The organism is Ferrimonas aestuarii, assembly GCF_005116665.1.
Taxonomy (GTDB): Bacteria; Pseudomonadota; Gammaproteobacteria; order Enterobacterales; family Shewanellaceae; genus Ferrimonas; species Ferrimonas aestuarii.
Genome location: NZ_SWCJ01000003.1, coordinates 1 through 230,686 on the forward strand (window position 1 = coordinate 1; position 230,686 = coordinate 230,686).

The 230,686-nt window shown below is 52.3% G+C and carries 195 protein-coding genes, 2 pseudogenes and 1 riboswitch (1 of these 198 cut by a window edge); of the genes and pseudogenes, 81 read left to right on the forward strand and 116 right to left on the reverse strand.

The genetic code is table 11. The features are described 5' to 3' along the window. Positions 1–179 (reverse strand): annotated as a pseudogene (locus tag FCL42_RS05005) (helix-turn-helix domain-containing protein); the annotation flags it as partial. A 179-nt stretch (positions 180–358) separates the two neighbouring features. Here FCL42_RS05005 and FCL42_RS05010 point away from each other — a divergent pair. Next, positions 359–1,465, forward strand: a complete 1,107-nt coding sequence (locus FCL42_RS05010; RefSeq protein ID WP_136862299.1) for an adenylate/guanylate cyclase domain-containing protein — start codon at positions 359–361, stop codon at positions 1,463–1,465. Here the strand turns inward: FCL42_RS05010 and FCL42_RS05015 are convergent. Then, on the reverse strand, positions 1,413–2,318 hold the full coding sequence (locus FCL42_RS05015; RefSeq protein ID WP_136862300.1) for a hydrogen peroxide-inducible genes activator: 906 nt from the start codon (positions 2,316–2,318) through the stop codon (positions 1,413–1,415). The two genes, FCL42_RS05010 and FCL42_RS05015, sit on opposite strands and share 53 nt — an antisense overlap. Before the next feature lie 176 nt (positions 2,319–2,494). On the opposite strand from FCL42_RS05015, the gene FCL42_RS05020 reads away from it, so the two are divergent. After that, positions 2,495–3,100 (forward strand): peroxiredoxin C, encoded by a 606-nt coding sequence (locus FCL42_RS05020; RefSeq protein ID WP_136862301.1) that lies wholly within the window; start codon positions 2,495–2,497, stop codon positions 3,098–3,100. A 92-nt stretch (positions 3,101–3,192) separates the two neighbouring features. Here the strand turns inward: FCL42_RS05020 and yfbR are convergent, their stop codons facing one another. Then, positions 3,193–3,810, reverse strand: a complete 618-nt coding sequence (gene yfbR, locus FCL42_RS05025) for a 5'-deoxynucleotidase (protein WP_136862302.1) — start codon at positions 3,808–3,810, stop codon at positions 3,193–3,195. Between the two features lie 156 nt (positions 3,811–3,966). On the opposite strand from yfbR, the gene FCL42_RS05030 reads away from it, so the two are divergent. After that, positions 3,967–5,601 (forward strand): GGDEF domain-containing protein, encoded by a 1,635-nt coding sequence (locus FCL42_RS05030; RefSeq protein WP_136862303.1) that lies wholly within the window; start codon positions 3,967–3,969, stop codon positions 5,599–5,601. On the opposite strand, the gene FCL42_RS05035 is transcribed toward FCL42_RS05030, so the two are convergent. After that, positions 5,598–6,968, reverse strand: a complete 1,371-nt coding sequence (locus FCL42_RS05035; RefSeq protein ID WP_136862304.1) for an ATP-binding protein — start codon at positions 6,966–6,968, stop codon at positions 5,598–5,600. The two genes, FCL42_RS05030 and FCL42_RS05035, sit on opposite strands and share 4 nt — an antisense overlap. 383 nt (positions 6,969–7,351) lie before the next feature. Here FCL42_RS05035 and FCL42_RS05040 point away from each other — a divergent pair, with 383 nt between their 5' ends. From FCL42_RS05040 to FCL42_RS05060, 5 genes are read left to right on the forward strand one after another with little or no spacing between them, the layout of a single operon-like run. After that, positions 7,352–7,879 (forward strand): RNA polymerase sigma factor, encoded by a 528-nt coding sequence (locus FCL42_RS05040; RefSeq protein WP_136862305.1) that lies wholly within the window; start codon positions 7,352–7,354, stop codon positions 7,877–7,879. Continuing rightward, a complete protein-coding gene (locus FCL42_RS05045; RefSeq protein WP_136862306.1) occupies positions 7,876–8,379 on the forward strand; it encodes a hypothetical protein in 504 nt (167 codons plus the stop codon). Before FCL42_RS05040 ends, FCL42_RS05045 begins: the two co-directional genes overlap by 4 nt. 13 nt (positions 8,380–8,392) lie before the next feature. Next, positions 8,393–9,343 (forward strand): DUF4097 family beta strand repeat-containing protein, encoded by a 951-nt coding sequence (locus tag FCL42_RS05050; RefSeq protein ID WP_136862307.1) that lies wholly within the window; start codon positions 8,393–8,395, stop codon positions 9,341–9,343. Positions 9,344–9,379: 36 nt separating this feature from the next. Beyond that, complete coding sequence (gene queG / locus FCL42_RS05055) at positions 9,380–10,525, forward strand: tRNA epoxyqueuosine(34) reductase QueG (RefSeq protein ID WP_136862308.1); 1,146 nt, start codon at positions 9,380–9,382, stop codon at positions 10,523–10,525. A gap of 51 nt (positions 10,526–10,576) precedes the next feature. Further along, positions 10,577–11,188, forward strand: coding sequence for a phospholipid scramblase-related protein (locus tag FCL42_RS05060; RefSeq protein WP_136862309.1), 612 nt, complete (start codon positions 10,577–10,579; stop codon positions 11,186–11,188). A gap of 154 nt (positions 11,189–11,342) precedes the next feature. Here FCL42_RS05060 and FCL42_RS05065 read toward each other — a convergent pair whose 3' ends face one another. Next, positions 11,343–11,813, reverse strand: a complete 471-nt coding sequence (locus FCL42_RS05065) for a LabA-like NYN domain-containing protein (protein WP_136862310.1) — start codon at positions 11,811–11,813, stop codon at positions 11,343–11,345. Positions 11,814–11,893: 80 nt separating this feature from the next. Continuing rightward, positions 11,894–12,868 (reverse strand): GlxA family transcriptional regulator, encoded by a 975-nt coding sequence (locus FCL42_RS05070; RefSeq protein WP_136862311.1) that lies wholly within the window; start codon positions 12,866–12,868, stop codon positions 11,894–11,896. A gap of 159 nt (positions 12,869–13,027) precedes the next feature. Here FCL42_RS05070 and FCL42_RS05075 point away from each other — a divergent pair, with 159 nt between their 5' ends. From FCL42_RS05075 to FCL42_RS05095, 5 genes are all read left to right on the forward strand, one after another. Beyond that, entirely contained in the window at positions 13,028–13,822 is a 795-nt protein-coding gene (locus tag FCL42_RS05075; RefSeq protein ID WP_136862312.1) for an MBL fold metallo-hydrolase, read from the forward strand. 126 nt (positions 13,823–13,948) lie between these two features. After that, positions 13,949–14,560, forward strand: a complete 612-nt coding sequence (locus tag FCL42_RS05080) for a YceH family protein (RefSeq protein ID WP_136862662.1) — start codon at positions 13,949–13,951, stop codon at positions 14,558–14,560. 134 nt (positions 14,561–14,694) lie between these two features. Next, the gene (locus tag FCL42_RS05085; protein WP_136862313.1) at positions 14,695–15,714 is read left to right on the forward strand and encodes a metal-dependent hydrolase; all 1,020 of its coding nucleotides are present in this window, start codon (positions 14,695–14,697) and stop codon (positions 15,712–15,714) included. 171 nt (positions 15,715–15,885) lie between these two features. Further along, positions 15,886–17,226: an amidohydrolase gene (locus FCL42_RS05090; RefSeq protein ID WP_205729229.1), complete on the forward strand. Its 1,341-nt coding sequence runs from the start codon at positions 15,886–15,888 to the stop codon at positions 17,224–17,226. Positions 17,227–17,258: 32 nt separating this feature from the next. Continuing rightward, positions 17,259–18,596, forward strand: a complete 1,338-nt coding sequence (locus FCL42_RS05095) for a nucleobase:cation symporter-2 family protein (RefSeq protein WP_136862314.1) — start codon at positions 17,259–17,261, stop codon at positions 18,594–18,596. Positions 18,597–18,638: 42 nt separating this feature from the next. Here the strand turns inward: FCL42_RS05095 and FCL42_RS05100 are convergent, their stop codons facing one another. The 4 genes from FCL42_RS05100 to FCL42_RS05115 all read right to left on the reverse strand — a co-directional run bounded on the left by FCL42_RS05100 (position 18,639) and on the right by FCL42_RS05115 (position 23,413). Beyond that, positions 18,639–19,538 (reverse strand): LysR family transcriptional regulator, encoded by a 900-nt coding sequence (locus FCL42_RS05100; protein ID WP_136862315.1) that lies wholly within the window; start codon positions 19,536–19,538, stop codon positions 18,639–18,641. 194 nt (positions 19,539–19,732) lie between these two features. Continuing rightward, the gene (locus FCL42_RS05105) at positions 19,733–20,620 is read right to left on the reverse strand and encodes a LysR family transcriptional regulator (RefSeq protein ID WP_136862316.1); all 888 of its coding nucleotides are present in this window, start codon (positions 20,618–20,620) and stop codon (positions 19,733–19,735) included. A gap of 203 nt (positions 20,621–20,823) precedes the next feature. Further along, positions 20,824–22,773 (reverse strand): hypothetical protein, encoded by a 1,950-nt coding sequence (locus FCL42_RS05110; RefSeq protein WP_136862317.1) that lies wholly within the window; start codon positions 22,771–22,773, stop codon positions 20,824–20,826. A gap of 97 nt (positions 22,774–22,870) precedes the next feature. Beyond that, positions 22,871–23,413: a helix-turn-helix transcriptional regulator gene (locus FCL42_RS05115; RefSeq protein WP_169308297.1), complete on the reverse strand. Its 543-nt coding sequence runs from the start codon at positions 23,411–23,413 to the stop codon at positions 22,871–22,873. Positions 23,414–23,663: 250 nt separating this feature from the next. Between FCL42_RS05115 and FCL42_RS05120 the strand changes: the two genes are divergently transcribed. Beyond that, on the forward strand, positions 23,664–24,626 hold the full coding sequence (locus tag FCL42_RS05120; protein ID WP_136862319.1) for a substrate-binding domain-containing protein: 963 nt from the start codon (positions 23,664–23,666) through the stop codon (positions 24,624–24,626). Positions 24,627–24,699: 73 nt separating this feature from the next. Here FCL42_RS05120 and FCL42_RS05125 read toward each other — a convergent pair whose 3' ends face one another. Further along, the gene (locus tag FCL42_RS05125) at positions 24,700–25,566 is read right to left on the reverse strand and encodes a substrate-binding domain-containing protein (protein WP_136862320.1); all 867 of its coding nucleotides are present in this window, start codon (positions 25,564–25,566) and stop codon (positions 24,700–24,702) included. Positions 25,567–25,580: 14 nt separating this feature from the next. After that, positions 25,581–27,716 (reverse strand): TonB-dependent receptor, encoded by a 2,136-nt coding sequence (locus tag FCL42_RS05130; RefSeq protein ID WP_136862321.1) that lies wholly within the window; start codon positions 27,714–27,716, stop codon positions 25,581–25,583. A 532-nt stretch (positions 27,717–28,248) separates the two neighbouring features. On the opposite strand from FCL42_RS05130, the gene FCL42_RS05135 reads away from it, so the two are divergent. From FCL42_RS05135 to FCL42_RS05145, 3 genes are all read left to right on the forward strand, one after another. Beyond that, positions 28,249–28,776: a Crp/Fnr family transcriptional regulator gene (locus FCL42_RS05135; RefSeq protein ID WP_136862322.1), complete on the forward strand. Its 528-nt coding sequence runs from the start codon at positions 28,249–28,251 to the stop codon at positions 28,774–28,776. Between the two features lie 70 nt (positions 28,777–28,846). After that, positions 28,847–29,461 carry an NAD(P)H-dependent oxidoreductase gene (locus FCL42_RS05140; RefSeq protein WP_136862323.1) on the forward strand — a complete coding sequence of 205 codons (615 nt, stop codon included), beginning with the start codon at positions 28,847–28,849 and terminating at the stop codon, positions 29,459–29,461. A gap of 42 nt (positions 29,462–29,503) precedes the next feature. Beyond that, complete coding sequence (locus FCL42_RS05145) at positions 29,504–29,734, forward strand: hypothetical protein (RefSeq protein ID WP_136862324.1); 231 nt, start codon at positions 29,504–29,506, stop codon at positions 29,732–29,734. On the opposite strand, the gene FCL42_RS05150 is transcribed toward FCL42_RS05145, so the two are convergent. Beyond that, positions 29,681–31,012: an MATE family efflux transporter gene (locus FCL42_RS05150; protein ID WP_136862325.1), complete on the reverse strand. Its 1,332-nt coding sequence runs from the start codon at positions 31,010–31,012 to the stop codon at positions 29,681–29,683. The genes FCL42_RS05145 and FCL42_RS05150 overlap by 54 nt on opposite strands. A 231-nt stretch (positions 31,013–31,243) precedes the next feature. Here FCL42_RS05150 and FCL42_RS05155 point away from each other — a divergent pair, with 231 nt between their 5' ends. Continuing rightward, positions 31,244–31,597, forward strand: a complete 354-nt coding sequence (locus FCL42_RS05155) for a hypothetical protein (RefSeq protein ID WP_136862326.1) — start codon at positions 31,244–31,246, stop codon at positions 31,595–31,597. Between the two features lie 33 nt (positions 31,598–31,630). After that, positions 31,631–33,007 (forward strand): class II fumarate hydratase, encoded by a 1,377-nt coding sequence (locus FCL42_RS05160; RefSeq protein ID WP_136862327.1) that lies wholly within the window; start codon positions 31,631–31,633, stop codon positions 33,005–33,007. Between the two features lie 45 nt (positions 33,008–33,052). Here FCL42_RS05160 and cobO read toward each other — a convergent pair whose 3' ends face one another. Then, complete coding sequence (gene cobO / locus FCL42_RS05165) at positions 33,053–33,649, reverse strand: cob(I)yrinic acid a,c-diamide adenosyltransferase (protein ID WP_136862328.1); 597 nt, start codon at positions 33,647–33,649, stop codon at positions 33,053–33,055. Between the two features lie 191 nt (positions 33,650–33,840). After that, positions 33,841–34,131 carry an ArsR/SmtB family transcription factor gene (locus FCL42_RS05170; RefSeq protein WP_136862329.1) on the reverse strand — a complete coding sequence of 97 codons (291 nt, stop codon included), beginning with the start codon at positions 34,129–34,131 and terminating at the stop codon, positions 33,841–33,843. Positions 34,132–34,408: 277 nt separating this feature from the next. Between FCL42_RS05170 and metH the strand changes: the two genes are divergently transcribed. Then, entirely contained in the window at positions 34,409–38,074 is a 3,666-nt protein-coding gene (metH, locus tag FCL42_RS05175) for a methionine synthase (RefSeq protein WP_136862330.1), read from the forward strand. A gap of 659 nt (positions 38,075–38,733) precedes the next feature. On the opposite strand, the gene FCL42_RS05180 is transcribed toward metH, so the two are convergent. Then, complete coding sequence (locus FCL42_RS05180; protein ID WP_136862331.1) at positions 38,734–39,054, reverse strand: hypothetical protein; 321 nt, start codon at positions 39,052–39,054, stop codon at positions 38,734–38,736. Positions 39,055–39,414: 360 nt separating this feature from the next. Here FCL42_RS05180 and FCL42_RS05185 point away from each other — a divergent pair. Continuing rightward, a pseudogene (locus FCL42_RS05185) lies at positions 39,415–39,612 on the forward strand (vitamin B12 dependent-methionine synthase activation domain-containing protein); the annotation flags it as partial. Positions 39,613–39,697: 85 nt separating this feature from the next. Here FCL42_RS05185 and FCL42_RS05190 read toward each other — a convergent pair. Continuing rightward, positions 39,698–41,026, reverse strand: coding sequence for a hemolysin family protein (locus FCL42_RS05190; protein ID WP_136862333.1), 1,329 nt, complete (start codon positions 41,024–41,026; stop codon positions 39,698–39,700). A 424-nt stretch (positions 41,027–41,450) separates the two neighbouring features. Between FCL42_RS05190 and FCL42_RS05195 the strand changes: the two genes are divergently transcribed. Both FCL42_RS05195 and FCL42_RS05200 read left to right on the forward strand, forming a co-directional pair. Beyond that, positions 41,451–42,143, forward strand: a complete 693-nt coding sequence (locus FCL42_RS05195) for an aspartate/glutamate racemase family protein (RefSeq protein ID WP_136862334.1) — start codon at positions 41,451–41,453, stop codon at positions 42,141–42,143. A gap of 158 nt (positions 42,144–42,301) precedes the next feature. Then, positions 42,302–42,685, forward strand: coding sequence for a VOC family protein (locus tag FCL42_RS05200; RefSeq protein WP_136862335.1), 384 nt, complete (start codon positions 42,302–42,304; stop codon positions 42,683–42,685). 62 nt (positions 42,686–42,747) lie between these two features. Here the strand turns inward: FCL42_RS05200 and FCL42_RS05205 are convergent, their stop codons facing one another. From FCL42_RS05205 to FCL42_RS05215, 3 genes are read right to left on the reverse strand one after another with little or no spacing between them, the layout of a single operon-like run. Further along, positions 42,748–43,704, reverse strand: a complete 957-nt coding sequence (locus FCL42_RS05205; RefSeq protein WP_136862336.1) for a 3-hydroxyacyl-CoA dehydrogenase — start codon at positions 43,702–43,704, stop codon at positions 42,748–42,750. Next, positions 43,701–44,546 (reverse strand): alpha/beta hydrolase, encoded by an 846-nt coding sequence (locus FCL42_RS05210; protein ID WP_136862337.1) that lies wholly within the window; start codon positions 44,544–44,546, stop codon positions 43,701–43,703. Before FCL42_RS05210 ends, FCL42_RS05205 begins: the two co-directional genes overlap by 4 nt. Beyond that, positions 44,536–46,035 (reverse strand): flavin-containing monooxygenase, encoded by a 1,500-nt coding sequence (locus FCL42_RS05215; protein ID WP_136862338.1) that lies wholly within the window; start codon positions 46,033–46,035, stop codon positions 44,536–44,538. The genes FCL42_RS05210 and FCL42_RS05215 overlap by 11 nt, the downstream gene beginning before the upstream one ends. Before the next feature lie 167 nt (positions 46,036–46,202). Between FCL42_RS05215 and FCL42_RS05220 the strand changes: the two genes are divergently transcribed. Next, positions 46,203–47,258, forward strand: a complete 1,056-nt coding sequence (locus FCL42_RS05220; protein WP_136862339.1) for an AraC family transcriptional regulator — start codon at positions 46,203–46,205, stop codon at positions 47,256–47,258. A gap of 56 nt (positions 47,259–47,314) precedes the next feature. On the opposite strand, the gene FCL42_RS05225 is transcribed toward FCL42_RS05220, so the two are convergent. The 9 genes from FCL42_RS05225 to FCL42_RS05265 form a co-directional block, all read right to left on the reverse strand. Then, positions 47,315–47,524, reverse strand: a complete 210-nt coding sequence (locus FCL42_RS05225; RefSeq protein ID WP_136862340.1) for a TOBE domain-containing protein — start codon at positions 47,522–47,524, stop codon at positions 47,315–47,317. Positions 47,525–47,659: 135 nt separating this feature from the next. Continuing rightward, positions 47,660–48,415: a ribonuclease H1 domain-containing protein gene (locus tag FCL42_RS05230; protein WP_136862341.1), complete on the reverse strand. Its 756-nt coding sequence runs from the start codon at positions 48,413–48,415 to the stop codon at positions 47,660–47,662. 303 nt (positions 48,416–48,718) lie between these two features. Continuing rightward, positions 48,719–48,952, reverse strand: coding sequence for a (Na+)-NQR maturation NqrM (gene nqrM / locus FCL42_RS05235; protein ID WP_136862342.1), 234 nt, complete (start codon positions 48,950–48,952; stop codon positions 48,719–48,721). Positions 48,953–49,001: 49 nt separating this feature from the next. Further along, complete coding sequence (gene nqrF, locus FCL42_RS05240) at positions 49,002–50,219, reverse strand: NADH:ubiquinone reductase (Na(+)-transporting) subunit F (RefSeq protein WP_136862343.1); 1,218 nt, start codon at positions 50,217–50,219, stop codon at positions 49,002–49,004. Between the two features lie 14 nt (positions 50,220–50,233). Then, entirely contained in the window at positions 50,234–50,842 is a 609-nt protein-coding gene (nqrE, locus tag FCL42_RS05245; RefSeq protein WP_136862344.1) for an NADH:ubiquinone reductase (Na(+)-transporting) subunit E, read from the reverse strand. A 6-nt stretch (positions 50,843–50,848) separates the two neighbouring features. Next, the gene (locus tag FCL42_RS05250; protein ID WP_136862345.1) at positions 50,849–51,469 is read right to left on the reverse strand and encodes an NADH:ubiquinone reductase (Na(+)-transporting) subunit D; all 621 of its coding nucleotides are present in this window, start codon (positions 51,467–51,469) and stop codon (positions 50,849–50,851) included. Beyond that, entirely contained in the window at positions 51,466–52,227 is a 762-nt protein-coding gene (locus FCL42_RS05255) for a Na(+)-translocating NADH-quinone reductase subunit C (RefSeq protein ID WP_136862664.1), read from the reverse strand. The genes FCL42_RS05250 and FCL42_RS05255 overlap by 4 nt, the downstream gene beginning before the upstream one ends. Further along, a complete protein-coding gene (locus FCL42_RS05260) occupies positions 52,227–53,426 on the reverse strand; it encodes an NADH:ubiquinone reductase (Na(+)-transporting) subunit B (RefSeq protein WP_136862346.1) in 1,200 nt (399 codons plus the stop codon). Before FCL42_RS05260 ends, FCL42_RS05255 begins: the two co-directional genes overlap by 1 nt. Then, on the reverse strand, positions 53,426–54,796 hold the full coding sequence (locus FCL42_RS05265) for a Na(+)-translocating NADH-quinone reductase subunit A (RefSeq protein ID WP_136862347.1): 1,371 nt from the start codon (positions 54,794–54,796) through the stop codon (positions 53,426–53,428). Before FCL42_RS05265 ends, FCL42_RS05260 begins: the two co-directional genes overlap by 1 nt. A 399-nt stretch (positions 54,797–55,195) precedes the next feature. Between FCL42_RS05265 and FCL42_RS05270 the strand changes: the two genes are divergently transcribed. The 7 genes from FCL42_RS05270 (at position 55,196) to FCL42_RS05300 (ending at position 64,957) form a co-directional block, all read left to right on the forward strand. Continuing rightward, a complete protein-coding gene (locus FCL42_RS05270) occupies positions 55,196–56,059 on the forward strand; it encodes a winged helix-turn-helix domain-containing protein (protein WP_136862348.1) in 864 nt (287 codons plus the stop codon). A 264-nt stretch (positions 56,060–56,323) separates the two neighbouring features. Continuing rightward, positions 56,324–56,929 carry a DUF3157 family protein gene (locus tag FCL42_RS05275; protein ID WP_136862349.1) on the forward strand — a complete coding sequence of 202 codons (606 nt, stop codon included), beginning with the start codon at positions 56,324–56,326 and terminating at the stop codon, positions 56,927–56,929. Positions 56,930–57,257: 328 nt separating this feature from the next. Further along, positions 57,258–58,520, forward strand: coding sequence for a dicarboxylate/amino acid:cation symporter (locus FCL42_RS05280; RefSeq protein WP_136862350.1), 1,263 nt, complete (start codon positions 57,258–57,260; stop codon positions 58,518–58,520). 112 nt (positions 58,521–58,632) lie between these two features. Beyond that, complete coding sequence (locus FCL42_RS05285) at positions 58,633–59,055, forward strand: acyl-CoA thioesterase (RefSeq protein WP_136862665.1); 423 nt, start codon at positions 58,633–58,635, stop codon at positions 59,053–59,055. Positions 59,056–59,201: 146 nt separating this feature from the next. After that, positions 59,202–60,347, forward strand: a complete 1,146-nt coding sequence (locus FCL42_RS05290; protein WP_136862351.1) for a porin — start codon at positions 59,202–59,204, stop codon at positions 60,345–60,347. 218 nt (positions 60,348–60,565) lie between these two features. Beyond that, positions 60,566–61,705 carry a glycerate kinase gene (locus tag FCL42_RS05295; protein ID WP_136862352.1) on the forward strand — a complete coding sequence of 380 codons (1,140 nt, stop codon included), beginning with the start codon at positions 60,566–60,568 and terminating at the stop codon, positions 61,703–61,705. Positions 61,706–62,077: 372 nt separating this feature from the next. Further along, positions 62,078–64,957, forward strand: a complete 2,880-nt coding sequence (locus FCL42_RS05300) for an insulinase family protein (protein ID WP_136862353.1) — start codon at positions 62,078–62,080, stop codon at positions 64,955–64,957. 64 nt (positions 64,958–65,021) lie between these two features. Here the strand turns inward: FCL42_RS05300 and FCL42_RS05305 are convergent, their stop codons facing one another. From FCL42_RS05305 to FCL42_RS05330, 6 genes are all read right to left on the reverse strand, one after another. Continuing rightward, the gene (locus tag FCL42_RS05305) at positions 65,022–67,283 is read right to left on the reverse strand and encodes a TonB-dependent hemoglobin/transferrin/lactoferrin family receptor (RefSeq protein WP_136862354.1); all 2,262 of its coding nucleotides are present in this window, start codon (positions 67,281–67,283) and stop codon (positions 65,022–65,024) included. A 289-nt stretch (positions 67,284–67,572) separates the two neighbouring features. Next, positions 67,573–68,340 carry a nucleotidyltransferase family protein gene (locus tag FCL42_RS05310; protein WP_136862355.1) on the reverse strand — a complete coding sequence of 256 codons (768 nt, stop codon included), beginning with the start codon at positions 68,338–68,340 and terminating at the stop codon, positions 67,573–67,575. A 206-nt stretch (positions 68,341–68,546) separates the two neighbouring features. Beyond that, positions 68,547–70,481 (reverse strand): methyl-accepting chemotaxis protein, encoded by a 1,935-nt coding sequence (locus FCL42_RS05315; protein ID WP_136862356.1) that lies wholly within the window; start codon positions 70,479–70,481, stop codon positions 68,547–68,549. A 198-nt stretch (positions 70,482–70,679) separates the two neighbouring features. Next, entirely contained in the window at positions 70,680–71,342 is a 663-nt protein-coding gene (locus tag FCL42_RS05320; protein WP_136862357.1) for a ChrR family anti-sigma-E factor, read from the reverse strand. After that, on the reverse strand, positions 71,339–71,929 hold the full coding sequence (locus tag FCL42_RS05325) for a sigma-70 family RNA polymerase sigma factor (RefSeq protein ID WP_169308298.1): 591 nt from the start codon (positions 71,927–71,929) through the stop codon (positions 71,339–71,341). The genes FCL42_RS05320 and FCL42_RS05325 overlap by 4 nt, the downstream gene beginning before the upstream one ends. 125 nt (positions 71,930–72,054) lie before the next feature. Further along, the gene (locus tag FCL42_RS05330) at positions 72,055–72,621 is read right to left on the reverse strand and encodes an LON peptidase substrate-binding domain-containing protein (protein ID WP_136862359.1); all 567 of its coding nucleotides are present in this window, start codon (positions 72,619–72,621) and stop codon (positions 72,055–72,057) included. 135 nt (positions 72,622–72,756) lie between these two features. Between FCL42_RS05330 and FCL42_RS05335 the strand changes: the two genes are divergently transcribed. From FCL42_RS05335 to FCL42_RS05350, 4 genes are all read left to right on the forward strand, one after another. Beyond that, positions 72,757–73,290, forward strand: a complete 534-nt coding sequence (locus FCL42_RS05335) for a DUF2878 domain-containing protein (protein WP_136862360.1) — start codon at positions 72,757–72,759, stop codon at positions 73,288–73,290. Next, positions 73,287–73,799 (forward strand): chalcone isomerase family protein, encoded by a 513-nt coding sequence (locus tag FCL42_RS05340; RefSeq protein ID WP_136862361.1) that lies wholly within the window; start codon positions 73,287–73,289, stop codon positions 73,797–73,799. The genes FCL42_RS05335 and FCL42_RS05340 overlap by 4 nt, the downstream gene beginning before the upstream one ends. 10 nt (positions 73,800–73,809) lie before the next feature. Next, positions 73,810–74,331 (forward strand): DUF3833 domain-containing protein, encoded by a 522-nt coding sequence (locus tag FCL42_RS05345; protein ID WP_136862362.1) that lies wholly within the window; start codon positions 73,810–73,812, stop codon positions 74,329–74,331. Positions 74,332–74,408: 77 nt separating this feature from the next. After that, entirely contained in the window at positions 74,409–75,872 is a 1,464-nt protein-coding gene (locus FCL42_RS05350) for a DUF4397 domain-containing protein (RefSeq protein WP_136862363.1), read from the forward strand. Between the two features lie 60 nt (positions 75,873–75,932). On the opposite strand, the gene FCL42_RS05355 is transcribed toward FCL42_RS05350, so the two are convergent. From FCL42_RS05355 to FCL42_RS05450, 20 genes are all read right to left on the reverse strand, one after another. After that, a complete protein-coding gene (locus tag FCL42_RS05355; protein WP_136862364.1) occupies positions 75,933–76,613 on the reverse strand; it encodes a TorF family putative porin in 681 nt (226 codons plus the stop codon). A gap of 140 nt (positions 76,614–76,753) precedes the next feature. Continuing rightward, on the reverse strand, positions 76,754–78,181 hold the full coding sequence (gene eat / locus FCL42_RS05360) for an ethanolamine permease (protein WP_136862365.1): 1,428 nt from the start codon (positions 78,179–78,181) through the stop codon (positions 76,754–76,756). Between the two features lie 94 nt (positions 78,182–78,275). Beyond that, the gene (locus FCL42_RS05365; RefSeq protein ID WP_136862366.1) at positions 78,276–78,824 is read right to left on the reverse strand and encodes a BMC domain-containing protein; all 549 of its coding nucleotides are present in this window, start codon (positions 78,822–78,824) and stop codon (positions 78,276–78,278) included. Positions 78,825–78,836: 12 nt separating this feature from the next. Beyond that, the gene (locus FCL42_RS05370; RefSeq protein WP_136862367.1) at positions 78,837–80,207 is read right to left on the reverse strand and encodes a 4Fe-4S dicluster domain-containing protein; all 1,371 of its coding nucleotides are present in this window, start codon (positions 80,205–80,207) and stop codon (positions 78,837–78,839) included. Between the two features lie 11 nt (positions 80,208–80,218). After that, complete coding sequence (eutL, locus tag FCL42_RS05375; protein WP_136862368.1) at positions 80,219–80,875, reverse strand: ethanolamine utilization microcompartment protein EutL; 657 nt, start codon at positions 80,873–80,875, stop codon at positions 80,219–80,221. 12 nt (positions 80,876–80,887) lie between these two features. Next, on the reverse strand, positions 80,888–81,787 hold the full coding sequence (gene eutC, locus FCL42_RS05380) for an ethanolamine ammonia-lyase subunit EutC (protein ID WP_136862369.1): 900 nt from the start codon (positions 81,785–81,787) through the stop codon (positions 80,888–80,890). Positions 81,788–81,797: 10 nt separating this feature from the next. After that, the gene (locus FCL42_RS05385) at positions 81,798–83,162 is read right to left on the reverse strand and encodes an ethanolamine ammonia-lyase subunit EutB (protein WP_136862370.1); all 1,365 of its coding nucleotides are present in this window, start codon (positions 83,160–83,162) and stop codon (positions 81,798–81,800) included. A 13-nt stretch (positions 83,163–83,175) separates the two neighbouring features. Next, on the reverse strand, positions 83,176–84,600 hold the full coding sequence (locus tag FCL42_RS05390) for an ethanolamine ammonia-lyase reactivating factor EutA (protein WP_136862371.1): 1,425 nt from the start codon (positions 84,598–84,600) through the stop codon (positions 83,176–83,178). A 1-nt stretch (position 84,601) separates the two neighbouring features. After that, a complete protein-coding gene (locus tag FCL42_RS05395; RefSeq protein WP_136862372.1) occupies positions 84,602–85,831 on the reverse strand; it encodes an iron-containing alcohol dehydrogenase in 1,230 nt (409 codons plus the stop codon). Continuing rightward, complete coding sequence (gene eutJ, locus FCL42_RS05400) at positions 85,828–86,667, reverse strand: ethanolamine utilization protein EutJ (RefSeq protein ID WP_136862373.1); 840 nt, start codon at positions 86,665–86,667, stop codon at positions 85,828–85,830. Before eutJ ends, FCL42_RS05395 begins: the two co-directional genes overlap by 4 nt. Beyond that, a complete protein-coding gene (locus FCL42_RS05405) occupies positions 86,667–88,076 on the reverse strand; it encodes an aldehyde dehydrogenase family protein (protein ID WP_136862374.1) in 1,410 nt (469 codons plus the stop codon). Before FCL42_RS05405 ends, eutJ begins: the two co-directional genes overlap by 1 nt. Positions 88,077–88,117: 41 nt before the next feature. Next, a complete protein-coding gene (locus tag FCL42_RS05410) occupies positions 88,118–88,411 on the reverse strand; it encodes a EutN/CcmL family microcompartment protein (RefSeq protein ID WP_136862375.1) in 294 nt (97 codons plus the stop codon). Between the two features lie 52 nt (positions 88,412–88,463). After that, entirely contained in the window at positions 88,464–88,742 is a 279-nt protein-coding gene (eutM, locus tag FCL42_RS05415) for an ethanolamine utilization microcompartment protein EutM (RefSeq protein ID WP_136862376.1), read from the reverse strand. A 21-nt stretch (positions 88,743–88,763) separates the two neighbouring features. Beyond that, entirely contained in the window at positions 88,764–89,081 is a 318-nt protein-coding gene (eutM, locus tag FCL42_RS05420) for an ethanolamine utilization microcompartment protein EutM (protein WP_136862377.1), read from the reverse strand. Between the two features lie 17 nt (positions 89,082–89,098). Then, positions 89,099–90,076: a phosphate acetyltransferase gene (gene pta / locus FCL42_RS05425; RefSeq protein WP_136862378.1), complete on the reverse strand. Its 978-nt coding sequence runs from the start codon at positions 90,074–90,076 to the stop codon at positions 89,099–89,101. Next, positions 90,063–90,911: an ethanolamine utilization cob(I)yrinic acid a,c-diamide adenosyltransferase EutT gene (gene eutT / locus FCL42_RS05430; protein WP_136862379.1), complete on the reverse strand. Its 849-nt coding sequence runs from the start codon at positions 90,909–90,911 to the stop codon at positions 90,063–90,065. Before eutT ends, pta begins: the two co-directional genes overlap by 14 nt. Positions 90,912–90,913: 2 nt before the next feature. Beyond that, positions 90,914–91,582, reverse strand: a complete 669-nt coding sequence (gene eutQ / locus FCL42_RS05435) for an ethanolamine utilization acetate kinase EutQ (RefSeq protein ID WP_136862380.1) — start codon at positions 91,580–91,582, stop codon at positions 90,914–90,916. Positions 91,583–91,618: 36 nt separating this feature from the next. Continuing rightward, a complete protein-coding gene (locus tag FCL42_RS05440; protein ID WP_136862381.1) occupies positions 91,619–92,086 on the reverse strand; it encodes a EutP/PduV family microcompartment system protein in 468 nt (155 codons plus the stop codon). A gap of 1 nt (position 92,087) precedes the next feature. Next, on the reverse strand, positions 92,088–92,438 hold the full coding sequence (gene eutS / locus FCL42_RS05445) for an ethanolamine utilization microcompartment protein EutS (RefSeq protein WP_136862382.1): 351 nt from the start codon (positions 92,436–92,438) through the stop codon (positions 92,088–92,090). A gap of 402 nt (positions 92,439–92,840) precedes the next feature. Then, positions 92,841–94,919: a PDC sensor domain-containing protein gene (locus FCL42_RS05450; protein ID WP_136862383.1), complete on the reverse strand. Its 2,079-nt coding sequence runs from the start codon at positions 94,917–94,919 to the stop codon at positions 92,841–92,843. A 255-nt stretch (positions 94,920–95,174) separates the two neighbouring features. On the opposite strand from FCL42_RS05450, the gene FCL42_RS05455 reads away from it, so the two are divergent. Genes FCL42_RS05455 through FCL42_RS05465 form a run of 3 tightly spaced genes read left to right on the forward strand, consistent with a single transcriptional unit; the run spans position 95,175 to position 98,491 of the window. Continuing rightward, positions 95,175–96,764 (forward strand): M28 family metallopeptidase, encoded by a 1,590-nt coding sequence (locus FCL42_RS05455; protein ID WP_136862384.1) that lies wholly within the window; start codon positions 95,175–95,177, stop codon positions 96,762–96,764. A 15-nt stretch (positions 96,765–96,779) separates the two neighbouring features. Beyond that, positions 96,780–97,601: an ABC transporter permease subunit gene (locus FCL42_RS05460; RefSeq protein WP_136862385.1), complete on the forward strand. Its 822-nt coding sequence runs from the start codon at positions 96,780–96,782 to the stop codon at positions 97,599–97,601. Next, the gene (locus tag FCL42_RS05465; protein WP_136862386.1) at positions 97,598–98,491 is read left to right on the forward strand and encodes an ABC transporter ATP-binding protein; all 894 of its coding nucleotides are present in this window, start codon (positions 97,598–97,600) and stop codon (positions 98,489–98,491) included. The genes FCL42_RS05460 and FCL42_RS05465 overlap by 4 nt, the downstream gene beginning before the upstream one ends. A gap of 68 nt (positions 98,492–98,559) precedes the next feature. Here the strand turns inward: FCL42_RS05465 and FCL42_RS05470 are convergent, their stop codons facing one another. The 3 genes from FCL42_RS05470 to FCL42_RS05480 are packed head-to-tail and all read right to left on the reverse strand — an operon-like array spanning position 98,560 to position 100,953. After that, the gene (locus FCL42_RS05470) at positions 98,560–99,258 is read right to left on the reverse strand and encodes a PepSY domain-containing protein (protein WP_136862387.1); all 699 of its coding nucleotides are present in this window, start codon (positions 99,256–99,258) and stop codon (positions 98,560–98,562) included. Then, complete coding sequence (locus FCL42_RS05475; protein ID WP_136862388.1) at positions 99,255–99,782, reverse strand: FMN-binding protein; 528 nt, start codon at positions 99,780–99,782, stop codon at positions 99,255–99,257. Before FCL42_RS05475 ends, FCL42_RS05470 begins: the two co-directional genes overlap by 4 nt. Before the next feature lies 1 nt (position 99,783). Beyond that, positions 99,784–100,953, reverse strand: coding sequence for a porin (locus FCL42_RS05480; RefSeq protein WP_136862389.1), 1,170 nt, complete (start codon positions 100,951–100,953; stop codon positions 99,784–99,786). A 245-nt stretch (positions 100,954–101,198) separates the two neighbouring features. On the opposite strand from FCL42_RS05480, the gene FCL42_RS05485 reads away from it, so the two are divergent. Beyond that, positions 101,199–101,663, forward strand: coding sequence for a glycine zipper family protein (locus FCL42_RS05485; protein ID WP_136862390.1), 465 nt, complete (start codon positions 101,199–101,201; stop codon positions 101,661–101,663). Between the two features lie 55 nt (positions 101,664–101,718). On the opposite strand, the gene FCL42_RS05490 is transcribed toward FCL42_RS05485, so the two are convergent. After that, entirely contained in the window at positions 101,719–102,510 is a 792-nt protein-coding gene (locus tag FCL42_RS05490) for a ParA family protein (RefSeq protein ID WP_136862391.1), read from the reverse strand. A 163-nt stretch (positions 102,511–102,673) separates the two neighbouring features. Between FCL42_RS05490 and FCL42_RS05495 the strand changes: the two genes are divergently transcribed. After that, entirely contained in the window at positions 102,674–103,117 is a 444-nt protein-coding gene (locus tag FCL42_RS05495) for a hypothetical protein (protein WP_136862392.1), read from the forward strand. A gap of 80 nt (positions 103,118–103,197) precedes the next feature. On the opposite strand, the gene FCL42_RS05500 is transcribed toward FCL42_RS05495, so the two are convergent. After that, on the reverse strand, positions 103,198–103,995 hold the full coding sequence (locus FCL42_RS05500) for an SDR family NAD(P)-dependent oxidoreductase (protein WP_136862393.1): 798 nt from the start codon (positions 103,993–103,995) through the stop codon (positions 103,198–103,200). A 108-nt stretch (positions 103,996–104,103) separates the two neighbouring features. Between FCL42_RS05500 and FCL42_RS05505 the strand changes: the two genes are divergently transcribed. Then, positions 104,104–104,859 carry a class I SAM-dependent methyltransferase gene (locus FCL42_RS05505; protein ID WP_136862394.1) on the forward strand — a complete coding sequence of 252 codons (756 nt, stop codon included), beginning with the start codon at positions 104,104–104,106 and terminating at the stop codon, positions 104,857–104,859. A gap of 17 nt (positions 104,860–104,876) precedes the next feature. Here the strand turns inward: FCL42_RS05505 and FCL42_RS05510 are convergent, their stop codons facing one another. The 6 genes from FCL42_RS05510 to FCL42_RS05535 all read right to left on the reverse strand — a co-directional run bounded on the left by FCL42_RS05510 (position 104,877) and on the right by FCL42_RS05535 (position 113,019). Next, a complete protein-coding gene (locus FCL42_RS05510; protein WP_229359787.1) occupies positions 104,877–105,491 on the reverse strand; it encodes a TorD/DmsD family molecular chaperone in 615 nt (204 codons plus the stop codon). A 61-nt stretch (positions 105,492–105,552) separates the two neighbouring features. Next, positions 105,553–106,170, reverse strand: a complete 618-nt coding sequence (locus FCL42_RS05515) for a DMSO/selenate family reductase complex B subunit (protein WP_136862396.1) — start codon at positions 106,168–106,170, stop codon at positions 105,553–105,555. An 18-nt stretch (positions 106,171–106,188) separates the two neighbouring features. Further along, positions 106,189–108,642 (reverse strand): DMSO/selenate family reductase complex A subunit, encoded by a 2,454-nt coding sequence (locus tag FCL42_RS05520; protein WP_136862397.1) that lies wholly within the window; start codon positions 108,640–108,642, stop codon positions 106,189–106,191. Positions 108,643–108,668: 26 nt separating this feature from the next. Next, complete coding sequence (locus FCL42_RS05525) at positions 108,669–110,654, reverse strand: MtrB/PioB family decaheme-associated outer membrane protein (protein ID WP_136862398.1); 1,986 nt, start codon at positions 110,652–110,654, stop codon at positions 108,669–108,671. A 12-nt stretch (positions 110,655–110,666) separates the two neighbouring features. Next, a complete protein-coding gene (locus FCL42_RS05530) occupies positions 110,667–111,599 on the reverse strand; it encodes a DmsE family decaheme c-type cytochrome (RefSeq protein WP_136862399.1) in 933 nt (310 codons plus the stop codon). Positions 111,600–112,494: 895 nt separating this feature from the next. Further along, positions 112,495–113,019, reverse strand: a complete 525-nt coding sequence (locus tag FCL42_RS05535) for a YbbN family protein (protein ID WP_136862400.1) — start codon at positions 113,017–113,019, stop codon at positions 112,495–112,497. A gap of 283 nt (positions 113,020–113,302) precedes the next feature. Here FCL42_RS05535 and FCL42_RS05540 point away from each other — a divergent pair, with 283 nt between their 5' ends. Continuing rightward, entirely contained in the window at positions 113,303–113,710 is a 408-nt protein-coding gene (locus tag FCL42_RS05540; RefSeq protein WP_136862401.1) for a hypothetical protein, read from the forward strand. Positions 113,711–113,804: 94 nt separating this feature from the next. Continuing rightward, positions 113,805–114,098 carry a hypothetical protein gene (locus FCL42_RS05545; protein ID WP_136862402.1) on the forward strand — a complete coding sequence of 98 codons (294 nt, stop codon included), beginning with the start codon at positions 113,805–113,807 and terminating at the stop codon, positions 114,096–114,098. Here FCL42_RS05545 and FCL42_RS05550 read toward each other — a convergent pair. Next, positions 114,095–115,003: a precorrin-2 dehydrogenase/sirohydrochlorin ferrochelatase family protein gene (locus tag FCL42_RS05550; RefSeq protein WP_136862403.1), complete on the reverse strand. Its 909-nt coding sequence runs from the start codon at positions 115,001–115,003 to the stop codon at positions 114,095–114,097. The two genes, FCL42_RS05545 and FCL42_RS05550, sit on opposite strands and share 4 nt — an antisense overlap. Positions 115,004–115,045: 42 nt before the next feature. Next, positions 115,046–115,354 carry a putative signal transducing protein gene (locus FCL42_RS05555; protein ID WP_136862404.1) on the reverse strand — a complete coding sequence of 103 codons (309 nt, stop codon included), beginning with the start codon at positions 115,352–115,354 and terminating at the stop codon, positions 115,046–115,048. 285 nt (positions 115,355–115,639) lie between these two features. Here FCL42_RS05555 and FCL42_RS05560 point away from each other — a divergent pair, with 285 nt between their 5' ends. From FCL42_RS05560 to FCL42_RS05570, 3 genes are all read left to right on the forward strand, one after another. Beyond that, the gene (locus FCL42_RS05560) at positions 115,640–116,914 is read left to right on the forward strand and encodes a DUF3137 domain-containing protein (RefSeq protein WP_136862405.1); all 1,275 of its coding nucleotides are present in this window, start codon (positions 115,640–115,642) and stop codon (positions 116,912–116,914) included. A gap of 107 nt (positions 116,915–117,021) precedes the next feature. Further along, positions 117,022–118,314 carry a DUF3137 domain-containing protein gene (locus tag FCL42_RS05565; protein ID WP_136862406.1) on the forward strand — a complete coding sequence of 431 codons (1,293 nt, stop codon included), beginning with the start codon at positions 117,022–117,024 and terminating at the stop codon, positions 118,312–118,314. 115 nt (positions 118,315–118,429) lie between these two features. Then, on the forward strand, positions 118,430–118,963 hold the full coding sequence (locus tag FCL42_RS05570; RefSeq protein WP_136862407.1) for a protein tyrosine phosphatase family protein: 534 nt from the start codon (positions 118,430–118,432) through the stop codon (positions 118,961–118,963). 35 nt (positions 118,964–118,998) lie between these two features. Here FCL42_RS05570 and FCL42_RS05575 read toward each other — a convergent pair whose 3' ends face one another. The 10 genes from FCL42_RS05575 to FCL42_RS05620 all read right to left on the reverse strand — a co-directional run bounded on the left by FCL42_RS05575 (position 118,999) and on the right by FCL42_RS05620 (position 132,044). Beyond that, positions 118,999–119,349, reverse strand: coding sequence for a hypothetical protein (locus FCL42_RS05575; RefSeq protein ID WP_136862408.1), 351 nt, complete (start codon positions 119,347–119,349; stop codon positions 118,999–119,001). A 204-nt stretch (positions 119,350–119,553) separates the two neighbouring features. Beyond that, the gene (locus FCL42_RS05580; protein WP_136862409.1) at positions 119,554–120,132 is read right to left on the reverse strand and encodes a DUF6630 family protein; all 579 of its coding nucleotides are present in this window, start codon (positions 120,130–120,132) and stop codon (positions 119,554–119,556) included. Positions 120,133–120,174: 42 nt separating this feature from the next. Further along, positions 120,175–120,687: a DUF3592 domain-containing protein gene (locus FCL42_RS05585; protein WP_136862410.1), complete on the reverse strand. Its 513-nt coding sequence runs from the start codon at positions 120,685–120,687 to the stop codon at positions 120,175–120,177. Then, a complete protein-coding gene (locus FCL42_RS05590; protein ID WP_136862411.1) occupies positions 120,684–121,103 on the reverse strand; it encodes a hypothetical protein in 420 nt (139 codons plus the stop codon). Before FCL42_RS05590 ends, FCL42_RS05585 begins: the two co-directional genes overlap by 4 nt. Then, positions 121,103–121,900, reverse strand: coding sequence for a PA3715 family protein (locus FCL42_RS05595; protein ID WP_136862412.1), 798 nt, complete (start codon positions 121,898–121,900; stop codon positions 121,103–121,105). Before FCL42_RS05595 ends, FCL42_RS05590 begins: the two co-directional genes overlap by 1 nt. After that, the gene (locus FCL42_RS05600; RefSeq protein ID WP_136862413.1) at positions 121,897–122,706 is read right to left on the reverse strand and encodes a PA3715 family protein; all 810 of its coding nucleotides are present in this window, start codon (positions 122,704–122,706) and stop codon (positions 121,897–121,899) included. Before FCL42_RS05600 ends, FCL42_RS05595 begins: the two co-directional genes overlap by 4 nt. Beyond that, the gene (locus FCL42_RS05605; protein ID WP_136862414.1) at positions 122,703–123,575 is read right to left on the reverse strand and encodes a hypothetical protein; all 873 of its coding nucleotides are present in this window, start codon (positions 123,573–123,575) and stop codon (positions 122,703–122,705) included. The genes FCL42_RS05600 and FCL42_RS05605 overlap by 4 nt, the downstream gene beginning before the upstream one ends. Continuing rightward, a complete protein-coding gene (locus tag FCL42_RS05610) occupies positions 123,575–126,367 on the reverse strand; it encodes a BRCT domain-containing protein (RefSeq protein WP_136862415.1) in 2,793 nt (930 codons plus the stop codon). Before FCL42_RS05610 ends, FCL42_RS05605 begins: the two co-directional genes overlap by 1 nt. 4 nt (positions 126,368–126,371) lie before the next feature. Continuing rightward, positions 126,372–129,215 carry a BRCT domain-containing protein gene (locus FCL42_RS05615; RefSeq protein WP_136862416.1) on the reverse strand — a complete coding sequence of 948 codons (2,844 nt, stop codon included), beginning with the start codon at positions 129,213–129,215 and terminating at the stop codon, positions 126,372–126,374. 21 nt (positions 129,216–129,236) lie between these two features. After that, a complete protein-coding gene (locus tag FCL42_RS05620) occupies positions 129,237–132,044 on the reverse strand; it encodes a leucine-rich repeat domain-containing protein (RefSeq protein WP_136862417.1) in 2,808 nt (935 codons plus the stop codon). Between the two features lie 389 nt (positions 132,045–132,433). Between FCL42_RS05620 and FCL42_RS05625 the strand changes: the two genes are divergently transcribed. Together FCL42_RS05625 and FCL42_RS05630 are read left to right on the forward strand one after the other, a co-directional pair. Next, a complete protein-coding gene (locus tag FCL42_RS05625; RefSeq protein ID WP_136862418.1) occupies positions 132,434–133,612 on the forward strand; it encodes a vWA domain-containing protein in 1,179 nt (392 codons plus the stop codon). Next, positions 133,609–134,715, forward strand: a complete 1,107-nt coding sequence (locus FCL42_RS05630; protein ID WP_136862419.1) for an ATP-binding protein — start codon at positions 133,609–133,611, stop codon at positions 134,713–134,715. The genes FCL42_RS05625 and FCL42_RS05630 overlap by 4 nt, the downstream gene beginning before the upstream one ends. Before the next feature lie 107 nt (positions 134,716–134,822). On the opposite strand, the gene secF is transcribed toward FCL42_RS05630, so the two are convergent. The 5 genes from secF to queA all read right to left on the reverse strand — a co-directional run bounded on the left by secF (position 134,823) and on the right by queA (position 140,420). Continuing rightward, on the reverse strand, positions 134,823–135,767 hold the full coding sequence (gene secF, locus FCL42_RS05635) for a protein translocase subunit SecF (protein ID WP_136862420.1): 945 nt from the start codon (positions 135,765–135,767) through the stop codon (positions 134,823–134,825). A 12-nt stretch (positions 135,768–135,779) separates the two neighbouring features. Then, positions 135,780–137,621, reverse strand: a complete 1,842-nt coding sequence (gene secD / locus FCL42_RS05640) for a protein translocase subunit SecD (RefSeq protein WP_136862421.1) — start codon at positions 137,619–137,621, stop codon at positions 135,780–135,782. 21 nt (positions 137,622–137,642) lie between these two features. Beyond that, positions 137,643–137,972: a preprotein translocase subunit YajC gene (gene yajC, locus FCL42_RS05645; RefSeq protein ID WP_136862422.1), complete on the reverse strand. Its 330-nt coding sequence runs from the start codon at positions 137,970–137,972 to the stop codon at positions 137,643–137,645. Positions 137,973–137,999: 27 nt separating this feature from the next. Continuing rightward, positions 138,000–139,124, reverse strand: coding sequence for a tRNA guanosine(34) transglycosylase Tgt (gene tgt / locus FCL42_RS05650; protein WP_136862423.1), 1,125 nt, complete (start codon positions 139,122–139,124; stop codon positions 138,000–138,002). Between the two features lie 222 nt (positions 139,125–139,346). Next, the gene (queA, locus tag FCL42_RS05655) at positions 139,347–140,420 is read right to left on the reverse strand and encodes a tRNA preQ1(34) S-adenosylmethionine ribosyltransferase-isomerase QueA (protein WP_136862424.1); all 1,074 of its coding nucleotides are present in this window, start codon (positions 140,418–140,420) and stop codon (positions 139,347–139,349) included. 198 nt (positions 140,421–140,618) lie between these two features. Here queA and FCL42_RS05660 point away from each other — a divergent pair, with 198 nt between their 5' ends. After that, positions 140,619–140,978: a hypothetical protein gene (locus FCL42_RS05660; RefSeq protein WP_136862425.1), complete on the forward strand. Its 360-nt coding sequence runs from the start codon at positions 140,619–140,621 to the stop codon at positions 140,976–140,978. Between the two features lie 20 nt (positions 140,979–140,998). Next, positions 140,999–141,595: an acyl carrier protein phosphodiesterase gene (locus tag FCL42_RS05665; RefSeq protein WP_136862426.1), complete on the forward strand. Its 597-nt coding sequence runs from the start codon at positions 140,999–141,001 to the stop codon at positions 141,593–141,595. Here the strand turns inward: FCL42_RS05665 and FCL42_RS05670 are convergent. Beyond that, positions 141,592–142,167 (reverse strand): aspartyl/asparaginyl beta-hydroxylase domain-containing protein, encoded by a 576-nt coding sequence (locus tag FCL42_RS05670; protein WP_169308301.1) that lies wholly within the window; start codon positions 142,165–142,167, stop codon positions 141,592–141,594. The two genes, FCL42_RS05665 and FCL42_RS05670, sit on opposite strands and share 4 nt — an antisense overlap. Positions 142,168–142,373: 206 nt before the next feature. On the opposite strand from FCL42_RS05670, the gene FCL42_RS05675 reads away from it, so the two are divergent. From FCL42_RS05675 to FCL42_RS05700, 6 genes are all read left to right on the forward strand, one after another. Beyond that, positions 142,374–144,128: a tetratricopeptide repeat protein gene (locus FCL42_RS05675; RefSeq protein ID WP_136862428.1), complete on the forward strand. Its 1,755-nt coding sequence runs from the start codon at positions 142,374–142,376 to the stop codon at positions 144,126–144,128. Positions 144,129–144,225: 97 nt separating this feature from the next. Next, on the forward strand, positions 144,226–144,537 hold the full coding sequence (locus FCL42_RS05680) for a DUF6916 family protein (protein ID WP_136862429.1): 312 nt from the start codon (positions 144,226–144,228) through the stop codon (positions 144,535–144,537). Between the two features lie 39 nt (positions 144,538–144,576). Next, the gene (locus FCL42_RS05685; RefSeq protein WP_136862430.1) at positions 144,577–145,185 is read left to right on the forward strand and encodes a phage tail protein; all 609 of its coding nucleotides are present in this window, start codon (positions 144,577–144,579) and stop codon (positions 145,183–145,185) included. Between the two features lie 57 nt (positions 145,186–145,242). Continuing rightward, positions 145,243–145,845 carry a phage tail protein gene (locus tag FCL42_RS05690; RefSeq protein ID WP_136862431.1) on the forward strand — a complete coding sequence of 201 codons (603 nt, stop codon included), beginning with the start codon at positions 145,243–145,245 and terminating at the stop codon, positions 145,843–145,845. 48 nt (positions 145,846–145,893) lie between these two features. Beyond that, complete coding sequence (locus tag FCL42_RS05695) at positions 145,894–153,123, forward strand: DUF4347 domain-containing protein (protein ID WP_136862432.1); 7,230 nt, start codon at positions 145,894–145,896, stop codon at positions 153,121–153,123. Next, positions 153,117–153,758, forward strand: a complete 642-nt coding sequence (locus tag FCL42_RS05700; protein ID WP_136862433.1) for a porin family protein — start codon at positions 153,117–153,119, stop codon at positions 153,756–153,758. Before FCL42_RS05695 ends, FCL42_RS05700 begins: the two co-directional genes overlap by 7 nt. A gap of 73 nt (positions 153,759–153,831) precedes the next feature. Here the strand turns inward: FCL42_RS05700 and FCL42_RS05705 are convergent, their stop codons facing one another. Continuing rightward, a complete protein-coding gene (locus FCL42_RS05705) occupies positions 153,832–154,185 on the reverse strand; it encodes a RidA family protein (protein WP_136862434.1) in 354 nt (117 codons plus the stop codon). A gap of 292 nt (positions 154,186–154,477) precedes the next feature. Continuing rightward, a complete protein-coding gene (locus FCL42_RS05710; RefSeq protein ID WP_205729230.1) occupies positions 154,478–156,229 on the reverse strand; it encodes an alkaline phosphatase family protein in 1,752 nt (583 codons plus the stop codon). Positions 156,230–156,495: 266 nt separating this feature from the next. Between FCL42_RS05710 and FCL42_RS05715 the strand changes: the two genes are divergently transcribed. The 5 genes from FCL42_RS05715 to FCL42_RS05735 all read left to right on the forward strand — a co-directional run bounded on the left by FCL42_RS05715 (position 156,496) and on the right by FCL42_RS05735 (position 163,418). Then, positions 156,496–159,279: a TonB-dependent receptor gene (locus tag FCL42_RS05715; protein ID WP_136862435.1), complete on the forward strand. Its 2,784-nt coding sequence runs from the start codon at positions 156,496–156,498 to the stop codon at positions 159,277–159,279. 66 nt (positions 159,280–159,345) lie between these two features. After that, the gene (locus tag FCL42_RS05720; RefSeq protein WP_136862436.1) at positions 159,346–160,644 is read left to right on the forward strand and encodes a DUF5690 family protein; all 1,299 of its coding nucleotides are present in this window, start codon (positions 159,346–159,348) and stop codon (positions 160,642–160,644) included. Beyond that, positions 160,641–161,840, forward strand: coding sequence for a TIGR03364 family FAD-dependent oxidoreductase (locus tag FCL42_RS05725; protein WP_136862437.1), 1,200 nt, complete (start codon positions 160,641–160,643; stop codon positions 161,838–161,840). The genes FCL42_RS05720 and FCL42_RS05725 overlap by 4 nt, the downstream gene beginning before the upstream one ends. Before the next feature lie 12 nt (positions 161,841–161,852). Beyond that, positions 161,853–162,662: a phosphonoacetaldehyde hydrolase gene (gene phnX, locus FCL42_RS05730; RefSeq protein ID WP_136862438.1), complete on the forward strand. Its 810-nt coding sequence runs from the start codon at positions 161,853–161,855 to the stop codon at positions 162,660–162,662. 57 nt (positions 162,663–162,719) lie between these two features. Next, a complete protein-coding gene (locus FCL42_RS05735) occupies positions 162,720–163,418 on the forward strand; it encodes a GntR family transcriptional regulator (protein WP_136862439.1) in 699 nt (232 codons plus the stop codon). 14 nt (positions 163,419–163,432) lie between these two features. Here FCL42_RS05735 and FCL42_RS05740 read toward each other — a convergent pair whose 3' ends face one another. After that, complete coding sequence (locus FCL42_RS05740) at positions 163,433–163,861, reverse strand: Lrp/AsnC family transcriptional regulator (protein WP_136862440.1); 429 nt, start codon at positions 163,859–163,861, stop codon at positions 163,433–163,435. A gap of 122 nt (positions 163,862–163,983) precedes the next feature. Here FCL42_RS05740 and yjeH point away from each other — a divergent pair, with 122 nt between their 5' ends. Further along, a complete protein-coding gene (gene yjeH, locus FCL42_RS05745; RefSeq protein WP_136862441.1) occupies positions 163,984–165,234 on the forward strand; it encodes an L-methionine/branched-chain amino acid transporter in 1,251 nt (416 codons plus the stop codon). 59 nt (positions 165,235–165,293) lie between these two features. Here the strand turns inward: yjeH and FCL42_RS05750 are convergent, their stop codons facing one another. The 6 genes from FCL42_RS05750 to FCL42_RS05775 all read right to left on the reverse strand — a co-directional run bounded on the left by FCL42_RS05750 (position 165,294) and on the right by FCL42_RS05775 (position 175,345). Beyond that, positions 165,294–166,019: a hypothetical protein gene (locus tag FCL42_RS05750; RefSeq protein ID WP_136862442.1), complete on the reverse strand. Its 726-nt coding sequence runs from the start codon at positions 166,017–166,019 to the stop codon at positions 165,294–165,296. A 650-nt stretch (positions 166,020–166,669) separates the two neighbouring features. Then, entirely contained in the window at positions 166,670–169,819 is a 3,150-nt protein-coding gene (locus FCL42_RS05755) for an efflux RND transporter permease subunit (protein WP_136862443.1), read from the reverse strand. Positions 169,820–169,833: 14 nt separating this feature from the next. Further along, positions 169,834–170,985: an efflux RND transporter periplasmic adaptor subunit gene (locus FCL42_RS05760; RefSeq protein ID WP_136862444.1), complete on the reverse strand. Its 1,152-nt coding sequence runs from the start codon at positions 170,983–170,985 to the stop codon at positions 169,834–169,836. Between the two features lie 529 nt (positions 170,986–171,514). After that, entirely contained in the window at positions 171,515–173,422 is a 1,908-nt protein-coding gene (locus tag FCL42_RS05765) for a monovalent cation:proton antiporter-2 (CPA2) family protein (protein WP_136862445.1), read from the reverse strand. Position 173,423: 1 nt separating this feature from the next. Then, on the reverse strand, positions 173,424–174,044 hold the full coding sequence (locus FCL42_RS05770; protein ID WP_136862446.1) for an NAD(P)H-dependent oxidoreductase: 621 nt from the start codon (positions 174,042–174,044) through the stop codon (positions 173,424–173,426). A 125-nt stretch (positions 174,045–174,169) separates the two neighbouring features. Next, positions 174,170–175,345: an MFS transporter gene (locus FCL42_RS05775; RefSeq protein ID WP_136862667.1), complete on the reverse strand. Its 1,176-nt coding sequence runs from the start codon at positions 175,343–175,345 to the stop codon at positions 174,170–174,172. A gap of 153 nt (positions 175,346–175,498) precedes the next feature. On the opposite strand from FCL42_RS05775, the gene FCL42_RS05780 reads away from it, so the two are divergent. The 3 genes from FCL42_RS05780 to FCL42_RS05790 all read left to right on the forward strand — a co-directional run bounded on the left by FCL42_RS05780 (position 175,499) and on the right by FCL42_RS05790 (position 178,457). After that, complete coding sequence (locus tag FCL42_RS05780; RefSeq protein ID WP_136862447.1) at positions 175,499–176,380, forward strand: LysR family transcriptional regulator; 882 nt, start codon at positions 175,499–175,501, stop codon at positions 176,378–176,380. Positions 176,381–176,451: 71 nt separating this feature from the next. After that, on the forward strand, positions 176,452–177,159 hold the full coding sequence (locus FCL42_RS05785; RefSeq protein WP_456071349.1) for a response regulator transcription factor: 708 nt from the start codon (positions 176,452–176,454) through the stop codon (positions 177,157–177,159). After that, positions 177,156–178,457: a sensor histidine kinase gene (locus FCL42_RS05790; protein ID WP_136862448.1), complete on the forward strand. Its 1,302-nt coding sequence runs from the start codon at positions 177,156–177,158 to the stop codon at positions 178,455–178,457. Before FCL42_RS05785 ends, FCL42_RS05790 begins: the two co-directional genes overlap by 4 nt. A gap of 222 nt (positions 178,458–178,679) precedes the next feature. Here FCL42_RS05790 and FCL42_RS05795 read toward each other — a convergent pair whose 3' ends face one another. The 5 genes from FCL42_RS05795 to FCL42_RS05815 all read right to left on the reverse strand — a co-directional run bounded on the left by FCL42_RS05795 (position 178,680) and on the right by FCL42_RS05815 (position 188,108). Further along, positions 178,680–180,269, reverse strand: coding sequence for an isocitrate lyase (locus FCL42_RS05795; RefSeq protein ID WP_136862449.1), 1,590 nt, complete (start codon positions 180,267–180,269; stop codon positions 178,680–178,682). A gap of 28 nt (positions 180,270–180,297) precedes the next feature. Beyond that, positions 180,298–181,920 carry a malate synthase A gene (gene aceB, locus FCL42_RS05800; protein WP_229359788.1) on the reverse strand — a complete coding sequence of 541 codons (1,623 nt, stop codon included), beginning with the start codon at positions 181,918–181,920 and terminating at the stop codon, positions 180,298–180,300. Positions 181,921–182,588: 668 nt separating this feature from the next. Further along, positions 182,589–183,566 carry a calcium/sodium antiporter gene (locus FCL42_RS05805; protein ID WP_136862451.1) on the reverse strand — a complete coding sequence of 326 codons (978 nt, stop codon included), beginning with the start codon at positions 183,564–183,566 and terminating at the stop codon, positions 182,589–182,591. Between the two features lie 74 nt (positions 183,567–183,640). Continuing rightward, positions 183,641–183,738, reverse strand: a riboswitch (yybP-ykoY riboswitch). Positions 183,739–183,858: 120 nt separating this feature from the next. Further along, positions 183,859–186,969, reverse strand: coding sequence for an efflux RND transporter permease subunit (locus tag FCL42_RS05810; RefSeq protein ID WP_136862452.1), 3,111 nt, complete (start codon positions 186,967–186,969; stop codon positions 183,859–183,861). Positions 186,970–186,977: 8 nt separating this feature from the next. Next, complete coding sequence (locus FCL42_RS05815) at positions 186,978–188,108, reverse strand: efflux RND transporter periplasmic adaptor subunit (protein ID WP_136862453.1); 1,131 nt, start codon at positions 188,106–188,108, stop codon at positions 186,978–186,980. Positions 188,109–188,384: 276 nt separating this feature from the next. Between FCL42_RS05815 and FCL42_RS05820 the strand changes: the two genes are divergently transcribed. Next, the gene (locus FCL42_RS05820) at positions 188,385–190,094 is read left to right on the forward strand and encodes a bifunctional metallophosphatase/5'-nucleotidase (RefSeq protein WP_136862454.1); all 1,710 of its coding nucleotides are present in this window, start codon (positions 188,385–188,387) and stop codon (positions 190,092–190,094) included. A 53-nt stretch (positions 190,095–190,147) separates the two neighbouring features. Here FCL42_RS05820 and phoU read toward each other — a convergent pair whose 3' ends face one another. The 4 genes from phoU to FCL42_RS05840 are packed head-to-tail and all read right to left on the reverse strand — an operon-like array spanning position 190,148 to position 195,611. Further along, positions 190,148–190,855 (reverse strand): phosphate signaling complex protein PhoU, encoded by a 708-nt coding sequence (gene phoU / locus FCL42_RS05825; RefSeq protein ID WP_136862455.1) that lies wholly within the window; start codon positions 190,853–190,855, stop codon positions 190,148–190,150. A gap of 12 nt (positions 190,856–190,867) precedes the next feature. Beyond that, positions 190,868–191,686 carry a phosphate ABC transporter ATP-binding protein PstB gene (pstB, locus tag FCL42_RS05830; protein WP_136862456.1) on the reverse strand — a complete coding sequence of 273 codons (819 nt, stop codon included), beginning with the start codon at positions 191,684–191,686 and terminating at the stop codon, positions 190,868–190,870. A 31-nt stretch (positions 191,687–191,717) separates the two neighbouring features. Continuing rightward, positions 191,718–193,367, reverse strand: coding sequence for a phosphate ABC transporter permease PstA (pstA, locus tag FCL42_RS05835; RefSeq protein ID WP_136862457.1), 1,650 nt, complete (start codon positions 193,365–193,367; stop codon positions 191,718–191,720). Between the two features lie 15 nt (positions 193,368–193,382). Further along, positions 193,383–195,611, reverse strand: a complete 2,229-nt coding sequence (locus FCL42_RS05840; protein ID WP_136862458.1) for an ABC transporter permease subunit — start codon at positions 195,609–195,611, stop codon at positions 193,383–193,385. A 111-nt stretch (positions 195,612–195,722) separates the two neighbouring features. Between FCL42_RS05840 and FCL42_RS05845 the strand changes: the two genes are divergently transcribed. The 3 genes from FCL42_RS05845 to FCL42_RS05855 all read left to right on the forward strand — a co-directional run bounded on the left by FCL42_RS05845 (position 195,723) and on the right by FCL42_RS05855 (position 199,887). Next, positions 195,723–196,229 (forward strand): glycine cleavage system protein R, encoded by a 507-nt coding sequence (locus tag FCL42_RS05845; RefSeq protein WP_136862459.1) that lies wholly within the window; start codon positions 195,723–195,725, stop codon positions 196,227–196,229. Positions 196,230–196,321: 92 nt separating this feature from the next. Then, complete coding sequence (gene ppk1 / locus FCL42_RS05850) at positions 196,322–198,421, forward strand: polyphosphate kinase 1 (protein WP_136862460.1); 2,100 nt, start codon at positions 196,322–196,324, stop codon at positions 198,419–198,421. After that, on the forward strand, positions 198,406–199,887 hold the full coding sequence (locus FCL42_RS05855; protein ID WP_136862461.1) for a Ppx/GppA phosphatase family protein: 1,482 nt from the start codon (positions 198,406–198,408) through the stop codon (positions 199,885–199,887). Before ppk1 ends, FCL42_RS05855 begins: the two co-directional genes overlap by 16 nt. A gap of 92 nt (positions 199,888–199,979) precedes the next feature. On the opposite strand, the gene FCL42_RS05860 is transcribed toward FCL42_RS05855, so the two are convergent. From FCL42_RS05860 to phoB, 3 genes are all read right to left on the reverse strand, one after another. Beyond that, positions 199,980–200,951: a PstS family phosphate ABC transporter substrate-binding protein gene (locus FCL42_RS05860; protein ID WP_136862462.1), complete on the reverse strand. Its 972-nt coding sequence runs from the start codon at positions 200,949–200,951 to the stop codon at positions 199,980–199,982. 114 nt (positions 200,952–201,065) lie between these two features. Next, on the reverse strand, positions 201,066–202,367 hold the full coding sequence (gene phoR / locus FCL42_RS05865) for a phosphate regulon sensor histidine kinase PhoR (RefSeq protein WP_136862463.1): 1,302 nt from the start codon (positions 202,365–202,367) through the stop codon (positions 201,066–201,068). Between the two features lie 315 nt (positions 202,368–202,682). Next, positions 202,683–203,372, reverse strand: coding sequence for a phosphate regulon transcriptional regulator PhoB (gene phoB / locus FCL42_RS05870; RefSeq protein WP_136862464.1), 690 nt, complete (start codon positions 203,370–203,372; stop codon positions 202,683–202,685). 365 nt (positions 203,373–203,737) lie between these two features. Between phoB and FCL42_RS05875 the strand changes: the two genes are divergently transcribed. From FCL42_RS05875 to FCL42_RS05885, 3 genes are all read left to right on the forward strand, one after another. Continuing rightward, a complete protein-coding gene (locus FCL42_RS05875) occupies positions 203,738–205,651 on the forward strand; it encodes a hypothetical protein (RefSeq protein WP_136862465.1) in 1,914 nt (637 codons plus the stop codon). A 47-nt stretch (positions 205,652–205,698) separates the two neighbouring features. Beyond that, positions 205,699–206,472: an HXXEE domain-containing protein gene (locus FCL42_RS05880; RefSeq protein ID WP_136862466.1), complete on the forward strand. Its 774-nt coding sequence runs from the start codon at positions 205,699–205,701 to the stop codon at positions 206,470–206,472. Positions 206,473–206,576: 104 nt separating this feature from the next. Further along, positions 206,577–207,110, forward strand: coding sequence for a type IV pilin (locus FCL42_RS05885; protein WP_136862467.1), 534 nt, complete (start codon positions 206,577–206,579; stop codon positions 207,108–207,110). A 105-nt stretch (positions 207,111–207,215) separates the two neighbouring features. Here the strand turns inward: FCL42_RS05885 and FCL42_RS05890 are convergent, their stop codons facing one another. Beyond that, positions 207,216–208,142 (reverse strand): porin, encoded by a 927-nt coding sequence (locus FCL42_RS05890; protein WP_407644364.1) that lies wholly within the window; start codon positions 208,140–208,142, stop codon positions 207,216–207,218. 223 nt (positions 208,143–208,365) lie between these two features. On the opposite strand from FCL42_RS05890, the gene rdgC reads away from it, so the two are divergent. After that, the gene (rdgC, locus tag FCL42_RS05895; protein ID WP_136862469.1) at positions 208,366–209,280 is read left to right on the forward strand and encodes a recombination-associated protein RdgC; all 915 of its coding nucleotides are present in this window, start codon (positions 208,366–208,368) and stop codon (positions 209,278–209,280) included. Between the two features lie 78 nt (positions 209,281–209,358). On the opposite strand, the gene FCL42_RS05900 is transcribed toward rdgC, so the two are convergent. Then, on the reverse strand, positions 209,359–211,134 hold the full coding sequence (locus FCL42_RS05900) for a M61 family metallopeptidase (protein WP_229359789.1): 1,776 nt from the start codon (positions 211,132–211,134) through the stop codon (positions 209,359–209,361). A gap of 465 nt (positions 211,135–211,599) precedes the next feature. On the opposite strand from FCL42_RS05900, the gene FCL42_RS05905 reads away from it, so the two are divergent. The 4 genes from FCL42_RS05905 (at position 211,600) to FCL42_RS05920 (ending at position 216,083) form a co-directional block, all read left to right on the forward strand. Beyond that, positions 211,600–213,156 (forward strand): GGDEF domain-containing protein, encoded by a 1,557-nt coding sequence (locus FCL42_RS05905; RefSeq protein ID WP_136862470.1) that lies wholly within the window; start codon positions 211,600–211,602, stop codon positions 213,154–213,156. A 125-nt stretch (positions 213,157–213,281) separates the two neighbouring features. Continuing rightward, complete coding sequence (gene ppnN, locus FCL42_RS05910; protein ID WP_136862471.1) at positions 213,282–214,640, forward strand: nucleotide 5'-monophosphate nucleosidase PpnN; 1,359 nt, start codon at positions 213,282–213,284, stop codon at positions 214,638–214,640. After that, positions 214,630–215,397: a flap endonuclease Xni gene (xni, locus tag FCL42_RS05915; RefSeq protein WP_136862472.1), complete on the forward strand. Its 768-nt coding sequence runs from the start codon at positions 214,630–214,632 to the stop codon at positions 215,395–215,397. Before ppnN ends, xni begins: the two co-directional genes overlap by 11 nt. Next, complete coding sequence (locus FCL42_RS05920; protein ID WP_136862473.1) at positions 215,394–216,083, forward strand: SDR family oxidoreductase; 690 nt, start codon at positions 215,394–215,396, stop codon at positions 216,081–216,083. Before xni ends, FCL42_RS05920 begins: the two co-directional genes overlap by 4 nt. A 63-nt stretch (positions 216,084–216,146) precedes the next feature. Here FCL42_RS05920 and FCL42_RS05925 read toward each other — a convergent pair whose 3' ends face one another. Then, complete coding sequence (locus FCL42_RS05925) at positions 216,147–216,563, reverse strand: MarR family winged helix-turn-helix transcriptional regulator (protein ID WP_169308303.1); 417 nt, start codon at positions 216,561–216,563, stop codon at positions 216,147–216,149. Between the two features lie 115 nt (positions 216,564–216,678). On the opposite strand from FCL42_RS05925, the gene FCL42_RS05930 reads away from it, so the two are divergent. Together FCL42_RS05930 and FCL42_RS05935 are read left to right on the forward strand one after the other, a co-directional pair. Further along, positions 216,679–216,951: a DUF3861 domain-containing protein gene (locus tag FCL42_RS05930; protein WP_136862475.1), complete on the forward strand. Its 273-nt coding sequence runs from the start codon at positions 216,679–216,681 to the stop codon at positions 216,949–216,951. Positions 216,952–217,084: 133 nt separating this feature from the next. After that, positions 217,085–217,573, forward strand: coding sequence for a DUF3192 domain-containing protein (locus FCL42_RS05935; RefSeq protein ID WP_136862476.1), 489 nt, complete (start codon positions 217,085–217,087; stop codon positions 217,571–217,573). A 9-nt stretch (positions 217,574–217,582) separates the two neighbouring features. Here FCL42_RS05935 and FCL42_RS05940 read toward each other — a convergent pair whose 3' ends face one another. After that, positions 217,583–218,218, reverse strand: a complete 636-nt coding sequence (locus FCL42_RS05940; RefSeq protein WP_136862477.1) for a response regulator — start codon at positions 218,216–218,218, stop codon at positions 217,583–217,585. Further along, positions 218,215–219,594: a sensor histidine kinase gene (locus FCL42_RS05945; RefSeq protein ID WP_136862478.1), complete on the reverse strand. Its 1,380-nt coding sequence runs from the start codon at positions 219,592–219,594 to the stop codon at positions 218,215–218,217. Before FCL42_RS05945 ends, FCL42_RS05940 begins: the two co-directional genes overlap by 4 nt. A gap of 298 nt (positions 219,595–219,892) precedes the next feature. On the opposite strand from FCL42_RS05945, the gene FCL42_RS05950 reads away from it, so the two are divergent. Beyond that, a complete protein-coding gene (locus FCL42_RS05950; RefSeq protein WP_136862479.1) occupies positions 219,893–222,355 on the forward strand; it encodes an OmcA/MtrC family decaheme c-type cytochrome in 2,463 nt (820 codons plus the stop codon). A 648-nt stretch (positions 222,356–223,003) separates the two neighbouring features. On the opposite strand, the gene FCL42_RS05955 is transcribed toward FCL42_RS05950, so the two are convergent. Together FCL42_RS05955 and FCL42_RS05960 are read right to left on the reverse strand one after the other, a co-directional pair. After that, complete coding sequence (locus tag FCL42_RS05955) at positions 223,004–223,636, reverse strand: HAD-IB family phosphatase (protein WP_136862480.1); 633 nt, start codon at positions 223,634–223,636, stop codon at positions 223,004–223,006. Positions 223,637–223,711: 75 nt separating this feature from the next. Next, on the reverse strand, positions 223,712–226,486 hold the full coding sequence (locus tag FCL42_RS05960) for a S9 family peptidase (protein WP_136862481.1): 2,775 nt from the start codon (positions 226,484–226,486) through the stop codon (positions 223,712–223,714). 330 nt (positions 226,487–226,816) lie between these two features. Here FCL42_RS05960 and FCL42_RS05965 point away from each other — a divergent pair, with 330 nt between their 5' ends. Then, the gene (locus tag FCL42_RS05965; protein WP_136862482.1) at positions 226,817–227,824 is read left to right on the forward strand and encodes an isocitrate dehydrogenase; all 1,008 of its coding nucleotides are present in this window, start codon (positions 226,817–226,819) and stop codon (positions 227,822–227,824) included. Between the two features lie 76 nt (positions 227,825–227,900). On the opposite strand, the gene FCL42_RS05970 is transcribed toward FCL42_RS05965, so the two are convergent. The 4 genes in view from FCL42_RS05970 to FCL42_RS05985 are tightly spaced (at most 12 nt apart) and all read right to left on the reverse strand, a layout consistent with a single transcriptional unit that may run on beyond the window. Continuing rightward, complete coding sequence (locus FCL42_RS05970; RefSeq protein WP_136862483.1) at positions 227,901–229,154, reverse strand: sensor histidine kinase; 1,254 nt, start codon at positions 229,152–229,154, stop codon at positions 227,901–227,903. Then, complete coding sequence (locus tag FCL42_RS05975; RefSeq protein WP_229359790.1) at positions 229,138–229,815, reverse strand: response regulator transcription factor; 678 nt, start codon at positions 229,813–229,815, stop codon at positions 229,138–229,140. The genes FCL42_RS05970 and FCL42_RS05975 overlap by 17 nt, the downstream gene beginning before the upstream one ends. 10 nt (positions 229,816–229,825) lie before the next feature. Continuing rightward, positions 229,826–230,254, reverse strand: coding sequence for a hypothetical protein (locus FCL42_RS05980; RefSeq protein WP_136862484.1), 429 nt, complete (start codon positions 230,252–230,254; stop codon positions 229,826–229,828). Positions 230,255–230,266: 12 nt separating this feature from the next. Beyond that, positions 230,267–230,686 carry the 3' portion of an alpha/beta hydrolase gene (locus tag FCL42_RS05985; protein ID WP_205729231.1) on the reverse strand. Its footprint extends 750 nt past the window's final position, so only the last 420 of its 1,170 coding nucleotides appear in the window; its start codon lies off the right edge, out of view; the stop codon is at positions 230,267–230,269.

Consider the following 230,686-nt stretch of genomic DNA (forward strand, 5'->3'; position numbering starts at 1 on the left):
TGACGACCGTGCTTTCGGAGCCAAACCAACACGGTACTTCTTCCTTGGATACCGTACCGCTTTTGTGCCTGTTTGTATGTCATTTCGCCTTTTTCTACCTGTTCAACCACAGATAATTTAAAGGCCATTGGGTAATCACGCTGCGAGCGTCTGCGTCGCTTGGGCTCTACCTTTTCCATAATAGGTCTCCAATGTGTAAACCTATTTCAGGACGGGTCATGCACTAAAAAAGTGCCCATAAGGTTTGGGTCGAGCTGGAGATAATTGTATAATTCCCGGCAATCACAGTGGTTAACACCATTATTGCTTTTTATTCAATAACTAAAATAGTTATCAAACCTAGAGTAAGTTGACCATAGTGCAGTCACGGCAACAATTACAAAAATTGATCTTTGCGATTATCGCCTGGTCGTTAGCCATGATGGCTTACGTGGCGTTTCGCTATGCTCAGGGTGACGACCGTCCCTACTGGGCCATCACAGCTGCCGATCTGACTACCCTATCCGTTTACATGGGCCTGATCTTTGGCTGTTTGCACTGGTTGTCTAACCTTATCTGCGACGTCAGCGGCATCCGGCGGCTTCCCTACGCGTTTATCGTGATCTTCAAAGGGCTATTCCTATTAATGGGAGCCCTGACTCTGGCCTACATCACCAACTGGCTTAACTCTTGGGACAACACCGAGCAGTTTGCCAGCACCCAGCAGATGCTGTCGGCTCACGTGCTTAATGCGCCCTCTGCCCAGACGCTGATCATCTATCTTGTGTTGGTACGCACCGGCCTGGCGTTTATCGAGCAGATGGGACTGTTGGTTGGTCCACGCATTCTGTTCAACATCGGCTTGGGTAAATACCACAAACCAAGATACGAAGATCGCCTATTCCTGTTTCTGGATATGGTGGGCTCCACCGCTCACGCCGAAGCCTTGGGCGACTACCGATTTAGCCGCCTGATTCAGGACAGTTTTGACTTACTTTCCGATGTGGTGACCCAGAACCATGGCGAGATCTATCGCTACATTGGTGATGCGGTAATGATCAGTTGGCCTCAGCGCCACAGACGTCGCGGCATGATGTGCTTAAACCTCTACTTTGACTTTGTGCAAACCCTGTATTGGAACCGCCATTACTTCCAGCAAGAGTATGGCTTTGTACCTAAGTTCAAAGCGGCCGCCCATGGCGGTAAAGTGGTTGCAGCGTTGGTGGGGGTGAACAAGCAGGAGATCAGTTTCTTCTCCGATGTTCTAAACACCTTGGCTCGCCTTCAGGACCAGTGTGGGCCACTGGGATGCCAGATGCTGATCTCAGATAAGGTGCTGGAGTCTTTGGATGAAGACGACCATCCATTTGAGCTGCTCTCCTTAGGACCCATTCGTCTCAAAGGAAAGCAGCATGAGGTTGAGGTGTTCTCTGTTACTCGCCCTTGCTCGGTAACAGACCCGCAATCATCTCCCCAAGAGTCCTAAAGGTTCTTAAGCGGCTAGTCGTTTGTCGCCACACCAAGCCAATCTCTCGATACGCTTCCTGACCTTCAGGAGCGTACGAGAGCAGCTCAGTTCCCTTTAAAATGCCGGAATCGATGGCCATCTGCGGCAGGAATGTGCTGCCTAAGCCGGAGTCCACCATCTGCACCAGAGTGTGCAAACTGGTTGCCGCGAACGGGTTAATCTTCTCGCGATTTTGCAGATTACAGGCTGAAATAGCGTGGCCGGTAATGCAGTGCTCACGCTGCAACAGGAAGATGCTCTCATCCGGCCAATCTTCGTAGCTCAGCTTGGATTGATGTTGAGCGTCTTTATGGATAACCACTTGGAAAGGGTCAATACCAACAGACATGGTATGGAAACCGGCGGTATCCACAGGCAGCGCCAGCAGCAAAAGATCTAACTCACCATTACCTAACATTGCCAGCAAGTTTTCCGTGGTGTCCTCACGAAGCAGCAAGGTCAAATCCGGATATTGATGCTGAGCCTCTTTCACAACGCGATTCAGCAAGAACGGGGCGATGGTAGGAATGCAACCTAAACGCAGGGTGCCCTTCATGGCATCGCCAGCGCTTTGGGCCATATCCGTGAGCTCTTGCACCTGAGCCAACAGCTCACGGGCACGGGCCACCACTTCTTCACCGGTTGCGGTGAACAGAAACGATTTATGATCGCGCTCAATCAATTGGCTGCCGATCTGCTCTTCCAAATTTTGGATACCACTGCTTAACGTAGATTGGCTAACGTGGCATGCTTTGGCCGCACGATTGAAGTTTTGAGCCTTGTGCAAATGCACTAGGTAGTACAGGTTTTTTAGGCTAGGAAGTCGCCGCATCGTTCTCTCCGGAACAATCGATTGTTTTAATCTATTTTATTCGATTTTACTAAAATTAATACCCCTCTATACTGCTTTCTATCAACGCAGTTTAACTAGATTAATAAATGGCGCGTTTCGATTAAGTTCGATAAGATTGTTGCCAGGATTAACCCCCTTTAAATAAGGAAATGAACATGTCCGTACTAGTAGGTCGCCCCGCTCCTGATTTCACCGCCGCTGCTGTTTTGGGTAACGGTGAGATTGTTGAAGACTTCAACCTGAAAACTGAAATTGAAGGTTCTAAAGCGGTTGTATTCTTCTACCCACTGGACTTCACTTTCGTTTGCCCATCTGAGCTGATCGCATTCGACAAGCGTTTTGAAGAGTTCCAAAAGCGTGGCGTTAAAGTTATCGGTGTATCCATCGATTCTCAGTTCAGCCACAACGCATGGCGTAACACCAAAATCGAAGACGGCGGCATCGGCCAGGTGAAATACCCTCTGGTAGCTGACGTTAAGCACGAAATTTGCAAAGCGTACGACGTTGAGCACCCAGAAGCTGGCGTGGCTTTCCGCGGTTCCTTCCTGATCGACTCCGAAGGCAACGTACGTCACCAGGTCGTTAACGATCTGCCTCTGGGCCGTAACATCGACGAGATGCTACGTATGGTTGACGCTCTGAACTTCCACGAGACTCACGGCGAAGTATGCCCAGCTCAGTGGGAAGAAGGTAAGAAAGGTATGGACGCATCTCCTAAGGGCGTTGCTGCTTTCCTATCTGAGAACACCGACGACCTATAAGTTGTCTTTCTCAGAGAAAATTACGGGGCCATTTGGCCCCGTTTTACGTTGTGTACGCTGATATCAGTCACGGTTCCTAAATCAGATTACCGCTACTCTTTATCACTGACTAAGGCCGCATCCACTAAGTCATCAATGGTCATGTGGAACGCTGGCACGCAGTGCTCCATAAACCAAGCGACCTCAGGCATCGAGTCGATAAATGGCTGCAGCGCCGCCATCACCTTGCGCTCAGTTCCCTCAAACTCCATATTGCCTGCACGCAGCTCCTGCACCGCTTTGGTGTAGGCTGACAACAGGTCCGCCGCTTTCACAAAGCGGGCAACCTCAGGGCTGTCTTCATGTTCAATCAAACCTTGATAGCTCTGCTGCAAGGGCTCGGGCAGAGTCGAAATCAGCATGTGTGAAGCGATGGCTTCCATCTGTCGACACAATGCCAGCATGCGCTTATCGCTGTATTTGATGCCACTGTTGACGTCTTCCGTTAACACTTCTGGCGCATCATGAAACAGGGCGACAACCGCCAAGTGGTTAGCATCCACCTTGGGCTCATCGACGAATACTCGGTTTCTCACCTCACCCAGCGCATGGGCAAACATCGCGACCTGAAAGCTGTGCTCCGCCACGTTTTCCGCACGAGTCGGGTTCGATTTCCCCCAACGGTGCACGTTCTGCATGCGTGACATTAATGCAAAAAAAACTGGTTGCATTCCACTCTCCTTAACTCAAAAAACTCACTGCTGAATCAATTTATTACGCTATCGATTTCCGCTCTGTCATCACTTTGCCGCAGAATTTCAGCAGATTCACCATTTATCTGCTAAACATAGAGCATAAACAGAAAGGAATGCTGGATTATCAAAGGATTGAAACTAATCACAGCGGTAACCTTATCGCTGTGTATCTGGCTGGGGCTGCCCCACCTGTTGTCGGATCATCAAACATATTATGCCGCTGCACCTGCTCATGTCAGTGTGGAGACCCTGCGCAGCAGCCATTGGCAAGCGGGCTCCCCTTGGAACCTCAACCAGCCACAGCTTTGGAAGCGCATGGATCTGTTGCCTGACTCGCCTTCCCAAGCTCTCACCCTTTCCGCAGGCTGGATTGGCGATGCGACCGTAATTGCATGGCAAAATGGGCAGACCATCTTTGCCCAAAGCCTGCACCTGAGTACCCCCGAAATCACTCCTCGAAGTCTCACCTTTAATGCGGTGCCAAATCAGCCCGTCACTCTGTTCTTCCATGGCCCTACGTCGGTGCAGATAACTCTGTCTGAGCCTTGGAGTGCAAATCTCCCTAGCTGGCTGCTTCCTGCGCTTATTGGCGTGATGCTCTCCCTGTGGTTGTGGCAACAGCTCACCGGCATCACCTTGGCCGATAAGATGGCGGTTAGCCACAGCCTGACTCAACTGCCTTTGTATTGGCTAGCCCTATTGGAATCCAGTCACCACATCAGCAGCACCAGCCTGTGGCTGATTCTCTATGCAGTACTACTGACTCAAAAACAGAGCTTGGAATCCTTAAAGCGCTCAGTGGTAAGTAAAGCCACCTGCATCTCGATCGGACTGCTCATTTTCATCTGCCCCCTGTGGCTGCTCAATTCACTGATGCCGCCGATGCTGTTGGCACTCACCCTGTGGCAACTGTTCGGCACCATCAAGCCCAAACCAAGAATGGCCAACTATTTTAAATATTGTGAAATTGCCAAACTGGTGTCGATCTGCATCGTGTTGGTTAGCAGCATTGAAGCCTGGCCGAGTCAGGAATCGCTCACATTGGCGGCGGCATTTGCGTGGTCTATGATCCATGGCAGCTTGCTACTGACCATCCTAGTTAAACAGCGAAGGCAGTTGCGGCAACTGCTCAAAGTCAGCCATCAACAACACCATTACCTGCTGCATCAGCACACTAAGGGCTACCAGCAGCGATTAAAAACACTTACCGATGCGCACCACTCTCTCGAGCTCAAATCTACCACCGATGCTCTGACCGGCATGAAAAACCGTGGCTACTTCGATGAACACTATGACATTGAGCTAAAGCGCGGCAAGCGTGAGCGTCAACCTTTTAGCCTATTGCTGATCGACCTAGACCACTTTAAACAGGTTAACGATAATTTTGGTCACGCCTGTGGCGACCAAGTGCTCAGTGAGATAAGTCAGATCTGCATCAAAAGCCTAAATCGGCCCAGTGATCGAATCTGCAGATACGGCGGCGAGGAGTTTGCGGTGCTGCTTCCCAATACGCCGCTAGAGGGGGCGCTTCACGTTGCCAGTCAGCTGCAACAAGCCATTAAGAGCCATTGTATTCTCTGGAAGGAACACAAACTTCGAGTCACGGCCAGCATGGGCGTTGCCACCTTATTACCGGATGATAGTCAATTACCGTCTCTGCTGGAGCGAGCCGATAAGGCATTGTACAAAGCCAAAACCGGTGGCCGAGATAGGCTGGAGCTTTATCCAGAACATCAAAATGCCAATGCGCTGAGTGAAGTTGGCTAACTCTCTGATACCGCGCTCGGTTGAGAAGCCAGAGGCATTAAGCAGCGCACGTGAGCGCCGCCCAATAACCGGCTCTCGCCAAGACTTATCTCGCCGCAGTAGCGCTGCAAAACTCGATTAACCACAAGCAAACCCAAGCGGCCGTCAAAGTTCTCCGAGATGCGCTCCAGAGAGAAGCCCTCATCAAACCCAGGTCCGCCATCGGCGACGGTCACAACCAAACGCCCATCGTGGCCATCGCGAACCGAGATGATCACTTCGCTGCCTCTTGGGCTCACCTTAATGGCGTTGTCCACCAGATTATCCAACACCGACTGCACCATCACTTCAGGAAGCGCAACATCCCCAAGGTGTGCGTTGCCCCGCAGGGTTAACCTAACGTCTCTTGCCAAACCGTACTGATAGAAACGGGCACAACTCATGGCCGCTTGACGATACAAGTTGCTGATACCAGCTATGGTCTCCGGACGGTTGAGTTCATTGAGCATACGGCCGTTGGTTACCATCATCTCTAGCTGGGCCAACTGACTGTGTAACTTTGTGGTGGACATCGACGCCCGATGAACCTGATCCTGGCAGCGCTGCAAACGGCTGCGCATCTTATCGGACAGCTGTGACAGAATCTGGTAGCGCTCCTGCTGAGTTTCCATCAGTTCTGTACGGTTGTTTTGCAAAGCCATCACCGTCGACTGCAGCTCTTCTGGCATGGTAGTCACGTCAGGAAGCGCTTTGTTCGGCGTATTCTTCAAGTGCTTACTCAAGCGTCTGAGTGGCCTGAGGTTAAAACCAACAATGATGCTACAGATAAACAGAGTAAACGGGGTAATCAGCAGCATCTGAGTGCCCCAACTGGCCCACATGGCATTTTCCATCATGCCGCGGCCAAGCGCGTGAGGATACCCCACTGTAAGGAACATCTGGTGCTGAACGCTGTATAGGGTGTAGGTGGTCCAAAGCTCACCATTGACCTGCTGCTCTGCAAAGCCAGCATCAATATTGGTAAAAACAGGCACCGAATCGCAAGGGACTCCGTTGACACTCAAGCAGTGATCGTCTTTCCAGATCTGGTATTGAACACGCTGGTCGTTATGAACCGTGTTACGCTCGACCGCTCCCCAGGGTGCGCGCACCACTAAATCCAATTGATCAAAGCGTTTGGCAGTCAAACTGACTACCCGCTGAATGTCAGAGGAGTCTGATTCATTGAGAAGCTGCAACATGGTACGGGCACGCTGAGCTAAGCTACCCATCGCCAGTTGGTGGTAATAGTTCTTGGCAGTGAACAGTGAGTTAGCAAACCCAAGGCTGCTGGTAATCAAAACCAGCGCCGTCAACCAAAGAATTAGGTTGGTGCGTATCGATCTCATCCCTGAAAACACTTGTCGTTAATAGGCGCTGCCGTGACGGCTCGCTTCATGGCCAAATTCCAAGCTGCGTATTCTGCCAGTGTTCATCGAAAAAAACGTCGTAAATGATCACAGTTCTTACCGCCTCCGAATGCAATTCGGCCTATATAAACAGCTTACTTTAGCATTGAATGGAATCAACCCCCGTTGAACCATGTTGTTCTCCGCAGTCTGTATTTTCATCATTGCGGTGATAATTTTGCCCTTTATTTCTTCTTAACAGTCGACAATTAGAGACAAATTCGACCTAACAGAGATATTTTTAAGACGAATTTAAACCTTTTGCTCCGATGCCCCTGTCTAATCCATTAGATTAAGCAAGTCACCCATTACAAGGAACGTCAGTGAGCCAACACCTACAGACACAGCCCCAAAGCGGTCCACCCCTTGATCAATTGATCAAGCTGGCGCAGCACGGTGACCGACACGCCTTTGAAGCGATTTATCGACAAACGCTAGGGAGAACCTACGGGTTGTGCTTGAGACTGTGCGCCACCGCCAGCCAAGCGGAGGAGGCCACTCAGGAGGTTTACATTCGGCTGTGGCAAAAACTGCCACTGTTTAAGTTCGATGCTCAGTTCACCACCTGGCTGCACCGCTTAACCCTGAATCACACCCTTAACTACCTAAAGGGCCAACCTAAACTGCAGGCGATTGAGACCGAAGTCGAACCTCAACAGCCACAACAGGACGACAACCTGCTTGAAAGGGCACTCCATAAACTGCCGGAAAAAGCCCGCCTAGTCTTCGTGCTAAAAGCGATAGAGGGCTACCAACACAACGAGATCGCCACCTTGCTGAACATTAATTCGGGCACCAGCAAAGCCCAGTACCATCGAGCCCGACAACTGCTTCAGGAGATGCTGTCATGAATGATCGCCTCGACCAGCTTATTGAAGGCTTGCCGCAAGAGCGACAGCCTCACCATGATCTATGGCCCAATATTGAGGCCCAGTTGGATCGCGCCCCCGTTGAACCTCCAGTGGCGCCTTCAAAGTCAGCGCCCCGCTCTTGGGTAACCTGGGCACTGGCCGCCAGCGTGATTGTGTGCAGCAGCGCCAGTTTTTGGCTTGGCAGCCAACAAGGCCTATCCCAAGGTCAGCAGCTTATCGCCACCTTAGCGGCACAGCATCAAATTCAGCTCAACAACCTCAAGGAGCGTCAGCAAAGCTTCAGGCACTCCGGTTATGCTGCCAATGCCGAACAGGCCGGCCTCGACAGTTTACGGGAAACCGCCCAAGAGCTGCGTCAGGCGCTTGAGCAAGATCCCGCAGATACCCAACTGCTCACTCTGTGGCTGTCTGTGCAACAGCGTGAATTGCAACTGATTCAAAATCAACAACACCGCCAGCAACGGCTCCAGCAACTTTAAGGAAGGAGAGACCATGAGAATGTTCACTTTAGCCGCCAGTTTTATGGCATTTGGCCTACCGGCATTCGCCGGTGAGATGATTGATAGTCAGGTCGACATCAAAGGGATTAAGCAGATTGAGCTGGTGGTGCCCAGCGGCAACGTTGTGGTGCGCGGTGGCGATAATCAACAGATTCAGATCACCGGCGAGCTGGCTCCCAGTGCCAAAGAGTGGGTATTTGAAAAGCAGGGTAACAAACTGGTGGCGGAAGTTCGCATGCCCAAAAACTGGGATCACGATGAGCCCGGTTCCTCCATCGACGTTAGCCTTCCGGTGAACATCAGCCTTGATGCTGAGGGCGTCACCACCAGCTTTGCCATCAACAATCTCAAAGGCGACCTAGAGGTAGGCACCGTCACCGGCAAACTGACCTTAAACTCCATCAAAGGTGACGTTGAAGCGGAAAGCGTCAGCGGCAACATTGTCGCCACCCAGCTCGATGGAGAGATTGAGTTGGCCAGTGTCAGCGGCGAAATTACCGGTGAACGCCTCATGGGCAAAGGCGACTATGCCAGTGTCAGCGGCGATCTCACCCTGCTGCAGGTTGGCCCAGAAGTGGACGTTGAAACTGTCTCCGGCGACATCAAACTGCAAAGCCCAAGCTTGAATCAGCTGAGTCTGGAAACGGTTTCCGGCAGCATCGATGCAAATGTGCTGCAGCTGATCAACGACGCGGAAATTGAAGTGGACACCGTCAGCGGCAGTGTTGCCCTGCACCTACCACAAAGCGCGGTTTTGAAGATGAAACTGGAAACTGGCCCCGGTGGCAAAATCGTCAACAAGCTCAATGACGCCAGCATCGACATCAGCAAATATTCCCGCTCCGCATCGATGCGATTTGAACCGCGCAACAGCCAAGGGCAACTGGAGCTGCATACCATCAGCGGCACCCTGACCCTATCCCCAAGCAGCAATCAATTGTAACCATGATTGCGAGTCTGCTGTGGTACCCTTAGCGCCATGACAGACTCAACTCAATTTGGTGCGGCCCATGACTGGGCCGCACTGGGTAACGACATCAAAACTTGGGGCCAGCAGCTCGGATTTAGCGCCGTCGGCATCACTCGCCTGGATCTCAAACAGGAACAGCCCGCTCTCAACGCTTGGCTAGAGAAGCGCTACCATGGCGAGATGGACTACATGGCTCGCAATGTAGAGATGCGAACCCAGCCAGATCTGCTGCACCCTGGCAGCGTCACCGCCATCGTGGTGCGGTTGGATTACCTTCCTCCCAATGCCCGATTTGCCAAAGATCTTAACGACGATCAGTGTGGATTTATCAGCCGCTATGCCGGTGGCCGGGACTACCATAAACTGATGCGAAATCGCCTCAAACAGCTCGGCAATCGCATACGTGAGCAGATCGCCGATTACGATGGCCGCCCCTTTGTGGACTCCGCCCCGATTCTAGAGCGCCCACTGGCACAACAGGCTGGACTTGGCTGGGTTGGTAAACACTCACTGCTGCTCAATCGCGATAGTGGCAGCTGGTTTTTCATTGGTGAACTACTCACCAACCTCCCTCTGCCCGTCGACGAGCCCTATCAAGGCGATTGCGGCAGCTGTAAAGCCTGCCTCACCCTCTGCCCCACGGCTGCCATTGTCGAGCCCTATGTGGTGGATGCCAAACGCTGCATCTCCTACCTCACCATCGAATCCGATGGCCCGATTCCAGAAGCACTGCGCCCAGCGCTGGGCAATCGCATCTATGGTTGTGATGACTGCCAATTAGCCTGCCCCAATAACCGAGACGCCCCACTGACCCAAGAGAGCGACTTTCATACCCGCTCGCCACTGACTCAGCCCAAACTGCTGGATCTGTGGCGCTGGAGTGAAGCGGAGTTTCTCAAGGCCACCGAAGGCTCTCCCATTCGTCGAATCGGGTTTATTCGCTGGCGCCGAAACCTCGCCGTCGCCCTAGGCAATGCCAGTGCGGACCCGCAGATCATCGATGCCCTACAGCAAGGTTTTGGCGAAGCTGGAGAGATGGTGGATGAGCACATCCGCTGGGCACTGGCGCGCCAGCAGCAAGGCTTGGGAACTAAGACCAAACAGCAGCAGCGATTGATCCGCATCGTTGAAAAGGGATTAAGCCGTGACGCTTAACCAATTTGTTTGTACGTTGTTAGAAACCACTCCGAATAGGAACGTCGCCTAATGAATCTCACCACCTACCCGGCGCTGCTGGTCAAGCAGGTCCATGAACTGGCAGAGCTGATTGGTTTCGAGTCTCGAAACAAGTATGAAGTGCAAGACCCAGAGGGACGTGCCATTGCTTACGCCGCCGAACAGAGCAGCGGCCTAGGTGGCACCATCGCTCGGCAATTTTTAGGCCATTGGCGCCGCTTCGACATTACCCTATTTGATTACCACAGCCGCCGGCCATTTCTTCATGCACACCATCCATTTCGTTGGTTTTTCCAACGATTAGAAGTTCGCACTGAGGATGGCCGTTATCTGGGCGCGCTGCAGCAGCGCTTTGCCATTTTCAGCAAGTCCTTTGATGTGCAAGATGCCCACGGCCGCGTGGTGCTCAAGGTCTCCTCGCCGTTCTGGCGCATCTGGACCTTTAAATTCACCCATCAAGGACAGCAGCGAGCGATGATCGCCAAGAAGTGGTCCGGACTATTGGCAGAAGCCTTCACCGATAAAGACAATTTTCTAGTGGACTATCAAGATCCGCAGCTGGATAACGACACTCGCATGCTGCTTCTGGCTGCCGCGCTGTTCATCGACCTTCAGTATTTTGAAAAGAAAGCAGATAGTTGATTTGAATATAGTTTTCTTATTTTTCGGACGAAATTTTCAGAGCTGCATCACAGTTCATCTCGATTAACAATCGTACTATGACTGCGTCTGTTATATGTTTTCTTAAGTCAAAACGTCTGCTCACGCAGGCGTTTTTTTTGCTTAAAATTTGGGATCAAAGCAGCATGGTGTCATCAATAGCGATGAACTTGGTTGCCGCCATAATCAACGCATTGGCGGTTAACTCCGAAACCCCAAACACCTGAGTTTCACACCCATAGAGCTCGACCTTTTTCAGCAGCAGGTCAAAATCCCCATCGCCAGACAACAGCACAATGGTGTCAACATTCGGAGCGGCATCCAGCACATCAATGGTGATGCCCACATCCCAATCGCCTTTGGCACTGCCATCGGCTCGTTGGATATAAGGTTTAAGCTTCACATCAAAGCCAATGTGCTTAAGAGCATCCTGGAATTTTCGCTGGCCGTCATCCCCTTTATCGGTGGCGTACGCCACCGCCTGCACCAACTCGCCCTCAAGGTTGAGTTGTTGCCACAAACGACGGTAGTTGAACTGACGGCCAAAAGTGTGGCGGCAGGTGTAGTAGATGTTCTGCACATCCACAAAAACAGCAATACGCTTCAAAGGGTTATCCTTATTTCTAACGAAGCAATAAGTAATGTATCCACCTTAATGCCCTCGCTGCACAATTTCTAGCTTCAACTTCAAAGCTCGACGATTTGTCCAGAAAAAGTCGCTCGCCATTGAGTTGGTGACACTGAAAACGCCTGTTTAAAGTGCTTTCGAAACACACTTTCACAACCAAAACCCGACAACTCCGCGATTTGAGGAATGGCTCCGTTGGTGCTCTCCAGTAATTTTTGACTATGGTGCAACCGCTGACTCAACAACCACTGCTGAAAACTGGTGCCCATGCGCGCCTTAAAATGCCGAGTGAAGCTGCGGCGACTCATGGCGCAGCGTTTGGCCACCTCATCCAACGTATAACTGGCATCTAAATGAGCCAGCACCTCATCCAACACCACAGACAACTCGGTTTTCGGTAAAGCTCGGCTGGGCATGGGAGCCGGAATGTACTGCTGCTGACCACCAAACCGATAAGGCGCTGTCACCATGATGCGCGATAGGTGAGTGGCAACCTCGCCCCCCACCCGAGTGCGAACCAAGTGCAAACAGCAATCTAAGGCCGCGGCAATTCCGGCGGAGGTCACCAATTGCCCTTCGTCGATGTAGAGGGGGCTAGGATCAAGGCCAACCTCTGGGTAGCGTTTAGCAAACGCCTCAGCCACGCCCCAGTGAGTGGTAGCCCTGCGGCCATCCAGCAGCCCTGTCTGCGCTAACACACAAGCACCTAAGCAGAGCCCAACCAAGGTTGCCCCCCGAGAATACGCGGCTCTTAATTGTGGCAGCAACGCCTCTGGCGCTGGCTGCGCCACATCAGGCCAACTAGGAGCAATGATCAGCTCTGCTTGGGCTAACAGCTGGATTTGCCGCGACGTCAGGGGCTGATTGACCACCTCGGTATCCAGTGCCCCTAGATCTAGCGTATCGAGAATGAAGGGATTATCGATACCAACAAAAGCATCGTGCAGCACCAAGTTGGGCACCGCCAGATGAAAGGCGCTGATGCCCTCAAAAGACAAGATCACCACCCGAATGGGTCGATTCGCTGTGTTCATGACGTCTCGCTTCTCTCCTCGCCATTAAGTTGGCCCGATATGAGCGAATTATGGCATTAAGGCCAGTTTCGAGCCAGAGCCCGACTAGGCAAAATTGAGTCCATGATTTTGAACCGCGGCCTACACTTATCCGCGCCGGCTAATAACTGGGGTAACACCATGAAAGTACACCATCTGCGAAGCGCCACTTTTATCATCGAATCTGGGGAGCACTTCATCCTCATCGATCCTATGCTGGGCAAAAAAGGCTCCATGCCCCCATTCTCCGTCTTTCGCTTTAAGGCGGAGAAAAACCCCACGGTGGACCTTCCCGCCAATGCCGACCAACTGCTCGACAAGGTGACCCATTGCATCATCACCCACAGCCAAACATTTGGATTCAAACCTTTGCAGCACGGCGATCATCTCGACCCCGCCGGTGAGACGTTTTTGCGTCAACGCAATATTCCCGTCATCACCCCAGCAAAAGACAAAGCCTACCTAGAGAAATACGGCATGACCGTCAGCCACGGTGTTGCGCCTTGGCAAACCGTCGCCATTGCTGGAGGCAAGGTCACCGCAGTACCCAGCCAACATGGGCACGGCTGGATCCACAAGGTTATGGCCAACGGCGCTGGATTCCTGATTGAACTCGAAGGAGAGCCGTCAATCTTTGTCAGTGGCGATACCGTCCTCACCGATGAGATCCGCCGCGCCCTAACCGAACTCAAACCCGACTATGCGGTATTGGCTGCGGGACAAGCGCAGATGGACGTTGGCCAGCCCCTGTTGATGGCCAAATCGGAGATGATGGAGTTTATTGGCCTAGCCCCAGGAAAGGTGATTGCGAACCACATGGAAGCATTGAATCACTGCCCAGTCGACCGACGCGCTCTGCGCACCTTAGTGGCTGAGCAAGGCGTGGCTGATAAAGTGCTGATACCGGAAGATGGCGAAACCCTATCTTTGAGCTAACCCATTGGTAGCCATAGCTCTTATTTGCTCAAAGCCTGAGCAATCAACGTTCAACAGGGTTGCCGTTTGCACCGCCGCGATAAATACTGAGGCGGTCAACAATAATAAGGAGGTACCCCCGTGGAGATGAATCTCACCCTCAACCAAGCTCGAGTGATCGGCTGCCTATTGGAAAAAGAGACCACCACCCCTGACCTCTACCCCTTGACCCTAAACTCCCTAAAAGGAGCCTGTAATCAGAAGAGCAATCGCGACCCCGTATTGGCCCTCACCGACGGCGAGGTTCAGCACACCCTAAATGAGCTACTGGATCTGCGCTTGGTCAGTGAAGAGGGCGGCGCCCGCACCAGCAAATACAAACACCGTTTCTGCAACACCGCCTTTGGGGGCTTGAGCCTCACTGAACAAGAGCGTGCCTTGGTATGCGTGCTGCTGCTTCGTGGCCCACAAACCCCGGGTGAGCTTCGCGGGCGCACCAATCGCTTAGCCCAATTCACCGACGTGGCAGAAACCGATACGGTTCTCAAGCAGATGGCAGAGCGCCAGTTGGTGGTGCAACTGCCAAGGGAAGCTGGCAAACGGGAAGCCCGTTACGCCCACCTGTTTAGTGGCGAAGTGGAGATGACCACCACCGCTGACGTGATCGCCGACGACAAGGCTCGCATCAAAGAATTAGAACATGAAGTGCTGATCTTAAAAGCGGAGATTGAACGCCTAAAAGGCGAGTTATCCAGCTAGATTCAAATCTCTCAATCATGGGGCGGCAATAACACCGCCCTTTTTTTTACCTTCTGTAACCATTATTGAATCAGGCCTAAGCAATGGGCTAATGTAGTTTTCAAACCATTCTCATTACGAACAATAGGCTGACTGTGGATTCCATCACCCAAGCGGCATTAGGCGCGACTGTCGCCGGTGCCATTGCCGGCAAACGCTGTAACGGCAAAGTGTTATTGGCCGGCGCCCTGCTGGGCACCTTGCCGGATCTGGACGTGTTCATCGATTACGGAGACGACATCAGTAACACGGTAAAACACCGAGGTTTCTCCCATTCACTGCTGATACTGCTGCCGTTTTCGCTGCTGTTGGCTGCCCTCTGGCACAGGTACAGACCCGCAGAAGCTTGGTCGTTTTCTAGGGTTTGGCTGTTGATTGCCGCTGGCCTCATTACCCACCCGCTGCTGGATACCTTTACCAGTTACGGCACCCAACTGCTGTGGCCAATTCAAGGTTACTACTCCCTTTCGAGCGTGTTCATTATTGATCCCCTTTACACCCTGCCCCTGCTGTTTGCATTGGGGCTTGGATTGGCAAAACCTGAACGATTGAGCCGGTTTTGCTCGTTGGCGCTTGTCATTAGCAGCGCCTATTTGGGTTGGAGCCTGATGGCCAAGCAGCAGATTGAATCCCGAGCTTTGGCCAGTTTGCCACCGACTCATGTCGCCGCAGACAAGGTGTTTATCACCCCAACCCCTTTCAATACCCTGCTTTGGCGCATCGTCGTCCTTGAGGAAGACCGCTACTGGGAGGGATTAGCCTCAGTTATGGATGCCGACACCAAGATTCGTTTTTTAGAACAACATCGTGGTCACTGGCCTCTGGCGCAGCCCTCAGCGAGTCTCAATGATCTTCGCCGATTTACCGATGATTTTGTTCGCTACGATGTCGATAACGGCAAACTGATCGTCACGGATCTGCGTTTGGGAATGATGGGCAATCTGGCGTTTCAATTTCAATTTGCCGAGCAGGACGCCCAAGGGCAGTGGCAACCACAACTGCCTGTGCGCCTGCCTAGAGCAGAGATTCAAGGCGACCCAACGCGATTAATTGATCGAGCCTTAGGGGCTCAGAACATCAACGCCCAGCTCGAGATCTGCTCTGCCAATTGCTAACCGCGATAAATGGCGGAGCCATCAGGCCCTGCCACTAGCTCCACTTTCGGCGCTTTCCAACCCCATGAGACCACCCATCGAGTCAGTCGATAGGTTCCATAGATTTCCATTTTTTTGTCCGTGATACACCTATGGTCAACACAAAACTGAGACCTAAAAAGGCTGATCACAATGAAAAACTCTCATCTACACGCTGACCTTGCTGTCCACAACGCGTACGTGCTTCCCATGGGCGGCCATGACCCCATTGCTGACGGAACGGTGCTAATAAAAGACAAAAAGATCCTAGCAATTGGCAATCAACACACCCTTCCCTCTTGGAGTGCCAACCGCAGCATTGATGCCTGCGGAAACTGTGTCATGCCGGGCTTTGTAAATAGCCACACCCACATCGCCTCCAATGTGCTTTTAAGGGGACTTAACGAAGATGCCAAGTTATTTGAGTGGCTCAAACACATGTGGAAGCTCAAACAAAATTTCGATCCTGAAATTCTCTATTGGGCCAGTCTAGCGGGATTGATCGAGATGGTTAAAGCGGGCACAACCTGCTTTAACGAGCACTTCGATGCCTATGCGGTTGCTCCCCAAATTCAGGCGCTTGAAACCCTGCCCCTTAGGGCGACTTTGGGTCATGGTTTTGCCGACCGCGGACTGTACGCCAGCATAACCAATGCATCGTGGAAAACTCTGGATTCTTTTGCTGATGAGGTTGACGCCCACCACCTTAGCCAAGAAGGAAGGCTGCATCTGGCTTTATCTCCCCATGCGACTTACTCCTGCGGAGAAAAAATGTGGCGTCTGAGTCGCCAGGTGGCCAATCAATTAGGCATCAGCATCCACACCCACCTAGCGGAAGGCGTTCAGGAGCTCAGTTACGTTGGAGAACAGTATGGCACCACTCCTACCCAATGGCTGGCCAGCCTTGGGGTATTGGGACCTGATGTGACGCTAGCTCACTGCACCAAACTTAATGCTGAAGACATCCGGCTGCTGGCAGATACTGGAGCGAAGGTGGCTCATTGCCCAATTAGTAACGCCAAACTCTGCTCCGGCACCATGCCCATTAAAGAGATGCTGGCCGCAGGTGTTCATATCGGCCTCGCCACCGATGGGCCTGCCAGCCACAACACGTTGGATATGTTCCAAGAGATGAAATTCGCTGCCATCATCCACAAAAACAACAACACCGATCCTGAACTTCTGCCATTAAGACAGATGTTGGAGATGGCAACTCATCAGTCCGCTATCGCCATGCACCGGCCGGAGACCGGCAGCCTCGACGTAGGCAAAGCCGCCGATCTAATTGTGGTCGACATTCAGCGAATGCATACCGCCCCTGTTTACGATCCCGAAGCCGCGCTGGTCTATTCGTCTCGCGCCGACGACGTACGCTACACCATCGTAGATGGCACCGTTTTGATGGATAACGGCACGGTTCTGGGAGTGGATGAACTAACCGTAATGACGGAGCTACGTCAACGCGCCTTAAAACTAAAGCGAGACAGCTTGTAACTGCCCAGTTAGACCCAGTTTGGAGAATAACCATGCAACAACAGAATCTGACTCAGCCCGATTGCGTCGATGCGACCTTACCTCCACAAGAATCCGCCGCATTAGCGTTTCAGCATATGCTGGCCAGTTACGCCAGTCTCATCGTCACCCCCATGGTGTTAGCGGGAGCGTTAGGCTGGTCCGTAGACACCACCATTTTTATGCTCAGCGCCTGCTTGATCACCAGCGGCCTCTGCACTCTCCTGCAATGTATCGGCATTGGCCAGATAGGCATTCGGCTACCTGTGGTGCAAGGGACAACGGTCGCCACCATCCCCGCCTTGATAATGATCGGAGCCAATGACGGCTTTACCGCCATGTTTGGTGCCACCATCATTGCCGGAGGGTTTACCTTCCTGATCGCCCCTTGGTGGAGCAAGCTATTGCGCTTCTTTCCTCCCCTAGTGACCGGCACGGTCATCGTCATTATTGGCCTCGCGCTATTTCCTGTCGCCGTAATGTGGATGAGCGGAGGTCAAGGTTTTGGCGAGCAACGGGTTGCCATTGAAGACATTATCTTGGGGATCTCTACCTTATTGATCATCATGGCAGTAATGCGCTGGGGAAAAGGCTTCATCAGCCGAATCGCGATTCTCATCGGCTTGGTATCCGGCACTTTGCTAGGCGTATTATTGGGAAAAGTTGACTTCGCCAATGTCGCTAACGCCCAGTGGTTCGGAATCATCACACCATTTGCCATGGGATTTCCCACCTTTAAGTTGAGCGCCATTTTAGCGGTGTTGGTCTCCATGATTGTAACTATGGTGGAGTCCACTGGGGACTACATCGCCGTTGGTGCCGTTTGCGACCGCGAGATCAAGAAAAAGCACATTGCAGCGGGGTTAAGAGCCGAAGGGCTAGGCACCATTCTTGGTGGCGTACTTAACTCTTTTCCCTACACCACCTACGCACAAAACATCGGGGTGTTGCGGGTGTCTGGCGTACGCAGTCGTTGGGTGGTTGCTCTATGTGGCGGCTTCTTGGCTCTGCTGGGGTTCTTTCCTAAATTGTCGGCCATTGCCGCTTGCGTGCCTCTGGCAGTCCTAGGTGGCGCAGGACTGATCCTGTTTGGCAGTATTGCTTGTACCGGATTAAAAATCTTAAAACAGGTCGATTTTGACGATAACCATAACCTGATTGTGGTTGCTGTTAGCCTAGGTCTGGCGATGATGGTGGTATGTAACCCCACCTTTTTCAGCATCTTCCCTGATTGGGTTGAGATGCTACTAGGAAATGCCATCACTCTGGGCGGGCTGTCGGCTCTGGTTCTAAACTGCGTATTCAACGGCAGTTCACACCCAGAGGAGGCCTTAGAGGTAGCCCCTCACTAACTTTCTCTTTTCATCTATGGAGGGTGTGGCCGCCCTCCAGTCTTAAGGGGAGTCATGATTGATGCCCCGTTCAGATATGCGCTTTATCAACCACTCCGCCGCGGGGCCGCGACTGGTTTCCCGATTCCAGATCAGGTCAACCCCAACCTCCCAGAGAGTATGAGGGTAAGATTTCAATACCAGCTCTACCAACTTCCCGCTTCTCAGGTAAGGTTTAACAATATCCTCTGGCACCGCCGTCCACCCTTGGGCAGCCAAAGTCATCTTCAACAGGAACTCATAGCTGTCAGTGTAAAAACGCTGACAGGACTTTAGGTATTCCGACGTCAAAAGGTTACGCCCGTGAGGCGCAAAAATCAGTTGGCGAAAATTACTTAAGTCGGAAAAGCTAACCGGTTGCATGGCAACCAAGGGGTGGTCCTTTTCAACAACCTCAACCATTTTCAAGGTGCCAAGACGGCAAAACTCAACCCCCATCGGGTAATCCGGTCGAGTCAATATTAACGCCATATGGCACTCACCACTTAACACAGCTTCGATAGGGTTATACTCAGATGGCGTTGCGAGGTGCAGATTAACAAACGGAAAATATTGATAGAAATCAGCGATAGAATTTAGCAAGGTACGATCGGGAATGGCCGCGTCTACGATCACCGACAGTTCAGACTCAATATCAACCGCCAGCGCATTAAGCTTACCTTCTAGGTTATTAGATTGAGCAACGAGGGCGTTGATGTGCTCCAGCAGATCTTTGCCAACGTCAGTTAGCACAGGATACTTAGTACCGCGGTCAAATAACCGAATGCCCACTTCTTGTTCAATATTGCTGATCACCGAGGAGATGGTGGACTGTGCTTTTCCCAGCTTGCGAGCCGCAGCCGAAAACGAACCACTCTCTGCGGCCGCTTGGATGATCTTCATCTGTTCTAAGGTGATGGTCACAGGATTTCCATTTCTACCGCACCGACTCGAAATGCCATCATAAACCGAAACCCCGACCGCGAAACCGGGGCAACTCACAGAATTGATTTTATAAAAAAACCAATATGTGTCCGATAGTTATCATTAAACTCTCTTCTGCCAATAACTCTGTGGCTGTGGTTTGATTCTAATTTAGGGCAAGTTTGATTTCCCCATCATAGGGATCTGATAAACCGAGTCACTTCCTCAGCAAACACTTTCACTCGGTGTGGTCGGTAATGACGGGACGGGTATATCGCATACAGAATATTTTGATCGAAGGTTAGCTCATCGAATAGTCTTACAAAGTCGCTGCTGTTTTGATATCGCAAAGCACCTTCAGGCAAACAGGCAACTCCCATCCCTTCGCTTACCATGGTCGCGAGCACATCTGGAAGATCCGAACCGAACGTAACTTGTGTCGTAAACTCGCCACTTTGTCCTCGGCCATTGTCCCACCGAAAACTGCCTTGGTGATGGCTACTGTCCGTAAATAGAGCGAGGAAAGGATACTCCGCCAAATCATCAGGATCACTCGGCACTCCTCGTGCTTCAAGCAACTTTGGGCTGGCATAGAAATAACGCCGCCCTCGATACAATGGTTTGGCAACCAAAGAGGTGTCCACGGGCAAGTTCGGGCTGATGGCGATATCATAGTCATACAACGTTTCAATGCGGCGTCCAAAATTGGTTTTCAGACTGAATTCAATATCAGGATAACGGCGTAAAAAATCGGGTAAAAATCGCTCCGCCAAAATCGATGCCAACGAAGGGGGGGACATCAAACGAACTGGCCCAATAACGTGCTGGTCGTGACTTAACAGGTCTCGAATATTATCCGCTTCACCGAGCAGCAGCTCCGCACGCTGCAACATCAACGCTCCCTGACTGGTCAAGGAAAATTGCCTGCCTCCACGATGAAACAGTTCCGTATTGAACTCATCTTCTAATGACTTAACCTTGCGGCTTACCGAAGAGGTCGTCATATCCAATACTTCAGCCGCTCGGGCAATGCTCTGAGTTTTCGCAACCACAGAAAACACATTAAGAGTATCAAGATCCATACCATGACCGAGTCGTTAGTTGGTGGGAAAGGTCCAGAAAGAAGTCTACATGACTCACTAAGGGAGTTCGCCAGCCCTCTTCTCACAATTGCGCTTTACCAACTCCCTTACCCAGTAGTTATAAGGGATCCTAGCTGCAACCGAATTGCGTAAATGCCAGCCAGAACGACTGGCTGGCATTTTGCTCCCCATCAGAACCAATGTTATTGATTAGGATGGCAAGTCATGCAGGAGTATGGGTCTGGGAAGGTGTCACTGGTTCGCCAATCGGAATTGCCATACGTTTTCCGTTTCTCCAATGGCAGTTCACTGTAGTAGCTTGAATTATCAGCCACATCTTTGATTTCACGATGCCATTGAGGAGACGCTAATTTCACCGCATCCGCACAAGGCCCCTGCCAGCCATCAATATTGATGCCTTTTTGTTTCGTGGTACCAGAGCAGGCAACGTCATCAAAATAGAGCTGCTTAGAGGCTTCGCCGTGATTCGGCATTAATTTGTCTGATGAATGACACCAAAAACAGCGAGCCTGCTCTCCATGACCTTGAGGTGCGCCATTGCTGCCATGGCAGGAAGCGCAGTAATAGGGTTGAGTATCCGCGGGCAACGCAGGAGAGTCACCATCGAGGTGAATCTCATCTTGATTGTGGCACAAAGCACAATCAGCCACCTGCCAGCCGAAATGGGACTCATCCAAAGGGGCCTTCGCCTCTTTCACGTCGTAAATCGGAAATTGGCCATCAGGCCCATAGTTCCGATGTGCCATCTCCCATGCGTTCTCCATATTAGCAAACCAGTAAATACTCAAGAATTGCTGCGGCATCACCATAGGTAGGGTATCTAACATACGGTGGGTACTGACTCCGCCAAATAGCGTAAACCAGTTATCAATACAATCTTGAGCATTGGCGTCGCTGATGGAGCCATCCTGTTCCCGTAAAAACTGACACGCTCCATCGTAGAACCCACCATGCTGCACATCGCTGACTACCGGCCATTCTTTATTTGGGTTATAAAAGAAGTCGTTATAGGTAAAGTCCTCACCGCGCTTAATGCTCCATCCATAAAAGCCATGAGCCCGCTTTCCATCCACTTCTGTAATTGCGTATGAACCTACATTGGCATTAGTCGAGATCGTTGGCCAAAATGCAATGCCCATCTCGATGCCGTACTCATCATGCACGGTCAACGCAATGTCCATGGCAGTAATAACATCTTTCTGGAACACGTCAGGACGCAAATTGTAGGGTTTGACCTCCACTTGGGAAGCCAACACCTGATCGCCTCGGCCATCGCCAAAATCAACCCGCAACTCATCGATAACCACCTTATTCCCAGCGGCCTTAAACCGATCCACTTCCGCCTGTAAACCTTGATTTCGACGCTCGGTCATGGACACCGCTTCCGGCTGGAAACGAATGTGCATCCCCTGTTTCACCCAAAGTTCATCCATACGATCATAAAGCGGCTCAAATACTGGCTGACCATTACTTTTCTTGGCATCACCACCACTGTACAGCATTGAGGCATACCAATTTACACTGTCCTTTGAGTCCCCCTCATCATCGAAATCGCCATCATTATTGGCATCAAAAGAAGTTGTAAACTCATAGGTATTCAATGTTTTATTGAAGTCTCCTAGCGTGACCTCAAAATCATCTCGGATCGACGAAACATATAAAATGACGTCGAGTGCCGAATAATTCCCATCAACAAAAATATCGTCACGAACCGAACGCTCGGCAAAACGTTTAAGTTCAGCCGCACTGATCGTCATGGTGTAATCGGCGGCTCCTGGAGCCGGTTTAGCCGTCGTGCGGTTATGCTGCTTGTTGTAGTGGCCTAAGGGGTTTGCTCGCCCATATATCGGTCGAGTTGGGTCACTGGGATCGCCATTAACTCCAATCGCTGGCAAGTTGCTCAAATCCGCATCATCTGTACACATTTCTGGGTGTAGATCTGAACAGGGAAACCAGTGCCCTAAATACACGGTAATGGTGCCTTCCAATGAGGACTCCGGCGTTACTGCCACGTCCATCGCTTCATGAATTTTCTCTTGTGGTGTAGGCTCAATAGGAGCAGACGCAGCATCACTGTTTGAGTCCGAACCACAGCCGGACAAGGCCATTAACGACGAAAGCGCAATAGCCATAGGTAGTCTTTTAATTGTCATCATCATTTCTCTGTGTTGTTAAATATTGGGGCGGCGAAAATAAGTGATATCCTCCTAAAAATCTCTGCTTTATTTATTAAATCCATCCACACTGACTGGCTTTAAAGACTAAATTAGCTTTGTTTGACGCACCAAGTTTCAACTTGGCTTTATCAAGATGGTAATCCACACCTCGACGAGTTAAATTCAACAAACTAGATATTTCCCCAGTACTTAGCCCCAATGCCGTCAAATTAACAATTATTTTAGTTTTACTATTTTGTTTATTTAATGCCGTTCCATGCCCGTTCAAATATCGGCCTATCTTTTCACCAGAAGTTAGACAATTAGGGGCCCCAATCATGATGAGGCCGCCTACGACTTGGCTTCCTTCAATAACCTCAAAACAACGCCTGTTAACCGCACCTTGTCGTAGCCACATCGATTGCATGGCTCTAGAGTGGGATCCAAGTCGAGACACCACCATCAAACTGGCAATCCCTTTCATGCTGTCATCGGAGGTCCAATAATCCACAAACCCATATTTAACCAACTCTGATTCGCTGATTGAGGCACCAACTACTGCAGAGTCAAAACGAAAGGCATTTGATTTCAATAAGATCCAGCTCGATTCTCCCATTTCCCCTCCGATCATCCGCGCACATTAAGCGTTAACTCTTTAGGGGTATTTTATCTGGGGATGGTTGAATAACTCATTACGCAGTTCGGGACACCGTCACCCATTATTTGCAACGAAAGCTGTGATAAGTCACACCAATTATTACTAAAACCGGAGGAGTAACACGATAATTTTGATAATGATTATCATTTTGAATAATTGATAATTTTAATCACATGCAGTGTCAGGAGATCGCTAAAATCGATTTAAAATGCCAAAAACACTTAAGTCAGTATTTTTATTTAACACTGTAAACATGTGTAATGTCAGCATCAGACTACTGAATAATCTCCTCACAAATATTAAAATTGAAACTATAAAAAATCATACAAAATCAACACACCACTTGAGCAAAATTATGAAGTCGAGATTTTCCAAAACCTTAATTATCCTCACTACGACAATACTTACGATTAGTTCACCCGTTCATTCTGAAAACACTAATATTCTTCGAGTCGCCATGGTTAAAACTCCGGGCTACAGTGGGCTTATGGATATGCTGGCCCAGCATTACAAATTAGAAAGCGACGTTAAGATTCAATTTCACTCCTCCAGCCGCCCCCACCAACGGGCGCGAGCGGGCAAGGCCGATATGGTGATCTCGCATTATGGCAAAGCCGGTATGGAGAAATTTGTAATGGATGGATTAGGCCACTGGCCTGTGATGCTGTTTGCCAACCAAGCCGCCATCATCGGTCCCAAGAGCGATCCCGCTGGTATACGGGGACTATCGGCCATTGACGCTTATAAAAAACTGGCCGCCAGCGATCAGCCTTTTGTTGCCAATCAATTGCCTGGGCCCAACTTCCTTGATGGTTACCTGTTTGCCGAATCAGGAAGCAAACAGCCTTTATCCGCTCGAAGCACAGTAAAAGCAGCCAAAAAACAAGCAGCCAAAAAAGCCGAACAACAACAGGCTTACTTTATCTGGGGCGCACTGCCTTTCATCAAATACAGTCAGGAAACCGAAACCAGACTCGATATTCTAGTCGCTGCCGATCCCATCTTTCATCGTATAATGGCCAGCTCAGTGGTCAAAGGCAGCGAGCACCAACAGCAAGCTAAGGCCTTTGAGGCTTTTCTGATCCGCCCTGATACTCAAGCTAAAATTGCCCAGTTCCGTCCCATGGGCAGTGAGCGTCAACTGTGGTGGCCTTACGGCAGACACAACTAAGCTTCAAATAAAAAAAGACCAGCCAAATGGCTGGTCTATCGCTGCGCTAGCTCAATAACACGAGCTAAAAATCTCAGTTCACCGCCAAGGTTGGCCAAACCGGATAGAACAACGGCGTGCCGTCGTTCACCTTGCCATCAAAAGTCAGCAAGAACTGTTGTATCTCATCACTACGAAGAAACTCCGACAGGGCCTTAGCGCCTTCGTAATTCACCCCAGGGTGACGAATTGGGTTGGCTTCCATCACAATGTACGGGCGCCGCATGGTTGGGTCTTTATCCACTAAAATCTCCATTCGTGGATCCGCCTTCCATTTACCAACAAACACAGGCATCCGTCCGGTAATAATGTATGCCTGCTTATCCGCTACTTGAGAAAGCAGGTTAGGACCTTTTTTCAAATCGTCCTTCAGTACCCAATCTCCCATGGGCTTAATACCGGCCTTTTTCCATAATGAGTGACCAAGCTCTCGAGGGCCGATACCGCGAAAATCGATCCAATTACTTTGGCTCTCGGCAATGCGGCGCATCGCTTCGGCACCATCAGTCAGGCCTCGAATGTTGGCGGGATCGGACTTCGGCCCCCACACTACGATGTCATTTCGAGTCCAAGGGTGCATGTTGATACCATGACCATCGGCCACCAGATCCGTGGTGATGTCACCGGAGTGCATGGTTAACAGATCGGCCTTCCCTTCACGGAACAGCGGCGCCAACTTGGTGCGAACACTGGATTTAATGGTCTTCACCTTGTAACCGGTTTTGGCTTCAAAACGGCTGGTAACTTCAGGCCACAAACCGGCGTAACTCATGCCACCAATCAAGGCAACACGAACCACTTTAGGATCCTTCGCCTCAGCATATTCTGGCTTATCCGTAGTGGCACAACCGAATACGACTGGAGCCACTAAAGCTGCAAGTAGCGCATTTCTAAACTTCATGAGTATTTTCATTCTCACATCACGTACTTAATGCTAAACATCCACTCTCTTCCCGGACGAGGAAGATAGAGAGATTGCTCATAATTATTATCAAGCAAGTTATCGATGCGAATCTGCCAAGACAGCCCTTCAATTGGCAACTTTTGAGAAACTGACATGTTCACCAAAGTGTAATTATCTAGATCATACTTAGTTTCTTTTTTACCTTGATATTGAACCGCGTCTCTAAAATGCTCAATGTCCATGTAAAAACTAAATTGATAAGGCAGGTACCATTTTACGTTTGATTTGTACGAATGCTTTGGACGCCCCTGAAGCTGCTCTTTTTCGCTGTCGGCACCGCGATTTACCGCATCCAGATAGCCATAGGAAAGGGCCAATTCCAGCTCAGCTAATGGGCGATATTCGATGCTGGTGTCCACACCAGTAAATCGATACTTCTCGAAGTTGTAGTAGCGCTCCTCATCAGCCACTTCCTGTTTTTCGATGTAGTCTTCAATATCACTTCGATACAACGCCACATTAAAATCCAACTCACTGCTGAAGCTGTGGAACAAGCCAACTTCGTAGTGATAAGAGGTCTCCTCGGTCAGTTCAGGGTTGCCATAACCGGCTTCGTACAACTGACGTAGATCCGGATAGCGAATTCGCTTGGACGTAGACGCGTATACTCGGCTATGGGGGTCAAGCTGCCAATAGCCAGAGATCAAAGCGGAGTTTTGTAGATCTTTGTCGATATCGCTGTAGTAGAGCGCCGCACTGACTACCATGCCCATGCCGTTATCACCTTGATACTGGTATTCCCCTACCAGATCGTATTGGTTAACGGACTCATCAATGTAAGTGCGACTGGCACCGCTGTTACCGCCGCCAGAACCATTACCACCACCGGAGCCATTGCCGCCGCCGGAGCCATTGCCGCCACCAGAGCCATTGCCGCCGCCAGAGCCATTGCCACCACCAGAGCCGTTGCCGCCGCCAGAGCCATTGCCACCACCAGAGCCATTGCCACCACCAGAGCCGTTGCCGCCGCCGGAACCATTGCCACCACCGGAACCACTACCAGCAGCAAAGCTCGAAACGGATTCAAAAGTCTGATAGTCAGACTTCCAAGTGCTGTATCGGTTGGAAATTGCCGTAGTAAAGCTGTGATTGCCTCGGCTCAGCAACCATTGCAAGTTGGTGCCCATCGTCTGGGTTTTCGCCTGCTCGTGGCTGGTCAAGGTATCGAAATTCAGATCGGTGTAGCGATTGGTTTGTCGCTCATCTTCGGAGTAATACACGAACCCGCGCAGTTTGTTGTCGCTATTGATGCGATGGCTGAAAGTGCCCTGCAGACTAAAGGCTTCGAGATCTTCCACCCGCTCATTTTTTGGCGAGCCAGTATTGACCTTATCTGGCACTCCCCAATCGCTGGTGTGGTAGCTCAAGTTCATGCCAACCCGTGTCTCATCAGACAGTTGCCAGCCTAGCCCTGCCGTTGCCGCCTGATTTTTGCTGTCACTGTTGATACGAGTCGAACCCTGCTGCAATGCCGTGTCATCGAAGTCGTCAGATAACGGGTAACCGTCATAATCTTCTTGGGTGTAGCTCCCAAACAGATCCATGGTGTCTGAGCTGCTGGCACCAGAAATACTGGCTCGATAACGGTCATCATTGCCGATGCCCATCTCCATCGCCAGCTCATCCGCATTGCTACCCTGCTTAGTAATGACGTTGATGGCACCACCGGCTGCACCGCTGCCATACAACAGTGACGCACTGCCTCCTGGGGTCAGTTGCACCTCGGCAATCTGAGAAGCAGGGATCAACTGTGGATCAAACTGACTGGAAAACGGGCTGTTCATAGGAATGCCGTTTAATAGGAACATTACGTGGCGGGACTTATAACCCCGAACGTCGATTTGAGGAACCCCTTGCCCCCCAACCTTCAACTTAATGCCCGGTAGGGTTTCCAGCGCCTGCGCCAAGTTACTGATGCCCTGAAGAGCCATCTGTTCACTGGTTAAGGTCAGTGTCGGCGTAGACAACTGCTGAGCGCTTGGAGTCTCACCGTAGACCACAATAACCTCAGGCGATTCGTTGGTCGCAGCAACAGCTCCAGAACACAGGGCACCACCCAGTGCTCCCAACATCATTGGTCGAAACATCTAAATTCATCCACTTCAAATAACAACGGCAAAGCCGACATTGAGACCTGCGCAGTTCACCTCGAGTCCGGAAGTGAATTAGCAAGCAACTATTTGAGCGGGATTTTAAGAAGAGTGGCCTATCAGTTCAGAGTAACTTTCAAATTGCGTGATCCAGGGCGACTCAAAACAACCCCAAATGACTATAGATTGGAATAATTACAGCCAAGAAGGACAAGCTGTCATTAAGGGCCAAATTGACACAATACGGAGCTTCATGTGCCATTAACCAAGTTTAAGCACATCAATTATCAACGAAATAAAGATAATAACTAACCACGGAGCCTATTTTGAGCCCAAACAAAAGCAATTAAACAGGCATTTCAACTCAATTTGAATCGAACTTAATTGGCTCGCTCTTGCGTGTTTGTGATCAAAGTCACTACCGAATCCAGTTCGAAGCAACACGTCACCAACAACTGATTTAGCCCTCAAAATGGAGCTAAAATCGTTGTATAGTGCCTACTTAAGCTTCAATTTCTAGGGGCAAAAAATGGATCAAACTCACCCTATTTGGGAGCAGATGGCGCCCCATGCTCACCCACAAGCGCTTGAAAAAAAGACCACTCTGCTTCGAGAGGGGGAACACTGCAAACGCCTCTACTACATCGAGTCCGGCTGCATTCGCTCTTGGTTTAACCACGATGGTAAAGACATCTCGTTTCAGTTCTTTCTAGAAGGACAATTTGTCTCCTCCTTTGAAAGTCTGATGTTCAACGAGCCCAGTCAGTACACGTTAGAGACTTTGCTGCCCACCAAGGTGTACTGGATAGAAAAATCAGTATTTGAGGCTCAACTGGCTCAATCTCCAGCGTTAAAACAGAAAATGTTTGAGCAGGTGTGTCAGCGCCTTCGCCACTATCAACACCTGTTTCTCTCTCGCATCAAAGACACTCCTGAGCAGCGCTATCGAGAACTAATCGCTGCCCAACCAGAGTTAATTAAGCGGGTTCCTCAGCACTACATCGCCTCCTACCTTGGCATCACATCAGTATCACTTAGCCGAATTCGAAACCGTTAACATAGGTTATCGTTCCTGAGTGCGCCCCGCCGTTAGACTGACTCGGTCAATCAATACGGGAGCAACCTAAGTGCGAGTCTTAATTGTTTTTAACCACCCCTATTCAGGGTCTTACTGCAACTCAGTCCTTAACGCCACCATGGATGGATTAACCCAAGCTGGCCACGATGTCGATCTTATCCATCTGGACAGAGACAACTTTGATCCAGTGATGCGGGAGAAAGATCTGAAAGCCTTTGTGATGGCCAAAGATCAGCCTCAACAGGCGTTAGCGATGCTGGACCCTCAAGTACTGGATTACAAAACCCGCCTACAAGCGGCAGAGCACCTTATCTTCATCTTCCCAATCTGGTGGGAGCTGATGCCGGCACTGACCAAAGGCTTTATCGATAAACTGGTGTTTCCCGGTATCGCCTACCACTACAACGCCCGAGGCACTCGAATGCACTGCGATTTGAGTAAACTGAAAGGGGTGACCATGATCACCACCATGAATACCCCTAGCTTGGCTTATCGTCTGCTGTTCGGAAACGCCATTAAGAAAGCACTGCTTCTTGGCACCTTCTGGAAAATTGGCATTAAACAGCGTCATTGGCTCAACCTCAGCTGCGTAAAATTCGCAGCGGATAATAAGCGCCAGCGCTGGCTTGATGACATTCAAGCAAAATTCGCCTCACTTCGCTGAACGGCGGAATTTGGGAGACGGGTACGACAGGAGATAATGGCAATGAAAGCGACGAGTTCGGTGCTGCCCTGCCCATTCTGTGGAGGGCTGATACTTAGCCAAGCAGTACTCTATTCATCATGGGGAGACGGCCACGAGGCTCAACTGCACATTGTGTGTGATGACTGCGAAGCGGCAGCGCCACACTCAGTGTGGAACCACCGCGTCGACGATACTGCCCTAGGGGTTAAGCCAAAGCGACAGACCACGGCGGCGCTGATCCGCCGCCAGTAACCACAATACCCAGCCGATCAGCAGCAGATTCGAAAGAGGCACCGCCAGCCATACCCCTTTCACCCCAAGCCAAAGGGGCAACAGTATGAGAAACGGCAACTGAACGCCCATGTTTGCAAAGGTGATCCAGCTGGCTCGGCGGCCATCATTAACGGCTTGAAAGTAGGCAGCAATCACGAAAATCACCCCATCCAAATAGAGCGCCCAAGTGTGCCACGACATACCGATGGTTGTGGCTGAAATAAGGCGTTCGTCCTCGCGATTGAAGGCGGCGATTAACGGTTCTGGATAGAGTGCCAGCAGCAATGAAAATGCCATGCCACTGCCCAACGTCAGCAGCAGTGCCCAAGATAGCGCCCGCTGCATCTGCTGCAACCGTTCGGCGCCAAACAGGTAACTGAGCAGGGGCTGCACCCCATTCGCAATGCCTTCGGCGAATAGATAGTAGAAGGCACATAAGTAACCCACAATGGCAAACGCCCCCAAATGGCTGGCATCGCCATAGTTAAGGAACTGCGCATTGTGGATGGCGGTAATAAAGCTGAAGTAGAGGTACATTCCCCAACTGGCCAACCCCAAGCCTAAAATGGCTTTGGCCTGAGACCAATTCAGGGTCAATTCCGTTAGCTTAAGCGGCACCTGGCAGCGAGACGACACAAAATAGCCCAGTCCCAATGCCAGCACCACAGCTTGAGCCAGTGCCGTAGCCAGGGCGGCCCCCGTTAACTGCCACTGCCAATGAACAATAAACAGGTAGTCCAACGCGATGTTGGCTACGGCACCGATACCAATCAATAAGGTGGCTAAGTTCGGGGAGTCATCATTACGCACTAAAAACGGCAGCGCTACCCCTCCCAGCGCCACCGGACTGGCCCAAATCAGCACCTGAAGATACTCATTGGCCAGCGACAACACCTCACCATCAGCCTGTTGAAGCCGAAAGAGAGGCTCACCAAACGCAGCCAAGGCGACGCCACAGATGGCCCCCATGATCAGCAGCAACACCAAACCATTGCCCAACCATCGACTGGCTAGCGCTAGGTTACCTTCACCCCGAGCAATGGAACTGAGGGCGCCCGCCCCCATCCCCACCATAATCGCCACCCCATAAGTGGCACCGATCACCGGCCAAGCGATATTGATGGCCGCCAAGCCAGACGCGCCAATGGCTTGCCCTACAAAGATGCCATCTACCACTTGGTAGAGGCCGTTTACCATCATGGCTGCGATGGTAGGCAGGACATAGCGCCAGAATTGACGCCCTAAGGGTTGGGACATAGATGCAATCTCAGTAAAAACTGGCGCGAATCATATCAGTATTTTCGAACGGAACGACCCAGAAAAATGTAATAAATGGTGGTGATTTTTGCCCCCAGAACCGATGACTCTGGACAATAAAGTCGGCCATACGCTCCCCTCAACAGCAAACGCAAATGATAACCAATTGCATTAATGGCGATTGGCGGGGTAAACTCAAACCTCTTTTGAACCACTGTCGCTGGCAACCCAATGGATCTACCTTCAAATCCTGCAACCACTAGAATTCGCCAAATCATTATTAACGCAGAGCAACCGGATAACGCTGGTCTATTCTCCCTTTGGTTCGACCTTGAAGGGCTTGAGGCCGATGAACTCTCAGAGAAAGCAAGAATCGCCGCGGCGCAAAGCTGCGTCAGATTGCTGTTAGATGCCTACGCCGACACCCTCAATCCTCGTCACTGGCGCTTGCAATGTCTGGATCAGATCTACCGTCCATTAATGACGTTGAAGCGACTGGTTAAAACCAAGCAACAGCAGATTGAATTTCAACAATTGATGCAAGAGTTACGCGTCATTAGCCATTTTTTTCAAACTCACCTTTAGGGAGCTATCTCTCTATTTGCAGGAGCAAACTCGATGACAACACGGACAGAAAAAGACAGCATGGGAGAATTGCAGGTGCCAGCCGCCGCACTCTATGCCGCCCAAACGCAGCGGGCAGTGAATAACTTTCCCATTAGCGGCCAAACCATGCCTGAGCCTTTCATTAAAGCACTGATTTTGGCCAAAAAATCTGCAGCGCTGGCCAACAATGAGCTAGGGCTACTGACCGATGAAATGTCCCTAGCCATCACCCAAGCCGCCGATCAGCTTTTGGCGGACCCTCAACTGATGCAGCACTTCCCCGTTGACGTATTTCAAACGGGTTCGGGCACCAGCTCAAACATGAATGCCAACGAGGTGCTGTCTACCTTGGCCAATCGGCACTCACAAGAAACCATCAGTCCTAATGACCACATCAACTATGGTCAAAGCAGCAACGACATTATCCCTAGCACCATCCACATCAGTGCCGCCATGGTACTGGCACAGCAGTTGCTCCCGGCACTCAAGCACCTTAACTGCACCATTACCGAGAAAGCGGCAACCTTAACCGGCCAAATCAAAACTGGCCGCACCCACTTGATGGACGCCATGCCGGTACGGATGGAGCAAAGCCTACTGAGTTGGGCGACGCAGATAGAGCAGAACATCCACGCTCTAGAAGGGATACAGCCCAGCTTGCAAAGTTTGGCTCAGGGAGGCACCGCAGTCGGAACCGGCATTAACGCCCATGCCAAATTTGCCGCCAGTTTCAATCACCACTTAAGTGAACTCACCGGACTCACCTTTACCCCAGCCGAGAACCTCTTTACCCACATCGGCACCCAAGACATCGCCGTACAGCTATCGGGGCTGCTAAAAACCACCGCCGTGTCGCTGATGAAGATTGCCAACGATCTGCGCTGGATGAACTCTGGGCCGCTCGCGGGATTGGGCGAAATTGAACTCGAGGCGCTGCAGCCTGGCTCCTCCATCATGCCCGGAAAGGTAAACCCTGTGATTCCAGAAGCCACCGCCATGGTGGCAGCGCAAGTGATGGGCAACGACACCACCATCAGCATTGCCGGTCAGTCCGGTAACTTCGAACTGAATGTGATGTTGCCGGTAATTGCCGATAATTTGTTGGAAAGCCTGACACTGTTGGCCAGCAGCAGCCGATTGCTTGCCGACAAAGCCATCGCCACATTTACCGTCAATGAAGATAACCTCAAACAAGCGTTGTCACGTAACCCCATTCTGGTTACCGCACTCAACCCAATCATCGGCTATCTAAAAGCTGCAGAGATTGCCAAGCAAGCCTACAAACAGGGGCGTCCGGTTATCGATGTTGCTCTGGAGCATACCGAACTGACTCGAGCCGAGCTGGAAGTGCTGCTGGATCCCGCCAAACTCACTCAAGGGGGCATTTAACCCAGCCATAAAAAAGCCCTCAATGTTGAGGGCTTCTGTTGATGGCTACCAATCCACCCCTTTGCGAGCCTTAATGCCCGCTTCGAAAGCGTGTTTGAGAGGGCGAACTTCTGAGACGGTATCCGCCAGCTCTTCCAAGCGGCGGTGGGCCGCGCGACCGGTGATCACCACACTCTGCTCTGCAGGTCGATTGGCAATGGCCTCCAGCACCTCATCCAGATCCAGATAATCGTAATTGGTCATGTAGGTGAGCTCATCTAACAGCACCACATCGATGCTCGGATCCGCCAGCGCGGGCTTAATCTGTTGCCACACCGCTTGCGCCGCTTTGGTATCCGCTTCTCTGTCTTGAGTCTCCCAGGTAAAGCCGGTGGCCATCACATGAAAGGTCACCCCGTGACCTTCGAGGAGATCCCGCTCACCGCAGGCCCAAGTGCCCTTGATAAACTGAGCCACGGCACACTTCTGCCCATGACCAACCGCTCGAGCGATGGTGCCAAAGCCTGCAGTAGACTTGCCTTTGCCATTGCCGGTCAGAACCAATACGATGCCACGCTCCTCTTGAGCTTTTTCCACCTTGGCATCGACCTTCTGTTTCACTTTCTGCTGACGCTGTTGGTGTTTCTGATCCTTGTCACTCATCACCGGATTCTCCATAACAAAATTGCCGTCAGTGTGGCTGGAATCAATCCCGAGTGCAAGACTCGGATATAGGGTTTCAACTCAGTGCAAGCCATGCAAACCCGAACCGACAGCAAAGAGGCCACATACAACAAAGGGCAGCCTAAGCTGCCCTTTTAAAATTCTTCATAACACGCTGATTACGCCTGCAATCAGCAGATGGTGCAGCACTCAGCCTTCAAGTACTCCATCAACTCATCCACCGCTTCCAACTTAGCGCGGCAATGAAGCTCTCGGCCTTGACGCTCTTGCGTCACCAGCCCTGCGGCCATCAAGCGGCTGATGTGGTGACTCAACGTCGAGCCAGGAATGTCTAGGTGTTGCTGAACTTCGCCCACAGTCAGGCCTTGCTCGTTGCCTTTAACTAACAAACGAAAGATCGCCAGTCGGGTGCCGTGCCCCAACTCAGCTAGCCGCTTAGCGGCATCGGTGTCTGCAATCATATGGCCTCCAACCAAAACCGTGTTAATTCTATATTCTTCGAAATTTCTAGTAAACCGCTTTGTGCCTAACAAACTCGCCGCAATCAAACCGACTTAGCTTCTCAAACAGAGCCTCATAGCTTAAATCCATGATTCCATTGCTGGAAGAGCCGTAAATCAATTTATTCCAAATTTGGGCTACCTTTAGCAAACTGGCTTCGCTAAGATAGACGTCTAAACGGATAAATGTCTATTTGATTTTGAAGCGCCGCTTCGTTGATGCTAGCAAGGAACTTCCATGGCCAATACTCTTCACTCCCTCCTCGAGCAACGTATTTTGATTCTCGATGGCGCCATGGGCACCATGATTCAGGGACACAAGCTGCAAGAGGCTGACTTTCGAGGCCAGCGCTTTGCCGATTGGCCTTGCCAACTGCAGGGCAACAACGACCTGCTGTCGCTAACTCAACCTGAGATCATCAAAGAGATCCACCGCCAGTACCTGCTGGCCGGTGCTGACATCATCGAAACCAACACCTTTAACAGCACCACCATCGCCATGGCGGACTACCAGATGGAGTCGCTGTCTAGGGAGATAAACTTCGAATCCGCCAAGCTCGCCCGTGCCGCTGCCGATGAAGTGGCCGCCGAAACCGGCACTCCCCGCTTTGTCGCCGGGGTTTTGGGCCCAACCAACCGCACCTGCTCCATCAGCCCAGATGTGAATGATCCTGGGTTTCGCAACATCAGCTTTGACCAGCTAGTTGAAGCCTTCTCTGAATCCGCTGAAGCCCTGATTGAGGGCGGCGCCGACATCGTTTTGGTGGAGACGGTATTTGATACCTTGAACGCCAAAGCGGCGCTGTTTGCCATCGACAGTCTGTTCGAAAAATTGGGTAAAAAGCTGCCGGTGATGATCTCTGGCACCATCACCGATGCCTCTGGCCGCACCCTTACTGGGCAAACCACCGAAGCCTTCTACAACTCTTTGAACCACATCCAGCCCATCTCCATCGGCCTTAACTGCGCCTTGGGGCCAAAAGAGTTGGCGCCCTACGTGGAAGAGCTGTCTCGCATCAGTGAATTCGCGGTTTCCGCCCACCCCAACGCCGGCCTACCCAACGAATTTGGCGAATACGACGAAACCCCAGCGCAGATGGCAGAGATCATCGGCCAGTGGGCGGCGGAGGGCTGGCTTAATATAGTGGGGGGTTGCTGCGGCACCACGCCTGAGCACATTCAGGTAATCAAGGCCGCCGTTGACCAACACCAGCCAAGACAAGCACCAGAGCTCCCAGTCGCCTGCCGCCTGTCAGGGCTTGAGCCTTGCACCATCGATGCCGACTCACTGTTTGTGAACGTGGGCGAGCGAACCAACGTAACCGGCTCGGCTCGATTCCTACGGCTGATTAAAGAGGGGGATTATGAAACGGCACTGTCGGTGGCCCGCCAGCAAGTGGAAAACGGCGCCCAGATCATCGACATCAACATGGACGAAGGGATGCTCGACGGCGTCGCCGCCATGGAGCGTTTCTTAAAACTGATCGCCTCGGAGCCGGAGATCTCCAAGGTGCCGATTATGATCGACTCCTCCAAATGGGAGGTGTTAGAGGCAGGCCTTAAATGCATTCAGGGCAAAGGCGTGGTGAACTCCATCTCCCTAAAAGAGGGCGAAGCGGAGTTTATTCGTCAGGCGACCCTAATTCGACGCTATGGCGCCGCCGCCATTGTGATGGCCTTCGATGAGACCGGGCAGGCCGACACCTATGAGCGCAAAGTGGAGATCTGCAGCCGCGCCTATAAAGTGCTAACAGAGAAGGTGGGCTTCCCGCCACAGGACATCATCTTCGACCCCAACATCTTTGCCATCGCCACCGGCATCGACGAGCACAACAACTACGCCGTCGATTTCATCGAAGCCTGCCGCACCATTAAAGCCACCCTGCCCCACGCCATGCTCTCCGGCGGGGTCTCCAATGTGTCGTTCTCCTTTAGGGGCAACAATCCGGTACGAGAGGCCATTCATGCGGTGTTCCTCTATCACGCCATTAAAGCGGGACTGACCATGGGCATCGTCAACGCCGGTCAGCTGGCCATCTACGACGACATCCCAGAGCAACTGCGGGAACTGGTGGAAGACATCGTCCTCAACCGCCGTGACGATGGCACCGAGCGCCTGTTGGCCGTGGCCGACGATTACCGTGGCGACGGCAAAGCTAAAGAGGATCCCAAAGACGCCGAGTGGCGCACTCTGCCAGTCAACAAACGCCTAGAGCATGCACTGGTTAAGGGCATCACCGACTTTATCATTGAAGATACCGAGCAGGCGCGCCTTGAAGCTAACGAACCCATCGAGGTGATTGAAGGCCCATTGATGGATGGCATGAATGTAGTCGGCGACCTGTTTGGTGATGGCAAGATGTTCCTGCCTCAAGTAGTGAAATCTGCCCGAGTGATGAAACAAGCGGTGGCTCACCTCACTCCATATATCGAAGCCTCCAAAAAAGAGGTCAGCTCCGCCGGCAAGATCATCATGGCTACCGTTAAAGGGGACGTGCACGACATCGGCAAGAACATCGTTGCGGTGGTGTTGCAGTGCAACGGCTATGAGGTGATCGACCTTGGGGTGATGGTGCCGGTGGAAAAGATCATCGAAACCGCAAAAGCCGAGAACGTCGATGCCATCGGTATGTCTGGTCTCATCACCCCGTCGCTGGATGAGATGATTCACAACGTCAAGGCCTACCAAAAGGCGGGGATGGAGATCCCCTGCTTTATTGGCGGTGCCACCACCTCCAAGATCCATACGGCGGTGAAGATTCATGAGCACTACCCTCACGGAGCCATCTATGTGCCTGACGCCTCCCGCACCGTGCCAGTAGTGGCCAAGCTTATCGATGACAGTCAGCGCAGTGATTTCATCGCCGAAACCTACCGGGAGTATCAAGACCTTAAAGCCAAGCGTGAAGCCCAGGGCCAGCGCAAAACCTTGATTCCACTTGAAGAGGCTCGGGATAACCGCAACCAGATAGACTGGGAAAACTACACCCCGTTTACCCCGAAACAGACCGGCGTTCGAGTATTTCACGATTACCCGCTGACGGATCTGATTGAGCGCATCGACTGGACGCCGTTTTTCCGCAGCTGGGGATTGCATGGCCGCTTCCCCGACATTTTCGATAACAAGAAAGTGGGTGAAGAAGCTCGAGAGCTGTACGACAACGGCCGCAAGATGCTGGATCTGATCATCAACGAAAAATGGCTCACCGCAGCGGGTGTTATTGGCCTGTTCCCAGCTAACACCGTGGGTCATGATGACATCGAGATCTATGAAGATGAATCCAGAACCAGCACTCGCACTACGCTGCACATGCTGCGCCAGCAGATGCAGCGCGCCGGCAATGACAACTTCGCCCTGTCGGATTTTGTCGCCCCTAAACAGAGCGGCAAAGCCGATTACATGGGCGCCTTTGCGGTAACCGCGGGCATCGGCATTGAACCCCACGTCGAACGTTTCGAGCAGGCTGGGGACGATTACAGCGCCATCATGATCAAGGCCATTGCCGACCGTCTGGCCGAAGCCTTTGCTGAGCGTATGCATGAGCGGGTTCGTAAAGAGTTCTGGGGCTACGCCAGCGACGAACAGCTGGACAATGCGGATCTGATTCGCGAGCGCTACAAGGGCATTCGTCCGGCGCCGGGTTACGCGGCTTGCCCGGATCACACCGAAAAGGGCCTGTTGTGGGAACTGTTGCAGCCGCAGGAACACATCGGCCTTAAGATTACCGAGAGCTACGCCATGTACCCAACGGCGGCGGTATCTGGCTGGTATTTCGCCCATCCGGAATCCCGCTATTTTGGCATCACCGACATCGCCCGAGACCAGTTGGAGGACTACGCCAAACGCAAAGGCTGGAGCCTCGAGCAAGCCGAGAAGTGGCTAGCGCCGCTGCTGCACGGCTAATCTAGGTAACGAAAAAATGGGCACTCTACTGCCAGTCTCTTTAACAAAAATCCCTCGCCAATCGGCGAGGTCTCTTTTAATGAAGGGATTTCCCGCTTTATTCGTAATAATTAATTCTGCCTTAGGCCATTGCTAAAGCTGGCTTAGCAACCACTGTTAAGTCAGTGAGAAACTAGGAATTGCTGCTCGTATTAGGAGATACAAAAGCAATGGATGAGGGAAATAAAAACTCGAGGCCGAGATCCTGAGCATGCGAAGTCAATTATGAAGAAAAAGAGTCATGCAAATGGCAAAAAGCTTAGGAGGAGGTGTGCAGCCAATGTTGTGACCTTCAATCTCTCATCATCTCTGTACGTGCGCCTGTGAGTGACACTCACCAATACCTCCATATAAAATCGAGAAACACTAACGATTGATTAGGCGAAGCTGACCTTGGCTAAACTCGACGAATAGTTCGACAAAAAAGAGCGACCCGGTTAGGTCGCTCTGTGGCAAAGCAGGTATGAACTAGCCTTGTTTATGGAAGGCTACCCTATGGCTAAGCCTCTTGTATCTAACGTGATGGGCTCAAGAGACAAGTGCTGCAGCCCATTCACTGTTTTTAATACAACCGAAATACCAATGAATAAACCATTAATTCCAATTAGATTACATATAAATCAATCTAGTTTTCTTGCACACACTTCCCATGTGCTGCCATCAACTTTAACGGTTACACAAACTTCAGTTGTGCTCGGCGCATCACCAGAAAACACTGAAACATCTTGAACTTTCTGTGCCTCTAATCTCTGATACGTTATTCGATACTCTACGCCATCCACATTTTCCGAGGTGTAATAAGATGAAGCATTGGGTAATAAAGAGATACCAGTAAGCACCTCTTCATTCTTACCACTATCCATATAAGCGGCCAAAGCATTAAACTCATTAGCTGACACTGATGAACAAAAAAACAGACCAGCTAGAATAACTTTTTTCACTGTAAAACATCCTTTATTTACTTTTTAATAATTTAACTGAGAGAGCTCCCAGCTTCATCATTTTAAATAAACTCATTTTAATTAATAAATGCCTCATCACAGCAAACAGAGGTAAGCCATAAGCCCAGCACCAATTAAGAAAAAGCTTACACAACAAGGGGCGCACTCTATCTTTTATAATAAATTTCCGAATAAACAAGCCCAAAAGCTCGGTATCCCCTACAGTTGGAGTGAAGCCTTTTGTAGCAAGTTAAGTTTAAAGTTTGGTAGTAACAGCTAATAAAGTTATTTATTTTTATATTTCAAATTGGGAAAACTATAGAGCTAAGTTTAATCTCAGCATGTCCCTTCATTAAAATCCAAACTAATAATTTGAATCATCATAGCTACGCCATGTACCCAACGGCAGTGGTATCTGGCTGGTATTTCGCCCATCCGGAATCCCGCTATTTTGGCATCACCGACATCGCCCGAGACCAGTTGGAGGACTACGCCAAACGCAAAGGCTGGAGCCTAGAGCAAGCCGAGAAGTGGCTAGCGCCGCTGCTGCACGGCTAGTTCTGTTACCCATTAAACAAAGCGGCCCTGACTAAGTCAGGACCGCTTTCTAAATTGCTCTTCAAGCTTGAATCAGCACTACGCCCTATTCCGCGGCTGGCGCTAACAGCGGCTGCGGCTTTTCACTACCATCAAGCTTGGTGACCAGCAGCTGATCCACTCGAAACGCATCGATATCCACCACTTCAAATTTGTAGCCTGCGTGCATCACAAAGTCGGTGCGCTTGGGAATTTTGCGCAGCTTATACATCACAAAGCCAGCCACGGTTTCGTAGTTTTCGCTCTCTGGAAACGCCGTAATATCAAAGGCCCGCATGGCATCAGTAATGGGAGTAACCCCATCCACCAACCAGCTGTGACTATCCCGAGCAACAATCTGCTCCTCCACATCGTGTAGGGCCCAGGTGCCCATGACCGCACTTTGCAGGTCGTTACTGGTGACGATTCCAACCACTAGGGCGTACTCATTCATCACCACCCCAAAATCGGAGCGCTGATGCTTAAAGAACTCCATCGCCTCCACCAAGTTCAAGGTATCCGGAATCACAGGGCAGCTGTGCAGTACTTTAGGATCGGTAAGATCTAAAGTCTCACCGTTAATCAGGCGCAGCAGCAGCTCTTTGGCATCCACAAAACCTTTGATGTTATCCAGCGGGCCATCGCACACCAAAAACTTAGAGTGAGGCTCATCGCCAATCTTGCGCTTAATCTCATCGAAACTGTCGGTAGTGGAGAAATAAACAATCCCCTCTCTAGAGGTCATGGCTGCGGTGACTGGAATTGATTGCATCTCGAACACGTTCTCCATCATCTCGTGTTCGCCCTTATCCAGTACCCCAGCTTCCGCTCCGGCATTCATCACCGCATAGATGTCATCACTGGTGATCTCATCGTTACGAACGGTGGGCACTCGCAGCAGGTTCATGATGCCGTCAGCCAAGGTGTTGATGAACCACACCACCGGCTTTAGTAGAGTAATACAGGCCATCATCGGGCCAACCAGCACCACCGCTACCTGCTCGGGAATCGCCATGGCAACCCGCTTTGGCATCAGATCAGCCACCAGAATGAACAGGGTGGTGACCAGAGTAAACGACAATAGGAAGCTTAATTTATCTACGTAGGCTGCTGGCACCAGATCCATCAGCGCTGCTTGGAAATAGGGCGTCAACGAGGCCTCCCCCACCACACCACCTAAAATGGCCACCGCATTAAGGCCGATCTGCACCACGGTAAAGAAGTTGCCCGGTTGCTCTTGCAGCTGCAGCACCTTAGCTGCACGAGGGTCTCCCTCCTCCTCCATCAGGCCAAGACGCATCTTACGCGCCGCAGCAAAGGAGATCTCCGACATGGAGAAGAAACAGCTGATGCCAATAAGGGCAAAAATAATCAATAAATTCTCAAACAGATCCATAAAACACCTTGGAACACATAGATATGCACACGCCCCAAAACGGCGAGGGGTGGGAACGATCCACCAACTTTGCCCCGACACACTAGGTGAGTCGGGGTAAAGGTCGTAAATCGATAGAATGTGAGAGCGAAGTCGGTTAGCTAGAACTGTGTCATGCTCAAATTGCGGCGGAGTATAGCCCCAGATAAGGCCAAAAAATATCCTTTTGTTGCATACGCAGATACCCAGCCATCTCAGTCAATGGCAAACGGAAGCGCTCATGGAGTCACTCTAACAATTCCCACATGATAATGGCTTGAAATGGCTCACTAATTCACCAAATTAACTGCGACTCTGACTGCTGAAGTCAATTTTGTACAAGGCAAAGCCACCAAAACTGAGTAGTCTGAATTCACCACTTCGATTACGCACGGAAACCACCACAATGAAAATCATCGGCCTGTTGGGCGGCATGAGCTGGGAGTCCACTCAAAGTTACTACCAAGCGATCAACCAAGGAATTAAAAGCCAACTAGGCGGGCTAAGCTCGGCAAAATTGTGCCTGTATAGCGTCAACTTTGACGAGATAGAGAAACTTCAGCATCAAGGGCGGTGGGAGGAAACCGCCGATATCCTAGCCAGTGCCGCTCAAGCGGTTGAGCGAGCGGGAGCAGACTTCCTACTTATCTGCACCAACACCATGCATAAAGTGGCACCGCAGATTCAGGCCAAGCTTAATATTCCCCTGCTACACATTGCCGATGCCACCGCACAATCTCTGCAGTCACAAGGGATCACCAAGGTGGGCCTGCTTGGAACCCGCTTCACTATGGAGCAAGCGTTTTACAAACAGCGGCTTACCCAAAATTTTGGTATTGAGGTTGTCGTGCCGGTTCAAGAAGACAGAGACACAGTACATGAAATCATCTACAACGAACTCTGCTTGGGGAAAATACGTGATGGTTCACGCCAGCGCTATCTTGAGATTATCGATACTCTGCACGCCCAAGGTGCTCAGGCCGTTATTTTAGGCTGCACTGAGATTGCGTTATTAGTGCAACCCCATCATACCCAGGTGCCTCTGTTTGACACCACCGCCATCCATGCACAGGCTGCTGTGGAGATGGCGCTAAGCTGACGCCACTTCCATATTAGTTGGCCACTCGACGCGAACCTAGAACAAGCGGCAGTTTCAACCATCGATACCAAGTCAGGCCAATCTGATTAAAAACTTGAAATTCAAAAATATAAATTAGATGGTATTGCCACTAAAGCGCACTGATTTAGGGAGAAACCATGTTCAGTCACATCATGATTGGCGCCAATGACATTGCCGCATCCAAGAAATTTTACGATGCCATTTTAGCCACTATGGGCCACAAACCTGGCGTCATCGACCCCAAAGGTCGCTGTTTCTATTACACCGAATCCGGCATATTCGCCCTGACTAAACCCATCAACGGCGAGCCTGCGGATCACGGCAATGGCACCACAATCGGCTTTGCGGCAGCCACCCCCGAGATTGCGGATGCTTGGCATGCGGCAGGTGTTGAAAATGGCGGCAGCACTTGCGAACAGCCTCCGGGTGTGCGGCCTAGCCCAGTAGGGGGTCTTTACTTGGCTTACCTTCGCGACCCCGACGGCAACAAGATCTGTGCCCTGCACCGCGTCACCAGCTAACGGACTCTCGCCGGTAAAGGGTTGCCTAGCAGCCCTTTGGCTTAAACATCACCATTGCAGAGTCAGCCGCACACCTGCTCGGCGATGCGAGTCGCCACAGAGATATCCGGCACCTCAAGAAAATCGACCGCTTCATAGCTGGGCTCAGGATAACGGTAGTAGCCCTCGCCACTTTGCAGACCCAATTTGCCCTTATCCAAAAACTCACGCTTAAGGTAATCGGCATTCGCCAACATCTGCGAATCCCCCTGAACCTGCCCCCAATGGCTAAAGATATTCACGATGGTATTAAAACCAACAACGTCCATCATGGCGCAAGGGCCAGCGGCACAGCCTCGATTCATGATCATATAGGTGCGATCAATGGTGTGGGCATCGGCTACCCCTTGAGTAATCAAGGTCTGGGCCGCATTGGCCAAGGGCACCAATAAGCTGTTTAGCACATAGCCGTTAGTGGGCTTTTTCACCGCAATTGGCACCATGCCAATCTCCACAGCAAACTGAGTCACCCGCTCGACGGTGCTGATGTCAGTGCGCTCATGAGCCATCAACTCGGCAATATTTATCTTCCAAATTAAGTTGGCGAAATGCAGTGAGCACAGCCGCTCTGGGCAGCCAACATCGTCGGCGAAATCACCACACAATAAGGTTGAAGAGTTGCTGGCCACCAAGGTACGCTCAGGCAGCAGCGAGGCCAATTGCCGATAGACTTGATGCTTAATCTTAGGCACCTCCGGCACCGCTTCAATCACCAGATCGGCATCACTTACCGCCACAGATAACTCTGACTCAATGCTAAGGCGAGACCTAAGCTGCAAGAGCTGTTGTTCACTGGCACCAAGTTCGCTGCGGTAGATCCCTTCATAAGTTGCCAAGGCGCGCTCACAGGCCAATCGCCCTTCAGGCATTGGCTCAAACAGCACTACTTGTTTGCCCATGTAGGCACTGTGCCAAGCAATCTGACTGCCGAGAACGCCAGCGCCAAGTACCGTCACCCTATCCAATGCTGATGCACTCATCCAACGCTCCTTGTTTGCGTACGCTCTAGGCAAATTAGCCCGTGTTGGGATAACCAGCTTTCGATGCCGGTGGCGATGTCGTCAAAGCCCTGACCACCAACGGTCCAGTGGCATGCTGCAGTAAACTTAAGCAGTTTGGCTTTGCCCCCTAGACGATCGGCGATCTGCCAATGAACTCGCTCTGGGGTTATGCGGTCCTGCTGACCACTAATGACCAATACCGGCCCTGAAACGCCAGCAAACTGAACTTGGGTAGCATCCGATTGCAGCAGCCAAGGCATCAAAATCTGGGTGGCGGCGCGCCCAGACTCATAGCAAAGCTGCTCAGTGATCTGCTGCTGGTACGGCAGAGGCTGAGTGTTGGCAATGCCGTAGCGCACGTTAGCCAAATTCAGTGACAAGGTGTACCACCACGTGGGGAATTTCAGTAAATTACGACCCATGGTTCTAAGCACACTCATACCCCAGGCACTGATCCCTCTTGGGGCGGCGGGAGACAATAGCACCAATCCACAATGGGGCCGCTGACTCGCCAATTTAAGCGCCAATAGCCCGCCCATGCTGTGTCCCAAAAGCATTGGCCTCTCAACACCGTGATTCAACTTGAGATCGTCAAGATAACCATTGAGAAAGCGCAGGTAATCATCCAGCCCGGTGTGAGTAAGCTGCTTTCGTTCCACGGTTGAGGTTTGCACCATCACGCGGTGCAGGGGGAGTGTTGGGCTGAAGGTTCGATACCCCCATGACGCAAAGGCTTGCGCCACTTCATTTAAGGTCTCTCCAGTGCCCCACATGCCATGAATCAACACCACAGCCGGTTTGGCCTCAAGATTAGATGCCACCACTGGCCTCCTTAGCGGTCACTTGCCAACTCGGCCCTCGGTCGAACACAAGTAGGCCATCGTTAATAGGATCCTTAAGTAACATACGCTTATCCTTGCCATAGTGCATGGTCACGCGCCACGGGCCGCTCTTGCCTTGACGAGGCAGTATGTGGCGCGCTCGCTGCACATACCCTGGGGCAAAGCTGTCGAGAATGCCGATATCCAGCGCCTGATCCTCACTGTCGATGGCCGTCGCGGTTTCAAGCTGATGCTCCTGCATATAAGCAAATAGGCGGGTCAAAAAGCGTCCGGCAATGTCGCACTTTAATGTCCAGGGGGCATTGGTGTAGCCGAAAATCCACGTCAGATTGGGGATCCCTTCCAGCATAATGCCTTTGTAGGTGAGCTTGTCCGCAAGGTTCTGTTTTACGCCATCGACATGCATCTGTGCCCCTCCCAGCATCTGCACCTCGAGACCTGTGGCGGTGATCACCAGATCCGCATCCAACTGCTGGCCTGATTTAAGCTCGATGCCAGACTCATTAAACTGCTTAACCTCATCGGTACAGATGGAGGCCTTGCCAGCGTTGATGGCTTCGAAAAAATCGCCATCGGGAGCGGCGCACAGTCGCTGCTCCCATGGATTGTACTTGGGGGTGAGATGGCTCATGTCAAAATCATCCCCAAGCTGCTTCTTTACGCTGGCCAGCAACCGTTTTCGAGCAAAATTGGGCCAACGCATGGAGCCCAAATAAAGCGCCCGCTGAAACCAGGTGTTGCGCTTTCTTGCCAGCCTGAACACCCAGTCTCTTGGAAGGATACGATAGAGCCATTTGGAGATGCTGTCGGTGTTGGGCATCGCCATGATGTAGGTGGGTGAGCGCTGCAGCATGGTGATGTGAGCAGCTTTTTCCGCCATCGATGGGATCAAGGTGACCGCCGTCGCGCCGCTGCCAATCACCACGACTTTCTTACCTCGATAGTCATAATTATCAGGCCAATGCTGTGGATGAATGACGTCACCTTTAAACGCCTCACGACCGGCAAAATCAGGAGTGTAGCCTTTATCAAAATTGTAATAACCGGTGCAGTTCACCACGAACCGAGCCTGAATGGCTCGGCAGTCTCCAGAGCTCTCATCACTGGTAGTTAAGGTCCACCTTTTGGCCGAGGTGGACCAATCAAACTTCAGCACCCGTTGTCGAAACTGAATGTCGTCGTAGATGCGATGCTCCTGAGCGGTCTGCCGCACGTAAGCCTTGATGTCCGGCCCCTGAGCCAACACCTTGTCGGAATGCCAAGGTCGAAACTCGTACCCAAAACTGGCCATGTCTGAGTCAGAGCGGATGCCTGGGTAGTTAAACAGATCCCAGGTTCCCCCCACCTGTTGGCGGCGCTCCAAAATCGCCATGGACATGTTTGGAAAGGCCTGTTTGATGCGACAAGCCACGCCGATGCCTGATAAACCGGCCCCAATTATCACCACATCAAAGATTGGTTGTGTCATTGCGTTCGTCCCTTAATGCAACCCAGCGGTCTACTCAACCTACACCAGAGCGCCAGCATATAATTGACTATTGATGACACCGATTTGACTTTTGGTGCCAAAATGAACGATTTTCAAACAGGGAGGGAAACACGCCATGATAAAGACAGGAAGGCAGGCCAACACCGATGATTCAGGTTATTCGTCTCACCTCATTAATGGGCTTTGAACAACTGGTCAAACAGCTCGGAGGAAACCCTAAGGCACTGCTGGCACGCTTCAATTTGCCTAGCCTCAAACCAGATTTGGCGGACCACACCTTTGTTCGCTTTGAGCAGTTGTCGAACCTATTTGAGTACAGTGCTGCGACCCTGAATACGCCGGACTTTGGCCTGCGCCTCAGTGAATATCAAGGGCTTGAGATTCTCGGTAACATCGCCGTGGTGGCTCGAAATTCAGAAACGGTCGATGAAGCAATCAAAAACATCAGCCGTTACTCCAACATCTACTGCCCTAGCATGAGGATCAGCCGCAGCCACACGCTGGCCAATGCCACCACCTTCATCGGAATTGAGTTTGAGAACACCAAGGTGGCAGGCATTCGTCAAACCTACGAACTCTCCATCGCCAACTGCTTTAAGATATTCAAGCTGCTTACCGACCACAAAACTCAGCCGCTTCAAGTGCAATTTATGCACTCAAAGGTAGATGACGCAGTGGACTATCAAGGCTACTTTGGCTGCCCAGTGTTGTTTAATCAGCCCAGGTGCGGCGCCCTGCTAGACAGTCAAAGCTACCGTGGTCAGGTTATCAATGCCGACCACCGAGCGTTTCGCCTGGCCACCGAACACCTTGAACAGCACCCTCTTGGGCAGTTTGGTCAGATCAGTGGTCAAACGTCAGAGCTGATTCGTTACCTGCTGCCCACCGCCAGTTGCAGCATCAATTCAGTAGCTCGAGAGCTTGGCCTCAACAAGCGCACCCTACAGAGAAAGCTCAGCCAAGAGGGCAGCCGTTTTGATGTTTTGCTTGCCACAGAAAGACGCACGGTCGCTGAACGCTACCTTCGCCAACCTCACATGAGCCTCGAGCACATCGCCAGCCTTCTCGGTTACGCCGAGCAGGCGATATTTACCCGCGCGTGCAAACGTTGGTTCAACCAAACTCCGAGCCAATACCGGCAGCAATTGCGACTAAAGACGCAGTGGCAAGGGTCATCAACCGTCACCAATCAAAACCGTTAGTCACAAAAAAGGGCCGCAGAGGTTACCCTCTGCGGCCCTATGAAACTTGGGTTCGCTTAGTCTACGGCGATCATCACGTTGCTGGCTTTGATGATGGCATAGGCATCACCACCAACGGTCAGACCCAGCTGCTCGCAAGACTTTTTGGTCACAACGGAGGTGATCTCTACACCAGGAGCCAGCTCGATAACCACTTCGTTATTTACCGAACCTTCTTCGATCGCTTTGATCTTACCAACCAGGTTATTACGGGCACTAATTTTCATATTTTTCTCCTGAATCAGATACGTACTCTCATCCTACTCCAAGGCTCTGAGTAAGGTTCATCAAAATAGGTCAAATGAGACTCAATTCACAACTTAACCAGTTAAAATTGCATTTAAGCACAATTTATCAAGTGGTTAGCCTGCCTGCATCGCCAGAATTTCAACGATGTTCAGGGGCTCTGGGTAGCGAGCAAAATCGACCTCTTTAGACTGCATCGCCCAGATCGACATCCGATCCGCCAACTCATTGCCCTCAACCCCAACGTGCCCATTAACGTGCAGCACCTGCAGTTTATCTTTGAGTTGCTGGTGCAGTTCAAACGCCTGCTGAATCAGCTCAAGGTTTTTGATCTCGCCACCACTTTTGGTCCAGCCTTTCTTCTGCCAGCCAATGGCCCATTGAGTAACGCACTGAATCGAATATTTGGAGTCACAAAAGATAGCAGCGCTGCGCCCGTTAGCTAGCTCCGCTTTGGCGATCAATAACGCTTGAATGAGCGCATTGAGTTCGGCGGTGTTGTTGGTGCCCATGGGATTGTAGAGACCAAACCACAACTCCGACAATTGGCCATCACGGTAGATCGCCACCCCAGAACCCGCTTCTCCGGGGTTGGGTTCACAACCACCGTCAGTAAAGATCTTGGTCTGTGCCTGCAAAGCATCCACTTCGGCAGCGCTGTAGGTTTTTACCCCGTTATTGCTACGCTTAGGTGATGGCTTGGCTGCGGCAGTCACCGATTTGCCACCGAAGGCCGCATCGGCCTCAGCCTGAGTTTTGAACGACTTATAGCGCGCTCCAGCAAAGCCATCCACCTGAGCCTTACACTCATTCCAGCTGGTGTAGATGCCCGGTTTACGGCCAGCCCACACCACATAAAATTTTGACGCCATCTTGGCCCTCCAAGGGGGCTCACATCAGTGAGCTACATAATGAGGGCAGTCTAACGGGCGGTCACCTTGTGGGTCAAAGCCAACCCCAAAAGAAACGCTCGCAATGGCATCAAGCAGTCATACTGATGCTTCAGTTTAAAAACAGATCAACCGCTGGAGCGACTGATGGAATCAAAGAAAAAGCAAGAACTGATCATGCTGACGGTCATGATGACCATTGGCCTGCTCTACTTTCTTATCTTCTAAAAAGCATTAAAAAAGCCAGCTCAAATGAGCTGGCTTTAGGCGTGGAAAGAGGGTCGGTTAGAGGATACGCATCTGTTCCAATTTGGCGCTGCGCTGCGCCTCCGCTTCCTGCTTGGCCATCAACTTCTTGCGACGGTCACAAGGCTCTGGACAGTCACAGGCTTTTTCGATACCAATACCACCTAAGCCGCCACAACTGCCGGAGATGGTTTTACGCTTGATGATGTAACCCACGGCCATCAAAGCGGTCACGCCCATCAGGATAGCGAAGGTGATAATGAAGGTACTCATACACAGTCTCTCTCATTGAAATGATCGCCGCCGCAGCGGCAACCGGTTATCAATCGCCGAAGTCATCCAAGTGGATGTTCTCGTCCTCAACCCCAAGCTCTTTCAGCATGTTGATCACTGAAGAGTTCATGATCGGTGGACCACACATGTAGAACTCACACTCCTCAGGCGCTTTGTGGTTCTTCAGGTAGTTTTCCAAAATCACGTGGTGAATGAAGCCGGTGTAGCCTTCCCAGTTATCTTCAGGCAATGGCTCAGACAGGGCCACATTCCACTCAAAGTTCTCATTGGCCTCGGCCAGTGCATCAAACTCATCTTGGTAGAAGATCTCACGCTTAGAACGGGCACCGTACCAGAAGCTCATCTTACGCTTGGTCTGGCGGGTCTTCAGCTGGTCGAAGATGTGGGAACGCATTGGCGCCATACCCGCACCACCGCCGATGAAGATCATCTCGTTGTCGGTGTCTTGTACGAAGAACTCACCGAACGGTCCAGAGATGGTCACCTTATCACCCGCTTTTAGGTTGAAGATGTACGAGGACATCTGACCCGGTGGCAACTCAGGAGACGGTGGCGTCGCGATACGCACGTTCAGCATGATGTAACCTTTCTCAGCTGGGTAGCTGGCCATGGAGTACGCACGCAGTACGTCTTCATTCACCACAGACTCCAACTTAAACAGGCCATACTTCTCCCAGTCGTCACGGTATTCAGCAGGAATATCAAAATCTGAGTACTTAACGTGGTGCGCTGGTGCTTCAATTTGGATGTAACCACCCGCCTTGAATGGCACCTCTTCGCCTTCTGGGATCTTCAGCAGCAGCTCTTTAATGAACGTGGCCTTGTTGTCGTTAGAGACAACCTCACACTCCCACTTCTTAACGCCGAAGATCTCCTCTTCCAGCTCAAGCTCCATGTCTTCTTTCACTGCTACCTGACACGCCAGACGGCAGCCATCGGCGGCCTCCTTCTTGGTGATGTGATCGCGCTCGGTTGGCAGAATTTCACCACCACCGGACTTCACTTTCACCCGACACTGACCGCAGGTACCACCGCCACCACAGGCGGAGGGAATGAAGATGTCGTTGCCCGCCAGAGCACCCAGCAGCTTATCGCCAGCAGGGGTTTCGATGCTCTTTTCCGGATCGTCGTTGATGCCGATCTTAACGGCACCAGAGTTCACTAACTTGCTTTTAGCGAACAGAATTACCACCACCAACAGGTTCACCACAATGGTGAACATGCCGATGCCGATTGCCATTTCCATGAATTCTACCTCTCTTACAGGGATACGCCGGAGAACGACATAAAGCCGAGCGCCATCAGGCCAGTGGTAATAAAGGTGATACCAATGCCCTGTAATCCTTCAGGAATATTGTGAAACTTCATCCGCTCACGCAGACCAGCCAACAGCACGATGGCCATCGCCCAGCCAAAACCGGAACCCACAGCGAAGGTGATTGACTCCGCCATGTTGTAGTTGCGGTTGGCCATGAAGATAACGCCAGCAAAGATGGCGCAGTTCACGGTCAGCAGTGGCAGGAAGATACCCAGAGTCTGGTACAACGTTGGGAAGAACTTATCCAACACCATCTCCAGAATCTGCACCAGAGCGGCAATCACGCCGATGAAGGTGATCAGTTTCAGGTAGCTCAGGTCCAGCTCAGGCAAACCTGCCCACGCCATGGCACCTGGTGCCAGGAAGTAGGTGTAGATCAGCTGGTTTACCGGTACCGCCAAGGTCATCACCACGATAACCGCGATTCCCAGACCAAAGGAGGTCGAGACCTTCTTGGACACCGCCAGAAAGGTACACATGCCCATGAAGAAGCTCAGGGCCATGTTGTCGATGAAGACCGCCTGCACAAACAGGCTAATGTAATGTTCCATTAGTGATTAACCTCGCTTGCGTTGCCAGATGTTGATGCCCCAGATCATCAGACCGATCAGGAAGAAGGCACTTGGAGCCAACTTAAACATCTCGTTAGTCAGGAACCAACCGCCGTTCTCCAGCAGTGGCAGCACTTCATGACCGAACAGGGTGCCGGAGCCCATCAGCTCACGAACAAAGCCCACGCCCAGCAGAATCACGCCGTAGCCCAAGCTGTTACCCAGCGCATCCACCACCGCCATGTGTGGCTTGCTCTTCATGGCATAGGCTTCTGCCCGGCCCATGATGATGCAGTTGGTGATGATAAGCCCCAGGAACACCGACAGCTGCTTCGACAGCTCGTAGGCCACGTCCTGCAGCACCATCTCAACGATGATCACCAAAGAGGCGATGACGGTCATCTGAGCGATGATGCGCACACTGTTAGGGATAAAGTTACGGATCAGTGAGATAAACAGGTTGGAGAACACCAACACAAAGGTCACTGACAGGGTCATTACCAACGCGGTTTGCATGGAGTTGCTCACCGCCAGCGCGGAACATACCCCAAGCATCTGCATGGCAACTGGGTTATTACCGAAGATAGGCGTGGTTAATACCTTCTTCGCTTCTGCGACTTGGCTCATGCGCCCACCTCCGTTTTCAGTTGCTCAAGAACCTTGTTAAAGCCCTCTTGACCAAACCAGAACTGTACCGATTTCTGAATGCCACGACCGGTCTTGGTTGCGCCACTGACGGCATCCACACCGTGAACGTCACCCTCTTTGGCACCGCCTTTCACCACTTTGAACGCCACCTTACCCTTGGCATCAAACAGTTGCTTGTCATGCCACTGGGCTGCCCAACTTGGGTCGGTTACAAAGTCGGCGATTCCCGGAGTTTCACCGTGCTCATAGAACACCACGTTTTCGATGGTGTTGAGATCCGGCTGAATGGCAATGTAGCCATAAACAATGGACCACAGGCCCTTACCGTAGATTGGCAATACCACACTGGCCAACTTGCCATCATCACCATAAACCTTGTAGATGCGAGCCACATTGGCGCGGCGCTTAATCTTAGCCAGGTCTTTCTTAGGCTTGATGGAGGTATCTTTGTTGATGGCCGCCATCTTTGGATCGAAATCCATCGGCTCGCCATCAACCGCTTTACCGGTATTCAGGTCCACCAGTTGCGGCTTAACGTTGTCGTCAAAGAAATCCACGAAGTCGTCGGTTGGCTGGTTGGCAGCCACCAGAACATATCGCTTAATCTCATTGCGTTTTTTGGCGATCTTGCGCTCTTTCAAAATCTCGGCGGTGCCGGTGATCAGAAACGAGCAGAACAAGCTCAGTGCCAAAGCAAACACCATGGTGCCCAGCACACTGTCTTTATTGAATTTAATCATGAGCGGGCGAGCCTCCGCTTGATGTTGGCACGCATCACCAGATGGTCGAACAGCGGTGCCCACAGGTTGGCAAACAGAATCGCCAGCATGATGCCTTCAGGCATCTTGGCGTTCACCACGCGAATCATCACGGTCATGGCGCCGATCATCAGGCCAAATGCCCACTTGCCCTTGCGGGTGTAAGCGGTGGTTACCGGATCGGTTGCCATGAACATCATGCCGATGGCAAAGCCGCCGGTTACCAGGTGCCAGGTCCACGGCATGGCAAACATGGCGTTGGTTTCTGAGCCAATGACATTAAACAACATCGACGTGGCCACCATGCCAAAGAACACCGCAGTCACGATGCGCCAATCAACCAGACGGGTCAGAATCAGGTAAGCACCGCCAATGAGGATCGCCAGAGTGGAGGTTTCACCAATTGCGCCAGGAGTGAAGCCTAAGAAGGCATCCCACCATGCGCCATCACTAAAGGCCGCCAACGCGCCCGCGTCCCAGCTCAACTTGCCCGCGGCGGTTTGCGCCAACGTGGTCGCGCCAGTGAAGCCATCCACAGCCACTAAGGTCGCCGCAGACTCAAACTCACCTGGGTAGGCGAAGTAGATGAAAGCCAGTGCCGCCAGAGCTGGGTTTAAGAAGTTGTAACCTAGGCCACCGAAGATCTCTTTGGCCATCACCACACCGAAGCTGATCGCCACAGCAACCATCCACAGTGGGATGGAAACCGGCAGAATCAGCGCCAGCAACAGCGAGGTCACCATAAAGCCCTCTTGAAGCTCACTGCCACGCACTCGGGCAAAGACCACTTCCCAAGCCAAGTTGGTCAGCATCGCTACCAGATAGATTGGCAGGAAGAAACTGGCACCGTAAGCCATCAGTGACAACAGGCCGCTGTCCGCAGTCAAACCACCAACCAGCGCGTTGAATGGCATCAACTGCCAAACGTCTGGAGTGCTCAAACCGGAGATCACAGCCAGTTGCGCCTGATAACCGACGTTGTAAAGGCCAAACAGGGTGGCTGGCATCAGCGCCAGCATCACCAACATCATGGTGCGCTGTACGTCGATGGCATCACGCACATGTACCTTACCTGAGGTACTGCGGCCGAAACGGATAAACAGCGAGCGGATGTAATCACGCAAGCTGTTGCCAGGCTCGTAATAGGCGTCCTGGCGCTTGTTGGATTGCTTGCTCATTAGCCTTCCTTCTCGATGATGTCCAAACAGGCACGTAGCTCTTTACCGAAGTCGAACTTGCCTGGGCACACAAAGGTACACAGGGACAGATCTTCTTCATCCAGCTCCAGTGCGCCCAGCAATTGGGCTTCGTCGGTATCGCGTACCACCAGATCTCGCAGCAACAAGGTTGGCAAGATGTCCAGCGGCATCACGCGATCCAACTGACCAAAGGTCAAGGTTGCGCGGGAGGAACCACGAGAGTGGGTCGACATGTTGAAGGTACGCTTTGGCAAAAATGCGGTGATCATCGAACGCGTAATGGAGAAGCGGTTACTGCCCGCAGCCATCCACGGCATCACTTCGTCGCAATTGTCCTCTTTTAGGGCGCTTACCTGCAGGTGGAAACGGCCTAAGAAAGCGTGTGGGCCGGTGGCGTTGTGGCCATGAAGTACTGAGCCGGAAACCACGCGGTGGTTACCGTCAATCAGCTCGCCATCAACCAGAGAGTTCAATTCAGCGCCCCACTGGGTACGAACCAGACGCGGGTTCTTCACACTTGGTCCAGCCAAGGCAACGATGCGATCGGTGAAGATCTCACCGGTGGTGAACAGCTTGCCAAACGCAATCACGTGCTGATAGTTCAGGTGCCACACCTGACGCTCAAGACTAACCGGCATGGTGAAGTGGATGTGAGTGCCCACCAGACCTGCCGGATGCACACCGGTAAAGCGGCGAACTTGCACGTCAGACAAGTTAGCGCCCGGCAGCGCTTCGCCATCGTCCTGACACAGGAATACTTTGCCCTCGGTCAGCTTACTCAGCACCTTAAGACCTGCTTCGAATGCTTCGGCCTGTTCACCGATGATCAAACGAGGATCCGCTGCCAGTGGGCTTGTGTCCATGGCCGTCACGAAAATCGCAGCTGGGGTTGTATCCAACTGAGGCACACGCGAAAACGGGCGCGTGCGCAGGGCGGTCCAAAGGCCACTGTCTACCAGCTGTTTCTGAACCTGTTCGCGGCTCAGCGCATCCAGATCATCAGCGATAGGGAAGGTAATCTGTTCGTCACCGTCGACATCGATCACCACCGACTGCAGAACCCGGCGGGCACCACGGTTGATGGCACTGACGATGCCTGCGGCCGGTGCGGTGTATACCGCCCCAGGAGTTTTTTTATCGGTAAAGAGCGGTTGCCCTTTCTTCACCCTATCGCCTTCCTCGACCAGCATCGACGGCTTCAGGCCAACGAACTCTTCACCGAGTATCGCCACCTGAGTCGGCTGGACTCGAGGTTCACTGGCTGCCGGCAAGGCTTGTTTGGGTGCGCCGCTGATGGGCACATCCAAGCCAGTAGTGATGTTAACCACTGCGTTCAAATCAAGATTCATAAGAAACGCCACTAAAAGATTTTATGAACGCAGAAGGATAAATCTTAGGCGCATTTTATGCGCCGACGAACATCACACTTTGCTATCTTGATAGTGTGATTTTTTCGAAAAGTTACGTAATTAAATTACATAATGAGATTTCCCACTAATATTAAGCCAACCCCATTTACAGCGTCGATTTCAACTAGGATCGCGGCCTGTGGCACAAAGGTCAGTCGAATGATGATTACCCACTCAAATTATGTAGTTGATTTACAAAAGTAAGGAAAAGCAAAGAACGCTGTGTTTTCAAATTCGAACCATTGTCAGATCCCCACAGAACTATTTGACGCTTATGAAATTCTCAGGTTAGATAAACCAACACAACATTAACATTTAGAAAACATTTAGCCATGAAACATGCTGTATTGCTTTGAACAATTTGAACTGGATACCGAACGACACAGTTTGAGATGTGATCAAGATCTACTCCAATGTGATGAGCGCTCCATTCGGTTACTCATACTACTCGCGGAGTCGGCGCCTGAGCCGGTTTCCCAGCAACAGCTACTGGATCAGCTTTGGCCAGATACCGTAGTTAGTAATTGGTCTGTATCGCGGTTAATTTCAGACACTCGTAAACTGCTTGCCAAACAAGGGGTTGAATTTCAAGTAATTCAAACAGTACATGGCCGCGGTTATCGTCTAGCCAGCGAAGCCCAAGAAAGACTAAGAAAATACCAATCTGGTAAAACGACGCCTACGTCTTCTTCGCAGGACTCAGAAACTAAACTTCCTCAATCAGGCCTAATGTTCACCATGCTACTAGCCACAAGCATGGTTGCCCTTCTATTCCTAGCAATTTGGCAACTCAATGAGTCCATTGCGCCCGAAGAGCTGCCGAATCCATTGGCCCGAATACTTTGGGTTGATGATCATCCTGAAAACAACCTAAACGAAACCAAATTCTTAAACAGCCAACAAGTTGCCATATTCACCGTTACCTCAACAGAAGAGGCGCTGCAGCTGCTCACCATTTATCGTTACGACGTAGTTATTTCAGACATGGGGCGAAATGGAGATTGGCTCGCAGGACTCAAATTGGTCAAGGCTTTGAGAGAAAAGGGCGACAGGACTCCCTTTCTTATCTACACATTCAAACCATCAGAGGCTCAGATAAAGATGGTTCATGAACAGGGAGCACAGGGCGTGACAGGCGACCCCTTTAGCCTATATCAAATGCTTGCAGAGCATATCCCGCTGCCAAAACAGATTGAATTATAACGAAAGAGTCACAGTTTAACCTATTGATTTAAATGAATTTCAATTTCTTTCAAATCTATTCAAAGGCAAATCAAAGCAATACAGGATAGAACTAGTCCTAGTGATGCGAATTGGTGGTGAAGGATCACCCTGACTATCCGTACTCGCTTTGAGCCGTTAGATTTGTACCTGTCTGACGGCTTTCTTTTGCCCGCCTTTCACTAATCACAGCACCTTACTCCTATTTTTGTTACCCTGCTGGCAGGACAACATTAGGAACTCACTATGAACCTACTAAAATGGGCGCCACTGCTTAGCGCGTTTATCCTAGCGCCGACTCAAGCCGCCGACCAAATTCTGACCCTTGAAGACGGCCGCCAAATTCTTCTTAAAGATGATTTCACTTGGCAGTACATGCCAAAAGAAGAAACTAAAGCGCTAACCAATGAGACGATGAAACCGGAGGTTAACACTCCCGCTCTCCAGGCTCAGCCAATTCCAACTCAAACCGCAAAACTCGCCAACTCAACCGTAGGCGTTGCCTTTAGCATCAACCAGCAACAGCCAATCATGCAGATAAGCCAAGCGGGTTTTCATGTTGTATTGGAGAGTGCCCATTACGAAGACGGGGAATTGGTCATTCCTACCACCATTCACAACAACGGCATTGAACCAGTGGTGGAGATCTACATTACCTTGAGCCTTTATGATGCCAATGGCCAACTTCTCGCTCAAGATGAATACCCAGTGTGGCAGGCCATTAAGCGTATGGCGAGCACCTATCTACGTCCTGGTAACCAAGAGAAGGGCACCGACATTCGCATTGAACTTCCCAAGCACAGCGAGTTCCGAGTTACCGGCCAAATTAGCGATACCGATACTCGCGGCTAACCCACCACGTTAATGACAAAAGCACAACGCGGAAAAAATTGAGCCTGATCACGCCCCAAAAGGTCAGGCTGATTTCGCTAATGCCACCAAAAGAAATACACACAAACAACCAAGATAACCCAACTTGACAGCATATAACACTGAGGTTAATTGCAATTTGTTATTCACCAATAACATTTTCGAATGCACACCTCGGACAACTATCAGCGCAATTGCCAACCACAGCCTTTAGGAGTACAACATCCGAAAGGAGTCACCCCCCCCTATTATTTTCATAAAAAACAGAATTAATCCCTACTAAATCAATTGCACTATAACAGGTAACATCGTGTCTAAAGCTAAACACCTTCTCAGTAACATAGGTGTACAAGTGGTCATCGCTATGATCATCGGTACCCTAGTCGGCATCGCCATGGGCGAGTCAGCGGCCATGTTTGCTCCACTTGGTAGCATCTTTATCCATCTAATTAAGATGCTGGTTATTCCACTGGTGGCGGTTGCCATCATCAGCGGTGCTGCCGGTCTAGGTAACAGCCACGCGGCAGGTAAAGTTGGCCTTACCACCCTAGCTTTCTTCGGCATCACCTCCGCCTTGGCGGTCGCTTTAGCTTTGTTCCTAGGTGAGACCTTTAAGCCAGGGATGGGTATCGACTTTGGTAGCGTCAACGCCATGTTTGATGGTGATTTAGCGGCAAAAGGGGAATTACCGACCTTCTGGGCCACCATGATTGGCATGATCCCAACCAACGTATTTACCTCACTGTATGATGGCAACATCCTGCAAATCTTGGTGTTCTGCCTGTTCTTCGGTATTGGCCTGTCCAAAGTGGATTCAGAGCGCTCCAAGCCGCTTATCGACGGCATCAACACCATCGTTGACGCCTTCATTTGGATGATCAACGTGGTAATGAAGATCGCGCCTATTGGCGTATTTGGCTTGATGGCCGAAGCCGTGGGCACCTTTGGTTTTGCCGCACTCAGCACAGTGATGAACCTAGTGATCGTCTACATTGCCGCCATCGCCATCTTCGGCTTCATCGCTTACCCATTGATGATTAAAGCCTTTACCAAGATTCCTGTGGGCAAATTCCTGTCCGCTATGAAGCGTCCTCAGGCCGTAGCGCTGTCTACCGCTTCCTCGATGGCAACTCTGCCTGTCACCATGGATACCTGCGAAAAAGAGCTTGGTATTCGCAGCTCGACTTCCAGCTTCGTATTGCCATTGGGCGCCACCATTAACATGAGTGGTAATGCCATCTACTATGGTCTAGTTGCGGTGTTTTTTGCCCAAGCCTTCGGGGTGGACCTGAGCATGGGGGCCTACGTTGCCATCATTCTGACCTCTACTCTGGGTGCCGTTGGCCAAGCTGGCGTTCCGGGGCCATCCTTCTTGGTGGTTGCAGTACTGCTAGCAGCAGGCATTCCGATTGAAGGTCTACCTTTACTGTTCGCCCTTGACCGTATCTTTGACATGATTCGTACCGCCCTGAACATCACTGGCGACGCCGTCGGAGCTGCCATTGTCGATGCCATGGTTGGTGAAGAGCCATCAGAACAAGCTCAAGCGCAGCCAGTGGCCAGCAACCGCTGATCACTCGATTATCTATAATACAGGCCGCTTAATGCGGCCTGTTTGTTTTTCAGACTAAGCGTTGATAAAGTAGCAAATTCAAACAAGCGTTTAACTGGAAAACACTATGAGCATGGAAGCATTTAAGCGGGACTTCCCCATCCACACTGCCATCAATGTCGCTTGGGGTGAAATGGATGCCCTACAGCACGTCAATAACGTGGTCTACTTTCGCTACTTTGAAACCGCCCGCATCGATTTCTTCAATCAGATTGGCCTGATGAAAACTCTGAAAACCCAAGGGATTGGTCCAATTTTAGCGGAGACCAAATGTCGCTATAAGCGGCCAGTCGTCTTCCCAGATACCCTTTGGGTTGGCACCAAAATTGGTGAACTAGGCCAGGATCGCTTCACCATGGAATATCACATCTACAGTGAAAGCCAGCAGAGTATCACTACCATTGGCAGCGCCGATGTGGTGGTTTTCGACTTCAAGAACAACTGCAAAAGCCAGATTCCAGCTGAGATTCGCAGCGCCCTACTCCAATATCAATAGGCCGAGCGACTCTGCCGCCACATACCAATCCTTAGAAGCGGGCATTCGACCCGCTTTTTCTTACGAGCAGCTTCCAATATCTACCTGATAGATCACGTCCTTTGACTAAACTTTAGCCGTAATCAATCCAACTAAAGGAATAATGGATGAAATTGGCTCGCTCCCTATTTGCCCTATGCTGCATCAGCCCAATGACTCTGGCCGATCCCATTTTTGATGATGGTAACAACCTGCTTACCGTTGGAGGGTGGCTGGGAATCTCTCTCATCAACAGTGAAAGTGATACCTTTCTCGCCGACGCTTCATCACGGATGAACTTTCACTTTCATCGCAATATGGGAGAGGGTTGGAAAGTCGAAGCCAAAGCCGAGTGGGGCTTTAACACCATAGATCACACCACCTCATTGGCGTTTCGGGGTGACAGTTTGCAGTCACAACGTGAAGGGGACTTTTTCTTCAATCGCCAAGGCTGGGTTGGAGTATCACACCAAGGATATGGCCGTCTTACTGCCGGCAAGCAGTGGTCAATCTATTATGACGTCACTGAGATCACCGACTACTTCGTCACCACTGGTGGTTTGGCCAGCGGCGTCTATAACTTCGGCACCGACGGTGGCATCTCCGGTACGGGGCGTGCCGACAGCGCCATCATCTATCGAAAGTCTTGGGGGGCGTTCACCTTGGGCCTTCAGTACCAAGCGAACGTCGACAACCTAATTGAAGTGGTGCCCCAAGAGTGCATCGACAACCCCGAACAACCATTCTGCCAAGACAACAACTTCAACATCAATTATGACGATACCTACGGCATCGCGGCTCTCTATCATTGGCAGCAGTGGCAATTTGGCATCGCATTCAACACCGGTGAATACACACCCGAAGACAGCCGTATCTCCGCCGACAACGACGACGCCCTCGCCTTCAGTGCCAAATACGGCACTCTCTATGATAAGGGGCTCCATCTCGCGGCAGTGTACGCCCACACCCAACGTCACGAAATTGATGACATGGGCCGTATCTTTGATGGCGACGGCTATGAATTGATGCTGACCTACACCCTAGAAAACCAGTTGACCTTGGTATCAGGCCTGAATTGGCTTGAGTCCAACAACAGCGAATACAACAACGCCAACGGCGAATTCCGCCGGCGCTTCTACGTACTGGGCTTGCACTACCTCTGGAACAACATGGCGCTGGTTTACCTTGAAGCCAAGTTGGATGACAGCAGCATCGGCTTTGATAACCTCGATGAGGAAAACGCCTATGGGGTGGGAATGAGGGTCTACTTTTAATACCGAAAATCTCACTTTAGAGCCACTGACGCTTCACTTTTTGGCCTTACCTGAGAGCCGATTAATTTCAACGGAATGAGCGCGCCAGTAGTGCAATTGGTAAAAGCCATTTAGGCTCGGGGTTATCCTTTTATAACCTTGATTCCTATTACGTTGTACGCCAACATCAAACACGCCGCTCCAGAAGCGGCGTTTCTCCTCACCCACAGGGAACCACCATGAAGATCGTCATTGCTCCCGACTCATTTAAAGAATGCCTGACCGCCTTAGAGGTGGCCCAACAGATTGAGCTGGGATTCACAACCGTGTTCCCTCAAGCAGAATTCATCAAAGTTCCCGTTGCCGACGGTGGAGAAGGAACCGTACAGGCACTGCTTGATGCCACTGGGGGCGATGCCATTAAGGTATCCGTTCACGGCCCCCTAGGGATCCCGGTAACGGCCAGCTACGGACTGATTGAGCAAGACGGCCAACCAACCGCAGTGATCGAGATGGCAGCGGCCTCAGGCCTTGATCTGGTGCCACTAGAGAAACGCAACCCGCTCATAACCAGCAGCTATGGTACCGGCGAGCTGATCAACGATGCCCTAAATAGAGGCGTGCGCCGGTTTATTCTCGGCTTAGGTGGCAGTGCCACCAACGATGGCGGCGCCGGAATGGCTCAGGCACTGGGCTTTGGTTTTTATGATGCCAAAGGCCTCCCGTTAGCTCCCGGCGGTGAGGTCCTTAGCGCCCTCTGCCACGTCGATACCACCAACGTGCATCCCGCGCTGTCTCAAGCAAGCTTTCAGGTGGCTTGTGACGTGGATAATCCTCTGTGCGGCCCTCAAGGTGCCTCGACCATTTTTGGCCCACAAAAAGGGGCATCGGCGGCAATGGTAACCACCCTTGAGCTGGCTCTGCAGCATTATGGTGACGTTGTTACTCAGCACGGGTTTGGTGATGAGCGCCAGACCCCAGGCGCGGGAGCGGCCGGAGGCATGGGGTTTGGAGCGCTGACGTTGCTAAATGCCAGCTTAAAACCTGGGATCGACATTGTTATCGACACAGTCAAACTGGAGGAGAAACTCAAAGGAGCCAGCTTGGTGATCACCGGTGAGGGGCGGCTGGACAGTCAAACCCTAAGAGGCAAAACGCCGATGGGGGTAGCAAAATGTGCTGCTAAGCATCAGATACCGCTCATCGGCATCGCCGGCAGCGTTAGCTCGGATGCCAACGTACTGTTGGAGCACGGTTTCAGCGCACTGTTCTCCATCACCCCAGGTGCCAGTGACCTACGCCCGCTGCTAAACAATGCCGCGGATAATCTTAAAGCCACATCGGTTAACATCGCCGCCGCATTGCGCATCTCGTTGTAGATCGAAAGGCGGCGTTCCAGATCTAGAGCGGCGCCTTAGCTCACTCATTAAAACTTAGTAACACTCTTGCCCTGACACCCTCGAATCTCAATCAGCCCCGCCATCAGCCCATCTGCGGTTATGAAGCCTAAAATTGAAATAGGAAAAAGGCTTTCATTTAACAATTAACGTTTTATTTACAATGAGTTTTCTGGAAGGATGAGCAATCGGTACCGATTGGAAAATCGCGGTTTTCAACATAAAAACACACCAGCATCTAGGGCATCCGCATCAACGGCGGCGGCGAATCACTTGCCTTAAGTGACACGACAAAGCTTGCACTGCATAAGGTCGGTACCGACTAACAATAACAATCGTCCAAGGAAGAACCACATGAGAACAGTACCAATCAAACTCATCGCCTTAAGCATCGCTTTTGCTTTGGGGGGCTGCAGTCCATCCACCCCAGAATCTGGGCAATCTGTAGCGCCAACTCAAGCCGCTGTGGCCGAAGTAAAAAAAAGCCAAAATGATTCCCGTCTGTATCGAAGCGTTCAATTAGATAACGGCATTCAAGTGGTTCTGGTTTCCGACCCAGAAACCGAAAAGTCCGCCGCCGCCCTGAGCGTAGGCGTTGGCTCCTTCAATGAGCCCAAAGCATTTGGAGGCTTAGCCCACTACCTAGAACACATGCTGTTTATGGGCACCAAAAGTTTCCCTGAAGTAGGCGAGTATTCCGATTTCATTAGCCGCAATGGCGGCTCACAGAACGCCTACACCGCCAACGATCACACCAACTACATGGTGGCCGTGAACAATAACGCCTACGACGAAGCGCTGGCTCGCTTCTCAGGCTTTTTCCATGAAGCCATTTTGGATCCCACCTACTCAGACAAAGAGCGTAATGCGGTGCACTCAGAGTGGACCATGAAGGGACCAAACGATTATGTGATCATGGGAGAACTTGAAGGACTGACACTCAACCCTGCCCACCCTAATGCCAATTTTAGTTGGGGTAACCTGGAATCACTGGCTGATCATGGTGAGCTAAAACTTCAAGACCAGCTGGAGAAGTTCTATCACGATTACTACTCAGCCAACTTGATGAAAGCGGCGATGATCAGCAGTTTGCCGCTGGATGATATGGAATCGTTGGCCAAAAAACACTTTGGAAAGATTCCAAACAAAGAGGTCACAAAGCCTGAAGTCACCGTCGCTGCGGCCCGCCAGCAAGACAAAAACAAGCTGGTGCGTTATAAGCCGCAAACCGAACTCAAGCAGCTGCAGGTTCAGTTCACCATCGACAACAACCACAACCAGTTTGCTGTTAAGCCTAATCAGTACATCAGCTACTTACTCGGCAGCGAGATGCCTGGCACCCTCTCTTCCACCCTGCGAGATCTGGGGCTGGCTGAAAACCTATACGCCTTTGCCGACGCCGATGCCTATGGCACTCAAGGAAGCTTCTCCATCTATGTGGATCTAACCGAGAAAGGCTTAGCTCAACGGGAACTGATCACCGGCGCCATCTTCCAATACATCGACCTGATAAAGAAAGATGGCGTAGACCCACGCTTCTACAAAGAGATAAGCCAGAGCTTAGCCAATGAGTTTCGCTTCTTAGAAAAGGTCAATGACTACCAATACGCCATGGGAATTGCTGCTGAACTGCAGTATTTCGAGCCCCAATACGTATTGAGCAATGCCTACGAATACCAACAGTTTGATGCCAATGCCATCCATCAGGTCTTGGATCAGCTGTCACTGGAAAATGCCAACGTCTGGTACGTCGATCAAGGCCAGCAAGTCGATACCGACATGACCTATTTTGCCGGTCAATACAAAGTGGAGCCCATCGGCAGCGAGCGCAATCAATCTTGGTTGGCTGCCGATGATGCCATCACCCTGTCGCTGCCAGCCATCAACAACTTGATGCCGGAGCAGTTTGATCTTGTTGCCGCCACACACTCCACCCCAGAGAAGCTGGTCGATAACGAGGAGGTGGAGATCTACCTGACCCACTCAACCCGGTTCCAGCAACCAAAAGGGATGATCTCCCTGCAGCTGAATACCGGTTTCGACAAGCTGTCGCCTCAGCACCAAGCGATGGCGGCGTTAACCAACATGGGCTGGCAACAGTCATTAATGACCTTATCCAATGCCGCCAGCGAAGCGGGTATGAACCTGAGTGCCGAAGTTGACGCCGGAGTGAGCGTCAGTGTCAGCGGTTTTACCGACAAACAACCTGAGCTGCTCACCTCTCTGCTTACTCAATTGATGGAGTATCGGGTTACTCCTGAGGAGCTCGCGAACCTGAAGGCAAGCTACGTTGCGGATATTCGGAGCATGGAACAGCAGATGGTTCTCAACCAACTGTTCCCCGCATTCAGTCAGTTAATCTACCAAGACAGCGCGTCCAATAACGCCTTATTGAACAGCGTCGATGCCATCACCGTGGCGTCGTTAACCCAGTTCCAGCAACAGCTTTTGGCTCAAGGTAAGCCTCGGGTCTTCGCCTTTGGCAACTACGGGCCTAAGCCACTGACCGAGCTGGTTTCCAAGGCTCGAAGCATCTTGCCAACCGAGCGCCATCAAGACCCGTTCTACTTCAGCCCCATGGTCGCCATGGACGCGAAAGCCCCCATCAACTGGTCTCAGCAGATCAAAATGCACGACTCAGCACTGCTGGACACGCAGTTGGCACCTCTGGATGTGAATGAGTACGCGGCGTCTCTGGTTCTGAAAAAGCTGGTCAGCCCGGCGATTTTCACTCAACTGCGCAGTGAAGAGCAGCTCGGCTACGCCGTAGGCTTCTTTAACCAAGCCATGCGCGAACACCTGTTGTTGGGGATCTACATTCAGTCCCCCGTCAAAGGCCCAAGAGAGCTGATGGCGCGCTTTAATGATTTTCGGATGAACTTCAATAAAGCCCTATCAGAAACCTCAGCGGAAGAGTTTACTCAGGTGCGTGATACGGTGTTGGTGGATCTGACTCAGCCACCGAAAAACCTGCGTGAAGAAGCCTCGGATATGGTTGCAGATTGGAATCAGCGCAAGCTCAGCTTCGACAGCAAAACCAAGTTGGTTAATGCAGTCAATGCGGTCACGCTCAAAGACGTTCAAGCGCTTTACAGCAAGTACCTTCAGGGTAGCGACATGAATCGCGTTGTTGTTCAGATGCGAGGGGATGCCTTTAAGGAAACCTCATTTGCCGAGTTTGACAACCAAACCCGCGTCGCCGACCTAGATAGCTTCCAGCGCCTGTCTCTGTAAGCGCTCATCGAAACCACAAAACCCAGCCAATCGGCTGGGTTTTGTCATTCGTCACGCAATAACCTTAGAAGTTGTAGCGTAAATTGACACTCAAATGGCGACCGGGCTGGGTCAGATCCTCTTCACTGGTTCCGAAGGAATCTAATAGGAATTTAGATTGGCCAGCCACATCCGCATATTCGACGTACTCCTTATCAAACAGGTTGTACACCCCGGCACGCAGCATCAAATTATCGGTCAACTCCTTGCCGTAAGTCAGATCAACCACCGCATACCCCGGCGTGTTGTAGACGCTGTTCATAAACTTAAAGGGATCGCTTGGGTCTTCAATGATGTCCAGATCGGTGGTGCGGTCCATCTTAGCCGCAAAGCGAGTAACCAGATTAAAATCGCCCACTTCACTCGTAAGCATCATGCCCACAGCCCCTTTCATTGGACTGATGGTATTGAGGTAGTCGCCATCGCCGTCTTCACCATAGGTGTAGGCCAGATTTCCCCACACCTTCAGATCATCGGTTAGCCAATGACTGGCCTGAATTTCGGCCCCGTACATGGTGACTTCATCCACATTGACGTATTCATACACCAATTCACCAATGCCCATGCCGCAGCCCGCCGCACTGCCGCGACACTCCACATAACGCCAATCGATGTAGTCTTTGGCCTGAATGTAGAACAGAGTCAGCTCGTAATCGGTATCTTGATGATTACCGCGAACGCCAATCTCATAGGTATGGCTGGATTCAGACTCAAGATCGTAGTTGGCTTGAACCAATACGTCGGTGGTTGGCCCTGCTGGCACATAGAGCTCGCCCCATTTCTGATCTGGAGTCGGCATCTTATAGCCGTACGCGTATTGAGCATACACATTCACTTTATCGGTCAGAGCATAAACCGCCCCCAACTTGGGTGATAAAAAGTCTTCGCTCATGCTGTCAAAATCAGACAACTCAAAATCATCACGGTCGCCAATGGCGTTCTGGGCCTGCTCGGCATCCGGATCGTTTTTGAAATAGTCGTAACGCAAGCCAGCAACTAGGTTTAGCTTGCCGTCCATCAAGCTGATGTCATCTTGAACAAAGAAGCCCAGGCGCAAGCTTTCGGTATCAGGAAAGGCAAAAGGATGGCTGGTCTGCCACTGCATCTCACAAGTCTTACCGGCGCCGAACCCGTCACACACTTCCACGCTGTTACGATACTCACGAGGTCGGCTCATCTCAGACTGTTCGATATCAAAGCCGTAGGTCAGGTTATGGGCGTAACGCTCATTGCCAATGTGTTTACCAAAGGTTGAGGTAAACCCGTAACGCTGCTCTTCAAAGTCATAATCACGGGTCTCAAACAGATCGGCTCGGCTCCCTTGGTCATTGGCATTGCGGTACTCTCGCCACTCATTTTGATCGGTCAAACCGTAGTAGACCACCACATCCATGTTGTCGTGGGCAAAGGTGGTTTTATCAGAGCGAATGCGAATGGAGCCATTAAACACTTGGGTCTGGCGGTCATAATCGATCCATTCGTTGTCTTGCGGATCGCTGTCCTCATCAAACTGATAACGATCCAATTGCTGATTCAGAAAATCCAGCGTCAGCTGCACATTGGTATGCTGGTTATAACGATACTTGGATTTAAACAGAATGCTGTCAGTGACCAAATCCGAATCGGGAAGCGTCTCATCATAGCTTTGCTGCTCTTCGCCGTCTCGACGCTGATACGCGATCAGGTTTTCAAAATCACCATAAGCTGCAGCGGCGGTAAAGCCAGCGAAAAATTCGTTGTTTACCCCTGCAAAGCCGGTGTTGACCGACGCATAGTGATCCTCACCTTGAAGGTAATCTGACGCATCTTTGGTTTGCATCACCACCACGCCACCCAGAGCATCAGAGCCATAGATGGTGGAGGCTGCCGCTTTAACCACTTCGACCTGCTTCAACCCCTCAACTTCGGTCAGGCCTCGGCCGGTACCTTCCGCGCCAGGGCCCAGTGGTGAAGCGTACTGGTTGTTCACCCGCACGCCGTCTTTCACCATCATGACCCGATTACCACCGATGCCACGAATGGTGACGGAAGTGGATTTGCCAGCCCCACCTTTAACATCCACCGCAGCCTCATTGCGGAACAGAGAGGCAAAGTCAGAGCTCATATTACGAGCGATCTCTTCCTCATCCATGACCACAACGGAGCCTGCCACGGTTTGCAGATTTTGCTCCAATCGTGAACCCGAGATCACGATCACTTCAGTGCTGTCACCGCTCGCTGCCATCGCTGGCAATGCCAATGCACTGCTCACCGCCAAACTCAGTAAGCTCAACCGATTGTTTTTCATTACGCTTCGCCTAAATGGTGTTGAAAACCACCTTCCATTGAGAATGATTCTCACTAAAGGACCAATTAGGGCGAGATTAAAACACAGCAATCGGACAATAAAGGTGCGCAAGATCGAGTTTTTAGCCACATTAACTTTACTAACAACACCTTTTAACAACGCCTATTAAAAGCAGAAAACAGGCCGCAAAAAATATGAACGAAAAAGATTCAAAATCGTGGTTTTTATCAACACATAAATAGAAAAAAGGCGGGATTAACCCGCCTTTAAATGAAACTGAGTTGTGACGTTAGCCAAATTGTTGAGGCTGAGCGAGCTCAATTTGAGCCCACTGCTGCTGATAGAGCTGAGTCGATTGCTGCTTCAACTTAGCAATACGAGCGGTTTCAAATTCGCTCAGCTGTCGTTGTTGTTGCTCTGCCAAACGTTCAATCTGTTGAATATCGGTATAGATTTTGTGCTCAGGGCCACTTTTGATGGCAGCAATGTCACTAAGATGGATTTGCACCTCGGCAACCAACTGGGTTTCCGGCAAAGTCACTAAGACGTTGAGATCCCGATAACCATTGGCCTTGGGGTTTTGAAAACGATTTTTAACTTGTTGAATCTGTCCCTGCTGCTGCAGAGTTTGATACGCCCGAACCACGCCCTCTACGTCATTCGCAATAATGGTGGTTCTGGCCAGATCCGTTAGTGCAGTAACGTCTCCGTTGAATTTGGATGCCACTTTGGCCTTAGCTCGTTCACGGCTTTTGATATTCGGTACGCTGGCTTCGGTGCCTGAAAGAAACGCCACTTTGTGAGTCAGCATCGCCAACTCCTGCTGAGCCTGTTCGGCTTGTGCGTATAGATTTTCGAAGTCGCTGATCGGTTGTTGTACCTGGCTGCTGTCATGGCTAATGGCCATCAACTCGGGCAACCCTTTGGCGGCTCGATTCTGTCGTTCTAGTTTTGGTAGGTCGCCGGAGGCGGCGGTCAAGGATAACGGGGAGGCTGCTTGAACGGGGGATTGACCCACCATCAGCAACATTAGAGCGGTTTTTAAGAACTTACCCATGTAGTCTCCTCATGCAGAAAAGGCCAATGTGGCCCTACAACATCTGTCGGGGCGCGACAGGCATTTTTCAATGGCGGCAAATGTAAGCGTACGTAAATCTGCTTCTTTTGCTGCCACATAAGGTGGGATAAGCCGTTACAGCAAGGGTTCCAGCGAGCCAGCCACAATGTGACCGGCCGCACACTTTATAAAAGTTAAAAAATCGACTAACTCAATCTAAACTGAGCAACTACCTCGTTGAAGCCTTGGTTTGCTTTAGCCAACGCTTGAGACTCATCCACCACAGCGCGGTCATTCTCTTCTAACTGCTGAGCCAACTGAGCAATGGCAGTCATATTACCGGCGACCTCATTGCTGACGCAGCTTTGCTGCTCAGTAGCCGTTGCGATTTGGCCATTGAGATCATTGATGTGGGCAACCTTTTCGGCAATCTCTTTCAGCTCACCGGCGACTTCAGAGGTGCGCTCTGTGGCGTCATCACAGCTGGTTCGAGTGCGCCCCATCGATTCAATCGCTTTTTCCGAGCCCTGACGAAGCTTAAGCAAACTCTGCTCAATTTCCGCAGTACTGGTTCGTGTTCTTCCCGCCAGCGCCCGCACTTCGTCGGCGACCACGGCAAAGCCTCGGCCCTGCTCTCCAGCCCGAGCCGCCTCAATGGCAGCATTGAGAGCCAACAAGTTGGTTTGATCGGCAATCTCACTGATGGTCTGAATGATGTCGGTAATGGTCGAGGTGTCCCGCTCAATCTCAGCAATGTTATCCGCGGTACGGCTTATCTCTTCAACCAGTTGAGACACCGAGCTGGTTGCTTGACCGACGGCCATCTCAGAACGGCCAACGAGATCATGGGTAACCTGAGTAAAACTGGAAGCCGAGTTGGTATTGCCAGCCACATCAGAAGAGGTGGCACTGAGCTCTTGAACTGCCGAAACCACCTGCTCGGTTTCACTGCGATGAGAGGCAATCAGCTGATGGTTTTCAGTGCTTTGCTGTTGTAGCGCTTGGATACTACGGCCAATCTCTTCGGAATGGCCGCTGAGGCTAAGCATCAACTCCTGCAAGCGAGCAATGAATCGATTCACGCCTTGGGAGATTTTGGCCAGATCATCCTCACCGCTAACCTCTAAACGTCGAGTCAAGTCCGCATTGCCTTTGGTTAAATCTTCCACCATCTCACGTAACTGCAATACCGGACGGTACAGGTAATTCAGAACCACGACCGCCAGCACCATGCCGATCGCCAACATGACTATCGACGTCACCACCGCCTTGAAGGCCGCACTTTCCAGCTCCGCGTAAGCAAACGACTTCTCGGCAGCAAACACCAAGTGCCAACGCTTGCCATCCACCAGCTGGATGTCGCTGACGTAGGCCAGCTTATCAATGCCATTGAGTTGATATTCAGTTCGGCCGCTCTGCTTTTGATCGATGAACTGCTTAAGCTGACCCAGACCAGCTTCCGTCAATTGAGCGCCGCTCTTTAGATCTGCAGAGCTGGATGCCAACACGGTGCCAGCATCATCAACAATAAAGCTAACCACGCCAGCCAAACTCACGTCCGTCACCGTTTGCTGCAAAATACCTAAGCCGATATCACCAGATAACACTCCGTCACCGAGATCCAACACCACTGAGATAACCGGTTTGCCGGTAACCACATCGGTATAGATATCGGTAAGAGTGCCTGTCGGCGTCGTTCGCCCTAGTTTGTACCAACCTCGAGTTCTGGCATCATACTGAGCCGGATCGGCCACACCGTCCGTCCAAACCTCATCGTCTGCGGCGCTGGCAAAGGAGGTGCCATCTTCAAAGGAAAAATAGATAGAGTAAAGATCCAACGCATCCGTAGACAGGCGAGCCGTTTCGGCATATCGACCATCTAGCTCACCTCGTCGATAGTAATCGGCGATGGCCAGCACACCGTGGGCTTTAGCCTGGAACCAGCTCTCAATTGATTTCGCCGCTTCTTCGGTCTCAGTACTCATCCAGCGATCAACTTGCATGTGGGTGCTGGATTTGAGGTTGAGATAACCAATCAAGTTACTGGAACAGAGGCAAAACGCGACCAGAAGGATGATGTAGGCGGTAATGGTTTTTTTTAACCCAAGGCGGTGCACGGAGGACTCCAGAAGACTGAACAATATTTGTTCATGCTTATACCCTTGGAACCGATTCCAAACAGTGAGTGCAAGCGACTCCCGAAAAAGCTTGACCAACCCAATCAAAAACTGTGATTAATGAGCAAGTTAAACCAAATGGAACAATAAAAGCCATGAATAATCGCAAGCGAATCAGGCTCGCGAACGAGCCTGAGTAAGGACAAATTTGAAGGGTAACTCCTAGCCGCCGGTCTTAAAAAACAACTGGCTGAATGGGTTGAGTGCTCTTGCAATGCCGGAGGTGAATTGCAATGGTGCATCGATAGCCGCAAGGCAAAGACACCCCTGCTCCGACACGGGGGTATGCTCCAACTCACCGTCGGTTCTCACCAGCTCCCCAGGTCCGTAATGGCCATTTTCATCGCTGAAGCTACCGTCAAGGACTAAGGTCCACTCCAGCCCTTTGTGCGTATGCTGAGCAATGCTGCCGCCGGGCTCCATGTAGATGAAATTGAGCTGGTAGTCTTGGTCGTGATCGCGAATCGGCGCGCTCCACAGCTTGTTGACAATACGGGTCCAGCTGCCAGTGCGTTGCACCAGCTCATTCAGGTGGGGCGGTAAACTGAACTCTCGCCCTTGGAAACTGAGCGAGCTGTGACTCGGGGTGGATGGTTTAACCTCTACAGGTTCATCCAGCCGCTCCATCAGGGCAGAGAGGTCGTCGGCACCAAATACAGATTCGGTTTCCACTAAGCTCTGGGATGCCAAATCTTGCTCCAATTGAAGCAGTTGCTGACGGCACTTGTCGCAATGATGGAGGTGCACCGCCACCATGATGGATTGCACATCATCCAGCGCGCCGTCGGCATGCAGTTTCAACTGCTCGTAGGTTGGGTGCATCATTTTCGTTCCCCCTGTCGGCTCAGTTTGGTGGCCATCTTCTCCATGGCTAAGCGAAGACGGCTCTTAATGGTCCCTACTGGCAGATCCAAAAATTCTGCGGCAGCTTGATGGCTCATCTCTTTCAGATAAACCAAGGTCACCACCTGTTTCTGAGCGTCTGGTAACAATGACAATAGCGTTTCAATCTGAGAGCGAGTGCAGCTTTGCTCCAATGCCTCAGACGCGCTTTGATTCTCGTCTACGGTTTCGGTGTACAGGGTATCAGCACTCACAAGCTGAGGCCGAGACAGTTTTTGGCGGCCGAGGTCGAAACAGCGATTACGAGCAATGGTATACACCCAAGTGGACACATTGCCACGGTCAGCATCGAAGGAGTGCGCCTTTTGCCACACCGCCAGCAGCGTGTCTTGAGCCACCTCTTTGGCTAGCTGTTCCTCGCCAACCTTGGAGTAGCAAAAACCATATAGTTTGTCGGCAAAATGATTAAACAATAAAGCGAACGCCTTTTTGTCTCGCTGGTTTGCCACGCGATTCATCGCCTCTCTGAGCGTCTGTGCACTGAGAGTCGTACCCGCTGCTTGCGACATGCTAGATTCCCGATAAGCAGTTGCTCTTTTAGACGCCACCGTCTGCATCGTATCTTCCTTACTCGCACTGAGCTTTGCCATTGACGGTGACCATTCACCGTTCATTGTAATACGTTCAGTCAGCATTATGGATCACCTTGATGCAGCAAATTGTTCACAAATTCAAAAGCGGGCTTGGAGTTAAGCTGGTTGAGCAGGCTCACTTTGTTGCCGGCGTCGATGGGAAGCACCTCCAACCAACGCTGTAAACTCCAATCCATACTTTGCCCTGCCGCCTCTGGATACAACTTGCCAAGTTCTGGGTACTGACCAAACAGTGACAGCAGCGCTGAATTGATGGAGGCGTCTTGCTCGTGGTTCGGCTCAGACCAGATAGACACAGGCTTACAATCGGCCCAGCGCAGGCCATCGTCGTCGGTGGTGATGTCCTCAATGTGAAGCCACTGCACTCCTTCCACCACGATGCCCAGCAGGCCGTCTTCCAGTTGGCTGAAATCCACCATCCTCACCTGAGTTGCCCAAGGCAACACCTCAGCACCGCCCTCTCGGTCTTCAAGCATTCCCATGGCAAAACACGGTTCTTTGCCCGCTCGCTCTTTAATCATACGAAGGTAGCGGGCCTCGAAGATTCGTAGGCTTAACTTGCCCCCAGGAAATACATGGGCGTTAAGGGGGAACAGCGGAAGTTTCATTGTCCAGTCTCTCTGTCAGTCGATATTCAGTGTTACGTCTTGCCCACATCAATGGTTCAGCTTTTATGAGGGATCGATTCTCTTTCTCGCCCGTATATAGAAGAGAGACTCATTCACGTGCTTGGAAACCCACTCATGACCGTCACGCTCTCTATGCCCACCAAGCGATTGCTCCTTGATGGCACTCTGTTTCAACTGTTCTGGTTTGCATCCATTCTGGAACCCAGCCCTCAGTGGCAGCTCGCAGCGCTGCTACTGTGGGCATGGGTAATGCCTCTCACCCAGCGTCAGTGGCTGGTGGTATTGGGTATTGCTTGTTTGGGAGTGGCAGCAGACAGCCTGTTTATCGCCCAAGGCTTTATCTCGGCGCAGTCGACACTCACCCTAGGCTGGATACCCCTATGGCTGGTGCTACTTTGGGTCGGTTGCAGCCGATATCTACTCCGATTGGTGGACGCGCTTCCCGGCCCTTCTTGGCGCTGGGGACTCATTGGCGCGGTTGCGGGGCCACTGAGCTATCGCGGCGCCGAAGCGTTTGGCATCGCCAGCGTGCAGTGGCAACAATGGTCTCTTCTCGCGGCGTTCATTCTCTGGTGGGCGGTGATCATGATGATCATCAACGCCAGTCATCAACACAGTCAATCTCAGCCTTCCGAGAGGTCACTATGAAATTACTTCCTTTGCTCGCCATGGCCTCAATCACGCTGAGCGCACACGCATCGAATCCAGCATCAGCCTATCAGCCTCTATGGCAAAGCGTTGGCAGCGGTACCTTGAAAGTGATGTTTTGGCGAATCTATACCGCTCGGCTCTACAGCGACAATGGGCAATTCGGCCGTAATGAGGCACTGAAACTCAGCCTTACCTACCATAGAGAGATAGAAGGTCAGCAATTGTGGCAAGCCACCGATGAGCAGTGGCAGCGATTGGGCTTTGCCAGCGGTGCCCACAGCAACTGGCTAAACCAATATCAACACTGCTTTCCCGATGTGAATAAAGGGGACACCTTAAGTTTCATCTGGCAGTCGGATGGCAGCGCCGAGTTTCATTTTAACCACCGCAGTTTGTGCCAACTACCCGTCGATGCCTGCAATCGCGATTTTCTCGAAATTTGGCTCTCGAGCGACAGCGCCTATCCAGAGATGACCGCCCAACTGATTAATCGATCCAACCAATAAGGAATACCAGATGAGATGGTTCGTAATGTTACTTGCTCTAACACTCAGCGGCTGCAGCCAAGATCTGCGTGAATACCAATCCTGGAAGCCAGACTTTGCCCTCGAGCAGTTCTTTGATGGCAAGGTTAAAGCTTATGGGGTGGTATTCGATCTCAAAGGCCAGATAAGTCGCCGCTTTATTGTGGATATCGATGGCAGCTGGCAACAGAACCAAGGGGTTCTGGATGAGTACTTTACCTACGCCGATGGAGAAAAACAGTTCCGCCGCTGGGTGATCACGAAAAACGGTGATGGCACGTATGAAGGCCGAGCCGACGACATCATCGGTACGGCAGTCGGCCAAACGTCAGGCCCAGTTCTGCATTGGGAATATGAGATGAACCTCATCACTGAAGATAATCAGTGGCAGGTGACCTTCGATGACACCATGGTGCTCATCGATGATAACCACTTGTTGAATAGGGCGAAAATCAAGAAATTTGGCATTACCGTCGCCGAAGTATTCATCGCCTTTGAACGAGTATCCGATTAAATATTGAACCAGCCTCAATCGTTCTCCGTAGCAACACAGGCTAACTCACCTAAGTGAACTCAATCAGGAGAACGATCATGAAACGTCTAGCCACCCTGCTATTGGCCTCCAGCATCATCGCCCTAACCGGCTGTGATGATGACGATGATGACGTGGTTATCAATACGCCGCCGCCAGCGCCCGCTGAATTTGGCAGCGTGAGAGTCATTCATGCATCCCAAGACGCACCCAAGGTGAATGTCTATGTGGACGATGCTTTGGTGCTTGAAGGCGTCGATTATCAGCAAGCTTCCGCACTCATCTCACTAGAAACGGGCACCTATCAGATCCGGGTTGATGGACTGCTTGCCGATGGCAGCGCCGCCACGGTGTTTGACGGCGCAGTCACGCTAGAAGCCGATACCGAATACAACGTGGTTGCGGCGGGCTCAGTGGCACAGCTTCTTGCAGGCAGTGGCGACACCCCGTTCGGACCAATCATCGCACCGCGCGCCGCGCTGAGTGACAGTGCCATGACCGACCTGCGTTTGCAGGTAATTCACGCCGCCAGTGACGTGGGCCGAGTGGCGCTGCACGTGACTGGCCCCGACGACGAGCTGTCGGCCGCCACCGAGCTTACCGAACTCAGCTTCGGCGAATTTACCGCCGATCCGGTGGTGGTCGCCCCTGGCAATTACCGAGTGCGCTTAACTGACGTGGATGACGCCACCATGGTCGCGTATGACAGTGGAGCACTCGATCTGTCCGCCCCTGCCGACCTGTTCATCGCGGCCACCAGCAATACGCAGGCTGGCGCAGCTCCGGTCAATCTGCTGGTTGCCGACAACCAAGCGGATGAGGCGGGTAACGATGCCGCCATCATCCAAGACGCCATGTTAGGCAGCGCTCTGCGCGCCACCCACGGCATCAACTTTGTCGGCGGGGTCGACATTTGGGTTAATGGTGCTGCCCCAGCCATGGACTCGCCACTGTACAACCTGATGTTTGGCCAAACCACACCGGCGACTGGTTTCCTAGACTTGCCTGCAGATACCTACCAAATTCAGGTTGCTGCAAATGCCACCGCTACCGTGCTGATCGACATTCCGGAGCTGATGTTGGCACCGGGCATGGCTTACAGTGCCACCGCCGTTATTGATGCCGATGGTAATCCAAGCCTGTGGGCAGTGGCAGAAGACCTGCGTAGCATCGCCACGGAAGCGCGACTGCGGGTGCTGCACGGCAGCGAATCTGCCGGAGAGGTGGACATCTACCTAAGCGCCGACATGATGGCCGACGATAGCGACATCAAACTCAGCGCTGTGCCTTATCTGGCGGACTCTGGCATCTTGAGCATCCCTCCAGCAAGCTACTACCTTTTGGTTACCCCTGCGGGCATGCCAGAGGTGGTTGCCATCGGTCCAGCGATGATCAATCTAGAAGCGGGCAAACGCTACACCGCCATCGCTACGGACGATCCAATGAACGTCACCGGATTGGCAACCGATGGCATTGGCATCGGCCTAATCTTGCAAGATGCATTCGTAGCAACGGAAGAGTAGCCGTTATATCCACGCATAAAAAAGCGGTGGCCTTGGCCACCGCTTTCTGGTTTCAGTCGCTTATAAACTAAACGCGTAACCCCAACCGATAATCACTTTAGGATCGTCATTATCCAAGTCGGTATCGCTGACCATAAAGGTGATGTCACCCAACTCCGTGGTCTTAGTCAAAGACAGGTTGTAGTTGAGATAGTCCTCAGCATTGTCTTTATCAAAGTCTTGCTGACCCACAGCAATGCCAACGCTCAAGCTGTCGCTGATTGGGTAGTTGAAGTTGCCCTCATAATACAGAGCACTGTCGTAAGCTTCGGCGCCATCATCGGTGTTGGTCGCGTAGATGATACTCACGCCAACGTATTTCCAACCTAAGTGCAGATAAGCTTCACCAAAGTCGATGTCCGCAGACTCGCCGTTGGCACCGGCATCAGGATAGGCGTAGTACACATAACCTAGGTCGTAGCTCAGTTCGCCCGCGGCACCGGCGTAACCACCATAAAAATCGATCTCGTAACTGGTGTCATCGCCGAAATCGACATTGGACGCCCAGGTACCCACATAGATACCAGAGTCGTGGCTGTAGTCGATGCCTCCCTGAAGGGCAACGCCATCATCGGTCTGGGTCAGACCGCGGAACAGATAGTTACTGGTTAAACCAACGTTGGCGTCCAGCGCAGCCATGGCGGTGCCGCTGATCAGTAACGTGGATACCGCAAACAGTGAGTGAATTAACTTGGTTTTCATCATTTTCATCCTTGTGAACCCGTAGGGCCAAATACGCTGCCCCTACGCACTACTTGAAAAGAGAGCCGTCACTCAATCTCGGACGGGTCTCTCCCTGCCCAAATTGATGGGCGACCCGCAACAGGTCGCCCGGTAATCAATTAATCGTCCAGCTCGGCTTCTGCCTGCTCGATGATGGCAAATTCCTCTTCAGCGCTGTGCTTAGAGACTTCCGCCTTCTTGAACACGAAGAAGTACGCCATACCAATTGCATACAGAATCAATGCCGCGATGGCCGCGGTGGAGTCGTAGACAAAACAGGCTGTCAACGCGATAACCGCCAGAACGATGGTGGTCCATGCTGTCAGGTTGCCACCTGGAGTTTTGTATGGACGAGGCATGTCAGGACGATGCTTACGCAGCTGAATGGCACTGTAAGCCTGCAGCGCGTAAGAGATGGTGGCACCGAATACCGCCATCATGATCATCATGTCGCCTTCACCACTGAGTGATGCGATGAAACCGATGATACCTGGAATCACCAACGACCAAGTTGGCACTTTACGTTCGCCAGTTAGAGACAGGAAGTCAGGCAGGTAACCGGCACGAGACAGCGCAAATACCAAACGGCTGTAACCGTAAATGATGGAGAAGAAAGAGGCGATTAGACCAAACAGACCCACCACGTTCACGAAGTTAGCCAACATGGAGTCTTGACCATACACCGCGCGCAGGGCATCAACCAGTGGCGCCGCGTATTCGCCTGCAGCTGCCGCACCCACCGCACCAGGAACCAGGAACAGTACCATGGCCGCAGAGAATAGCAGGAACAACATGGCACCGATGATGCCGCGAGGAATGTCTTTCTTCGGATCTTTGGCTTCTTCCGCTGCTAGAGGCACGCCCTCTACAGCCAAGAACAACCACATGGCAAATGGCAGCGCCGCCCATACACCGGTCCAGCCCTGAGGCAGGAAGGTGGTTGCACCGGCAACTTCTGGGTTCGCGGCGATGTCAAACAATCTGCTGGCATCGAAGTGAGGCAGCAAACCAACACCGGTTGCGAAGATCGCAATCACGGCCAGTGCGGTAATCACTAGCATAATGCGCAATGCTTCACCGGCACCAATCAAGTGGATGCCGATAAACACCGCATAGAAGGTAGCATACACTATGGGCCCATTAATGCCCGTAAGTGCTTCCACATAACCGCCAATGAATATCACAATGGCCGCGGGTGCCAAGGCATATTCAATCAACACCGCCAGCCCGGTTGCAAAGCCTGCTGTCGGTCCCATCGCGTAGCGAGCAAAGCTGTAACCAGCCCCTGCTGATGGGATAGCAGCACCCAACTCAGCCAAAGTTAATACCAGAGTAAAGTACATCAGGCCCATGGCGATGGTGCCAATCAGCATCCCCCCCCAGCCCGCGGTACCAATACCAAAGTTCCATCCTGCGTAATCACCGGAGATCACATAAGAGACCCCCAGCGTTGCCAGCAAAAACCAACCTGCAACGCCCTTTTTGAGCTGCCGCTGCTGTTTATATTCTTGAGTTCCGAATTCGGAACTGCCTACTTGCTCGGCCATACATCACCTCATATTTTGGTTATTTCTAAGCAATCCACACTTAAAAAAACCTTGGATTACTTAGTTTTGTGCCCTTAAAAATAAAATTGCGCGTTTACACCTTGCCCTCTAACACCTCCTTACGAGGCTGAGGAATAACCACCTTTTCAACTAATAAACCTTTGTGCTTGACCTGATTGACGCCCGCTTCAACCGCAGCGGTTACCGCCGCCACGTCACCGGTCATAGTCACGTATCCTTTTCCGCCGATGGCCATGGCGATGTGCACCTCCATCAGCTGAATGTCTGCCGCCTTCACCGCGGCGTCAGCCACCTCCACAATGGCCGCTACCGAGAAGGTTTCCACGATGCCCAAAGCCCCAGTCTCCTCAATGAGACGAGTGCCGGAGATCGCGGGGAACACATCCGGGTGCACATTGGGGATCAGCAGATCGTCCACGACATCACCGCCGCCCATCATCAATCCCGCCTCAACGGCGGCATTCACCGCCGCCACGTCACCGGCAACCATCACCATGAATTTTCCAGGGCAGATGGTGCGGTTAAACAAGATCTCCACATGGGCCGCTTTCAGCATGGCGTCCGCCACCAGATAGCCCTTTGCGATGGAGTTCAATTCGATACAACCAATTGCGTTTAACATGCGTACTTCGCCCTACTTTTTACTGATCACGATGACGTCACCCACTTCGGTGACAGTGCCATCCATACTGGCGTGAACCGCCACACTGAGTGCCTCTGGCTTAGGCTCACCAATCATCTGTCCGCGGGTCACACGTTCACCCACTTTGACGATGGCTTGAGCCGGCGCGCCAATATGCTGAGACAGTGGAATACAGACCTTTTCCAGCCCTACTTTGGGTTGCTGGTCTTGTTGCTGGTTCTCCTGCAGTAGCGCTTCGAAAGCCACGAATTTGGCTTTGGTTTTGGCGTACTGAGTCAGTTCCAAACGCTGAGTCAAACGCTTAATGGGCACGCCGCGATAGCTGCGCAGCGGATGCACATCCACCGCTTGTGCCTGCAGCTGCGCAGGGCTTTGCCATAGATCGTTTTCACGCAGTACGTCTTTGGTCAGGCCACACACTCGACTTGGGTCCAATCCTTCAGGGCAGCTCCACATGGTGCATAGGTTGCAACCGCTGCAGGCCTGAGCCGCGAGGGCAAACGAGGTGTTGTCGTTCAGCGACACCTGTAGAGAGCGCATCGCCAAATGAGGCTGAATCGGGTAGCCAAGAAGGCGTCTTGGACACATGGAGGAGCAAAGGCTGCACTGATCGCAGGCGGCTTTACCTATGCGGCGCACATCCTCAGGTGAACGCTGCTTAATCTTGGCAATGCGGGAGTCCTTGCGAAGCACCAACAGGCCGCTGTCGACCTTAGTGATGGCGGTATCCAGATCCTCGGTTACCGAGCCCATCATCGGTCCCCCCTGGACGATGACGAACTCATCGCAGGTGACCCCGCCCGCCAAAGCCAATGCTTCTCGATAGCTCATGCCAACGGGAAGCCAAGTGGTGTAAGGACGATTGACCTCGCCATGCACCGTCACCATGGTCTCCACCACAGGTTGACCTTGAGCGGCACGAAATACGTTGATGAAGGATTCGATGTTGTTCACCAACACCCCAATCTCTTTAGGCAGACCACCCGCGGGGATACGCAGGCCGGTGGCTTCATACACCAGCTCCACCTCATCCCCAGCTGGATAGACATCTTCCATCAATAGCAGGTCAATTTCGCCAGGCTTGAGCGACTCCAACACCGCCACGGTGTCGGCGTTCTTACGCTTAACCCCCACCACGCCTCGACGAGCGCCAACCTGTTTCATCGCCAGCAGCATGCCGCCGTAGAGCTCTTTGGCCCACAGCTGCATCAAAGCCTGATCTTTATAAAGCAGAGGTTCGCACTCGGCGCCGTTGGCCAGTACCCATTCCACCTGACAGTCCAGCTTGACGTAAGTTGGGAAACCGGCACCGCCGGCCCCAATCACCCCAGCGCGCTGAACCTGTTGTAATAACGGATCCATGATCACTCCGATTAGTGAGAAATGGGGTTAGCGGCGATCTCAATCACCGCCGCTTCGAACGCATCACAAGCAGCTTTGCAAGCCGCTTGCGAACCGGCCAAGTGACCGCCAGCAAAGTTGGTTTCCGACGGTGGCGCAAACAGATTTTTCAGCTCCACGTCGGCGGCTTTTAGCGCCGCATCAAGGGCGTACATCGCCTCCAATGGCGGGGCAATCAGATAGGCCAGAGCGGTGCCCTGCTCTACCCCAGCTTCCTCTGACAAATAGCTGCCAGTGGAGGAAACTAAATGGGCAAAGTACGCCAGCTCACCGGCTTCGTCGGCAGCTTGAAAAGCGGCCTCATCGGCAACAAAGGCCTTCATCCGCTCCAGACCCGCAATCACATCGGCGGGGCAACTGCCCGCAATGATGCCGATGATCTCACCGGACGTTGGGCCAGACGCATGGGCCGCGCCAGCATAGAAAGACTTGGCGTACACCACCTCAACACTGGCGGCCTTAGTGGCCTCATCCAGCGCGCAGTAGGTGACGTCATCGCAGTCGGCGGTAATCAAGCCGATGCTGTTATGGTGAGGCTTAAGCCCCAGTTGCTGCTTGTAGGCTTCATCTACGGACGCGATCACTCGTGTCGCCAGTACCGCAGGTTGAATCTTATCTTTGATGGCCATAATCGAATCCCGTTAACGCTTCAGGTTGATGCCGCTGCACTTCTGATCCAGCATGGTTTTCACCAGATCCACGATCACCGCTGCCGCTTCCACAGGAGGAGTGCCGCCAGCATGGATGTTGGAGATCACGGTGCGATCGGACTCCACGGTCTCCGCGGTGGGGCGATAGACGGCGTAACAGCTTAAGGATTCAGACTGACCCAGCCCCGGGCGCTCACCAATCAACAGGATGTTGACTTCAGCGTTAAGCAGCATGCCGATCTGATCCTGAGCTTTGACTCGGCCATAGCGCAGGAAGAATGGCGTGCCGACATTCAGGCCGGCGTTTTCCAGCCCTTTCATCAGTGCAGGCAAGATTTCGCCGTGGTTGCAGGTCACCGCATCCAGGCTTAGGCCATCGGAAAGCACCACCTGAACCTGAGGTGAGGCTTTGCACTTTTCCTTGATCATCGCCTCGGCGTCCGCATTGAGAATGCGGCCCAAATCCGGGCGAGTCAGGTACTCATCTTTGTCGTGGGCGCAGCTTTGCACCTCCATCAAGCCACGCTCCTGAAGCCAAGAAGACTCGACGTTTTTCAGCACGGTATCCTTAGAGCGGGAGTGGTCGGCCAAAAAGCGCAGCAGCGCGGTTGTACGAGGGCGAGCGCCACAGCGGCCCTTGCCAACACGGGCATCGGTTTGAGTGATGAGATCGCGAACCACGCTCTCATCCAGAGCGCTTTCCACGCCCATCCAGGATTTAAATTCATCACTGCCCAGATCAGGCAGCTCACCAGCCACCACAGACTGAGGTGCTGATGCAGGCGCAGCGCCGCCAGCATCGATGGTTTTGACCGGTTTTACCGGTACGGAATCTTCACCAAGCTGGGCCAAAACCGTGGCAACAATGTCTTGGATTTTCTGCTCGTTCATCATCTTGTCCTTACTTGAAGAAGATTGAAGGATCGCCAGCTTTGGCAGTAAGACGGCCGTTTTCCATCAGCCCCATGGTCTCCATCCACGCCTCAAATTCTGGCGCTGGACGCAGTCCCAACAGTTGGCGTGCGGTCACGGTGTCGTGGAAAGAGGTGGTCTGGTAGTTGAGCATGATGTCGTCGCCCATCCCCATGCCGATGACGAAGTTAACCCCAGCAGAAGCCAGCAAAATCAATAGGTTTTCGTTGGAGTTCTGGTCGGTGTCGGCGTGGTTGGTGTAACAGGCATCGCATCCCATCGGCAGACCGGTGAGTTTGCCCATGAAGTGATCTTCCAGACCCGCACGGATGATCTGCTGATGGTTGTAGAGGTATTCAGGACCGATGAAGCCCACCACGGTGTTCACCAGATGAGGCTTATAGCGACGTGCCAGTGCATAACAGCGCGCCTCCATGGTCATCTGATCTGCACCGAAGTGCGCATCGGCAGACAGCTCTGCTCCTTGGCCGGTTTCGAAGTACATCATGTTGCCACCGGCAAGATTGCTGTACTGCTTACCCACTTCGTAGGCCTCATCCAAGGTCTCAACGGTGATACCGAACTCGGTCAGCCCTTTCTCAGAACCGGCAATACTCTGGAACAGCAGTCCCGATGGCGCGCCCTTACGAACCGCTTCCATCTGGGTGGTGATGTGAGACAGCACACAGGGTTGAGTTGGAATTTGGAACTTGTCGATCACCTCTTGCAGGGCGTTGAGCACTTGCGTGGTGTTCTCGACACTGTCGGTCACTGGGTTCACCCCGATGACCGCATCGCCGCAGCCGTAGCTCAGCCCTTCGTAGGTTTGTGCCAAAATGGAGCTGACGTTGTCACGGGTATCGTTCGGCTGCAGACGGCAGCTGAAGTGACCAGGCAGGCCCACAGTACAGTTGGCTTTGGTAACCACTGGCTGTTTCTTGGCACCCAACATCAGATCGGCGTTAGAACACAACTTAGCGACACCAGACACCATCTCTGCAGTGAGGCCCTTGCGCAGACGTTCAAAGTCTTCATGGCTGTGAGCATCACTGAGTACGTATTCGCGCAATTCACTGACGGTCCAGTTCTTGATGCGCTCAAACATCGGCCGATTTAGGCTGTCTTGGTTGATGCGAGTGATCTGGTCGCTCTCGTAGGAGACCACCGGATTTTCTCGCAAATCGTTGAGGGTTAACTCAGACAGCACGTGTTTGGCCGCCACCCGCTCCTGTGCAGACTGAGCGGCAACGCCCGCCAACACATCACCGGAACGCAGATCCGAGGCTTTTGCCAAAACCTCTTTGATGTCCCCAAATTGATAGGACTGACCAAACAGCTGGGTTTTTAACTTCATAGTTCAATTCCTTTTAAGACGGGAACGCGAGAGACTTAACCGTTAACGGCACAATCTCACCACCGAAATAACTGTTACCAATGTCGAGGTAATCCCCCTCCTGAGTCGCCACCTCATCGATGACGCACAGAGGCTGGTGCAGCAGCGGCTGCAGCTCCATGCCGAGGGCTTTACCTATGTCGTTGTGTAGAATCACCAGCGCACTGCGCTGCTGATTGCCATGATTCTGATAAAACTGAGCCAACTCGCTGGCCAGATGCAGTACGGTGCGATAGTTCACCGGCATCTGAGCGTCGAATGAGATGGCGTAATGATCCTGAGCCAGTGACAGGTCCATGCGCTCGGCGGCGATCACCGTGGCGGCGCATACCTCAGGCTCGCTCTGTTGCCAATCGATGGCGGGGTGCACCACTGGGATGTTTTTCAGGGGCAGCTCATCGCTGCCAAGCCAGATGGTGGAGCCAGATAACGTCAGTGAATAAGCGCCGGCACCGATCACCGTGGCTCTGAGCGTTTGCGATGGTGGACGAACCTGATAGCGCTCAAGGCTTGGGTGGCGCAGTAGCGCCCGCGCCAGCAGTGGGCCGATGTCGCCAAACTGGCTCATCTCCAAATCGCGATGCTTCAGCTCATAGAAGCACTCGCCCACGCCGCCGCTGATAAACAGCGCATCGATGTTGTCCACCTGAGTCAGCTCTGGCGTTTGCAGTAGGTAAGCCGCCAAACGGCTGCAGTTGCCCATGGCCACTTCCATTACCAACTCGGCCATGCGGGCCACCACTCGGCGTAGGTGATCGTCGGTTAACTGCGTGGGCAGCAGCGCCTCACCAAACAGATCCTTGATCACCGCGATGGCGGGTTTGTGGATGAAATTAACTTTGCCAGCGGCGGTTTCGATAAGCCGTCCACCAACATTTAGACAGGCGGTGTCCACCACCTGACCGCAATCGAACACCACGTAGTTGGACGTGCCGCCGCCCACATCGATGTTCATAACCCGCTTATGCTGCTGCTCGGAGTATTCCTGGGCACCGCTGCCTCGGCCGGCGATCACCGACTCTAAGTTTGGGCCTGCGGTGGCCACGACGAAATCCCCAAGTTGCTGAGACAGATCCATCACCGCATCTCGGGCATTGGCCGCCTTGGCGGTTTCTCCTGTGATGATGATGGCGCCGGTTTCCACCCCTTCACTGTGGTGGCCGGCTAGAGAGAACTGCTCATCGATGTAACCACGCAGGGCGGTGGCATCAATTTGCCCTTCTCGGTTGATGGGGGTGAATGCCACCGGGCTTTGATAGCTGATGGCGCGGTCGACAAACTCATACACGGGAACTTGGGACGCTGGGGCTCGGTTGACCACCGTCAGCGTGGAGAAAATCACCTGAGTGGTGGTGGTACCGATGTCGATACCCACGCTGTGTATCAGTTTGCGCTCCATATTATCCCTCTCCTTCCAGCGCTTGACGCATCAACTGCATCACCTGACCGTGAGTCACCTGTCTGGGGTTGCCCACTAGGCAGATGTCGGCCATGGCGTCAGTGGCAAGGGCATCAAAGTCCGCTTCCAACACCCCAAACTCTCGCAGCGAGCTGGGTAACCCCAGATCCGCCGCCAGTTGCCGTACCGCGTCGATGGCGGCCTGACACCGCTGGCGAGGGGTCATGGAATCGCGACTGACGCCCAGAGCTTTGGCCACTTCGGCAAACTCCTGTTCGCAGCACAGGGCGTTAAAGCTCATCACATAGGGCAGCAAAATGGCGTTGGCCACCCCATGAGGAATGTGGTACTTGGCGCCCAACTGATGGGCGATAGCATGGGTCAGCCCCAAACCAGAATTACTGAACGCCAATCCGGCTTTGTAGGCCGCCACTGCCAGTTCAAAACGGCGCTCAATGTTGTCGCCACACCCCACGGCGATGGGCAGAGCCGCCATAACAGTCTCCATGGCGTGGTAGGCGTAGGCTTGAGACAACAGGTTAGATTGTTTGGAAACGTAGGATTCAATGGCGTGAGTTAATGCATCAAGGCCGGTGGCGGCGGTGATGCTGGCGGGAACCCCCAACATCAACATCGGATCCAGCAGCGCCAGATCTGGTACCAAGGCTGGGCCCTTAATCGGCACCTTGATGTTATGGCGCACATCATTGATCACCGTAATGTCGGTGGCTTCTGAGCCGGTACCCGCGGTGGTTGGAATCGCACCCAGCCCCACTTTGCGAGAGGCTAAACCACCCACTTCAAATTCCGTTAGCGGACCGTGGTAGTCACCGACCACCGCGATCGCTTTGGCGGTATCCAGCGCCGAACCGCCACCGATACCAAGGACAAAATCGGCGCCACTTTGAGTGAGCACCTCAATGCCTTTGGTCATCAGTTCGCTGTCCGGCTCGCCTTCAACCTCAGTAAACAGGGTCAGTTGCAACCCTGCCAAACGGATGGCTGACTCGCAGCCTTCCAACAGCCCCATCTGCCACACTTGGCGATCCACCACCATCAGAACGTGACTGGCGCCAAGCTCCAACAGGGCGTCGCCTAACTGGCTGACACAGTACTCGCCGGTCACGGTGATGGCGGGCGAGCGGAAGGTAAAACCACGATTTGGCCGGAAGTTTTGCAGTGTTTGCTGCACCACTGTGGCGATATCGGCGGCAGAATGGGTCTGAGTCATAGATCCCCCGGTTGCTGCAGGCCATAGCTGGCGATGGCCAATGGGGTGAGGTAAAGCGCTTTGGAGAAGGCCACCACCTCAAGTTCGGGAAATTGCTTGCGGAACACCTGAGTAAATCCAGCTACTAGGGTGCCGCCGCCCGTCAGGTACAGTGCCTTTGGCTGATGCCCCTGAATGTGCTCGGCGACGATGTCCGCCATCTTCTCCAGCACTGGCTTAGCCAATGGCGCAATCATAGGGTCATCCCCTTGACGCTTTTTCAGCTCCGCTTCGGCCACCTCAATGCCCAAACCACCAGCGATGGTCAGGCTGACATGACGGCCGCCACTGGGCTCATCCAAGGAGCGAATGACCTTGCCCGCCTCAATGATGGCGGTTCCGGTGGTGCCACCACCGACGTCCACCACGGCGCCATGTTCCATTTTCAGCAACATCGCCACACTGGAGGGCTCATCAATCACCTTGGACACCTCGATGCCTGCGGATTCCACCACATTGATGGAGATCTGCGGATCGGTGCCCGGAGGATAGGAGGTCACCGCGTGCGTTGGCAGCTGCCCAAGGCGAGCTTCGGCCTTGGCAAGCTGCTCGCGCACGATGCGACAGGCCCCCACATAGTCGACCACCACCCCATCTCGAACCACATCAGCCCAATCTAGGAAGGCCGCAACCGGCGCTCCGGACTGGTCTAACACTAAGGTTTGGATGTCGGCGGTACCTAGGTCAACCCCCAGGTAGAGCGGGCCGCTGACGTCGATGGCACTGTCGTCGTTGACAATGGCATCAATGGCCAGCAGGCGCTCGTTGGTTAGGCTTATCGCATCTTGAGTCTTCATCAAACGATCCTGAATGAATCCACAGCGGTACAACGGCGCTTACGGGTAAAGGTCAGCGCATTAGTTACCCCTTCCCCAGTTGGGGTAGAGATGGTCATGGTGGTCCAGCCTTCGCCTCCAGCACCGATGGCCGCAATGGCTGGGCCATTTTTCGCCAGCAGGCTGCAGTCCATTCGATAAGCCATCTCAGTGAGCACATCGATGTTCTTCGAGTGAATGGCGGCGGTATGACGGTTGCCACTCTCCAGCTCCACGGCCCAGTCGATGGCTTGCTGTGCATCGCGAGCACGAATCACCGGCAAAATCGGCATCATCTGTTCGGCAACGGAGAAGGCGTGATCTTTGCTGGCTTCGAAAATCAGCAGGCGAGTCTGCTCTGGCACGCTAATGCCTGCAGCCTCCGCCAGTTTGGCGGCATCACGTCCCACCCACTTCGGATTCGCAGATGGCGTGCCGTCTGGGTAGCCTTTGAGTACCACTTTGGCGATGGCATTGGCCTGCTCCAACGTCAGCAGGTGAGCCCCATTACGGGCCATGGCTTGCTGAAGTTGATCGGCAACGCTGTCGACAACGATGATCTCTTTCTCGGTGGCACAAACGATGTTGTTATCGAAAGAGGCCCCTTGAACGATGGAGATGGCGGCGCGTTCGATGTCTGCGGTTTCATCCACAACCACTGGAGGGTTACCCGGGCCTGCGGCAATCAAACGTTTGTCAGTCACTTTCTTGGCCGCGTCCACAACGGCATCACCACCGGTCACCACCAGCAGGCGAATGCCTGGGTAGGTAAACAGCTTTTGCGCGTTTTCTAGGGACGGGGTGGCCACGGTGGTACAAAGGTTGGCTGGACCTCCGGCACACTGAGCCGCGCGATTGATAAGTTGAATGGTGTACTGAGACACCTTTTTCGCGCCCGGATGTGGTGCAAATACCACCGCGTTCCCCGCGGCAATCATGCTGATGGCGTTATTGATCACGGTGCATGATGGGTTAGTGCTCGGAGTCACCGACGCGATAACCCCCCAAGGGGCATTTTCCATCAGGCTCATGCCCTGATCACCAGAGACCGCTTGTGGCACCAAAATTTCAGTGCCCGGTGTGCGGTGAGCCACCAACAGGTGTTTCTTAATTTTGTCTTCGACTCGGCCAAAGCCGGTCTCTTCCACCGCCATCTCAGACAACTCCTGAGCGTGCTTCTTCGCCAGACGGCGAATGGCTAGGATGATGTTGTCGCGCACGGCGATAGAACGAATCTGTTTTTGAGCGGCGAATGCGGCAGCAACCGCATCGTCTAAGGTGTCAAACACCCCATCATTACCGCCGCTAACACTCGGTGCTAGGGCGGTTGAACCATTGCCAAGTTGCATCACCACTCGGCGTACAATCTCTTCAACTTGATGCTGATCCATAATCCAATCCTTACTACTGATGACCTAAACCTCGAGGCGCGTTACTTGGTGTAGCAGCGCTCTCCATTGGCGGTCACTTCATCGATAATGCCAACGACACAGAGGTCGACCGGAGAGAGATCGGCGGCGTCGCCATAGGCGCGGCGGGCTGAACTTCCAGACACCACCATCACCCATTCACCGACGCCGGCGCCCAGTTGGTCCATGGCGATGTGAACGTCAGAACCGGCTTTGCCGTTCTGATCCACCATCTCCACCAAACACAACTTATCCATGCGCATCTGAGGGCTGCGCACGGTGGCCACCACGTGGCCAGTGACTCGAGCAATTCTCATCCGTTCTCCCCACCCTGTTGGTTAGCGTTGTTTGGGACTGTGAAACCAGGCATCACGGCGTTGGCGTGATAGGGAAAATCTTCTCAAGGTCGTTATGAGGACGAGGGATAACGTGAACCGCCACCAACTCACCCAGACGCTGGGCCACAACGGCACCGGCATCGGTGGCCGCTTTACAAGACGCAACGTCGCCACGAACCAGAACCGTCACCAGACCGGAACCGATCTGCTGGTACCCAACCAGCTCAACACGAGCGGCTTTGACCATGGCGTCAGAGGCTTCAATCAAAGCCGTTAACCCCTTGGTTTCTAAAATGCCTAATGCATCCATAATGTTCTCCTTACTCGGCGACTACTTGGTCGCACGGCTCTTAGCTGGGGCTTTGGTCTCTTCTTCCGCAGCGGTGATAGGGAAGATGGCGTCCAGGTCCCCATGAGGACGAGGAATAACGTGCACGGCCACCACTTCACCCAAACGCTGGGCAGCGGCAGCACCGGCATCGGTAGCAGCCTTACAAGCGGCCACGTCACCACGTACCATTGCGGTCACCAGACCAGCACCAATTTGCTTGTAGCCAACCAGTTGCACACGGGCAGCTTTGACCATGGCATCAGAGGCTTCGATTAAGGTGGTTAAGCCTTTGGTTTCAATAATTCCTAACGCTTCCATAATGTTTCCTTGCGACACTAGTTACAGAGGTTTGAGGCCAGCACCGAGATGTCGACAATGTCATCTGCGCTGCAACCTCGAGAAAGATCGTGAACGGCACCATTAAGCCCTTGAAGCATTGGGCCTAAGGCAATGAATCCTCCCAAACGCTGGGCCACCTTGTAGGCGATGTTGCCCGCATTCAGCGAGGGGAAAATAAACACATTGGCACCCTCAGCCAGAGGGCTGCCGGGCATCTTCTTAGCAGCGACGGCAGGCACTAATGCCGCATCAAACTGCACTTCACCATCAACGATGAGATCCGGCGCTCGCTCCCGCACCAATTGGGTAGCCGCTTGCACCTTGGTCACTTCCGCGTGAGCGGCGCTGCCCTTGGTCGAAAACGACAACATCGCCACTCGCGGGGTGATGCCAGTCGCCTTGTGGAAGTTGGCAGCGGTATCGATGGCGATGTCTGCCAACTGGGATTCGGTGGGCATGGGCACCACGCCAGCATCAGCGAAGGCAAAAGTCTGCTGGCCATCGGGAGACAGCATCAAAAAGAAGCTGGAAACGGTGCTGGAATCTGGCGCCACACCAATGGCGCGGATGGCAGCGCGAATCACATCGCCTGTGGTCGATAGGTTGCCGGCAATGCAGATGTCGGCGTAGCCTTGATCCACCATCATCATGGCGAAATTCAGAGGCTGAGACAGGCGCTCAACCGCTTGCTCTCGAGCGAGTGGCTTACGCTGCTTAGCTACGTAAAGATCCACCATCTCCTCAAAACACCCAGAGGACTGAGGTGCCAGCACCGTTAGGCTGGGCACCGCAATGCCGCTATTGTGGGCGCGGTCTCTAAGCTCAAATGGGCTACCCAGTAAGATTGGCTCCGCCAGCCCCTGCATTTTCAGATCGTTGGCGGCGTGCAGCAGACGCACGTCACTGCAGTCGGGATACACAATGCGCTTCGGATTGCGCTTGCAGTTGGCGCGGCACTGTTCAAGAAGCTCCACGGCTAAGCTCCTCTAGTAAAGATTGATTGCCAATTTGGCACTGCCACACCAGTTGCATCACCACGTATACGGCGCTGGAGAGACGGTTGAGTCCGGCGACGATATCTTCGCCTAGGGGCGACAACTTAAGCGTGTCATCGAGAAACACTGAGGTTGCCTGAAGTTCAAGCTCACGAATCAGGCCACGAAGGTAGTTAAGTTGCCCTACCACCAAGCCGTATTTTGCATCGGGCAACATATGGTCATGGCCTAGATGTTTCATGGGATTGTGGGACCAGCGATGCAGGGTTTGGGCGTCGAACTCCCCTAATCCCGGCAGTGGCAACGGTCGGTTTAGCACCTCAGCCTGAAGCACATCACCAAGATAGGAACGGATGTCGGCCATAAAACTACGCAGTTTGTCCGGCTGGGCCTCCATGGCACACTGCACCAGGACGCAATAGCTGATGCAGCTGTCGAGCTTGCCTCTTAAAGCGATGCGAGGGTGAGTTTTTGGCACCAGATGACTGTCGTCTAAGTGAGTCAATAGGGCTGGCTTTTCAGCAACTTCCGACTCACACAATTGACAAAGATTCTGAGGTCGCTGATTGTCGCTTTTCAGGGCATGCACCTGCTTCAGATGGCCGGCATCGGTCAGTTCATCCCCTTGGGAGACAAAATGCTGCCCTTTGGGATCTTGCCAGCGAATGCCGATGCTGCGTTCCTGCAGCAGCTGCCGCGCCGATGGCGTGAAACGGGTTCCCGGCGGCAAGATGATCTCGCCACCGTATCGCAGTCCAAAGTGCGCTTTCAGATAATCCTCAGTGATGAAGAGTGGCTCTGTTAGCGGTTTCATAACTACGCCCAATCAGCTGGGTAGGTGATGTAGACGTAACGCACCCGAGTTGGGGTACCAAACTCCACCGAACTGCCCTTGGGAATAAAGATCACATCGCCAGGGTTGGCGATGGTGGTGCCTGCCGCCGTTTTCACGTGCAGCTCCCCTTCCAGCACAACATTGACTTCGTCATAGCACAGGGTCCAAGGGAAAAAGGCGTTTTCCCACCCCATGTAGCCCACGCCCATGTTGCTGCCATCTTCAACGCCCACCACATCGGTAAGACCGATCTGCTTGCCCGGAGCGCCATCAAACTCCCCTAGGGTGACCGCATTGCCACGAACCAGCAAAATGCCATCGTCGTTGATCTGTCTAGGGGAATCGGGAGCGGCAAAATTGAAATCGGCCAAGGCCTTGGCGATGAGGGTTTTGATCTGTTCACTGGTGTTGGCATCCACCTCACCTAGGTGGGATTCCACCGCTTGCTGAATGGTGGCTTTGGGGTCAGTCGCCGGTTTGTATTCGGCTGGTGCCTGAGGCGGGGCGGCATCTCTGATCTCAACCCCTTCGGCTTCCGCTAAATCACGGGCTTCAGGGGTGATAATGCACTCGTTTGCGGGCGCCAGAATATAGGTTTGCTGATTTGATTTAGCTTGCCTAATATCTGCGGAAGAGATCAATTTTTTCATTACCACAGTCCTTTGAACTATATTTACCACCAAAAATTATTTGGGGGCTTGCAGTGATAAAAGGTGTGTTAATAATGCGGATAATGAATCAGAATCAAAAATGGAAACTTCCCAATAGGGCTCGGGAATATTAGCTTCTCGCATCAGTGATTTTGCCAATTCGATATCTGCATCGTCGACATCAGTTTTACTTATTACGCCCACAATGTTCTTGTTGGCATAGACGTTTAATAATCCGGGTACCGGAGAAAATCGCTTCGCATTCGCAGGCTGCAAACACACAACCGTTTTCACCATGCTGATGGTCGACAGCAGGGCATTATTCCAAGCACGGTTATCAATGAACTCCCCTGGAGTGTCGATAACTCGGCCGCGATAAATATTGGGTGACTGGGTCTTGCCAATATGCACGCTCTGCTCAACGAGTTTGTCGATCAGCGCCGATTTTCCCGCATCCACTTCGCCCACAAAGGCGACGTTTTTCAATTCAGTTTGAAGACTCATGCTAGGTCTTTGTCAGGCTACAGGCGCTGTAGCCTAGAGTGTTGCTAAGCACGTGGAGTACCGCATTTAGCGCCTCTTCCACCGCGGATACCGAACCGGTAATCACCAATGCTCCAGTAAAGCGATCCAGAAAACCGATGTGTACTGACGCCGCCTTGGTGGCAATGTCACCGGCGATAATGGCGGTCTCCCCTGGGGTCAAAGTCAATATCCCCATGGCACCGTCAGCCTCCACACCAACACGCTCGCAAAGCTCATCCGTTGGGTTAGCAATAAGGTGGGCAAGGGTGACCTGTTTACCAGGAACAAACTCTTGGATAATTCGCTCAATATTGCTGTTATCAGGAAGCATTGTTACTTCTTAGTGAAGACGATTTTGAAAAACAGTAGCAGCTCAAAATTGACGATTCTTTGAAGCTCATCACGAATAATTATGTTCTGATTTAATTACATTCACTAGTAATGACATTCACCAAACCATCTACATTTAGCGAAAAAACAAGACAAATTATTAGCAGAAAGCTGTCAGAACTAAATTAAACTAATATTTACAAAGTTAGTAATTACTTGAAAAGTATACAGTGAATGAAAGTCAATTACCGTACCGTAATTGTATAAATTATAAATTCCAATTTGAATGATATTTAGTGAATTTTCTTTCAGTTGGATTTAATGAATTTCATATCGAAATTAGATTCAAATAAAAAACCCAACAAAAGTTGCCGACTTCAAGCCCAATTGAAGTCGGCACTGGTTACCAATAGGTCACTAAGGTCATCACGTACACCACGGCACAGAGCGTAGGCCAGTACCACATGACGGTGATCTTATTGCCACCGTAATTGACCATGGCGCTGCTGCCCCGATAGTAGAAGTGAGAGACCACCAACAGTAGTGAAATAACCACATAGAGCAGAAAATAGAAGTACTCGAAATAGACCACCTCGGCTAAAGCCAGACGCTCTCGAATGCTGTAGTGAGCCAGCAATATGGTAAAGATCAGCGCGGTACAGTGGTTACGAAACTCCTCCATGGAAGACTCCGACATATTGACCACCGCAGCAAACAGCAAGCTGACGATGACAATCACCGGCAGTAATGTGGTCACAAAGGGGCTTAGGAAGTAGCGCTCAATACGGATGTTGTAGAACAGCTCAGGAAACTCCCCCTGCCCTTGATACCCAGCCAAGCCAAAATTGCTCTTGTAACTATGGTCCAGATATCGAAACTCACCGGCAAGCAGCTTCCACTCGTTGAGCATAAGCTCACTGTCCACTCCAGGGTTAAAGCTCGGGGTGAGCTGATCGTAGGACTCCAGATCCGGTACCAGCACCGTATTGGAATAAAATTTCGTCGGCCACAGGCGAATCCAAACATTTTTGTCATCGAAAGGGTACTTGCTGTAATCAAATGGTTGGCGCAGCTGGGCTTCAAAATACCAGCCCTTGACCCGGCGGCCATCAGTAGCAAGCCCCTCATAGGCCTCGGTAATCGACGCGCTCACCGCTTCCGGCATCAATACGCCCCCTTGTTGATCACCACTGAGTTTCTGCCATACGTAGCCGGTCAAATAGACATTATTCGCCGACTTAAACTCCATCGACTGCACCATGATGCCCGTAGGAATAAACACAGGTTCGTCCAGACGCATCGCCTCAGACTGAAAATGATAGGTATCGATGAACGCTTCACGCTCACTGATGTTCGACACCGGTACCGACCCTTCAACCTCATTGGAATAAAAGTCCATCGCCAGCCACCACACACCAGCGATACCCAGCGCCAACAGCAAAGAAGCCAGTGCGGAAAACTGCCAACGAATGCTCACCAAACGATAGGAGCGAGTCACCCCTGCAATCAACATCAACAACGACGCCAGTGCCACCGTCAACGTCAGCAGCACTTGGCGACGCACATCATTAACGTCCAGCACCAAAGACTCACCGGAGAATACCGTCACCAAGGTCCAATCGGCGTGAGCCACCTTTTCACAGGCGGCGTAACCTTGAGCCCCCCCTTTTAGGCCATCCAAGCGAAAAAAACGGGTGCCACTCTCCGGCGCAAAGCAGGCAGACAGGGATGCCAAGAAAGCAAAATCGGGATTGTGCAGTAAGCTGCCTCGAGTCTGGCCTTTTCGAACCAGATCAAAGATCGGATGGGAGATGAGTCGCCCCTCCTTGGAGAACAGCATGCCGTAGCCAGTGGTCTCCACCTGCATCTTTTTCAGGTCGGTATTGAGGTGCTCCAGAGAGATATCGCTAGGTATCACCGCAATAGGTCGCTCACTCACGGCATCTTTGGTGCCATAAAAGGGAACCGAGTAGGTGGTGATCACCACATTATTGAGGGGTTCAAAATAGGGTTCCGTCCACATCGGACCTTCAGCCAACGCCCGAGAGTACCAGCTAAACTCGGCGCCACCGGTATCGTAATCGGTAATGTTAAAATCCCGCTCTATACCAGACAGTCGCTCGAAATAGCGGGAGAAATAGCGCTGCTTGCCATCAAACTCATAAGGCACGTAAGTAACATTGAGGGAAGCCAACTGCGGCGTTTGCTGATAATACTGACTCAGCAGTTTTGGCACCTGACGCCGGTCCTCAACCTGAGCCAAACGATCGCGAAATTGGTGCACCTGCTGCATCACCAACTCCAGCTTATCCCCGATCTCATCGGCAGTGCTGTCGGTCTTTTCGAGCAACTGCTGCTCTATCTGGCGCTGATTCTCCGCAAACAGATGCACCAAGTGGGTCACCAATACTCCAGCCCACACTAACCCGGCAATCCCAACGCCAATACAGAGTATGCGCACCACTTCACTGACTTTTGACATCCTTGTCTCCCTCCCTGCGACGCCATCACGCTAGCACTGGCGCTGCGGTTCGACCACATCCCGCCCCATCAACAATCATGATTTCAGAGATAACCACCAATCAATAGGGAGAAACTCGGACAAACACCGAGACAATTCGATACTTTCCAGAAAGTTACGCGGCAAAGACCATTGAGTAAGCAAGGGAAATATCAGAAGTACCACAGGATGAGCTGTGATAGGGTAAGCCAACAACAACAATCATAAGGAAACAGGATGTTCAGGTTCCCTAAACTGGCGCTGACGGCCATAACGTCAGTGGCCCTTAGTCTATCGGCCCACGCCGACGTTACCGATTTTGACAAAAGCCAACTGCATCAACATATCTCAACCTTAGCCTCAGACCGATTCGAAGGCCGTGGCCCCCTCACCGAAGGAGAGCGACTAAGCGTTGACTACATTGAGCAGCAGTTCAAAGCCATTGGCCTAGAGCCTGGTTACCACGGCAGTTATCTGCAAAGTGTGCCCCTTGCCAAGGTCACCGCCGATCAAAACATGAGCTTAAAACTGGGTAACTTGAGCTTCATTAATGGACCTGAATACACCGCTCGCAGCAATCACATCACTGACAAGCTGAAACTCAAAGACTCAGAGATGGTGTTCGTTGGCTATGGCATTAATGCCCCTGAGTATGGCTGGAACGATTATCAGGGCGTCGACGTTCGCGGCAAGACCGTGGTGATGCTGGTAAACGATCCCGGCTTTGCCACCCAAGATCCCAACCTCTTCAAGGGCAACGCCATGACCTACTACGGGCGCTGGACCTACAAATATGAAGAGGCGGGCAAACAGGGGGCTGCGGCCGCCATCATCATCCACAAAACCGATGCCGCCGGTTACCCATGGTCGGTGGTGGAAAACTCCAACACCGGCAGCAAATACACCCTAGTGGACGACAACAATAACCTAGGGCAAGTGGACATCATGGCTTGGCTGCACCAAGACGCCGCCAAGCGACTGTTCAAAAATGCCAAACTGGATTTCTCCAAGCTAAGTGCTGCGGCCGCCAAACCCGGCTTTAAAGCGGTTTCCATGAATCAGCAAGCCAATCTTGAATTTGCCCAGTACAGCGAACTGGCTGAATCGAAAAATCTGGTTGGCATGATAAAAGGTGCCCATCGTCCCGACGAAGCGGTGGTGATTCATGCTCACTGGGATCACCTGGGTAAGCAGGGCGGAGAGGGCCACATCTATAACGGCGCCATCGACAACGCCACAGGCGTTGCCGGCGTACTGGAGCTGGCTCGAACCCTAAAAGCGATTCATGCCAAAAAACCGTTCGCCCGCAGCATCTACTTCACCAGCTTTACTGCCGAAGAGACCGGAATGATTGGCGCTCAGCAGTTCGCAGAACAGCCGCCAGTGGCCACCAAAAACATCGCTGCGTTTCTGAATATTGATGGCATGAATGTAGGCGCACCTCTCGATTACGTGCTCAGATACGGTAATGATGTCAGTGAGTTGGAACTCTATCTCGATCGCATTGCCAAAGATCAAAACCGCTACGTTAAACCGGATCCTCGCCCGCAAGCGGGACTGTTGTATCGCAGCGACCACTTTGCCCTGTTCAAGCAGGGTATTCCTGGGCTGCTATTTATGAGCCTGGGCGATAACGACCCAGATTACATTCCAAATCGCTACCACAAACCAGCAGACGATTACGATCCAAGCTGGCCACTGGATGGCATGGTTCAAGACCTGCAGTTGATGTCCACCATGGCACAGCAACTGGCCTACGGCGATGACTGGCCAAAATGGCTGGAAGACTCTGAATTTAAACAACGCCGTGCCCAAGACGGCCGATAACCCTAAGGAGATCGCGTGTCCGCAATCAGCCCCCATGGCCTTTGGCTCACCGCCCAATTTGAGCTAAAACGCCTATTCACCACCAAGCGAGGGCTGTTGTGGCTCGCCGCTTTCAGCATTGTCTGGGGCGTGCTGCTGCGCTACCCGATTCTTGGCGCCAGTAATCTGCTGAGAGAGCCGGCGGTTCAAGAGTTAGTGAACTACCTAAACCCCGCCGGCGAATACAGCCAGTTGTTTGCATGGGGCTCTCCCGAAATGGCCGCCTATTGGCTGTTTGCACTGCTGCTGTTCCCCATGACCAGTATCGGTATGGCCGCCGATCAGCTTGCCTCCGATTTGAGCCGCGGTACCTTACGATTTTTGGTCCTGCGCTGCAGCCGAACCAACCTTCTGTTAGGCCGATTCCTTGGCATGATGCTGGCGCAGCTGTTTATGGTGCTGGTCTCTCTGCTTGGCGCTCTGATTCTGGCGATGAGCAGTGGTGAAGCTCTGCTGCTTCCCCTTCTCGGCCAGTGCCTGCTGGTGATGCTGAACCTGTTTGTGGTGCTGCTGCCTTTTACCGCCACCATGGCATTGCTGTCGATTCTGGCTCGCTCGGGTCGCCAAGCGGTGATCCTAGCCACTCTGTTTTGGATTGTGGCTCCGCTGGCCGTCGGACTGTTGTCCCAACTGTACGCACCGCTAGCGCAACTTAAAATGCTGATTCCCGGCGGACAGATTCTTGAGCAGGTTTCGCTACTGCCTGCCCAGGCATTAACTCTGAACTGGCTGCCACTGCTGCAAACCTTGATCATGCTGGCCTTAGCCCGCATCGCCCTGCTGAGGACTTCACTATGACCTTGATTACTGCCAAAGGGCTTTGCAAAGATTACGGCTCCACTCGAGCACTGAACAACATCGACTTGATCCTGTCCGGGGACGGTAACATCGCTTTAGTGGGGCCCAATGGAGCCGGTAAAACCACCCTATTCTCGATTCTGTGTGGCTACCTCACTCCGAGCTCGGGAAGCATCGAAATTTTGGGGCACAAGCCGGGTTCGGCCGCCCTACATGGCAAGCTCAGCGCCCTGCCTCAGGATGCCCAACTGGATCCGGGCTTTGCCATCGGTACCCAGTTAAAACACCTGTGCGCACTGCAAGGATTCAGAGGTAAGGCCGCCCTTGAGGAAACCAAGCGCGTGCTGGCGCTGGTGAACTTGAGTGACAGCATCAAACGCCGTCCTAATGAGCTCAGCCATGGCATGCACAAACGCCTGACCATCGCCCAAGCGCTTATCGGCGCGCCAGAGCTTATCTTACTTGATGAGCCAACCGCCGGTTTGGATCCGGTCAACGCTCGAGAGATTCGTCAGTTAATCAGCGATCTAAGTGAACAGTGCCAGTTTGTCATCAGTTCCCATAACCTGGAGGAGCTAGAAAAGCTCTGTTCGCAAGTGCTCTACATTGAGCAGGGGCGCCTGACCCAACAGCTCACCAGTGACGACCGTGAACACAATGGTTTCCTCGGGTTAACGCTGACCTCGCCCCTTGAAGAAGGGCATGGCTTGGATCAGCTGTATGGGGTGCTGGGGCTCAGCGTCAAAAGCAAGCTGCAACTGCAATTTCGCTACGACATCAAAAACCATCCGGATTTCGACTTGTCACTGCTGCATGCACTAAAGGCTAAAGACATAGGCTATCGCCAACTCAGCCTTGGCCGCAGCCTAGAGGAACGGCTGTTTGATTAGAGAGCGATTGTTCGATTAGAGAGTCGTTGCGGATTATGTCAAAGCCCTGCCAGTTCATACTGGTGGGGCTATTTCTTCCTCCGGCCCCAAATAACAAAGCCCGTGCAGGCAATGGCGATGGCCATCAGGGCAACGGCGGTCATCAGCCACTCACCCACCACGCCGAACACTCGGCCACTGTGCAACGCCAACAACAACTGCTCAACACTGATCCCAGCACCTTCGGCCAATTTAGGCTGATACTCTTGCGCTTGAAACGGCACCAGTGCAGGCATCACTTCAGTCGTAACCGGTTGCATCGGCTGTTCCAACCACCAATCTTGCTGCCACACTTGACCATTGGCGTCTTTGAGCAGTGGCAAGCCTTGGCGACTGACCCCAGCCAGAACCATGTCGGTGGCCAGTGGTATCGAGTCGACCAACTCACCGCTATGAAGCAGTAACCACAAAGAGGCGCCATCAGCCAGCAGCACCTGCTCCTCACCCACCAGCACATTGGCAACCTGTTGACTCAGTTCTCCCAGCACGCCTTGGGCACTCACCAAGTGACGATCCACGATCCATAGCTCAACACCGTCAATGGACTGAATTGCCGGCACAGGCACACCAAGAATCTGATACCAGATTTTCGAAGTGAGTACTGGGGAGTCTAGGCCGATACGATGACTGTGTTGCAGCGCCAGTCCAGTGGTGGCTAACAGCAAAATCCATGCACAGACAAAAATGCCAATACGGCTATGCCAACGGGTTAACGTACGGGTTTTCATGAGCCTAAGTGCTCAGCCAGATACAGTGCCAGTCGAGCGGTCTTATCCATAGCCCGCACCGACAAGGTTGCGCCACTGATGCCGTCGATGGTCTGAGACAAGCGTTGCTGCTCCAATTCGGCGCCAATAAACTGCTTAGTAAATGCCGGTCGGTGAACTTCCCAGCCACGGCTCTCACGGAAGATAAGCACTTCGGCATCGATAATCTTGCCCTGCTCCACCAGATACCCGAAGGTAATCGGCTGCTCTTTGCCGATGGCTTCTAGCACCCAAGCCGTGCGCTGGCCTTGCTGCCAATATCGCACTCGCAGCTTGCCATAATTCTGACCAATAAGATCTTTGATGTTTTGCTTAAGCTCGCCCTTAAGCCACAGGGTTTTAGGGGCAGGCACGGAGGAAAATGACTCGGACAGGAACTGCTCCTGAGTCTTGTAAACGGTGTTAGCTGCATCCACTGGTGAAACAGATAGCGCTGCTAAAAATGCAAACAGGGGGCCGAAGCCCCCTAATAACGAAAGTTTCATCTTAGAAAGAGTAGCCTACGCCTAGGTTAAAGCCGTTGTTATCAGAGCCATCGGTTTTCTCAGCCCACTGATAATCCGCTTTAAATACCACTTGAGGGTGAATCCAGTAGTTTACACCCACATCGGTTTGCTTCTCATCTTTCATGCTGCCTTTGAAGAACTCGTAGTCGCTGTAACGCGCGAACACGCCCACTTGTTCGGTCAGCTTAAAGCTAGGTTCGATATACCAACCTTTCTGGTCGTCGGCACCATTTTCAGACGCCACGTTGCCATCGATGTCCCACTGGGCATACAAGCCACGCAGACGGAAGTTACCAACAGAATAGTCCATGTGGCCTTCCAGCAACATCGCGCTGCCGATGCCATCACCACTCATCTGAGACAGATCATCCTGATAGTTTACGCTGGCGCCCAAAGTCAGACCAGGAACGCCAGACCAGTTGATGGCCAGCGTACCTGCTAGGTTTTCTGCTGCGGCTTCAGAAACCTTCTGACGACCGCCACGGATGTAACCATCGCTGCTCTCCAAACCGCTGTGGATGAAGCCCTGTACCGTGATGCCGTTATCCAAGCGACCAATCAGGCCAGTACCCGCTTCCCACCAAGTGGTAGGCAAAATGTATTTTTCTACGTTGTTACGCTCAACACCGTAGAAGGTATCAGGCTCGTGGGTTTCATTCAGCAGGCCGATTGGCAGCAGGAACAAACCGGAACGTGACGTCAGGTTGTCAGACAGATCCCAATCGATGTAGGCCTGCTCCAGCTCCACTTCGCCATCTTTGCCTTCACCGGACAAAGAGTGCTCCAACTCCACTTCGGAGAAGAAGCGAATGTTGTCGGAAAACTCATAACCGAAGAACATCACAAAACGGTGGAAATCAATCTCTTTTTTAGCATCGGTGTTGTTGTAGTGCAGCTCACCGTAGCCACCGATAGACAGCTTATCTAAGGCAGACTTGCCAGAATCCGCTTCTACCGCTTCCACCGCAGCTTCCACGGCGGCTTGGTTTTCTTGCACTTGGCGCTGCAATGTTTCAATGGCTTCCGCTTGCTTCTGAATCAGCTCCTGCTGAGCTTTCAGTTGAGCTTCCACGGAATCGGCCGCAACGGCACCACCAGTGAATAATGCCAGAGCCAGAGAGGCAGCTAGAGGTTTTACTTTAAAAGTCATCATCTTCCCTTTTGAACTATATTTAATCGAGGGTTGACGCAGATGATAACCACTTTCATTAGTATTTCCACATTAATTTCACATTTTGTTGATCCATTCATGCTAAATACACCTTTTGAGAACTACCTCACTGGTTAACCAGTGAGTTACAAACCAGCACAGTTTGATAATCAATTCATCATTCAGCCTTCATTCAGCACCATGGTTGCAAACTCACTTCATAGAATTGAGAGAGAGTAGTAGCAATGAAGCGCTCGTTAATGTTCATCGTTTTAGCAACACTGGCTCAGTCCACATGGGCTAACCAATACATCATCTACCCAGCCGGAGGCCAAGACGCCGAGCAGCAGAAGGCGGATACGCGAGAGTGCCAAACCTGGGCTACGGACAATACCGGGGTCGACCCTATTGCGCTGGCCAGTCAGCCGGTAACCACCACTGGCTCGTCTGAAGGTGGTAGTGCCCTGGGTGGCGCAGTGGGTGGGGCGGCATTAGGAGCTGCCATTGGCGCGATAGCCGGAGATGCTGGCGATGGCGCCGCCATAGGCGCAGGCTTAGGTTTGGTTCGAGGCAGTAACAAGCAGCGCCGAGCTCAGGATAACCAGCAGGAGCAGATGGCAAACGCCCAAGCGGAGCGCGATCAGATGATGGGCACCTTTAACCGTGCCTTCAAAGCCTGTATGGAAGGCCGTGACTACCAGTTGAACTGAGGCTCAGCTTCCTCAAGCCTTGAGGCAACGCAGCGTCACTGACCCAAATTGGTCGTTAGACGATGGATTGATGCTGTGGCTCCAACTCCTTAAACAGCTCAACAAACTGATGCGTCAGCTTGTGGGATGGCGCCAGATGAATCAGTGGCAACTGCTGATGATGGGACTCTTTCATCTTAACTGAACTGTTCAGATGGGTTGCAAACAGCGGCACGCTGTCTTGCGCCTTTAATTCATCCACCAGCGTCTGGGGCAGCTTGGCCTGAGGGTTAAACTGATTCACCACAATGCCTTCGGCGATGAGATCCCGATTGTGATCCGCTTTCAGCTCCAGCATATTGGCCATCAAACGATCGATCGCCTGCGCCGAAAAGCCATCGCAATCAAAGGGGATAAGCACCCTATCAGCGGCAATCAACGCGGATTTGGAGTAGAAGTTAAAGTTTGGCGGGGTATCGATGTAGATGCGGTCAAACTCCTTTTCTAAGGTTTTTAGCGCATCCCGAAGCTTGTAGATTTTGTAACGCATCTCAAGCTCTCGCTCGAGCACCGACAGGGCCGGACTGGCGGGCAGCAAACTCAAGTTTTCAAATTGAGTGGCATGAACGAATTGCTCTGGCGACGGCGCGGAGCTAAACCAGCCAACGGTCTGTTTTAGCAGATCCGCCACCGTCTTATCCTTAGGCAAGTTGGATTCGTCGACACCGAGGTAGTGGCTACTGTTGCCCTGCACGTCCAGATCCACCAACAGGGTTTTAAATCCCTGTGCCGCACTGATGGCCGCCAGATTGACACTGATGCTGGACTTACCGACACCGCCCTTCTGATTAAACACAACCCGTTTCATCGCTCTTATCCTTAAGTGCTGAATATTTAATCAGATTATCGAACTGCTACCCACTTGTCAGCAGTCAAATCACTTATCAAACAACTAAATCTGCCAATGATTGCCACCCAGAGGTCGATTCGAGCTACAATCGGCGGATAACTCTGTTGAGATTCACAAGACTATGTCCAACATTCGTAACTTTAGCCGCCACCGCTGGCAGGTGGCCGACCAAGGCCTCGCACTGCAAGAGTTCATTGCTCAGGACGCTCAAGTGCATATGTTGTTTCGAGGCGCCACTAACCTAGAGCAAGTCGTGAATATGCTCGTCAATCTGGTAAAAGCGGACTCACCGGAGTTCCTGCAGCAGGAGATCAATCAAGAGAGCCTGCTGCAGATCTTAAGCAGTGGGTTTCGAACCATGGTTCTAAAAAGCCTACAAGGGGATGAGCTGAGCCAATCAGAGCACCTCGTTTGCCTGATGGCGCGCCACTTTTCCCAGAAAAACTACGAGCCAGAGCTCAGTGAAGAGGCGCAAAACCTGTGTCAACAGACTCTTGGTCTCTACAGCCAGTGGGATGCTGAGATGACCAAACGCCGCCGTAGTCAGCGCAATATGATGAAATAGTCAGTTCAAAGAGAACCAAAAAAAACGCTGCCAACTCAACACATTGAGGGCAGCGTTTTTTGTGCTCAATCCAAGCTATTTTACAGTGCGCGGATGATGCCGCCTTCAACTCGCAGTGACTGGCCGTTCATGGCGCGGTTACTGGTCAGATACACCGTGGCATTGGCCACTTCCTCTACCTGAACAAAGCGCTGCAGCAAGCTGGTTGGCTCGTGCTCGGTGAAGTAGTTGTCGGTCAGCTCTTGTACTGGCTTGCCTTCTGACTCAGACAGCGTGTCGAAGTAGTTCTCTACCCCTTCGGTCCAGGTTGGGCCTGGCAGCACGGAGTTCACGGTGACGTCTTGGCCTTTGGTCAATTCCGCCAGCGCTCGCGATAGGGAAATCAGAGCAGTCTTGGTCACTGAGTAATGCACCATCTGTCCTAATGGCTTAATGCCACACTCGGATGAGATATTAACGATGCGACCAAAGCCACGCTGCTGCATCTTAGGCAGCAGACTACGAGACAGGCGCACGGCGCTCATGATGTTGACGTTAAAATAGTGCATCCACTCGTCATCACTGATCTCTTCAAAGGCTTTCACCTCGAAGATGCCGGTGTTGTTAATCAGGATGTCGATACCGCCCAATTCGTCAGCTTTCGCCAGCAGCGCATCGGTTTGTGCCGCATCGGACAGATCGCCGGCGATGGCATGAACTCTGCCATTGGCAGCGCACTCTTGCACCAGTTGGTCGGCAACCTCTTGGCAGCGCTCTAGGGTACGACCATGAATGATCACCTCAGCCCCTTCATTCAGGTAGGCCTTAGCGACAGCGCGGCCGATGCCCGCAGTTGAACCGGAAACCAATACTCGCTTATTCTCTAAATTGAGCTGCATCTCAACCTCATGACAAAGGGATTAAATTGAGTCTGAGTGTAGTCGTCAATCCTGAAAGCAAAAAATTATCTTTGATAATATTTTTAATAATTAAAGGTTATAGATAGGATGTCGATTTCCGCCCCACAGGACCACTTCTCCGGCCACGCCAAAGAGTACGCTCAGTTTCGTCCCGATTACCCAAGCGAACTGTTTAGGATCATCTTAGAGCATTGCCCCGACTCCCCTATGGCTGCGGATATCGCCACCGGCTCGGGCCAATGTGCCGTCGCGATTGCCCCCCGCTGCAAACGGGTATTTGGACTGGACATCAGTAGTGAACAGCTCAAACACGCCAGCGGCCACCCCAAACTTAGCTATTTGGTTTCTCGGGCTGAAACCCTGCCCTTTAAAGACAACCAATTAGACCTCATCACCGTGGCTCAAGCGCTACATTGGCTCGACCTGCCCCACTTCTTTGAGGAAGCAGAACGAACGCTGTCGCCTTTGGGAACACTGGCCATTATCGGTTACGGCAACTGCTTGGTGTCACCCGAAGTGGATAGGGTGGTGGAGCACTTGTATGAAGCAGTACTAGGAGAATACTGGACGCCGGGTCGGCGCTGGGTAGAGCAGGGCTATGAAAATGTCGCAGAGCAGATGCCCTTTGGCATTCCCAAAGTGCATAAGTTGGAAATTGAGAAGCACTGGACGCTGGCGCAGTTTATCGGTTATCTGCAAACTTGGTCGGCGCTCAAAGCATACCTAAACGATCACGACGCCAGTGCGCTTAATGCTACCTGGGCGGCGTTAACACAGGCGTGGGGGCAAGGTACAAAAGCGGTTCGTTGGCCGCTAACCCTACACCTGTGTCGTCGAAAATAGGGGCTATAGAATCAAACCTACAGATATAAACGCTTGTTAGTCACAATCAAGCCGCGGCTCTCAACCAATGCGCTCAGCAGTTGGCCGGCTAATATGGCAAAGCCTTTCATGTAATCGGTGGTGCCATGTTCCAGCACCAGCTCAAATAGGCGCGGTGCCCACGGCATTAAGTGCTCGGATAACAGCTCATTCACTGCCGCCCCATCGTTTCGATTCAATAGCTCCACCAACACCGCCAGCATCAAACCGATGTGATCCACAGGCTCGGTATGCTCGGTTTGCAACGCGATGTCATTACCTCGACAGAAGGCTTTGAAATTAACCATGGTTTGGCCACAAACCAGATTTTCTCGGTCGGTGTATACCGAGCCCCACGGGTAGGCCAGTGCCGTTCCTGGGCCGATAAACAGTCGATAAAAATCTCGTTCGATGGCGTCAAAGCCATCTTTTTCGATGCTCTGCTCAATTCGACCGCAGGCCTCAACAATCTCTTTAGGGTCACCAATTTCTGGCCAGGCGCTAAGCAGTTGGCTGTCGGTCAGCTCAGTTAAAAATGCTGCCGTCGGCTTGGGGTAAAACACATTGTGCAGCACGCCTAATGCGGCTACAGCCATTGAAGTATCAATTGCCATCGGCATCTCCTAGACCCAAAACAGGGGCGACCTGAGCCGCCCCTGACATCACACAGAAAAGTTAAACTTCAAACTCGTTGAGAATACGACCACCGGCCTGGGCCAAACGATTCATCTTAATCACGATGTTTGGTTCAGTAACGGACGAGTCCGGAAGCGGCTGAATGTTGGCGTTGTCGCCGTATTTAGCACGCAGCTCGGCAATTGGGCCAAACTCCAGCGCCCGCAATGGGCAAGACTCCACACAGCTTGGCAGCTTGCCTTCGGCAACGCGGTCGAAACAGCCATCGCATTTGGTCATCACGCCACGTTCACTGTCAAACTGAGGTGCATCGTATGGACAAGCACGGGAACAGCTTTGACAGCCGATACAGATACTCTGATCCACATGAACGAAACCGTCTGATTTGCGCTTGTGCATCGCGGCGGTTGGACACGCTTTCACACACACAGGATCAGAGCAATGGTTGCAGGCTACCGACGCGTAATAGGCAAATACGCCATTACCAAAGCTGCCGTCGCCATTTGGCGACCAGTTACCGCCACCGTATTCATACACGCGGCGCCACTTTACGCCTAAGGGAGTGTCACTGCGGTCTTTACAGGCCACGTGACAAGTTTTACAGCCGGTACACTTGGTGGTGTCGATGAAAAATCCATATTGAACTGCATCAGTCATTATCTTATCTCCCAGAGCTTACGCAGACAGTTTGACGCGGATGGTGTGCTGCGGATTACCCTTAGACACCGGAGTTGGGTGGTACTTAGTCAAGGTGTTAGAGCAGCCGCCAACATCGACCCCGTTAGCGCCCTTCTGATACCAAGCACCTTGAGCCATCGCCACCACACCAGGGATAACCCGAGGCGTAATGCGAATGCGCACCTCAATGGTGCCTTGAGGGCTAGTCACCTTAACCATCTGACCATTTTCGAAGTTGCCCGCATCGGCAGGATTCACCCAAACGCAGTCCTCAACCGCTTCACGCAGCCAAGCCACGTTGTGGTAGCTAGAGTGAGTACGGCCCTTGGTGTGGTAGCCCACTACCTGCAGAGGGTAATCGTCCTTGGTGTCGGCATCCTCGTAACCCTGCCAAGCAACGGTGTATTTCGGCAGTGCAGTAATCTGGTCATAAGGCATATCTGACAGCGGAGTGGTTTCTGCCGCTTTCTTAGCCCACGCCAGTGAGTAGATCTCAATCTTACCCGATGGGGTGTTAACCGGATTGGCCGCCGCATCGTCAACAAAGTCCTTCATCGCCACGTAAGTGGTTGGCGCAAAGGTGCGGTATACGCCTACTTTCTGCGCTTCGGCATAGGTCGCTGGCAGGTTCCAGTCAGGGTTGTAGCTGCGGGTGACTTCATACATGTGATCCAGCCACTGCTGCTCGGTGCGACCTTCGCTAAACTCCCCTTCCACGCCAAAGGCTTTCGCCAGGCCCAAACCGATCTCATACATGTTCTTACAGTTGTAGAGCGGAGTAATCGCAGACTTAGTGAAGGTGACGTAACCCAACTGACCAGAGGCGTAGGAGTCGCCGGCCATGTCGTCGGTTTCCAGCCAAGTGGTGTCTGGCAAGATGTAGTCAGCAAACTTCGCCGATGGCGTCATCCAGCAGTCACAAACCACAATCAATTCACACTTGGTGTCATCTTCCAAAATCGCCTTGGTGTGGTTGATATCAGCATGTTGGTTAATCAGCGCGTTACCAGAAACGTTGAATACCGCTTTGATGTTGGTACCCAGCTTTTCTCCTGCTTCCAAACCACTCACCCCATGGGTTTCGTAGGTCATGTTCTCACCGTTTTCGATGGCTTCCGCCCAGGTGAAGAAGGAGATGGAGGCTTTTTCTGGGTTGCTACCAGAGGACATGCCACCGGTACCACGGCCGTAGTTCTTCGGCAGAGCACCACTGTTCACACCGGACTGACCAATCTTACCGGTCAGAATTGGCAACATGTACAAGCTGCGTACGGTCTGCTCACCACAGGCATGACGGTTGGTACCAGCACCGATGCTGATGTAAGGCGCATTGGCGTTCATGATCTTGTTGGCCAGTTCGATGATCGCCTGCTCAGGAATACCACATACGGTCGCCGCCCAAGCTGGGGTATGCACGGTTTCGCCAGCGAACTTGCCTTCACGCAGGATGTAGTCCTTGAAGTTCTCTTCCACATCAATGTGCTCGGCGTAATCTGGGTTATCCAGCTTGGCCTGCTCCAGAGAAGCACGGTCATAACCGATGGCGTACTTATTAATGAAATCGATGGAATTGGCGTCCACCCAGCCAGTGCTGATCATCTGATAGGCAATCGCTTCTGCCAGTGCACCGTCGGTACCCGGGCGAATTGGCAACCACTGATCCTCTTTGCCCAGCGCAGTATCGGTGTAACGAGGGTCAACCAAAACCACGTCCAGATTGCCGTTGTCCTGCAGGGCGTTGAGCATGTCGTACTGCTCACCGGAGCCAGACATACGGATCTCAAATGGGTTGAAACCAAAACCAACGAACAGATCGGAGTTACGCAGTTCAGACAGGTAGCTACCAGACTGAGTGCTGGAGCCGATGATCGCAGGCGTTGCGGCGTTGATCTGCGCCCATGAGTAGTTGCCATAGTAGTTCAGGTGACCGCCACTTAAGCGCAGGGCACGACGAATGCAGCTGCTGGAGTGGAAGCCATAGTAAGCACCAGAACCATAGTGCTGGAAGATCGAGCGAGGACCATACTGATCGCGCAGCTCGGTGACCTTGGCGGCAATCTCTTCAAACGCTTGCTCCCAGGAGATCTCCTCGAAGATCGCCTCACCACGTTTGGCGCCGGCTTTACGTTTCATGGGCGACTTCAGGCGATCCGCGGCATAGGTGCGCTGCTTCAAAGAGCGACCACGCAGACAAGCACGAATCTGATGGGAACCGTATTGGTCCTCCCCATGATAATCCCCTTCCACACGCACGATGGTATCGTCGGAAGTGATCACTTTGACTGGGCAGTTGGAGCCACAGTTCACCAAACAGGCGTTGTAGCTTATCTGCTCATCCGCAGGACCTGGGACTTCCGGCACGGCGGTTTGACTGTCTTTGCTGCCACAAGCGGTCACACAGGACACCGCGCTGGCTGCGGCACTTAATTTTAGAAAATCACGTCTTTGCATGAGATTTTTCCTTTTTATTAAATTCGTTACATCAAGTAGCTAAAGGTCAGCATCAGCTGATGGGCGTTGTAATCACTGGCCAGATTGCCCAGGGTCGTCAGACCCGGAATCACGCCATTGCCCACTTCGGCATAGTCGGTGTCGTAGTAACGCTCGTAGCGGTAGTTCGCTTTCAAGGTGGCGTGCTCGGTCAGGGCGTACTCGGCATACAGATGCACGTTGTGCGACCAGGAGATGTAGTCACCGTATGGGGTTTGGCCACTGACCGAGGTGTCAGACTCAGACTCGTTAAAGCTGTAATCCAGCCCCAGAGCCAAACGGTCCTGCATCAAGCCGTCATAGCGAGTGCCGGCGCCGATGTAGCTAAAGCTGTCTTCCACTTCCCCAACCCAGTCGGCACTGGAGAAGCTTTGACTGCCCGCTTGGGTGGACTCAATCCACTGCTGCGCCCCAAAGGCGTGGAAGCTGACCTGGTCATTGGCTTGGAAGCTCAAGCTGAAGTCATAGCCGTAGTCTTTCGACTCGGTCAGGCCCAGCTCACTGTTGCCGTAGTCGTCCTCGGCATAGTGGTAGCGCAAATCCATACTCAGCTGCTGCCACGGCGTGTGGGTCACGCTCAGCTCAAACTTGGTGCGGTCACGATCTGCTAGGTGGTACTTACGCAGCAGCTCGTTGTCTTCCTCACTGGTAGCCGCTGACGCTTGGTAGGCAGAGCCATCACGGCTGCCATACTCGGCGTCTAGGCCAAAGTTCCAGTTCGCCAAAGCGGTGTAGTCGAGGCTGGCAAAAAAGCGGCTCTCATCGGTCTGCTCACGAACGGTATCGCTCTGCTCTTTCTCGATGTACTGATAGCCCCCTTTAGCCACCAAGCCTTTGGCGAGGCGGTAACGACCGTCCAACTGATAGGCGGTGCGGCTGGTGTCCAGCGCCACGTTCTCAATGGCTTGGCCACTTTGTGGGTCGTAGTTGACGCTGTGGAACAGCTGGATGGGGGTTTTGTTATCGCGGTCGCGATAATCCACCTTCATCCCCAGCTTAAAGTCACGGCTGAGCTTGTGGCTGTAGCGTAGGCGAGCATCCAAGGTTTCCACTTCACCATTTAAGTGAGTGATGCCAGTGGGTACCCCTTGGGTATCCACGTAGTTGTCGTTTTGGTACATCCAGCCTTTAACCAGTTGCCCGGTCAGGTGGCTGCTGGCAAAACGGTACTGACCCAACGCACTCACCTGATGGGATTCATTCCCCGGTGCACCCGCTTGCAAGCTGGCCTTGTCGCCATCATTCAGTGCTTGATGGTCATTCTCGAACAAGCTGCCCTGATAGCTCAGCTCACCAGTCCAACTCTGTCCCGCCGCCTGTAGGCCGGTTTCCCAGCTTTGGGTGGTGGTGTCGATAGGGCGAGCAAAGTTAATTGGCGCCTTATTCAGGTTGGTGCTGGTGGCTTTGGCGCCGGTCTGCTCGAGATACGCATACTCGGCATAAGTACGCCAATCAGTGCGCCAGATGTTGCGTTGGTAGTCCGTACCCAGCTCAAAGCGCTCGCGCTTACTCTGTAGGGTGACCTCGCCAGGCTGGGCAATCAACTGATCGCCAGCCACTTGGTACTGGGTTTGCACCTCATCGGCATTAACGCTCAGCTGGCTTTGGTAACCCAGAGTCAGCCCTAGGTTTTGCCCCTTGGCATCAACCTTAGCGTGGCCGGTCTCCATGCCTAAGTTATGGGCTTGCACTCGAATGCGGTCACCCTGCTGCTGATAGGCCAAGTCGGCCTGCAGTGCCGCCATGCCTTCGCTGTCTTCACCCAAACGGTTGGCAGCAACGGCGTTATCGGCATCGGTGGCCACGGCGCTAACGCCCAGCTCTCCGCTTGCCTTAACCACAGTACAGCGTTTGCAGTCCCAGCGGTCGGTGTTCACTCGCTCCAGATTGGCTTCAGACAGGTTTAAGCTGGATGCATGGGCCATCCCGGCTTGCATCAACGCCAGTGCTAACACGCTTAATGGATATTTCATGATTATCTCTCCTTAGCGCTGCAGCAGTTGGCCAGATGGGTGGTTAGAGCCGTGAATCTGACTGTGACAGTTCAGGCAGCTATCCCCTCCGGTAAAGGCACTGTCGTCATCACCATAGGCCCGACTGGCGTGGCCATCGTTGGCGTGACAGCTTTGACACAGCATCGGCGCCTTACGAGTCAACATGGCGTCATTCACCGACCCGTGAACGTTGTGGCAGCTGCGACAGTCATCCACCACAGGTTGATGCTCCCACAGCACCGGACCGCGTTTATCGGCGTGGCATTGGTAGCAGGTGTCATTAACACTGACTTCGGTCAGGCTGGCATCGCTCAATGAGCCATGGGGGTTATGACAGTCGCTACACACCATGCTGCCCTCGCCCGCCTGAGTCGTCAGAGGGTGATGGCTGCGCTTATAAAGGTCTTGCTGTTGCTGCTGATGACAGTCGGTGCATACCGCCACTTCGCTGGCGCGGTTAAGGACTGGGTCAGAGCCGGTGTGGATGTCGTGGCAGCCGACGCAGCTGGCGTCATCGCTGTGCAAGCTGTCGTGCCACGCCATGCGCTCGGCGTCCTGGTGACAGGAGAGACAAACGCTGTCCTGAAGCTCGGCAGAAACGTTGCCATTGGCACCAAAGGTGACCATCGGCTCGTTCTTGCCTTTGTGCTTGCCTTGAGGACCGTGGCAGGTTTCACACTGCAGCTTGGCCATCGGGCTATTGCTGTTCTCGAGATTGCCATGCACACCATCGAAGAGCGCCATCACTTTGGCGTCTTTCTGGTGGCACATTAGGCAACTGTCCGCCCCTTTTTTGGAGTACGCGCCCTGCTGGAACTTCTGCAGGATCTGCGACTCAATATCTTGGGCGGCAACGGGATAGGCAACAGCGGCTGTCAAACTTAATGCTAATGCACTCTTGAGCAATCGATTCATTGAACTCATAAGTTATCCGCAACTGAAATGAATAAAACCGACTAAATTGTCGAAATAAGGCCGAATTAAATCAGCAAATTAATTCTATTATCTAAAAAATAGTTTTCTTTGAATCCAACAACAGTTTGAATCTAATTTCATTAATTAGATCGAAACTCAGAGCCGATTCATCATTTCATTATTTTTGCTGATAAATAAATTTCTCAATTCGTCATCCATTCGCACCCGACGTCATGAATCCAGCTCAATTTTAGAGTTAAAGCTCAACCAAAATCACATTAAACTAGCAAGATGCGATCCAAAGCCACGACTGATATCAATAGGTTAATAAGAACAGTGTGTTCTGAAAAATAACTCATCAATGAAAACAATATGCGAACCATATTAGTTAAAAATAAAAATAGCCAAAACAAAGCAAAGTAAGGCTCTTCAAAAAAGAGGCATAAAAAATACCATTATAAAATTGAAATTAAATAGTGAAATTTAACAATTCCAAATAATGAAACTTATCGTTACATAATTTACGCCCATGCAATTCTGCATAATTTAATTTTTATCCTCATCACTCTAATTAGAACACCACTTAATAATGATATTAATTCTCAAAATCAAACTGAATATCACCTCTATATTTCCAACCCGAAATCTAAAGTTCGCTTCAACATATTTATTCAAAATGGCTATCTCGCCATTGTAGCTTTCTTCAGCCTTATCAAACCAAAACCGAATAGACTCAAGATAGGACACGCTGAACTAACAAACCTGCTTACTCCCTCTCGGTCTCAAACCATAAGGACAGCCACAACAAGAAAACCACGAGTTACAGATAGCAAAACGCCACCTTTCGGTGGCGCTTTACCTAAAGACGATGTGGATAGCGAGACAGGCGCGCTCTCAGAAGCGCTCAGAACAGATGGGCTAACGCTCTCTCCAATCCTTGAGGGGTCACTCCCTCAATGCGTCCGATTTCGCTGCCTTTTTGCTTAACGATAATGGTTGGCAATGACAACACCTGCACCCCTTCCATCAAAGGGGTATCACCATAAGCGCCCTGCTTATCTACACCGATGTAATCAGCTTTAAAAGCAGGGTTGTCCAGAATCTTGAGAATCTTCATCAAACGAGGAACCTGCAGCTGACTGGCCTGATTCCAAGTTGCCAGTACCACCAGAATCTCAGTCTCGTCAGTCACCTTTTCCAGCGGAGCAATAGCATTACGGTCAACTTGGTAGGACAGGTACTCTCTGCCCATGGGGATCATCTCAAAAATCAGCTGCTGGCTGGTCAGCTCTCCGGTCAGCACAGCAGTTTGCACTGCGGCCTTACCGTGAGGATTGCTGTTGTCCATCATCATGCCATTATCCATGCGCGCCATGGCATTGGATCCACCGCCCACCATCAGGGCCCCTAAAAGTAACCGTTTCATCATTGCTATCGCCTTAACCGTCTAATCCCAATCTGATGAGATAGTTCACTTACCGAGTCAGGTTAGTAGAACTTAACTATCTCTATTGATTTTCGTGTCAATATTGCATAGGTAGAGCGGTAGAAACATGGATTAGTTTCAAAAATGGGGCAACAAAATAGCAAGTCGTGCAACGGATCACACTCTGAGATCGAGGTGTGAGGCGAGTTCAGTGAGCCGGATCATCCCCTTACAAAAGCCCCTATGCTAACCTTGAACCTTCATTTACCAGTAAGCAGCACCCTCAATGTCCAAAGGCCTCACCGAAAAACAGTTCTGGATTCAACGCCTGTCCAAATCCACGCTTCGAGCACTGCACGTGTTAGGCATCATCGGCGCCAGCGGCGGCTTTTACTATGGTGTGGAGAAGTCGTTATGGCTACCTTGGTGGATCATGGCCATGAGCACTGGCCTTATCTTGATGATCTGGGAGATCGTCCGCTCCCCTCTGTGGCTAGTGCAGATGAAAGGGGTATTAACTCTGACCAAGGTACTGCTGGTTGCCCTTTGCTACCCATTCCCCGAATACAAGGTGGCACTGTTTAGCATCGTCGCCATCATGTCGGTGATCACCTCCCATGGCCCAGCTGGGCTTCGTCACTACTCCATCTGGCATCGTCGCCGTATCGATGGCCCCAAAGAGGTAAAAGGCTAAAATCTGGCGTCAAAAACCAAGGTCGAATTCGCTTCTGTCACCAATATGCAGTAACTTGAACTGAAGCACTCGAGTCAAAAATGGAAAACAACAGATGCTGCAGTGGTACCCCAATAGCTATCGAATCGGCGTTGCGCCCCTAATTACCCTAGGGATGGTGTTCTTCGCCGTACTGATGCGCGCCTTCATTCCGGAGGGCTCAATGGCGCTGCAGTGGCCACTGAATATTGCCATGGGCGCCATTGCTCTGTGTCATCTTTACCTACTGATCGATGACTCAGTAATGAAGCGCAGCGATGCCCTCATCTATGCCTTAGTGCATCTATGCTTGGCATTTACCGTGTGGATCTTTGCTCTGGTGGTCGTCAGTGGCAAAGACATCTTCTAAACGGTCTCGAGACTGCCACAGCGCGCCACAGCCGTCGTTACCCCTTGCAACTGAAACTGCTCACGCCAATGAGGCAACTCATCGGCACTCACCACCACAACTTTAGGCCAACCGGGTTGCGCCAGCGCCTGATGGAGATCCAATTGATGACGCTCGGCATCACGGCGACACAACTCATCGATGGCCTTGGGCAGCGCACGCGAATGGATCACCGACTCTGCCTCCTGCATCTCATTTACTGCCGCAATGGGCAACATCTGCGAATCGGTCTCGGCGGAGAGAAACAGCGCCTTTAACGTGGAGGAGTCAGCTGCCAGCGCCGCTTCAAACCGCTGTTCACTGGCCGGCTCTAGGGTCAAACCGTTGCTGTTTAAGAATCGCTCCCACACCGCTTTGCGCTCAGACAGAGGAACGCGATAGCGACGCTCAGCCATAAACTGAGCGAGCTTGCCTAAACGGTTCGGCAACCAAGTCTCGATGCGCTTACGCAACTCTTTAACCAAAACGGGAGCTCCGCCCTCACTGCCGATGGCCACCACCATGGGGCTGCGATCGACAATGGCTGGAGTGATTACCGTGCAGGCTTCGGGGTTGTCCACCACATTCACCCACGCCCCTTCGGCTTTAGCCAGATGGCTAATGTGCACATTCAACGCTTCGTTGTTGGTCGCGGCAATCACGCCAGCCTTCCCTGCCACCAGCTCATCGGTAAATTCACCATTGAACCAATGGAAGTCGCCCCTTTGCTGAGCCAGTTGCAAGCTCTGACAAAGGAAAGGTGCAACCAAAACAATGTCCATTTGGGTTCTGCGCCAAAGCGTCAGCTTGCGCGCGGCAACCTCACCACCACCGACGATCAATAGGGACTGATTCTGAGTATCAAAAAATAGGGGGAAGTAACGCATTGGGTACCACTAACAGCGTAAATCTAAGGGAGGTGCGATCGACTAGTGCTCGGGAACGCAGCCACAACGCCAGCAGGTTTCAAAATGGCCGTCATTTTGTTCCCCACAACTGGGGCACTGCCACGGGGCTTTAGACTGGTGATACTCTTTGAGTACCTTATTCGCCTGCTCAAGGTGACGACGCTGCACCAGCAGCCCCACCTCTTGACTGTCCATGGGTAGCTCACCGGTACCGCCGGCCAACGCTTCACCCAACAGCCGAACCATCACACCTTGCTGCTCAAGCGCGCCCTTCAAAGCGTGCGCCTCTAACGCATTGGAGGCTCGATATAACTCAACAAAACTGTCCATGACGGTTCTACCCTAAAACCTCGTCGATTTAGTGGGTTTCATCATCTACAAAAACCGATCAAAAAGCCACCTAATTATTGATCTCGATCTCATTTTCAGTTGCCGATGATGAAAACAGGTGACGCCAAGGCCGCCCTAAATAAAGCCAGCAAAGGCCGTCAATTTCTGAAGCCAGTAGCGCCCTTTGTTTTTGACCATATCTTATTTATTTTCAATGACTTTTATGTATGATTACCGCCTCTTGAAGCTCAAGAGTCTACTCCAAAGCTGGTCACGAGGAGCCCGATGAGACACAACAAGCAGGTAAGCGAACACATTAAGCAAATTAAAGCGGATGTGGAATCAAGCCAAACAGAAGCGGACCTGATTGAGGTCATCGCATCAGTAAAAAGTCACCCCGGCCCACTGGACTATAACGACCGACAGGCATCCATCATCGTATGGGCCCTCACCTATCTGTGCATGTGTGGCATCATGACTAACTACTTTGCCGATGGCTTTCGTAGTTCGCTGACCAAGATGATCTTTAATGGCATCGATGGGTCTGTCTATTGGCTTCCTGCCGCAATCACCATCGCATTGGTCAGGCATCTGGAATACAGAGGCAAGCGCCTGCCTGTGCTGCACCGCATCGGTCGACCTTGGATCCGGTTTTCTGTCGCCGGCGCCGCAGTGGCTGGGATCTTTGCCATTTTTCCTCCCGCTCAACAGGCCTACTGGTTCGTGCTCGAAGAGGGAACCTGGCTGGCAAGCTTGCACGGTCTGCTGCAGATCTCCGTAAATAAAGCCCTGCTCGTCGGCATCGCCGCCCTATTGGGCTTTCGCTGGCTGAGTAAACGCAAACACTGGCGAGACCCAGTCTCCGATCGCATTCACCAGTTAAACGTATTGTTCAACAACGGCTTAAAGCCAGTCACCGTTGACCCCAAAGAGAAAGCCAAAGCGCTACTCGATCAGTTCTACGAATTTGAACGAGGTAATCATACCCGCACCATCGACGCCTTCTACCAAGGCCACTACCAAGGGCCACAACACAGCTTTGATTTTGAGCTGTTCCACTTTCACTACGTGGTCAAGACTCGCTCTACCTACACCGATAACAACGGCAAAACCCAGACTCGAACCACCTACGATCATTTCCATCGTCATGGGCTGCTGTTCAACTTTCCCTACGCCAAATCGGTCACCTTAGATGGCGATGGCTTGCCTGCCCATAAGGGCCAGAAATACACCAGCGCCTCCAACGAATTTAATCGCATCTATCGCGTGCGCACCCAAGATCAAATGCAGGCGGCTCGCTTACTCAAGCCCGCAACCGTCGAGCGGCTCACCAATCTCGCTCGGGAGTATCGGCGTCCCGTGGTGGAGATTAATCATCACGGCAACGCTTGTGTGGCCATTGACGACCAAGACCTATTGGAGCTCAAGCGCCAACATGGCTTGGATGCGCCAGAGGCATTTATTGCCGAAGTTGGCCAGCACGCCAAGCTCAATAAGTTAGACAATCTGCTGTTGGCGATACATGAACTCATGCGCCTGAGCGATAACAACTTTAAGTGAATGCGCCTCGCCAAAATAAAGAAGCACAGCGGCACCAGTGAGTGGCAGTCGCTGCCGCTTTATAACCCCATATCCCAACCGCTTCTAAGATCCAGTAAAGGAGTATCATGAGACACAACAAAAAAGTGACTGAAAACATCGATGCCATCAAGGCCGATGTTGAAGCCGCCACCAGCCAAGCCGACCTGATTCAGGTGATCCGCTCGGTTCAGAACCACCCTGGGCCTTTGGATTACAACGACCGCATCGTGGCCACCATCAAATGGTTGGTGTTGTTCGCCGGCATCATGGGACTCTATTTCAACGGGGCCTCTGGCGGATTTTATGGCGACATTGGGATGTTTCTGGATATCGCGATGAACTTCTCCAGCGCCTGGGTACCGGCCATCGGCGCCGTGCTCATTGCTAAAAATCTCGAGCGCAAAGGCAAAATGCTGCCGCTGCCAGAGCTGGTCAACCGACAATCGGTGCGCCTTGGTATCATCGCCGTTGCCGCAACAGCGGTGTTTGCCGTCCTGCCATTCTGGAGCATGCTCTATTGGACAGTGATCTACACCATCATGGGGTTAATCCGAACCATCGGGTTCTTAATCCTGCTGGACGATTACTCCTTCGGTCAGGAGATCACCATGGGCATGCTGGCCATCGCCGCCAGCATTTGGCTGTGGCAAGGCAAGCGCATCCATTGGCGCGAGCCTCTATCAGAGCGGATTCAGTTGCTGGACAGTTTGTTCAACAACAACCTCAAACCGATGCGGTTTAATAAAGTCAGCAAAGCCAAAGCCCTTGGAGAGCAATTCCAAGAGTTTGTCCGAGGCAATCACAGCCGCAAAATTGAAGCCCTATACCAAGGTAAGTATCAAGGCAGCGTGCACAGCTTTGACTTTCAGCTATACCACTTCCACTTTGTCGACCAGCGCACTGAGACCTATACCGACTCTGAGGGCAATACCAAAACTCGCACCGTCTACAAGCACTACCACCGTCACGGCTTGCTGGTGAACTTCCCCTATTCACAATCTGTCACCTTAAGTGGCGACAGTCGCCTTAAGCTTGATGGCGAAAGCTACAGCACCGCTTCCAACACCTTTAACCGCCACTTTAAAGTCAGTGCGTCAGAGGAGCTGCAAGCAGCCAGATTCCTTACCCCGGCGGTGGTCGAGGGGCTCAGCGACATCGGTGAGCACTATCACGCACCCGTGATTGAGATCAGTGACCAAGGGCAGATGTGCATCGCCTTTGATAACGATGATCTGCTGAAAACCGAGCGCAAGTATGGCCTAGATAACCCAGAGGCCTTCGCCAAGGAGATCGCCGGCCACGCCGAGCTTAAAAAGTTGGACGCCCTACTGAACACCGTCCATGACGTATTGCGCCTCAGCGACAACAACTTCGCTTAATCACCATTGGTTAGCCCGGCACTGCTGGGCTTTCTGATTTTTAACCCTGCTTGCGTAGCGTATTGCTAACACAATCAGGTAAGTTGTCATCAGGCCTATTCCTACGAGAATCATCATGCTCAAACAGCTACTACTAACCAGCCTGCTAATTTCTACTGCCAGTCACGCTGCCATTAACCCTGATGACATCAAAGGGGTGAAAGCAGTACAGTTTCCATCAGAGCGAGTCATCACTTCTGGCCAGCCTACCCCAACCCAGTTTGCCAAACTAAAGCAAGCTGGCGTGGATATGGTGATCAACTTAATTCCAGAGGGGAATCCAACAGGGCTAGACAACGAAGGGGAGTTGGTGGCCAAAGCTGACATGCTGTACGCCCGTATTGGCGTGGATTGGAAGCAGCCTACTCAACAGGACGTAAAACAGTTTCTGCAACTGATGGACGCTAACAAAGACAAAGACGTGCTGATCCACTGCGCTGCCAACTACCGAGCGTCTGCATTTTACTACCTGTACCTGCTGCACTCCGGCGCTGAAGACAGCGCCAGCTTGCAAGGGGAAGCGATGGCACCTTGGGGAGAACTTAGCGAAAGTTTTAAAGAGTACCCACAATGGCAACAACTGATTGAGGAGACTAAAAAGAGCCTCTAAAGGGCTCTTTTGATTAAATCACTGAATGACTTTAGTTAAAGCGAGGCAAACAGTGACAAAGTAATGATCATTCCATAGATGGCTAACGCCCCTAGCGAGGTGCCGACGACCAAAGCCGTGGTTTTAAATACCGACACCTCCTCCTTTTTGATCTCCGCGATATCCGCAAACTCGATCTGGGTACCACTGCCAGAAAGACTATGCTCATCCAAAGCGTCGACCACCAAAGTGAGCTGTTCACCAGTAAGGGTGACCACCTCAATCTCATCACCAACCTCAACAACTTGGGCGATGGAAGAATACTCCACTTGAGAGGAGTCAATTTGGCGAGTCGAAGTACACCCAGCCATGACCAAAATCAGTAGGCCGGCAATCAAATTCTTCACAGTACATCCTTAATTCCATGAAACTTGGTGGGCAGGGACTGCGCCACCATTTAGCTCTATCCTGTTGAACTTGAAGATAGAATCACTAACGACAGCATCATATAGAGGCCGTTATTGATGCAACTGAAAATGCATGAAAACCCTAGCCAATAACAAGAAGTGCCAACCGGCTCATAAACATCAGTCAGAATAATAAACGGGAAACTAAACGGCGCTTAGCGTTATGTTGAGCTCACCAGCGAGCTGCAGCACTCTGTCACATTGGCCGCTGTCACAGGCAAAAGCGACATACTCATCGCTTCCCTGCTCCAGGTATAGCAGGGAGAATCCATGCCCCTTAAGCCACTGGCCATATTGGTTCAGCACGGTTTCAATGGACTCGGGTTCCTCGGTCAATCCTTGGCAGTCAAACGTCGATGCAATGCCAAGTTGCTTGGCCAATGCGGCGGTTTGCGCAGCCACCTCATCGGTGGCCGCCCAGTCAATTCTCAGATAGACCCAGCTCTGCTCGCTCTGCCACACCTCCATTGTAGTCAGCACCAGCATCTCAAAGTCTGCATCGGTCAGCTCTGCGACACTCTCAGGAGCAAGCGCAATCTGACCGCCGGACAATAAGACCATCAGTTCAAGACGCTTTTGGCAACGCTTACGCTTATTTTTGGGGTACCAATACGGCGCGGTGATTACGGTGCCTATCAGCACAAAAGGCATCAAAATCAGATAATAGGCGCACTTAACCAGCGCTTTTATTAGCTCAAACCAAGATGAGCGTGTTGCCGTCATGACCGCTGTGCTCTACAGAGCGGTTCGGCAAGAGAGCTCCCCTTACACATGACGAACAATGTAGCTGTCTGGGTCTGACGTCATCTGCAAGTACATCACATAGCAGACCGGCAACAGCACCAAGGAGAACAACACTAACCCCACAATCATAAACAGATGCATGGTAGGCCGGATCACCGCGGTGTCGTGATCGCTGGGTTTATAATGCACCTGAATCATCTTGCCACTGGGGAACTGGGCCGCCAGCGCTTCGGCCTCTTCCAGAGAGTACCCGGGAATGGCGCCGGTAATGTCGGTTTTGTTGTTCTTGTGATGCACTTCGCCATCGATGATGTAGAGGTACTCAATGCCGACTTCGTAATGGGACTCGGCGCTGCTGCGTTCGTGGTAGCGCTCAACTATCCAGCAATCCACCACGATCCCCTTCGCCGTCGGCCAGTTGAATGAGGCATGAAATTGATGCACCACATAGGTCGCCAGCCCCACCGCAAAAGAGAAGATGATAAACATAAACCACATCAGGAAGGAGACTTGTGACAGCTTAAATCGCTTCATGGCTCACCTGCTTGAGCCGACATCAAAGCACGGTAACTTTTCACTAACCGTACCCCTGGCCACAGTGTTGCCGTTAAGGCCAAGATGGCACCAAGCAGGGCAAACATCAGCAGGTTGCCAAAATTCTCAGCACCATTACCGCTAAATAGGCCACCATGATTGTATTTGCCCGTCATCATCAATGAGCCAAAGGCCGCCAATTGCAAACCAAGGTGGAGCGCCACCGCCTGAATTAGGCTCAGGTATGCCTGCTTAAACGCAGCTCCCTGTTGCTGATACCAGGCGTAACCCGTCCACACCAGCAGCGCCGCCCACAGCCACGCGGCGGGCAGCCAAACCCAGCTGCCCAAATAAATAACCACAGTGGCCAGATAGCTGCATTGCAGCGGCCTCAGTGCTGCTGACGCCTGAACCATTAGAAGTCGCCGTCCTTCCACAGGTAGCCTGGCAGTTCCGATTCGACAAAACGATAGCGCTCGCCGTCGAACCACAGCGTCTGCACGTGGGTACGGCTTTTATCTCGCTGGCGATTTTTCGGTTTGTAGGTCATCTTGCCCTTGGATTTGACCTTGATGTCGGCAAAGCCATAGTGCTTGCTGGACAGCATCTGCAACTGAGATTTGGCGACCTCTTTATCCCAGCGCTGATTGTTGCCACAGTCCTTACCGTCATGCACTCGAGAATACTCCATCGGCAGGCGCTCTAGCACTGGGCTCAGAATGTGCTCTCGGTAGACAAACAGGGAAAAGTACTGACCTTTGTACTCCTTAGAGCAGGTCGGTTTGCGGCCAATATCCAGCCTTACTCCAAAGGCGCGTGTCTGTTGGTTGAGGGCGTAATTGGCGGTATCAAGCCAGATGCTATCTGGGCGAACCTTGGTGTAGCTGTCCTCCTCAATTTGCTGACGATACTTAGCCAGCACCTCATGGGAACTGCTGTCCATGATCAGCGTATTCCATTGATATACTCGCTCGCCCGCTGGGCCGCCATCGGTCCACACGTAATAGGATGCCAGCGTCAATTCAGGCTTATTTGGCAGAGCCTTACACACCGGCCAAGACAGCGGGCCAAAGAACTGCTTGTCCTCCTCCAGTGCCTCAATCTGATCCGAAGAGCAGCTTTGCGCCGCCTGCGCCATGGGGACGACCATCATCAGCGCCACAGCAATGGTAAATAGGGGCTTCATCATCCCTTGTCCTTTAACGATATTCATTGTTGCCACCACGTTTTTGCTGGCAGCGCTTCCCACTGCACTGGATAGCGGTGCCCATCAAACTTCAAGACAGTATCAAACTGAAGGGTCTCGCGCTTAAACGACTCCTCCCACTGGCCAGGGGCGCTTTCGTCCACCGACTCTTGCGCCATTTCATCGTAGCTCTCAAGCACCGCCGTAGTGGATAATCTCAGATCACGATAGCCGTTGGTTTTGGTATCAAGCAGCTCAAGCCGCCCTTCTCCTTTGAGGGTCTTGCTGTAACCTTCACGACTGCATGGGCTGCCTTCGGTTACCAACTCCTGCTTCAACGGCAGGTATTTCATCACCGGTTTTAGGGCGTCCCCTTGGCGAACAAACAGGGTGACAAACTGGTCTCGCACTAGGGTCTGGCAATAGTCGTTCATCCCCAGATCGGCGCGAATGGCAAAAGCATTGGTGGTGTCATTGAGCGGGTAGTTGGCCTTATCGATGAAGAAGCGATCCTGTATCTGCTCCTCATCCAGATCAATCAGCGCCCCGCCCCACAATCGCAGGTTGGTCGACGCCACCACTTGAGGCCGGTCGGCTTTGGCCAGTAACACGCGCCACAGCAGCGTCTGCTTGCCAGTGCCATAATTTTCCGCCCAAGTGTGATAGGAGATCACCCGCAATGACTCATCCGCAGGGTAGGCGCCACAGGTATGCAGTGAACCGCCTCCAAACTGATTGGAGTCCTCTTCCCAAACCCAAGTGTCCATTTCGGTACACTCAGCAAAGACACTGCCACTAAACAGCAGCGCCGCTACCAATATTGCTGGTTTCATTCAAATTCTCTCTTTCCAATGACGGCTCGATAGACGCTGGTCCGATAACCTCGGCCAGGCACTCCACGGCGCAAAGGCACACTGTATTGGGCCTCTGGTCGCGGCGCGAAATCAAGCAGTTGCGGGGTGGCATAATAAAACACCCCCAGATATTGAGGTGCTAAATCGTCCTGTTTTAGCAAGTCGTATTGCAGGTCGTAGGCATGAACTGGCGTTGGGCCGACCTCTTCGCCCAGCTTCTCCGCCAATCCTAAATTGGCTCTGGCTGCGCCGCCATTTTCCACCCAGTTGGGGATAAGCTCGCCGCCGCTCTGACGCTTAAGAGGCATCAGGTAATAATCCACCATCATCGGCGGCGGTCCCATCAAAGACAGGACATCCTGCAGAGCCAACAGGCTTTCTCGCTGCCTGTTGTCTACTTTCTTAAGCTGAGGGGCGTTGATCCCCATTACGATGGGCTCGCACAACTCGCGGTCCCACATATCCAGCGCTTCACAATATCCCCGCCAAGCTGGGGTGCGGATCTTTACCAGCGCCGCCCCGTGGCCATCGGCCTCAAAGTGGCTGCCCAAGATCTCAAACTGTGTCGTCTTTCGGCTCTCCATAAAACGAGCCTCAAGCTTGGCACTGCGCTCCCCTTCGCAATACAGCAGCGGATAAGGCGTCTTGTTGCCCATTTTGGCGGCATCGTACATACGTTTACGCTCCGCCTTGTCGTACTGGCACAGATTCAGCTGGCCCAGCAGAGTTTGAATCTGCTCGTCCTGATGGCGAGTTGAAACCCCACCTAAGCTGCTACAACCGCCAAGGGCCAGCATCGCCAAGCTCAGAAGCCCCACTTTCACGACAGTTCGGTATTGAGTCATCATCAGTCTTCCAAAATCTCCAGATCCGGCATCGCTTTGCGAAGTGCCTCTGGGGCACGCAACGGCTCATAGTCCTCTTGATAGGTACCAAAGGTTGATGGCCTGGTGGCGCAGCGAAGATCCAGCTTCTTGAGAGACTTCAGTTTCATGATCACCTCAGGAAACTCGTAGAAGTGGTTGTAGGAGAGATCGAGCTCCTGCAGCTGTTTCAACTTGGCGAGCTTAGAGGGCAACTCTTCGATGTGGTTAAAGCTCAAATTGAGCTTGGTCAGTTCACTGTAGTGCTCAATTCCTTTCGGCAACTGGCCTAGATAGCAGTTACCCATGTTGAGTTCACGAATAACCTGCTGCTGCGGGAGCCACTCAGGCAGCGGCGCTTTCAAGGTTCCGATGCAGCCGCGATCCACAAGGAAGATGTCTGGGCTACGGTGGTAATCCATCCGCTGTTTGTCATTGCCCTGCTCAACCAACTTATAGAAGCCCGCCCCTCGACGCCAATTGAGGCAATCTCCCTCAACCAGACTTAAGATCGCCTCTCGGCGCTGTGGCGTGTCCTCTTTGTGCTCCAGCAGCAACAGCAATCCATCACCTTGATGCTGGAAGTACTCCCAAGCAAACTCCAAACACAGCTCAATGCCCCAGTGCTTCACTCGGCGCTTAAGGCGCTTATAGAACTCGCTTTCGCCACTGTCGCTGTCCACATCACCATAAAACAGCACCGTATCGCCGATCGCTTGCTGGAACAAACCGTCTCCTTGGCCTCTTAGCAGCGAGCGAACCTGCTCCCGAAGGGCCTTATCTTTGGTGGTTTTCAGCACATAAAACAGCGGCATTCGCAGCGTAGGGGCCACCCCGCACTGCTCCAACATCTGCGCCGCCACTTTGTGGGCACTGGTATCGGGAGAGCGCAACATCGCCAGCACGTTGTCCACCATGGCCAACGTCCCCTCATCTTGCTGCTGCAACATCTCAGGCTTGGCCTGTCTTAACCAAGCGCCAAGCGCGCCATCGTCAATGATGACGTGACGGGCGGGGTCTATGCGATGCACATAGGTTGGCTTTTTGCCCACAACAACGTGGGTGACCGAATCGTCTAGGGTTTTGGCCAGGCTAAAGCCCAGCTCTTTGGCCTTGGCGTTAAGCTCGGCGGCCTTAAAGCCACTCTTGCCGCAGATAAATAGGCATGAGTGGTGATCGATGGACGTCTGCTCAAGGGCGTTGGCCCCATGGCGTTCAAGCCCCTGCAGGCATGCACCATTAAGGGGCTTATATTGCTTCTCTAGGAAGGTGAGAATCAAACGGATGTCTTCACTCACAAACTCCTTCACCTTGGCGCAGTCGTAGAGGGCACGGTAGCCGCGCTGCTTCTCCTCAAGGGTCAGCAGGCTGCGAGCCAAGATCCCCACCTCTTCCATCAGCTGCTCACTGCGACGGCTGCGCTTAGGAATATCCAATCGCCACCTAAGCTCTGGCAACTGCAGCAAAGCCAAGGGCGCAGCGCCTTCAGGGTGCGGTGCTAGGTAAAATTGGCGCAGTTTCGGCAAGCTCAATAGGGGCTGATAGCACAGCGCCTTGGCAGGCTCACTCTTAGGGTTCACCTCGATGCTAAGCTCGGCCAATGCGGTCATGGCGCTGAGATCGCCCAAACCGCTCAGGCGACAATCTTTAAGCTCCAACTCTTCAAGCTGGGTCATCTGCCTGATGGGTTGTGGCAATGCCGCCCCCTCCATGCCTACCAAGGTAAGGCGCTTAACCTGAGACAGCTTGGGCCAAAGCGCGCTTTCGGCTGCAACAGGCAGAATCTCAACCTGACTTAGGTTGGTTGCGCCACTGAGGGCTTCTACTGATTCAGCCTCCAAAGCGGGTAAGCTGGCTCTGCGTAACAGGTTACAGCGCTGAAGCAGAGCACTGAATCCCGGATAATCCACAGGCTGATGCAGCTGCAGTCGATTGGAAACCGACTCTATGCCATCCAGCCACTGGGCTGGAATCGGCCCGGCGTGTTTGGGAAGCGACAGACTAAAGTTGATAACCCGTTTCAGATCTGGGTAGGGCTGCGACGGGCTTTGCTTAAAGGGCAAATCCAGCTCGATGTCATCGGCTTCCGCGAGGCGATGCAGGAGCAGCTCGGCATCGTCACCACAGCTGCGGGCGCTGATATCCAGTTGCTTCATGCGCTCCGGCAGTGCCAATTTACACCGGCCCAATTTATCTAAAGACAGTTGCAGATACTCAACCTGATGGGCAATGAAATTAACCACATTCAAAGGCGCTGCGGCGCGTTTCTGCTTAATGTAAAACGCCCCAGGCTTCTCCGAACCAAGCTCTATGTCTAGGGCAGTCACCTCTTTGCCAAGCTCTAAGGTCAAGTTAAACGCCTTCACCTTGTGCTTAGCCGTTAAGGTCACTGTGCCTGCGTCGATGACCACCGTTTTGATGTGCTCACCGCAGCGAGACAGCATGATCCCAAGATCCTCACCTCGAGCCAGCACACCACCACGCCAATCGTTAATGAAGGGGATCTGCTTGGACTTCAAGCCTCGAAAGTCCATCAACCAATCCCCAGCGTTCAGCTTGGTGAGGTAGGGGAAGGCCAGAAAGAAGCTGGCATCCAAGATTCGCCTCGGAATCTCATTATCCCAATGATTGATGTCAAACTGAGTTAACTTTGGAAAAGCCCGACCTAGAGCGCACCAGTCCACCTTAGCTTGGCAATCGTAGTACAAGCTGCGAGCGCTGTTTTCCTTACTCAGCAGCTCGTTTAGGTTGTCATCATTTAGAACCACGTCGCTCATGGCCTTAGGCGTCCTCTAGAATTTCACAATCAGGGAACGCATCGCGGAATTTTTGCGGCGCTCGAATCGACTCATAGCCCTGCTCGGCGTCATAGCCCCAGCGGTACAGAGGCTCTGCCGCACGGCGCAGGTCGAGCTTCTTCAGGTTTTTCAGCTTGAACAGCACCTTAGGAAACTCAGTAAAGTGGTTAAAGGAGAGATCCAGTTCCTCCAACTCGGTCAGCTCAGCCAGCTTCGGCGGCAGCTTTTCCAGATGGTTGAAGTTCAAATTGAGCTTCTTCACCTGCTGGTAACGTTCAAAGTTGGCAGGCAGCGCATTCAAGTAGGTGTTATGCAGGTCAAGCTCAGTGATCCGCATCTGCTCGGGCAGGGCTTGTGGCAAGCGGGTCTTCGGCTTACCCAGCTCAAAGCTGTTCTGCATGTAGATGTCTGGGGAGCCATGGCAGTTGATCAAGCGCTCCTCATCGGCATCTTTCACCATCAGTTCAAAGCCACAGGCTCGGTTCCAGTTGAGGCATTCACCTTCCACGAACGAGCGAGTAATGGCTTGGCGGCGCTCGCACTCCTCTTTCTGGGTCAGCAACCACACCAGTCCCTCGCCATAACGGTCAAAATAGGCTTTGGAAAAATCGATACACAAAGGACGTCCCCAACGTTTGGTCAGCCCCTTGAGCTTCTTAAACATCGGGCCTTCACCGGTTGGGTTGCCCTCCCAGTTCAGGCCTCGCAGATCCGACTCGAAGAAGATGCGATCTTTGACCGCCAGCTGGAACAGGTCATCCCCCTTACCGGCCAGCAGTTGCTGAATCGATTTGCGTAGAGCCTTATCGCTGGTGGTTTTCAGAATCAGGAACAGTGGCATCCACATCACTTCGGTGACACCACCTTGCGCCAGCATCTCCACCGCCACTTGATGGGAGGCTTCATCTGGAGAGTTCAACATGGTCATCACGGTATCAACCATGCCGCTGTCTATGGCTTGCTCCTGCTGCAAAAACTGCGGCGCCGCCTGCTCAAACCACTGGCTTAGGGCAGTATCGTCGATCAGCAGATGCTGCTGCAGATCCAATAGTTCGGTCTGCTTCGGATTGGCGCCGACCAACACGTGGGTCACGTTGTCGTCCAACTTCTTGCTGATGCTAAAGCCCAGCTCCTCAGCCTTAGCCTTGAGCTCGGTGACCTTAAACCCACTCTTACCGCACACAAACAGCACAGTATCACTGCCTAGGGCGCGACGAGTTAACGCCTGCTCGGCGTTGGCTCTTAGCCAGGCGTGGGCGTGTTTCTTAAATGGCGAGTACTTGGCCTCGAGGAAGGTCAGGTGGAAACGGCCATCCATCTCGGGCAAATCCCTTGGCTTTGGCGCGTGATACAGCTGTTGCCAGTAGGTTTGTCGCTGCTCAAGAGTCAGAGGGGCATTTAGCAAAATTCGCCGCTGTTTGTTCAGGGCTTCACTGCGAGCCACTTGGTTGTAGATGCCAAACTCCACCTCAATCTCTGGAGGCATGTGCATCAAAAAGTCGGTGCGATCGCCGCTTTGTGCCGTCAGGTTGAGATTCAGGTGCTTCAGCGATGGTGCGGTCAGCAGTTGCTCCAATGCCGGCAGCGCGGTGCATGGGCCATGATGGCTAAACTGCTCGATTCGAATCTCGGTAACGCCTGTCATGGCGCTCAGATCCCCAAGCTGCTCGGTAGGGCCGTTGCTCACTCGCAATCGAGTGATGCCAGAATGCTGGCGCAGCGTTAACGGTAGCTCGGCATCGGTAAAGCCTTCCAGCTGCAGGTATTCCAGATTAGTTAGGGCGCTAAGCACCTTGGCCTCGCCCAGCTCTCCAGAGTCACGCAGCTCCAATTTAGTCAGCTTTGGTGAGTTTTTCAGGCCGTCCAGTTGCGTAAATGGCACACCGGTGGCGAACAGGTGATCCAAGTGCGGCAAGTTAAGATCGCCAACCACTCCTTTGCCCTCTGAAAACAGATAGATAGAGGTTAAAGATTGCAGCGGCGCCACCAGTTCCGTCAGGTTATAACTGGCGTTGTGAGGCAGGAACATCAAACGCTCAGCGCTGCCCAGTTGGCAAAACAGATCGCTGGCAACCTCTGTGCCATCTAGCCCCACATTGAGGTGCACCTCCTTCACAGATTTAGCTCGAATCAAACCACCGGGAGCCACAGTTAACTTATCGGCCTCCAATCGCATCTCATTGAGTTCGGCATTTCCAGCATCGATAATTCGCTCTATCTGCATCTGACAGTTGGGAGAGATGGAGATCTTCTTAATTGAGTCGGGCAGCAGCAGTTGCTCCACCTGCATCATATAAGACCCACCATTATAGTGAAGACCATAGAGGTGAAGCTCAGTCAGCTCCTTGGCCCCAGAGAGGTTTAGGGCCAGTCGATCCACTTCATCGACCCGAAGGTGTAACGTTTGGAGGCGGCTTCCTTCAGGCAGCTCCAGAGCCAAAGAACCCTTCTCCACATCAAGGTAGATCTCGGTTAATGCCGGACAGTGTTTGAGATAACCCAATTGGTCGGCTTGGGTAACCACCGCTCCCCGAATCGCCTTGAGGTTTTTAACCATCTCCGGCTTAACCTCGGAGAGCTCCAGCGGATTGGTTTCGCAGTTGAGAATTTTGAGATTCGGAAACGCACTGAACATCTCGGCATCAATGGGGCGCAAAGGCTCCAGATAGCTGCCAAAATAGAGCTGTTCAACATTAGGGAAAGCTCGACCGATCTTGTTCCAGTCAGGGGCAACGTCACTCACCCGGTAGCGCAGATTGGTGACCTCAGGGTGGACCTGTTCCAACTGTTCTAGGTCATACTCATACAAAGAAGCTTTTTTAGTCATCGAAAATTGTATCCTAACTCATTAATCCTGAAGCACTTCGCAGTCTGGGCAGGCTTCTAAAAATGCCTGCGGTACCCGCAATTTGTGATAGTGCGAACCATAATCCTCATCCAGTCCAGGACGGGTGGCTCGGCGAAAATCCAGCTTCTTCAGCCAAGGCATCTTCAATAACACCTTGGGAAATTCACGGAAGTGGTTAAAGGAGAGATCCAGCTCCTCAAGCTGAGTGAACTTGGTCATCGCACTTGGCAGGGAATCCAACATGTTGTGGGCCAAGCTTAAGCTGGTGATCTCGGTAAATTGGTCGGCGCCTTTGGGTAGCGTACTCAATAGGCAGTTGCCCAGATCCAGACGACGAATAGTACGCCCGCTGGCCAACTCCTTTGGAATCTCGATTTTCACTGCACCCAGCAGACTATCGTTGTTGAGATAGTGCATCGGGTGCCAGTGCAGGTTAATTTGAGATTCTTTGTGCCAGAACTCCTGAATCTGATCCATCCCCATGCCTCGGCGCCAGTTAAGGCAGTCGCCCTCAACCAGTGACTCCAGCATCGACAAACGCAGCTCGGCTGGGGTCTTTTGCAGCATCACGTAGATAAGGCCTTCGCCATAACGCCTAAAGAACAGCTGCGCAAACTCCATGCACAGCACTTCGCCCCACTTTCTGCGCTGCTTCTTAAGCTTATCCACCATCACCCCCTGCCCCTTGAGGTTGCCGTAATCGTCAAGGCCACGGCAGTTGTGGAACAGGATGCGGTCGTTTACCGCCAGCTGGAAGGCTTCATCCCCCATGCCCGCCAGCAGATGTTTGATCTGCTTACGAAAGCTATTGTCGGCAGTGGTTTTCAAAATCAGGAACAGCGGCAGGCGCATCGCTTCGGTCACCCCGCCCTGTTCCAACATCTGTACCGCAACCTTGTGGGACGCTTCATCGGGAGAGGCCAACATCTCCAATACGCTGGCCTCCATCGATTCGCCGCCCTGCTGCTGCAGAAACTTAGGTGCATTGGCTTCAAAGCACTGCTGCAGCACCGAATCATCGATGATGGCGTGACGCTCAAGATCGAAACTCTCGATGTTCTTAGGTGCGCTGCCCAGCAAAATGTGAGTGACCTTGTCATCCAATTTCTTACTGAGGCTAAAGCCCACCTCCTCGGCTTTGGCTTTGAGCTCAGTGGCCTTAAAGCCACTGCGACCAGAAACAAACAGGATGCTGTCGGCACCAAAAGGTCGCTGCTGCTGATTGTGCTGAGCCAACTGGCTTAGCCACGCTTTGTGCTGCGCCTTAAAGCGGTTGTACTTCGCCGCCATCATCGTCAAATGGAAATTAGCCGGCATGGATGGCAGCTCAACTGGCTTATACACAGGAGCCAAGATATTCAGGTAGCCCAAAGACTCCTCATCACTTAGGTGGGAGCGCTTTAAGATCTGCCACTCCGCCGCCAATTTTTCGTTGCTGATGTCCAAATCCAATTCCGCATTTAGGTTGATCCAGGCGGGATCAAACTGCTTCATTTCAATGTCTAGACGCAGCGACTTTAGAGCGGGAATGGCGATTAGATCCTGCTGATCTGGCAATGATGCTTGCTCATGACGCCAAGGCTTAATCCACACGTCAGCAAGGGCCGTCATCTGGCTCATGTCTCCCAGTCGAGGCAGGCTAACGGATAGCAAACTAAGCCGCTCAATGGTGCTGCTGCCCAGCACCGACGTCGGTAACTGCTCCAGCTCTGCCCCTTGTAGAGTCAAACTGGTAAGCGCCGGCAGCTCAGGCATCTGTGACACTTTGCCCTTAACGACAAAATTACACTGAGCGAGTTTCGGGCTGTGAGCCAGCCAGTCCAGTTGGTCGCCTTTTAAGCCAAAAACCCACGCTCTGGTCAACTCTGGCAGTACCAACGCATTGGCCTGCTCTAGTGCCCCACTGGCATTGAAGTAGTTAAAATCTTCAACCACCATCCCATGAGGCAGCAGCAGGCCTGAAATCGGGGTCTGTTCGCACTTAAGTTCAAACTTAGTGGCTCGAGTCAGCTTGGCAAACAGCGCCGCAGGCAGGGGCGGTGTCGGCTCGCTTAAGGTTAGGGTGAGTCGGTTGAGCTCCTTAAGCTCACCGAGAAGATCCTCCGAAAGCTCAGCTGAGCCCAGATTCAGAGTTAACTGGTCTAGGTCTTGGTTGGCACCCAAGATGGCACCGGGCAGTTTGCCGATACAGTGAGCATCTAAGGTGAACTCTTGCAGTGAGCTTGGCAAACAAAGCTGGTTCACAGACAGAGCCGTTGGGCCATCATCATAGTAATCCAGTTGCCCCAGAACCACCGAGGTCAGTTGGCTGTTCTCAAGATCACAACAGAGCGCTTTCACCTGAGACTCCAGCCCTACCTTAAGCACCTTCAAAGGGGATTGGTCACTGATGACAACGTTTACGCTGGACTGGTAGAGGCGCACCGTCAGCTCGGTCAGCTTAGGTAGGCTTGAGAGCAGCGCCAGATCTTCATCGCGGCATTGGCTCAGCGTCAACTTTTCCAAATTGGCCAAGTGCTCCGGATTGACGCCCTCCAATCTCACCGACAGTTTATCGCGGCTTCGAGTCGGCATCTCCAGTTCAGACAAGTTGGGAAACTGCTGAAAGAACTCGGCATTGACCTCTTTGCGGCCACCCACGCGGCCAAGATCTTCAAAAGTCAGCTTACGAAGCCGAGGGAAAGCTCGACTGAGCTGCTGCCAACTCTCCATCGGCTCATCACTGTCATAAAACAGATGTTCGACATCAAGGTGTACCGATTCCAGCAGGGAGTCGTGATTGTAATCTTCCAGTTCCATGCTCTGCATGGAGCCTCCTTACGGTTCTGTTCTGGGTGGGGGCGCGACAAAGGCACGGCAACAAGGGTGACCAGCGAGAATCACCTCAAAAATTCGATTAGGTTCAACTTCGATACGCCGGGTGGCTGCAGAAATTGATTCGCTCAGTCGAGCGTGGTGGACAGGTTTCCAGATGGGTACTGCGAGGTGTCGTCTGTGTACGGTTACTGCGCGTACCGGGCTTTACGTTAAAATCACCAAACATCGGTTTCAACGAAATGCTCCTAAAACTCTTACTATCAAAAATCGAACGTGGATTGACCACTTGAGCATTGTATGGATAATTCACGGTAAATCATATAGTTAATCTGGATTACGCTATAAACAACGCCAACCTGTCACGAATCCTAGTCAAACTGATGCTCAATGAGCCCTTTTACGGCCATTATCTGAGTAGTTTTCATAAGGCTACCCTAGAGCAAGGCGACGAAGGAACCGCTCCTCTTGAGATAAAACTCAAAGAAAACAGTAACATTCAGTTTATATGCCACTTTACCCCCTGGGGCGCATTGAGTGAGCCTCAACAGCTGGGTGCGCTGAAACATGAAGCCCTGCACTTGGTCTTAAGGCACCCCTTCGACCGTCATCAATACGCGGACTCAGCCCGCTTTGATCTGGCGGCGGATCTGGTGGTGAATCAATACCTCAGTCCTGACCAATTGGCTCCGAATGCCCCAACTCTCGAACTGGTAAACCAGTGGCTGACGGGACTAGGTCACCCTGAATTAGAGCCCCATCGCGAACTGAGCTACTACTACCAGAAACTGCCCCAAAGCAACCAATTCTCGGGCAATCAGGGCTTTGACGGTGCAGGGCAAGGACATCAAAGTTGGAACGCATTGGGTCAGCTCAATGAAGCCCATCGCTCTCTGGTGAGTCAGCAGCTGGACAGTAAACTGGAGGAAAGCGCTCAACGCACCGAGCAGGTAAACGCCAGAGCACGAGGCCTTTTGCCCGCTAGCGTGCAGGAAGCCCTTGCTCAGGCCATTGCTCGTCGGCGCCCTACGGTCAACTGGCGGCGACTACTCAGGCTGTTTGCCGCCAGCGCTCGGCGCACCTCAGTGAAAAACACCCTAAGGCGCCCTTCGAAGCGCTACGGCACCACACCGGGCACCCGCATTCAGCCCCATCAACACATCTTGGTGGCTGTGGATACCTCTGCCAGTGTCGATGACCAGCAGCTAAGTCGATTTTTTGAAGAGCTGCATCACATCTGGCGTGCCGGCGCCGAGCTCACCATCGTTGAATGCGATACCGAAATTAAACGTCAGTACCGCTACAAAGGTGAATCGCCTAAAGAGATCAGTGGCCGTGGCGGCACCTGCTTTGACGCCCCCATTGAGATGGCAAACCGACTTAGGGTTGATGCCACCGTCTACTTCACCGACGGTGAAGCGCCGCCGCCGGAGGTTCCGGCGCGGGCCCCAATTCTGTGGTTGATTCACAACGACCGCACCTCGATAAAAAGCACACCTCTTTGCCAATGCGGTCGGGTAATCCCCATGACCGACACCGAAACCAGTACGAGACATTCATGACACACAGCCACAACTACAGCTACTACGGTTTAACCTGCCAAGCGCCAGAAGTGCGCAACTTCATCGAGCATCTGCTACCTAAATCAGGTCAGCGCAGCGTTCCTGTCTGCATCTGGGGCCGTCACGGCATAGGTAAAACCCAGATGGTGGAGCAGATCGCCAAAGAGAAAGGGATGCAGTGGCGCGCCATTGCTCCCGCGCAGTTTGAGGAGATGGGAGATCTATTGGGGATGCCTCAGGTAACCCAAAATGAGCAGGGAGAAAACGTAACGCAATTTGCCGCTCCCCACTGGGTGCCGACCGAACCTGGTCCAGGCATCCTGCTGATTGATGACGTTAACCGTGCCGATGAGCGCATCCTTCGAGGCATCATGCAGCTGCTGCAAAACCACGAACTCATCAGCTGGGCGCTGCCTGAAGGCTGGCAAATTGTGCTTACTGCAAACCCAGATGGCGGTGACTACTCGGTGACGCCAATGGACGATGCCATGCTAACCCGCATGATGCACATCACCATGGAGTTTGATGCCAAAGCCTGGGCACTGTGGGCAGAAGGTGCCAACATCGACCCCAGAGGCATCGACTTTGTATTGACCTATCCCGAGCTGGTCAGTGGCGAGCGCACCACCCCTCGCTCTCTGGTGCAGTTCTTCCAAGCCATTGCGCCAATCGAGGATCTGAAGTCGCAGCTGCCACTGGTGAACATTCTGGCTCGCTCCTGTTTGGATGAGACCACCTGCGCCGCGTTCATCGCCTTTGTGGAGCAGAACCTGAGTAAGCTGGTTTCGCCTCAAGCAATGGTAGAAGCGAAATCATTCGATAAGGAGATCGCTCCGCAAATTGAGCGCATCGCCGGTGGTGCCGCACCACGGATCGACATTCTGGCCACCCTGTGTACCCGTCTGCACCACTACCTGAAAGTCAGTGGCGTTAAGCTCAAACCGGCTCAAATTGGCAATGTGCAGGCATTCCTTAAGCTGACCTTCCTGCCAAACGATCTGCGCCTTGGATTGATGCAGGATCTGATGAACAGCGGCAATGCTTCGGTGAAGGGGGTGTTGGCAGATGCAGAACTGGCCAAGCTGTTCCTAAGCAACGCTTAACTCTAGCAACGCTTAACTCTAGTAACGCCTAAGCCCCCAAGAAAAAATGCCAGTTCGCTAAGCGAACTGGCATTTTTGTTTGAGGCAGTTTGAAAAGCCGAGGCCGATTACGGCGTCAGGCTCTCCTGATCCGCACCCTCTTTCTCAATCACTACCGGCATCATGTGCTCACGGCACAGACCCAGCTTGATGGAGATGTAACTCGCTACGTAGATGGAGGAGTAGGTACCAAAACCGATACCCAGCAACATCGCCGTTGCAAAGCCATGAATCATAGAGCCACCCTGAATGAACAGAGCGATCACCACAAACAGGGTTGTACCCGTGGTGATGATGGTACGAGTCATGGTTTGAGTTACTGAGGTATTCACCACGTGAGATGGGGAGCCCTTACGCATCTTGCGGAAGTTTTCACGCACACGGTCAAATACCACGATGGTGTCGTTAAGGGAGTAACCCACTACCGCCAGCAGCGCCGCCAGTACCGTCAGGTCGAACTCCAAGAAGAAAAAGGAGAACACACCTAGGGTAACCACAACGTCGTGCACCAAGGCAGCAACCGCACCCAGAGCCAAACGCCACTCAAAGCGGAACGCCACATATGCCAAGATACAGATGATGGCGGTCAGTACGGCCAAGCCGCCCTGCTCTGCCAACTCTTTACCTACCTGTGGGCCCACAAACTCTACGCGCTTAATCACAGCGTCAGATTCTAGGCTACGAGCAGCCTGTTCGATCTTCGCCACCAGCTCGTTACCGGTACCGGCTTTAGGCGGAACGCGGATCAGCAGGTCGGTAGCGGCACCGAAGTGCTGCACAATCACACCTTCAAAACCTTGAGCTTCAACGGCACGGCGCAGTTCAGCGGTCTCTTTGGCCTCTTTGTAAACGATCTCAACAACGGTACCGCCAGTGAAATCCAGGCCCCAGTTGATGCCCTTAGTCGCCAGGGAGGCCACTGAAGCGATCATCAACACAATCGACAGCGCACTGATCACTTTAGCGTGACGAAGGAAGTCGACTACATTGTTGAGTTTTAACAGTTCAAACATGGATAGACGTCCTTAAATCGACAGTTTCTTGATGCGCTTGCCGCCCCACAGGGCGTTAACCACAGCACGAGTACCGACAATGGCGGTAAACATGGAGGTTGCAATACCGATCATCAGGGTCACCGCGAAGCCTTTCACCGGACCGGTTCCCACAGAGAACAGGATCAAAGCGGTCAGCAATGTGGTGATGTTGGCATCGGCAATGGTAGACAGCGCGTTGGCGTAGCCTTCATGAATCGCCTGCTGGACACTGCGGCCCGCTTTAAGCTCTTCACGAATACGCTCGAAGATAAGCACGTTACCATCCACCGCCATACCCACGGTCAATACGATACCGGCAATACCCGGCATGGTCAGCGTGGCACCTGGGATCATCGACATGATGCCCACCATCAGTACCATGTTGGCCACCAGAGCACCCACGGAGATCACACCGAACTTACGGTAGTAGATGCCCATGAAGATAATCACCGCCAGCAGGCCAGAAACCATGGCCGCCATACCGTTGTCGATGTTCTCTTGACCCATTGATGGACCAATGGTGCTCTCCTGCACGATGGTGATCGGTGCAATCAAGGCACCAGCACGCAGCAGCAGTGCCAGCTTCTGAGATTCTTGAGGGCTATCGATACCAGTAATGCGGAAGCTGCGACCCAAACGCGCCTGAATGGTGGCGGTGTTGATCACCTCTTCATGCTTGGTGAACTGAGGCGAACCGTCGGCGTTACGCTTACCGGTAGACTTGTACTCGATGAATACGGTGGCCATCGCCTTGCCGATCTTGTCACGAGTAAAGTCGGCCATCTTGTTACCGCCGGTAGCATCCAAGTTGATGGACACCTGTGGCTGGCTGGTTTCACTGAAACCAGACTGAGCACCAGTAATGTGGTCACCGGTCAGGATGACACGCTTATCCAGCAAAACTGGGCGGCCATCGGCACTTTGGAACAGCTCAGAGCCTGGAGGAACGCGGCCATTAATAGCGGCATTCAGGTCAGCCCCTTCGGAAACCAAACGGAACTCCAGAGTCGCCGTTGCACCCAAAATCTCTTTGGCGCGAGCGGTATCTTGAACCCCTGGCAACTCAACCACGATGCGGTTGGCACCTTGCTGCTGAACCACTGGCTCAGCCACACCCAGTTCGTTTACACGGTTACGCAAAATGGTGATGTTCTGTGCCAAGGCGTACTTCTGCACTTCAGACAGGTAAGCCTCAGACATGGTCACCAGCAGGTTCAGACCGTCATCTTCAAACACCAAGTTCGGGTTACGCTGCTTGAGAAAGTCTTCTGCTTTGTACAGGGTATCTTCATCACGGAAGCGGATTTCGATGCCCTTAGCACCGGCACGAATACCGGAGTAGCGCAGACGCTGCTCACGCAGATCGGAACGGAAATCGGTAACCAGTTGGGTTTCCTGCTTGCGAATGGCCTCGCTCATGTCCACTTCCATCAGGAAGTGCACACCGCCACGAAGGTCCAAACCCAGCTTCATTGGTGAACCACCAATGGACGCCAGCCAATCAGGGGTAGCTGGGGCCAAGTTCAACGCCACAAAGTAGTTCTGACCCAGCTCTTTGGCAACCAGTTCTTTGGCTACCAGCTGATCTTCACCGTTGTTGAAACGCAGCAGAATCTGACCATTTTCAAACTCTGAGCGTTTCAGCGCCAGCCCCTTTTCCTCAAGTGCATCTTGCAGCTGAGACAGGGTATTGGCCGTCACTTCAGCATTACGGCCCGCCGAAATCTGCAACGCAGGGTCTTCACCAAACACGTTTGGCAAAGCGTAAAGTGCACCGATGGAGATGATAAACACCACCATCAGGCTCTTCCATAAAGGATATTTATTCAGCACAACCGTGCCCTCTTCAGAAGCTTACAGAGATTGCAGAGAACCTTTTGGCAGTACTGCAGATACATAGCTCTTCTGAATGGTCACTTTGGTGTCATCGTTCAGAGCCAGAACAATGAAGTCATCGTCTTCTTTGATCTTGGCGATCTTGCCTACTAGGCCACCGCTGGTCAGCACTTCATCACCCTTGCTCAGGGAGCCCATCAGATCTTTGTGCTCTTTTACACGCTTCGCTTGCGGGCGGTAGATCATGAAGTAAAAGATCAGACCGAACACCGCCAGCATGATCATCATTTCAAAACCGCCACCTTGAGGTGCGGCACCAGATTCGGCGTAGGCCATTGGAATAAACATAGTGTTTCTCTTTTAGTTCTAGGTTAATCAATCAATCGCAGGAGGCACTGGGCGGCCCTGCTTGGTATAGAATTCAGCTACAAAGTCGTCCAATTTACCCTGCTCAATGGCGCCTCGCAAACCTTTCATAACCGTCTGGTAGTAGTGCAGGTTATGGATGGTGTTCAAACGCGCACCCAGAATCTCATTGCACTTGTCCAGATGGTACAGGTAGGAGCGGGTATAGTTCTTACAGGTGTAGCAATCGCACTCAGGATCCAGTGGGCTGGTGTCGTCACGATGTTTCGCGTTACGAATTTTCACCACACCTTCTGAGGTGAACAGGTGGCCGTTTCGGGCGTTACGGGTCGGCATTACGCAGTCGAACATGTCGATACCACGGCGCACCCCTTCCACCAGATCTTCCGGCTTACCAACGCCCATCAGGTAACGAGGTTTGTCTTCAGGGATCTTAGGGCAGGTGTGCTCAAGGATGCGGTGCATGTCCTCTTTAGGCTCACCCACGGCCAGGCCACCTACGGCGTAGCCATCAAAGCCAATATTCACTAGCCCTTCTAGGGATTCATCACGCAGGTGCTCGTAAACGCCACCTTGGATGATGCCAAACAGGCTGTTCTTGTTGCCCAGACGATCGAACTCGTCACGGGAACGCTGTGCCCAACGTAGGGACATGCGCATGGAGGCGCCCGCTTCCTGCTCGGTAGCTGGGTAAGGGGTACACTCGTCGAAAATCATTACGATGTCAGAACCAAGGTGGTACTGGATATCCATCGATTTTTCTGGGTCTAGGAAGATCTTGTCGCCGTTGATTGGGTGACGGAAGTGCACCCCCTCTTCGGTGATCTTGCGGATGTGACCCAAGGAGAACACCTGGAAACCGCCGGAATCGGTCAGAATTGGCTTCTGCCAGTTCATAAAGTCATGCAGGTCGCCGTGCTTTTGCATGATCTCAGTACCTGGGCGCAGCCACAGGTGGAAGGTGTTACCCAAACAGATCTGCGCACCGGTGGCTTCAACCTCTTCTGGGGTCATGCCCTTTACGGTGCCGTAGGTGCCCACAGGCATAAACGCTGGGGTTTCAACGACGCCACGGTCAAAGGTCAGGCGGCCTCGGCGGGCGCGGCCATCGGTAGTGATCAAATCAAATTTCATAGTTACCTCATGGTCAGATAAACAGTCTGACTGAAATAAAAGTCCATGTGCATTAAACACACAATGTGGATTGCCTACTGGCTTTTCAAGGCTCGGGCCGGAAAATGTCCAACTTCTTTTTCAGAACCCACAAGTGGGCGAGCCTTAAAACAAAAAACAGAAACAGCGCATCCCAGAGGACACGCTGCTTTAAGAGGGGATTGTACCGGAATTAGTTCCGAATTAATCCAGCGATTTATCGTTGCTGTGAAGCTGTTCATCCCGATTGATGAACATTGCATCACCGTAGCTGAAAAAGCGGTACTTCTCGGCCACGGCGTGCTCATAAGCGGCCATGATCTTATCTTGGCCAGCGAAGGCGGAAACCAGCATGATCAAGGTGGATTCTGGCAGGTGGAAATTGGTCACCATGGCATCCACTAACTGGAAGCGGTACCCCGGGTAGATGAAGATATTGGTGTCACTGGCAAAGGGCTTCAGCTCTCCGGTTTGCGCCAGTGACGCTTGAGCCGCCGACTCCAGCGAACGCACCGAGGTGGTGCCCACCGCGATCACGCGGCCACCATTGGCCTTAGTGCGAATAACCGCATCCACCACGTCTTGAGGCACTTCGGCGTACTCAGAGTGCATGTGGTGATCTTCAATCTTGTCCACGCGAACCGGCTGGAAGGTACCCGCGCCAACGTGCAGAGTTACGTAAGCGAACTTAACCCCTTTGGCTTTCAATTTCGCCAGCATCGCCTCATCAAAATGCAGCCCGGCGGTAGGCGCAGCAACGGCTCCGGGGCGCTGGTTGTAGACGGTTTGATAACGCTCACGGTCAGCATCGTCGTCGGGACGGTCGATGTACGGTGGCAGAGGCATGTGGCCGATGTCATCCAGAATTCGCAAAACGGTGGAATCGCCGTGGAACTCAATCTCAAACAGGGCGTCGTGACGAGCCACCATGGTGGCCTTGATGTCGTTATCGAAATGCAGCTCGGTACCCGGCTTAGGCGATTTCGAAGAACGAACGTGAGCAAGCACTCGCTTATCATCCAGAACTCGCTCTACCAAGACTTCCAGCTTTCCGCCACTGGCTTTCTTACCAAATACTCGCGCAGGAATCACTCGGGTGTTGTTGAACACCATCAAATCGCCGTCATGCAGTTGATCCAACAGATCGGGGAATTGGGCGTCCACCAGCCGGCCACTGTTGCCATCAAGATGCAGTAACCGCGATGCGGTGCGTTCAGGCATGGGGTGGCGGGCGATCAGCTCATCAGGAAGATCAAATTTGAAATCGGCAACTTGCATAAAAGGTCTACTCAACTTTCGAACGCCGACAGCGGCGGGGGCGATATTCTATTACCAATACACGAGGGGGTCTAGGATGAAAATTTAATCAGCGATGAATCTCGCTCTTTGCAGTTCTTTACCGCCTCCTGACCGACCTTTAATCCGGTTTGGGTAATATCCTAGCAATACCCTTACTCATTGCAGACAGGAGCCTCCATGCGCACATTACTGCTTATCCTCTCCCTCTCTCTGGCGCCCTTAAGCTGGGCCCAAGATGCGGATCTTCTGGCCGAGGAGATGACCAGCCTCATCAGTGCAGAGCTGTCACTAGCTCATGACCAAGAGCAAAAGGTGCTTGAAGCCCAAACGATTTTTGCCGAAACACTGATCAGCCTTAGAGACAGCGACGGCAGCCGCCGAGAAAAGGTCAAGAAACTGCGCAGTGCCGCCGAGCAACGCGATGACCGCATCAAAGCGGTGTTAACCGACGAGCAATGGGACAAATATGAAATCCTACGGGACGAGCAGCGCCAGAAAATGCGCCAAGAGATGAAGGCTCGCAAAACCAACTCCTAAGAAGTTGATATACTGATGGCATGAACTTCTTAGCCCACCTTCATATTGCCGATGCCACCCAAACCAACTTCGCCGGTGCCATTGCCGGCGACTTTGTAAAGGGCCCACTACCGGATCAGCTAACCGACTTTGACCTCGGAGTGGCCCTTCACCGTGGGGTAGATGGTTACATCGACAGCCACCCTTTACTGCTGGAATTAAAGCAGCAATTCCCCAAGCCCTATCGGCGCACCTCAGGCATCCTGCTGGACATGGCCTTTGACCACTTGCTCGCCAAAAACTGGCATCAGTGGCACCCAAGCCAACTGCCACAGTTCACCCAGTTTGGTTACAAACAGGTGCTTAACGACGCCGCCCTACCTAATAACGCACGGCGCACAGTGACCGCTATGGCCCGAGGAGACTGGCTCAGTAGTTATGCCACCGAACACGGCTTGTCGATGGCGATAACAGGTATCAGCCGCCGCCTTAGTCGCCCACAACTGCTGCTAGGAGGAGAGCAAGCTTTAGCCGAGCTGAAATCCGACGTTCAGCAAACATTCGATAAACTCTATCCACAGATCATCGCCTTTTCTCGGCAACACGCGGATGCTTTAGCGCTAACGCAGCAAAGTTAGACGTCGACGTCACCGGCAGCTATCTGCTCTTTGACCCAGTCATTAACCACCACATCAATACTCAATTGGATGCGCTCGGTGAGCCCTCGATTTATCACCTGATGGCAGTCGCTCAAGCGCATATACCAAAGCTCTCCTGGCTGCAGCGGCAATCGCTTGCCATTGAGGATAAAGTCCACCTCCTCGGTGGCAAAGATAGGGACATGCAGGCGCACCTGCTGGCCTAAATCCAGATCCAGTTGAGGGTCTTTATGAGGCCGCACCTCTCCCAAGGGCTCAAGCCTCATCAAACGAACGTTGGTTTTCTCACACTGCAATGAATCCAGCACCTGCTGAATCGCTGGGCTCCGTTTTAGCGCCGCCGTTGGTTTCCAACTGGCCCAATCTGCACGGGTATAGTCGCCATGAGATGCCTGCGACGCATCCATCATGGTTAATGGAATCACCTGATAATGCAGATAGGGAGGGTAAGCCGCGATGAGCTCGAGAGTTTCCGCTTGCAAAGCTTTCACATCAAAGCGATGGGGTAAACGGCTGCGATCGCCGTCAAAATGCACTTCCTGTGTCATCATGCCATTTTTCCTTACTGAACTAGTCCATCGTTTTTCCCTGTGCCAACTAAGGCTTTTCATATATTTTTCATAACCTTAATTTGGCCTTGAGGCAGCATTCGACACCTTCGCCATGACCAGACTAGTCCAATTGGACGATATCGAGATAGTTCCGCCACCGATACTATAACTAACAGTAACAGTTAGGATTACAAAGACTTATTTCTATGATGTCGGTAACGCACAGGGAACGATTGCAACATGCAATTCAGTGCCACCAACAGGGTCAACTGATTGAAGCGATAGGGCTTTATCAGCACTTAGCTGACGAGATATCGACGCCTGAGCTTTATAATAATCTCGCCTCTGCCCAGATGGCCGCGGGGATGCACCAAGATGCCGCGACCACCCTAAATCAAGGGAGAGCCGATTATCCGGACCATCTGGAGCTTAAGCTAACCTTAGCCCTTCATCGCGCCGGTTCGGGGCGATACCTCGATGCCATCGCCCTTGCCGAAGAGGTCTGTATACAGCAGCCCGACCGGCCAGAGTTCGTCGTAAATCTAGCCAACATCTATTATCAGGCTCAACAACTGGAACAGGCTGAAGCCACCTACAGAAAAGTGATCTTGCTGGATCCCAACTCTTCAATGGCCCACTTCAACCTTGGCACCCTTCTCCACCAAAAAGGGGCTCTGATTCAAGCTCAACATGCCTTTGATACCGTACTGACCATCGCCCCAGAGTTTTATCAAGCCTCACTCCACCTAGGCCAGGTTCTTGCCACTCAAGGGCGCTATAAAGACGCCGTCACGCAATATCAACGGGTATTAGCACGGGAACCAGAAAACCCAACCGTGCACAACGCCATTGGCATGGCGTTTCACGTTCAAGGCATGGTAGAACAAGCCCAGCAGCACTATCACCAAGCTTTACTGATAACGGGAGATGAAGAGGAAGGCCTAGTTTTACTGGCCAATAGCTACCGTGACCTCAATGATCACACCAATGCCGAACACTACTATCAGCGCGCACTTCAGATTAATCCCAATAATGAGATCGCCCAAGAGAATCTGCGGGCGCTGTCAACCACCAAGATCGCCGCTTGGCACCTGCCTATGTTGGCCGATCAGATTCGCAACGATGCCTTTCAGCAGGCCATTCAAAATCAGGTCAAAGCTGGGGATCATGTCTTGGATATCGGCACAGGATCTGGGTTATTGGCCATGATGGCCGCCAAAGCCGGGGCTAAGCAGGTAACGGCATGCGAGATGATACCGGAGCTGGCAGAGGTCGCTACCAAGGTCATTGAAGACAATCAGCTAAGCAACAAGATAACCGTGGTCAACCAAAAATCGACCCAGCTTAGCGTCGGCTCGGCCCTTAATCAGCCTGCAAATGTTTTGATATCAGAGATTCTGGATGCTGGCCTGTTAGGTGAAGGCGTTCTGCCAACGTTCCGCCACGCTAGAGCCAACCTACTTACCGACGATGCCATTCTCATCCCTCAGGGGGCACAGGTGCATGCTTACCTCATTCAATGTGAGTCCATCAAGCAGCTGCACCCAATTACAGAAATTAGCGGCTTTGATCTCAGCGCCTTTAACCAGTTTAATCCCCGCCAAAACTGCATAACGCTGACGTTAACCAATACGCCTCACCAGAAGTTCACCGCTCCATTTCTCGCATGTGAGTTCGACTTTCGAGCGCCGCCGCCGCCAGCATCATTAACCCATCCAAACCGAACCGAGATCGCCATTACCGCGACTCACTCTGGGGAACTCCATGGCATCGCTTTCTGGTTTGATCTGCAGCTGGATGACGAGATCTCACTAAACAGTGGCCCAGAAGCCGCGCCTCTGCACTGGGGCCAAACGGTCTATCTCTTTGAGCAGAATCGCCATGTACAGCAAGGTGAATCTCTTCGACTTGCGGTACTGCAAAGTGATACCCAATTGCGATTCGAGGTCATGGATGGCTAATGAACCCAAATTTAAAATACGCAAGTGAGTTCATAGCTCATACTTTACAACGATATCACCACTGATAAGCAGCAATAACTCCAAGGAAGGAACGACTATGTCTGACAACACCAATTTCAATCCCGACAAATTGAAGCCTCTGATTGGCGAAACCTTTACCGCTACCGATGCCGAAGGCGGCCAAGTTCAAGTACGACTACATGAGGTTGAAGAGGATGTCATCAAAGGCTTTGATGGCGAATCCTTCATTGTTGACTTTCAAAGCGAGGCCAATGCCATTGCTCTCGAAGGCAGCTACCAGGTAGAGCATCCCGAAGTGGGGCAGATCGAGCTGCTGCTATCCCCCAGTGGTGAAACTCGCTGTGAAGCCGTTGTATCTCGACTAAAGCGCAATCCAGAAAACAACTAATCAACTGAACTCCGGTTTAATTCAAGGAAGGAATAAACTATGGACCCATTTCTCGCACAAATCGTGATGTTCGGGGGCAATTTCGCCCCGCGAGGCTGGTCATTTTGTGACGGCCAGCTATTGTCCATCGCCTCCAATACTGCCCTGTTTTCTCTGTTGGGCACCACCTACGGCGGCGACGGTCGCACCACTTTCGCCCTTCCAGATCTGAGAGGTCGAGTGGCCATTCATTCCGGAAACCGCAGTGCAGGCCCCGGATTAACGCCTCGACCTTTGGGTCAGCGAAGCGGGCAGGAATCGGTGACGTTAAATCAACTGCAAATACCCAGTCATACCCACTTCACCTCGGCCAGCAGCACGGCTCAGTCGACTCTGATGCTATCATCAGAAGCATCCTCTTCAGCTGCGCCCGTTGCCTCAGGTTCGCTCGGTAAAGTGAGTGCGCCCCCAAAATCGTCCAACAACGCCCAAATATACAACGGTGAGCAACCGTATGTCGCCCAGCACATTGACAGTGTTCAGACCGCGGTGGGTACCACTGTTACTGTCCAGCCAACTGGAGGCTCACAAGCCCACAACAATATGCAACCGTTTAACACGGTAAATTACATCATCGCGATGGTTGGTACGTTTCCCAGCCGCAGCTAAAGTCGGCCACACGGTTTACACCCGTTGTGACGCAAACAGTTCAAGGATGAAAAAACTATGGATCCCTTTATTGCACAAATCATTATGTTTGGCGGTAATTTCGCGCCTAGAGGCTGGGCTTTCTGCAACGGTCAATTGATGGCAATCAGCTCCAATAACGCGCTATTTTCTTTGATCGGTACCACCTATGGCGGCGACGGCCGTTCCACGTTCGCCTTACCGGATCTCCGTGGTCGTGCGCCAATTCATGCTGGCACTGGCCCTGGCTTGACCACCCGCCCCTTAGGCTATCGTTCAGGAACAGAAACCGTAACCCTAACCCCAAATCAGATGCCTCAGCATACGCATTTGGCCTCTGCTACCAACCAAGCGGTATCCCAGTTAAAGCTGTCGCCAGAAACGGGAACCTCACAAAGCCCCATTGCAAATGGCTCAATTGGTGCCGTAGGTGCCCCGCCCAAAAGCAGCAACAGCGCACTGATTTTTAACGATGATGATGAGCCGAGTGTCATCCAAAATGGAATGAGCGTTCAAACCAATGTCAATACTCAGGTTACCCTGTTTAACAGCGGCGGCTCTCAGTGGCACAACAATATGCAGCCTTACCTAGCGGTGAATTACATCATTGCATTGTACGGCACCTACCCTAGCCGAAGCTAAAGCTCGCTCTAGGAAAAAATTCAACTAAACGAAGTAGATAGGTCAAGGATGATGGACACTCGTTATACATTAGCTGCGCTGTTAGGCGCAGGGATATCGCTATTTAGCCAGCCAAGCATTGCCGCGCCAGTTTCCCCTGACGCTAACCGGCAGATAACAGAGCTGGTCATCGTTGATGGCAGTTTGCCACAACAGCAGCTGTTCCTTGACGCTATCTCTGACAACAACACCATTAAGCTTCACCGGCTTCCTAGCACAGAAAATGCCATTGAATCGCTTGAGCAGATCTTATCTGAATATAGGCAGTTGCACGCACTGCACATTGTTTCCCACGGCGACTCCGGTCAACTGCAGTTGGGTAACACCATCATCGATACCGCGTCATTAACAGCCAACCCACAACTACTACAAAGTATAAAGCGCAGCATCGTGCCTGATGGCGACCTACTTCTTTACGGCTGTAACGTAGCGGCGGGTCAACAGGGAAAGGCATTTATTGAGTTTGTCGCCGAGCAAGCCAATATCGATGTTGCCGCCTCAACCAACCTAACCGGAAACGCGTTATTGGGAGGGGATTGGACGTTGGAGCGGCACTCGGGTCAGGTAGAGCACTTAGTGCGATTCTCGAGCAACTCAATGAACGCCTACTCAAGTGTTTTAGGCACCGAAGACCTGAATAATTTTACGGGTGTAAATACAAACACGCTAACCAGCCCCAGTGGCGACTTTACCGTCACTGGCTATGTAGATGGGGTCCAGCATAACGACTTGGATATTTATGGCGGCAATGCCTACATCAATGACACAACGACCGTCAATAAAGAGGGCTATTTTAAAATTGAAGCTAACCCAGGCGGAAGTTACCCCAGCTTCTCTCTGACAGACGTTTGGTTTCAAGTCTATCAAAACAGACCCATGAACAATGTTCGGGTTAGAGGGATCGATTCCGACGGCAATATCATCGAAACCGTCCCGACATCCACGCCAACAGACGACGGTGGGCAAGACACATTTCGATTTGACGAGGCCGGAGAACTCAGTGGTGCCGACTGGAGGGATCTGGTTAGCTTTGAGGTCTACTTCACACCTTATGAGTCCAATCCTGGCGGCGGTGTCGATGACAACATTGCAACCATGGAGTTTAAATCATTCACCGTCGATACTGCAGCGCCTTCAGACGTCACTGCACCAACCATCAGTGGTGTCACCATCCCAGATTCAGCCCACAAAGTGGGCGATATCGTTACCGCCACCATCAGTGTGACTAGCGACGGCGACAACTACGCCAGCGGTGGCAGCATCTCAGGCACCGTTAATGGCTATACGCTCGGCAGCCTGAGCAAAACCAACGACACCACCTATACCGCCACCTTTACCGTTACTGATGGTGGCACCAATGTTGCAGCCGCCAGCAATGTGCCGGTTAACTTCACTCTCACTGACAGCAGCGGTAACACCAGCAGTGCCTTCACTACGGCCATCACCCAAGCCAGTGATGCCATCTACGCCAATCTGCCCGAGGTCAACCTAACCACCAGCAGCAATTCAATGTCTGAAGACGGCGGCAGTGCGACTCTGACGGCAGCATTAAGCAGCAGAAGCCTCAATAGCCAGTGGCCAGAGAATATTACCGTCAATCTGGCCTATACCGGTACCGCGACCGCCAGCACCGATTACACCAAATCTGACAGCATCACCATCACCGCAGGTAGCAGCAGCAACACAGCCACCGTCACCAGTAGCGCCGATGATCTCTATGATGCCGCGAGCGATGAAACCATCATCGTGGATATCAGTCTCCCGATAGGCATCGAAGGCGCCACCAACCAACAGACCCTGACCATCACCGATGCCGAGTCGGCACCAACAGTCACTCTGTCCGGTGGCAACATCAACATTAATGAAAACGGTGGCAGTGGCGCCATTACCGCCACATTGAGCCACGCCACTTACGAAGGTGTTGTCGTTAACTTGAGCTATAGCGGTTCGGCCACTTACGGCAGTGACTACCAAAATGCCAGCTCCAGCATCACCATTGCAGCGGGCAGTCTCAGTGGAACCGCCGCGACCGGCGTTGCCAGCATTGATGATGCCTCAGCAGAAACCGATGAAACCATCATCATTGATATCGCCTCCGTCAGCGGTGGCGGCGCGACCGAAAGCGGCGCTCAGCAGCGGACTATCACCATTTTGGATGATGAAGACAACACGCCGCCAACCATCACTGGGGTATCCATTCCCAACCTTGCCCACAAGGTTGGCGATACCGTGACGGCAACCATCACCGTAACCAGTGACAGTGATGATTACACCGGTGGCAGCGGTGCGATTTCTGGCACCATCAATGGCTATAACCTGATTGGTTTAAGCAGAGTCGACAACACCACCTACCGCGCCACCTTTACCATTAGCGATGGCGGTATCGATACAGATGCCAGCAATGACATTGCAGTTAACGTCACCCTTACCGACTCCAGCGGAAACACCAGCAGCGCTTACACCACGGCCATCAGCCAGGGCAGTGATGCCATCTACGCCAACCTGCCGGAGGTTGAGCTGACCACCAGCAGCAATTCAATGTCTGAAGACGGCGGCAGTGCAACACTGACGGCAACCTTAAGTGGTAGCCTCAATAGTCAGTGGCCGGTGGCCATCACCGTGGGCCTTGCCTATACCGGCACTGCAACCGCCGATACCGACTACACAAAAGCCGACAGCATCATCGTTGCCAGTGGCGACAGCAGCAACACCGCCACCGTCACCAGCACTCCAGATACTCTCTATGATGCGGCCATCGATGAAACCATTATCGTCGATATCTCTAGCCTCACAGTGGGCACAGAAAGCACAACCAATCAACAAACGATTACCATCACCGATGCCGAAACGGCACCGACCGTTAGCCTATCAACCGCCAAAACCAGCATCGATGAAGATGGCGGCATCAGCGACGGCAGCACCAAGATTACCGCGACCCTAAGCCACGCCACTTACGAAGCAACCACCGTCAGCCTGGCCTACTCAGGCACCGCCACGTCCGGCAGTGACTACGGCACGCCAAGCTCAAGCATTACCATTAATCCCGGCCTACTCACGGCCGATGCCAGTACCGGTCTGCTTGCTACCGACGACAGTGATGGCGAGGGCAATGAAACCATCATCATCGACATCAGCAGCGTCAGTGGCGGCGGAACGACCGAAAACGGCGTTCAGCAGGTCACCGTCACCTTGGTGGATGATGAAGACAGCACACCACCCACCGTCGTTTCTGCTTCTGTGTCTAATATTACCGCCGCAGGGGCGCAGCTCTCCGTCAACTTAGATGAAGATGGCTCAGTACATTACGTCGTGGTTGCCGATGGGGCTAATGCACCAACGGTCGCTCAAACCAAGGCCGGCAACAATTATTCTGGTGTCACTGTCGCAGCCAGCGGTTCCATTTCAACCTCAGCAACTGTAGCCACCACCACCATCAACACCTTACTTGATGGCGTTAACTACGATCTTTACCTCGTTGCCGAGGACAGTGCCAATAACCTGCAACTGCTAACCAGCAAACGAGACTTCAGCACCTTAGACACACTTCCAAACATCAGCAGTATTAGTGTCTCCGGTAGCCCTGCAGCCGACGCCGCCTCGGTTGTATTTGATGTAACGTTCGCCGATAGCGTAAGTGGTGTCAGTATGGATGACTTCGCGCTCACTACCGTTACCGGCAGTAGCTATGAAGCTCCTAGCATTAGCTCAGTCACCGGCAGTGGTGCAACCTGGAATGTGACCGTTGATACCGGAGTTACCGTGGCTGATATCCGCCTGGATCTTAATGCAGCCAGCAATATTGTTGATGAAAGCAATAACACCCCATTGGGGTTCACTTCAGGTGAGATGCACAGTGTTAATACCAACAAGCTGCCAACCATTACCGAAGACAGCGCAGTAGGACCTTACGCCATCGATGAAGACATCAAGACCAATATGGATCTGAGTGGGCTGCTCATCAGTGATGCCAATGACGAACCATTAACATTAACCATGAGCGTCGATCGCGGTTTGTTGTTTACCACCGATGGCAATGGCACGGTAGACGGCGTAACCATTAGCGGAGCCAACGTCAGTGGTAGCACAAGCCTTACCCTTTCAGGAACGCCAACGGCGCTAACCCAGCTGTTTGATGGTTCTCGCTTCTCATTCCAAACCGATAAGGATGACGACAATAACGCCAGCTTGGTATTTTCAGTCTCTGACTTCTTTAATGAGGACGATCAATTAACCGCCACCATCAATGTCACCGCAATTAATGACACTCCTGAGATTGAAGGCACACCAACCACATCATTAACGTCAGGAAATAGCTATAACTTTACCCCAAGTGCCAGTGATGTTGACGGCGACACACCGCTAACCTTTAGCATTACCAATAAGCCTAGTTGGGCAAATTTTGATACCTCTAACGGTGCACTAACAGGACAACCATCCTCTGCAAATCTTGGTACCACAAACAACATCGTGATCTCAGTGTCGGATCCCGGCGGCCTAACCGCGGCACTACCAAGCTTTAACATCACCGTAAACAGCGCCAATAACGCACCGGTTATTTCAGGCTCTCCCGCGCTCACGGTTAGCGAGGACACGCTGTATCAATTTGTGCCTGAAGTTATCGATGCCGACGCTACTGACAGCCACCGTTTCAATATTAGTAACCTACCGAGCTGGGCAAGCTTTGATAGTGCCACTGGTACCCTATCCGGCACCCCAACTAATGATGATGTGGGCATGACTGCAGGCATCGTTATCTCAGTCAGCGACTCCCAAGGTGCCAGCGATAGCCTTGCGCCATTTGACCTTGAAGTGCTCAACGTCAACGATGCGCCCACCATCACGGGTTCACCACTGCTGAGTATTCTTGTTGATGAAGCGTACTCCTTCACCCCTACAGCGACGGACATTGATGCCAATGACACACTGAGCTTTAGCATCTCGAATCAACCGAGCTGGGCGCAGTTTGATCCCAACAGCGGCACGTTGTCAGGCACACCAAGCAAAGAGGATGTCGGCTCCAGCCAAACCATCGTCATTACGGTTACCGATAGTGCCAATGCCAGCGCCAGCTTGCTCGGGTTTATCATCGAAGTAACCAGTGATAACAACGCCCCTATCGCCAATGATGATCTCTTGACTGTTGAGTTCAATGACGAAGGTCTCTACGCCTTGGATGTGCTGGCGAACGACAGCGACCCCGATGGCGACACCTTAACCATTGAGTCAGCAACCACTAATCTAGGAAGCGTTACGCTCAGCAACGATCAGCTGCTTTATCAAGCGGAAGATGAGTACACTGGTAACGTTGAGCTGAGTTATGTCATCAGTGATGGCAATAACGGCAGCGCCAGTGCGCAAGTCATGCTTACTATTGAACGAGATACAACCAATGCACCAATCATAGAGGTTCCTGAGGATGTTTCCGTTGATGCTACTGCGTTGTTTACGCGAGTTGAGCTGGGTACCGCAACAGCGGTGGATCGCAACAACAATCCGCTCCCAGTAACTCAGAAAGAACCCACAAGTCGGTTTGCCCCAGGTGCTCACACCGTTTATTGGCAAGCGGTCGATGGCGATGGAAACGAAGCGGTTGAAGAGCAACGCGTCATGGTTGCACCTTTGATCTCCCTCAGCAAAGACCAAACGGTATTTGAAGGCAATGAAGTGCAAATTGAGGTTGTCCTCAATGGAATGGCACCACAATACCCAGTTAACGTTCCCTACTCCATCAGCGGCAGCGCCGACGACAGTGACCATGATGCCATTGACGGCGAGTTAGTCATTCAACAAGGAGAACGTGGTTACATCAAGTTCAATACCCTTGCTGATAGCATCAATGAGATCGATGAAACCGTCGTGCTAACTCTCTCTGATTCGATTAACCGCGGAGCTAAATACGCCACTACAGTCACCATCTCGGAAGCCAATATTGCTCCTGATTTTGATTACCGAGTCGAGCAATCCGGTGAAGAGCGGCACACTCTGAGCCAGCAAGACGGTGACGTTATCGTTTCGATGACTGCCTATGACGCCAACCCAAGTGATTCGGTCACGGTCACTTGGCAGCATGATCAGCTCGTCGATCTCGATAGTGATGAGCAAGTGTTCCGTTTCGACCCAAGTGAAATGGATGCAAAAACCTATGAGCTCGTCGCCACGGTAACCGACAATGGTTCACCAGCAATGTCGGTGACCAAGAGCATTCTATTCACCATTAAGGCCAACTTAGCAGAGCTAGCCGACGACCAAGACAGCGATGGCGACCTGATACCTGACAGCACTGAGGGCTATGCCGACGACGATGGCGATGGCATCCCTAACTATCAGGACAGCGCCAATATTGTTGGCTGTAACGTGGTACAGGAAACCCTCGCAGATCAAAACCAGTTCTTGGTTGAAGGCGAGCCGGGCACCTGCCTGCGCAAAGGGGTTATCTCCGCCGATAGCCAACAGGGGGGCTTGCAGCTGCAGCTAGAGGAAATCACAACAGTCGATAACGAAGCCGAGATTGTCGGTGGCATCTTTGACTTCGTGGCCTACCAACTGCCAAAAGCTGGGCAGATTTACAACGTGGTGATTCCACAGCGTACGCCAATCCCAACAGGCGCTCTCTATCGTAAATTCATCAACGGCGAATGGTCTGACTTTGTGGTCGATGCCAACAACCAACTGCTAAGTACTCAAGGGGAGGAAGGCTACTGCCCACCTCCAGGTGATGACGTTTGGCAGGTTGGGCTGCAGGAAAACGCTTGGTGTGTGCAGTTGAGCATTCAAGACGGTGGCCCTAACGATGACGATGGTCTGGCTAACGGCACCATTGTTGATCCAGGCGGTGTTGCCGTGCCACTTAACACCAATACCGCTCCCGTCGCCGTCGATGACCTGATGAGCATCGATACCAATGAGTCCATTACCATCATGGTGCTGGACAACGACATCGACGCCGATGGCGACGCCCTGACCATCACATCGGCTCAAGCGGAAATAGGCACAGCCAATGTTACTGACCAAATCAGTATTCACTATACGCCGCAGCCTGATTACATCGGAAAAGACACCGTTACCTACACGGTGACCGACGGAAATGGCGGCACCGCCAGCGCCAAAATTTACATTGAAATAAACGCCGTGGAAGATGAAATCATCTCCAACAAATCGACCGGTTCAGGCTCACTGTCTTGGCTGTTCTTGGGGCTTCTTCTTCTTAGCGTCTACCGTCAAAGGAATGCAACATGCTAACTGTTATCGCCGCTGCGGCGACTTTAATGGCGCCAGCGCCGCAGCTGGCCCTTTTCGAAGGGCAGCAACCAGCGCCTTCAAATGCCGGCACTCATTCCAGCCATCCTCGCTGGAGAGCAGCAATCCACGTTGGTCACAGCAAGCAACAGGGAAGCTCAAACCTCTCTGGCGTTGACCCTAGCAATGTGCTTGGGGTAGATGATGAAAGTGGCAGCTGGGGGGTAACCCTGAACTACTTCTTCAGCCCTGATTGGGCGCTAGAACTGGGATACGTGGATCTTGGTGAGGGCTCCGCAACCCTTAAGGGCAGCACAGAGAATTACCACCAGGCGGTATCCCAAGCAACGCCAGTGCTTGGGGAAGGGGTCACCTTCGGAATTCAATATAGACTGTGGCACACCAAGGCCATTAGCCTAGAACTTGACGGTGGCGCTATCGCTTGGCAAAGCGATCTGAGCAGCCACTTTAATGGCGTCACCATCAAGCATGAGGACGATGGTGTTGATCCCTACGCCAGCATCGCCGCCCATTACCAGCTTGGTGATGGATTTGCTGCCCACATTGGTTATGCTCGTTATTTCCTCAAGCCCAATGACGTCGACAACTTCCGCATCGGGTTTAGTCTGGCGTTTTAGTCGCATTTAAGGTCCAGCGACATAAACAGAGCACAAAAAAAGGCGCCTCGGCGCCTTTTTCTATCAATTAGGGTTACTCTGCCAACGCCGCAATCACAGACACCTCAACCAACAGCTCGGGACGAGCCATGCGCGCTTCCACACACGCCCGTGCTGGAGCATAACCTTCTGGTACCCAAGCATCCCAGACCGCATTCATCTCCGCGAAATCTTTCATATCACGCACATACACAGTGGCAGAGAGAATGTGTTTTCGGCTGCTGCCCGCTTCAGCCAGCAACACATCCACCTTATCCAACATGGTTTGAGTTTGTTCGGTCATGTTCTTAGTAGCATCGGCGCACACCTGACCGCACAGGTAGACGGTGCCATTGTGCTTAACGATGCGGCTCATGCGGGCGCCAGTTTGCAGACGTTCGATAGTCATAGAATTTTCCCCATAAGTAACGGGTGTCACCTCCCATCTAGAGGCAACACAAGACAGTGTAAGAATTTGATGGCAGATAGGGTTGTGCCCTATGGCTTCCCGGGAGGGCTGCTGAATAGGGCTAGTATGGTGCCAAGAGTGCCACCTAGATGCAACTGGCGATATAGCTAACGCTATCCAAATCGGCGGCAAATGGAGGAGAAAGAGTGAGTAAACCCAATAATTCCCCCGATTCGCTTCATGCTCAATGCGCATGCAGGCGACTACCAGCTGCTCTAGCCGCCTGCCCCTGTTAATTAACCTTCATCAACCCTGGCCAGCTCTGCTGATTGATAACCGCAGGATAATCGGGCTCACTGCGGTCTTCAGTAATGTTATACCTAACGTAGGTGTTATCATCTAAAAAGAAATAAGCACGATGATTATCCCATTTATGGGCAGCTACTATCTTGGTGCCTAAGCCTGCCATTCCTGGCCAGCTATCATTGTTCACCGGTTTCGGATACCCCGGGTCAACTTCGTCTCGACTCAGGTCAAAACGCAGATATCGACCATCATTCAAGAAGAAGTAAACCTTATCCCCATTCCACTTTAGGCTAGCACTGATCTCAGTGGCATACGCCCCCAGCCCTGGCCAAGTCTGTTCATTTATTGGCAGGGGATAGCCGTCACGAACCTTATCTAAGATATTGTTATAGTTAATATAGCGTCCGTCATTTAGGAAGAAGTAACTGGTGCCGTCATTTTTCTTAAATGCGGCCGTAATCAGACTTGCCACCGATTCCAGTCCTTTCCAGTTCTGATTATTCACCGGCTTCGGATAACCTGAAAATGCCCTATCGGTCGCCTTAGCGTACGCCACATACTGATCGTCGCTTCGAAAATACTGAGCCCGGGTTGGTCGCCAATCCAACGCCGCATCAATCACTAACCGATTAACACTGATGGCATTAGGCGTGTCGTTTTGCAGCAACACATAGTGATTAACTCCTGGGCGAAATTCGCTGTCCAGCCAAGTTCTTGCGTCACCGGCCACGCTGGCCACCAATTGATTGTCTCGATAGATATCAATTGGCGTAATATCCGCGCTGCTCCAATGAATCCGCCCGTCACTGCTCGCCAGCAACTTACGCGTTCCCATCTCTCCAAGCAGCGGTGTTCCATCTAACTGCCAGCTCGGTAAAAGATCAACTCCTAGGTGCCGCAGTGCGGTCGGCACAATACTGGCTTGGCTCGGGTATCCATACAAACCGTCCAAACTGGCATTGCTTGGCGTTGGTAACGGCTGGCTAAACTCTTGGTTGAGTGGCTGATTGCTAGCGATAAAGATGGTCTTTTCACTCAAGGATTGGCCGCCGTGATGATAGCCAGTGATGGGCTGGCGGCCGTGATCAGTCGTCACCAAGACCAACCAGTTATCTTCCGTTTGCGCCTCTGCTGCATCCAAAATTCGACCTAAGCGCTCATCGGAACGTGCCAATGCCCCGTTGTAGTTGCTGCCAAAGCCACTGCTGTGGCCAGCACCATCAGGTTCATCTAGGTGAACAAATACCAAATCATACTGCTGCTCAATCAGCGCCACCGCATTGTCGGTAACCGCATCATCACTTAAGCCGCTGCGTGTTAAGATGCCGCCATTCAGATCCGCTTTAAAGTAGCAACGGTTAGGCTCTGACCAATTCACAATTGAAGCGATCTTAGCCTGAGGCATCCCCTCTTGAACTCGCTTAAATACACTTGGGTACGCCGGATTTGCCGCCTTACAGCTGTTATCAATAATCTGATGCTTATTCGACCACACGCCGCTCAAAATGGTTGACCAACCAGGGCCACTGACCGTGCTCTGCTGATTCAACTGCCCCAACACACCTCCGGTATAAGCCTTAGATACATGCAATCGCTGAAAATTAGGCAGATTCAATGCCTGCATCTTCTCTAATTGCACCCCATCGATACCGACCAACATCACTTTATTGGCGGCAAGCCCCAGTGGACTAACCAACATCGACGCAGCAAATATCGCCCGTTTCAAAACCTTATTCAAAATAACACTCCCCTGTCATCACTGGTCTAATCCAGATTAAAAATCCATCAGTAACATCAGCAGCATTTATGAATTTACGGTGCCATTCTCATTGCTTTCCGATGACATTTTTATTAATGAGGAATACCACCAACATCATCAATGTCGATATATCACAGAGCATTCAGCCAAATGTTCATTTCAAATATCTGTCAACTGTTTGTCATTTACCTGCTCTAGCATCCCCTCTCAAATTTGGTCTATACCAATAACTCAAGAGACGAACCATGGATAAGGTAAAACACGCATTACTCATTGCCACTGGACTGTATTCTGGAATCGCCAGTGCCAGTAGCACCGTCACCGGGACACTGACTCACAATGGGTTGCCGATTTCCGGTGCAACCGTAAGCATCGCCGACGCGACAACCCAAACCCAGGCCGATGGCCAATTTCTACTTAATGTCGCTCAACCGGGCAGTCTCACTCTGCATTGGTCACATCCTCAATACGTCAGCAGCACGCAAAGTGTTACCGCCATTGAGGGGCAAATGGTCAATGTTGGAGCACTCAGCCTGACTGAAATGCCTGAGCGAATTCAGGTTCTGGGCAACATAACTCGAGGAGAGGCAAGCTCCTTGCTACTGCAGAAACAGGCGAAAAGTATTAAAAATTGGGTGTCAGCCGATGGCATCGGTAAACTGCCAGACCGTAACGCCGCCGAAGCGGTGGCTCGCATCCCAGGAGTCTCCATCGAGCGCGATCAGGGCGAAGGCCGTTTCGTGGCTATTCGAGGCCTACCAAGTCAGTGGAACTCGGCCACCATTAATGGTGATCGTCTGCCTACCGCCGAAGAGGAGACAACCAGTCGAGCTACCGCTTTCGATTTCTTCCCTTCCGAGTTGATTGAATACGTCGAGGTCTCCAAGGCGCTCACTCCAGATATGGAGGGTGATGCTATCGGTGGCAGCGTCAATTTCATCACCAAAAATGCTCCCACCGAACGCATGCTCAGTGTTTCAGCAGGCTATGGTGATGCCGAGCAAGCTCAAGACAATGCCTACAACGTTAACCTGCTGTTTGGCGATCGAATCGGCGATCGCTTTGGTTATTTGATCAACGGAACCGTGTGGGAGCGAGGCTGGGGCACCGATAACTACGAACCCCGCCGTGGTGGTGACAGCAAAGGAATTAAACGCCTTGAATTGCGTGATTACACCGGTGAACGCACCACTTATGGTGTTAACGTTTCTGCGGAGTATGAACTGGATGGTAGTTCCGTCTACGCCCGCTACCTCTATGGCACCTTAGAGGATGATGAGCGCCACTTTAAACACCGCTATCGTTTCGATAAAGATCGAGTTGAACTGCAACACATTCACAATGAACTGATCACCGAGATGCACAGCGCCGAAATCGGCGGCGATTGGGAATTTGGCGACGGCTTACTCGACTGGAAACTGGCCACCTACGTCAATGAGTTCCGCTACGGTGACGTCCCCAATGGCCAAGACAACTCTTACTTTGTGGCCCGGTTCGACCAAACCGATGTCGGATATCAAGGACTTGGCTGCAGCGATGCCAGTTTTGGCTGTGCTGACAACTTGGCTTACAACACCATTGATGGCGGCAGCGATCCTTGGGATGCCATCAGCACCCACCTGCCAAGTGACTTTGCCATGGTGCCCAGCCAAACCAAACTCAAGTACATCGAACTGTATAAGATCCACGTTGAGGAGAAGGACAAACTTGTCGCGCAACTGAACTACCGCCAGCCCCTAAGCGACCAACTGGAACTGAAACTCGGGCTAAAATACCGCGACAAGGAGCGCCGTGCTCGCTACGCCGACGAGTTCTACACTTGGGATGAAAGCAAAGGCCCCACTCCTACCCTAGCGGACTTTGCCTTAATCGATCAGCCCGGACGCAGTGACTTCCTCGACCAACTCGACATCGATTATTCGACTCAGTTCTCGCAAGTGGTGCCACTGGACGTCATCGCCGACTTCTGGACTCAGAACCGCGACAACTTTGTGCTCGACACCGACGAGTCCATCAGCATTAATCTGGGCCGAGGCTTAGGCCGAAACTTCGATCTTAATGAAACTCATCAATCGGTTTACGGCATGTTGACCTACGAAGGCTGGGACAACTGGATTGTTCTCGGCGGGGTACGAGCCACTCGCACCGACACCGAAGTGCATGGCTATGCCTACCAGGCGGACACTCAAACACTGAGTCGAGCCACCGGCAACAAAGACTATTGGTCAATCTTGCCGTCTTTGCACCTAACCTATCAGTTCAGTGATGACACCAACTTTCGTCTAGCACTCACTCGTAGTTTTGCCCGCCCCGATTTTGGCCAAATTTCACCGGGCACCACCTACAGTGAAGCCGACAACGAGTTAGTCGGCGGCAATCCCGACCTAGACCCAACCTACGCCAATAACATCGATCTCCTGTTCGAGCATTTCTTTGATGAGGTAGGAGTCTTTGCCGCCGGTGTATTCTACAAAGACATCCAAGACCCCATTTTCACCAGCACTCGAAAGGGCGAATACCTAGGCCAAACTGGAGTGACCATCATGCGTCCAGACAATGGTGATGACGCTTGGCTGGCGGGGATGGAGCTTACCTATAACTCCAGTTTTGAGTTTCTGTCTCCGGCGCTGTCGCACTTTGGCTTCATGACCAATGCCACCATTACCGATTCTCAGATGACAATCCCCGAGCGAGATAAAAAGGTGAACATTCCACGGCAAGCGGATCTGCTCTACAACGCCTCCCTCTACTTCGACAACAAAACCGCGTCCGTACGCTTAGCCTACAACTTTAAGGATGAGTACATCGAAGAGCACGGAAGCAGTGATGCAACAGACCGCTACTACGGCGAATACGCCAGCCTTGATTTCAGCGCAACCTATCAGATCAACGACGCCATCTTGCTGTATCTAGAGGCCAACAACCTCACCGATGAGCCTCTGCATTACTACCTTGGTGATGAAGACCGACCACTGCAGGTTGAGTATTACGGAGCCAAGGCAATGGTGGGCTTTAAAGGCAACTTCTAACCCTCTTTGGCTGCCTGAGCTCTGATCTCCCGGATTTAGGCAGCCCAACTCACAAGGATGTGAACGATGTCATTGCCCTTAACTCGGTTTTGGTTTGTGGTGCATGCCGCCAGTGCGGCATTTCTTACCTACTTCTGTATGTACGCCTACCGCAAGCCATTTACGGCTGCCAGTTTCGACAGCGCCCCCCTGTGGCTAGGTGTGCTGGATTACAAGATTGCGCTGATCATCGCCCAACTTCTGGGCTATGCACTGTCGAAAGTCATCGGCATTAAGGTGATCTCAGAGATGCCCAACCATCGCCGTGCCATCACACTTTTTAGTTTAGTGATGCTGTCTCAACTGGCACTGGTTCTGTTCGCCTTGCTACCCAATCAATGGGGCTTGCTGTGCCTATTCCTTAATGGTTTACCGCTGGGGATGATCTGGGGCTTAGTATTCAGTTATTTAGAGGGCCGCACCGTCACCGAGGTGCTGGCGGCCGTTTTAGCGTCAAGCCTGATCATCGCCTCTGGTGCCGTAAAAAGCATTGGACAAGCGGTGATGCTGTACGGCGGTGTCAGTGAGCATTGGATGCCAGCAGTCACCGGCATGCTGTTTGCGCTACCACTGGCCGCATCGGTATTTTCATTATCAAAAATTCCGGCACCAAGCGAACACGATCAGCGTCAACGTCAGCCGCGCCGGCCGATGAATCGTCAACAGCGACACGCGTTTTTTCACCAATACCGTGGCGGAATTGTGCTGCTGATCTTTAGCTACTTTCTGTTTACGGCGCTGCGAGACTTTTCCGATAATTTCGCCATTGAGCTGTGGACCGAGCTTGGCTACGGTGACACCCCAGCCATCTTTACCACCGCCTCAGTGCCGGTGGCGCTGTTGGTGCTCGGCTCTCTGGCCTTAGTAATGGTAATTCGGGACAACCGCCGTGCCTTTCTGGTCAATCAACTGATCGTTCTCAGTGGCTGTTTATGTCTAGGGGGCGCAACTCTGGCGTATCAAGCAGGATTGATTGATGGCCTAAGCTGGTTCATCTGCTTAAGCTGTGGCCTTTACCTAAGTTACATCCCATTTAACTGTTTTCTATTTGAACGCTTTATCGCCTGCTCTGGCTCTTGTGCCAATGCCGGTTTTTTAATCTATCTGGCCGACGCCGTTGGTTACATTGGCAGTGTTGGCATCATGCTCTACCGCACCCTGCTGGCACCAGAGCAAAACTACTTAACGTTCTTCCTCACTGCGTCTCTGGCTTGCGCCGCCCTTGGCATGGTCTGTGTTTCGCTGGCCATGGCCTATTTCTGGCGCCAGACGCCTAAATCGCATCTCCCCCCCTACCCGATACATAAAAGGAGTGTTCCCGCATGAAAACCGATCTGGTCATCATTGGCGGCGGAATTGTCGGCTGTTTCAGCGCCTACCACGCACTGCGCCAAGGTAAGCGCGTTACCCTCATCGAATCTGGACAACACGCAACCGGAGCTACCGTTCGTAACTTCGGTCAGGTGGTTCCCTCAGGAATGGCGCTTGGTATATGGAGTGAACTGGCGATCCGCAGTGTCGCCATCTATGAGCAACTGCACCAAGAGTGGCCATTGCCCATTCGCCAAAACGGCTCCTACTACGTGGCTTCTGACGATGCTGAGATGCAACTCTTAACCGAGCTTGGCCAACATCATAGCCAGATGGATTACGCCAATTTTGCACTCACTCGACAGCAGTTACAGCAAGCAAACCCAAACTTGAAATCCGATTACTGCGTCGGTGGCGCTTATTACCCTAATGAGTACTCAGCCGAATCCGTGCAGCTTAGCCAGCGCCTGCTGTCCTACCTAGAACAGCACCCCAACTGCCAACTTAAACGAGGCCAACTGGCGATAGACATCACCCATTCCAATAATGACGTTCAGGTGCGTTGCAGTAGCGGTTTCTCCATCCAAGCCGAAGACGCACTCATCTGCTGTGGCCATTTTCTCAACCGGCTGTTTCCCAACCAACTTCAACGTAAATCAGTACGCATCGCCAAATTGCAGATGTTAAAAACTCAGCCGATCCCCAGCGTCACTCTGAAAGGTAACCTATTGACGGGATTAACGATTCGTCGATATGAAAGCTTCGCCAGCCTGCCATCATTTTCCCAGCTCAGTGCCAACGAACATCAACAGCGGTTGCAGGCTCACGGCATCCACATTCTGTTTAAGCAATCCGTCGATGGCTCCATCATCATCGGTGATTCCCATCACTATGACGACGCCAACGCCAGCGACTCTTTGACCTATCGCGATGACGCTCAGGTCAACAGAATGATTGTTGAGGAAGCCCAGCGCATTCTAGACCTCCCCCACTGGAATATTGCTGAAACTTGGAGTGGCTTCTACTGCCAAGACGACGCCAATAACGTGTTGCTCGAAACCCTATCTCCAGGTATTCACGCGCTGACCGCCATTGGCGGCAAAGGCATGACCACCTCCGCGGGGCTGACTGAGCGGGTCATACATCAGCTTTACGCCGCTGGTGAGCTACGTACTCTCGCCGCTCAGCTCGCTCACTCCCCTATTAACTAAAAGGATTTTATTATGTTAAATCAACACATCGACGCCGTTATTTTCGACTGGGCAGGTACCATTTGTGACTACGGCTCTTTAGCCCCTTTGGCTGCCTTTCAGCAGCTGTTTGCCAATCGCGGCATTGACGTCAGTTTGCAACAAGCTCGAGAGCCAATGGGAACCGAGAAAAAAGAACACATTCGGCGGATGCTAGCGATGCCCAGTATCGCCCAGCAATGGCAGCAAATTTACCACAGCCAGGCCACACCAGCCGATTTAGACGATTTGTATCAACAACTGGTCCCATTGCAGATCGAACAGATCAATCGCCGCACCGCCCTGGTGCCGGGTACAGTTGAGACGTTCAAGTTCTTAGCGCAGCACCACATCGCCATTGGTGGCAACACCGGCTATGGCCGTTTGATGATCGGTGATCTGGTTCAGCAAGTCGCTCAACAAGGTGCTCGCTTTGACAGCATAGTCGCCGCCGACGAAGTGATCGCTGCACGCCCGGGTCCCGGCGCGGCATTGCTCAATGCCGTGCAGCTCGGGGTGGGCTCAGTCACCCGCTGCGTCAAAGTCGACGACACCTTACCGGGGATAGAGGAGGGCATCAACGCAGGGATGTGGACGGTCGCTGTCGCCCTTTCTGGCAATGCCGTTGGCATGGAGTTTGACCATTGGCAAGCACTGAGCCCCGAAGAACAAGCTGAGCTAAAACAAACCGCTTACACTAAACTGTCGCAATCAGGTGCTCATTACATTATTGATTCAGTTGCGGATCTTCCTTCTACTCTGAGCGAGATTGCAGGTAGAATTGCCAACAACGAGCTACCCTAGCCCGCCAATGACGGGGCTAGCTATGCCCCGTCATCCAGACTTTGAGGTCAAACTTCTGTGTCGTTACACCATCAAATTCGCCAATATCTGTTAGATCAGGCTCAAATGCATGGTTGGTTAGCCCATGCCAAAATCCCTTCTGAGCGTGAACTGCAAACGAAATTTCACGCCAGTCGCATCACGATTCGAGATGGGCTCACCAAATTGGAATCTCAAGGTTTCATCTATCGAGTTAATCGCAAAGGCTGGTTTATTAGCCCGCCGCGATTGTTGTGGGACCCTTGCCATCGGGTAAATTTTTACCAGCAGGCCAGAGATCAGGGAATGCAACCGGAAACCGAAGTCGTTAGCGTTAATCCCCTCTATGATGCCCCGCTTATCCGGCATCAATTCGGCATGGACTACGGTAACAACCTTGAGCTACTGCGGCTACGCCGCTTAGATGGCCGCCCGGTAATGGTAGAGCGGATCTATTTAAGGCAAACCGACTTTCCTGGGTTGGCTCAACAACCTTTGGACGGCTCAATTACCGAATTGTTTGCCAATAAGTATCAGGTACAGATCAACCATGAATCTAGCCACATTTTGGTCTGTGGTACCCAATCTGAAGAGGCGGCTCTGCTGGGGATTCCGGAAGGCACCGCTTGCCTGCACATCGAGCGCAAGCGCTATGACGCCAACGACCGACTTGTGGATTACAACCTCGAATACTGGCGTCAAGATGCACTGGAACTGAAAGTCAGCAGCCGTAAATAGATCTCAGTATTCAGCTACAGCCACTCATTCATAACGACGTGGGTGGTGATTTTGCGCACCGAAGGCAAGGCATCGATCTCCGCTCGAACCTCGTGAAGGCGCTGCATCGATGCCATCTTGGCAAACACCAACAGATCCACATGACCGCTAATGCCATGACAGGTCAATACCTCTGGGATCTGGGCAATGGCGTCGGTGATGTCTCGACAACTTTTGTCTGCGTGAACAATCTCAAAGTAAGCACTCACCCCAGTGAGCATCGACTGCTGCAACTGCACCCGATAGCCTCGAATGATGCCATTTCGCTCCAATTTCTTGATTCGCTCAGAGACCGACGAACGCGCCAAATTTACCTTGGCCGCAATATTGGCCACACTTTGACGCGCGTCCAGTTTAAGCTCTGAGATAATGGCGTTATCAAACGCATCTAATTCGGTGGGCACCTAAACACTCCTAGCCGACGATTCGTCGGCAAACTCCGATAAACTGTTGGTGATTGCCGACAGTAACTAAGTTATCTAAGCAGTACAATAGTCCAATAAAATTGAATAAAGAGAACCCTTCTATGTCAGAACTTAAAGGCACCATTGGCCGCTGGCAAGGGGTGGGCATGATCACCACCTCACTGCTGGGCACCAGTGTATTTATCCTGCCTCAGGTTACCGTCGATATGGCGGCATCTGCTGCTCTTTGGGCTTGGATACTGCTGGTAATCGCTATCTTGCCGTTGGCCTTAGTGTTTGCTGAGCTAGGTAAACGTTTTCCCAATGCCGGTGGTCCATCCCACTTCGTGAGTCTCGCATTTAATCGCCGACTGGGTGCCAGCATTGGCCTGCTATTTCTGTTTGCCGCTCCCGTTGGTACGCCAGCGGCGCTTATGATCACCTTTGAGTTCATCAAACCACTGATTGCCCTCACTGATACGGAGCTGCTGATGGCTCAGTTGGGGGCATTGGCGTTTCTGTTTGTCATCAATGTGCGGGGACTTAAGCTCTCCAGCGTCCTGCAGCTCACCCTAACTCTGGCCATTGTCGCCATTACCCTGTCGCTGCTTTGGGGTAACGAACTGCATCTTCCCGCTGATCTGAATTCCCAATTAGAAGCGCCTTCACCAAGCCTTTGGAGCGCCTTTGCCATCGCCCTGTGGGCCTATTTAGGCATCGAAATTGTCAGTCACCTGTCGGAAGAGTTTAAGCGCCCAGAGCGAGACTTTGTGCCAGCCATGGTGATCGCCACGGTATTGGTGGCGGCCATCTATCTGGTCTCTACCGCCATGGTATTGGGGCTACCCAAGGATCATGGTGCAGGTTTGGCCATGGTGGCGCTGTTTGATCAGCAGTTTGGTGACGGTGGCGCCTTAGTCATCGGCGTTCTTGGCACCGCCGCAGGTCTGGCGACGGTGAACACCTACCTATCTGGCATGTCACGATTGATGTGGCGTTTGGCTCAAGAGGGGCAACTGCCCTCCCAATTGGGTCGCTTGAATCGCCACCGAGTGCCGACGCTGGGTTTAGGCATTTTGCTGATTGTGGTGGCCATCGCTTTGGTGTTTACCCACCTAAGCGGTCTAAATTTCGAGCCTCTACTAGAGTGGTGCAACGGCCTGTTTGTACTGATATATCTTTGCTCAATGTTGGCCGGTTACAAACTGCTTTCCAAACGATTTCGGGTTAAAGCGCTATTGGGAATTGGCGCATGTGCCCTGTTCGCCCTCTCCTTAGGCAGCGCAATGATCTATGGCATGATTATCTTTGCCGCCGCTTGGCTGTGGCAGTCAAAAGCGAATCAGCAGCAGACTGCTAACGAGAGTAATTAGCAATGCGTCCACAAAAAACCCAGCTTGCGCTGGTTTTTTATTAAGTAGCTAAAAGTTTCTCAAAGACTATTTTTGGCATATTTCAACAACAAGTCACCATTATTCAGAATGTACTCTTCAACGTACAAATCTGGGGATGCGTTTTTAAATGCGTCAACAAAGGCTATAGCCTCGTTTTTGTCTTGATAGCGCCCTGAAATTAAACATGCATACTCACGACAATACTGATAATTAACCTGATAGTCTTCCGGAAACTCAACACCCCAGTTATCTTGCCACTGGCCATGAGTTTCCTCTCCGATAAAATCATCAGTAAGAAACTGCACAAAATCTGATGGGCTTGCCATCATCACTTGAATCACTTGGCGCTCAATTGAGGTAAAACTTAATCCATCACCATTAAAGTGAGGAAAATAGACAAGATCATCAACGAAAAATGGTGAGTTTTTTTCAAGGTAATGCTCATACAACTCACCGTAATTCGCATCTCCACGCTGCACAAGTTCAGTCTTAAAGGTAGGCATTTGTAAACGCTCTAACTCTCCAACATTCGGCACTTGCCGTTCAATATCGATAGCTGGCTCAGCACGCCGTTGCTCTAGCTGCAAGGAAGTTTCCACCTCTGACACTAACGCCAGAGAAGAGTCATCGACCTTGCTATCCTGTAGCGTCATTTCACCAGACTTATTAGAGCTAAAAGCTGGAACTGGCTCAGCCCTATAAACAAAGAATGATCCTGATACTATAAGTACAAGCAACGACACCCAGATATATACATGTCTCATCAATACATCCTCAAAGCTAGTGAAAAAGTATCACACTAAACTTTTAGTCTAAATTAAGGCTCTCCTCGTGGTTTACAAGCCTCTTTAGGGCACACCCAACCACCAATCACTCTAGAGCATTTATCGGTGTCACATGTCATTGGACCTAAAGGGCCAGCCCATGAGTGCTCCGAACCTAAAGCACCCAAAATAATAAATAAAGAAGTAATAAAGAATCTAATCATGGTTTACCTCCTTCGCTAGTTTCCTGGCAGTAGCAGTGTGTCTTATCGCATACACAATCTAAATCTTTGGGGCCAGCATAGCTCACACCAATAGGCGCTATAGCTAAAACTAGAAATAGTAACAATGTCCGCATTTATTCATCCTTAAAACAAAATCAAGAGCGGATAATGTATACAAAAATAGCAAGGACAAAAACGTAGATAGGAAAAAATAGAGTTTTACGCAGGCAATAAGGTTTAAAATCTCACACGCCTCTAGTCAAAAGCTCCGCACCAAGAGTCCATTTCCCCCTTCATATTCAAAACACTCATAATCATGAGAAATTTTTATTAGCAATCGCATTTTAATCAGATGTTCGACTCAGATACACAAAAAACCCAGCTTGCGCTGGGTTTTTAGACGTTCTGTTCAATTCAGAGATTGCTTTAGTTTAGCTCAGTCGCCGTTTCGGCTTCAGCGTGCTTAGCTTTACGCTCTCGCTTACTGAAGATCCGCTCTACAATCACGAAGAACAGCGGGATAAAGAAGATTCCCAAGAAGGTGGAACTCACCATACCGCCCAGTACGCCGGTACCAATCGCATTCTGCGCACCGGAGCCTACGCCAGTACTGATCGCCAGCGGTACAACCCCAAGACCAAAGGCCAAGGAGGTCATTAGAATCGGGCGCAAACGCACTCGAACCGCATGCAGAGTTGCGTCAATTAAAGACGCTCCTTTCTCGTAGTACTCTTTAGCAAATTCCACAATCAAGATGGCGTTTTTGGTCGCCAAGCCGACCGTAGTCAACAGACCCACCTGGAAGAATACGTCGTTCGACAGGCCTCGACCATAGGTGGCCAACAGCGCGCCGATAATGCCCAGAGGCACCACCAGAATCACCGCAAATGGTACCGACCAGCTCTCATACAGGGCAGCCAATACTAGGAACACCACTAGGATAGACAGCGCATACAACGCCGGCGCTTGGTTACCAGACAGTCGCTCCTCATAGGAGAGGCCGTTCCAGGAGATACCAAAACCAGGAGGCAGTTGCTGGGCCATCTCTTCCATGGCGACCATGGCGGCACCGGTACTGAAACCAGGCGCAGTGGCACCTTGAATGTTCACTGCAGGCAAGCCACCGAAACGCTCCAGACGTGGAGAGGCGTATTCCCAACTGCCCGTAGCGAATGCCGAGAACGGCACCATTTCGCCATGGGCGTTACGAACAAACCATTTGTCCAGATCCCCAGGCTGCATACGGAAATCCGCTTCACCCTGAACAAACACCTTCTTCACTCGACCGCGGTCGATGAAATCATTGACGTAGGAACTACCCCAAGCCGTAGACAGCGTGGCGTTGACATCATTGATGTTCAGACTCAGAGCCCGCAGCTTGCCATGGTCAATATGCAGCTGGTACTGAGGCGCATCTTCCTGACCGTTAGGGCGCACGCCCACTAGGTTCGGATTCTCTGCAGCCATGCCCAGAAGCTGATTACGAGCGGCAATCAACGCGTCATGGCCCTGACCGTTCTTATCCTGAAGATAGAGGTCGAAACCATTGGCGGTGCCAAGCTCTAGTACCGCAGGCGGTACGAAGGCAAATACAAACGCCTCTTTAATTTGCGAGAAGGCCCCCATGGCTCGACCGGCCACCGATTGCACATCGCTGCCCGCGCCAGTGCGTTCTTCCCATGGCTTCATGTTAACGAACGCCAAGCCCATGTTCTGGCCCATGCCCGCAAAGGAGAACCCAGACACGGTAAACACCGACTCAACGGAATCGCCTTCCTGCTTCAGCAAGTAATCTTCAACCTGCTCTAGAACCTCTTGAGTACGCTCCTGAGTGGAGTTTGGCGGCAAAATGGCCTGCACAAACATCACCCCTTGATCCTCATCGGGCAGAAACGCCGTAGGCATGCGCATGAAGATCCAGCCCGTGGCCACAACCAGAGCCAGATAGATCATAAACACACGGCCGGTACGTTTGATGATGCCGCCCACACTGGATTCATAGCGAGACGTCAGCTTATCAAACCAGCGGTTAAACGCGCCGAAGAAGCCTTTGGTGGTGTGCGCATGACCTTTCTTAATCGGCTTAAGCATGGTGGCACACAACGCTGGCGTCAGAATGATTGCCACCAGTACTGACAACGCCATTGCCGATACAATGGTGATGGAGAACTGACGGTAGATAACCCCAGTAGAGCCAGACATAAATGCCATCGGCACGAATACCGCTGACAAGGTCAAACCGATGCCCACCAGCGCGCCGGTGATCTGATCCATAGACTTACGGGTCGCTTCCAATGGGCTACAGCCCTCTTCCGACATCACCCGTTCGACGTTTTCCACCACCACAATGGCATCATCCACCAACAGGCCGATGGCAAGAACCATGGCGAACATGGTCAGGGTGTTGATGGAGAATCCAGTGGCCGCCAAAATGCCAAAGGTGCCTAGCAGTACCACGGGCACCGCAATCATTGGGATCAGGGTTGCACGGAAGTTCTGCAGGAACAGGTACATGATAAGGAATACCAGCACCACCGCTTCCAACAGGGTGTGCACAACCCCTTCAATAGACTTACCAACAAATGGGGTGGTATCAAATGGCAGCACCACGTCCAACCCTTCAGGGAAGAACGGACGCATCTCATCCACCTTAGCCATCACCGCTTTTGCGGTATCCAAAGCATTGGCACCGGTGGCCAGCTGAATCGCCAGACCTGCGGCCGGACGACCGTTATAGAAGGAGGTTACCGAGTAGCTTTCGGCCCCCACTTCCACTTTAGCCACATCCCCTAGGAATACCTTGGCGCCAGATGCATCAGACTTAAGCACAATCTGCTCAAACTCTTCTGCCGTTTGCAGACGGCTTTGAGCGGAGATGGTGGCGCTAAGCTGCTGACCTTTAACCGATGGCGTGCCGCCCAACTGACCTGCAGATACCTGAGCGTTTTGCTCACGAATGGCGGCAACGATGTCATTGGTGGTCAAGCTAAAACGGTTTAGCTTCAATGGATCCAGCCAGATGCGCATGGCGTACTGGGAGCCAAACAGGGTAATGTTACCCACCCCAGAAACTCGGCTCATGGGATCCTGAATGTTGGCAGCCACGTAATCGGCGATGTCCGCCTTATCCATGGAGCCATCCTGGGAGACAAAACCCAGTACCATCAAGAAACCGGCACTGGCTTTGTTTACGCTAATGCCCTGGGCCTGAACCTCTTGAGGCAGCAGCGGTGTCGCCAGCTGCAGTTTGTTCTGCACCTGTACCTGAGCAATGTCAGCATCCGCTTCCGCGTTAAAGGTCAGGGTAATGGTGGCATTACCAAAGCTGTCACTCTGAGACGAGATATAACGCAGATGATCCAAACCGGTCATCTGCTGCTCTATCACCTGAGTAACGGTATCTTCTACAGTTTTTGCAGACGCACCCGGGTAGTTAGCACTTACTTCAATGGTCGGTGGCGCAATACTGGGGTATTGCGATACCGGTAACGTCGTAATCGACAGGACACCCGCCAGCATCACGATGATGGCGATTACCCAGGCGAAAATCGGACGGTCAATAAAAAATCGAGCCATAAAACTGCCTTAACTTATTCTGCTTTCGCCTGAGCTTCATTTACCAAGTTAGCGGTTACCTGTGCACCAGGGCGCACCTTCTGCAGACCACTCACAATCACGGTATCACCCGCTTCAAGGCCCTTGGTCACTAGCCATTGATGGTCAACGGCTTCGGCGGTCTCTACAGTGCGAGATTCCACGGTGTTATCGGCAGTAACCACCATGGCAACACCATGACCTTTCGGGTCACGAGCGATCGCTTTTTGCGGTACCAAGATCGCTTCTGGCGCTGTACCCACGTTCAAGATAGTGCGCACAAACATACCCGGCAGCAACAGACCATCTGGATTCGGGAACTCAGCCCGCAACAATACAGTGCCCATGTCTTGGTTGACGGTCACCTCGGCAAACTGCAATTTGCCCGGATACTGATAAGGGGTGCCATCTTCCAGCAGCAGTCGCACATCGGCGTTGGCTGGCTGGATCAGGGAACCATTGGCAATGCGCTGCTTCAGGCGCAACATTTCGGTGCTGGATTGCACAATCTCAATGTTGATGGGATCAAGCTGAGAGATGGTGGCCATCGATTGAGCTTGGCCCACTCCCACTAACGCACCCGGCGTAACTTCCGATTTGCCAATTCGACCAGAGATTGGTGCTTTCACCTTGGTGTACTCTAGGTTGATTTCAGCGGTATTGATGGCGGCCTTAGCCATGGCCACACTGGCTTTCGCTTCCAGATAGGTTGCTTCCGCCTGATCGAAGTCCTGCTCACTGACGGAGTTGGTTTTCACCAGCTCTTTATAGCGAGCTGCGGTGGCCTTTGCCGATGCCATGGAGGCTTTGGCACGCTCCAGATCCGCTTTAGCACTGACCAACGCCGCTTCATAAGGGGCCGCGTCAATCTGATACAAAGGTTGGCCTTGAGTCACCTCACCACCTTCAACAAAGGTGCGCGCCTCAATGATTCCATTCACCTGTGGGCGTACCTCAGCTTCCATATAGGCACGGCTGCGTCCTGGCAACTCCAGTGAGATCGTTTGAGATGTGGCTTCCAGTTTCACCGCATCAACGGGCACACTTTGTGGTCCAGTTGGTGCCTGAGCCTGTTGCTCTGGTGATTCACAACCAACAATAAATAGCGCCGTAGCGATCACAGTGGCAATAGTCAGCTTTTGCCGCATTTGAACTCCTAAATAAACACCAAATCTCCCTGCCGAGATCCGATAGGGAGTATAAAAATTGCAATAAGGATAATTAATAAACACTTATCTCATACACAAGGTATATCGACAAGCGAATATAGATCTGAAAAGTGTAAACGAATGAAAGTAATTACATAACCTAGCTGCAGTTGTTAAGCCCCTGTTTCATCAACTTTTATGTAGGCCCAACATTTCGAACAACATTTTATTTACAAACTTGAAAGCAAAGAACAAAGGTAAATTTTATTAAAGAGGAAATCTCCTACAGTTCCCTCAGACTTTTTTACCGTCAGATACAAAACTCACGGAAGATAAACCCAAATCAGTAGTGAGTTTAGTGATTCTTCGCTAAATCAAATTCAATTATCTGGCGCACAAATTTACTTACAATTCGCCGCCGACACCACAAATAAAATCCACTTTAATTTTTCAAATCAATAAACAAAGCACAGCTAAAACCATTTGTTAGCTTTAGCTGTGCCGTTGCCATTAACTAATGCAGATAATATCAAGCTCCTTCATCTTGAAGTTTCTCTGCATAACCCTTAGGTGGCGGGGTCCAGCCTCGCTCTTCACTGGAATGCGTATCTTGCCGATCTCTCCCCATCTCAAGGCTAATCTGCTGATCCAGCTCGATAAACATCTGCACGTAACCGTGGTCATACTGCTCACCTTCGCTGCCCATACACCACTGCTGATACATCTTCTCAGAAGCTTGTTGCTCCACCTGCTTAAAGGTCTTGGCTTTCTGCTCCACTTCAAAACCGTGCATGCCCAGCTTTTTCATGGAACGAATGCCCAGCTCCATCGCCGAATGGTAGGTTTCAGACTCCACCCAATCCGCACCGGCTTTTCGCAGCTGATAGTGATGACCACGATCAAAGGCGCGTACCAGTACTTTCAATTTCGGATAGGTCTGCTTGAGGTAATGGGTCAGTTCAACCGCCTCCTCACGATCATCGAAGGCGATCACCACCAATTTGGCCTTTTCAATCCCTGCGGTGTGCAGTAAGTCGGGACGGCTGGCATCACCAAAGTAGCTCTTAATGTTGACCGCTTTAAGGTTATCCACCTGAGCCGCTTGTCGATCCAATACCACGGTAGGAATGCCGTTGGCCACCAATAGGCGGTTAACAATCTGGCCAAAACGACCAGCTCCAGCAATCAATACCATTCCCTGCTGAGTAATCTCATCGGGCTGGCGATCATTACTGCTCTTTTGGTATCTGGGAAGCACCCACTTATCAAAAGCGATGAACAGAGCTGGAGTCAAAAACATCGACAGCGCAATCACCATCAGCAAAATCGGCGACAGATCTGGCGGCAATACGCCATTGGCATTACTAAAGCTCACCAACACAAAGCCAAACTCACCGGCTTGAGCCAAGCTTAAAGCCATCAGCCAACCGTCGCTGCCCTTAACCTTCATCGCCTTAGCCAGCACAAATAGCACCAAAAACTTGAGAAGCATCAGCCCTAAAGCCAGCCCCAATATCAACAGCCCACTTTCCAGCAAAATGCCAAAATCAACGCCAGCGCCAACGGTAATGAAAAACAGTCCCAACAACAGACCTTTAAAGGGTTCGATGTTGGACTCCAGCTCATGGCGAAAATCACTGTTTGCCAGCACCACTCCGGCCAAGAAGGTCCCCAAGGCGGGAGACAACCCCACCAAGCTCATCAAGGCGGCAATGCCGATTACCAGCAGCAGTGCCGTGGCCACAAAAATTTCTCGCAGTCCAGAATTGGCTACATAGCGAAACAGGTGCTGACTCAAGAAGTGTCCAGCGGCAATAAGGCCACCAATGCTAAGGACAATCACCAGCATGTACGCCCAGCCGGGCAACCCATCCACCAGACTCATGCCATGATGGGCATCCGCCGCCGTTTCCGGCGCAAATTGCGCTAACGCCAACAGTGGCAGCAGTGCCAACATTGGAATCACGGCAATGTCTTGGAACAACAGCACCTTAAACGCACCGCGGCCACCCTCAGTGTGGCTTAGATGCTTCTCATTAAAGGTTTGCAGCACAATGGCGGTGGAGGAGAGCGCCAGAATTAGCCCCACCGCCAATGCGGTTTGCCATGCCAAGCCAAAGCTGATGGCTATGGCCATGATAAGCCCGGTCGTGAGCACAAGCTGGGCGCCCCCCAGCCCCAATAAACGGGCTTTCATCTGCCACAGAGCCTTGGGTTCGATCTCCAGCCCCACCACAAACAACATCATCACCACGCCAAATTCGGCAAAATGCTGAATGGTGGTGGTTTCATCGCCCACCAGCCCAGTGATGGGCCCGATAACCACCCCAGCAATCAAATAGCCTAATACCGAGCCCAACCCGAGCCTTTTTGCCAGAGGCACAATGATGACCGCCGACACCAGGTAGATGAACGCTTGGACAAAATATTCCGTCATGTTAGTCCTCCTGCGGGTTTAGCATCTGAGCATCAACGGCATCGTTCAGCGTTGGCTGAGCCTGAACCCCAGCCAGATCGTAGCCTTGCTGATACAGCGCCGTCAGCGTTCGCTGCCAGCACTGCTTATGGGCCTCTAAGCGCCCCTCTTCAACGGCGGTTCGGCTGCCAAACAGCGCAAAAGGCGGCAGATACTTCATGCCGGTGATGTTGGCGGTCTGCTCCAGAGGCTGCAGCAACTCTTTGATGGTGAAGTGGTTGTAACCATCGGCTCGATACGCCTTCTCAGAACCACCTGTGGTAATGGCACACATGAAACGTTTGCCATGAAGGGCGTTGCCTTCAGAGCCATAGGCAAAACCATACTCCAACACCAGATCCTGCCACTCTTTTAAGATGGCGGGGGTTGAGTACCAGAAGAAGGGGAACTGAAAGATGATTAAGTCATGGTCGAGCAGACGCTGCTGCTCCCGCTCGATGTCGATATCAAGCTTGGGGTATTCATGATAAAGATCCACCGCAGTGACAAAGGGCAACTGCTTGGCAACCTGAAACAGGGGTTGGTTCACCTCAGAGCGGCTCGGAGATGGGTGAGCGTACAGAAGCAGAATCTTGCTTAACATTAAAGCGTTCCCTAATTCTGATAAAACAGACCTTTATCATAATCCCTGAGATAAAATTCACCTAAAAATCTGCGCCTAAAACCCCAAAAAGCGACCTTCGCTATGAAGGCCGCTTATTGGTGCAATTAACAGCTCTTAGCCATGACTCTGCTCTCCATGGCGCCGCTCAAACGAGTCAGTAGCAATGCCACTACGACAATCAAGGCTCCAACAAATGGTGTATCCATCAACTCACCCTGAGCCACGATGAGGCCGCCGCCCCAAGAGCCTAGCGCAATACCAACATTAAATGCGGCAATGTTCAGACCTGAAGCCACATCGACGGCATCAGGGGTGTATTTCTCGGCAAGGTTAACCACGTACACCTGCAGTGGCGGCACGTTACCAAAAGCAAAGGCACCCCATACCAAGATGGTGATCACTGCGGCAACTTGGTGATACGCGGTGAAACCGAACAGAACCAGAACCGCAGCGAGGCCAATGAAGATTACCGTTAGGGCTTTCACTGCCCCCATCTTGTCAGCCATCTTACCGCCCCAGATATTTCCCACCGCAACAGAGACGCCGTACACCAACATGATCAGCCCTACGGCACCGGCATTAAACCCAGCGACCTCCTCTAGAATCGGAGCCAGATAGGTAAATGCGGTAAACGTGCCGCCATAGCCCAGCGCCGTGATCCCATACACCAGCAAGAGACGAGGCTCGGTCAGTACCTTGAGCTGCGCCGACAGTTTTGCTGCAGGAGGCTGTTTCAGGTTACTCGGTACCAACACTGCTGAGCCCAACAGCGCAATCAGACCCAACACCGACACCACCAGAAAGGTCGCCTGCCAACCAAAGCTTTGACCAATGTAAGTCCCCAGTGGCACACCGGTTACCAGTGCCACGGTTAACCCAGTGAACATAATGGCGATGGCACTGGCGGCTTTGTCTTTGCTCACCAAACCGGTCGCTATGGTAGAACCAATACTAAAAAACACCCCATGGGCTAAGCCGGTCAGAATGCGGGCAATCACCAAGGTTTGGTAGTTGGGCGCGTGCCAAGCGAAGGCGTTGCCCACGACAAACAGGGTCATCACCGCCAGCAATACATTTTTACGCTTCCACTTTCCAGTCAACGCCGTCAGTACCGGAGCTCCAACGGCAACGCCTAAGGCATATAAGCTCACCAGCAAGCCGGCGGAGGGCAGAGACACGCCAAGATCCGCCGCCATGGTGGGGATAAGACCAACAATCACAAACTCAGTGGTGCCAATGGCAAAAGCACTCAAGCAGAGCATCAACAGGGGTAACGGAATTTTCATAGCACAACCTAAACTTATTCGTGAGGGACGTTGAGCTGACATCAGTTCGGTCACAATCCCCTCTCAATTAACGACGCTGCACAGTATTCCGTGTTAGTCTTTTGCGATAAATGAGCCTTTTGTGAAATCACTTTTGTTGAAATGACAATGAAAACCCGGTCCGATGATCTCGAAATTCTGTTGGCGGTGATCGACAGTGGGGGCTTTTCCGCAGCCGCGGAGCAGCTCAACATCCAAGTGGCACGTGCCTCTCGAGCCGTTACTCGTCTTGAACAACAGCTCGGTGTTAGCCTGCTCAATCGCACCACCCGACGGGTAGAACTTACCGAAGAGGGGAGAGGTTTTGTGGAGGGCGTACGCCTAGGGCTAGGCCAACTCACCCAAGCTGAAGACGCGCTGCAATCGCAGCAGCAGACTCCCAAAGGCACCCTAAGGGTGGATGCGGCCAGCCCCTTTATGCAACATCAAATCGTGCCGCTCATTCCAGAGTTCACTCAGCTTTACCCTGACATCCAATTGGATCTGACCTGCAACGAAGGCTATGTAGATCTGCTGGAAAAGCGCACCGATCTGGCCATTCGCATCGGTCCGCTGGCCGACTCCAGCTTGCACGCTCGCCATCTGGGCCGAAGTGCTCTGCACATTGTTGCCACCCCAAGCTACCTTGATCAACACGGCAAACCACAAAGCATCGACCAGCTCAAACTGCATCCGCTCATCGGGTTTGCCAATGCCCGTCGCCTCAATCGCTGGCCATTGGCGGGGCTAGGAGAGATAAAACCCAGCATAGGCTGCAGTAATGGTGAAGTGATCAAGCAACTGACGCTAACCCACTGCGGCATCGCGTGTTTGTCAAACTTCATGGTGGAAAAGGAGCTGACCAATGGCAGCTTGCTTCCCCTGTTTGCCGATGACCTAGTGCCCAACACCGACCGCGAAAGCGTCAACGCGGTTTACTATCGCTCCAGTGCTCTGTCCAGCCGAATTGGCGCCTTTCTCGACTTCATCGAGCCACGCCTGTCACTGTGAATTGAAGTTCACATTTTATCGACGCCCCTAACCTCAGAATGGAGACTGCGGCTTAACTAACCTGGTCTCCTATGCTGGCTCAACATCCGTCGGAATCCATTCGCGTACTGATTGTCGAGGACAACACAGACATCAGTGAAAACATTGGCGACTACCTGTCGCAGTTTGATCACATCGTCGACTTTGCCGATAACGGCATCACCGCTATTGGGCTGCTCCAAGAGGAGTCCTTCGATGTGATTGTGGTGGATGTGATGATGCCCAAAATGGACGGTCTGACCTTCTGCACCACTCTAAGGCACGAACTGCGCCTTGGAACTCCGGTGATCATGCTGACCGCTAGAGACACCTTGGAGGACAAACTCAAAGGGTTTCACCATGGCGCCGATGACTACCTAGTCAAGCCCTTCCAACTGCCAGAACTTCACGTTCGAATTCAAGCCCTGTATCAAAGGCGATTTGGCAAAATCCAACCGCAACTCCAAGTGGCCGATCTGGTTCTAGACCGAGCGTCCAAACAGGTGTTTCGCCAAGGCCACCCTCTGCACCTCAACCCAATCAGCTTTAAAATACTGGCGCACCTGATGAGCATCTCCCCGGCCACCGCCAGCCGTCGCGATCTCGAAATTCTGATTTGGGGCGATGAGCCGCCGGATTCCGATGTACTGCGAACCCATCTGTATAAGCTTCGGACCGTGGTAGACAAACCTTTTGATTCCCAGCTACTGCACACCCTACCCAGAGTGGGGTATCAGCTGATAGAGAAACCTCCAGCGTGAAGGTAAAGAGCCTGTACCATCAGGTACTTCTAGGCTGCAGCATCTACTTAAGCCTGATCTGTTTGGCGTGGAGCTTGGCGCTCGCCATCATTGACCAAAACTCAGAAGATCGCGTTTTTGAGCGCCAGCTGCGATTGACCCGAGACGATTACCAGAGAGCACTGGAAACGGACCCGCACGCGAAGTTACCAGACTCTCCCTTCATTCGGATGGTGGACATCAGTTTTCTCCCTGATGAGGCGCAGCAACATCTATTCCATTGGCAACAGGGGGTCATTTACGAATACGCCGAAGAGCAATTGCACCTAACCCTAGTGAAAGGAAAGCCAGGTCAGGTGATGATTCTCGATGGCACTCACATCAAAGAACCAGAAACGGCGGAGATGCAAAAGTGGTTTCTTCGACTGCTGGCAATTTCTCTGGTGTGTAGCCTACCCGTAGTCGGTTTTGGCATCTGGTTTGCGCGCAAGACCATTGAGCCTTTGCAGCGGCTGTCGCAAAACGTCGCCAACATCGAAATGCAGTCTCTGCCCAAGGAGGATTGGCAGAAGATCCAGCCAGAAAAATACGAACACCAAGAGCTTCGACAGCTGGCTTTTTCCCTACGACAGACCTTAAAACGACTGTCTGAGTACATTGCCAGAGAGCAAGCGTTCACCCAAACCGTCAGCCACGAACTGCGCACTCCCGTTACCGTAATTCAGGGTGCCTTAGATATTCTTCAGCACCGCCATACCGATGACAAAGATAAGCGAGTATTGTCACGCATTGAGCGGGCCAATCAGCGCATGTTAGACACCATAGAGATGTTTCTAGGCCTTGCCCGAGAGCGCTCACCGTTAGCGGAAGACAAGGTTAACCTTAATGCCCTAATCGACGCTCTGATAGAGCAGCAGCGCCACGCTAGCAATTTATCAACAGACTACCTCTACCAAAGCGATGATGACGTTACTCTGGAGGTGGATGCGATGGCGCTTAGCACCGTCATCACCAATGTACTGCGAAATGGATCCCAACACTCCCCCCAAGGCAGTGCCATCACGCTACACCTAACCCAAAATCAGCTAACGGTAACCAACGCGGTTAAATCGGCCACGGCGGTCAAGCTCACTAATGAACCGGTCAGCTATGGGCTCGGGCTTGCCATCGTCGATCGGCTCTGCTCTATCCACCATTGGCAATTTTCGTTGGTATTGAAACAGGAAGTGGCCATCGCCACCGTCGAATGGAAAACATCAGGCAAAAAAAACGGGGATGACCCGCAAGATTCATCCCCTAAGCACAAGCAACGTAGCTAAATTGGAAGGTGCCTTAAAAAGGCTGGCCAACAAAACGGTCTCTGTTACTGTTTTGAAGTCCATTGCATGGGTGACACAAGCTCCCATGCTGGGCCAGAGATTTGGGGTCTTGGCCCGAGCCAAACCGACTTAACCACAGATAAAACACAGCTCTATAAGTCAGTTTGAAGGCCACGCGACGACTGGATGCGTGGCCACTGCTTCAGTGAATCACCGCAGTGATTAACCGAATTGGTTCATGGTGTTGTCTTTACCAGAGGCCTTCAGGGCCGCATCACCAGAGAAGTACTCTTTGTGGTCGTCACCGATGTCGGAACCAGCCATGTTCTGGTGCTTAACACACGCGATGCCTTGGCGAATCTCTTGACGCTGAACGTTCTTAACGTAGCCCAGCATGCCTTGGTCACCGAAGTACTCCTTGGCCAGATTATCGGTAGACAGCGCCGCAGTGTGGTAAGTCGGCAAGGTAATCAAGTGGTGGAAGATACCCGCTTCACGAGCCGCATCGGCCTGGAAGGTGCGAATCTTCTCATCCGCTTCCGCCGCCAGTTCAGAGCCGTCGTATTCAGCGCTCATCAGCTTGGTACGGTCGTAACCAGACACGTCTTTACCAGCTTCACTCCAGGCATCAAACACCTGCTGGCGGAAGTTCAGAGTCCAGTTAAACGATGGGCTGTTGTTGTATACCAGCTTGGCATTAGGCACCACTTCACGGATGCGGTTAACCATGCCAGCAATCTGACCAACGTGAGGCTTCTCGGTTTCAATCCACAGCAGGTCGGCGCCATTCTGCAGCGAAGTAATGCAGTCTAGAACCACACGGTCCTCACCAGTGCCTGGGCGGAACTGGAACAGGTTCGAAGGCAGGCGCTTAGGCTTAAGCAGCTTACCGTTGGCCTTGATGACCACATCACCGTTGGCGATGTCTTCGGCGCTGTCGATGTACTCACCGTCCAGGAAGCTGTTGTACTGGTCACCCAGATCCCCTGGCTCGTTGGTGATGGCAATCTGCTTAGTCAGGCCAGCGCCCAGAGAGTCAGTACGGGCCACAATCACACCGTCGTCCACACCCAGCTCTAGGAAGGCGTAACGGACAGCGCGAATCTTGGCTAGGAAGTCTTCATGAGGCACGGTTACTTTGCCGTCCTGGTGACCACACTGCTTCTCATCGGATACCTGGTTTTCAATCTGAATACAGCAAGCGCCTGCTTCAATCATGCGCTTAGCCAGCAGATAGGTGGCTTCTTCGTTACCAAAGCCGGCATCGATGTCGGCAACAATCGGCACGATGTGAGTCTGGTGGTTGTCGATCTGCTCTTGAATCTTGGCTTTTTCTGCGTCGTCGCTGGCCGCATCCAGTTGACGGAACAGACCGCCCAACTCGCGAGCATCTGCTTGACGCAGGAAGGTGTACAGCTCTTCAATCAAGCCAGCTACGGAGGTTTTCTCGTGCATGGACTGATCTGGCAGCGGACCAAAGTCACTTCGCAGTGCTGCAACCATCCAACCGGACAGGTACAGGTAGCGACGGTCGGTGCTGTTAAAGTGCTTCTTAATGGAGATCAGCTTCTGCTGTCCAATGAAACCGTGCCAGCAACCTAGAGACTGAGTGTACTGGGATGGATCGTTGTCATAACGCTCCATGTCAGCGCGCATGATTTTGGCGGTGTAGCGGGCGATGTCTAGGCCGGTTTTGAATTTGTTCTGGGCCTTCATGCGTGCCGCATACTCAGGGCTGATGGCATTCCATGCATTGCCCATAGAACCAATCAAGGTGCTGGCTGAATCGATGTCAGATTTGTAAGTAGACATTGTGGTACTCCTTAAAATTTCTTGTTCCCTAAGAAACAGTCTCTTGAGTCAGAATTTGATACCCAGGTAGGGTCAAAAAGTCTGCCAGTTCCTCGGCGGTGGTCAGCTGTTCAAACAGCTTGGCCGCTTGGTCAAAGGCACCGCTATCAAAGCGAGCTTCACCCAGCTCCTGTTTCACCACTTCCAGTTCTTGCTCTAGCATGCCTCGGAACAGGTCGGCGGTAATCAGCTGACCGTTATCCAAAGACTTGCCATGTTTAATCCATTGCCAGATTGAGGCGCGAGAGATCTCCGCTGTAGCCGCATCTTCCATCAACCCGTAGATAGGCACGCAGCCATTACCGGTGATCCAGGCTTCGATGTACTGCACTGCGATGCGGATGTTGGCGCGCATGCCCGCTTCCGTCGCTTGGCCTTCGCAAGGCTGCAGCAGCTCCTTGGCAGTAATCGGCGCGTCCACATCACGGCTGATGTGCAGCTGGTTATCCAGATCCGAGCCGATGAAGTCGTTAAATACGCCCATGGCGGTGTCGGCCAATCCAGGGTGTGCAACCCAGGTGCCATCGTGGCCATTACGAGCTTCCAGCTCCTTATCCAGCACCACTTTGTCCAAAATCGCCTGCTGCTGAGCTGGGTCTTTCGACGGAATCAGCGCCGCCATGCCACCCATTGCCAACGCGCCGCGGCGGTGACAGGTCTTGATCAACAGTCGCGAGTAGGCCGACAGGAACGGCTTGTCCATGGTCACCTGCTGACGGTCAGGCAGAACCCGATCCGGATGATTTCGCAGGGTCTTGATGTAGCTAAAGATGTAATCCCAGCGGCCACAGTTCAGCGCCACAATGTTGTTGCGCAGTTCATAGAGGATCTCATCCATCTCGAACACCGCTGGCAGCGTTTCAATCAGGCAGGTCACCTTGATGGTGCCTGGCTGCAGGCAGAACTTCTCTTCAGTGTAAGCAAACACCTGAGCCCACCAGCGCGCTTCTAAGTGGCTCTGCAACTTAGGAATGTAAAAATAGGGACCGGTGCCTTTTTTCAGAAGGGCGCGATAGTTGTGGTAGAAGTACAGGGCGAAATCCACCAGAGCACCGGGCAGCGGCTGACCATCAAACAGGATATGATTTTCCTTCAGGTGCAGGCCTCGAACGCGAGCAATCAACACCGCAGGGTCATCATCAAGTTGATAGTGTTTACCATTGGCAGGGTTGGTGTATTCAATGGTGCCAGCAACCGCATCACGCAGGTTAATCTGTCCCTGAACCACTTTGTCCCAGCTTGGTGCCAGTGAATCTTCAAAATCCGCCATGAACACTTTTACGCGAGCATTAAGGGCATTGATGATCATCTTGCGGTCAACGGGACCGGTGATCTCAACGCGGCGGTCGCGCAGGTCTTCTGGAATGCCTAAGATCTTCCAATCGCCATCGCGGATGTCTTTAGTCTCAGGTAGGAAATCAGGAAGTTGCCCCGCATCCACCATGGCTTGGCGAGCTTCGCGGCCGGCCAGCAGTTGAGGAACCCCTGGTGCAAAACGGCTTGCCAGCTCAGCCACAAAGGCCAGCGCTTCTGGTGACAGAATCTGCTGGTATTCGGACTGCATTGGGCCGACAACGTCGATCCCTTTAACTAACTCGGTGGCTTGGCTCATTTGAGGCACCTCCAGTGCAACTTTCATTTGTAACTATCAAACTACTCCATGGCGGTCATGAATCTGCTGAAAATGACGTCGCCTTATGCTTAATAAACCTGCACCTGATCACAGAAAAGATCAACACTGAAATTACAGTGTTTTTACAAAAATAAACCAAACCACTGAATAATAAGAAAATTTAGTTAGAGCCAACACTTTAAACAACAGTTTTAATCAAATGATTCAATTTTATGTTTAAAAACCATACTGAAAACCCACCATTTGTAATTAAATTACTACATTTGCAGTTGGCGATGGCTGTTTTGACAGGATTAGTGATAAATATTCACAAATAAATAAGGAATCAATGATTCACCAAGAAATAAGAAAACAAAGGGTTTATTAACTTATCTTTTTGATTAGAAGGATTTTTATCTGCTGACAACAGAAAAGTTACCACCACAGTCTGAAAATGGGGTCTAGGGTTACCGCGCAAATTTTCATCAAAAATTCTGAACCCCCTTGTCGAAAGTTAACGGTCAATTTGATCAAGCGCACATCCGCCAGACAGCAGAACGCCTCCAATTTGGAGGCGTTATTCATTGAATTGGCATGACCAATTTCATATCACTAGCACCAACCAGACAGGCAGGGTTACTGGCATATTTAAGTGAAAATAGTAAAACTCAGTTCAACGCAGCCATCGCTAACAAGCTCATGTAACCACTGAACCCAACCAGCAGCATCGCTCCAGATAACCGCATCATTCGTACCGGACCTTGCGGCTCTTCAGTGCGCAATCGAGCGATCACAAAGAACAGCCCCAAGGTGAGCGTAATCGCCACAAGCATCGGCATATCCCGCTCTAACACCTCGTCAGGCAAAACGATGCCGTCGCCCAAAAGCCCCGGAAAGGCCATCACCCCAAGCAAGTTAAAGGTGTTCGAGCCAATAATGGTGGCCAGCGTCATGTCATACAGGCCTCGTCGAACGCCAGCGATGGCAGCAGCCAGCTCAGGCAAACTGGTACCAAAGGCAATGACCGTCAAGCCGATCACCAACTCGCTTACTCCAAAGGCTCGAGCTAGCTCGACACTGCCCCACACCATCACCTGAGAGCTGGCCAGCAACAGACCCAGCATCACTAGGGTTTCTGTAATGGCTCGCTTTTTCGAGATATCGAGAAACTCAATGTCTTGATCTTCGGCTTCGTTATGAGTTCTGGCCAGATAAACGCAGTAAAGAATCAAGCCAATAAGTAACGCTACGCCTTGGGGCAATGCCACTTCCCCTCCGGCAAGTAGGAGGTAGGTAAAGGCAACGACCAGCAATAAGATGGGATACTCACGCTTTAAAAAGCGGCGGCTCACCATAATCGGCGTGACTAAAGCGCAGATCCCCAACACCAAACCAGTATTGATGATGTTCGAGCCGATGGCGTTGCCCACTGACAGGCCATCGGCGCCATTTAAGGCTGCAATGGCGCTAACCAGCATCTCAGGTGCCGAAGTACCAAAGGCCACAATGGTCATGCCGATAAATACGATGGAAAGACCGAAGTAACGGGCCATGGTCGCCGCAGCCGCAATCAAACGGTCGGCACTGTAGGTCAGTACGATAAAACCGATAACAACGGCAAAAATAGGAAGTAAAAGAGGCGACATAAAACAGCTCACATGAGGGCACCACGAATCCCAGCATCTGGCCCTCGGCAGAGTGCTGCGATTCGAGTCTCGCCAAGCTAAAGCCTTGCTTTAGCCGACAACGCCACAGCCAGAAATAGGCCGAGGATGTTGACGTTGCCCTTTGCTTGTCGCCGCAAAGAGGCTACTCCCCCGAAATGAGGCGGCGATTATAACCAGCGTCATTCACAAATTCCACCCAGTAGTGACTCATACCTGTTTAACTCACAGCCAAAAAAGGGGGCCGCAGCCCCCTTTCGGTATGATTAGCCCCTTATGCCGAGCCTTTGACCTTCTCGCGCATACTTTGCAGCAAGTAATAGAATACCGGCACCAGCAGGGTACCCACGATACCGGCCATCACCATGCCACCAAATACCGCGTAACCTAGGCTATTGCGGCTCTCGGCCCCAGCACCAGTGGCCAGCACCAAGGGCAGCACTCCAAGAATAAAGGAGAAGGCGGTCATCAATACCGCACGGAATCGCAACTTAGCGGCGGTCACCGCAGAATCGAAGATGCCTACCCCACTCTCTCGTTGCTGCTTGGCAAACTCCACAATAAGAATGGCGTTTTTCGAAGCCAAACCGATAAGCAGAACCAGACCAATCTGGGTATAGAGGTTCACCTCCGAACCCGCCAACCACACATTGAGGAAAGCGCCGAGTACTGCCACCGGCACCGCTAACATGACCGCCAGCGGAATGGTCCAGCTCTCATACTGAGCCACCAAAAACAGATAGGTGAACACCAGCGCGAGACTGAATATCAGTGGCGCAAGGTTGCCAGCTTTGATCTCCTGATAGGTTTGGCCAGTCCAGCTGAAACTGTAGCCCGCAGGCAGGTTACTGGCGGCTACCTGCTCCATCGCCGCCACGGCCTCTCCGGAGCTGTGCCCTGGAGCGGGGATGCCATTGATCACCACTGAGCCATAGAGGTTGTAGTTGTTGACCACTTCAGGTCCCAAAATCGGCTCGATTCGAGTCAAGGTCGACAACGGCACCATCTCTCCCTGTGCGGTGCGCACGTAGAAACGAGAGATATCCCGATCGGAATTTCGATACTGCTCCTCTGCTTGCAGCATCACCCGGAACACCTTTCCAAAGCGGTTAAAGTCGTTAACGTAGTTGCCCCCCAACTGAGTCTGTAACGTGGAGAACACCTCCGTTAATGGGATGCCCAAGGCCTTGGCCTGATTTCTATCCACATCGACGAATAACTGAGGGGTATCGGCTCTAAAGTTACTGAACGCCATGGCGATCTCGGGCCTGGCATTGGCTTCAATGATCAGCCCTCGCATCACCTGAGCCAACTCAGCGGCGCTGCGCCCCTGAGTGTCCTGAAGCACAAACTCAAAGCCACCGACGTTGCCCACGCCAGGCAGAGGGGGCAACGCAAAGACCATCGCCTGCAGCAGCGGATTTTGAGCATAGAGCCCTTGTAGCTGCCTCATGATCGCTTTATCCGTCAGCTCCGGTGATTGACGCTCATCCCAATCGTCCAGCACCACCACCAACAAGCCGCCATTGGAGGAGACCGACCCAGACAACACCGAGAAGCCAGACGCGTGGATGACGCTGTTGACCCCCGGCACCGCTAAAGTCTGGTCAACCATCTTGGCCATCGCCGCCTCGGTCCGATTCAGCGATGCCCCATTGGGCAACTGAATGTCCACTAAGAAGGACTTTTTATCTTCGGCGGGCACAAATCCAGTAGGCAAGGATCCCCCCAGCCAAGCGGTGGCCGCGATAGCGGCAACGAAAGCAAGCATCGCCAAGCTGCTGCGACGAATCAGCACCCCAACCCAGCCGCCGTAACCCAAAGTTAGCTTGTCAAACCCTCGGTTAAACGCGCCAAAGAGCCCAGAGGTCTTAGGCACCGGAGCCTTTAGCACCGACGCACAAATAGCCGGGGACAAAGTTAGGGCATTAACTGAGGAGATAAGCACGGCAACACAGATGGTTACCGAGAATTGAGCATACATCTGCCCAGTAATTCCCGGCATCACCGCCGTAGGTGCAAACACCGCCAACAGCACCAAGGTGGTGGCAACCACTGGACCGGTAACCTCCTCCATCGCTTTGATGGTGGCGGCCTTGGCGTCAAGCCCCTCCTCTTCCATGATGCGACTGACGTTCTCCACCACCACAATGGCGTCGTCCACCACAATGCCGATCGCCAGAATCAACGCGAACAGTGAGATGGTGTTGATGGTCATCCCGCCCACCAACAGAAACACAAAGGTGCCCACAAGGGACACGGGAATGGCAATGGCGGGGACCAAGGTGGCACGAAAATCCTGCAAGAACAGATACACCACGGCAATCACCAGCGCCACCGAGATGAACAGGGTGCTGATCACCTCACGGATGGAAACGGTAACAAACTCCGTGGTGTCATAGAGAATGGTGTACTCCATGTCCTGTGGGAAGTTTTGACTGAGCAGCGCCATCTGCTCCCGTACCGATTGGGCAACCTCTAACGCATTGGCGTCAGGGCTTTGATAGATGGCAATGATGGCGCTGGGCGCGTTGTTTAGCTGGCCCTGAGCGTCGTAAGTTTGAGAACCCAACTCCACTCGAGCAATATCCGCAATCACCACCTTGGAGCCATCGGGGTTGGAACGCAGCACCACCTGTTCAAACTCCTCCACCTCAACCAATCTGCCTCGAGTTTGCAGGCTCAACTGAAACTGCTGATCGGGGGAGATGGGCGCCGAGCCGATGCGACCGGCGGGCACTTGGATGTTCTGCTCCTGCAATGCGGTTTGCACGTCGTTGGCCGTGATCGCCAAGGCGGCCATCTTATCTGGGTCCAACCAGATGCGCATGGCGTAATCCATGCCACCGATGATCTGCACCTCGGATACCCCGCCCTGACGGGCCAGCACATCCTTCACATTCAAGGTGGCGTAGTTAGTCAGAAACAGGGAGTCTAAGCTGCCCTCTGGCGCCACCAGGTTCACCAGCATCAGGAAGTTGGGGCTCTGCTTCTTTACCCGCACCCCTTGCTTGGTTACCGTCTCCGGCAATCGAGGCAGCGCTTGCTGTACTCGGTTCTGTACATTGACCTGAGCATCATCGGCGTTGGTGCCAACCTCAAAGGTCACCGTGAGTGAATAACTGCCGTCGTTGGCGGATTTTGAGGACATATAGATCATATCCTCCACACCGTTCACCTCGGCTTCAATCACCTGAGCAATGGTGTCTTTAACCACCTCAGCACTGGCACCGGAGAAACTGGTGGTGACGTTGATCTGAGGCGGAGACACATCAGGGAACTCTGCCACCGGCAGCAACGGAATGGCGAGTAACCCCGACAAGGTCAGGATAATCGAGATAACAAAAGCAAACTTCGGTCTAAAGACGAAAAAGCGACTGATCATAATGCCCCCTAACCTTGGTTAAAGGGAGTGGCGCTGCGTTCGGTTGTTTGCACCTCCACTCCAGGGCGGATCTTCTGTAACCCTTCCACCACCACTTTCTCACCATCGTTAAGGCCGCTACGAACCTCCCAATCGATGCCAAACTGTTGGCCCAGAACCACCAAGCGTTTCTCAACCTTGTTGTCGACACCCACGATGAACACATAGCGACCCTGCTGATCCTGCTGCACCGATGCCTGAGGCACCAGCAGGGCCATCTCAGTTTCAGGCGCTTTCACCACGACGGTGACGTAGGTGCCGGGAAGCACAAAGCCGTCAGGGTTAGGGAAGGTCGCTCGCAGATCCACGGTACTGGTGGCGGCGTCCACACGGTTGGCGATGTAATCCACCTTGCCCTGATGGCCGTACTCATCGCCATTGGGCAGCCTTAAATTCAGAATCAGGTCTTCCAGGCGAGGCAGCGCGTTTGGATTCTCCTGAACCACTCGGTACGCATTGGACATCTCTCGTGCCGACACCTGAAACACAACGCGTATGGGATCCACCTGAACCAAGGTTGCTAGATCCTGCTGCAGATTAATCAGATCCCCTTGAGAGATCAGCGCGGTAGAAATTTTGCCGGCAATGGGCGCGGTAACCTTGGTATAGGAGAGCTTGAGCTCCGCGGCGTCCAGCGCCGATTGTGCCTGAACCATCTGCGCTTCGGTTTGCAGTTTATTGGCGGTGAGTGCATCCATATCGGTGGCGGAGATCATGCCATCGGGGAACAGCTGCTTGCCTCGGCGCCAGTTCAAAATGGCCACGTCGCGAGCGGCTACTGCACGCTCCAGCTCAGCCGCCACCTGAGCACGCTCGGCGCGATAAGGAGCGGGATCAATTTCAAACAGCAGCGCGCCCTGCTCCACATCATCTCCTTCGATGAAGTGGCGCTTTAACATGGGGCCGGATACCTGAGCCTGAATACTGACATCTTCACTGGCCTGAGTGCGGCCAACGTACTCCATGCTGTAGGTCACCGGCTTAAGCGCAACCGTAGTGGTGGTAACACTAGGCGGGGCAGAAGTGGGAGCTGTGGTTGCTTGTTCACAGCCTCCTAATAGAGCCAATGACACCAAACCGAACCAAGCTATCCCTTTCATATAACTGCTCCTAAACCTTGAAACACAATATGGTTGTGACTCCTTTGAGCATATCACAGCTCAATTAATCACCAATGCTTAACCTGCTGAATTGAGGAAATTTTTACAACAGCTCACTGTCTTGGGCGGTGTGTCTCAATCTCCGGGGGCTATTTATGATGATGGCGCGTTGCTCTCGAAGAGCTCATCAGATTTTGTAACCCTTTCAAGTCAGTAAACCGGAGTTTAAGGCGTATACTGTGCACAGATAATTCTAAAAGCCGTACCTCTACCTTCATGCCAAAACCATCACCAGTCCGCCTGACACTGGCTCACATCAATGACACCCATTCCCGGTTTGACGCCAGTCCTCTAGGATTGCAATTACCTTCAGGAGAGCGCTATTACGCCCAGTGTGGCGGCTACCCTCGCCTCGCCAGCGCCATCCACTACGCAAGAAAACAGGCTAAGGCTCAGCAGCGCCACTTTATGTTGCTGCACGCCGGTGACTGCTTTCAGGGCTCGCTCTATTTCAGCCATTACAAAGGCCGCGTCAATGCGGTGCTGAGCAACCAACTGGATGTGGAAGCCATGGCCCTTGGCAACCATGAGTTCGATCTCGGCAATGGCCCTCTGGCGGAGTTTTTAGGCCGCATCCAGTTTCCCCTGCTGTCAGCTAACATCGACTTGAGCCACGAGTCTCAAGACAAACCCCTTAAGATGGCGGGCCATAAAAATCTTAAGGGATACCTGCCAAAGCAGCAGCATGGCCAGTACATCGTCAAATCGGTTCAAGGAGATCGGGTGGCACTGTTTGGTCTCAGCCTCGACAACATGCACAGCCTGGCCTGTGCCGATGCGGACACCCAGTTCCATGACTGCCTGACGGTCGCCAAGGCCACCATCAGGGCTATTCAAGAGGAAGGGATCAACAAGATCCTCATTCTCAGCCACCTCGGCTATGAGCGAGACCTAGAACTGGCAGAGAAGTTGGAGAACGTGGCCGCCATCATCGGCGGTCACACCCACGTATGGCAGGGAGATTTCGATAACCTTGGCCTAGGCGGTGTCATTGATGGTCAAGACCGCTACGGCGTTACCATCAACGGCACCGTAGTGGTTCAGGCTGGCTGCAATGCCCAAGGATTAGGCCAACTGCATCTGGATCTGGACCAACACGGCAAGGTTATCGGAGTCGACGGAGGGCTAAAACTGCTGCTCGGGGCGCCGTACAGCACGTCCCCACAAGGCGAACTCGTAGCGCCTGAGCTTCATCAACGCATCGACCAATATCTCAAGCGCCAACCCAATGTAGGACTGTTTACCGATGACCCCAAGATAGAGTCCTTGCTGGCTGAGCACTATCGGCCACAGATTGAGCACTACGACCACCATCAGGTGATTGAGGCGAAGCGGGAGCTCAGGCACGTGCGCCTCCCCGATGAACATGGCGGCAGTGAGGTCGCCCCCCTGCTAGCCGAGGCGATGGTATGGCAGGCAGAGCAGTTAGGGCTCAAGGTCGACTTTGGCATGCACAACGCTGGCGGCACCCGTGCCAGCATTCCTCAGGGGATGGTCAGCGCAGGTTGGATAGCTGGCACTCTGGCGCCTTTTGCCATCGGCGTGGTGCATTATCAGGTGAAAGGCCGAGATCTTAGAGACACCCTAGAGTCCGCCATCAACAACGCCACCAACAACGGCATGATCGGCACCGGCTCTGGCAGCTACCCTTACTGCACCCGATTGAAATTTCACTATCAGGCCGACAAACCATTTGGCGAGCGCATCGAGGCATTAACCTACCTGAGCCACGACGATAACGGCGAGTCGGTATGGCGTCCCATCGAGCCAGATCAGATCTACTGCGGCGTTTCCACCGGCTACACCGCTGCCGGAAAAGAGGGCTACATTCCCCTGACTCGCTCCGGCAAGCTGCCAAAAGAGCTTGGGTTAACCGTGGCAGAAGCGCTGATCAACCACTGGCAAACCTTAGACAAACTGGGCTAGCAGCAAAAAGCCGAGCAAACGCTCGGCTTCATCATTTGATAGCACGTTCTCTCTTAACGCAGTAGGTCTTCCAGATCGTCGCTGTCCATGTGGCGTACGTCTTTACCCTTCACGAAGTAGATTACGTACTCACAGATGTTCTGACAGCGGTCGCCGATGCGCTCTAGCGCTCGGGTTGCCCACAGCACATCCAGTACACTAGGAATGGAGCGAGGGTCTTCCATCATAAAGGTCATCAGCTGACGCATTACCGCTTCAAACTCTTTGTCGACCTTGATGTCCTCTTTGTGAATACGGAAGGCGGCGTCGACGTCCATTCGCGCAAAGGCATCCAGAGTTTCGTTCAACATCCGCGACGCGTGACGCCCCATGGCATCCATTGATACCAGCGTGCCCTGACGGTCGGCGTTTTTGGTTTCCAGTACGGTGCGAGCCACTCGCACGCAGGCATCGCCAATACGCTCAAGGTCAGCCGTGGTCTTAGAGATGGCTAAAACCAAGCGCAAATCCGAGGCCGCCGGTTGACGCTTGGCGATGATGCGGGTGCACTCTTCGTCAATGGCCACTTCCATGGCGTTGATCTTACGGTCCGATGCCATCACTCGCTTGGCTTGCTCTTTATCACCATTTTGTACCGCATCCAGAGCGTCTTTTAGCTGCTGCTCCAGCAGGCCGCCCATGGCCATCACCTGGCTACGAACGTCTTCCAGCTCCAGATTGAACTGACCGGAGATGTGCTTATTTAAGCTGTTGTTATCCATCAATCTAATTCCTTAACCGTAACGACCGGTGATGTAATCTTCGGTCTTCTTCTTCGCCGGCGTGGTGAACAGGGTATTGGTGTCGCTGTACTCAATCAACTCACCCATGTACATAAAGGCGGTCTGATCCGATACTCGAGCGGCCTGCTGCATGTTGTGGGTCACAATCACCACGGTGAACTGGTCTTTGAGGGTGTGGATCAGCTCCTCAATGGTCAGGGTGGAGATTGGGTCCAGCGCAGACGTTGGCTCATCCAACAGCAACACTTCAGGTTGAATGGCGATGGCGCGAGCGATCACCAGACGCTGCTGCTGACCACCGGAAAGGCCAAAGGCGTTGTCATGCAGACGGTCTTTCACCTCGTCCCACAGCGCCGCCCCTTTCAGGGAACGCTCTACCGCCTCATCTAGGTCACGGCGGTTATTGATGCCCTGCAGGCGCAGGCCATACACCACGTTCTCGTAGATCGATTTCGGGAACGGATTTGGACGCTGGAACACCATGCCCACATTACGGCGCAGGGAAGCAACGTCCACGTGCTTGCCGTAGATGTCATCGTTGTTCAGTAAAATTTTACCGCTGACGTTACAGCCATCCACCAGATCGTTCATGCGATTTAGGCAGCGCAGCAAGGTCGACTTGCCACAGCCAGATGGGCCAATGAAGGCGGTAACCTGGTTACGCGGAATCTTCATGGTGATGCCGGACAGCGCCTGCTTGTCACCGTAGAACAAGTCTAAGTTATCGATGTCAAAAGCGGTCATTTCTGGCGTCAGCTGCTTCAGATCCAGCGGCGCCGAAGACTTAGTCAGGGTTTCAATAGCAATCATGGTTATTCTCTCGACTTAATTTCTTTCGGCATTAGTTTTCTAAGGCACGGAATTTTTCACGAAGGTGGTTACGCACACCGATGGCCGTCAGGTTCAGTGCCACAATCACACTCACCAGCAGGAACGAGGTGGCGTACACCAGCGGACGCGCCGCTTCTACGTTCGGACTTTGGAAGCCCACATCATAGATGTGGAAGCCCAAGTGCATAAACTTACGGTCTAAGTGGATGTATGGCCAGTTGCCATCAACCGGCAGGGTTGAAGCCAGCTTCACCACGCCCACCAGCATCAGCGGCGCCACCTCACCGGCCGCACGGGCAACCGCCAAAATCAGACCGGTCATGATGGCTGGGCTGGCCATTGGGATCACGATGCGCCACAGGGTTTCCGCTTTAGTAGCGCCCAGCGCCAGTGAGCCATGACGCACCGCCGACGGAATTCGCGACAAGCCCTCTTCGGTAGAAACGATCACCACTGGCAGGGTCAAAATTGCCAGAGTCAGTGCCGACCAGATAACCCCTGGGGTACCAAAGGTTGGGTTTGGCAGCGCTTCTGGGTAGAACAGATCATCGATTGAGCCACCTACCATGTAGACGAAGAAGCCAAGACCAAATACGCCGTATACGATGGACGGGACCCCCGCTAGGTTGATCACCGCAATGCGAATCAACTTAGTTAGGGCATTCTTAGCGGCGTACTCATGCAGGTAGACCGCAGCAATTACGCCAAATGGAGTCACAATCACCGCCATCAACAGCACCATAAATACGGTACCAAAGATGGCTGGGAACACCCCGCCTTCGGTATTGGCTTCACGAGGGTCGTCACTGACGAATTTGCCTACGGCGTGTACCCAATGGCCCACTTTACCGATGAAACCCAGCTGGTTGGGGAAGGCCACATCCAGAACGCTGTCCATCTTCAAGGTCACGCGCTCACCGCGCATGTCCACAACCACCACCTGATCTTGAGCGGCGCTATCACGCAGGTCGAACAGCTGCTTCTCAAGCACCAGATAATCATCGTTCAGCGCCTGACGCTTGCTCTCTAGCTCAGCGATGGCCGCTTGGGTCAGCTTGTTATCCAGTTCCAGCTTGCGCTCGTCCAAACGCAGACGCTCGAGCTCATAGTTGATGCGACCAATGTCGACCTTCTGCAGCTCTTCAGCCTCTTCGTTCAGCTCGGCAGCACGCTCGATGGCCAGCATCAAGTTACTGGTGATATCGCTACCGGTGTAGGTCTTACCATCGAAGGTCAGCTCTACCGGGAAACCATAGAAGTTACCGTTCTTGTTACGCTCAAATACGGCAATGTCGTTCGGCTGAGTCTGTTTCTGAATGGTCGGTACCAGCATCCAGCGGAAATCCAGCGGCACGTATTCACGGTTACCGGTTTTAACCAGATAACGCTCAACGAAGTCCCCTTCCACCTTGAGGTTGATGCCCGATTGTTGCAGGCGCTCGACCGGCACCAATTCACGGTCGTAAATTTCACCGATCACGGTCTCACTGTTGCCGTCCAAGTTCACCAGCTCAAACTGATGCACCTGCGACGGCCAGAAGTAGACCAGACCCCGCCAGGCGATCATCAACAGCAGGCCCAATACGGCAATCAAACTTAAGCTCACCGCACCGCCGGTCATCCAGATCCAGGGGGAGCCCGATTTAAACCACTTACCCATTAGTCTTACCTTCCCTTACAGGCTGCTGTACTTGTCACGCAGACGTTGACGAACAAACTCTGCAATGGTGTTAAATACGAATGTGAAGATGAACAACACAAAGGCGGTCAGGAACAGCACACGGTAGTGCGAGCTGCCGATGGCTGATTCCGGCATCTCAACCGCGATGTTGGCGGACAGGGTTCGCATCCCTTCAAAGATGTTCCACTCCATCAGCGGAGTGTTACCCGTGGCCATCAATACAATCATGGTTTCACCAACCGCACGGCCAACGCCCATCATCACCGCAGAGAAGATGCCTGGACTTGCAGTGAGCATCACCACGCGGGTCAAGGTTTGCCAAGTGGTCGCGCCCAGCGCCAATGAGCCGTTAATGAGGTGGCGAGGCACGGAGAACACCGCATCTTCAGCAATAGAGAAGATGGTTGGAATCACCGCAAAGCCCATGGCGATACCCACCACTAAGGCGTTACGTTGGTCGAAGGTGATGCCCAGCTCGTTGGTCACAAAGCCGCGAGCGTCACCGCCCATCAGCACCAACTCCACCGCAGGGCTTAGCGCCATGGCGCCCCAGCCAACCAACAGCAATACAGGAACCAGCAGCAGTTCGCGCATCTCACCCCAGCGAGAGTTACGAATATCTTGAGGCAGCTTATGCCAGATAAAGGCCGCCAGCAGCACCGCACTCGGCAGTGAAATCAGCAGCATAAAGATACCCGGCAGGTTGGTCTCCACCAGAGGAGCCAGCCACAAACCGGCGAGGAAGCCCAAAATTACCGTCGGCAACGCTTCCATGATCTCAATGGTGGGTTTCACCACCGCCCGCACTTTCGAGGACATAAAGTAGGCGGTGTAGATGGCGCCAGCCAGTGCCAACGGCGTGGCGAACAGCATCGCATACAGGGCCGCCTTAAGCGTACCGAATGCCAGTGGCATCAGGCTCAGCTTGGCTTCAAAATCATCAGAACCAGAGGTGGACTGCCACACATAGGTAGGCTCAGGGTAGCCTTCATACCAGACTTTCTGCCACAGGGCTGACCAAGACACCTCGGGGTGGGCGTTTTCCAGCTCAGCAAAGCGCAGCTCATTGCCGCTCTGCATTACCAGGCCGTTACCTCGAGGAGAGAACGCCATGGCGTCCACACGCTGGTTAAACAGCGACTCGCTTAACAGCTTGTTTTCACTTGTGGTGTAGAAAAGGGTCACTTGGCCGTTGTCGCCACCGGTAACAAAGCTCTTACGGAAGAACTCAGAGGCCATGGTGTGGCTAGTGCCATCGGTTTCAAAGTCACGAATGCGCTGGAAGCGACGGCCTTTGTCCGAAGGAACTTGGAACCACTGAGAGATGATGCCGTTATCATTTGATACCAGCAGCGAGCTTGCCCCCGCCAGCAGTTCGATGTCGGCAATTTTAGCGCCATCTTCGGCCGCTTCTAAAACCTGCTCCACAAAGGGAGCATCGGCATCTTCCACGTTCAGAACCGTGATACGGTTGCCCGCCAATACAAACAGACGAATCTGATCCGGCGTCAGCAGCAGCTTCTGAATCGGTTCAATGATTTGCGGCAGCTCGGCGTCGCTACGCTCCCACACCACTTCGTCAGTGAGAAAGTCCACTTCCGCCGCCATGCGAGTCAAAGTCAGCTTTTGGCTTTGGCCGTCGCCCCAGATAAAGGTGCTGCCCTCTTCGCCCGCTTCAAACACCAAGCGCTCTACCGCGCCGGATTCCGATAGCTGCAGAGGCTCACTGCCCAGAGGGTAGCGAAGCTGAGGAGTAATGGTGCGCACATCGTTGGGGTAACTGACTGCAAAATCAGGCTGAACCACCCATACTTGACCTGTATTGGTGGCCAATGCCGTACTGCGAGCTGCAGGTTGGCTTTGTGCAAACGCGGTAACCGTTTCGCCCTCTGCCATGGGTATGGCTAAGGTGCTAGCTAGGTTATTGGTTGTTAACGAAAAGAACTGGATCTCACCAGAGGTCGTGATACGGTATACATATTCCTTCTGTTCATCCGTACCAAGCTTCACCGTCTCTGACGAGTCGGTCAGCGTAGTCTGAAAAGTGGGAGTTAGGGTAGCACCGCGAAAAACGGGAGCCACCACATAGAGCAGATAAAAGAAGATCAGCAAAAGGGCGATCAACACCATTACTCCGCCCGCGGTCACGCCGTACTTGGCCGCTCGGTCCTTAATTAGGCGCCGATGACTTGCACGGTACTTGTCAGCGATCGTCTGTTCCATCGAATTCCTCTAGCACATAGGAGCAGTCGTTATTCTAATTGCTGGGGAGTATATGTCGGTTATATGACACTAGTGTTACACCCATTTTCATTATTCGTTTTAGGAGCATAAATGGAAAAGTGGATTCTCAGTGTGGTCGGTGAAGACTCCCCAGGCATCACCGAACACCTTGCTAATATCCTTAAGCAAAACAGCGCCAACTGGCTGGATGCCAACCTACGACGTATCGGCGACCGTTATGCAGGGATTATTGAATTAAGCCTGCCAAAAGAGAATGTTACCTCGTTAAAACAGGATCTTACCACCCTTACTGGCCTCGCTATTGAGCTGCAACAGGTGAAACCGAAAGCCGCCTCCCAGCATCAATTCTTGGTTGAGATTGTGGGTAACGATCGCCCAGGCATCGTGGCCGCCGTCACCCAGGTGATCAACAGCCAACGAGCCAACATCGATCAACTCGACAGCGACCTGGACGTGGCCAACCACACCGGTCTGCCACTGTTCCGCCTTAATGTTTTGCTAACCGCCGATAACGAGCAACAATTGGATCTAATCGAACAAGGGTTGTTCGCCTTAGGTGACGATTTAATGGTGGAGTATCAACGAATCGTTGAATAGTCAGAAAAAATCAGGAAATTCAGATAGTTTCATATTTGTGACATTTTTCTGACAGACAATGATGCGCAACTCCAATAAGAAGGACTCTTTCGATGTCTGCGCAAACTCATTTCCCCTACCTGGAAAAGGAGCTCAGCTGGCTCTCCTTTAACGAACGGGTGCTGCAAGAAGCTGGCGACCCCAAAGTACCCGTGATTGAGCGGGTTCGCTTTCTTGGAATCTACTCCAACAATCAGGATGAGTTCTTCCGCGTGCGAGTGGCCGATGTGCGTCGCCGCATTTTGATTGACGAATCCAAAGGCGGTGGCGAACGCGCCCGTGCCCTGCTGGCTGCCATCAACGAGAAAGTTTTACAACTGCAGACTAAGTTCGATGAGATCTACCTGCAGCTGATTCACGATTTAGCGCGGCGCAACATCTTCCTCGTTAATGAAAAACAGTTGACCGAGGCTCAAGGTGACTGGCTCAAACGCCACTTTCGCGAGCGCATTCGTCGCCACATCGTGCCGCTGATTGTGGATGAGCATACGGATCTTGTGCGCCACCTTAACGACGGCAACACCTATCTGGTAGCCGGCATTCGCAAAGGGCCAGAAACCACCTATTGCTTGCTGGAAGTGCCCACGGCACAGATCCCCAGATTCATTCAACTGCCCGCCCAAGGCAGCAAGAAGCGCAAAACCATCATCCTGCTGGACAACATCATTCGCCACTGCTTAGAGGAGCTGTTTACCGGTTTCTTCGAGTTCGACTCGGTGGAGTGCTTCTCCATTAAGCTGACCCGAGATGCGGAGTTCGATCTCTCCGACGAGATTGAGATGAGCCTGATGGAGAAGATGTCCTCGGCGCTCAAACAGCGACTGACCGCCGAGCCGGTGAGCTTCGTCTACGACAGAGACATGCCCAACCACATGCTGGAGATGCTCAGAGAAAAGATGGGCATCGGCAGCTACGATTCGATGATCCCCGGCGGTCGCTATCACTGTTTCCGCGACTTCATCGGCTTCCCCAATCCAGGACGGGCCTATCTGGAACACCCCAAGGTGGCACCGCTACGCAGTCGCCAGTTTACTCAGTACACCAACAGCTTTGAGGCGATTCGGGCCAAAGATGTGCTGCTGTATTACCCCTATCACACCTTCAACCACGTCACCGAAATGCTCAGGCAGGCGGCGTTTGACCCCGCAGTACGCTCCATCAAGATCAACATCTATCGGGTCGCCAAACACTCACAGATTGTGCACTCGCTGATCGAAGCGGTGAAAAATGGCAAAGACGTGTCGGTGGTGGTGGAACTGCAAGCGCGCTTCGACGAGGAGGCCAACATCGAATGGGCCAAGTTCTTGACCGAACATGGGGTGCGCATCAACTTTGGCATTCCAACCCTTAAGATCCACTCCAAGCTGATTCTGATCAAGCGCTTGGAGGAGGGCAAAATTCGTCAATACGCCCACATCGGCACCGGTAACTTCCATGAGAAAACCGCCAAGATCTACACCGACTTTGCCCTATTTACCTGTCATGAGGAGATCTGCAACGAAGTGGCCAATGTGTTTGAGTTCATCGAGCACAGCTACAAGAAGTTTAAATTCCAGCATCTGGTGGTCTCCCCCAATGACGCTAGGCGTAAACTCTACAGCCTTATCGACCGCGAAATTCAGAACAAATTGATGGGCAAACCGGCGGGAATTACGCTTAAAATCAACAATCTAGTCGATAACGGTCTGATCAAACGGCTTTACGATGCCTCCCGTAACGGCGTCAAAGTGAAGATGATCATCCGTGGCATGTGTTCGCTGCTGCCGGGAGTGCCAGGGATATCTGACAACATTGAGGTGATCTCGGTTGTCGACCGCTTCTTAGAGCACCCACGCATCATGGTGTTTCATAACGAGGGCGACCCTAAGGTCTACCTCTCCAGCGCCGATTGGATGACCCGCAACATCGACAAACGCATCGAAGTGGGCTGCCCCATCTACGATGTCGATCTGAAACAACGGATTTTGGATATCCTCGATATTCAATTCAGAGACACCACCAAAGCCCGAGTAATCGATCGGGAACAGAAGAACCGTTATGTAAAACGGGGCAATCGCAAAAAGATCCGCTCACAGATAGCCATCTATGATTATCTATTTGAGCATGAGCGAACGCTCCCTCGAAATTCGGCTGCACAATGGAAAAACAATTAGCTCCAAACAGTGGCCGCATCATTGCGGCCATCGATTTAGGCTCCAACAGCTTCCACTTGGGCATCGCCCGAGTTTTAGACAACAACATTCAACCGATGCATCGCATGAAACAGCGGGTGCAGTTGGCTGAGAACAGCGACGACGCCGGCAATCTCGACCCTGAGTCGATGGCCCGCGGCTTAGAGTGCCTGCGCCAATTTAAACAGCGTCTGGATCAGATGCAGTTTGAGACCATCCGTGTGGTTGGCACCTACGCTCTGCGCCATGCCCCCAATCGCAATCAGTTTATTCGCCAAGCTCGAGAGATTTTGCAGCTGCCCATCGAGATCATCTCCGGCCGAGAGGAAGCGCGCCTTATCTACACCGGCGTCAGCCAAAATCAGGTGGTGCAGCATCCAAGTTTGGTGATCGACATCGGCGGCGGCAGCACCGAGCTGGTTATCGGTCAAGGCCACCAAGCTCAGGCGCTGGAAAGCCTATCCATGGGCTGCGTCAGCTACCAGTCGCGCTTTTTCTCCGATGGAAAAATCAGTGAAAAGCGGATGAAGAAAGCGATTTTGGCCGCAGAGCAACAGCTAGAACTGCTGCAGCAACGCTACCTTCGCTTCGGTTTTGATGCCTGTATCGGCTGCTCCGGCACCATAAAGGCCATCACGTTATTGGTGCACGACGGTGATCTATCCAAGCCACTTAAGCTAAAACACTTAGAAGCGCTGGCCACCAAGCTGGTGGAGCATCAGCACACCGATGAGCTGCCCTTCGAGCAACTGGCAGAGCTGCGCCGTAAAGTGCTGCCATCCGGCCTTGCCATTTTGATTGCCTGTTTCCGCCAACTGGAAATTGAGCAGATGCAGTTCAGCGAATCGGCCCTAAGAGAAGGCGTGCTAAGCGAGTTGGCAGACATGGCGCTGCATCAAGACATTCGCCAGCGCACCATCGATTCGCTGCAAAAGCGCTATCAGTTGGATCGTCAACACAGCGCCCTAATCACCCAAAGCGCCCAATGGCTGCATCAACAACTGGGTGGCAAGAAAAAACACCGGGTATGGTTGGAGTTTGCCTCGGCGCTGCATGAGATTGGCCTGCACATCAACTATCGCGGCATCCACAAGCACGGAGAGTACATCCTTAGCAACATCAACTTGCCAGGCTTCAACCTTGATGAGCAGCAATTGCTGGCTTTCTTGGTGCGTTGGCAGCGTAAGAAACTTAGCGGCTTCGAGCTGCCAGGGCTGCAAACCATCGACGATGGTCACCTGATGAAACTGATCATCTCACTTCGGTTGGCAATCTTGCTGCACCTGGGCCGTCGTCATCGCATCGCCCTGCCCCAACTTAAGGTTGAAGAGCAGAACCTGATGCTGCAGTTTTCTGAAGGGCTTGAAGATAATGACTTGCTGCAAGCGGATCTGGAGCTAGAGAAGCAGCACCTAAGTAGCTTAGGTTGGCAATTGAACTGGCGCTAAATCAAATATATATCGAAGAATACACAGGCTTATATAAACCAAAAAAGCTGCCCTAGGGCAGCTTTTTACTATTGGCTGTTATAAAGCAAGGCTTACAGCTTGATGCCCAGCTTCTTCATGTCCTTAGCAACCACAACGCTAGGTACAGATACGTAGCCGTCTTTCTCAACGATGGTTTGACCTTGCTTGGACAGAACAAAGCGAACGAACTCACGAGTCATAGGATCCAGTGGCTTGTTCGGATGCTTGTTCACGTAAACGTACAGGTAACGGCTCAGTGGGTAGCTGCCGTTCGCAGCGTTGTCGGTAGTTGCAGCAACAAACTTACCGCCCTTCTTAGACAGAGGAACCGCTTTCACCCCTGCAGTCTTGTAACCGATGCCAGAGTAACCGATGGCGTTCAAGCTGGTAGATACCGACTGAACCACAGAAGCGGAACCTGGCTGCTCGTTTACGCTGGATTTGAAGTCACCCTTACACAGCGCTTTCTTCTTAAAGTAACCGTAGGTGCCGGATACTGAGTTACGACCATATAGCTGCACGTCTTTGCCAGTCCAGCTACCAGTCAGACCTAGGTCACCCCAGCGGTTTACGTCACTGCCACCACACTTACGAGTGGAGGAGAAGATGCCGTCAACTTGCTTGATGGTCAGCCCTTCGATTGGGTTATCTTTGTGTACAAATACCGCCAAGGCGTCAATGGCAACTCGAATTGGAGTTGGCTTGTAGCCGTAACGCTTTTCAAACTCTTCCACTTCGTTTGGCTTCATCTGACGGCTCATTGGGCCGAACTGAGAGGTGCCTTCAGTCAGTGCTGGTGGCGCAGTTGAGGAACCTGCCGCTTGAATCTGTGGGTTTACGTTAGGGTACAGACGCTTAAACTCTTCTGCCCACAGAGTCATCATGTTGGCCAAGGTGTCTGAACCAACAGAGGAGAAGTTACCGGAAACGCCGCTGGTTTTGTTGTAGTCGTTCAGAGCGGGATCGATGGCTGCAGAAGTTGCAGAGGCAAACATGGTCGCTGCAGCAAATCCTAATGCGCTGGCCAGTTGTTTGATTTTCATTTGGATTACTCCGTTAATTTTTGCAATCAGGTTTCAAAAGACAGGCTCAGTATTGACCCGTTAGATGACACTTATGTGACGATGACGTGACCCATAGATGACAACTTCAGGTAATTAAGCACGCTCACGCTTAGAGCTGGCGATCAGATTGGCGGGAATGGAGAACCCAAAGGTGCTGCCCTCGCCAAGCTTACTGTGGATCTCAAGCTCACTGTTATGGTGACTCAAGGCGTGTTTCACGATTGCCAATCCCAGACCGCTACCGCCAGTTTGACGAGAGCGGGCTCGGTCCACCCGATAGAAGCGCTCAGTCAAGCGCGGAATGTGTTCAAGGGCGATGCCGTCACCACTGTCGTCCACCTCAAATCGAGCCACATCGCCGTACTTAAACCAGCGCACTCGAATGCTTGAGCCTTGAGGAGAGTAATGGATGGCGTTTTGAATCAAGTTGGCACAGGCACTGCGGATCTGCAGTTCATCACCGCCAATGTCCAGCTCCTCATCCACCTCAAAGGTGATGTTATGACGGCCATCAGACAACGCCGACGCCTCCTCTTTAAGCTGCAATAGCAGCCCAGACATGCCAACTCGCATGGAGGGGTCTACCTGGGTGCCCACCTCTATTTTTGACAACGTCAGCAACTGCTCAACCAAGCTCTTCATTCGCTCAGTTTGATCCGACATCGCCTGCACCTGCTTACCGTCGATGTTGGGCATCATCGCCATCATCTCCAGATAGCCTTGCAGTACCGTCAGTGGGGTTTTGAGTTCATGGGAGACGTTGGCCACGAAGTCGCGGCGCATCTGCTCCAGTTGCCGTAGGCGAGTGACGTCCCGGGCCAACAAGAGCTTTTGATTGTCACCATAAGCCATGATCCGCACTTCCAACAGCCAAGAGGAAGACGCCGAGGAGGTGATCTCAATGGGATCGTCATAGCACTTGCTATGGAGGTATTTGGAAAACTTAGGCAGGCGAATCAGGTTATCGATTCGTTGCCCGGAATCTTTGGGCCAGTGAATGCCCAAATGCAGCTCCGCCAACTTGTTGCACCAGGCGATCTCCCCTTCAGGGCCTAATACCACTGCGGCATCAGGAAGGGCTTCGGCTCCCTCTCTAAAGCGAGACAACAGTCGCGCCAACTGGGAGCGACGACGGCGGTTTTTTCCTTGTAGGCGGTATATGCCATTAAAGATAGGTTCCCAACTGCCACTGCCATGGGGGGGCGTTAGACGCCGATCCTTCCACAGCCAGTGAGCCAAACGGGAAAGATGCCGATAGTGATACCCTAATAAAATCAGGGCACCAATCAACAGCAACAACAACACTTGCTGAAACAGCAATCCAAGGCTGAGCCATACGGCGAACCATAGGCTTAGGCGGACGGCTTGTCGGTATCCGGAGTATTCTTCAAACATAAAGCCCTACTAAGGGGTCTATTGACCTTTTGTGCTCATTTTAGCGCCACACATTGATTTCTCTCGCTTTGAATTTAACCGACTGTATGACTTAAATGGTAAATAAAGAGTTTTGGGGCGCCCTTCGGGGTCTGACTAACGGCTTCTACTCTGCGTCAAACGATTTCGACGTAGAACCACTATGCCTTCAACCGTTTTCCTTAATTAAAAGCCGTTATTCAAGACCTAAATTTCATCACTAAAGGTAAACAGACCCTAAAAACCCACTGCTCCTAGCATGGAGAACAGTGGGCCATGTTTCTGATCTATTGGCAATTAAATCTTAGTCGAAAAACGATAGCCCGCTCCGCGAACGGTCTGAATCAGACTGTCGTGGCCATTGAGCTGAATCGCTTTGCGCAAACGACGGATGTGAACGTCTACGGTACGGTCTTCCACGTAGACGTTGGTGCCCCATACGTTATCAAGCAGTTGTTCACGGCTGTATACCCGTTCAGGGTGAGTCATAAAGAAGTGCAACAAACGGAACTCCGTCGGCCCCATGTCCAGCAAACTTTCATCGACACTAACTCGGTGGCTCACCGGATCCAGTTTCAAGCCGCGTACCTCAATCACCTCTTCTAACCGCGTGGGTGCGCTGCGTCGCAGTACCGCTTTAATACGGGCGACTAACTCTTTTGGGGAGAACGGTTTGGTGATGTAGTCATCGGCACCAACCTCAAGGCCACGAACGCGGTCTTCCTCTTCGCCTCTGGCGGTCAACATAATGATCGGCAATTGGCGCGTGTGCTCCTGACTTCGGATCTGCTTGGCAAGCTGAACTCCGCTGCCACCAGGCAACATCCAATCAAGCAACACTAGATCTGGGTAAGGTTCTACCAACTTTTGAACTCCCTGTTCAAAATCTTCGGCGCTTACCGTCTGAAAGCCATGCTGGTCTAACACGAACGTCAGCATATCGCGAATGGCAGACTCATCTTCAACGATTAAGATGCGGGCAGTCATTTCCTTGCTGTCCTCCCATGAAACAATTGTGGGCATTATCAGACAATCGTATTACAGAAATATGACCGACTATAAGTCTGAGTCAAGGTGAATATTACCCATGGCTAAAAAGCCGAGAAACCTGAATTGGCCTCAACCAATTCGAAGCTGGCTCATAACACATCCACAGCAAAGGCTAGAGCTTTAGCTCGACAAAGGTGAAGGTTCTTCACATCAATTGTTGGAAGCGAGCGTAACATCCATTATTAAATAAAGCTAAAATACTAAAATTTAAATATTTTTTCTTTTTAGCCCCTAAAAAACCAAGTAGACTTCATTCGGTAAAAATTTGTTAAACGACACTAAAAATCGAAGAGTACGCTTTTATGGCATATGAACACGGTTCCCTAGACTTAGGGATTCGAAATCCCTTTCGCTTTGAAGGGGTTATACGCGCCCTTCGAGGGCTGTTGACGACCGCCCTAGGCTTAATCGTTTTACTGTCGGTCACCTCGGCCGTTCAGGAAAATCAAATCATCGGCTGGATCACAGCACTCACGGGCTTCATCTTACTAAGTAATGGTTTGTGGACCCTAGGCAGTGGCCTGATGCAAACTCTGCGTTTCTTCGTTGGCCGCTCAGTGCCAACGTCTTTGGCACCTAACCACGCCAAATCGGAAGCAGACAGCGCTCAAGCTGAACTGAATGACGTTGCCTACGATGCGGGGCAGATGGAACAGATGCTGGTTGGTCGTAAAAACCTGACCTTCACCGAGCCTCAAGGTTTGATCGGTCGCCTGATTCATACCCTATTTCCGAAACTGACTTTCGTCCCCTATCCAATTCGCAACATGGCGCAGCAGCTAACCGACACACTGGCTCAAACCGCCGTTGCCGTTATTGTTTATGGACTCGCCAGCTTCGTCATTCACAGTGGTTTAGTTCAAGGTGCCGTGCAGCCGTTTCTAAGCCCAGTTATCTCAACCCTGTTCCTGCTATATCTGATCAGTATCTGGTTTAAAGCCGGCCGCCCCATCGCCCGCAATGTAGCGAAGGGAGCCCAAAGCCGAGGTGCAGGTGGTTTAGCCAAAGCCTTAGTGCTGGCCGTCACGCTGCCAACGGCAGCGGCCATTGGTCTGAACTACGCGCTGGTTAACACACCATTAGTTAGAGTGCTGGATCTATTTGCTCCAGTTGAGACGCTCAGTCGAAGCGATGCCGCCTTGGTTGGTTTCACTCAAGCGATTCACGAGAACGTCAGCATCAGCCTATGGATTGTGGCCATTGCCATAATTGCCGCCCTCTCTAGTGTGGCCCTAGCCATGCTGGTTTCCAACCGCTGTCGCCAATCAGACCCAACCACGGAAGTGTCTGAACTGCGTGAAAACTGGCAAGAATCGGTGCACCCACGTGAAGTGTTCATCAACCTAGACTCTATGGTGATGGCTAACCGTCGTTACAAAGAGGTGCCAAACCGCATCTACCGTAGCTTAAAGCCGATGCTAAAAGAGCAGTCCAATGGTAAAGGCGCCTTCTACGGCGAAACCATTCAGGAAACTCAACCTCGCGTTAAACCAATGCCAGTATCCGGCTTGCCGAAAATATTGCGTATTCTTGGCACTGTGGTTGGCCAATTGTTCATGCTCACATCCGCGGTACTGCTGTTTGCCAACTATGAAATTCTTGGCAAGCTAATCAGCTGGTTTATTGCCATTCCGTCTCTTGCCCGTGGCGAAGCTTTCGACACTTGGTGGTTAGTGGGAACCGATGTCGCAACGGCTATCAACGCGCTTCTGGGCATCGGCATCTTTGCCATGTTTGGTCGATTACTCACTAATCTCACTCACACCTTCTGGAGTGAGTTCCAGTTTGAGTCGCAGCTGATCTACTTCAAGTGTGAGGGCACCTACACCGAGAGCACCATCTCAACCGGTAAAGGCATCTACGATTCGACTCAGTCGGAGAACGTTATCTGTCGCTCCTCCATGACCCCTTGGGTGATCACCGCTCGCGCAATCAGTTCAACCTTTGCTGGTGTGGGCAGTAAAAACCTAGAGCAGCCTCGTCACCTAATGTCGATGTACCGCAATGATGAAGACCTGACCTCCATCGTTGATGATCTGCGTGGCTATCTCAAGTCCCGTCAAACCATCGCTAATGTGGGTACGGAAGCAGACATTGAAGCGGCAGCCCAAATTCATAAGTTAAATGAGCAAAGCCGAGCCATGCCGGGTGCTCAGCCTCAACCAAGCGTTAATGCGCTGGAAGCGGGCCAAAATCAAATTGAGCACCAAGACTAAAACTAATGCGGGGAACTCTCCCCGCTTTTTTACATGGAATTTCGACAATGCAGCCATTTAAATTTCAGCAAAATCTGCCGGGTCGTAAGATCGACACCGAGATGCATTCAAAAACCGGCTTTTATGCAGGTGGCTCGGTAGAAACCCGCACCTCCACCACCACAGAGAACGGTCGCACCTCAACCTCCACCTCACAGTACGAAACCGTCAACGTACGTACATCTGATGGCAAAGTGGTGAGCGTAGTAAAAGACGGCACCGCCAACATTCCCCAAGGTAGTGCCATCACCATTTTCTACACCTCAAACAAAGATTACTACCACCCGCTGGCCTTCTATGTTCATGACAGCGAGCGCTTACATTACCTAGGTAAAAGCGAGATTAAACGCGCCAAGCGAGACCTAATGAACCAAGGTTTCCTTAAGTCGGTTTGGTCTAAGTTAATGAATCTGTTAGCCATCATTTTTGGCGCTGGTATTACGTGGTTTTTGGTCGCGTTTATTAATGTCAATATGCGTCCGCCGGAGTGGACTCTATGGGTAGGCGGCTTCATTCTGTGGTTCTTGGCTAGCCACCTGAGTGCCTTCGTTACCGATCGCTTAGGAGGCACACTACGCAGCTCCAGCCCATTAGAAACGGCCCTCGAAAAAGCGATGTTTGCTGAAGCTGAGAATATTGAACGAAGCTTTGCCAGCGCTCGTCAACAAGCGCAAAGCAGCGAAACCACCGTGCATCTGGGTGGCGGCAGTATTGGTGGAAGCATCGGCGGCAGCCCCGCGCCTAGCGCAAAGGAGCCAGAAGACTTTAAACCAATGTTCTAAAACGCTTCCCCCGCCTGCTAGCCAGGCGGGTTCTTCCTACCCAATTGTCGCCCCAATGCCATCATCATGTTAGAGTTAGCCCAACCGTTATCTGGAAGCTAAATATGGGTCGTACTGGGTTTACCCTAATTAAAATGGTCATTGTTGTTCTGCTTTTGGCCGCACTCGCAACCATCGCCAGCACCAAGCTTATTCGCCTCAATCAAGACAGCAAAATTGCCACTTTGAACGCCATTGCCGGCTCGATGCGAGAAGGTATGGGCTTAGTTCATCTTAAGGCCGCCATTGAAGATAAACTCGAAGGTGACCACACCTTACATTTTAATGGTGTCGAACTTGCCATCCACAACGGCTACCCCGATGCCAAGGCTCGAAATGGGTTTGCTGAGATCAATGCGCAGTTGAAAGCGTGGGTAGATATTGACGTTATCGACCGCAACACCATTCGCGACGCCGATGGTGACGTTCCTCAACCGTTTTTCTCCGATCGCGCCAGAGCACTCGGACGAATTTACGTGTTTTTCAGCGACGATTGGCACCAAAAAAGCGCCAGCTTTGAGTGCCAAGTTCGCTACATCAACGACCCCAACAACACCGGTGAAGCCCCCAGCGTGGTGACCTTCACCGAGCAGTGCTAACAAGAATACCTAACCTCTCAACATAGCTCGGCCACGAAAAAAGCCTTAGCAGAGCTAAGGCTTTTGACATACACAAGAGATCGATGTGTTGGATAAAGCTAAAGCTTAGAATTTGTGCTCAAGCCCAATTCCAAAGTAATCGTCGGAGGAGCTGGCTCCCTCTTCATCGCGAGAGGTGTAGTAGGCAAATAGCTTAGTCGGCTTACCCAGCTTATAGTCAGCGCCCACAGAGAATGAGTCGCCCACTTTATCCATATCTTGGTACTGACCTTTCAGAACCACGGCAGACAGTTGGTATGCTGCACTTACCATGAAGCCATCGGTGCTTTGCGCGCCGGCTTTTTCCTGATCTTGGTACATGGCACCCAGCTTCAGGTCACCCATTTTACCCTGCACGCTGGCACGCAAAATGTTGTCAAAGCCTTTAACATCGGTGTCGTAAGCCACGGAAGCAAAAATAGGGGACTTCTTCAGCTTTTTATCACCATAAAGCGCCGCCACAGAGAAGCCATCATCGCCTTCGGCTTGGCTACCAGACTCCTCAGCCACATAGGTTGCGCCAAAGCTGAAACCGTTGAATGACGGCGTCGTGTAGGTCACGGTTTGCTCCATGCGATTCTCTCCCTTAAACAGGTGCTTAATGTCGCCCTGCAGGTCACCGAACAGATCCACCTTACCTTGAGACTGCTTCAGCATGGTGTCGTTACGTCCCAGAGAGATGGCACCAAAATCACCACGCAAACCCACAAACTGGTTACGAGCTTCGAAGTTATCCTTCTCATCATCGCTGGTGTTTACTTCATATTCGATGGTGTAAAACGCTTCAAGAGAGGAGCTCAGGTCAAATGCACCTTTCACACCCAAACGAGACGCGTTGGAGTGAACGCCAGTGGAGCTATCACCCGCCTCATCAGAGACATCGAAAGAGACATTCAGCTTTCCGTAAACGGTCAACGCTTCGGATGCAGAGGCAGCAGCAGGGATCATGGCTGCGATCAGAGTCGCGACCAAAGTTGGCTTACAAAATTTCATTCTCAGGTTTCCTTTTTAAGGAGATTTTTTAATTTGACGGCCGCAGTTTGCATCCACTAAGTGACAGATTTATTGCAAAAATGTTTAACTAAAACGACAGAGAGATGTCACTTTGAAGAAGCCTCACAGCCGCTTAAAAAAGCTCCGACAAAGCAAATGGTTGCCTCCCATACCCCTTACCCATAAACTTGCCTGCCAAACACCAGCCAATTGAGACTTTGCCATGTGGTTTAAAAATTTATTGATCTACCGTCTTACCAAACCCACCACTTGGGATGCCGATGAGCTAGAACAGCAGCTGGACGGGTTTCAGTTCACCCCTTGCGGCAGCCAAGACATCAGCAAACAGGGTTTTGTTAAGCCACTGGGTAAAGTAGGAGAAAGCCTGGTGCACAGCGCTCAAGGCAACTTGCTGCTGGCGATGGAAAAAGAGGAGAAGATCCTTCCCGCTTCCGTAGTTCGTGAAGAGATGGATCAGAAAGTGAGCCTTATCGAAGACGAACAGGGCCGCAAAGTCACCAAGAAAGAGAAAGACAGCATCAAGGAGGAGATCATCCACACCTTGCTGCCTCGTGCGTTTAGCCGCCGCAGTCGCACTCGCGCGCTGGTACTGGCTTCTCTGGACTTCGTGATTGTGGAAGCCACCAGTCACAACAAGGCGGAAGAGCTTCTGAGCCTACTGCGCAAAGCCATCGGCTCACTGCCAATCGCACCAGTAAGCACCAACCGCTTGCCAGAAGAGGTGATGACCGAGTGGGTGACGAAAAACCACGTGGGTGAAGGCTTCACCATGCTCGACGAAGCAACCCTGAAAAGCCCGCTGGATCACGGCGGTAGCATCACCATGAAGCAGATGGAGCTCAGCAGCAGCGAAGTCACCGCCCACATCGAACAAGGTCTGGAAGTCACTAAGATTGCTCTGGAGTATCGTGACGTATTGTCACTGGTTCTAGACAGCGACCTGTCGATAAAACGCCTCAAGTTCAGCGAAGAGATTCGCGATCAGAACAACGAATTTGACAAAGAGGAGCTCGCAGCTCGCTTGGATGCAGACTTTGCCCTAATGTGCGGTGAACTTACCGGCTTCCTGCCCGACCTGTTTGCCGCCCTAGGTGGTCAGGAAGACCCAAGCGTCTAACCTTAGCTTCAAATCAGCGCCTTAGAATCAAAAAGAGCAGCCACTAGGCTGCTCTTTTTATGTGTGCTGGCGCAACAACTACCAAGGCCAATCGATACCAGCCCATGCGGTGAATGCCGCCTTTTGCGCGTCAGTTGGCTGCGCTACCGGTTCCAGCTTCAGTTTCTCTGCTGACTTGGTGCTTGGGTGCACCATGGCGGTCATCAGGGTATCTCGGCGGAAGTAGCTAAAGGTCACTGGCTTATCCGCAGAAAGCTGTTTCAATTTACTGGACCACTTACCAGGCTTTAGCCACTGACCATCGATGGCGATAACTCTATCGCCCTTAGTCAGACCTGCCTGCCACGCAGGACCGTCTCGACGCACGTGGGTCAATAGCCCTGTCCCTTGATCGGCCTTTAGCTCAAAACCATAATCGACTCGCGCTGGCTTGCTGCTCGCCTTACGCTGCAATCCCACCTGAGCCAAGATGGCGTCGAAATCCAAACTGTTAGGAGAATCGATCGCCTGCTGCCACCAATCATCAAATGCCACGCCGGTGATCCGTTTCAAGCCCACTTTGACATCCTGCTCACTATAGCCTTTTGGCAGGCGATGTTGCTCGTACAGATATCGATGCAGGTCTTTATAGTTCTTCTCAGCCTGAGTGCGCTCGATGATCGCCATCTCCAGCGACCAAGACGCCAGATACCCCTCGTTATAGATGTTGACGCTGTGGTTGCGGGCGTAATCACCACCGGTGGCGATCCAATTATCGAAACTGGCATCGGCAACACTCTGAATCTCTCTGCCCGGCGTTGCTTCACTGCGCTCAATACGCTTGGCAACATCAGCAAGGAACTCATCAATGGTGATCACCCCTGCGGTCAAAAGCAGTTGATTTTGCAGGTAACTGGTTGACCCTTCCGCCAACCACAGCAGTCGAGAGTAGTTCTCCTGCTGATAGTCATAGGGCGCCATCGCCTGAGGCCGGTAGGCTTTTACGTTCCACGTATGAATGTACTCATGGGACGCCGTCGACATAAAGGAGATGTAATCTTTGCGCTCGGCAAAGCTGTCTCGAGTACGTTGAATCACCGTGGAGTTTAGGTGCTCGGTTGCACCACGAGCGCCACTGGTGGCATGAATCATAAACACATAACGGTCGTATGGATAACCACCCCAGATCCCAGGGCCTTGAGCCACCAGTTTTTTAAGATCTTCTAGAGTCTGCTCGACATCGTAGTTACCTTGGCCCCAAAACAGCAGCTCATAGTCCTTACCATCAACGGTAAATTCAAAGCTCTGATGCTCACCGGTCTCAATCGGGCTGTCGATCAAGACATCGTAATTCGGTGCGGTAAAATGATGCGCCTTAGGACTGTCCATACCAGCCACACTGCGCCAGCTTTCAGGAACCGTTAAAGAAACCTCAAGGGGTTGATCACGAAACTCAGGGTTGTAGACAAACACCCCAGAGGCATCGAGGAAAGCGTGGCTATCATCAATATGGCGAGAACGGTCTCCTAACTGATCGGCATGAAGTTGATAACGAACCGTCACCTGTGTTGGCTTATCAACTTGTACCAACCAACTGCCACGGGCTGTCTTTTTCCACTCTAGAGGCTCACCATTACTGTCTACTACGCTCATTGAGCGAACGCCATCGGCTAGAGGTAAAAGCAGGTAGCGTCCGGTGCGCCAGTTCGGCAGGTGAAACTCAAACGTGTCCGTCGAGACTTGAGGGAATTTGGCCTCGACTTGAGCAAGGTGGTGCTGAGGTTGGTCAATATTAATGTGGTATTCGACCTGCCCCCAAACCAAAGCGCTCCAACAACTGGCGGCCACCGCCGTTAATTTCATCCACGTCTGCATCCATTGCCTCTAAGTAATAATCATTCGAATAAATCTGCGACAACAATACGGTTTTCTTGACGGATTTCAAACTTTGTTGCATCCACAAACGTGCGCTTTCGCCGCAACCCTGTGGGCACTATTCCTGCAAAACATTCGAATAATTTCTCAAAAAAAACAATCACCTCCGCCTTTACCACGATATTCTCGAAAAAAATTTATCGGGCACAGTGCAAACAATTCGTATGTCAAATTACCAATTTACAAAATTATCCTTCACAATAGCGCGATTAGCCCGGTGTTATCTTCCTTATCAAGTTCATTCATTTAGAAACGCTAATGGTTTGATAATTAAAAAAATCAATTATCAAGCTCGCCCATCTTGAACTTATAAACAGAGCCGTTACGATACCAAAATGGCCGTTATAAAAAGAAAACGATAACGCAGTACTTAAGGTCTTCGCAGGTATAGGTAGCCAACTCACGATGAATATGGTCACAGACGCTAAGTCTCAGCTGGAGCATATGCAGAAAAAATTGGATAAAGTGCGCAAAGACAAGCAAGAGATTGAAGATCTTCACGCCAAACACCAACAAGGCATAGTCCAGTTTGCTATGCGCTTGAGTCTGTGCTGTAAAGGCCAAAACCTTGAACTCGACAATCGTCTCGCAAAAATTCGCCATCAGTTGGCGGATCACGGTTCCTTAGATGAGGTTCTGCCTGAGATGCAGGATCTCACCCGAGCCCTGCAGTCCCAGTACCAAAACAACCAGCGCGAGTTGGAGCATAATCAGCTTTCTCTACAGCAACTTGCCCGTCAGCTTTCAAGCTTAAGTGGCATTCCAGATCAGTTCCGCCGAGAACTGAAGTACTACCAGCAAGACATCCAAAAGCCGATCCACACCATTTGGGAGATTCTGCCTCGAGTAGAGCGGCTGCTTAAGTACTATGAAGAGCTGCTGCAAGAGCGCCTCGCCAAAGAAGATCGCATCACCACCACACCAAAGCATCGCCAACTGGCCCATGAGTTGTCTCAGCTTCTGGAAGAGGTTGAGTTTCCATCTAAATATCGTGAAGAGATTGCCGCTATCAAAGCCATTCTCAGTGGCGATGTGCAAGTGGATCAACTGCTGGATGCCTACAATCAGATCTTGACCATCTTGGTTGGCGAAATGGCCAAAGAGAAAAGTGCCTCACAGCAATTTCTGGCCGAGTTGAGTGATTCACTGAATGTGGTGGGACAATCGATCCGCAACAGTTGGCAAACCACCAACAATGGCTTCAAATCCAACCGCCAATTCATGCACCAGCTCAACGCCCACGTCAGCAAAGTCGGTGAAAAAGCGCAGGAACACGATGATGTTGATGACCTTAGAGAGATGGTTGTCAATGAGATGGCGTTCATTCGCCACCAAATAAGCAAACGTGAATCTCGCGAGCAGCAAGAGTTTGCGGCCATGAAGCAAAGCATGCAGAAGATGCAGGCCGAGCTCAACTCATTGGCCAACGAAGCCGCGGTCTACAAAGACAAATTACTGGAGCAGCAGCGCATCAATCAGGTGGATCCACTGACCCAGCTGCCAAATCGCGCCGCTCTGGATGAGCAGCTTAAACGCGCCTACCGTCAATATAAACGCTACGGCCACGAACTGTGGGTAACCGTGGTGGACATCGACCGGTTCAAGAGCATCAACGACAACTTTGGCCACTCCACCGGCGACAAAACGCTGCAGGTGGTATCAATGGCGCTGAAAAACTCGCTTCGTAAAGAGGAGTTTGTGGCCCGCTACGGTGGCGAAGAGTTTGTGGTGTTGCTACCGGGTATGGACAAAGAACAGGTGCTGCAGGTGCTCAACCGCATCCGTGAACGCATCAAAGCGATTCCCTTTAAGTTTAAAGATGAACGCTTGTCGATCTCTGTCTCCATCGGTGCCGCCAAAGTGGCTGGGAAAGAAACCATCCAAGAGACCTTCGAACGTGCAGATGCCGCTCTGTACCGTGCCAAACGCCAAGGCCGAGATAAGGTTGAAATGGACAACTGATGCTTTAATGAGCAGCAATAATTTCTCAAACGGCTACCCTTAATGGGTGGCCGTTTTTCGTTTTATGCCATTTTAATTAGATAGTTAGAGAATCAATTTATAAGAAAAACCAAGGAGGTGGGCCTATGCAGGTACAGATAAGCCCTAGAGGCAGTTTGGTCCAACTGTCTCAAATCGAAGTGGAGCGCTTGCAAGAGAGCGCCGTATCAGAGCTGCACCAGTTATTTAGAAGCTGTGCCCTTGCCGTACTGGCATCCGGCGCGCACACCGACGACAGTGCCGCCCTATTCGAACGCTTTAGCGACTTCCGCATCCGTATTCTGCGGCGAGCACGGGGCATCAAACTCGAGCTCACCAACCCACCGCCTCAAGCCTTTGTGGATGGCGAGATCATTCGCGGCATTCAAGAACACCTATTTGCGGTGCTCAGAGACATTCTCTACATCGGCGATAAACTGGGAAGCTCAAGGCAAATAAACCTGACCAACTCCAGCCACCTCACCAACGCGGTGTTTGAAACCCTGCGCAATGCCAAGGCTCTGCCGGTGCTGTCTCAGCCTAATATGATTGTCTGCTGGGGTGGCCACAGCATCAATCGTGAGGAATACCAATACACTCGCGAGGTGGGCTACCAGTTAGGGCTTCGTGAACTCAACATCTGCACCGGTTGTGGCCCTGGAGCCATGGAAGGGCCGATGAAGGGGGCCGCCATCGCCCACGCCAAGCAGCGCATCAAGAACGGCCGCTTCGTCGGCTTGACCGAGCCCTCCATCATCGCCGCCGAACCACCGAATCAGATCGTCAATGAGCTGATCATCCTCCCTGACATCGAAAAGCGGTTGGAGGCGTTTGTACGCCTTGGCCACGGCATTATCATCTTCCCCGGTGGCGTCGGCACCATGGAGGAGCTGCTGTATCTACTGGGAATCAAGCTGAACCAGCTCAATGATGAACAAGCCATTCCATTGGTGTTAACCGGCCCCAAAGAGAGCGAAAACTACTTCAAGGAGATCGATCGTTTTATCCGAAGTACCCTGGGCGAGGAAGCCACCAGCCTCTATAAGATCATCATTGATGACCCTGAGCAGGTGGCCAAGTACCTAAGGGAGCAGATGGAGCATGTTCGCCAGTCTCGCCGAGACGCAGGGGACGCTTACGCCTACAACTGGTCACTGCATATCGAGCCAGAGTTCCAACTGCCCTTTAACCCAGATCATCAATCCATGGCTTCACTGCACCTTTATCCCCAAACCAATCGAGCGCTACTGGCTGCGGATCTACGCCGGGCGTTCTCCGGTATTGTGGCTGGTAACGTCAAAGCCGAAGGGGTGGCACACATCAAAAAATATGGGCCGTTCCAACTGTATGGCGATGACAAGATCATGAAAAAGATGGATAAATTACTCGCGGCCTTTGTGAAGCAGGGTAGAATGAAACTCGAAGGTACCTACACTCCCTGCTACGAGATACGCAATGCCCAATAAAGTTCTACTCATCGACGCCCTCAATCTGGTTCGCCGTATCTATGCCGCCGTACCAGATGGGGACGCCAATGCACTGTATGAACGAACTCAAGGGGCGTGTCAAAAGATGGTTCGCCACCATCAAGTGACCCACGCCATCTTGGTATGGGATGGCAAGGACAGCCATCACTGGCGTCAACAGATCTACCCTGACTACAAAGCCCATCGCTCTCCCATGCCGGAGGATTTAGCATCTTGGCTGCCCAAGCTGATGCAATGCTTAGATCAGATTGGCGTGCACTCCCTCACCTGCGATGGCATCGAGGCCGATGACGTCATTGCCACTCTGACCACCAAGCTGGTGGCGCATCAAGCTCACGTGGTGATCGCCTCTACCGACAAAGGCTTTGTGCAGCTTCACAGTGACCAAGTTCAGCAGTGGAATCACTTCGACCAGCTGTGGTTAGACGCCGACTACTTTAGCTCCAGATTTAATCTGCCACCTGAGCGGTTACTGGAGTTCTGGTCGCTGGCCGGAGACAGTGGCAATGGCATCCCAGGCATCACGGGTATTGGCGCCAAAAGCGCCCAAAAACTGCTGTCTGAGCATCCAATACAAACGCTGTTTGAGGAGGATGTGGTACCCGGTAAACTAGGAGAAAAACTTCGCGCAGGCAAAACGCAAGCCCAAACCAGCTATCGTCTGGCTAAACTGCGAACGGAGCTCAAGTTGGACGCCCGATTAAACCAATACCGACTGAAAGGACACGGATCATGACCACCACACTAATCACCGGCGCCAATCGTGGCATTGGCCTTGAGTTTTGTAAGCAGTACCTGCATGAAGGCCATCAGGTGATCGCCTGCTGCCGCGAGCCGGAACAGGCGGATGAACTGCAAGCGCTGGCGCAAGACCACATCGATCAGCTGGAGCTGGTGGCACTGGACATCACCGACGACTCCCAACTGTCTGGATTGCAGGATTACCTAACGGGGCGTCAAATCGATCTTTTGATCAGCAATGCTGGAGCCTACGGTCCCAAAGGTCTGCCTCTGGGTGAATATCAAGCCGAGCACTTCGAGCAGGTGATGGCGGTGAATGTCACCGCTCCGCTAATGCTGGTGCAGTCTTTGATGCTTCATCTCGCTCAAGGAGCGAAAATTGCGCTGCTCTCCTCCAAGATGGGTTCCATCACCGACAACGGCAGTGGCGGCAGCTACGTGTACCGTGCCTCGAAATCCGCAATTAATGCCATCGGTAAGAGCTTAGCCATCGATCTTAGCCCTAAGGGCACTTGTGTGACCATCTTCCACCCAGGTTGGGTACAAACCGACATGGGCGGGCCCAATGCCCTGATCACCACTGAGGTTTCCGTGCGCGGCATGCGCCATGTCTTAGAGCAGAGCTCGCTGGCTGACAGCGGCAAATTCCTCAACTACGACGGCACCGAACTGCCTTGGTAGCTGGCGGTAAAATCGAATAAGGGCGACACTCTAGGTATCGCCCTTACGTAATGGCTCAATTGGTTACGAATTAAGATTCGCCAGCATCGAGTCCATCAAGGCATCAAATTGCGACAACTGCTCCGAAGTTAGCCCCGCAGTTAGGGTGCGATGCAGCTCCTGCTCCATTCGCTCAAACCCCTTCGCCGCTGCTGCGCCTTGCTCAGTAAGCGTGATAATAATGGCGCGTTTGTCCGCCTCGGAGGCCGCACGAGTGACATACCCCTGCCGCTCCAGCTTTGACACCATTCGACTCAATAAAGCCTTATCCCGCCCCAACTGTTTGGCCAGCTTCTGAGCCGTGCAGGACTCCATCAACTCAACCTGTTGCAACAGCGATAACAATGGAAAAGGTAGCTCGATGCCCTGTAGCTTAAGCTGTTTTTCTCCTAAATCTCTCGCGGCCTTAGCTAACTGATATGCCTTACGATTCACCAGCATTGGCATGTTCTCTTTCCAGCTTTCAATAGAACAATGATATCAAAATGGTTGACCACATCAACCATCGAGCTATATAGTTGACCCGGTCAACCAACATCAAACGAGGAACCCTGTCATGAAAAACCATCGTTATCGCGTCACCATTGAACCGCTCGACAACACCGAACTGGCCTCAGTATCCGCTGAATTCGACAGTCATGAAGACATTGCGATGATCGCCAGCCAGATCCAGCAGAAACCGATATTCGACGACGCCAATGAAGCCACCACCTTCGCCATCGGCGTCAAGCTGTTTGGCGGCATTATGATGCGACATGGCAAACATGAACTGTTTAAGCCGCTGCGCAGCCACTTTGCTAAGTTTATGAAGGCCCTCAAGCAGAGCTGATTGAGCACCAACACAAAGCGTAACTCACGCTGATTTGCCATCACAAGAAAAATCGTAACAATGGAATAACATCCCATTGTTATCCTTCTCAACTCAAGGGTAAACTATCGACAATTCGAGCAAGGAACACACCATGTCAGAACGTCGTAAGCCCCCAACAAATATCATTAAGATCATTGGCCTAATCATCGGCAGTTACTTGGTCTTTGCCGCTTTAGTACTCAACTTTTACGAACCGGAAGAGCCGGTTATCTCGGATGTGCCCTATGAAAATATGGACTGGCGCGAGCGTGAAGAGTACAACCAACAAACCATTGGTGGTTTATCCCTAGGCACCACTAAGGCTGAAGCCATCAAGTTAATGGGCAAGCCACACTTCAACGACGCTCAGTTTGTACAGGGAAAGCAGGTGCAGTTATTACACTGGCGAACTCAACGTAATGAGGGGGATGGCAAAACCACCAGAGATGAGTGTACGCCGCTGCTGTTTGTGGACGATGTATTGTTCGCCATCGGAGAGATCGCCAGCGAGCGCTTCCTCGATGGGCCTATCGATCTGGAACTGCTCAACCAGATCATTCAGCAAGCCGATAACTCCCCTGACACCACCTCGGTTCAGTAGCGCCACCAACTAAACCAGCATCCGGGCCAAGACTTCTTGGCCTTTGTGGGTGAGCAGATACAACTTCTGCTCATCCTTTTCCACCAACCCGCATTTCACCAGTTGCCGAAGATGAAAATTAAATTTAGTGTGATCTTCTATCTCCACTAAACGGCACAGATCCATAAACTTCAATTTGTGATGACGTTTCAATTGATGCATCACCACTCGCCTAACCGGATTGGCCATGGCATTAAACACCTGATCATTGACCCGCTCTTCTGTTGGTAGCTTCGGCGTCCGCTTGGCATGAACTTGTTTTAAGGTCATCGCCAGAGTCGGTAGATGAAACGGCTTAGTCAGGTATTCATCCGCCCCCTTTTTCATGGCATCAACGGCGCCATCCACGGTGGCAAAAGCGGTGGTTAGCACCACGCCAATGTGGGGCTGTAAACGGCGCAACATGGCAATGGCATCGGTACCGCTCATGCCGTCCATCACCACATCAAACAGCGCTAAGTCATACTCATGCTGCTCAGCCAAATCCAGCGCCGCCTCGGCACTGGCTACGGCATTAACCTCGAACCCCTCCAACTGCAAAGCTTCTTTTAGCACCTCTCTAAGTGGCGCATCATCCTCGGCCAATAGCAGCGTTAACGTCTTCATGATGTCTCCTTAGGTAAAATCAGCTCCACCTGAAATCCACCATCCATATTGGCTAGGGACAGGTGGCCATGATGCTGTTTGATGATCTGATGGGACAGCGCCAACCCCAACCCCGTGCCCTGAGCTTTCGTGGTAAAGAACGGCTCGGTCGCGCGGCACAGCTTTTCCGCCTCCATACCGGTTCCATTGTCGGTCACCGTCAAGCGAACACGGGAACCGATATCTTCAAGTCGAATTCCCAATTTGGGCTCGCCCACTGCTGCCATGGCTTCAATGGCGTTCTCAATCAGATTGCTCAGCACTTGCTGCAGCAACAGCTCATCGGCCTCCAGCAGCAAAGGCTCAGGCAGCTGCAGAGTTAACTCAATGCCCACCAATCGGTGCGTCATCACCTCTAGGGTGGAGCGAATGAGCGCGGTTAACTCCAGCATTTGTCGTTGCGGTCGGCGAAGTTGGGCGTAATTTAGAATGCCCTGACTGATATGATCAGCTCGCTCAATGCTACTGCGGATCTGGTTCAAAGCACGAGTGCCCGCTTCCGAGCCATTTAGCTGGCGTTCCACGAGGTAGGTACTGATGAGCGCACTACTCAGAGGCGTGCGAACTTGGTGTGCAATGGCCGCGGCCAATTGCCCCATCTCTCTCAGCTTGTCGTCCTGTAATGAATGAGTCAGCGCCACTTCAATGCGGCGCTGACGTTCCGCTTCAAATACCGACAATGCCCGCCACAGCGTTACCAGCACCACACAAGCCAACAAAATTCGCACCAGTAACACCCAGATCCCCATCTCAGGTGTTAGTACACTGGTGCTGAGCCCATAAGCGATCAATCCACAGCCCAGCCATTGGAATAAGGTCGCTACCTGAGGCTCATGAGTATTAAGCTGATGACTATAAGCGATAACCGCCAACCCCGAGAGCAAAGCTCCGCCCAAACCAAATAGCCAACGTACCTGACTCGAGGTATCAGCGATGAACTTTGCCCAATCAACGTTCATGCCACGCACAATCAAATCAAAGGTAAAAAGCATCAGCACCAAGCCGATGAGCCGTTTCAACCATTGTTGATGCCGCCATCCCGTTAACGGGATCATCCGCCAGCCAAACCCCAGTAGAAACAGAAATGACAGCCACAGCTTGGTGGTGGTGAGCGTAGCAACGTCTACTCCTAATGCTAGGGAGTCACCAAACAACATCAGATAAAGTTCAGACCATTCGTGGAGGCCATGCAGCAAACCAAACATCGCCAACATGGGCAGCGCTTTGGCGATGGCCAATCGGCTCTGGCTCAGATCTCGAAATAGGATCGCCACACCAATGGCAAAGAACGCCAAGCCATACATTAGGTAGTTGGCAAACAGCAGCGGTGAGATCACGACGTCTCCTCTCTCGCCTGATAAATAATATCCACTAAATAAATGTGGGATCTATCTCTAACTATTGACAAAAGTTGACAATAATTGACCCAACCTTAAGTTCCAGCCTCATTGGTAAACCACATTATATTCAACCACTTATTTTGTTCATGATAATTTAAATTATCAGTCTCAACCCCGTTCCGTGGACTTTGGTTATCTGTCGAAAATCGACGTTAAATCAGACAATTCTCATCACACCGAAGCTGCTACTGCTTCGAGTGAAAAAGAAAATGATGATGATGAAACGGTAACGACCATGACCAAACAACCCAACTACAAAGCCAAATTCTGGCTACCACTGACCGCAAGCTTACTGCTTGCGGGCTGTGGCGGCGGTGACGATGGCGCAAACGGTGAACCTGGTAAGCCCGGCGAGATCCTACCTCCTACGACACGAACCGCAGAACGCCTCAATATTGAAGTCACCCAAGTGAATGAGCAGGATGGCACGTTAACCGTCCACTTCAAAGCCAGCGACCAACACGGTACTGCCCTCGTCGGCATCAATGACGTTCGCACTACCGTGGCCAAACTCTCTGCAGACAACGCCTCTGGCGGTCACAACTGGGTAAGCTACCTACGAAAATCCACCAAGGTCGACCATGAGCGCTTCCCCGATGTGGATGACGTCAGCCACGCCAGCAGTGATAAGGGCGGCGAGCTGATTGACAACGGCGACGGCAGCTACCAATACCAACTCAAAAGCAATCTGCAAAAAGCCAAAGATCCCATCACTAAAGCGCCCATTGAGTGGCAGCAGCAACTTACCCACCGCATTGGCGTCGAAGTGCGTTCCAGTGACGACTACCCGGTTGCCAACGTGGCCTATGACTGGGTACCCGATGGTGGTGACGTCACCGAAACCCGCAAGATCGTCAGTAGCGATGCCTGCCGCGTTTGTCACACCGAACTCGACTTTCACGGCGGTAGCCGAATCGAAACCGACAACTGCGTTACCTGCCACAATGCGGACAATGTCGATCCCATCAGCGGCGAAAGCTTGGATCTCAAAGTGATGGCCCACAAGCTACACCACGGTTTAGATCTGCCCAGCCTGAAACAGGAGGGAACCAAATACAGCATTTTCACCAGTGGCGGTGCCGATGAGCGCATCTACGGCGAGAATGATGGCATCTGGGTACTGAGCAACAAAGGCACCATCGACGGTGTAAACTACCCGATGGACATCCGCAACTGCACCAGCTGTCACGCCGATGAAGCGGATCACCAAGCCAACCCAGATCTGATTACCCCAATCACCGCCGATGCCGGCAACTGGAAAACCGTACCGAGTATCGCCGCCTGTGGCTCTTGTCACGACAACATTGCGTTTACCCAGCAGATGCTCGACGCCAACCACAACCTTGAGCGCCACGTTAGCTTCCCAATTGAAGATGGCACCTGCCTCTCCTGTCATGGTGAAGGCAACACCTTTTCCGTAGCCGCCGTTCACACCAAAGCTGCGATGGATAAAAAAGAGGCCGGTAAAGAGTACGGCTATCAGTTCGAGGTGACCCACCTTGAGCCGGTCAGCGGCGTTGATACCGCCTACGATGCCCATGTTCTGGTTACCAAAGATGGCCAAGGCGTCACCCTAGGTGATGAATACCTGCAATTTAAAAACAGCGTGCGTCTGTTCCTTAACTGGGATAACGGCCTAGGTTTTGAAACTCACGTAGGCAAAAAGACCCCGAACTCATTTGAGTTGGATAAGAGCAGCGACTGTCGCGACGGCGGGGAGACTGGCCAGATCATCTGCCGCTGGGACACCGCCAACGACCCGTACATCAACGGCGGCCAGCCGCTAACCTCAGGGCATATTCTTACCAGCTTTATCTCCTCTGGGGTGTGCGTCGACAGCCGCAACCAGTTGGTGAACTGCGAAGACAACAACGCCTTAGAGAAGATCTCTTCACCATCTACGGTGGTCAATCGCTTCTTCGAGGTCAGCTCACTAACCGAAGATGAGCATTTTGAGCTGAAGTTAGGCGCCAGCTTCGACCGCTGTGGCAGTTGCCATGAGCAGGTCATTCAGCATGACAGCCGCCGCTCAGATGACCCAAGTCAGTGTAAGGCGTGCCACAACGCCAATCGTTTCACCCGCTCCCCGGCCGATTCTCCTCGAGACGGCGGAAGCAGCGACTTGAAATTTGAGGTACACAAGATCCACTCCAACTATCGCTTTGCCTATGCGGATAACAGTTTTGATATGGTTGGCCGACTGGAGTACTACCCTGCGCCTATCGCTGATTGCAGCCAGTGTCACGAGCCAGACCAGATCGACCTGCCTCTAGCGCAAAACCCTCGTCCATCCATCGCACGAGCGCCAGCCACCTCTTTGGACGATGGCACCACCTTAGGCCGCGATGGTGCGGTTTATACCAGCCCCATTGCCACCGTGTGCAGCTCTTGCCACCTGAGTGTGGGTCCAGGCCTTATCGGTGCCGACGGCAACATTGTCACCGACGCACTGGGCAACACCCTGCTGACTCGAGATCTGAGCAGCAACGGCATCGGTTATGACAACGGTGAATTCCCGCAGGTACCGGTAACCCTCACCGCCGATGAGAAATCACTGTTGAATCACATGATTCAGATGGGCGGTGCGGTATTTGGTGCCAGCAGCGAAGCCGAAGCGGCGGGCACTGAATCATGCTCAGTGTGTCACGCCATCGGCAGCACTACGGGTGTCGATAAGGTGCACGGCCAGCTCAATTAACGAAAACGGTTGCCAGTGACTCACTCGCAACCAACCTAACCCCTACTCCCTGCAAAGAGCATGGGTAACTCAAAGCCCGCATCCTAGAGTGCGGGCTTTTCTTATTTCCGCTCAATGTGAAGAATTTTTCTCTTTTTAATCGGCTAGCAAAACCATACTGTCTAACTTGCTAGCTGCAGACCGTGCTGTTAACAAAAGCACGGCTAGCCCAAAGCCCGTCTTCCCCTAAAGGCGGGCTTATTTTTTGATCTATGGCAGACTTACATGAACTGCTCAAATTCACTGCTAATATGCCAATTCAAGCGACAACAATGCCTCCGGCGGGCAAGGGGTTCCCCCTCTGCACTCCCCTTAGCCTCCAACGTGACGTATTCCCTCATTCTCGCTTGTACTCCACTTCAACATCGGCCCGATGCATCATCCCTGATTTAGCGGGCCTCTCGGACGTCCTGTCCTCGGTCTTGCTTCGTCACAGCGTCATTTCGGCGTCCCGAGTCGGCGCTTGGTGCTCGAATCGAAGGCCTATTGGAAGCTGAAATTCCGTAAAATCGGTTCAAGTGGTAGGTATCAATCGGCATGACAACAGTCATCACTTTCAGGTAGTTATGCTTACTAAAATCTAAACTGAATTTCATCGTCGAAGATAAGCTAAGAACCTTCTTTTTTACCTCTCTGGTAAGGCTGCCACCTCAAATAAGCTTGGTCCGCCAGCTCCAGCATCGGCAGATCTTCATCCGTATCTCCGTAGGCAAACACCTGCTCATAGTCATCAAGATTGACGGCGCAATTGATGAACTCGACCTTACGCTGGCCGCTGCAATCTCCCGTCTCATAACTACCGCTGTATCGACTCCCGCTTTGTCCCTTACTTTTGCTTAAGCGACTGCAAAGCAGCTCCAGTTGCTGCTCATCACACCAGATCTCCAGATATGGACTCAAAGAGGCGGAAACCACGATGATGCGATCGCCGCAGCTGCGGTGATAGTCAAGGCGCCGGGCCGCTTGGGGACGAACAATCTGCGGCAGCCTGTGCTCAACATACGCCTGAGCCTGGGCATTCACCTTCGCCACACTGCGATGCCAAAACGCCACTTTGGCCACAATCGGACGGGTGCGAGCGGCCGGCAGCCAACCCAACTTAAACGCCAATATCACTGGCCAAATCAATACCAAACCCAATGCCAAGCGCCACTTGGGCGTGGCGAATAACACAAACTCAGTAAAGGTGTCGGCATCGGTAATGGTGCCGTCAAAATCGAACAGAGCCAGATTGCTTTTCACATCAAATTCCACCGCCAGAAACAGCAATCCCCCGCCTAGGCGAGGGATTGCACTTAATCAAAAACGATAACGCAGTTAGTCCGCTTTATTCGCCTTCAGATAAGGTACGCCTTGAGTCCACCATGTAGGTGCAGGAGCACCTTTGAGGTGGTGGTCAAAGAAGGCCTTCATCTTAATGCTGTAGTCCACCTTATTTGGGTACTTCTTCAGGTGATGAGGTTCGCCCTCATACTGCAGCATCACCACAGGCTTGGCAGCGCGGCGCATCGCCATGTACAGCTCCAGACCCTGCTCATAAGGCACCGCCTCATCTTCGTCGCCGAACATGATCACCAACGGCGTATCGATGCGATCCACATGAAACACCGGGCTATTCTCGATGTAGAGATGCGGCGCTTCCATCAGCGATTTACCGATGCGAGACTGGCCAGATTCATACTGGAACTGACGGGTCAGCCCGGAGCCCCAACGGATGCCTCCGTAAGCACTGGTCATGTTGCTCACCGGCGCACCGGAAACGGCGGCGGCAAAGATGTCGGTCTGAGTGATCAGATAGGCATCCTGATAGCCAGCCCACGAGTGGCCCTGAACGCCGATGGCATCCGCCTTAGCAATGCCCATATCGATGATCTTCTGCACCCCAGGCAGCATAGAGCTTAGAGAGCTCTGCCCCGGATGCCCCACTTCAAAGCGGATGTCCGGCAGGAATACCGCATAGCCATCATTCACATACTGGGCAAAGTTAGGGCGATGATTCAGCGCCATCTGCGGGAAGTTATGCAGACGCTGGCTCATGAAGCGGTAGAAATACACCAAGGTCGGCAATGGCTTATCGCCTTTGTAACCGTGAGGAGTGATGACTACGCCAGAGAGCGGCTTACCGTCGTTAGAGCGCCAGTGCACCAGCTCAGCTTGTCCCCAATCCAATCCATCCAACTGATTACCCAGCTCAGTCACCTTGGTCAGCTGAGATACGGTGGCGTCGGTGGTCAGCAGATCCGGGTAGAGATCGTAACGCTGCTTGGAGAACAGCAAAGTATCGCTGTCTTCGGCTTTCGCCACAAAGCTCAGCTTGTAATCCCCTTGCTGAGCCACCTTCCAGCTGCGATCGCTCAGCCCCAACTGGTAAGCACCTTCGCGCTTATCTTGCACGTTGTAGCCATGGAGCAGCATCGGCTCACCCATTGGGTGCAGGTCGGAATCGGCATCCAAGTCAATCTCACGATACTGCCAGCCATGCTCTCGGCCAGCGGTCAATGCCGTCAACTTGCCGCTGTCGATATCCAGCTGCCACAGATCGAACTTATCGTAGGCCACCACGGCACGGCCATTGCCCAGCCAAGAGCCAAAACCATACCCCGGAGCTGGTGATGGGTAGTCGTGGTCTTCGTCAGCAAAACCAGTCTCTTCGCCGTGGCTAACCACCTCGGTTTGATTGTTGGCAATATTGTGACGATAGAGGTCGCCACGAACGAACCAAGCAACGCCGCTATCAGTCGGGGACAGCGTTGGCGATTGATAACCGCCTTGCTGAGTCACCAACAGGCGACGCTCGCCAGTATTGAGGTCGACCAGATACCAATCTTTATAGAAACCCGCCCAGGAGATCATCTTCAGGTAAGGCTGATCGCTGCTGGCCAGCAGATAACCTTGATTATCGGCGACGGTCACATCCGGCACCGAGGCATCCGCCAGCTGCACGAACCTCTTGTCTTTGAGGTGCATTACACCAACGTAGTTGTGCTTGCGCGCCTTCTTGTACTGGTTGATCTCGTTGGTTTTAATGCGAGGGTCATCCCCATGCCACACATTAAGTTCAACTCGTGACATCAAGGTGTCCATGTCATACAGGCTGTTACTGTCGCTGAACTCCTCAATGGTGAGCTCTTGTGGTAGCGGCAGTTGGCGGCCAACAAACAGGCGCTGATTATCGCGGCTAAAGTGCAGTTTGGAGTGCTCGGTCAGCAGCATGCCATCGTCAGGCAAGCTAAGTTCATTGGCAGGCTTGGCGCCATCAGCCAGCCACAACTTATGTGCCAGTTGGAACTTATCCTCGCTACGCAGCAAAGTGGTGCTAAAGCTGGTCAGCTGACCATCTTCAGTTTGAGCGATGGCGGTTGCCCCCAGATCTTGCCCTTGCCACAGCACAGTGTCAGTGCCAGCGGCCAAGTCTCGGCGTACCACCTGATTGCCCACGCCCTCTTCAAAGCTGGTGGCCCACACCAGAATGTCGGCATCCTTAGCAAAGCTAAATTGAGTAACGCCCGTTAACTCGAGCTCCTTGCCCGAGCTCAAGTCAATAAGCAGCGCCTTGGTGCCCAGCTTAGACTCGGCAATGTCAATCTTGGCGCCCTGCTCTTCGGCGGCTTCCGGTTGCTCAGCGGTGTCGTCCTTATCCTTGGTGTCATCGGCCTCTTCGGCTTCAAACTGCACCATCAGGAAGCGGCCACTGGCACTGAAATCAGAGCTGGTGACCTTGTCAAAACTGCGCTGCTCGCCGGTATCGCTGTTAATCAGAGTGCGGCCCACGGACATCTTGCCCGCTTTTTTCTTGCCCGCATTTTGGCGCTCCCACAGAGGGGCTTTCACCTCAAACAGCGCGTAAGCGCCATCGGCACTGATGGAGGGTTTGGTGCCCTGCTCTACGGTCCACACCTTCTTATTGAGGTTGGTCACGTAACCGGTCGCTTCGCCCCAATCTGGCTGAGCCACATAGGCCAGACCCTGGCCATTGTCCGCCAATGCGGGATTCTTCAGTGTTTGAAACTTCATTATCTGCTCGAGGCTTAGAGGCTCAGCAATGCTGAAACCACTAGCGAGCATCAGTGCTAGAGGGGCAATGACTCTCAAGGGAGGCTCCTTTTTGTTATTAGTATGATGCCAACCACCACAGACTCCTGAGCCCCAATGCCAGCCAAAATCACCCCACGCTTCGCCCCAAGTCCTATTGTTAGGGCCACTGGCAATGGCGTCTTACGCCTTAGTTGAAGCGATTTATTGGCCGCACTAGGTCAATCACAGTCCTAATCGGGTTGGTATTTTTTTTCCTTTCTACCTTTTGCTAACTGTGATCCAGTCGACAAAAAAGGTAAGATGACGCCCGACTATGCTAACAAAGCCCCCAGACACTGTCACAGAATAGAGGGGCTGATTCTTAAGACGTAATGGAAGGATGTATCCATGTCTCAACGTAATATCACGGTGATCCCAGGCGACGGGATTGGTCCAGATATCATTGAAGCCACACTTAAAGTTCTGGATAAAGCGGGTTGTGACTTCAACTATGAGTTTGCTGATGCTGGCCTGATGGCTCTGGAAAAGCACGGTGAACTGCTACCACAGAAGACCCTCGATCTGATCGAGAAAAACCGCGTTACCCTGAAAGGTCCACTAACTACCCCTATCGGTGAAGGTTTTACCTCCATCAACGTAACGCTGCGTAAGAAATTCAACCTCTATGCCAACGTACGTCCAGTGCTGTCTCTTAAGGGCACTCAGGCACGTTACGATGACATCGACATCATCACCATTCGCGAAAACACCGAAGGCATGTACTCCGGTGCGGGTCAACGCGTAATTGATGATGGCGACACCGCCGAAGCGATGAGCATCATCACCCGTGAAGGTGCTGAGCGCATCTGCACCTTCGCTTACGAACTGGCTCGTAAAGAGGGTCGTAAGAAGGTAACTGCGGTTCACAAAGCCAACATCATGAAGTCCACCTCAGGCCTGTTCCTGAAAGTGGCCCGTGAAGTGGGTGAGCGCTACCCTGACATCCAATCTGAAGAGATGATTGTCGACGCCACCTGCATGAAGTTGGTGATGGATCCTAGCCAGTTCGACGTGATTGTGACCACCAACCTGTTTGGTGACATCCTGTCGGATCTGTGTGCTGGCCTTGTCGGCGGTCTGGGTATGGCCCCAGGCGCCAACATCGGTCAAAACGCGGCGATCTTCGAAGCGGTTCACGGCAGCGCCCCTGACATCGCCGGTCAAAACCTGGCCAACCCAACCGCCCTGCTACTGGGTGCCATCCAGATGCTGGAATACCTGGGCATGAGCGATAAGGCCGACGCCATTCGCACTGCGGTACGTGACACCATCGCCGCTGGCGAACACGTTACCCGCGACCTAGGCGGCAACGCTGGCACCAATGAGTTTACCGACGCCATTCTGGCTCGTCTGTAAACAGACCAATACTGAAAAGGCGACTCAATGAGTCGCCTTTTTTGTTCCTTGTTGGCGAAACGCCAGCCTCTCAACGCTAAAACGTCAGCTCGACGCAAAAGCGCTGCTCTGGCTGAGATACCCGAACTTGCCAATGGAAGCGCAGGGCCAGCTTTTCCACTAACTTAAGGCCAAGGCCAAACCCGCTATCCTCATGGCCATCACCTCGGCCACTGTCATTGAGCACCTCAATTCGTCCGCCTTGCTGCCGAATCCAGATTTCACCACTGGCTGCGTGTTGAAACGCGTTGGCAATCAGGTTGCTAAGCACAATGCGACACACCGTGGGCGGCACTAGGATCTCCCCAGGTGTACACGCCATCTGCACCTTGACCGGCTTGCCATCAAGCAGGTAATTCAGCTCCGAAACCAGTTCCGTCAACAACCCCTGCAGCTCGACGGGCTGCGCCGATTCGGCAAACTCAGCCTGCGCCCGACTTAACCACAACAAGGTGTTAACCAGCAGCGTCATGGTACTGGAAGCCGACTCCAAACGCTCCGCAATGGCACTGATTTTGGCGTCGCCCTGTTTTTCACTGAGTTTGCTCAGCAGCTCCGCATTGCCTCGCATCAACGCCAGAGGCGAGCGCAGTTCATGGCTGGCAAATTGCAAAAACTCCTGCTCTTTATCGAGCATGGCACGCTGAGTATTGATGCTGTCACTGAGCACCTCGGCGATCTCTGAGAACTCCCGAAATCGGAACTCCTCATTGGGAATGGGTTCGGTTGCACTGTTGGTCTTGGCCAGAGTCTGCGCCCAGTTTTTCAGGTTCTCTAACGGGCTGACCAGCCGCTTGAGCACAAACAGCAATAGTGCGGTGGCGAGCGCCGCAAACAACACGCTGAGCAGCACCGAACGCCAATAGATAAGCATGTCGAAATTGCCTACCTGAACCGCGGTTTGGCTCCAATCGATGCGCTTGCCCACATACACCGGCTCGCCCGCACCATTGGTGGTGTACAGCACATAGAAGAACTCTTTCGGGGATTGAAACGGCAGTTTGTCGCCATATCGCTTTTGAAACTGCCCTAGCTCAGTGGGAAACTTATCAAACTGTTGTTTGAACTCATCGGGGCAATCTTGCCAGCGGTGCCTCACCACAATGCCGTTGTCTTCGCTATCGCCTCCGGTATTCTGCTTGGCCGCATCCTCAAGAAAGGTTTTGGTTATGGTGGTTACGCCCTCTTTGTAGTAATCGAACATCAGCACAAAGAACAGTCGTGACAGCAGCACTACGCTCACGGCCGTCACCACAATGAACACCATCTTGATACTAGTTCGAGTCCGCATTGGATTCCCTAATGACGTAACCTAACGCCTTGGCAGTGTGGATCAACGGCGGCAGCCCTTGGCTGTCTACCACTTTGCGCAGCTTGTGGATGTGAACTTTCAAATTACTGCCCTCAACCTCATCTCCCCATACAGACTCAATCAGTTGCTGCTTGGCCACCGCTTTCGGGCTGGCCCGCATCAACACTTCAAGCAGCTTCAAACTAACCGGAGGCAAAGACAGTGACCGCCCTTGGCGACTGACCCGATTCTCATCCAGATTGAACTCCAGATCGGCCACGGTCAGCTTTCGAACTTGGCGACTCAAACGGCCCGATAACGCCTTTATACGCGCCACCAATTCATCCAAAGCGAACGGCTTCACCAGATAATCGTCGGCACCGGCCTCGAACCCTTGCAGCTTATCCTGCAGCCTATCTTTGGCGGTCAACATGATGATTGGCGTGTCGTCTCCTGACGCACGTATTCGCTGGCAAACGGAGAAGCCATCCAACCGAGGTAGGTTGATGTCCAATATCACCACCTGATACTGATTCTGCTGGCTAAGCTCCCATGCCTGAACGCCGTCACGGGCAAAATCGACATCTATCCCTTCCAAATCAAGGAATTCGGCCACGGTTGTTGCCATTCGCTTGTCATCTTCCACTAGTAGAACCAGCACGTTTCCTCTCCTACAAACGACTGACTATGGGCTGCACTCGCCGCAAACGATACGACACCTGCTTATCCCAATCGGTGAAAATAAGAGTCTGGTTATCCACACTTTCGAGGACCAATTTGCCATAGGTAAGGTGCGTCTGCTTTAACTTATCAGATAACAGAATGATGGGGGTATCGACGCGAAAAATGGAACGCTTTAGGCGAAAATGATCGGCCACTAGGTGGCCAAGATCATCAGAATCTAGGCTTAGCTTATCCCCATCAAAGCGCCAAACTCGGAACTGCTTGCTGTAGTCGCTCTGGTTTCCGTCTCGGTCCACATAGGTCAGCAGCTGCCACAACCCTTGAATCTGATGAACCGCTTGTTCTGCACTCAGTTCCTGTGCCGATAGACTCAAACTAAAACAGCTTAGGCAGATAGATAAAATCCATGCTCTCATGATGCTACTCCATTACTCAAACACACGATTTAACTGTGCCATCATGGTGTCGAAATAGGGGTTAAAGGTCAGCCGAGCATGGGCCACGCCTTCAACTTGAGTCCCCCAAGCCCCATACCAAACCGGTTCTCCCTCAAGGCAGGCGGCAGTGTCCATCTCTGTTTGGCCGTTGTGACAGATGCGTTGGCTGCCATCGATGCCGTAATAGGGATTGGCTGGGCTAAACAGCATTCCCATGTGTGACATGTTGCTGATCTTAAGCTCCGGCACTCGACTGTCTAATACTCGCACTCGGTCTTGACCAATTTCACCTCGGTTATCAAACCAGATTAAACGGCTGTCAGGGTGAGTAAATCGCCGTTCAAACAGTGCTCGAATCTCCGTGGCTTCCAGCACGCTGTCGTGGGCGGTTAGCGCCATAAACACCGGACG

Excerpts from the sequence above, each read along its gene's own strand:
- FCL42_RS05015 (WP_136862300.1), bottom strand. The coding sequence starts at position 2,318 with ATGCGGCGACTTCCTAGCCTAAAAAACCTGTACTACCTAGTGCATTTG.
- FCL42_RS05020 (WP_136862301.1), top strand. The coding sequence starts at position 2,495 with ATGTCCGTACTAGTAGGTCGCCCCGCTCCTGATTTCACCGCCGCTGCT.
- yfbR (WP_136862302.1), bottom strand. The coding sequence starts at position 3,810 with ATGCAACCAGTTTTTTTTGCATTAATGTCACGCATGCAGAACGTGCAC.
- FCL42_RS05035 (WP_136862304.1), bottom strand. The coding sequence starts at position 6,968 with ATGAGATCGATACGCACCAACCTAATTCTTTGGTTGACGGCGCTGGTT.
- FCL42_RS05045 (WP_136862306.1), top strand. The coding sequence starts at position 7,876 with ATGAATGATCGCCTCGACCAGCTTATTGAAGGCTTGCCGCAAGAGCGA.
- FCL42_RS05050 (WP_136862307.1), top strand. The coding sequence starts at position 8,393 with ATGAGAATGTTCACTTTAGCCGCCAGTTTTATGGCATTTGGCCTACCG.
- queG (WP_136862308.1), top strand. The coding sequence starts at position 9,380 with ATGACAGACTCAACTCAATTTGGTGCGGCCCATGACTGGGCCGCACTG.
- FCL42_RS05060 (WP_136862309.1), top strand. The coding sequence starts at position 10,577 with ATGAATCTCACCACCTACCCGGCGCTGCTGGTCAAGCAGGTCCATGAA.
- FCL42_RS05070 (WP_136862311.1), bottom strand. The coding sequence starts at position 12,868 with ATGAACACAGCGAATCGACCCATTCGGGTGGTGATCTTGTCTTTTGAG.
- FCL42_RS05075 (WP_136862312.1), top strand. The coding sequence starts at position 13,028 with ATGAAAGTACACCATCTGCGAAGCGCCACTTTTATCATCGAATCTGGG.
- FCL42_RS05080 (WP_136862662.1), top strand. The coding sequence starts at position 13,949 with ATGAATCTCACCCTCAACCAAGCTCGAGTGATCGGCTGCCTATTGGAA.
- FCL42_RS05090 (WP_205729229.1), top strand. The coding sequence starts at position 15,886 with ATGAAAAACTCTCATCTACACGCTGACCTTGCTGTCCACAACGCGTAC.
- FCL42_RS05095 (WP_136862314.1), top strand. The coding sequence starts at position 17,259 with ATGCAACAACAGAATCTGACTCAGCCCGATTGCGTCGATGCGACCTTA.
- FCL42_RS05105 (WP_136862316.1), bottom strand. The coding sequence starts at position 20,620 with ATGGATCTTGATACTCTTAATGTGTTTTCTGTGGTTGCGAAAACTCAG.
- FCL42_RS05110 (WP_136862317.1), bottom strand. The coding sequence starts at position 22,773 with ATGGCTATTGCGCTTTCGTCGTTAATGGCCTTGTCCGGCTGTGGTTCG.
- FCL42_RS05115 (WP_169308297.1), bottom strand. The coding sequence starts at position 23,413 with ATGGGAGAATCGAGCTGGATCTTATTGAAATCAAATGCCTTTCGTTTT.
- FCL42_RS05120 (WP_136862319.1), top strand. The coding sequence starts at position 23,664 with ATGCCAAAAACACTTAAGTCAGTATTTTTATTTAACACTGTAAACATG.
- FCL42_RS05125 (WP_136862320.1), bottom strand. The coding sequence starts at position 25,566 with ATGAAGTTTAGAAATGCGCTACTTGCAGCTTTAGTGGCTCCAGTCGTA.
- FCL42_RS05130 (WP_136862321.1), bottom strand. The coding sequence starts at position 27,716 with ATGTTTCGACCAATGATGTTGGGAGCACTGGGTGGTGCCCTGTGTTCT.
- FCL42_RS05135 (WP_136862322.1), top strand. The coding sequence starts at position 28,249 with ATGGATCAAACTCACCCTATTTGGGAGCAGATGGCGCCCCATGCTCAC.
- FCL42_RS05145 (WP_136862324.1), top strand. The coding sequence starts at position 29,504 with ATGAAAGCGACGAGTTCGGTGCTGCCCTGCCCATTCTGTGGAGGGCTG.
- FCL42_RS05150 (WP_136862325.1), bottom strand. The coding sequence starts at position 31,012 with ATGTCCCAACCCTTAGGGCGTCAATTCTGGCGCTATGTCCTGCCTACC.
- FCL42_RS05155 (WP_136862326.1), top strand. The coding sequence starts at position 31,244 with ATGGATCTACCTTCAAATCCTGCAACCACTAGAATTCGCCAAATCATT.
- FCL42_RS05160 (WP_136862327.1), top strand. The coding sequence starts at position 31,631 with ATGACAACACGGACAGAAAAAGACAGCATGGGAGAATTGCAGGTGCCA.
- cobO (WP_136862328.1), bottom strand. The coding sequence starts at position 33,649 with ATGAGTGACAAGGATCAGAAACACCAACAGCGTCAGCAGAAAGTGAAA.
- FCL42_RS05170 (WP_136862329.1), bottom strand. The coding sequence starts at position 34,131 with ATGATTGCAGACACCGATGCCGCTAAGCGGCTAGCTGAGTTGGGGCAC.
- metH (WP_136862330.1), top strand. The coding sequence starts at position 34,409 with ATGGCCAATACTCTTCACTCCCTCCTCGAGCAACGTATTTTGATTCTC.
- FCL42_RS05190 (WP_136862333.1), bottom strand. The coding sequence starts at position 41,026 with ATGGATCTGTTTGAGAATTTATTGATTATTTTTGCCCTTATTGGCATC.
- FCL42_RS05195 (WP_136862334.1), top strand. The coding sequence starts at position 41,451 with ATGAAAATCATCGGCCTGTTGGGCGGCATGAGCTGGGAGTCCACTCAA.
- FCL42_RS05200 (WP_136862335.1), top strand. The coding sequence starts at position 42,302 with ATGTTCAGTCACATCATGATTGGCGCCAATGACATTGCCGCATCCAAG.
- FCL42_RS05205 (WP_136862336.1), bottom strand. The coding sequence starts at position 43,704 with ATGAGTGCATCAGCATTGGATAGGGTGACGGTACTTGGCGCTGGCGTT.
- FCL42_RS05215 (WP_136862338.1), bottom strand. The coding sequence starts at position 46,035 with ATGACACAACCAATCTTTGATGTGGTGATAATTGGGGCCGGTTTATCA.
- FCL42_RS05220 (WP_136862339.1), top strand. The coding sequence starts at position 46,203 with ATGATTCAGGTTATTCGTCTCACCTCATTAATGGGCTTTGAACAACTG.
- FCL42_RS05225 (WP_136862340.1), bottom strand. The coding sequence starts at position 47,524 with ATGAAAATTAGTGCCCGTAATAACCTGGTTGGTAAGATCAAAGCGATC.
- FCL42_RS05230 (WP_136862341.1), bottom strand. The coding sequence starts at position 48,415 with ATGGCGTCAAAATTTTATGTGGTGTGGGCTGGCCGTAAACCGGGCATC.
- nqrM (WP_136862342.1), bottom strand. The coding sequence starts at position 48,952 with ATGAGTACCTTCATTATCACCTTCGCTATCCTGATGGGCGTGACCGCT.
- nqrF (WP_136862343.1), bottom strand. The coding sequence starts at position 50,219 with ATGGAAATGGCAATCGGCATCGGCATGTTCACCATTGTGGTGAACCTG.
- nqrE (WP_136862344.1), bottom strand. The coding sequence starts at position 50,842 with ATGGAACATTACATTAGCCTGTTTGTGCAGGCGGTCTTCATCGACAAC.
- FCL42_RS05250 (WP_136862345.1), bottom strand. The coding sequence starts at position 51,469 with ATGAGCCAAGTCGCAGAAGCGAAGAAGGTATTAACCACGCCTATCTTC.
- FCL42_RS05260 (WP_136862346.1), bottom strand. The coding sequence starts at position 53,426 with ATGAGCAAGCAATCCAACAAGCGCCAGGACGCCTATTACGAGCCTGGC.
- FCL42_RS05265 (WP_136862347.1), bottom strand. The coding sequence starts at position 54,796 with ATGAATCTTGATTTGAACGCAGTGGTTAACATCACTACTGGCTTGGAT.
- FCL42_RS05270 (WP_136862348.1), top strand. The coding sequence starts at position 55,196 with ATGCTGTATTGCTTTGAACAATTTGAACTGGATACCGAACGACACAGT.
- FCL42_RS05275 (WP_136862349.1), top strand. The coding sequence starts at position 56,324 with ATGAACCTACTAAAATGGGCGCCACTGCTTAGCGCGTTTATCCTAGCG.
- FCL42_RS05285 (WP_136862665.1), top strand. The coding sequence starts at position 58,633 with ATGGAAGCATTTAAGCGGGACTTCCCCATCCACACTGCCATCAATGTC.
- FCL42_RS05290 (WP_136862351.1), top strand. The coding sequence starts at position 59,202 with ATGAAATTGGCTCGCTCCCTATTTGCCCTATGCTGCATCAGCCCAATG.
- FCL42_RS05295 (WP_136862352.1), top strand. The coding sequence starts at position 60,566 with ATGAAGATCGTCATTGCTCCCGACTCATTTAAAGAATGCCTGACCGCC.
- FCL42_RS05300 (WP_136862353.1), top strand. The coding sequence starts at position 62,078 with ATGAGAACAGTACCAATCAAACTCATCGCCTTAAGCATCGCTTTTGCT.
- FCL42_RS05305 (WP_136862354.1), bottom strand. The coding sequence starts at position 67,283 with ATGAAAAACAATCGGTTGAGCTTACTGAGTTTGGCGGTGAGCAGTGCA.
- FCL42_RS05310 (WP_136862355.1), bottom strand. The coding sequence starts at position 68,340 with ATGGGTAAGTTCTTAAAAACCGCTCTAATGTTGCTGATGGTGGGTCAA.
- FCL42_RS05320 (WP_136862357.1), bottom strand. The coding sequence starts at position 71,342 with ATGATGCACCCAACCTACGAGCAGTTGAAACTGCATGCCGACGGCGCG.
- FCL42_RS05325 (WP_169308298.1), bottom strand. The coding sequence starts at position 71,929 with ATGTCGCAAGCAGCGGGTACGACTCTCAGTGCACAGACGCTCAGAGAG.
- FCL42_RS05330 (WP_136862359.1), bottom strand. The coding sequence starts at position 72,621 with ATGAAACTTCCGCTGTTCCCCCTTAACGCCCATGTATTTCCTGGGGGC.
- FCL42_RS05335 (WP_136862360.1), top strand. The coding sequence starts at position 72,757 with ATGACCGTCACGCTCTCTATGCCCACCAAGCGATTGCTCCTTGATGGC.
- FCL42_RS05340 (WP_136862361.1), top strand. The coding sequence starts at position 73,287 with ATGAAATTACTTCCTTTGCTCGCCATGGCCTCAATCACGCTGAGCGCA.
- FCL42_RS05345 (WP_136862362.1), top strand. The coding sequence starts at position 73,810 with ATGAGATGGTTCGTAATGTTACTTGCTCTAACACTCAGCGGCTGCAGC.
- FCL42_RS05350 (WP_136862363.1), top strand. The coding sequence starts at position 74,409 with ATGAAACGTCTAGCCACCCTGCTATTGGCCTCCAGCATCATCGCCCTA.
- FCL42_RS05355 (WP_136862364.1), bottom strand. The coding sequence starts at position 76,613 with ATGAAAACCAAGTTAATTCACTCACTGTTTGCGGTATCCACGTTACTG.
- eat (WP_136862365.1), bottom strand. The coding sequence starts at position 78,181 with ATGGCCGAGCAAGTAGGCAGTTCCGAATTCGGAACTCAAGAATATAAA.
- FCL42_RS05365 (WP_136862366.1), bottom strand. The coding sequence starts at position 78,824 with ATGTTAAACGCAATTGGTTGTATCGAATTGAACTCCATCGCAAAGGGC.
- FCL42_RS05370 (WP_136862367.1), bottom strand. The coding sequence starts at position 80,207 with ATGGATCCGTTATTACAACAGGTTCAGCGCGCTGGGGTGATTGGGGCC.
- eutL (WP_136862368.1), bottom strand. The coding sequence starts at position 80,875 with ATGGCCATCAAAGATAAGATTCAACCTGCGGTACTGGCGACACGAGTG.
- eutC (WP_136862369.1), bottom strand. The coding sequence starts at position 81,787 with ATGAACGAGCAGAAAATCCAAGACATTGTTGCCACGGTTTTGGCCCAG.
- FCL42_RS05385 (WP_136862370.1), bottom strand. The coding sequence starts at position 83,162 with ATGAAGTTAAAAACCCAGCTGTTTGGTCAGTCCTATCAATTTGGGGAC.
- FCL42_RS05390 (WP_136862371.1), bottom strand. The coding sequence starts at position 84,600 with ATGGAGCGCAAACTGATACACAGCGTGGGTATCGACATCGGTACCACC.
- FCL42_RS05395 (WP_136862372.1), bottom strand. The coding sequence starts at position 85,831 with ATGACTCAGACCCATTCTGCCGCCGATATCGCCACAGTGGTGCAGCAA.
- eutJ (WP_136862373.1), bottom strand. The coding sequence starts at position 86,667 with ATGAAGACTCAAGATGCGATAAGCCTAACCAACGAGCGCCTGCTGGCC.
- FCL42_RS05405 (WP_136862374.1), bottom strand. The coding sequence starts at position 88,076 with ATGGATCAGCATCAAGTTGAAGAGATTGTACGCCGAGTGGTGATGCAA.
- FCL42_RS05410 (WP_136862375.1), bottom strand. The coding sequence starts at position 88,411 with ATGAGAATTGCTCGAGTCACTGGCCACGTGGTGGCCACCGTGCGCAGC.
- eutM (WP_136862376.1), bottom strand. The coding sequence starts at position 88,742 with ATGGATGCATTAGGCATTTTAGAAACCAAGGGGTTAACGGCTTTGATT.
- eutM (WP_136862377.1), bottom strand. The coding sequence starts at position 89,081 with ATGGAAGCGTTAGGAATTATTGAAACCAAAGGCTTAACCACCTTAATC.
- eutT (WP_136862379.1), bottom strand. The coding sequence starts at position 90,911 with ATGAAACCGCTAACAGAGCCACTCTTCATCACTGAGGATTATCTGAAA.
- eutQ (WP_136862380.1), bottom strand. The coding sequence starts at position 91,582 with ATGAAAAAATTGATCTCTTCCGCAGATATTAGGCAAGCTAAATCAAAT.
- FCL42_RS05440 (WP_136862381.1), bottom strand. The coding sequence starts at position 92,086 with ATGAGTCTTCAAACTGAATTGAAAAACGTCGCCTTTGTGGGCGAAGTG.
- eutS (WP_136862382.1), bottom strand. The coding sequence starts at position 92,438 with ATGCTTCCTGATAACAGCAATATTGAGCGAATTATCCAAGAGTTTGTT.
- FCL42_RS05450 (WP_136862383.1), bottom strand. The coding sequence starts at position 94,919 with ATGTCAAAAGTCAGTGAAGTGGTGCGCATACTCTGTATTGGCGTTGGG.
- FCL42_RS05455 (WP_136862384.1), top strand. The coding sequence starts at position 95,175 with ATGTTCAGGTTCCCTAAACTGGCGCTGACGGCCATAACGTCAGTGGCC.
- FCL42_RS05465 (WP_136862386.1), top strand. The coding sequence starts at position 97,598 with ATGACCTTGATTACTGCCAAAGGGCTTTGCAAAGATTACGGCTCCACT.
- FCL42_RS05470 (WP_136862387.1), bottom strand. The coding sequence starts at position 99,258 with ATGAAAACCCGTACGTTAACCCGTTGGCATAGCCGTATTGGCATTTTT.
- FCL42_RS05475 (WP_136862388.1), bottom strand. The coding sequence starts at position 99,782 with ATGAAACTTTCGTTATTAGGGGGCTTCGGCCCCCTGTTTGCATTTTTA.
- FCL42_RS05480 (WP_136862389.1), bottom strand. The coding sequence starts at position 100,953 with ATGACTTTTAAAGTAAAACCTCTAGCTGCCTCTCTGGCTCTGGCATTA.
- FCL42_RS05485 (WP_136862390.1), top strand. The coding sequence starts at position 101,199 with ATGAAGCGCTCGTTAATGTTCATCGTTTTAGCAACACTGGCTCAGTCC.
- FCL42_RS05490 (WP_136862391.1), bottom strand. The coding sequence starts at position 102,510 with ATGAAACGGGTTGTGTTTAATCAGAAGGGCGGTGTCGGTAAGTCCAGC.
- FCL42_RS05495 (WP_136862392.1), top strand. The coding sequence starts at position 102,674 with ATGTCCAACATTCGTAACTTTAGCCGCCACCGCTGGCAGGTGGCCGAC.
- FCL42_RS05500 (WP_136862393.1), bottom strand. The coding sequence starts at position 103,995 with ATGCAGCTCAATTTAGAGAATAAGCGAGTATTGGTTTCCGGTTCAACT.
- FCL42_RS05505 (WP_136862394.1), top strand. The coding sequence starts at position 104,104 with ATGTCGATTTCCGCCCCACAGGACCACTTCTCCGGCCACGCCAAAGAG.
- FCL42_RS05510 (WP_229359787.1), bottom strand. The coding sequence starts at position 105,491 with ATGGCAATTGATACTTCAATGGCTGTAGCCGCATTAGGCGTGCTGCAC.
- FCL42_RS05515 (WP_136862396.1), bottom strand. The coding sequence starts at position 106,170 with ATGACTGATGCAGTTCAATATGGATTTTTCATCGACACCACCAAGTGT.
- FCL42_RS05520 (WP_136862397.1), bottom strand. The coding sequence starts at position 108,642 with ATGCAAAGACGTGATTTTCTAAAATTAAGTGCCGCAGCCAGCGCGGTG.
- FCL42_RS05525 (WP_136862398.1), bottom strand. The coding sequence starts at position 110,654 with ATGAAATATCCATTAAGCGTGTTAGCACTGGCGTTGATGCAAGCCGGG.
- FCL42_RS05530 (WP_136862399.1), bottom strand. The coding sequence starts at position 111,599 with ATGAGTTCAATGAATCGATTGCTCAAGAGTGCATTAGCATTAAGTTTG.
- FCL42_RS05535 (WP_136862400.1), bottom strand. The coding sequence starts at position 113,019 with ATGATGAAACGGTTACTTTTAGGGGCCCTGATGGTGGGCGGTGGATCC.
- FCL42_RS05540 (WP_136862401.1), top strand. The coding sequence starts at position 113,303 with ATGTCCAAAGGCCTCACCGAAAAACAGTTCTGGATTCAACGCCTGTCC.
- FCL42_RS05545 (WP_136862402.1), top strand. The coding sequence starts at position 113,805 with ATGCTGCAGTGGTACCCCAATAGCTATCGAATCGGCGTTGCGCCCCTA.
- FCL42_RS05550 (WP_136862403.1), bottom strand. The coding sequence starts at position 115,003 with ATGCGTTACTTCCCCCTATTTTTTGATACTCAGAATCAGTCCCTATTG.
- FCL42_RS05555 (WP_136862404.1), bottom strand. The coding sequence starts at position 115,354 with ATGGACAGTTTTGTTGAGTTATATCGAGCCTCCAATGCGTTAGAGGCG.
- FCL42_RS05560 (WP_136862405.1), top strand. The coding sequence starts at position 115,640 with ATGAGACACAACAAGCAGGTAAGCGAACACATTAAGCAAATTAAAGCG.
- FCL42_RS05565 (WP_136862406.1), top strand. The coding sequence starts at position 117,022 with ATGAGACACAACAAAAAAGTGACTGAAAACATCGATGCCATCAAGGCC.
- FCL42_RS05570 (WP_136862407.1), top strand. The coding sequence starts at position 118,430 with ATGCTCAAACAGCTACTACTAACCAGCCTGCTAATTTCTACTGCCAGT.
- FCL42_RS05580 (WP_136862409.1), bottom strand. The coding sequence starts at position 120,132 with ATGACGGCAACACGCTCATCTTGGTTTGAGCTAATAAAAGCGCTGGTT.
- FCL42_RS05585 (WP_136862410.1), bottom strand. The coding sequence starts at position 120,687 with ATGAAGCGATTTAAGCTGTCACAAGTCTCCTTCCTGATGTGGTTTATG.
- FCL42_RS05590 (WP_136862411.1), bottom strand. The coding sequence starts at position 121,103 with ATGGTTCAGGCGTCAGCAGCACTGAGGCCGCTGCAATGCAGCTATCTG.
- FCL42_RS05595 (WP_136862412.1), bottom strand. The coding sequence starts at position 121,900 with ATGAATATCGTTAAAGGACAAGGGATGATGAAGCCCCTATTTACCATT.
- FCL42_RS05600 (WP_136862413.1), bottom strand. The coding sequence starts at position 122,706 with ATGAAACCAGCAATATTGGTAGCGGCGCTGCTGTTTAGTGGCAGTGTC.
- FCL42_RS05605 (WP_136862414.1), bottom strand. The coding sequence starts at position 123,575 with ATGATGACTCAATACCGAACTGTCGTGAAAGTGGGGCTTCTGAGCTTG.
- FCL42_RS05610 (WP_136862415.1), bottom strand. The coding sequence starts at position 126,367 with ATGAGCGACGTGGTTCTAAATGATGACAACCTAAACGAGCTGCTGAGT.
- FCL42_RS05615 (WP_136862416.1), bottom strand. The coding sequence starts at position 129,215 with ATGACTAAAAAAGCTTCTTTGTATGAGTATGACCTAGAACAGTTGGAA.
- FCL42_RS05620 (WP_136862417.1), bottom strand. The coding sequence starts at position 132,044 with ATGCAGAGCATGGAACTGGAAGATTACAATCACGACTCCCTGCTGGAA.
- FCL42_RS05625 (WP_136862418.1), top strand. The coding sequence starts at position 132,434 with ATGCTCAATGAGCCCTTTTACGGCCATTATCTGAGTAGTTTTCATAAG.
- FCL42_RS05630 (WP_136862419.1), top strand. The coding sequence starts at position 133,609 with ATGACACACAGCCACAACTACAGCTACTACGGTTTAACCTGCCAAGCG.
- secF (WP_136862420.1), bottom strand. The coding sequence starts at position 135,767 with ATGTTTGAACTGTTAAAACTCAACAATGTAGTCGACTTCCTTCGTCAC.
- yajC (WP_136862422.1), bottom strand. The coding sequence starts at position 137,972 with ATGTTTATTCCAATGGCCTACGCCGAATCTGGTGCCGCACCTCAAGGT.
- tgt (WP_136862423.1), bottom strand. The coding sequence starts at position 139,124 with ATGAAATTTGATTTGATCACTACCGATGGCCGCGCCCGCCGAGGCCGC.
- queA (WP_136862424.1), bottom strand. The coding sequence starts at position 140,420 with ATGCAAGTTGCCGATTTCAAATTTGATCTTCCTGATGAGCTGATCGCC.
- FCL42_RS05660 (WP_136862425.1), top strand. The coding sequence starts at position 140,619 with ATGCGCACATTACTGCTTATCCTCTCCCTCTCTCTGGCGCCCTTAAGC.
- FCL42_RS05665 (WP_136862426.1), top strand. The coding sequence starts at position 140,999 with ATGAACTTCTTAGCCCACCTTCATATTGCCGATGCCACCCAAACCAAC.
- FCL42_RS05670 (WP_169308301.1), bottom strand. The coding sequence starts at position 142,167 with ATGATGACACAGGAAGTGCATTTTGACGGCGATCGCAGCCGTTTACCC.
- FCL42_RS05675 (WP_136862428.1), top strand. The coding sequence starts at position 142,374 with ATGATGTCGGTAACGCACAGGGAACGATTGCAACATGCAATTCAGTGC.
- FCL42_RS05680 (WP_136862429.1), top strand. The coding sequence starts at position 144,226 with ATGTCTGACAACACCAATTTCAATCCCGACAAATTGAAGCCTCTGATT.
- FCL42_RS05685 (WP_136862430.1), top strand. The coding sequence starts at position 144,577 with ATGGACCCATTTCTCGCACAAATCGTGATGTTCGGGGGCAATTTCGCC.
- FCL42_RS05690 (WP_136862431.1), top strand. The coding sequence starts at position 145,243 with ATGGATCCCTTTATTGCACAAATCATTATGTTTGGCGGTAATTTCGCG.
- FCL42_RS05695 (WP_136862432.1), top strand. The coding sequence starts at position 145,894 with ATGATGGACACTCGTTATACATTAGCTGCGCTGTTAGGCGCAGGGATA.
- FCL42_RS05700 (WP_136862433.1), top strand. The coding sequence starts at position 153,117 with ATGCTAACTGTTATCGCCGCTGCGGCGACTTTAATGGCGCCAGCGCCG.
- FCL42_RS05705 (WP_136862434.1), bottom strand. The coding sequence starts at position 154,185 with ATGACTATCGAACGTCTGCAAACTGGCGCCCGCATGAGCCGCATCGTT.
- FCL42_RS05715 (WP_136862435.1), top strand. The coding sequence starts at position 156,496 with ATGGATAAGGTAAAACACGCATTACTCATTGCCACTGGACTGTATTCT.
- FCL42_RS05720 (WP_136862436.1), top strand. The coding sequence starts at position 159,346 with ATGTCATTGCCCTTAACTCGGTTTTGGTTTGTGGTGCATGCCGCCAGT.
- FCL42_RS05725 (WP_136862437.1), top strand. The coding sequence starts at position 160,641 with ATGAAAACCGATCTGGTCATCATTGGCGGCGGAATTGTCGGCTGTTTC.
- phnX (WP_136862438.1), top strand. The coding sequence starts at position 161,853 with ATGTTAAATCAACACATCGACGCCGTTATTTTCGACTGGGCAGGTACC.
- yjeH (WP_136862441.1), top strand. The coding sequence starts at position 163,984 with ATGTCAGAACTTAAAGGCACCATTGGCCGCTGGCAAGGGGTGGGCATG.
- FCL42_RS05750 (WP_136862442.1), bottom strand. The coding sequence starts at position 166,019 with ATGAGACATGTATATATCTGGGTGTCGTTGCTTGTACTTATAGTATCA.
- FCL42_RS05755 (WP_136862443.1), bottom strand. The coding sequence starts at position 169,819 with ATGGCTCGATTTTTTATTGACCGTCCGATTTTCGCCTGGGTAATCGCC.
- FCL42_RS05760 (WP_136862444.1), bottom strand. The coding sequence starts at position 170,985 with ATGCGGCAAAAGCTGACTATTGCCACTGTGATCGCTACGGCGCTATTT.
- FCL42_RS05765 (WP_136862445.1), bottom strand. The coding sequence starts at position 173,422 with ATGACGGAATATTTTGTCCAAGCGTTCATCTACCTGGTGTCGGCGGTC.
- FCL42_RS05770 (WP_136862446.1), bottom strand. The coding sequence starts at position 174,044 with ATGTTAAGCAAGATTCTGCTTCTGTACGCTCACCCATCTCCGAGCCGC.
- FCL42_RS05780 (WP_136862447.1), top strand. The coding sequence starts at position 175,499 with ATGAAAACCCGGTCCGATGATCTCGAAATTCTGTTGGCGGTGATCGAC.
- FCL42_RS05785 (WP_456071349.1), top strand. The coding sequence starts at position 176,452 with ATGCTGGCTCAACATCCGTCGGAATCCATTCGCGTACTGATTGTCGAG.
- FCL42_RS05795 (WP_136862449.1), bottom strand. The coding sequence starts at position 180,269 with ATGTCTACTTACAAATCTGACATCGATTCAGCCAGCACCTTGATTGGT.
- aceB (WP_229359788.1), bottom strand. The coding sequence starts at position 181,920 with ATGAGCCAAGCCACCGAGTTAGTTAAAGGGATCGACGTTGTCGGCCCA.
- FCL42_RS05805 (WP_136862451.1), bottom strand. The coding sequence starts at position 183,566 with ATGTCGCCTCTTTTACTTCCTATTTTTGCCGTTGTTATCGGTTTTATC.
- FCL42_RS05810 (WP_136862452.1), bottom strand. The coding sequence starts at position 186,969 with ATGATCAGTCGCTTTTTCGTCTTTAGACCGAAGTTTGCTTTTGTTATC.
- FCL42_RS05815 (WP_136862453.1), bottom strand. The coding sequence starts at position 188,108 with ATGAAAGGGATAGCTTGGTTCGGTTTGGTGTCATTGGCTCTATTAGGA.
- FCL42_RS05820 (WP_136862454.1), top strand. The coding sequence starts at position 188,385 with ATGCCAAAACCATCACCAGTCCGCCTGACACTGGCTCACATCAATGAC.
- phoU (WP_136862455.1), bottom strand. The coding sequence starts at position 190,855 with ATGGATAACAACAGCTTAAATAAGCACATCTCCGGTCAGTTCAATCTG.
- pstB (WP_136862456.1), bottom strand. The coding sequence starts at position 191,686 with ATGATTGCTATTGAAACCCTGACTAAGTCTTCGGCGCCGCTGGATCTG.
- pstA (WP_136862457.1), bottom strand. The coding sequence starts at position 193,367 with ATGGGTAAGTGGTTTAAATCGGGCTCCCCCTGGATCTGGATGACCGGC.
- FCL42_RS05840 (WP_136862458.1), bottom strand. The coding sequence starts at position 195,611 with ATGGAACAGACGATCGCTGACAAGTACCGTGCAAGTCATCGGCGCCTA.
- FCL42_RS05845 (WP_136862459.1), top strand. The coding sequence starts at position 195,723 with ATGGAAAAGTGGATTCTCAGTGTGGTCGGTGAAGACTCCCCAGGCATC.
- ppk1 (WP_136862460.1), top strand. The coding sequence starts at position 196,322 with ATGTCTGCGCAAACTCATTTCCCCTACCTGGAAAAGGAGCTCAGCTGG.
- FCL42_RS05855 (WP_136862461.1), top strand. The coding sequence starts at position 198,406 with ATGGAAAAACAATTAGCTCCAAACAGTGGCCGCATCATTGCGGCCATC.
- FCL42_RS05860 (WP_136862462.1), bottom strand. The coding sequence starts at position 200,951 with ATGAAAATCAAACAACTGGCCAGCGCATTAGGATTTGCTGCAGCGACC.
- phoR (WP_136862463.1), bottom strand. The coding sequence starts at position 202,367 with ATGTTTGAAGAATACTCCGGATACCGACAAGCCGTCCGCCTAAGCCTA.
- phoB (WP_136862464.1), bottom strand. The coding sequence starts at position 203,372 with ATGACTGCCCGCATCTTAATCGTTGAAGATGAGTCTGCCATTCGCGAT.
- FCL42_RS05875 (WP_136862465.1), top strand. The coding sequence starts at position 203,738 with ATGGCATATGAACACGGTTCCCTAGACTTAGGGATTCGAAATCCCTTT.
- FCL42_RS05880 (WP_136862466.1), top strand. The coding sequence starts at position 205,699 with ATGCAGCCATTTAAATTTCAGCAAAATCTGCCGGGTCGTAAGATCGAC.
- FCL42_RS05885 (WP_136862467.1), top strand. The coding sequence starts at position 206,577 with ATGGGTCGTACTGGGTTTACCCTAATTAAAATGGTCATTGTTGTTCTG.
- FCL42_RS05890 (WP_407644364.1), bottom strand. The coding sequence starts at position 208,142 with ATGAAATTTTGTAAGCCAACTTTGGTCGCGACTCTGATCGCAGCCATG.
- rdgC (WP_136862469.1), top strand. The coding sequence starts at position 208,366 with ATGTGGTTTAAAAATTTATTGATCTACCGTCTTACCAAACCCACCACT.
- FCL42_RS05900 (WP_229359789.1), bottom strand. The coding sequence starts at position 211,134 with ATGCAGACGTGGATGAAATTAACGGCGGTGGCCGCCAGTTGTTGGAGC.
- FCL42_RS05905 (WP_136862470.1), top strand. The coding sequence starts at position 211,600 with ATGAATATGGTCACAGACGCTAAGTCTCAGCTGGAGCATATGCAGAAA.
- ppnN (WP_136862471.1), top strand. The coding sequence starts at position 213,282 with ATGCAGGTACAGATAAGCCCTAGAGGCAGTTTGGTCCAACTGTCTCAA.
- xni (WP_136862472.1), top strand. The coding sequence starts at position 214,630 with ATGCCCAATAAAGTTCTACTCATCGACGCCCTCAATCTGGTTCGCCGT.
- FCL42_RS05920 (WP_136862473.1), top strand. The coding sequence starts at position 215,394 with ATGACCACCACACTAATCACCGGCGCCAATCGTGGCATTGGCCTTGAG.
- FCL42_RS05925 (WP_169308303.1), bottom strand. The coding sequence starts at position 216,563 with ATGCTGGTGAATCGTAAGGCATATCAGTTAGCTAAGGCCGCGAGAGAT.
- FCL42_RS05930 (WP_136862475.1), top strand. The coding sequence starts at position 216,679 with ATGAAAAACCATCGTTATCGCGTCACCATTGAACCGCTCGACAACACC.
- FCL42_RS05935 (WP_136862476.1), top strand. The coding sequence starts at position 217,085 with ATGTCAGAACGTCGTAAGCCCCCAACAAATATCATTAAGATCATTGGC.
- FCL42_RS05940 (WP_136862477.1), bottom strand. The coding sequence starts at position 218,218 with ATGAAGACGTTAACGCTGCTATTGGCCGAGGATGATGCGCCACTTAGA.
- FCL42_RS05950 (WP_136862479.1), top strand. The coding sequence starts at position 219,893 with ATGACCAAACAACCCAACTACAAAGCCAAATTCTGGCTACCACTGACC.
- FCL42_RS05965 (WP_136862482.1), top strand. The coding sequence starts at position 226,817 with ATGTCTCAACGTAATATCACGGTGATCCCAGGCGACGGGATTGGTCCA.
- FCL42_RS05970 (WP_136862483.1), bottom strand. The coding sequence starts at position 229,154 with ATGCGGACTCGAACTAGTATCAAGATGGTGTTCATTGTGGTGACGGCC.
- FCL42_RS05980 (WP_136862484.1), bottom strand. The coding sequence starts at position 230,254 with ATGAGAGCATGGATTTTATCTATCTGCCTAAGCTGTTTTAGTTTGAGT.